The organism is Chitinophaga arvensicola, assembly GCF_900110835.1.
GTDB classification, from domain to species: domain Bacteria; phylum Bacteroidota; class Bacteroidia; order Chitinophagales; family Chitinophagaceae; genus Chitinophaga; species Chitinophaga arvensicola.
Map to the genome: position 1 here is coordinate 3,190,568 of NZ_FOJG01000001.1, position 230,686 is coordinate 3,421,253.

202 protein-coding genes and 1 tRNA gene (2 of these 203 cut by a window edge) are annotated in these 230,686 nt (G+C 47.1%); 131 read left to right on the plus strand and 72 right to left on the minus strand.

What is annotated here, in order from left to right:
• From BMW79_RS13210 to BMW79_RS13225, 4 genes are all read left to right on the plus strand, one after another.
• Positions 1-469, plus strand: partial view of a RagB/SusD family nutrient uptake outer membrane protein gene (locus BMW79_RS13210; RefSeq protein ID WP_089895428.1) — the end only. The gene continues 923 nt to the left of window position 1, outside the view; only the last 469 of its 1,392 coding nucleotides appear in the window; its start codon lies beyond the left edge, outside the window; its stop codon occupies positions 467-469.
• A gap of 11 nt (positions 470-480) precedes the next feature.
• The gene (locus BMW79_RS13215; RefSeq protein WP_089895430.1) at positions 481-2,277 is read left to right on the plus strand and encodes a TlpA family protein disulfide reductase; all 1,797 of its coding nucleotides are present in this window, start codon (positions 481-483) and stop codon (positions 2,275-2,277) included.
• A gap of 304 nt (positions 2,278-2,581) precedes the next feature.
• Positions 2,582-4,897, plus strand: a complete 2,316-nt coding sequence (locus BMW79_RS13220) for a S8 family serine peptidase (RefSeq protein WP_089895432.1) — start codon at positions 2,582-2,584, stop codon at positions 4,895-4,897.
• Between the two features lie 202 nt (positions 4,898-5,099).
• Positions 5,100-7,508, plus strand: coding sequence for an ABC transporter permease (locus BMW79_RS13225; protein ID WP_089895434.1), 2,409 nt, complete (start codon positions 5,100-5,102; stop codon positions 7,506-7,508).
• Here BMW79_RS13225 and BMW79_RS13230 read toward each other — a convergent pair whose 3' ends face one another.
• Positions 7,509-8,819: a sensor histidine kinase gene (locus BMW79_RS13230; RefSeq protein WP_089895436.1), complete on the minus strand. Its 1,311-nt coding sequence runs from the start codon at positions 8,817-8,819 to the stop codon at positions 7,509-7,511.
• 418 nt (positions 8,820-9,237) lie between these two features.
• On the opposite strand from BMW79_RS13230, the gene BMW79_RS13235 reads away from it, so the two are divergent.
• The 14 genes from BMW79_RS13235 (at position 9,238) to BMW79_RS13300 (ending at position 27,151) form a co-directional block, all read left to right on the plus strand.
• Positions 9,238-9,828 carry an RNA polymerase sigma factor gene (locus BMW79_RS13235; protein ID WP_089895438.1) on the plus strand — a complete coding sequence of 197 codons (591 nt, stop codon included), beginning with the start codon at positions 9,238-9,240 and terminating at the stop codon, positions 9,826-9,828.
• Between the two features lie 252 nt (positions 9,829-10,080).
• Positions 10,081-11,016, plus strand: coding sequence for a FecR family protein (locus tag BMW79_RS13240; protein ID WP_143059147.1), 936 nt, complete (start codon positions 10,081-10,083; stop codon positions 11,014-11,016).
• A 75-nt stretch (positions 11,017-11,091) separates the two neighbouring features.
• A complete protein-coding gene (locus BMW79_RS13245; RefSeq protein ID WP_089895441.1) occupies positions 11,092-14,460 on the plus strand; it encodes a SusC/RagA family TonB-linked outer membrane protein in 3,369 nt (1,122 codons plus the stop codon).
• Between the two features lie 18 nt (positions 14,461-14,478).
• On the plus strand, positions 14,479-16,275 hold the full coding sequence (locus BMW79_RS13250; protein WP_089895443.1) for a RagB/SusD family nutrient uptake outer membrane protein: 1,797 nt from the start codon (positions 14,479-14,481) through the stop codon (positions 16,273-16,275).
• A 67-nt stretch (positions 16,276-16,342) separates the two neighbouring features.
• Positions 16,343-17,458: a glycoside hydrolase family 76 protein gene (locus BMW79_RS13255; protein ID WP_089895445.1), complete on the plus strand. Its 1,116-nt coding sequence runs from the start codon at positions 16,343-16,345 to the stop codon at positions 17,456-17,458.
• A 62-nt stretch (positions 17,459-17,520) separates the two neighbouring features.
• Positions 17,521-18,402: an SH3 domain-containing protein gene (locus BMW79_RS13260; RefSeq protein ID WP_143059148.1), complete on the plus strand. Its 882-nt coding sequence runs from the start codon at positions 17,521-17,523 to the stop codon at positions 18,400-18,402.
• Positions 18,403-18,481: 79 nt separating this feature from the next.
• Positions 18,482-19,030 carry an RNA polymerase sigma-70 factor gene (locus BMW79_RS13265; RefSeq protein WP_089895448.1) on the plus strand — a complete coding sequence of 183 codons (549 nt, stop codon included), beginning with the start codon at positions 18,482-18,484 and terminating at the stop codon, positions 19,028-19,030.
• A 30-nt stretch (positions 19,031-19,060) separates the two neighbouring features.
• Positions 19,061-19,630 carry a Crp/Fnr family transcriptional regulator gene (locus tag BMW79_RS13270; RefSeq protein ID WP_089895450.1) on the plus strand — a complete coding sequence of 190 codons (570 nt, stop codon included), beginning with the start codon at positions 19,061-19,063 and terminating at the stop codon, positions 19,628-19,630.
• A 114-nt stretch (positions 19,631-19,744) separates the two neighbouring features.
• Complete coding sequence (locus BMW79_RS13275; protein ID WP_089895452.1) at positions 19,745-20,134, plus strand: RidA family protein; 390 nt, start codon at positions 19,745-19,747, stop codon at positions 20,132-20,134.
• A gap of 121 nt (positions 20,135-20,255) precedes the next feature.
• Complete coding sequence (locus BMW79_RS13280; protein ID WP_089895454.1) at positions 20,256-21,227, plus strand: FecR domain-containing protein; 972 nt, start codon at positions 20,256-20,258, stop codon at positions 21,225-21,227.
• Positions 21,228-21,330: 103 nt separating this feature from the next.
• A complete protein-coding gene (locus BMW79_RS13285) occupies positions 21,331-24,378 on the plus strand; it encodes a SusC/RagA family TonB-linked outer membrane protein (RefSeq protein WP_089895457.1) in 3,048 nt (1,015 codons plus the stop codon).
• Between the two features lie 25 nt (positions 24,379-24,403).
• Positions 24,404-25,984, plus strand: coding sequence for a RagB/SusD family nutrient uptake outer membrane protein (locus BMW79_RS13290; protein WP_089895459.1), 1,581 nt, complete (start codon positions 24,404-24,406; stop codon positions 25,982-25,984).
• A 65-nt stretch (positions 25,985-26,049) separates the two neighbouring features.
• The gene (locus tag BMW79_RS13295) at positions 26,050-26,859 is read left to right on the plus strand and encodes an alpha/beta hydrolase (RefSeq protein ID WP_089896885.1); all 810 of its coding nucleotides are present in this window, start codon (positions 26,050-26,052) and stop codon (positions 26,857-26,859) included.
• A 37-nt stretch (positions 26,860-26,896) separates the two neighbouring features.
• Positions 26,897-27,151 carry a hypothetical protein gene (locus BMW79_RS13300; RefSeq protein ID WP_089895460.1) on the plus strand — a complete coding sequence of 85 codons (255 nt, stop codon included), beginning with the start codon at positions 26,897-26,899 and terminating at the stop codon, positions 27,149-27,151.
• A 23-nt stretch (positions 27,152-27,174) separates the two neighbouring features.
• Here the strand turns inward: BMW79_RS13300 and BMW79_RS13305 are convergent, their stop codons facing one another.
• A complete protein-coding gene (locus tag BMW79_RS13305; protein WP_089895462.1) occupies positions 27,175-27,921 on the minus strand; it encodes a DeoR/GlpR family DNA-binding transcription regulator in 747 nt (248 codons plus the stop codon).
• 56 nt (positions 27,922-27,977) lie between these two features.
• Here BMW79_RS13305 and nudK point away from each other — a divergent pair, with 56 nt between their 5' ends.
• From nudK to BMW79_RS13345, 8 genes are all read left to right on the plus strand, one after another.
• A complete protein-coding gene (gene nudK / locus BMW79_RS13310; protein ID WP_089895464.1) occupies positions 27,978-28,559 on the plus strand; it encodes a GDP-mannose pyrophosphatase NudK in 582 nt (193 codons plus the stop codon).
• A gap of 75 nt (positions 28,560-28,634) precedes the next feature.
• Positions 28,635-29,426, plus strand: a complete 792-nt coding sequence (locus BMW79_RS13315) for a helix-turn-helix domain-containing protein (RefSeq protein WP_245752480.1) — start codon at positions 28,635-28,637, stop codon at positions 29,424-29,426.
• A 223-nt stretch (positions 29,427-29,649) separates the two neighbouring features.
• Positions 29,650-30,240, plus strand: a complete 591-nt coding sequence (locus BMW79_RS13320) for a TetR/AcrR family transcriptional regulator (RefSeq protein WP_089895466.1) — start codon at positions 29,650-29,652, stop codon at positions 30,238-30,240.
• Between the two features lie 52 nt (positions 30,241-30,292).
• Complete coding sequence (locus tag BMW79_RS13325; RefSeq protein WP_089895468.1) at positions 30,293-30,511, plus strand: hypothetical protein; 219 nt, start codon at positions 30,293-30,295, stop codon at positions 30,509-30,511.
• A gap of 23 nt (positions 30,512-30,534) precedes the next feature.
• Positions 30,535-31,803 carry an MFS transporter gene (locus tag BMW79_RS13330; RefSeq protein ID WP_089895469.1) on the plus strand — a complete coding sequence of 423 codons (1,269 nt, stop codon included), beginning with the start codon at positions 30,535-30,537 and terminating at the stop codon, positions 31,801-31,803.
• A gap of 80 nt (positions 31,804-31,883) precedes the next feature.
• A complete protein-coding gene (locus tag BMW79_RS13335; RefSeq protein ID WP_089895471.1) occupies positions 31,884-32,576 on the plus strand; it encodes a class I SAM-dependent methyltransferase in 693 nt (230 codons plus the stop codon).
• A gap of 95 nt (positions 32,577-32,671) precedes the next feature.
• Positions 32,672-34,852, plus strand: coding sequence for an outer membrane beta-barrel family protein (locus tag BMW79_RS13340; RefSeq protein ID WP_089895473.1), 2,181 nt, complete (start codon positions 32,672-32,674; stop codon positions 34,850-34,852).
• A gap of 64 nt (positions 34,853-34,916) precedes the next feature.
• Positions 34,917-35,900 carry a GlxA family transcriptional regulator gene (locus tag BMW79_RS13345; RefSeq protein ID WP_089895474.1) on the plus strand — a complete coding sequence of 328 codons (984 nt, stop codon included), beginning with the start codon at positions 34,917-34,919 and terminating at the stop codon, positions 35,898-35,900.
• Positions 35,901-35,902: 2 nt separating this feature from the next.
• On the opposite strand, the gene BMW79_RS13350 is transcribed toward BMW79_RS13345, so the two are convergent.
• Complete coding sequence (locus tag BMW79_RS13350; RefSeq protein WP_089895476.1) at positions 35,903-36,334, minus strand: response regulator; 432 nt, start codon at positions 36,332-36,334, stop codon at positions 35,903-35,905.
• A gap of 174 nt (positions 36,335-36,508) precedes the next feature.
• Here BMW79_RS13350 and BMW79_RS13355 point away from each other — a divergent pair, with 174 nt between their 5' ends.
• On the plus strand, positions 36,509-37,789 hold the full coding sequence (locus tag BMW79_RS13355) for a PQQ-dependent sugar dehydrogenase (protein ID WP_089895478.1): 1,281 nt from the start codon (positions 36,509-36,511) through the stop codon (positions 37,787-37,789).
• Between the two features lie 26 nt (positions 37,790-37,815).
• On the plus strand, positions 37,816-38,238 hold the full coding sequence (locus tag BMW79_RS13360; RefSeq protein ID WP_089895480.1) for a secondary thiamine-phosphate synthase enzyme YjbQ: 423 nt from the start codon (positions 37,816-37,818) through the stop codon (positions 38,236-38,238).
• Positions 38,239-38,252: 14 nt separating this feature from the next.
• On the opposite strand, the gene BMW79_RS13365 is transcribed toward BMW79_RS13360, so the two are convergent.
• Complete coding sequence (locus tag BMW79_RS13365) at positions 38,253-38,504, minus strand: Ada metal-binding domain-containing protein (protein ID WP_089895482.1); 252 nt, start codon at positions 38,502-38,504, stop codon at positions 38,253-38,255.
• Between the two features lie 2 nt (positions 38,505-38,506).
• Positions 38,507-39,220 (minus strand): 2OG-Fe(II) oxygenase, encoded by a 714-nt coding sequence (locus BMW79_RS13370; protein ID WP_089895484.1) that lies wholly within the window; start codon positions 39,218-39,220, stop codon positions 38,507-38,509.
• Between the two features lie 206 nt (positions 39,221-39,426).
• Here BMW79_RS13370 and uvrA point away from each other — a divergent pair, with 206 nt between their 5' ends.
• From uvrA to BMW79_RS13385, 3 genes are all read left to right on the plus strand, one after another.
• Positions 39,427-41,964, plus strand: coding sequence for an excinuclease ABC subunit UvrA (uvrA, locus tag BMW79_RS13375; RefSeq protein WP_089895486.1), 2,538 nt, complete (start codon positions 39,427-39,429; stop codon positions 41,962-41,964).
• A 166-nt stretch (positions 41,965-42,130) separates the two neighbouring features.
• On the plus strand, positions 42,131-42,862 hold the full coding sequence (locus BMW79_RS13380; RefSeq protein ID WP_089895488.1) for a metallophosphoesterase family protein: 732 nt from the start codon (positions 42,131-42,133) through the stop codon (positions 42,860-42,862).
• Between the two features lie 30 nt (positions 42,863-42,892).
• Positions 42,893-43,756 carry a class I SAM-dependent methyltransferase gene (locus BMW79_RS13385; protein WP_089895490.1) on the plus strand — a complete coding sequence of 288 codons (864 nt, stop codon included), beginning with the start codon at positions 42,893-42,895 and terminating at the stop codon, positions 43,754-43,756.
• A 1-nt stretch (position 43,757) separates the two neighbouring features.
• On the opposite strand, the gene BMW79_RS13390 is transcribed toward BMW79_RS13385, so the two are convergent.
• Positions 43,758-45,476 carry an ATP-binding response regulator gene (locus tag BMW79_RS13390; RefSeq protein WP_089895491.1) on the minus strand — a complete coding sequence of 573 codons (1,719 nt, stop codon included), beginning with the start codon at positions 45,474-45,476 and terminating at the stop codon, positions 43,758-43,760.
• A 205-nt stretch (positions 45,477-45,681) separates the two neighbouring features.
• Between BMW79_RS13390 and BMW79_RS13395 the strand changes: the two genes are divergently transcribed.
• The 14 genes from BMW79_RS13395 (at position 45,682) to BMW79_RS13460 (ending at position 67,195) form a co-directional block, all read left to right on the plus strand.
• Entirely contained in the window at positions 45,682-47,034 is a 1,353-nt protein-coding gene (locus tag BMW79_RS13395) for a TlpA family protein disulfide reductase (protein WP_089895493.1), read from the plus strand.
• 329 nt (positions 47,035-47,363) lie between these two features.
• Positions 47,364-49,736 carry a TonB-dependent receptor gene (locus BMW79_RS13400; RefSeq protein WP_089895495.1) on the plus strand — a complete coding sequence of 791 codons (2,373 nt, stop codon included), beginning with the start codon at positions 47,364-47,366 and terminating at the stop codon, positions 49,734-49,736.
• 32 nt (positions 49,737-49,768) lie between these two features.
• On the plus strand, positions 49,769-51,007 hold the full coding sequence (locus BMW79_RS13405; protein ID WP_089895497.1) for a DUF4374 domain-containing protein: 1,239 nt from the start codon (positions 49,769-49,771) through the stop codon (positions 51,005-51,007).
• A 5-nt stretch (positions 51,008-51,012) separates the two neighbouring features.
• Complete coding sequence (locus tag BMW79_RS13410; protein ID WP_089895499.1) at positions 51,013-52,254, plus strand: PepSY-associated TM helix domain-containing protein; 1,242 nt, start codon at positions 51,013-51,015, stop codon at positions 52,252-52,254.
• A 182-nt stretch (positions 52,255-52,436) separates the two neighbouring features.
• Positions 52,437-52,781 carry a nuclear transport factor 2 family protein gene (locus BMW79_RS13415; RefSeq protein WP_089896887.1) on the plus strand — a complete coding sequence of 115 codons (345 nt, stop codon included), beginning with the start codon at positions 52,437-52,439 and terminating at the stop codon, positions 52,779-52,781.
• A gap of 252 nt (positions 52,782-53,033) precedes the next feature.
• Positions 53,034-53,948 (plus strand): EamA family transporter, encoded by a 915-nt coding sequence (locus BMW79_RS13420; RefSeq protein WP_089895501.1) that lies wholly within the window; start codon positions 53,034-53,036, stop codon positions 53,946-53,948.
• A 105-nt stretch (positions 53,949-54,053) separates the two neighbouring features.
• The gene (locus BMW79_RS13425; RefSeq protein WP_089895503.1) at positions 54,054-57,047 is read left to right on the plus strand and encodes a ligand-binding sensor domain-containing protein; all 2,994 of its coding nucleotides are present in this window, start codon (positions 54,054-54,056) and stop codon (positions 57,045-57,047) included.
• Positions 57,048-57,101: 54 nt separating this feature from the next.
• Complete coding sequence (locus BMW79_RS13430; protein ID WP_177192152.1) at positions 57,102-57,743, plus strand: response regulator transcription factor; 642 nt, start codon at positions 57,102-57,104, stop codon at positions 57,741-57,743.
• A gap of 539 nt (positions 57,744-58,282) precedes the next feature.
• Positions 58,283-58,828 carry an RNA polymerase sigma factor gene (locus BMW79_RS13435; RefSeq protein ID WP_089895506.1) on the plus strand — a complete coding sequence of 182 codons (546 nt, stop codon included), beginning with the start codon at positions 58,283-58,285 and terminating at the stop codon, positions 58,826-58,828.
• 42 nt (positions 58,829-58,870) lie between these two features.
• Positions 58,871-59,884, plus strand: coding sequence for a FecR family protein (locus BMW79_RS13440; protein ID WP_089895508.1), 1,014 nt, complete (start codon positions 58,871-58,873; stop codon positions 59,882-59,884).
• 10 nt (positions 59,885-59,894) lie between these two features.
• Positions 59,895-63,419, plus strand: coding sequence for a SusC/RagA family TonB-linked outer membrane protein (locus BMW79_RS13445; RefSeq protein ID WP_089895510.1), 3,525 nt, complete (start codon positions 59,895-59,897; stop codon positions 63,417-63,419).
• A gap of 10 nt (positions 63,420-63,429) precedes the next feature.
• Positions 63,430-64,815 (plus strand): RagB/SusD family nutrient uptake outer membrane protein, encoded by a 1,386-nt coding sequence (locus BMW79_RS13450; protein ID WP_177192153.1) that lies wholly within the window; start codon positions 63,430-63,432, stop codon positions 64,813-64,815.
• Positions 64,816-64,878: 63 nt separating this feature from the next.
• On the plus strand, positions 64,879-65,937 hold the full coding sequence (locus tag BMW79_RS13455) for a TlpA family protein disulfide reductase (protein ID WP_089895513.1): 1,059 nt from the start codon (positions 64,879-64,881) through the stop codon (positions 65,935-65,937).
• A 4-nt stretch (positions 65,938-65,941) separates the two neighbouring features.
• Positions 65,942-67,195, plus strand: a complete 1,254-nt coding sequence (locus BMW79_RS13460; protein WP_089895515.1) for an amidohydrolase family protein — start codon at positions 65,942-65,944, stop codon at positions 67,193-67,195.
• Positions 67,196-67,213: 18 nt separating this feature from the next.
• Here the strand turns inward: BMW79_RS13460 and BMW79_RS13465 are convergent, their stop codons facing one another.
• The 3 genes from BMW79_RS13465 to BMW79_RS13475 form a co-directional block, all read right to left on the minus strand.
• Entirely contained in the window at positions 67,214-67,627 is a 414-nt protein-coding gene (locus tag BMW79_RS13465) for a transcriptional regulator (RefSeq protein WP_089895516.1), read from the minus strand.
• 96 nt (positions 67,628-67,723) lie between these two features.
• On the minus strand, positions 67,724-67,942 hold the full coding sequence (locus tag BMW79_RS13470; protein ID WP_089895518.1) for a hypothetical protein: 219 nt from the start codon (positions 67,940-67,942) through the stop codon (positions 67,724-67,726).
• Between the two features lie 135 nt (positions 67,943-68,077).
• The gene (locus BMW79_RS13475; RefSeq protein WP_177192154.1) at positions 68,078-69,307 is read right to left on the minus strand and encodes a TlpA family protein disulfide reductase; all 1,230 of its coding nucleotides are present in this window, start codon (positions 69,305-69,307) and stop codon (positions 68,078-68,080) included.
• Between the two features lie 182 nt (positions 69,308-69,489).
• Between BMW79_RS13475 and BMW79_RS13480 the strand changes: the two genes are divergently transcribed.
• The 6 genes from BMW79_RS13480 to BMW79_RS13505 all read left to right on the plus strand — a co-directional run bounded on the left by BMW79_RS13480 (position 69,490) and on the right by BMW79_RS13505 (position 74,147).
• Positions 69,490-70,443 (plus strand): LytS family sensor histidine kinase, encoded by a 954-nt coding sequence (locus BMW79_RS13480; protein WP_143059149.1) that lies wholly within the window; start codon positions 69,490-69,492, stop codon positions 70,441-70,443.
• A complete protein-coding gene (locus tag BMW79_RS13485) occupies positions 70,436-71,497 on the plus strand; it encodes a sensor histidine kinase (protein ID WP_089895524.1) in 1,062 nt (353 codons plus the stop codon). Before BMW79_RS13480 ends, BMW79_RS13485 begins: the two co-directional genes overlap by 8 nt.
• A 4-nt stretch (positions 71,498-71,501) precedes the next feature.
• Positions 71,502-72,194 (plus strand): LytR/AlgR family response regulator transcription factor, encoded by a 693-nt coding sequence (locus tag BMW79_RS13490; protein WP_089895526.1) that lies wholly within the window; start codon positions 71,502-71,504, stop codon positions 72,192-72,194.
• A 131-nt stretch (positions 72,195-72,325) separates the two neighbouring features.
• Complete coding sequence (locus BMW79_RS13495; protein WP_089895528.1) at positions 72,326-73,075, plus strand: SDR family NAD(P)-dependent oxidoreductase; 750 nt, start codon at positions 72,326-72,328, stop codon at positions 73,073-73,075.
• A 273-nt stretch (positions 73,076-73,348) separates the two neighbouring features.
• Complete coding sequence (locus BMW79_RS13500) at positions 73,349-73,810, plus strand: MauE/DoxX family redox-associated membrane protein (RefSeq protein WP_089895530.1); 462 nt, start codon at positions 73,349-73,351, stop codon at positions 73,808-73,810.
• A gap of 40 nt (positions 73,811-73,850) precedes the next feature.
• Positions 73,851-74,147, plus strand: a complete 297-nt coding sequence (locus tag BMW79_RS13505; protein ID WP_089895532.1) for a hypothetical protein — start codon at positions 73,851-73,853, stop codon at positions 74,145-74,147.
• A 110-nt stretch (positions 74,148-74,257) separates the two neighbouring features.
• On the opposite strand, the gene ppsA is transcribed toward BMW79_RS13505, so the two are convergent.
• A complete protein-coding gene (ppsA, locus tag BMW79_RS13510; RefSeq protein ID WP_089895535.1) occupies positions 74,258-76,672 on the minus strand; it encodes a phosphoenolpyruvate synthase in 2,415 nt (804 codons plus the stop codon).
• Between the two features lie 210 nt (positions 76,673-76,882).
• Between ppsA and BMW79_RS13515 the strand changes: the two genes are divergently transcribed.
• Complete coding sequence (locus BMW79_RS13515) at positions 76,883-77,386, plus strand: Lrp/AsnC family transcriptional regulator (protein WP_089895537.1); 504 nt, start codon at positions 76,883-76,885, stop codon at positions 77,384-77,386.
• 94 nt (positions 77,387-77,480) lie between these two features.
• Here BMW79_RS13515 and BMW79_RS13520 read toward each other — a convergent pair whose 3' ends face one another.
• The gene (locus tag BMW79_RS13520; RefSeq protein ID WP_089895539.1) at positions 77,481-79,493 is read right to left on the minus strand and encodes a beta-L-arabinofuranosidase domain-containing protein; all 2,013 of its coding nucleotides are present in this window, start codon (positions 79,491-79,493) and stop codon (positions 77,481-77,483) included.
• Between the two features lie 108 nt (positions 79,494-79,601).
• Between BMW79_RS13520 and BMW79_RS13525 the strand changes: the two genes are divergently transcribed.
• Positions 79,602-80,402 (plus strand): alpha/beta hydrolase, encoded by an 801-nt coding sequence (locus tag BMW79_RS13525; protein WP_089895541.1) that lies wholly within the window; start codon positions 79,602-79,604, stop codon positions 80,400-80,402.
• A gap of 6 nt (positions 80,403-80,408) precedes the next feature.
• Here BMW79_RS13525 and BMW79_RS13530 read toward each other — a convergent pair whose 3' ends face one another.
• Positions 80,409-81,140, minus strand: coding sequence for a DNA-formamidopyrimidine glycosylase family protein (locus tag BMW79_RS13530; RefSeq protein WP_089895544.1), 732 nt, complete (start codon positions 81,138-81,140; stop codon positions 80,409-80,411).
• 53 nt (positions 81,141-81,193) lie between these two features.
• Here BMW79_RS13530 and BMW79_RS13535 point away from each other — a divergent pair, with 53 nt between their 5' ends.
• Together BMW79_RS13535 and BMW79_RS13540 are read left to right on the plus strand one after the other, a co-directional pair.
• Entirely contained in the window at positions 81,194-81,799 is a 606-nt protein-coding gene (locus tag BMW79_RS13535) for an alpha-ketoglutarate-dependent dioxygenase AlkB family protein (protein WP_089895545.1), read from the plus strand.
• Positions 81,800-81,898: 99 nt separating this feature from the next.
• On the plus strand, positions 81,899-82,744 hold the full coding sequence (locus BMW79_RS13540) for a protease complex subunit PrcB family protein (protein ID WP_089895547.1): 846 nt from the start codon (positions 81,899-81,901) through the stop codon (positions 82,742-82,744).
• Between the two features lie 68 nt (positions 82,745-82,812).
• On the opposite strand, the gene BMW79_RS13545 is transcribed toward BMW79_RS13540, so the two are convergent.
• Complete coding sequence (locus BMW79_RS13545) at positions 82,813-83,661, minus strand: NAD(P)-dependent oxidoreductase (protein ID WP_089895549.1); 849 nt, start codon at positions 83,659-83,661, stop codon at positions 82,813-82,815.
• 74 nt (positions 83,662-83,735) lie between these two features.
• Positions 83,736-85,184, minus strand: a complete 1,449-nt coding sequence (locus BMW79_RS13550; RefSeq protein ID WP_177192155.1) for an amidase — start codon at positions 85,182-85,184, stop codon at positions 83,736-83,738.
• Between the two features lie 87 nt (positions 85,185-85,271).
• On the opposite strand from BMW79_RS13550, the gene BMW79_RS13555 reads away from it, so the two are divergent.
• Positions 85,272-86,168, plus strand: coding sequence for an AraC family transcriptional regulator (locus BMW79_RS13555; RefSeq protein ID WP_089895553.1), 897 nt, complete (start codon positions 85,272-85,274; stop codon positions 86,166-86,168).
• 49 nt (positions 86,169-86,217) lie between these two features.
• On the opposite strand, the gene BMW79_RS13560 is transcribed toward BMW79_RS13555, so the two are convergent.
• The 6 genes from BMW79_RS13560 to BMW79_RS13585 all read right to left on the minus strand — a co-directional run bounded on the left by BMW79_RS13560 (position 86,218) and on the right by BMW79_RS13585 (position 96,626).
• On the minus strand, positions 86,218-87,639 hold the full coding sequence (locus BMW79_RS13560) for an alpha-L-fucosidase (protein WP_089895554.1): 1,422 nt from the start codon (positions 87,637-87,639) through the stop codon (positions 86,218-86,220).
• Between the two features lie 9 nt (positions 87,640-87,648).
• Positions 87,649-89,697 carry a glycoside hydrolase family 2 protein gene (locus tag BMW79_RS13565; RefSeq protein ID WP_089895556.1) on the minus strand — a complete coding sequence of 683 codons (2,049 nt, stop codon included), beginning with the start codon at positions 89,695-89,697 and terminating at the stop codon, positions 87,649-87,651.
• An 8-nt stretch (positions 89,698-89,705) separates the two neighbouring features.
• Complete coding sequence (locus BMW79_RS13570) at positions 89,706-91,289, minus strand: RagB/SusD family nutrient uptake outer membrane protein (RefSeq protein WP_089895558.1); 1,584 nt, start codon at positions 91,287-91,289, stop codon at positions 89,706-89,708.
• A gap of 16 nt (positions 91,290-91,305) precedes the next feature.
• Positions 91,306-94,548, minus strand: coding sequence for a TonB-dependent receptor (locus BMW79_RS13575; RefSeq protein ID WP_177192156.1), 3,243 nt, complete (start codon positions 94,546-94,548; stop codon positions 91,306-91,308).
• 270 nt (positions 94,549-94,818) lie between these two features.
• The gene (locus BMW79_RS13580; RefSeq protein WP_089895562.1) at positions 94,819-95,967 is read right to left on the minus strand and encodes a FecR family protein; all 1,149 of its coding nucleotides are present in this window, start codon (positions 95,965-95,967) and stop codon (positions 94,819-94,821) included.
• 68 nt (positions 95,968-96,035) lie between these two features.
• Positions 96,036-96,626, minus strand: a complete 591-nt coding sequence (locus BMW79_RS13585; RefSeq protein ID WP_089895563.1) for an RNA polymerase sigma-70 factor — start codon at positions 96,624-96,626, stop codon at positions 96,036-96,038.
• 252 nt (positions 96,627-96,878) lie between these two features.
• On the opposite strand from BMW79_RS13585, the gene BMW79_RS13590 reads away from it, so the two are divergent.
• A complete protein-coding gene (locus BMW79_RS13590; protein ID WP_089895565.1) occupies positions 96,879-98,102 on the plus strand; it encodes a trans-sulfuration enzyme family protein in 1,224 nt (407 codons plus the stop codon).
• Positions 98,103-98,146: 44 nt separating this feature from the next.
• Positions 98,147-98,329 (plus strand): hypothetical protein, encoded by a 183-nt coding sequence (locus BMW79_RS13595; protein ID WP_089895567.1) that lies wholly within the window; start codon positions 98,147-98,149, stop codon positions 98,327-98,329.
• A 10-nt stretch (positions 98,330-98,339) separates the two neighbouring features.
• Here BMW79_RS13595 and BMW79_RS13600 read toward each other — a convergent pair whose 3' ends face one another.
• Entirely contained in the window at positions 98,340-99,662 is a 1,323-nt protein-coding gene (locus BMW79_RS13600; protein ID WP_089895569.1) for a GntP family permease, read from the minus strand.
• 148 nt (positions 99,663-99,810) lie between these two features.
• On the opposite strand from BMW79_RS13600, the gene BMW79_RS13605 reads away from it, so the two are divergent.
• From BMW79_RS13605 to BMW79_RS13635, 7 genes are all read left to right on the plus strand, one after another.
• Positions 99,811-100,341: an OmpA family protein gene (locus tag BMW79_RS13605; protein ID WP_089895572.1), complete on the plus strand. Its 531-nt coding sequence runs from the start codon at positions 99,811-99,813 to the stop codon at positions 100,339-100,341.
• Positions 100,342-100,449: 108 nt separating this feature from the next.
• The gene (locus BMW79_RS13610; protein WP_089895575.1) at positions 100,450-101,010 is read left to right on the plus strand and encodes an RNA polymerase sigma-70 factor; all 561 of its coding nucleotides are present in this window, start codon (positions 100,450-100,452) and stop codon (positions 101,008-101,010) included.
• Positions 101,011-101,090: 80 nt separating this feature from the next.
• A complete protein-coding gene (locus BMW79_RS13615) occupies positions 101,091-102,131 on the plus strand; it encodes a FecR family protein (RefSeq protein WP_089895577.1) in 1,041 nt (346 codons plus the stop codon).
• 122 nt (positions 102,132-102,253) lie between these two features.
• On the plus strand, positions 102,254-105,574 hold the full coding sequence (locus BMW79_RS13620) for a SusC/RagA family TonB-linked outer membrane protein (protein ID WP_089895579.1): 3,321 nt from the start codon (positions 102,254-102,256) through the stop codon (positions 105,572-105,574).
• Positions 105,575-105,598: 24 nt separating this feature from the next.
• Entirely contained in the window at positions 105,599-107,149 is a 1,551-nt protein-coding gene (locus BMW79_RS13625; RefSeq protein ID WP_089895581.1) for a RagB/SusD family nutrient uptake outer membrane protein, read from the plus strand.
• A gap of 111 nt (positions 107,150-107,260) precedes the next feature.
• Positions 107,261-108,370 (plus strand): Gfo/Idh/MocA family protein, encoded by a 1,110-nt coding sequence (locus BMW79_RS13630; RefSeq protein ID WP_089895583.1) that lies wholly within the window; start codon positions 107,261-107,263, stop codon positions 108,368-108,370.
• A 126-nt stretch (positions 108,371-108,496) separates the two neighbouring features.
• The gene (locus BMW79_RS13635; protein WP_089895585.1) at positions 108,497-109,090 is read left to right on the plus strand and encodes a porin family protein; all 594 of its coding nucleotides are present in this window, start codon (positions 108,497-108,499) and stop codon (positions 109,088-109,090) included.
• Here the strand turns inward: BMW79_RS13635 and BMW79_RS13640 are convergent, their stop codons facing one another.
• The 5 genes from BMW79_RS13640 to BMW79_RS13660 all read right to left on the minus strand — a co-directional run bounded on the left by BMW79_RS13640 (position 109,091) and on the right by BMW79_RS13660 (position 113,795).
• Entirely contained in the window at positions 109,091-109,600 is a 510-nt protein-coding gene (locus tag BMW79_RS13640; RefSeq protein ID WP_089895587.1) for a DinB family protein, read from the minus strand. It abuts the gene before it with no gap.
• A 136-nt stretch (positions 109,601-109,736) separates the two neighbouring features.
• The gene (locus BMW79_RS13645; RefSeq protein ID WP_089895589.1) at positions 109,737-110,804 is read right to left on the minus strand and encodes an alkene reductase; all 1,068 of its coding nucleotides are present in this window, start codon (positions 110,802-110,804) and stop codon (positions 109,737-109,739) included.
• 78 nt (positions 110,805-110,882) lie between these two features.
• Positions 110,883-111,869 (minus strand): helix-turn-helix transcriptional regulator, encoded by a 987-nt coding sequence (locus BMW79_RS13650; RefSeq protein WP_089895591.1) that lies wholly within the window; start codon positions 111,867-111,869, stop codon positions 110,883-110,885.
• 5 nt (positions 111,870-111,874) lie between these two features.
• Positions 111,875-112,726 carry a bifunctional methylenetetrahydrofolate dehydrogenase/methenyltetrahydrofolate cyclohydrolase FolD gene (gene folD / locus BMW79_RS13655; protein WP_089895593.1) on the minus strand — a complete coding sequence of 284 codons (852 nt, stop codon included), beginning with the start codon at positions 112,724-112,726 and terminating at the stop codon, positions 111,875-111,877.
• Between the two features lie 142 nt (positions 112,727-112,868).
• Positions 112,869-113,795 (minus strand): helix-turn-helix transcriptional regulator, encoded by a 927-nt coding sequence (locus tag BMW79_RS13660; RefSeq protein WP_089895594.1) that lies wholly within the window; start codon positions 113,793-113,795, stop codon positions 112,869-112,871.
• A 92-nt stretch (positions 113,796-113,887) separates the two neighbouring features.
• Between BMW79_RS13660 and BMW79_RS13665 the strand changes: the two genes are divergently transcribed.
• The 3 genes from BMW79_RS13665 to BMW79_RS13675 all read left to right on the plus strand — a co-directional run bounded on the left by BMW79_RS13665 (position 113,888) and on the right by BMW79_RS13675 (position 117,868).
• Positions 113,888-114,772: an NmrA family NAD(P)-binding protein gene (locus tag BMW79_RS13665; RefSeq protein WP_089895596.1), complete on the plus strand. Its 885-nt coding sequence runs from the start codon at positions 113,888-113,890 to the stop codon at positions 114,770-114,772.
• A gap of 49 nt (positions 114,773-114,821) precedes the next feature.
• Positions 114,822-115,139, plus strand: a complete 318-nt coding sequence (locus BMW79_RS13670) for a hypothetical protein (protein ID WP_089895598.1) — start codon at positions 114,822-114,824, stop codon at positions 115,137-115,139.
• Positions 115,140-115,276: 137 nt separating this feature from the next.
• Positions 115,277-117,868, plus strand: coding sequence for a GH116 family glycosyl hydrolase (locus BMW79_RS13675; protein ID WP_089895600.1), 2,592 nt, complete (start codon positions 115,277-115,279; stop codon positions 117,866-117,868).
• A gap of 18 nt (positions 117,869-117,886) precedes the next feature.
• Here the strand turns inward: BMW79_RS13675 and BMW79_RS13680 are convergent, their stop codons facing one another.
• The 7 genes from BMW79_RS13680 to BMW79_RS13710 all read right to left on the minus strand — a co-directional run bounded on the left by BMW79_RS13680 (position 117,887) and on the right by BMW79_RS13710 (position 126,304).
• A complete protein-coding gene (locus BMW79_RS13680) occupies positions 117,887-118,747 on the minus strand; it encodes a fumarylacetoacetate hydrolase family protein (RefSeq protein ID WP_089895602.1) in 861 nt (286 codons plus the stop codon).
• 7 nt (positions 118,748-118,754) lie between these two features.
• Positions 118,755-119,987 carry a DUF6786 family protein gene (locus tag BMW79_RS13685; RefSeq protein WP_143059150.1) on the minus strand — a complete coding sequence of 411 codons (1,233 nt, stop codon included), beginning with the start codon at positions 119,985-119,987 and terminating at the stop codon, positions 118,755-118,757.
• 34 nt (positions 119,988-120,021) lie between these two features.
• Entirely contained in the window at positions 120,022-121,653 is a 1,632-nt protein-coding gene (locus BMW79_RS13690; RefSeq protein ID WP_089895606.1) for a UxaA family hydrolase, read from the minus strand.
• A 20-nt stretch (positions 121,654-121,673) separates the two neighbouring features.
• Positions 121,674-122,456, minus strand: coding sequence for an L-fucose dehydrogenase (locus BMW79_RS13695; RefSeq protein WP_089895607.1), 783 nt, complete (start codon positions 122,454-122,456; stop codon positions 121,674-121,676).
• 9 nt (positions 122,457-122,465) lie between these two features.
• A complete protein-coding gene (locus tag BMW79_RS13700; protein WP_089895609.1) occupies positions 122,466-124,028 on the minus strand; it encodes an aldehyde dehydrogenase (NADP(+)) in 1,563 nt (520 codons plus the stop codon).
• An 18-nt stretch (positions 124,029-124,046) separates the two neighbouring features.
• On the minus strand, positions 124,047-125,186 hold the full coding sequence (locus BMW79_RS13705) for a glycoside hydrolase family 172 protein (protein ID WP_089896888.1): 1,140 nt from the start codon (positions 125,184-125,186) through the stop codon (positions 124,047-124,049).
• A 98-nt stretch (positions 125,187-125,284) separates the two neighbouring features.
• Positions 125,285-126,304 carry a LacI family DNA-binding transcriptional regulator gene (locus BMW79_RS13710; RefSeq protein ID WP_089895612.1) on the minus strand — a complete coding sequence of 340 codons (1,020 nt, stop codon included), beginning with the start codon at positions 126,302-126,304 and terminating at the stop codon, positions 125,285-125,287.
• A 218-nt stretch (positions 126,305-126,522) separates the two neighbouring features.
• On the opposite strand from BMW79_RS13710, the gene BMW79_RS13715 reads away from it, so the two are divergent.
• The 6 genes from BMW79_RS13715 (at position 126,523) to BMW79_RS13740 (ending at position 131,928) form a co-directional block, all read left to right on the plus strand.
• The gene (locus BMW79_RS13715; RefSeq protein WP_089895614.1) at positions 126,523-127,638 is read left to right on the plus strand and encodes an epoxide hydrolase family protein; all 1,116 of its coding nucleotides are present in this window, start codon (positions 126,523-126,525) and stop codon (positions 127,636-127,638) included.
• Positions 127,638-128,183: a GNAT family N-acetyltransferase gene (locus BMW79_RS13720; protein WP_089895616.1), complete on the plus strand. Its 546-nt coding sequence runs from the start codon at positions 127,638-127,640 to the stop codon at positions 128,181-128,183. Before BMW79_RS13715 ends, BMW79_RS13720 begins: the two co-directional genes overlap by 1 nt.
• A gap of 30 nt (positions 128,184-128,213) precedes the next feature.
• Entirely contained in the window at positions 128,214-128,714 is a 501-nt protein-coding gene (locus BMW79_RS13725; RefSeq protein ID WP_089895618.1) for a GNAT family N-acetyltransferase, read from the plus strand.
• A gap of 15 nt (positions 128,715-128,729) precedes the next feature.
• The gene (locus BMW79_RS13730) at positions 128,730-130,238 is read left to right on the plus strand and encodes a site-specific DNA-methyltransferase (protein ID WP_089895620.1); all 1,509 of its coding nucleotides are present in this window, start codon (positions 128,730-128,732) and stop codon (positions 130,236-130,238) included.
• 83 nt (positions 130,239-130,321) lie between these two features.
• Positions 130,322-130,663, plus strand: coding sequence for a YciI family protein (locus BMW79_RS13735; protein WP_089895622.1), 342 nt, complete (start codon positions 130,322-130,324; stop codon positions 130,661-130,663).
• Positions 130,664-130,698: 35 nt separating this feature from the next.
• On the plus strand, positions 130,699-131,928 hold the full coding sequence (locus tag BMW79_RS13740) for an RNA polymerase sigma factor (protein ID WP_089895624.1): 1,230 nt from the start codon (positions 130,699-130,701) through the stop codon (positions 131,926-131,928).
• A 3-nt stretch (positions 131,929-131,931) separates the two neighbouring features.
• Here BMW79_RS13740 and BMW79_RS13745 read toward each other — a convergent pair whose 3' ends face one another.
• The 3 genes from BMW79_RS13745 to BMW79_RS13755 all read right to left on the minus strand — a co-directional run bounded on the left by BMW79_RS13745 (position 131,932) and on the right by BMW79_RS13755 (position 135,713).
• Positions 131,932-133,116, minus strand: a complete 1,185-nt coding sequence (locus BMW79_RS13745; protein ID WP_089895626.1) for a threonine aldolase family protein — start codon at positions 133,114-133,116, stop codon at positions 131,932-131,934.
• An 89-nt stretch (positions 133,117-133,205) separates the two neighbouring features.
• Positions 133,206-134,642: an MFS transporter gene (locus BMW79_RS13750; protein WP_089895628.1), complete on the minus strand. Its 1,437-nt coding sequence runs from the start codon at positions 134,640-134,642 to the stop codon at positions 133,206-133,208.
• 33 nt (positions 134,643-134,675) lie between these two features.
• The gene (locus BMW79_RS13755; protein ID WP_089895629.1) at positions 134,676-135,713 is read right to left on the minus strand and encodes a bifunctional transcriptional activator/DNA repair enzyme AdaA; all 1,038 of its coding nucleotides are present in this window, start codon (positions 135,711-135,713) and stop codon (positions 134,676-134,678) included.
• Positions 135,714-135,877: 164 nt separating this feature from the next.
• Here BMW79_RS13755 and BMW79_RS13760 point away from each other — a divergent pair, with 164 nt between their 5' ends.
• Positions 135,878-136,423 (plus strand): hypothetical protein, encoded by a 546-nt coding sequence (locus tag BMW79_RS13760; RefSeq protein ID WP_089895631.1) that lies wholly within the window; start codon positions 135,878-135,880, stop codon positions 136,421-136,423.
• Here the strand turns inward: BMW79_RS13760 and BMW79_RS13765 are convergent.
• Positions 136,357-136,749 (minus strand): winged helix-turn-helix transcriptional regulator, encoded by a 393-nt coding sequence (locus tag BMW79_RS13765; RefSeq protein ID WP_089895634.1) that lies wholly within the window; start codon positions 136,747-136,749, stop codon positions 136,357-136,359. The genes BMW79_RS13760 and BMW79_RS13765 overlap by 67 nt on opposite strands.
• Positions 136,750-136,847: 98 nt before the next feature.
• Here BMW79_RS13765 and BMW79_RS13770 point away from each other — a divergent pair, with 98 nt between their 5' ends.
• From BMW79_RS13770 to BMW79_RS13780, 3 genes are all read left to right on the plus strand, one after another.
• The gene (locus BMW79_RS13770) at positions 136,848-137,321 is read left to right on the plus strand and encodes a hypothetical protein (protein ID WP_089895636.1); all 474 of its coding nucleotides are present in this window, start codon (positions 136,848-136,850) and stop codon (positions 137,319-137,321) included.
• Positions 137,322-137,394: 73 nt separating this feature from the next.
• On the plus strand, positions 137,395-137,973 hold the full coding sequence (locus BMW79_RS13775; protein WP_089895638.1) for a hypothetical protein: 579 nt from the start codon (positions 137,395-137,397) through the stop codon (positions 137,971-137,973).
• Between the two features lie 12 nt (positions 137,974-137,985).
• A complete protein-coding gene (locus tag BMW79_RS13780) occupies positions 137,986-138,903 on the plus strand; it encodes a nucleotidyl transferase AbiEii/AbiGii toxin family protein (RefSeq protein ID WP_089895640.1) in 918 nt (305 codons plus the stop codon).
• Position 138,904: 1 nt separating this feature from the next.
• Here the strand turns inward: BMW79_RS13780 and BMW79_RS13785 are convergent, their stop codons facing one another.
• Entirely contained in the window at positions 138,905-139,396 is a 492-nt protein-coding gene (locus BMW79_RS13785) for a DinB family protein (RefSeq protein WP_089895642.1), read from the minus strand.
• A gap of 113 nt (positions 139,397-139,509) precedes the next feature.
• On the opposite strand from BMW79_RS13785, the gene BMW79_RS13790 reads away from it, so the two are divergent.
• The 3 genes from BMW79_RS13790 (at position 139,510) to BMW79_RS13800 (ending at position 142,453) form a co-directional block, all read left to right on the plus strand.
• The gene (locus tag BMW79_RS13790; protein ID WP_177192158.1) at positions 139,510-141,162 is read left to right on the plus strand and encodes a serine hydrolase domain-containing protein; all 1,653 of its coding nucleotides are present in this window, start codon (positions 139,510-139,512) and stop codon (positions 141,160-141,162) included.
• Positions 141,163-141,296: 134 nt separating this feature from the next.
• The gene (locus BMW79_RS13795) at positions 141,297-141,809 is read left to right on the plus strand and encodes an RNA polymerase sigma factor (RefSeq protein ID WP_089895645.1); all 513 of its coding nucleotides are present in this window, start codon (positions 141,297-141,299) and stop codon (positions 141,807-141,809) included.
• 2 nt (positions 141,810-141,811) lie between these two features.
• Positions 141,812-142,453, plus strand: a complete 642-nt coding sequence (locus tag BMW79_RS13800; RefSeq protein ID WP_089895648.1) for a hypothetical protein — start codon at positions 141,812-141,814, stop codon at positions 142,451-142,453.
• A 9-nt stretch (positions 142,454-142,462) separates the two neighbouring features.
• On the opposite strand, the gene BMW79_RS13805 is transcribed toward BMW79_RS13800, so the two are convergent.
• Positions 142,463-143,191 (minus strand): SDR family NAD(P)-dependent oxidoreductase, encoded by a 729-nt coding sequence (locus BMW79_RS13805; protein ID WP_089895650.1) that lies wholly within the window; start codon positions 143,189-143,191, stop codon positions 142,463-142,465.
• 437 nt (positions 143,192-143,628) lie between these two features.
• Here BMW79_RS13805 and BMW79_RS13815 point away from each other — a divergent pair, with 437 nt between their 5' ends.
• From BMW79_RS13815 to lpdA, 4 genes are all read left to right on the plus strand, one after another.
• Positions 143,629-143,895, plus strand: coding sequence for a hypothetical protein (locus tag BMW79_RS13815; protein WP_143059151.1), 267 nt, complete (start codon positions 143,629-143,631; stop codon positions 143,893-143,895).
• A gap of 130 nt (positions 143,896-144,025) precedes the next feature.
• Entirely contained in the window at positions 144,026-144,154 is a 129-nt protein-coding gene (locus tag BMW79_RS34325; RefSeq protein WP_262487478.1) for a hypothetical protein, read from the plus strand.
• Positions 144,155-144,214: 60 nt separating this feature from the next.
• Positions 144,215-146,017, plus strand: a complete 1,803-nt coding sequence (locus tag BMW79_RS13820; RefSeq protein WP_089895655.1) for a serine hydrolase — start codon at positions 144,215-144,217, stop codon at positions 146,015-146,017.
• A gap of 86 nt (positions 146,018-146,103) precedes the next feature.
• A complete protein-coding gene (gene lpdA, locus BMW79_RS13825; protein ID WP_089895657.1) occupies positions 146,104-147,507 on the plus strand; it encodes a dihydrolipoyl dehydrogenase in 1,404 nt (467 codons plus the stop codon).
• A 3-nt stretch (positions 147,508-147,510) separates the two neighbouring features.
• Here the strand turns inward: lpdA and BMW79_RS13830 are convergent, their stop codons facing one another.
• Together BMW79_RS13830 and BMW79_RS13835 are read right to left on the minus strand one after the other, a co-directional pair.
• On the minus strand, positions 147,511-148,374 hold the full coding sequence (locus BMW79_RS13830; RefSeq protein ID WP_089895659.1) for an AraC family transcriptional regulator: 864 nt from the start codon (positions 148,372-148,374) through the stop codon (positions 147,511-147,513).
• A 92-nt stretch (positions 148,375-148,466) separates the two neighbouring features.
• Complete coding sequence (locus BMW79_RS13835; protein ID WP_218150310.1) at positions 148,467-149,969, minus strand: alpha-L-fucosidase; 1,503 nt, start codon at positions 149,967-149,969, stop codon at positions 148,467-148,469.
• A gap of 435 nt (positions 149,970-150,404) precedes the next feature.
• Here BMW79_RS13835 and BMW79_RS13840 point away from each other — a divergent pair, with 435 nt between their 5' ends.
• Positions 150,405-151,148, plus strand: a complete 744-nt coding sequence (locus BMW79_RS13840) for a LuxR C-terminal-related transcriptional regulator (RefSeq protein WP_089896890.1) — start codon at positions 150,405-150,407, stop codon at positions 151,146-151,148.
• On the opposite strand, the gene BMW79_RS13845 is transcribed toward BMW79_RS13840, so the two are convergent.
• The 3 genes from BMW79_RS13845 to BMW79_RS13855 form a co-directional block, all read right to left on the minus strand.
• Entirely contained in the window at positions 151,114-152,193 is a 1,080-nt protein-coding gene (locus BMW79_RS13845) for an ATP-binding protein (protein WP_089896891.1), read from the minus strand. The genes BMW79_RS13840 and BMW79_RS13845 overlap by 35 nt on opposite strands.
• A gap of 158 nt (positions 152,194-152,351) precedes the next feature.
• Positions 152,352-153,047 carry a hypothetical protein gene (locus BMW79_RS13850; RefSeq protein ID WP_089895661.1) on the minus strand — a complete coding sequence of 232 codons (696 nt, stop codon included), beginning with the start codon at positions 153,045-153,047 and terminating at the stop codon, positions 152,352-152,354.
• 20 nt (positions 153,048-153,067) lie between these two features.
• Entirely contained in the window at positions 153,068-155,569 is a 2,502-nt protein-coding gene (locus tag BMW79_RS13855; protein ID WP_089895664.1) for a TonB-dependent receptor, read from the minus strand.
• A 323-nt stretch (positions 155,570-155,892) separates the two neighbouring features.
• Between BMW79_RS13855 and BMW79_RS13860 the strand changes: the two genes are divergently transcribed.
• Genes BMW79_RS13860 through BMW79_RS13870 form a run of 3 tightly spaced genes read left to right on the plus strand, consistent with a single transcriptional unit; the run spans position 155,893 to position 161,111 of the window.
• Positions 155,893-157,134 carry a TolC family protein gene (locus tag BMW79_RS13860; protein WP_089895666.1) on the plus strand — a complete coding sequence of 414 codons (1,242 nt, stop codon included), beginning with the start codon at positions 155,893-155,895 and terminating at the stop codon, positions 157,132-157,134.
• A gap of 6 nt (positions 157,135-157,140) precedes the next feature.
• Complete coding sequence (locus BMW79_RS13865; RefSeq protein WP_089895669.1) at positions 157,141-158,073, plus strand: efflux RND transporter periplasmic adaptor subunit; 933 nt, start codon at positions 157,141-157,143, stop codon at positions 158,071-158,073.
• Positions 158,070-161,111, plus strand: coding sequence for an efflux RND transporter permease subunit (locus BMW79_RS13870; protein ID WP_089895671.1), 3,042 nt, complete (start codon positions 158,070-158,072; stop codon positions 161,109-161,111). The genes BMW79_RS13865 and BMW79_RS13870 overlap by 4 nt, the downstream gene beginning before the upstream one ends.
• An 8-nt stretch (positions 161,112-161,119) precedes the next feature.
• Here BMW79_RS13870 and BMW79_RS13875 read toward each other — a convergent pair whose 3' ends face one another.
• Together BMW79_RS13875 and BMW79_RS13880 are read right to left on the minus strand one after the other, a co-directional pair.
• Positions 161,120-162,292 (minus strand): acyltransferase family protein, encoded by a 1,173-nt coding sequence (locus BMW79_RS13875; RefSeq protein ID WP_089895673.1) that lies wholly within the window; start codon positions 162,290-162,292, stop codon positions 161,120-161,122.
• A 93-nt stretch (positions 162,293-162,385) separates the two neighbouring features.
• Positions 162,386-162,907, minus strand: coding sequence for a class I SAM-dependent methyltransferase (locus BMW79_RS13880; RefSeq protein ID WP_218150311.1), 522 nt, complete (start codon positions 162,905-162,907; stop codon positions 162,386-162,388).
• Between the two features lie 97 nt (positions 162,908-163,004).
• Between BMW79_RS13880 and BMW79_RS13885 the strand changes: the two genes are divergently transcribed.
• From BMW79_RS13885 to BMW79_RS13930, 10 genes are all read left to right on the plus strand, one after another.
• The gene (locus BMW79_RS13885) at positions 163,005-163,991 is read left to right on the plus strand and encodes an ankyrin repeat domain-containing protein (protein WP_143059152.1); all 987 of its coding nucleotides are present in this window, start codon (positions 163,005-163,007) and stop codon (positions 163,989-163,991) included.
• A 24-nt stretch (positions 163,992-164,015) separates the two neighbouring features.
• Positions 164,016-164,456, plus strand: coding sequence for a YqgE/AlgH family protein (locus BMW79_RS13890; protein WP_089895680.1), 441 nt, complete (start codon positions 164,016-164,018; stop codon positions 164,454-164,456).
• 165 nt (positions 164,457-164,621) lie between these two features.
• A complete protein-coding gene (locus tag BMW79_RS13895) occupies positions 164,622-164,945 on the plus strand; it encodes an ArsR/SmtB family transcription factor (protein ID WP_089895682.1) in 324 nt (107 codons plus the stop codon).
• A gap of 6 nt (positions 164,946-164,951) precedes the next feature.
• Complete coding sequence (locus BMW79_RS13900) at positions 164,952-165,419, plus strand: SRPBCC family protein (protein ID WP_089895684.1); 468 nt, start codon at positions 164,952-164,954, stop codon at positions 165,417-165,419.
• 6 nt (positions 165,420-165,425) lie between these two features.
• A complete protein-coding gene (locus tag BMW79_RS13905; RefSeq protein ID WP_089895686.1) occupies positions 165,426-165,812 on the plus strand; it encodes a DoxX family protein in 387 nt (128 codons plus the stop codon).
• Between the two features lie 5 nt (positions 165,813-165,817).
• Positions 165,818-166,396 carry a YdeI/OmpD-associated family protein gene (locus BMW79_RS13910; RefSeq protein WP_177192159.1) on the plus strand — a complete coding sequence of 193 codons (579 nt, stop codon included), beginning with the start codon at positions 165,818-165,820 and terminating at the stop codon, positions 166,394-166,396.
• A gap of 130 nt (positions 166,397-166,526) precedes the next feature.
• Positions 166,527-166,973, plus strand: a complete 447-nt coding sequence (locus BMW79_RS13915; protein WP_089895689.1) for a putative immunity protein — start codon at positions 166,527-166,529, stop codon at positions 166,971-166,973.
• A 146-nt stretch (positions 166,974-167,119) separates the two neighbouring features.
• Complete coding sequence (locus BMW79_RS13920) at positions 167,120-168,454, plus strand: hypothetical protein (protein ID WP_218150312.1); 1,335 nt, start codon at positions 167,120-167,122, stop codon at positions 168,452-168,454.
• A 3-nt stretch (positions 168,455-168,457) separates the two neighbouring features.
• Positions 168,458-168,529: transfer RNA gene (locus BMW79_RS13925), tRNA-Glu, on the plus strand.
• 58 nt (positions 168,530-168,587) lie between these two features.
• Positions 168,588-168,908, plus strand: a complete 321-nt coding sequence (locus tag BMW79_RS13930; RefSeq protein WP_143059153.1) for a hypothetical protein — start codon at positions 168,588-168,590, stop codon at positions 168,906-168,908.
• Positions 168,909-168,916: 8 nt separating this feature from the next.
• On the opposite strand, the gene BMW79_RS13935 is transcribed toward BMW79_RS13930, so the two are convergent.
• Positions 168,917-169,447 (minus strand): sigma-70 family RNA polymerase sigma factor, encoded by a 531-nt coding sequence (locus tag BMW79_RS13935; protein ID WP_177192160.1) that lies wholly within the window; start codon positions 169,445-169,447, stop codon positions 168,917-168,919.
• Between the two features lie 186 nt (positions 169,448-169,633).
• Here BMW79_RS13935 and BMW79_RS13940 point away from each other — a divergent pair, with 186 nt between their 5' ends.
• The 3 genes from BMW79_RS13940 to BMW79_RS13950 are packed head-to-tail and all read left to right on the plus strand — an operon-like array spanning position 169,634 to position 174,223.
• Entirely contained in the window at positions 169,634-170,416 is a 783-nt protein-coding gene (locus BMW79_RS13940; RefSeq protein WP_089895696.1) for a hypothetical protein, read from the plus strand.
• A 59-nt stretch (positions 170,417-170,475) separates the two neighbouring features.
• Positions 170,476-172,935 (plus strand): TonB-dependent receptor, encoded by a 2,460-nt coding sequence (locus BMW79_RS13945; RefSeq protein ID WP_089895698.1) that lies wholly within the window; start codon positions 170,476-170,478, stop codon positions 172,933-172,935.
• 25 nt (positions 172,936-172,960) lie between these two features.
• Complete coding sequence (locus BMW79_RS13950) at positions 172,961-174,223, plus strand: MBL fold metallo-hydrolase (protein ID WP_089895699.1); 1,263 nt, start codon at positions 172,961-172,963, stop codon at positions 174,221-174,223.
• 71 nt (positions 174,224-174,294) lie between these two features.
• Here BMW79_RS13950 and BMW79_RS13955 read toward each other — a convergent pair whose 3' ends face one another.
• Complete coding sequence (locus tag BMW79_RS13955) at positions 174,295-176,856, minus strand: TonB-dependent receptor (protein WP_089895702.1); 2,562 nt, start codon at positions 176,854-176,856, stop codon at positions 174,295-174,297.
• A 259-nt stretch (positions 176,857-177,115) separates the two neighbouring features.
• Between BMW79_RS13955 and BMW79_RS13960 the strand changes: the two genes are divergently transcribed.
• On the plus strand, positions 177,116-178,264 hold the full coding sequence (locus BMW79_RS13960) for a TlpA family protein disulfide reductase (protein WP_177192161.1): 1,149 nt from the start codon (positions 177,116-177,118) through the stop codon (positions 178,262-178,264).
• 84 nt (positions 178,265-178,348) lie between these two features.
• Positions 178,349-179,191, plus strand: coding sequence for a hypothetical protein (locus BMW79_RS13965; protein WP_143059154.1), 843 nt, complete (start codon positions 178,349-178,351; stop codon positions 179,189-179,191).
• Positions 179,192-179,239: 48 nt separating this feature from the next.
• Here BMW79_RS13965 and BMW79_RS13970 read toward each other — a convergent pair whose 3' ends face one another.
• The 9 genes from BMW79_RS13970 to BMW79_RS14010 form a co-directional block, all read right to left on the minus strand.
• Positions 179,240-180,694 (minus strand): glycoside hydrolase family 18 protein, encoded by a 1,455-nt coding sequence (locus BMW79_RS13970; RefSeq protein ID WP_143059155.1) that lies wholly within the window; start codon positions 180,692-180,694, stop codon positions 179,240-179,242.
• A gap of 53 nt (positions 180,695-180,747) precedes the next feature.
• Complete coding sequence (locus BMW79_RS13975) at positions 180,748-182,355, minus strand: RagB/SusD family nutrient uptake outer membrane protein (RefSeq protein WP_089895710.1); 1,608 nt, start codon at positions 182,353-182,355, stop codon at positions 180,748-180,750.
• A 17-nt stretch (positions 182,356-182,372) separates the two neighbouring features.
• Positions 182,373-185,549: a TonB-dependent receptor gene (locus BMW79_RS13980; RefSeq protein WP_177192162.1), complete on the minus strand. Its 3,177-nt coding sequence runs from the start codon at positions 185,547-185,549 to the stop codon at positions 182,373-182,375.
• Between the two features lie 283 nt (positions 185,550-185,832).
• Positions 185,833-186,894, minus strand: a complete 1,062-nt coding sequence (locus BMW79_RS13985; protein ID WP_089895714.1) for a FecR family protein — start codon at positions 186,892-186,894, stop codon at positions 185,833-185,835.
• An 87-nt stretch (positions 186,895-186,981) separates the two neighbouring features.
• Positions 186,982-187,536: an RNA polymerase sigma-70 factor gene (locus tag BMW79_RS13990; RefSeq protein ID WP_177192163.1), complete on the minus strand. Its 555-nt coding sequence runs from the start codon at positions 187,534-187,536 to the stop codon at positions 186,982-186,984.
• Between the two features lie 147 nt (positions 187,537-187,683).
• Positions 187,684-189,471 carry a RagB/SusD family nutrient uptake outer membrane protein gene (locus BMW79_RS13995; RefSeq protein ID WP_177192164.1) on the minus strand — a complete coding sequence of 596 codons (1,788 nt, stop codon included), beginning with the start codon at positions 189,469-189,471 and terminating at the stop codon, positions 187,684-187,686.
• A 20-nt stretch (positions 189,472-189,491) separates the two neighbouring features.
• Complete coding sequence (locus tag BMW79_RS14000) at positions 189,492-192,803, minus strand: SusC/RagA family TonB-linked outer membrane protein (protein ID WP_089895718.1); 3,312 nt, start codon at positions 192,801-192,803, stop codon at positions 189,492-189,494.
• 113 nt (positions 192,804-192,916) lie between these two features.
• Positions 192,917-193,963, minus strand: coding sequence for a FecR family protein (locus BMW79_RS14005; RefSeq protein WP_089895720.1), 1,047 nt, complete (start codon positions 193,961-193,963; stop codon positions 192,917-192,919).
• 63 nt (positions 193,964-194,026) lie between these two features.
• Complete coding sequence (locus BMW79_RS14010) at positions 194,027-194,623, minus strand: sigma-70 family RNA polymerase sigma factor (protein ID WP_089895723.1); 597 nt, start codon at positions 194,621-194,623, stop codon at positions 194,027-194,029.
• Positions 194,624-195,074: 451 nt separating this feature from the next.
• On the opposite strand from BMW79_RS14010, the gene BMW79_RS14015 reads away from it, so the two are divergent.
• Positions 195,075-195,389, plus strand: coding sequence for a hypothetical protein (locus BMW79_RS14015; protein ID WP_089895725.1), 315 nt, complete (start codon positions 195,075-195,077; stop codon positions 195,387-195,389).
• Positions 195,370-196,110 (plus strand): hypothetical protein, encoded by a 741-nt coding sequence (locus tag BMW79_RS14020; protein ID WP_089895727.1) that lies wholly within the window; start codon positions 195,370-195,372, stop codon positions 196,108-196,110. Before BMW79_RS14015 ends, BMW79_RS14020 begins: the two co-directional genes overlap by 20 nt.
• Before the next feature lie 161 nt (positions 196,111-196,271).
• Here BMW79_RS14020 and BMW79_RS14025 read toward each other — a convergent pair whose 3' ends face one another.
• Together BMW79_RS14025 and BMW79_RS14030 are read right to left on the minus strand one after the other, a co-directional pair.
• Positions 196,272-196,721, minus strand: coding sequence for an SRPBCC family protein (locus BMW79_RS14025; RefSeq protein ID WP_089895728.1), 450 nt, complete (start codon positions 196,719-196,721; stop codon positions 196,272-196,274).
• 183 nt (positions 196,722-196,904) lie between these two features.
• Positions 196,905-197,411: an ATP/GTP-binding protein gene (locus tag BMW79_RS14030; protein ID WP_089895731.1), complete on the minus strand. Its 507-nt coding sequence runs from the start codon at positions 197,409-197,411 to the stop codon at positions 196,905-196,907.
• A gap of 222 nt (positions 197,412-197,633) precedes the next feature.
• Here BMW79_RS14030 and BMW79_RS14035 point away from each other — a divergent pair, with 222 nt between their 5' ends.
• Positions 197,634-198,371: a DUF4760 domain-containing protein gene (locus BMW79_RS14035; RefSeq protein ID WP_089895732.1), complete on the plus strand. Its 738-nt coding sequence runs from the start codon at positions 197,634-197,636 to the stop codon at positions 198,369-198,371.
• Between the two features lie 14 nt (positions 198,372-198,385).
• On the opposite strand, the gene BMW79_RS14040 is transcribed toward BMW79_RS14035, so the two are convergent.
• The 4 genes from BMW79_RS14040 to BMW79_RS14055 form a co-directional block, all read right to left on the minus strand.
• Entirely contained in the window at positions 198,386-198,826 is a 441-nt protein-coding gene (locus BMW79_RS14040) for a hypothetical protein (protein WP_143059156.1), read from the minus strand.
• 202 nt (positions 198,827-199,028) lie between these two features.
• Positions 199,029-199,988, minus strand: a complete 960-nt coding sequence (locus BMW79_RS14045; protein ID WP_089895736.1) for a tryptophan 2,3-dioxygenase family protein — start codon at positions 199,986-199,988, stop codon at positions 199,029-199,031.
• An 8-nt stretch (positions 199,989-199,996) separates the two neighbouring features.
• Positions 199,997-201,295, minus strand: a complete 1,299-nt coding sequence (gene kynU / locus BMW79_RS14050; RefSeq protein ID WP_089895738.1) for a kynureninase — start codon at positions 201,293-201,295, stop codon at positions 199,997-199,999.
• Between the two features lie 248 nt (positions 201,296-201,543).
• Positions 201,544-202,284 carry an alpha/beta hydrolase gene (locus BMW79_RS14055; protein ID WP_089895740.1) on the minus strand — a complete coding sequence of 247 codons (741 nt, stop codon included), beginning with the start codon at positions 202,282-202,284 and terminating at the stop codon, positions 201,544-201,546.
• A gap of 222 nt (positions 202,285-202,506) precedes the next feature.
• Between BMW79_RS14055 and BMW79_RS14060 the strand changes: the two genes are divergently transcribed.
• Together BMW79_RS14060 and BMW79_RS14065 are read left to right on the plus strand one after the other, a co-directional pair.
• A complete protein-coding gene (locus tag BMW79_RS14060; protein ID WP_089895742.1) occupies positions 202,507-202,932 on the plus strand; it encodes a hypothetical protein in 426 nt (141 codons plus the stop codon).
• 177 nt (positions 202,933-203,109) lie between these two features.
• A complete protein-coding gene (locus tag BMW79_RS14065) occupies positions 203,110-203,547 on the plus strand; it encodes a VOC family protein (protein ID WP_089895744.1) in 438 nt (145 codons plus the stop codon).
• A 7-nt stretch (positions 203,548-203,554) separates the two neighbouring features.
• On the opposite strand, the gene BMW79_RS14070 is transcribed toward BMW79_RS14065, so the two are convergent.
• From BMW79_RS14070 to BMW79_RS14080, 3 genes are read right to left on the minus strand one after another with little or no spacing between them, the layout of a single operon-like run.
• Entirely contained in the window at positions 203,555-204,058 is a 504-nt protein-coding gene (locus BMW79_RS14070) for a hypothetical protein (RefSeq protein WP_089895746.1), read from the minus strand.
• Between the two features lie 35 nt (positions 204,059-204,093).
• Positions 204,094-204,624 carry a DinB family protein gene (locus BMW79_RS14075; protein ID WP_089895748.1) on the minus strand — a complete coding sequence of 177 codons (531 nt, stop codon included), beginning with the start codon at positions 204,622-204,624 and terminating at the stop codon, positions 204,094-204,096.
• A 3-nt stretch (positions 204,625-204,627) separates the two neighbouring features.
• The gene (locus tag BMW79_RS14080; RefSeq protein WP_089895749.1) at positions 204,628-205,050 is read right to left on the minus strand and encodes a PaaI family thioesterase; all 423 of its coding nucleotides are present in this window, start codon (positions 205,048-205,050) and stop codon (positions 204,628-204,630) included.
• A 135-nt stretch (positions 205,051-205,185) separates the two neighbouring features.
• Here BMW79_RS14080 and BMW79_RS14085 point away from each other — a divergent pair, with 135 nt between their 5' ends.
• On the plus strand, positions 205,186-205,872 hold the full coding sequence (locus BMW79_RS14085; RefSeq protein WP_089895751.1) for a hypothetical protein: 687 nt from the start codon (positions 205,186-205,188) through the stop codon (positions 205,870-205,872).
• Between the two features lie 3 nt (positions 205,873-205,875).
• On the opposite strand, the gene BMW79_RS14090 is transcribed toward BMW79_RS14085, so the two are convergent.
• Positions 205,876-206,823 (minus strand): GIY-YIG nuclease family protein, encoded by a 948-nt coding sequence (locus tag BMW79_RS14090; protein WP_177192165.1) that lies wholly within the window; start codon positions 206,821-206,823, stop codon positions 205,876-205,878.
• A 248-nt stretch (positions 206,824-207,071) separates the two neighbouring features.
• Between BMW79_RS14090 and BMW79_RS14095 the strand changes: the two genes are divergently transcribed.
• Together BMW79_RS14095 and BMW79_RS14100 are read left to right on the plus strand one after the other, a co-directional pair.
• Positions 207,072-207,332, plus strand: coding sequence for a hypothetical protein (locus tag BMW79_RS14095; RefSeq protein WP_143059157.1), 261 nt, complete (start codon positions 207,072-207,074; stop codon positions 207,330-207,332).
• A gap of 57 nt (positions 207,333-207,389) precedes the next feature.
• Entirely contained in the window at positions 207,390-208,340 is a 951-nt protein-coding gene (locus tag BMW79_RS14100; RefSeq protein WP_089895757.1) for an MBL fold metallo-hydrolase, read from the plus strand.
• A gap of 9 nt (positions 208,341-208,349) precedes the next feature.
• Here the strand turns inward: BMW79_RS14100 and BMW79_RS14105 are convergent, their stop codons facing one another.
• From BMW79_RS14105 to BMW79_RS14115, 3 genes are all read right to left on the minus strand, one after another.
• Positions 208,350-209,234 carry a helix-turn-helix domain-containing protein gene (locus BMW79_RS14105; protein WP_089895759.1) on the minus strand — a complete coding sequence of 295 codons (885 nt, stop codon included), beginning with the start codon at positions 209,232-209,234 and terminating at the stop codon, positions 208,350-208,352.
• A gap of 65 nt (positions 209,235-209,299) precedes the next feature.
• Positions 209,300-210,118, minus strand: coding sequence for an SDR family NAD(P)-dependent oxidoreductase (locus tag BMW79_RS14110; RefSeq protein WP_089895761.1), 819 nt, complete (start codon positions 210,116-210,118; stop codon positions 209,300-209,302).
• A gap of 401 nt (positions 210,119-210,519) precedes the next feature.
• Positions 210,520-212,004 (minus strand): hypothetical protein, encoded by a 1,485-nt coding sequence (locus BMW79_RS14115; protein ID WP_089895763.1) that lies wholly within the window; start codon positions 212,002-212,004, stop codon positions 210,520-210,522.
• Between the two features lie 339 nt (positions 212,005-212,343).
• Here BMW79_RS14115 and BMW79_RS14120 point away from each other — a divergent pair, with 339 nt between their 5' ends.
• On the plus strand, positions 212,344-212,916 hold the full coding sequence (locus tag BMW79_RS14120; RefSeq protein ID WP_177192166.1) for a hypothetical protein: 573 nt from the start codon (positions 212,344-212,346) through the stop codon (positions 212,914-212,916).
• Positions 212,917-213,196: 280 nt separating this feature from the next.
• Here the strand turns inward: BMW79_RS14120 and BMW79_RS14125 are convergent, their stop codons facing one another.
• Complete coding sequence (locus BMW79_RS14125; protein ID WP_089895767.1) at positions 213,197-213,865, minus strand: hypothetical protein; 669 nt, start codon at positions 213,863-213,865, stop codon at positions 213,197-213,199.
• A 565-nt stretch (positions 213,866-214,430) separates the two neighbouring features.
• Between BMW79_RS14125 and BMW79_RS14130 the strand changes: the two genes are divergently transcribed.
• The 3 genes from BMW79_RS14130 to BMW79_RS14140 all read left to right on the plus strand — a co-directional run bounded on the left by BMW79_RS14130 (position 214,431) and on the right by BMW79_RS14140 (position 216,201).
• Positions 214,431-214,787, plus strand: coding sequence for a hypothetical protein (locus BMW79_RS14130; RefSeq protein ID WP_089895769.1), 357 nt, complete (start codon positions 214,431-214,433; stop codon positions 214,785-214,787).
• Positions 214,788-215,129: 342 nt separating this feature from the next.
• Positions 215,130-215,495, plus strand: a complete 366-nt coding sequence (locus BMW79_RS14135) for a glycine-rich domain-containing protein (protein WP_089895771.1) — start codon at positions 215,130-215,132, stop codon at positions 215,493-215,495.
• Positions 215,476-216,201, plus strand: coding sequence for a hypothetical protein (locus BMW79_RS14140; RefSeq protein WP_089895773.1), 726 nt, complete (start codon positions 215,476-215,478; stop codon positions 216,199-216,201). The genes BMW79_RS14135 and BMW79_RS14140 overlap by 20 nt, the downstream gene beginning before the upstream one ends.
• 324 nt (positions 216,202-216,525) lie before the next feature.
• On the opposite strand, the gene BMW79_RS14145 is transcribed toward BMW79_RS14140, so the two are convergent.
• Positions 216,526-216,957 carry a winged helix-turn-helix transcriptional regulator gene (locus BMW79_RS14145; RefSeq protein WP_089895775.1) on the minus strand — a complete coding sequence of 144 codons (432 nt, stop codon included), beginning with the start codon at positions 216,955-216,957 and terminating at the stop codon, positions 216,526-216,528.
• Positions 216,958-217,092: 135 nt separating this feature from the next.
• On the opposite strand from BMW79_RS14145, the gene BMW79_RS14150 reads away from it, so the two are divergent.
• The 15 genes from BMW79_RS14150 to BMW79_RS14215 all read left to right on the plus strand — a co-directional run.
• A complete protein-coding gene (locus tag BMW79_RS14150) occupies positions 217,093-218,016 on the plus strand; it encodes a quinone oxidoreductase family protein (protein ID WP_089895777.1) in 924 nt (307 codons plus the stop codon).
• Positions 218,017-218,395: 379 nt separating this feature from the next.
• Complete coding sequence (locus BMW79_RS14155) at positions 218,396-218,908, plus strand: hypothetical protein (protein ID WP_089895779.1); 513 nt, start codon at positions 218,396-218,398, stop codon at positions 218,906-218,908.
• A gap of 64 nt (positions 218,909-218,972) precedes the next feature.
• Positions 218,973-219,953 carry a BT_3044 domain-containing protein gene (locus tag BMW79_RS14160; RefSeq protein WP_089895781.1) on the plus strand — a complete coding sequence of 327 codons (981 nt, stop codon included), beginning with the start codon at positions 218,973-218,975 and terminating at the stop codon, positions 219,951-219,953.
• A gap of 108 nt (positions 219,954-220,061) precedes the next feature.
• On the plus strand, positions 220,062-220,352 hold the full coding sequence (locus BMW79_RS14165; RefSeq protein ID WP_143059158.1) for a YHS domain-containing protein: 291 nt from the start codon (positions 220,062-220,064) through the stop codon (positions 220,350-220,352).
• Positions 220,349-220,975 carry an SCO family protein gene (locus BMW79_RS14170; RefSeq protein ID WP_089895786.1) on the plus strand — a complete coding sequence of 209 codons (627 nt, stop codon included), beginning with the start codon at positions 220,349-220,351 and terminating at the stop codon, positions 220,973-220,975. Before BMW79_RS14165 ends, BMW79_RS14170 begins: the two co-directional genes overlap by 4 nt.
• The gene (locus BMW79_RS14175; RefSeq protein ID WP_089895788.1) at positions 220,972-221,346 is read left to right on the plus strand and encodes a hypothetical protein; all 375 of its coding nucleotides are present in this window, start codon (positions 220,972-220,974) and stop codon (positions 221,344-221,346) included. The genes BMW79_RS14170 and BMW79_RS14175 overlap by 4 nt, the downstream gene beginning before the upstream one ends.
• A gap of 43 nt (positions 221,347-221,389) precedes the next feature.
• On the plus strand, positions 221,390-222,253 hold the full coding sequence (locus BMW79_RS14180; protein ID WP_089895790.1) for an AraC family transcriptional regulator: 864 nt from the start codon (positions 221,390-221,392) through the stop codon (positions 222,251-222,253).
• 6 nt (positions 222,254-222,259) lie between these two features.
• Positions 222,260-222,406 (plus strand): hypothetical protein, encoded by a 147-nt coding sequence (locus BMW79_RS33880; RefSeq protein ID WP_177192167.1) that lies wholly within the window; start codon positions 222,260-222,262, stop codon positions 222,404-222,406.
• A gap of 79 nt (positions 222,407-222,485) precedes the next feature.
• A complete protein-coding gene (locus BMW79_RS14185; protein ID WP_089895792.1) occupies positions 222,486-223,046 on the plus strand; it encodes a flavin reductase family protein in 561 nt (186 codons plus the stop codon).
• 7 nt (positions 223,047-223,053) lie between these two features.
• Entirely contained in the window at positions 223,054-224,649 is a 1,596-nt protein-coding gene (locus BMW79_RS14190; RefSeq protein WP_089895794.1) for a Na+/H+ antiporter, read from the plus strand.
• Positions 224,650-224,757: 108 nt separating this feature from the next.
• Entirely contained in the window at positions 224,758-225,273 is a 516-nt protein-coding gene (locus tag BMW79_RS14195; RefSeq protein ID WP_089895797.1) for a hypothetical protein, read from the plus strand.
• Between the two features lie 36 nt (positions 225,274-225,309).
• The gene (locus BMW79_RS14200; protein ID WP_089895799.1) at positions 225,310-225,696 is read left to right on the plus strand and encodes a hypothetical protein; all 387 of its coding nucleotides are present in this window, start codon (positions 225,310-225,312) and stop codon (positions 225,694-225,696) included.
• Positions 225,697-225,755: 59 nt separating this feature from the next.
• Positions 225,756-226,637 (plus strand): LytR/AlgR family response regulator transcription factor, encoded by an 882-nt coding sequence (locus BMW79_RS14205; protein WP_089895801.1) that lies wholly within the window; start codon positions 225,756-225,758, stop codon positions 226,635-226,637.
• Positions 226,638-226,784: 147 nt separating this feature from the next.
• A complete protein-coding gene (locus BMW79_RS14210) occupies positions 226,785-229,535 on the plus strand; it encodes a carboxypeptidase-like regulatory domain-containing protein (protein WP_089895803.1) in 2,751 nt (916 codons plus the stop codon).
• A 21-nt stretch (positions 229,536-229,556) separates the two neighbouring features.
• A protein-coding gene (locus BMW79_RS14215; protein WP_089895805.1) for a parallel beta-helix domain-containing protein crosses the window boundary here: on the plus strand, positions 229,557-230,686 show its 5' portion. The gene runs 142 nt beyond the window's last position; 1,130 of the gene's 1,272 nt are visible here — the first part of the coding sequence; it begins with the start codon at positions 229,557-229,559; the stop codon falls past the right edge of the window.

The following is a 230,686-nucleotide window of genomic DNA, read 5'->3' on the forward strand; positions in this document are numbered from 1 at the left end:
TCGCCTCGCCAACTGGACCGGTTTCAGAAAAACAACCGCCGGCGCCACTTACTATTTCCCGTATAAATATAAAATACGTCTGGGTACAGCAGGTACTATTACGGAGTATTCTATGGTGATGAGAATAGCGGAACAATACCTGATCCGCGCAGAGGCGCGTATTCAGCAAGGCAAACTTGATGCTGGCCGCGATGATCTCGATGCTATCCGCGAACGTGCCGGGTTAAAGGATCTTGCTACCGGTCTTACACAACCGGCTCTGCTGCTGGCGGTAGAACAGGAGCGCAAAGTGGAACTGTTTGCAGAGTGGGGCCACCGCTGGTTCGATCTGAAACGTACCAAAAGATCAGATGCGGTACTGGGACCACTCAAAGGCGCCAACTGGCAACCAACCGATACCCTGTACCCGATTCCTTCTGATGCCATCAGAACCAATGTTAACCTGACCCAAAACGAAGGGTACAAATAACCGTAGAAGATATGAAGCCATTCACAATACTGCTTTTACTGCTGGCCCTTGCTTTCAGTAAAGGACAAGCACAGCAACGGGTAGTGATCACACCTGCTTACCCGCAACGCGGGGAAACGGTAACGGTTACTTACGATCCGTCGGCGCCGGGAGCTGGTATCCCGGCTGCCGCCAATGCGGTGACAATGGTATTCTCCTATTCCAATTTTTATAATCAGCCCTGGAGAATGAACATGCATCGGGAAGGAGATAAATGGAAAGCTTCTTTTGTATTGGCCGACTATACCGTATATGCTACCTTTTACCTGGAAAGCGGTGAAGCCATTGACCAGCCGGCAAAGGACCAGCATTATGAAATACCTGTTTATACTAACAAAATACCCGTAAAGGATGCCTCGTTGTATAAAGCGTATAGCCTGAGCGCACAAATGGGGAAATCTCCCTTACTGGCGGACAAACAGGCAGCATTGTATAAAAAGGAGCTGGCCCGCTACCCGGACAACTACGAAGCAAAATTACGGTTACTGACCTACGAAATAAACAAGGCCGGTACCGTAAAGGAAAAAGAAAAGCTGAGAGGTGCAGCGCACCAGGTGATCGCGGACCGGTTTAATTCAGCGCCTACCAACAGCGGCAATATGAACAAGGTGACCATGGGTTACCTCATCATCGGTGAAAATACCCGTCTGGATTCTATCCGGCGCGTGGTGATGGAGCGCTATCCGCACTCTGAGCTGGGTCGTGATCTGCTCACCGGTGTGCGCGCCAAAGGAAAAGATACCGCAGACCAGATCGTGTTTTTTGAGAAAGAACTGTTGGACGAAACACCTGCCAACAGCGGCTCTTTTACAGAAATGCATGACATCCTGTTCCAGTATTACGCGGCAAAAAAAGACAGCGCCAAAGCGTTGTACCATGCCCGTTTCCTCACTACCGGAAAAGAAAACCCTTACCAGGCGCCTACCTGGCAAAGTATTGCACAAACCCTGCTGGATAACAGTCTTTCGCTCGATAGCGCCCGTGGTTATGCCCAGCGCGCGCTCGACAGCGTACGAACGTACCCGGTAGGCGTGATCCGCTTTTTCCCGGAAACAGGTTATATCTATCCGTATGCGGACGACAGCACCAGGAACGCGGTATACAACAAAGCCAGTCGCCATTTATCGTCGATCCTCGGATTGATTGCCATGAAGCAGAGCCAGTTAATGGCAGCCGATAAACACATGGCGCAGGCAGTAGATGCGTACGCCGATAAAGAAACGCTCGATAATGCAGCGCAATATTACCAGGCTACCAACAACACGGCAAAACTTACCGCACTGCAAACTTTCCGGAAAAAGCTGCTGGAAGATAAGGTACGTAAACAACGGATCAATAAACCAGCCCCTCCACTGACTTCTTTCGTGGATATGAAGGGAACACCGGTAACCGCTGCCTCATTGAAAGGAAAGATTGTTGTGATTGATTTCTGGGCTACCTGGTGCATTCCATGTATGCAGGAGATGCCCTATCTGCAAAGATTGTATGATCAGTACAAACAACATCCGGATGTGGTATTCATGATCATTAACAGCGGTGCTAAAAATACCCTGGCAGATGCTCAGGGATGGAGTGGTCATAAAAAATATACTTTCCCGGTGTATTATAATACCGATCCAGCCATAGGAGATAAATTCCGGTTTAATATTATTCCGGCTTCCTACCTGATCGATAAAGCAGGAAACATTCAGTTCGTCAACATCGGATTTGAAGGGCCGGAAGTGGAAGAGAAGCTGAAACAACAGTTGGAATTGTTATTAAAGGATTAAGGTCAACCATTTATATTGCGGGCCGTTTGAGGAACAGTTGTTCTTTCAAACGGCCCGTTTGTTATGTAAGTAATCACACTGAAATATAGCGGCAGTAAATGGGTTTGGGGTCCTGCCTTTTATTTGCAACACACGATAAAATAATTTGCATTTTTCTTTTAAAGTGAATATATTTATATAGTGTAGACCCTGAGCCATTGATCTGTCTGTAGAAATACTATCCCGTAGAAAATTGATTCCACCGGTACTCAATATTTAACCTAAATATTCAAACCAATAATGTAACCCAAACATCCTTTTTTGTATGAAGAAAACTCTACTATTGGCGCTCCTTATAGGAAGCGGCCTACACCTCTGTGCTCAAAATGATTATTACTGGTCTTCCGGTAAAAAGATTCCACTGAAAACAGATTCCACTACGGTCATTATTAAAACGGCCACCACTGCAGAATTGAAAAGTGCAGCCGCCCGCTTTAAATCACTGGCGCAACCCGGTGTGGCGGTCGATCACGCAGACTCGCAGCAGCTGGTGATTAAGTATCATCGCAAGGTGGCGCTCAAAGAGGTGACTGCCGATCTTGCTGCTGCCACCGGCAAAAAAACGGAAGCAAGATATGCGCATACTGCGTTGCAATCTCCCTTTATCCTGACCGGTAATATTTTGTATGAACCGGCAGATGGAAAAACACCGCAGGACGTTCTTAATTTTCTGGGTAAACAGGCTATCACGAGGCAGTATGAAGACCGCTATAAAACGGTGCACGTAACCGCAGCGCACCTGGATAGCGTATTGGCGATCGCTAACCGCCTGTATGAGAGTGGGCTGGTAAAATGGTGTCACCCGGACTTCTTCTCCGATTTCAAACCCAGTACCAATGATCCGCTTTATAACAATCAATATTATTTAGATAACTATGGTCAGACCGGCGGTACTGCCAACATCGACATTGACGCAAACGTTGCGTTCAATAATCTGCCTGCCAATGCGGCCAACAATGTGATCCGCGTGGCCGTCATTGATGATGGCGTAGATGCACATGAAGAGCTGGGAACCCGTTTGGTAGCAGGTTTCACGGCCGGTGGATTTGGCACCGGTGCGCAGTCAAGCACCACGCAGGCGCACGGGCAAGCCTGTGCAGGTATCATTGGTGCCACCCGTGATAACAACATAGGTATTGCCGGACTGTGTTCCAATTGCCAGATTGTGCCTGTGAATATTTTTAACGGCTTCAATGGCGCTGCTGCCAGTGCCGGCGATATTGCGGGCAGTATCAACTGGGCGTGGACAGCCACCCAGGGAAATGCAGATGTATTGAGTTGTTCCTGGGGAGGAGGTTTACCGGCAGATGCCATCACACAGGCTATTACGGCGGCCCGAACACAGGGCCGGGGCAACAGGGGCGCGGTAGTGGTGTTTGCGGCTGGTAATTTCCAGAATGGCAGTGCTTCTTCTGTAGCCTATCCTGCTAATGTGTCCGGTGTCATTTCTGTAGGCGCTATCAATAAATCCGGCGCCCGCTGGTATTACAGTCCCAATAGTCCTTCCATTGTAGCTCCCACCGGAGATGTGAATGGTAACGGCGACGTATACACGCTCGATCGTATGGGTACCAATGGTGGCAATGCGGGAAATTATGTGACCAATTTTGGTGGTACTTCTGCTGCTTGTCCGCAGGTAGCGGGCGTAGCTGCCCTGATTTTATCTGTTAGTCCGCACCTCACAGAAGCCCAGGTGAAAACCGCTATTCTCACCAGCGCTACACCCATGAATAACTCCACTAATTTTGGTGCAGGCAGACTGAACGCATACAATGCCATTCAAAAGAGCCTCCCTTATATTATAGGGCCGGATGCTTTCTGCACCACTACGGCTAATTATACCGTAGGGAATGCACCGCCTAATGCCACCTACGCGTGGACGGTGAGTAATACCAACTATGCATCTGTAACCCCTTCGTCGGCAACGGCTACGGTTACACGTTTTTCTCAGGGATATACCCCACTGAATGTAACGATAAACGGTATTTACCAGGCAGGTAAATCGCTGGTACTGGGATCCAATTCTTCGATAGAGGTTCGCCAGGCAGGTACCTGCTATGATGGCCGGCTTACCTGGGAGCTGATCGCTACGCCAAGTTCTTCCAGCGCCAGCAACTGGCAATGGGCAGCAGATCCCAACGCCAGTGGAGAATTTTATATCAGCAGCCCCAATAGTTCTTCCACCTTTGTTACCGTAAAAGGCGGCGGTTATGTAAATGTGACCTATACGGATGCATGTGGACAAACCTCCATGTCCAACGGGGGACTGGTATACAGTCCTTGTCCGTCCAGTCTGATGGCCAATGTTACGGTATATCCGAACCCGGTGAGCAGCCAGCTGTTTATAAAGAACGGTGTAGTAACACCTGCTGTGAATGCAAAAGTTGCAGCAGCGGCACCAGACAATACGCTGGAAGCGAAACTGTATAATGAGAAAGGATGGCTGATCCGTTCTTCAAAAATAAAGGAAAGCGATGCCACCATCACTTTTGATACCGGCAATCTTCCGGAAGGAACTTACTATTTGCATTTGTACCAGGGCGGACAAAGAACCGAGCGACAAATTGTAATCAGGCATTGATATTATAAGGTCCATGCTGTAAGCCGTGCAGATCCCCTGATCTGTACGGCTTTTTTTATGGGAAGATGATTACCTTGGAGATGATGACCGGAATCGGACACCTGTTGTATTGAAAACGGGCAAATTGTCATCATGATAGGTGCCTAATACATTGGTTATCAATAACGCCCGTTTCCGGCATTCAATTAGACCACGTCATCATATGTTCAGGAATTACTTCAATATCTCGCTCCGGAATCTTTGGAGAAACAAAGCATTTTCGGCTATCACCATTTTCGGTCTGGCTATTGGTCTGACCACCTGCTTACTGATCACTTTATTTGTGACGGATGAATTGCGGTACGACCGTTTTAATCAGAAAGCCGACAGGATTTACCGTATTAACGCGGATTTCTTTGTGAATGGTGCTGCATTTAAGGAGAGATATGCCCCGGGGCAGTTGGGACCGGTGCTGCAGGCAGATAACCCGAACGTAGAGAATTATGTAAGGTTTATCCGCCAGGGAAATATCCTGGTAAAGAAAGATAATACCACGCTGATAGAACACAATGCCAGTTTTGCGGATTCCACCCTGTTTGATGTATTCAGTTTAAAGATGATTGCCGGCGACCCGAAAACGGCGTTGAGGGAACCACATACCATGGTCATCTCCGAAAAGATGGCGCTGAAGTATTTCAACAGCACCGATGTAGTAGGGAAAACCTTACAGACCGATAACGTGAACACTTACCAGATTACCGGTGTAATCAAAGATGTACCGGATCAATCACATCTGCATTTCGATTTTGTGCGGGCCATGTCTGAACTGGAAGACAGCCGGGTAGATGGTAACTGGATGTCTGATAACTATGCCACCTATGTACTCATGCGGGAAGGCGCTACAGGTGAGCAGTTGCAAAGTTATGTGAACGCTGCCACGAAGAAGTACATGGAAGGACCGTTGCAAAAGATGACGGGCAGTAGTTTTGCTGACCTGGAAAAAGCCGGTGGCCACTTTGGATATAACGTATTGCCATTGACAAAAATCCATCTGCAATCACCTTTAGCGGATGAAGCAGAACCTTCCGGGAACATTCAATATGTATATATCTTTATTGCTGTAGGCGTGATTATTTTGCTGATCGCCTGCGTCAACTTTATGAACCTGTCGACCGCCCGCGCTGCTGGCCGTGCCAAAGAAGTAGGGGTGCGGAAAGTGCTGGGCTCACAGCGTACTTCGCTTATCTTCCAGTTCCTGACAGAATCTACGCTGACTACCTTTTTTGCGCTGATACTGGCCCTGGCACTCACCGTATTGTTGTTGCCTTACCTGAATCAGCTGGCGGACAAGCATATCCGGCTGGAAGCTGCTTATTTTGTGTGGGCATTGCCTTTTCTCCTTGTTACCACGATTGTGATTGGTTTCCTGGCAGGCAGTTATCCCGCTTTTTTCTTGTCGGGTTTTGAACCGATCAAAGTGTTGAAGGGAAAACTGAACAGTGGGTTCAAAGGTAGCTGGCTGCGAAACAGCCTGGTGGTATTCCAGTTTGCATCTGCCATTTTACTGATTGTAGGTACATTAGTGATCAACAATCAGCTGAATTTTATACGGAACAAGAAACTGGGCTATAACCGTGAACAGGTGCTGGTATTGGGGAATACGCAATCTTTGTGGACGCATGCCGGCAGTTTTAAAAACCAGGTACTGGCTATTCCCGGTGTGGAATCGGGTACGATGACGGCTTCTCTTCCTACAGACATCCGTCAGAACACCAGCATTTATTCCAGGGATGCGGCGCATAGCAATGGTCAGGTAAGTGGTTTCCCGGAATGGTATGTAGATGCGGATTATATTAATACCATGGGGATGAAGATGGCCAGCGGCCGCAATTTTTCACCCGATATGCCTTCGGATACTTTTGCTTTGCTGGTCAACGAAACAGCAGCGCGTTTGCTCGGATTTAACGACCTGAATGAGAAATACCTGTATACTGATCGTCCTTTGAAGGTAATTGGTGTAGTCCGGGATTTTAACGCGGGTAGCTTAAAAAGCAAAATCCCACCGATCATCTTCCGGTTGCAAAATTCGCCCGGTAATATGGCCTTCCGTATTCATACCAGCAATATCCCGGGATTGATTGCGAAGATCAAAAGTGCATATGAGTCGCAGCCGGGTATGGGTGGACAACCATTCGTGTATTCTTTCCTTGATGATAATTTCAACCGCCTGTATTTGTCGGAGCAGCGCACAGGTAAGATCTTTATTTCCTTTGCGGTACTGGCGGTGCTGATAGCTTCGCTGGGCGTGTTCGGGCTGATTACTTATGCCGCAGAGCAGCGTACCCGGGAAATAGGGATCCGCAAGGTATTGGGTGCTTCGGTAACGGGTATTGTGGCGCTGTTATCAAAAGATTTCCTGAAACTGGTAGGAATAGCGATTGTTATTGCTACGCCGCTGGCCTGGTATATGATGAGCCGGTGGCTGCAAAACTTTGCCTACCAGGTACAGATGAGCTGGACCACTTTTGCGCTGGCCGCGTTTATTGCAATCATGATTACGTTGTTAACCGTGAGCTATCGTGCTATCAGGGCGGCGATGGCGAACCCTGTAAGAAGTCTGAAAGCAGAGTAATTAATTGGCGAGCGGTAGTTCCAGGTAGAAGGAGCTGCCGCCTTCCAGGTTGTTTTCAAACCAGATGGTTCCCTGTTGTGCGGTGGTGTATTCTTTACAGAGGAACAGTCCCAGGCCGATGCCTTTTTCGTTATCTGTACCGAAGGTAGAGCGTACTTTCAGGGAGAAAATATCTGCCTGTCGCGCCAGGTCGATACCCACACCACTGTCTTTCACTTCAATCAGGCATTTATCGCCTGACCTGCTGGTTTTGATAAAGATGGTACCGCCCGATGGGGTGAACTTGGCGGCGTTTCCCAGCAGGTTACGGACAATCAGTTGCAACATGTTGATATCCGCCATTACTTTGATAGATGCGTCGATATTGGTATCCAGTGCAATTTTCTTTTTAGATACCGCCATTTTATTGATCTTCAGAATAGGATGAATAGCAGAGGCCACATCCACGGGGATAAGGTTTACATTCAGGCCATCCATCTGTGTTTTAGACCACACGAGTATATTGTACAGCATTTCCTGGGTGCTGTTGACCACATAGAGTAATTCAGTTTCTATCTGTGTTTTATTTTCGGGGTCCAGTTCTATTTCCCGCATCAGTTGCAGGTAAGACTGGATCGCTGCCAGCGGGTTACGAAGGTCGTGGGAGATGAGGGAAAAGAGTTTACTCTTTTCTGTATTCATCATCTCCAGTGAGCGCGTTTTTTCTTCTCCTCTCTTTTTTTCGTTGTTGTAGGCATTTTTCAGGTATACAGTGCCTATGAAAATAACAGCTACATTGATGATGTAGGTAGGCGTCATATCTGCAAAGATGTCTCTCCTGGTTTTATATACGGCTTCCACAGACGCAGGATGATAATATTCCCAGGCAATTAATCCGAGTACGGTGAGCAGGTTCAGTGCCAGCCACCAGTAGTATTGTTTGGGAGGGGAAATCAGCATGGCCAGGAAAAAAGACAGGGTAAAGGAAAGGAGGGAGGCGCCCTGTATGCCCCCGCTATAGAAATAGTTGATACCAAACATGGCGTTGATCACGATCACGGCAATGACTATACTGATATCTACCTTTTTCCGGTACCTGGATAAAAAATAGATAAAGGAAAAGGCCACTACGAGGAACGCAAAGATCAGCGAGGTAACAGTAAGACCGGTAATGTAATTGTAAGGAACATTAATGGCAATGATAAAGAGGGAAATCGCACATATCGCATTGAATATTCGGTTTTCTAGTGTAAACAGCTGAGGGTCACCTATCAGAAAGTTTAAGAACTGTTTCACCCGTTGGGACATTGTTGTGGTTCCGGTTATTGACATGTTACTAATTTAAGCAAAAACAACTGCTATTCACAGTGAAAATGCCGGGCTCAGGATAAAATCATATGATTGTAATGTCATCATTTTTTTTTGCTTTTCTGCCTGTCATTTTTTCTTTGAAAAGAAGACAGGGCCGGCAAAATCAAAGATGATTGTTGGGAGAAGCAATATCCGCGCCATTTGCGTCATATTGTATTCAAGTAGATGTGTTAATGAAATGTTAATTGATATTTGCCAGTGATCCGGCTGTTTTAACGGGAAGTCTCCGGAGGATACCTCAGTACCTGCTGTCCTCTCTTTTCATGCTTTTTGCTAAATGCATTTTATAAAACAGGGAAAGCTATAATAATTATCATTAATTTTCGGCCACGGAAAAGATAAAGAGGTATTCATCCACTTTTTAATATGCGCCACAAAAATGAGGAGTGATGGAGACTTATTACAGCTGATACAAAGAGACGACACAGCTGCTTTTGAATCTATCTATGATAAATACTGGCAGGCCCTTTATTTAAAGGCATGTCAGCGCGTGGATAAAGACGAAGCCAAAGATATTGTACAGGAGGTCATGATTACCCTATGGCGCAGAAGGAATGAGATCCGTGTAACACAGGAGGGAGACCTGGGCCGGTACCTGTTTACCGCCATCCGTTACCGGGTGATCAGCCATTATGCCTTTAGCGCTGCGGAAATTAAGAAAGCGGGATTTTTTGACACTTTTGACGATTATATAGCAACAGATACATTAGAAACCAAAGAACTAAAAGCCAGCATCGAAACCGAGATCGGCAAACTGCCAACCAGAATGCAACAGATCTTCCGGCTTAGCCGCGAAGACGATTACACCATTGCTGATATTGCCAAAACGCTGAACATTTCAGAACAAACCGTGAAGAACCAGTTGACAGACGCCCTGAAAAGGCTGCGTACCTCACTGAAAGCTTCTTCCACGGGAGATTGGACATTGGTATTGATCTACCTTTTCTTCCAGTTCCCTCATCAACAATAGTCCGCATAGCGGCTTATTTTTCCTTGTGCTGCCGGTGCCACGCCCGCTTTTTGGGAAAACTGTGCACCCGCCACCCGGCTGCTTTCGTATAGCCACGGAACTGCCATCCAATGCTTTGTACACCCGGAGGCAACGGGTGTTTGACCACATCCATAGCTACCTATGGCTCTCCATCTCCCGGAGGAAAAATATTTTTTTAACCGGACTAGTACCAGACATTATTTTTTGAGATAAGTAATAAAATCGAGCGTAGTGGAAGTCAGTAAAATCAGACAGCTTTTTAAAAAGTACATGCTGGGGCAGGGCTCCGGCACCGAAAACCATGCGATAGAAGATTGGTACCAGTCGTTCGATGCCGAACCATTACCACAAATGGACGAAGCGGAACAGCAACAGGTAAAACGGGAAATGTGGCTCCATATCCAGCCGCAAATTATCGTCGCTAAAACGTTTTATCTTACCCGTGGCTGGAAACGGGCTGCTGCTGCGGTTTTATTCCTCGCCGGCGCCGGAACCGCAGGATATTTCCTGGCTATCCGTTCTGCCGACACCTATACCACCTACGCTACCCGCACGGGTGAACGAAAAACTATCCGCCTCGCCGATGGATCCGTGATCGTATTGAATGCCGGTTCTACTATCCGTATCCCTGATCAACTCCAAAGGAAAAGAAAACTCCAGCTGCTCGACGGAGAAGTATTCTTCGACGTGAACACCAATCCGGATATCCCCTTCATCGTGGAAAGCGGCCCCCTGCAAACGACCGTACTCGGTACCTCCTTTAATGTATCCGCATATAAAGATGTGCATACACTCAGCATCGGCGTAATGTCCGGTAAAGTAAAGGTAGCCGGCAAAGGAAGCATGGCACAGGTGCTGGAGCGCGACCAGGAACTGGTCTATAATAAAATCAGCGGAGAACTGAAAGTATCTCCTGTGGATGAACAACAACCAGGCTGGAAAGAAGGCCGCCTGATTTTTAATGACGTTACGTTCAATGATATGGTGGTATTGATGGAAAAGAACTTCGGTATTACTATCACCACTACACAGGAACATGTAAGAACCACCAGGTATACCACAGAAATGCCGACAGATATGGAGCCCGCAAAAGCAGCACAGGTGCTGGCGGCGATCCACCATCTGCAGGTACGGATGATCAACCAGCACACTGTTATCTACGAATAATAAACAATGTAAAACCAAAGCTAATCGCTTAAACCACGTAAATGGAACCTTCTAACAATTAACGCCTAACCACGTATGAAGAAAATTGTAAAAAATTTCAGAAAGCGGCTACTTGTAGTCGTTTTGAGCCTGACGTGTGTGCCTGCGATACTGCCGGTATACGCCGGCCAGGGACAAATCCTGCAGGAAACAACCGTTACGATCGCATTGAAAGGCGGAAGCCTGGAGTCTGCCATCAAAGAACTGCATCGCCGTACCAAAATCAATTTTGCGTACGACCGGCAATTGCTCAGTACTTACACCATTGATCGTTTTTCCTGTGCCAACGAGCGACTGGATAACGTGCTCGAAAAATTACTGCAGCATAAATCACTCGGCTTTGCAGAAGTAAATGATATCGTTGTCATCAGCAAACTTACTACCCCGAAAGCCGCTACCGGCAGCCGTCAGGAGGTAGTAGTAGCCGGTGTGATCAAGGATGAAAACGGCAAACCACTGCCCGGTGTAAGCGTAGCCGTGAGAGGCGTCAGCACCATGACCACCACCGATGCCAACGGCCGTTACAAAATCATTGTCAATACCCCCACGGATGTACTGGCATTCAGTTTCATCGGTTATGAAACAACAGAGATCGTAGCCGGTAGTCAAACCACCATCAACGTACAACTGAAAGTAGCCAGCAAATCGCTCGGTGAAGTGGCCGTAGTAGGCTTTGGTACGCAGCGTAAGGTCAGCCTGGTTGGTGCGCAGTCGACCATCCGCCCCGCTGAATTCAAACAACCCGCATCCGACATTTCTTCTATGCTGGCTGGCCGTATTGCCGGTGTAGTGGGTGTACAGCGTTCCGGTGAACCCGGTAAAGGCAGCGCCGATATCTGGATCCGTGGTATCTCTACCTTTGGCGGTGGTAACAAAGCTACGCCACTGGTGCTGGTAGACGGTGTGGAACGTTCTATCAACAACATTTCACCGGAAGACATAGAGTCCTTTACTATCCTGAAAGACGCGGCTGGTACGGCTGTATATGGCGTGCGCGGCGCCAATGGCGTCATCCTCCTGAAAACAAAAACAGGGAAGGTAGGAAAACCACAGATCTATTTTGATTACAACGAAGGCGTGAACTCCTTTACCAAACGGCCTGAAATGCTCAATGGTATTGATTACATGAATCTCGCCAATGAAGCCTCTACTACCCGCAATCACAATCCGGTATTCTCTGAAGAAACCATTGCCAAAACAAAGAGTGGCGAAGATCCGCTGCTGTATCCAAATGTAAACTGGATGGATGCGGTGTTCAATAAATATGGACATACCCGCAGCGCTAACCTGAATGCCAGCGGCGGTGTGGAAAATGCACAGTACTATGTATCGTTGGGATACTACAACGAAAGTGGCTTCCTGAAAACAGACGACCTGGAGAAATACAACTCTTCCTTAAAATACAACCGCTATAATTTTACGTCGAACTTAAACCTGAAAGTGACGAAGTCCACCAAGCTGGACGTAGGCCTGCAAGGCTATTTCTCCAACGGTAACTATCCCGGCATCAGCACCCACGATATTTTCCAGAGCGCGATGGATGCGTCGCCGGTCGTATACCCGGTCATGTATCCCGGTGGCTTTGTGCCGGGCCGCTCAGCTAACGGCGGTTTCCGTAATCCTTATGCAGACCTTACCCGCAGAGGATACCGCAATGAATTCAGGAACCAGCTGTATTCCAATATCCGCGCTACACAGGATCTGAAATCACTGACGGAAGGTTTATCCGTTACCGCCATGTTTGCCTTTGATGTATTCAACCAGAATTACATTACCCGTTCCAAACGTGAGGATACCTACTTCCCGGATATGAATAATCCATACAAACCGGATGGCACGCTGAATCTTCTGAAAACCTTTGTAGGTAATCAATACCTGGGATTTGACAAGAATGATGGCGACCGTCAGACCAACCGCCAGTTTTATACAGAAGCCGCAGTAAACTACGACCGTGCTTTTGGAAAACACCGTGTTACCGGCCTGGGATTATTTTACTCCAGCGATAAAACCAATACCCTGGCAGGCGATTTTATCAACTCCATTCCGGAGCGGTATCTCGGGCTGGCGGGTAAAGCGGCGTATTCCTATGACGACCGCTACTTTGCAGAATTTAATTTCGGGTATAACGGTTCTGAATTATTTGCACCGGAAAACCGTTATGGATTTTTCCCTGCTATCGGTGTGGCATGGGTAGCTTCCAATGAACAGTTCTTCCAGAACTTTAAAAATGCCGTGTCTTTCCTGAAGTTCCGCTACTCCAATGGTAATACCGGTTTAGGTAGTGCCGAAGAGCGCTTTCTTTATATCACCAAACTCAATGATAACGATCGCGGCTATACGTTTGGAAAAGGATTTAATGAAGGAAAAGGAATCAGTATTACCCGCTATGCCTCGGATGTACGCTGGTCTGTTTCCAATAAACAGGATCTGGGTATAGAACTGCGTACGCTGAACGACCGTTTGCTGATCAATGTGGATGTGTTTAAGGAGCATCGCACGGGTATCTTCCTGCAACGCGCTTCCAATGTGGATTTCATGGGACTGGATAATCAGCAGTATGGTAACCTCGGCGCTGTAGAGAACAAAGGACTGGACGCTAACCTGGAATATAGCGCCCGCATCGGGAATGTAGATATCGCTGTGCGTGGTAATATTACCTGGAACAAAGACAGGGTATTGGAAGATGACCGTCCGCCACAATTGTATCCCTGGATGGATCATCGCGGCAATAACATCCTGGCGCGCTATGGCTATATCGCAGAGGGATTGTTTGTAGATCAGGCAGACATAGACAAGAGTGCGGTACCCGGCTCCCGCTCGCAGATCAAGCCAGGAGACATTAAATACAAAGACCTGAACGGCGATGGTAAGATCAACTCTGCTGATGAAACAAAGATCGGTCGTGGCGATGTACCAGCAATGGTGTATGGTTTTGGCATGAACTTCGGCTGGAAAGGTTTTAACGTAGGCTTCCTGTTCCAGGGCATCTCGGATGCCGATCGTATGCTGAAAGGCAGCGCCATCATACCGTTTAATGGCGGTGGCGGAGAGAGCAATGCCTATAGCATTGCCACCGATCGCTGGACACCGGAAAACCCCAGGCAGGATGCGTTTTATCCACGACTGGCCTATGGCGAAGCAGAGAACGTGAACAATACCCAGAACAGCACCTGGTGGGTGAAAGATGTCAGCTTTATCCGGCTGAAATCGGCGCAGATCGCGTACAACCTGCCTTCCAGCCTGTTGCAGCGTATAGGCGTGCGGAACTCCTCCGTATACTTACAGGGTATCAACCTGCTTACTTTCAGCAAGTTTAAATTATGGGATCCTGAACTGAACACGGATAACGGTTCCGCCTATCCGAATGTCAGAACTATTTCGCTGGGGGTAAACCTGAAATTTTAATCACGTAAGAAACTGATCATGAAAAAGCTATTATATATTTTACTGGGCATGGTGTTATTGTCTTCCTGCAAGAAATACCTCGACCAGGTGCCGGACGACCGGCTCACAATTGAAGAAACTTTCAGAACCTGGGCCACGGCGCAGAAATTCCTGAACAACGTATACCTCCGTATCCCGGATGAATTTGGCCAGCGTAATCCCGGTGATTACAACAACCGGGGACTGTGGACAGGTGGCTGCGATGAAGCCGATTACGTATGGAGTTTTGTACAGTCCAATAATGTGAACATCGGCAACTGGGATTCCAAATCCGGTTTTGTGGGCGACTACTGGACTAACTTTTACCGGGGTATCCGCGCAGCCAGCGTATTTATGGACAATGCCGATAAAGTCACTGATCTTTCCCCGGAACTCATTACCCAATATAAAGCAGAGGCCCGCGCGTTACGCGCCATGTATTATTTCTACCTGATGCGTATATACGGTCCCGTTGTACTCATGGGGGAGAAGCCGGTACCGGTGGATGCCAGTTTACAGGTACCCCGCAGTTCCTTCGATGAATGTGTAGCTTATGTAACCAGCGAACTGGAAAAAGCCGCTGCCGATCTGCCGGTGATTCCCCGGAACGATGAAGAATATGGCCGCATCAGCAAAGGTATTGCCCTGGCTTTCCGTGCCAATGCGCTGATGTATAGCGCCAGTCCGCTGTTTAACGGCAACACCGATATGGCAGCGCTGAAAAACCAGGATGGCAAACAGCTGATCAATCAAACGAATGATCCCAATAAATGGAAACTGGCTGCCGCCGCTTACAAAGCTTTCCTGGACCAGTTTGTACCGGGTACCTATAATTTGTTTAAGAAGAATAATGCAAAGGGAGAATATGATCCTTATCTTTCCTGCCGGGATGTATTCCTGACGGATTGGAATCCGGAAGTTATTTTTGCCCGCCCGGCGAATTCATTGAATTCCCGGCAGTATGAAATGACGCCTTTCCATAGCGGTGCGCCTTCCAGTGATGTAAGAGGCAGTGGTGGCCTGGGTGCTACGCAGAATATGGTAGATGCCTTTTTTATGAAGAATGGCAGAAGCATCGATGATCCGTTATCCAATTACGTAGCCACCGGTTATTCCGATTTTACCGGGCCTAATGAAACGGCCCCCAGTAATATTTATAACCAATGGGTAAACCGGGAGCCGCGTTTTTATGTGAACATCACCTACGATGGCAGTACCTGGCTGAATAAATCTTTTGGCAACATCGTTACCCGGATCTACAATCACGGCAATTCCGGTAAAGCCACGGGCAATAATGATTACAGTCCTACGGGTTATATTGTGCGTAAAGCGCAGGGGCTTGGCAAATGGGATGTAGGCGGTCGTACGCTGATGCTGATCCGCCTGGCGGAAATTTACCTGAGCTATGCCGAATGTGTGAACGAAGCAGATCCCGGCAACCCGGATGCATTGAAATATGTGAACCTGATCCGTGAAAGAGCCGGTATTCCGCAGTATGGTGCTGCCGGATTGCCTGCACCTGCCGGACAAGTAGCTATCCGGGAAGCGATCCGCAAGGAGCGCCGCGTGGAACTGGCTTTTGAAAATAACCGTTTCTTTGATGTGCGCCGCTGGAAGATCGCCGAGCAAACCGAAAATGGTCCGATCTACGGATTGAATATCGGATCAGATATGCCTGATTTTCTGAAAGTAGTGTCTTTTGAAACCCGCGTATTTGAAAGAAAGCATTACCTGTTTCCATTGCCGGCAGACGACGTGGATAACGACAAACAGCTGGTACAGAATCCGGGCTGGTAAATATATTGCAATCATCACCGCCGGAAGCAGGGAAGTAGCAGCCTGCTTCCGGTTTTAACCGTTTTATATGAAGAAGATTACCTGTTTACTGTTAGTGGCGCTGTTGCTCAACAGCAACTGTTCCAAAAGTAGTTCCAAGAATGAACCTGTTGGCCCCGGACCTTCTACCGGCGTGTCTTTCACTACCAAAGACGCTGCCACCGCGTATAGCAACTTTAACCAGTATTTCTATAGCACATCCGACAAACTGTATTACAGCACTACTGAAAAGAAAGGCATCGGTGCTATCTGGACCCAGGCAATTTATTGGGACATGGCCATGAACGTGTACCAGCGTACAAAAGATCCGGCAGATCTGCAACGGATCACCGATATTTTCCAGGGTGGTTACAACCGTTATGATAAATACAACTGGAACAATACAAAAGAGTGGTTTATTTATGATGATATTATGTGGTGGGTGATTTCCCTGGCCAGGGCGGAACAGTTGACCGGGAACAAAGACTACCTGGATCTTTCTGTTTCAGGTTTCAAAAGAGTATGGGAAGGATCGTATGATCCGGAGAAAGGAGGGATGTTCTGGGATTTTAATCACAGCGGTAAAAATGCCTGTATCAATTTCCCGACTGTAATCGCCGCCATGGCCTTGTATAAAAGTACAGGTGATGCTGCGTATCTCCAGAAAGCAAAAGATGTATACAGCTGGGGCGTTAATAACCTGTACGATCCCAACACCGGCCGTGTGGCAGATAATAACGTAAACGGTAATAAAGGCTGGTCGGATTATACCTACAACCAGGGTACTTTTATTGGCGCTGCAGTGATGCTTTACAAGGAAACCGGTACGGCGTCTTACCTGGAGCAGGCAAAGCTGGCCGCTACGTATACACAGAAAACCATGAGCGATGTAAATGGCATCCTGCCTGCGGAGGGCGACTGGAATGAGCAAGGGGTGTTAAAAGCGATTTTCGGCCAGTATATCATGGCGCTGATCAACGATGGCAAGCAGCCGCAGTTCCTGCCATGGATTCAGAAAAATATCAATGCTGCCTGGGGGAACCGCGATGTAACAAGGGGATTGACCTACCGCAACTACAAAGTTCCCTGCGTAACAGGTGTGCTGCAATCTTATGAAGCCAGCAGCGCGGTGTACATGATGCAGATCTGTCCGCCGGCAAAATAATACAACGCATCGTTTTCAGGAGGTAAAGCGCTATTTTTGCGCCTTAAAACAGAATATACCTCATGAGAACGATGTTGTTTTTTGTACTGACTTGTTTGTTAGCCTCCATTTGCGCGCCCGTGTTTGCCCAGGAACAGGAGGAATATGTTTTTAACACCTGGCTGGCGTCCAAAGATGACAGCCGTTATATTTTTGCAGATACCGCTATGGTGCGTATCAGTCCGGATACAAAGCAGGCGGCCATCGACACACTGCTGGCAGGAGATGATATTACCGTTGTGGAGTTGCTGACCAAACAGATGTTTACCCTGAAGGGCATTACCCTGCCCTGGATAAAAATTAAGTATAAGAAAGATGGGGTGGAGAAAGAAGGCTACGTATGGGAAGGACTGATCTCCTTTTCACCGATGCGCCGGGGCGACCTCAAATTCGTATATGCGTATGATCGTCGCGTGGATACCGTTATTGATAAAACAAAACAATTCCAGTATATCGTAAAGCTGAAAGTAGTACAGGCACGCACGATCCTTGCCAGCACCACCTTTAAAATCTTTGAGGGCGAAAGCTCCAGTTTTTCCTATCCCAAAGTAATGCCGGCATTAGGTCTCAATAATGTACAGCACATTGTGTCGCTTAGTTTCGGAGGCGAGGCCTGTGGTGTTCCTACCGATTACTATTACTTTGCCTGGATGAAAGATGGCCGGCTGGTGAGCCTGCCCGGCAGAACAGAAGTAGGCGATGCCGGTGTGTACTATCACGGTGAATCCTTTATTTTCCCCGGCGAAAAGAATGGTCAGCCGGATACGATTATCCTGAGTATCCACGAAGAGGAGGAAACAGAAAAGGTAGATAAGAACGGAGAACCTATCATGTCGGTGAAAGAATCATCCGAAAAATACAGCTGGGATGGCGTGAACGGCACTTTTAAAAAACTTGGAAAGTAAAGCGGGGCATTTTAAACGGGTTTAATAACATTGAGTTCATATAGCCTTTATACTTTGTGGTGCAATTCGCTACCATTATATGCCAGTTCAAGTACAACCCGCTGTTTCGTTATGGCTTCAGGGTGATGACCCTGCCTTTAAAGTGGTGTTTGATCATTACTACCCCCGTTTGCACAGGTATGCGATCCGTTACCTGAAAAATGAAGTATGGGCGGAGGATACCGCTATGGAGGTGCTGGCAAAGGTATGGGAGAAGAAAGCCATTATTACTGCGGCAACTTTTGAAAACTATCTTTTTACCATTGCCCGTAATCAGGTGATCAATCTCTGGAAGAAGAGAATAGAAGTGGTGGTGTCTTATGATACGCTGGAAGACAGTGGCCTCGAAGACGCTACCACCGACCCTTTGCTCACAAAAGAACTGGAAGCCGTATATCAGCAAAGTATTGCGGTATTGCCACAGCAACGGCAAACCATTTACCGGATGCACCGTAATGAGAAGCTGAGTTATAAAGAAATCGCCGATATTCTCCATATTTCGCCGAAAACCGTTGAAAACCAGATGGGCGCTGCCCTGAAACACTTACGCGCCGCCATGATGCAATACCTTACTTCTGTCATTTTATAATAGGCTATCTTTGAAGAGGTAGCTGTATTTATGCTGGAAAAACTACGGGAACATATTGAAAAGATCGTACCGCTGACAGACGGGGAGTTTGCCTTTGTCAGTGATCACTTCACCGTGCAGCAACATAAAAAGCGCGCGTTCTTGATTGAGGAAGGAAAAAGCGTGAAGTATACTTATTTCGTTATCTCCGGGTTGTTGATGCTGGTACATAACGACGACCAGGGAAAGCAACACATTGCCGCCTTTGCGATGGAAGACTGGTGGGAAAGTGATTTCCTCGCCTTTTACACACAAACCAAAGCCACCATGTCGCTGCAATGCCTGGAAGACACGGAAGTGGCCTGCCTTTCGCTGGAGGGCTACGATAAGCTATGCGCAGGGCTTCCTAAAATGGAACATTTTTTCCTTAAAAAAGCGAATGGAGGGCATATTGCATCGCAACAGCGCATCTTATCATTCTTAACCTCCAACGCGAAAGACCGTTGCGAACAACTGCTGAAACGTTATCCTTCCCTGTTTCAGCGGGTACCTAAAACGTTACTGGCATCTTACCTGGGTGTTTCCCGGGAAACCCTCAGCCGGATCTGGCGTTCTTCCTGATGTAATAATTGTGATGTTTGTCACACAAAAAAAGTGTGACTGTACCCACCTTTGCAGGGTACAAATTTTTATTCACGGTTGTGCCGGTCGTGTGCAATCAAAAAATAACAACAGATGGAAACAAGAGTGATCAATCCCTGGCAATGGCAGGATCAGCGGAGCTATGTGCAGGCAGTAGAAGTAAAACAGGCAGCGGGCACCCTGTATTGTTCGGGTCAGGCGGCAGTGCATGCCGATGGACAATCCAGTAATGCCGATATGAAAACCCAGATCCTTCTGGCGCTGCAAAACCTGGAACAGGTAATCAGTGAGGCGGGATACGAATCCAGGAATATTGTGAGGTTAACTATTTATACCACTTCTTCCGCAGAATTTTTTAGTCACTTTGATATTGTACGGGAGTGGGTGGCGAAGCATGGTTGTAAGCAGGCGCTCACTTTGCTGGAAGTGAATGCACTTTTTGAAACGCTGTGTGTAGAATTTGAAGCGACGGTAGTGAAGTGATATAGTTAAGTAATCTGTATAACAAGGCCCGGCATTATTGCCGGGCCTTGTTATATTAAGGAATTGTTACCGATAGGGGTTTGTAGTTGTTGGCTGGTATACGTAAATAGAAAGACAACACATGCAGCGTAAACAAGTAGACAGGGAGTTATTGCAGCGTTACCTTGATGGGGCCTGTTCACCGGCAGAAATGCGGGAAGTGAGGCAGTACCTGCAGGGGGAAGACCACCGGGAAAGCCTGGAAGATTTTATGGCGGCCGATTGGCAACAGATTGCCGCAGGAATGGAACCACCGGCTACCCAGGCGGATTATGAACGTTTCCTGCGATTAACTGGAACGCCTGTACGCAAAGTGGGGGTGTTGCGCCGTATGTGGTGGGCAGCCGCAGCAGCGGTGTTGATCGCCGTGGCATCGGTGGCGTGGTGGCAGCAGCAGCATACGCGGGCGCTACTGGCTACCAATCAGATATTACAGGCGCCCGCCGGTAAAACCACACTCATTCATCTGCCGGATAGTTCACTGATCTACCTGGGACCGGGTAGCAGTCTTACTTACAATAAAGGCTATAATATCAATAACCGTGACCTGTATCTCAACGGGGAAGCCTATTTCGTGGTGGCACACGGTGGCAGGCATCCTTTCAGTGTGCACACCGGAAAGCTGACTACAGTGGATATCGGTACTGCCTTTAATATCCGTCATATGCCCGGAGGCAGTGGTACAGATGTTACCGTAGCAGAAGGTAAGGTAGCGGTGCATTACCAGCAGCAGGAAATCCCGTTGCAGAAAGAAGAGCGGTTACATTTTGAGACCGCCACCGGATTGCTCAGCAAAGAAACTGTGCGGCCGGGAGAAGCTATTGGTGGCTGGCGTCAGGGCATCCTGGTATTCCGGCACATGACCCTGAAAGAAATTATGGCGGATCTGGAACGGCAGTATGGTACCGTGATCCGTTTTACTTCACCGGAGATGGAGGAGATCAGTATCACCACTACTTTACCGGGCGTATCCCTGGATACCGCGCTTGATATTATCTGCGAAACGGCCGGTGTTCATTATATCCAACAAAATAAGGTCATCTATATAAAATAAAAAACCGCCCTGGAAGGGGCGGAATTATTTGAACATTTACGCTGCTGCCGATGGAATGCGACTCCCGGGCAGCCTTCAATAAAAACCAAATAATATTAAAAGTATGGAAAAAAAACGAAGCTACCGCTTTAATGGCACTCCTATGCTTATCAGCTGGAGATGGTTGTGCTGCCTATTGTTGCTTGCAGGGAACATGCTCTTTGCACAGGACAACACCAAAAACATTTCGCTGAAACTGGATAATGCCACTATTGAACAGGCCTGTGCGGCAGTTGAAAAGGCCGCAGGGGTTAATTTTACTTATAAAGACAGTAATATTAAACTGTATAAAGACCCTGTTACCCTGAATGTACGTGGAGCATCGCTCACGGATGTCCTCAACCGGATATTCACCAACAGTCCGCTGAACTGGACGCTGAAAGGAAAGATGATCTTCCTGACCGAAAATCCTGCTTACCGCAAAGCGGATAACAGCAACGCGCAGCCGGTTGCACTATCTACCGTGAACACAGAACTGAAAGGTGTGGTAGTAGTGGGCTATGGCAAGCAGTCACGCAAAGTGCTGACCAGCTCCATCACCACGGTACAAAGCAATGATTTTAACAAGGGGAGTTTTAACAGTCCTGCTCAATTGCTGCAGGGAAAGGTAGCGGGTCTTAACATCACCCGCTCCAGCGATCCTAACGGAGCGCCGAGCATCAGCCTGAGAGGGCCGTCTACTCTGCGTACCGGTGCAGCACAGGAGCCGTTCTACGTGATCGATGGTGTGCCTGGTGCAGATGTACGTTTGGTAGCGCCTGATGATATTGCGACTTTTGATGTGCTGAAAGATGCTTCTGCCACTGCGATCTATGGTACCCGTGCGGCCAATGGCGTGATCATCATCACTACGAAGAAAGGCAGTGAAGGTCAGTTGCAGATTAACTATAACACCTATTTCTCCACGGAAAATATTGCCCGGAAAATAAAGATGATGAATGCCGATGAGCTGAATGCATACCTGGCAAAAAACAATCTTGCCCAGGATCCTTCGGATAAGCAGGGCGCTAATACCGACTGGCAAAAGGAAGTAAGTCGCACGGCCTTGTCGCAGAACCACCATCTTTCCCTCGGTGGTTCCGCCAAAGGGACCAGCTACAATGCTTCCGTGAACTATTTCGACAACAACGGTATCCTTAAAGGCACCAGTTTGAAACGCCTGATTGGTCGTGCCAATATTGAACAGAAAGCATTTGATGATCATCTTCGTTTAGGCGTATCATTGGGTACAACCAACAGCACGTCTGATGTAATTCCTGATCAGCCGATCGTATTGTATAATATGCTCCGCTACCTGCCCACGGTGCCTGTAAAACAACCTGATGGCTCATTTACAGAGAATTTACAGCGTGTACAGTACTACAACCCGGTATCGCTGATGCAGAATGCGTGGGAGAAAGATGAAAGCAAAGTGAATATGCTGAATGCTACGGCGCAGGTGCTGTTGCCTTTCGGATTTAAATACGATCTGAGCGTTACTTCGCAGACAGAGCAGGTGACCAGCGGCAGTTATTTCACGAGTAATTACACCCTGAAAACAGGTTACAACGGGGAAGCGATCCGTTCTTCCTACCAGAACACCAAGAAGATCCTGGAAACATTCCTGACTTATGATAAACAACTGGGCGCCCATAATGTGAATGTGCTGGCGGGTTACAGCTGGCAGGAAGATGTGAACGGCGATGGATTCCGCGCCAATAACCGGAACTTCGCGTCGGACGATCTCGGCTATACGAATATCGGATTGGGAAATCCTGCCGGTAATTTCAGAACCGACTGGGGTGATAATCTGTATCAGAAACTCCGGTTGATCTCCTTTTATGGCCGTGCAAAATATAGCTATAAAAACAAGTACCTGATGCAGGCCTCCCTGAGAAGGGACGCGTCTTCTGCGTTCGGTGTCAACAACCGCTGGGCTACGTTTCCTTCTGTGTCTGTTGCATGGCGCCTGATAGAAGAATCGTTTATGAAAGAACAGCAACTGTTCAGCGATCTTAAATTACGTGTAGGCTATGGCGTTACTGGTAATTCTCTCGGCTTTAACCCTATGATCAGTAAAGTGCGTTACAGCGCTACCGATGCGTTTCAATACCAGGGCGTATGGATGAATGCTATCGGTCCTGCACAGAATGATAACCCGGACCTGAAATGGGAGAAAACCGCCATGCTCAACGTAGGATTGGATTTCTCGCTGTTCAAAGGGCGCCTGAATGCCACTGCAGAATACTATGATAAGAAAACTACCGATCTGATCTGGTATTACCCGGTGTCCACTACCCAATACGCCAAGAATACCTATACGGCCAACGTAGGAGAGATCAGCAATAAAGGCTATGAAATTACCGTAGATGCGTCGCCGGTAGTGACCAGTAATTTTAAATGGAACACCTCCATTAACTTCACGCACAATGAAAACAAGCTGGTATCCTTATCCAACAGTCGTTTCAAGCTGGATTCCATTTTCCAGATGGAGCCAGGCGGACAGGGACAAACCGGTTCTATGGTGCAGATCCTGAAATCGGGCTACCCGGTTGGACAGTTTTTTACCGCTAAATATGCAGGCAAAGACGCCAACGGCGTATCACAGTTTTATACCCGTGATGGCAAGCTGACGGCCAGTCCGCAGAACTTCCGTGATTTCTTCTACGCCGGTAATGCACAACCTAAATTCCTGATCGGCTGGAGCAACAGCGTTTCCTGGAAGAAATTTGACGCCAGCATCTTCCTGAGAAGTTCCATAGGCGGTAAGGTAATGAATGCCACCCTGGCTGATCTGAACCGTCCGAATGATGTACGCAGTTACAATCTCCCGGTATTCTCTTCCAACGAATCACCGGCAGACGGAGGCGCTTACAAATACTCTGACCGCTACATTGAGGATGCTTCCTATCTGCGTATCGACAACCTGACACTGGGTTACAACTTTGGCCAGATTATTAAAGGCATCCGCTCATTACGTGTATACGTGTCCGGTAATAACCTGGCTGTGCTTACCGGTTACCGTGGTATTGATCCGGAAGTATCGCTGGGTGGCTTAACACCCGGTATTGATAACAAATCGTACTATCCCCGTACCCGTGCCTTTTTGTTTGGTTTGAATGTTTCTTTTTAATCACCGCTGATATAACTGCTCTGACATGAAATCTTTACTTCACTATATTTTATTGCCCATTTGCGCTATCAGTCTGCTGGGCGCCTGCACAAAAATTGATGTGCCGGTGGAGAATGAACTGACACCGGAAAATTTCCCGGTAAACGATAAACAATTTATTGCGGCTATCGGTCCTGCCTATACGCAGTTCCGCACCAGCTATGCCACCTCTTTCTGGCAGCTGCAAACGCTGAGTACAGATGAAGCTATCCTGCCCAGCAGGGCCGGCGGCTGGTATGATGGCGGCCGTTACCAGCAGATGCATTATCATAACTGGACACCCGATAATCCTATTGTAGGCGATAGCTGGAACTGGGGTTTTACCACCATCAGTACCTGCAACCGCATCCTGACCAACTACGCTGCCGCAGCCACCAACGATACCCGCAAACGTGCCCTGGCGGAAGTACGCGCACTGAGAGCGATCGCATTTTATTTTATGCTGGATAACTTTGGTAAAATACCGGTATCTACTACCTTCGGATCAGCAGAGCTGCCCGTGCAGAAAACCAGCCAGGAAGTATTTACATTTATAGAAAACGAAATAAAGGCCACCCTGCCGCTGCTCAGTGATGCCAATGATGTGAATACCTATGGCCGTCCGAATAAGTACACCGCATTTGCATTGCTGGCCAAACTATATCTTAATGCTGCCCGCTACAACGGGCAGGATCGTAATGCCGATGTAGTAGCGGTTTGCGATAGTATTATTACTTCCCGCAAGTTTAACCTGGAAGATAATTATGCGAAAATGTTTTATCCTGACAACGACTGGAAAGTAAAGGAATTCATTTTTGCCATTCCTTATGATCAGGCAGTGGCCAAAGGCGCACAGTTTTCCTGGATGTCGCTGCATCCTGCACTGCAGGCAAAGTATGGCTTGTCCTACCGCCTGAGTAATCCCGTGAGCACCATTCCGGAATACTATGCACAGTTCAGTTTACCGGGTGATGTACGCAACGATATCTGGCTGACCGGTAAACAGTTTGATTTTAATAACAATCCCATCATCATAAAAACCACCAAAAAAGGACTGGATAATACCTATACAGGCGCAGATGGTAACACGCCCGTTGATTTCCAGCTCACCTTTACGCCCAACGTTACCCTGGTGGGAGTAGAAGCTTTCGAAGTAGGTGGAGATGAACTTGGTAAAGCCAAAGGTTTCCGGAACAATAAATACTACCCGGATGTAACCGCTACCAGCCGCGATCAGAGCAATGACGTGCCGGTATTCCGTTATGCCGATATCCTCCTCATGAAAGCAGAAGCAGAATGGCGCGGAGCAGCCGTTACCAATGGTGAAACGCCGGTGGCATTGTTTAACCAGATCAGGGGCAAGCGAAAAGCACCAGGCGTGAATACCGTAACCGGAGATGACTTTCTCCCCGAACGTGCGCGGGAGCTGAACTGGGAATGCTGGCGCAGAAATGACCTGCTGCGTTTTGGGAAATATGAAGATAAGTGGGGCTATAAAACAGATAACAACGTCAATAAACGATTATTCCCGATCCCTTCCGGTGAGCGGGTATTGAATCCTAACCTGCAACAGAATCCCGGGTACTAAACCTGCTTTTATAGGAACGCCTTTCTGACCACTCAGAAAGGCGTTCTTATTTGTATATTGCGGGTATGATAGCCATCATTCTAAAATGGATAGGGAAGATAGCGGGTGTATTATTACTCCTGTATATGGCGGTATGTATCCTCGTATATTTTATCCAGGAGCGGTTGCTTTTTTTTCCGGAGAAACTACCCGCCACATATGCTTTTCATTTCCGGGAGCCTTTCCAGGAAAAGATCATTCCTGTGGCCGATGGAACGAAACTTCATGGACTGTTATTTACTTCCCATGCCCGTAAAGGACTGATTTTTTATCTGCATGGTAATGCGGGATCACTCCGTTCCTGGGGCGAAGTAGCCGCCTCCTATACGCAGCTGGGTTATGATGTATTTATGCTGGATTACCGTGGTTATGGAAAGAGCGAAGGACATATCAGCAGTGAAGCCCGTTTTTATGACGATGTACAAACGGCGTATGACAGTCTCCGGACAAGTTATCCGGAGCCACAGATCACCGTGCTGGGATATTCGGTAGGTACCGGTGCTGCGGCCTGGCTGGCAGCGGAGAATCATCCGGCGCGACTTATACTGCAGGCGCCTTATTATAGCATGAAAGATATGGCCAGGTATTACTATCCATATCTGCCTTCTTTTTTGCTGAAATATACCTTTCCTACTTACCGGCATCTGCAACGTGTGGCCGTTCCTGTTACTATCTTTCATGGTGATCAGGATGAGGTAATTTATTATGGCTCCTCCGTGAAGTTGCAGGCTTACTTTAAGCCTGGCGACCGGTTGATTACGCTGAAAGGGCAGGGACATAACGGGATGACGGATAACCCGGTGTATATGCAGGAGGTGGCGCGGGTGCTGGAATAATAAAATAAGGATTTTTTTACTACCATATTGTGGCCATATGAACGCAAAGCGGATTTTTATTGCCTTGAAGAATCACCGGCATTTACAATGCCATCATGATTCTTATACATTGAATCTTAGCTATCAGCAAGGCATATTTAAGCTTAATACTTATATTTTTGATGGTAATGATGTTTTTGATGAAGCAAACTATACAGAAGAGTATAGTTTTGAAACAAAAGACTTTAATGAGTTTAAAAAAATAATTGACACTAAGTTTCCCGGTTTTATTGCGTCTGATATATCACAATAATGTTCACCTTTACTGCATTTTAATTACGCGGTGATCACCTTCACATTTTTCTTCTTACAAAACTTCAGGTCTGCCGGATCAGCATCGGTGATCAGGGCATTCACCAGTTCCAGTCCAGCGAAATTAAGATAGGAAGTACGACCAATTTTTCCGGCATCACATAACAGGTACGTATAATCGCTTTGCGTGGCTAACGCCATGGCGATGGCGGCTTCTTTTTCGCTGTGTGCAAATAATCCCTGTGCGCTGATACCATCAACCCCAATAAATGCTTTCCCAGCTTTATACCGCTGAATATGTTCCCCTGCTATGGTGCCATGGATGGCTTGCCTGGCGGCATCATATTCGCCGCCGATGATGTTGAGCGACACCTGGGAGTGTTGCAGCTCAAAGATCACGGGGAGGGAATTGGTGATGACTTTGATCTTTTTGTTTTTAATGTACTGGCATAAGCGGAAAACGGTGCTGCCGCAATCCATAAAGATGATGTCGCCGTCATTGATCTGTGCTGCGGCTTTTCTGCAGATTTTATCTTTTGCAGCGGCATTGGCGGCGGTTTTGTTCACAAATTCATAGGGGTTTTCCGGTTGATCTACCGGTATGGCGCCACCGTGGGTGCGATACAGGAGCCCATCGTCCGATAACTGGTTAAGGTCTCTGCGGATGGTGATCTCTGAAATATCCAGTGTAGCGGCTAATTCCCGGGTATCTACTTCCCCCTGTGCAGCCAGTAAAGCAAGGATCTTTTGTTTTCGGAGTTGGAAATTCATTTTAAATAATTAACTTGATCAAAAGTAATCAATATCGATCATAAACGATCAAATATATGAAAGCAATTAATATCCTGGATACGGTGATCCTGTCGGACAACTGGTATACGCTGAAGAAGGTAACCTATGAAGTGGTGGGGCGGGATGGTCTGGTGATACGGCAGGAACGCGAAGCATACGATCGTGGCAATGGGGCTACCATCCTGTTGTACAACAAGGAGCAGGGTACGGTTATCTTAACCCGGCAATTCCGTTTGCCTACCTATATCAATGGAAACGACACGGGTTTGCTGATAGAATGCTGCGCCGGTTTACTGGATGAGGATCATCCGGAAGAATGCATCCGCCGGGAAACCATGGAAGAAACGGGTTATGCGGTAACGGCCGTGGAGAAAGTGTTTGAGGCGTATATGTCGCCCGGCTCCGTGACGGAAATCCTGCATTTCTTTGTGGCGGCGTATTCCAGTGAAAGCAAAATGCAGGAAGGAGGCGGCCTGGAAGAAGAGCAGGAGAACATAGAAGTGCTGGAGCTGCCTTTTACAAGGGCGATGGAAATGATTGGTACACATGAGATCCGGGATGGAAAAACGATTATGTTGTTGCAGTATGCGGCGCTTCATATTTTTGTGGCCGGATAAGTATCCGGGAAGCTGTCTATCTGTCGCTGTTGATACAATAGCATTGGTGATAGGGGGCGGTATTTATAAAAGGCCATGAGGAATATCCTTATCTTTATAGATATGAACATTGCCACCTATCTTCCATCGGCTATTCTTTCTCCTTACGTGAGTGCTTTCCTGATTATTGAAAGTGCGGAGGGGATGGAGAATCGTGTGATGCCCGATACGGCAGTAGTGATGTCTTTCAGGTTCAGTGGCCAGGTAAGGGCGGAGGAGAATGAGTTATTGCCTTCGGCAGGACTGGCAGGCTTACGTAAATCTTCCCGTTTGCTGCAATATGCACCTGGTACCGGTAATGTGCTGGTGAAATTCAAGGAGGGTGGGGCGGCGGCTTTTTTTAAAGCGCCATTGCATGAATTGTTTGATACACAGCAATCGCTCGATAGCCTGTTACGGCAACAGCAAATCAGGGAAGTGGAAGAGCGGCTGTATGAAGCTGCGGATCATCTGCAACGCATTGCTATTGTAGAATCGTTCCTGATTTCCAGCCTGAGTTCCCGGGCGCCGGATCTGCTGATCCGTAGTGCGGTGGCACAGATTAAAACGGCTCACGGCGATGTAAAGATCAAGGCGTTGGCGTCAGAACACTATATCAGCCAGGATGCTTTTGAAAAACGTTTCCGGCGTCAGGTGGGTTCTACGCCCAAACAATTCTCCGCTATTGTAAGACTAAGGCATCTGCTGGATCATTGTCCGGCTGCCGATAGCCTGACAGAGGCAGCTTATGAAGCCGGTTACTACGATCAGGCGCATTTTATCAAGGATTTCCGGGCGTTTACCGGTCAATCGCCACAGGCTTTCTTTCAGCAGTCTACCTGGTGGTGAGAATGCAGCTCATAGAACCAGAGAAAGAGAAACACCCGCTGTTCTCCTGGCGGTGACGATGCTGCACATAATATCATAGAAAATACTCCCCCGCTGTAACAGCCCCTTCACCTCTTCAGAGGTAAACGTAGCCTGTTTCCAACTTCCTGTTGTAAACCTCTTCTTCCTATCTCCCGGAAAATATATTTGAAAATGAGCGTTTGCTCACTTATCTTTGTGCTTCATGCGATACAGAGACGAAAATAAGGTACAGGCCATAAGGGAATCCGCCATTGCGATGGTAGCGAAAGACGGACTCGAAAACTTTGGTATCAACCGGCTGGCAAAAGCAGCGGGTGTATCGCCGGCAACTATTTATATCTATTACAAAGACAAAGAGGATCTGCTTACCAGCATCAGTATAGAAGAGGGGCTTAAAATGACCACTGCCACGCTGAAGGGCTTCAGTTCGGACATGTCGTTTAAAGAAGGGCTATGGGTACAATGGAAAAACCGCGCAGCCTTTGCGTTGGATAATCACTTATCAGCTGAATTTTTTGAACAGCTGCGGAATTCTACCTATAAGGATAAAATGGTGGAAGCGATTTCAGATGCGTTTCAGAGTGCGATGGGCAACTATGTAAAAAATGCGATAGACAGGGGAGAGATCAACGAAATGCCGCTGGAAGTATATTGGTCTGTTGCCTTTGCTCCGCTATACTCCCTGATAAAGTTTCATAATGAAGGCCAAAGCCTTGGTGGCCGCAAATTTAAATTCTCCGAAAAGGTCATGAAGGAAACATTCGACTGTGTAATAAAAGGATTATTGAAGTAACTATTTTTTTTGTCAATTTGATAAGTGAGCGCTTGCTTATAAAACCAATAAGATGCCACACATTCTTATTTTTAAAACCAATATAGCCACTGCGGAAGACCGTTCAAAAGTAGCACCTTTGCTAAACGGTCAACCCTTTATTGAACAATGGACGGTGGATATTGAAGACGTGGATTGTGTGCTCAGGGTAGTTACCGCTGAGCCGGCGCCACAACCTATCATCGCCCTGGTCAATGCCGGTTCGTACGAATGTACAGAGCTGGAAGATTAACAACTATACAATCTCCCAAAAAAATGAAACAAACACCTGCTGCATTTTCTTCTCATCAGAAAATGATAGTTGCCCTCCTGGCACTCACACAATTTACCGTCATCCTGGATTTCATGGTGATGTCGCCATTAGGTGATATGCTCATGAAATCTATGAGCATCAAGCCGAGCCAGTTCGGACTGATCGTATCTGCTTACGCATTCAGCGCCGGTATATCCGGACTGCTCACTGCTGGTTTTGCAGACCGTTTTGATCGTAAGAAACTCCTCGTATTTTTTTACGCCGGCTTTATCCTGGGTACCCTTTGCTGCGGGCTGGCCAACACCTATTACACCATGGTGGCCGCACGTATTGTTACCGGGTTATTTGGCGGTGTAATGGGATCCATTTCCCTGGCCATCATCACCGACCTGTTCGACATTTCGCAGCGTGGCCGTGTAATGGGATTTGTACAAATGGCCTTCGGCGCCAGCCAGGTACTGGGTATTCCGATCGGGCTGTATCTCGCCAACGCATGGGGATGGGAAGCCCCTTTCTTCCTGGTAGCGGGCGTGGCGGCTGTTGTTATGGCGCTGATCATCCTGCGTCTGCAACCGGTGATTGCGCACCTCGCTGTGCAGCGCGACAGATCCGCGTTTATGCATCTCTGGCATACGGTCCGGAACCGTAATTACCGCATTGGTTTTACCGCCACTGCACTCATGTCTGTGGGAGGTTTTATGATGATGCCTTTTGGTAGCGCTTTTGCTGTCAACAATCTCCACATCACCGCCGAACAACTGCCCCTGCTGTTTATGGTAACAGGTGTAGGTTCCCTGTTTATCATGCCCGCACTCGGAAAACTGAGTGACAGGGTAGACCGGTTTAAACTCTTTACCATCGCCTCCCTGTACGCCCTGGTGATCATTGTTATTTACACACACCTGGCGCCACACCCGCTTTGGGTGATCATGTGTATGAACATTCTTATGATGGCAGGTATTATGGGCCGCATGGTGCCTTTTACCGCTCTCACTACCGGTATCCCCGACATGGCCGACAGGGGCGCTTTCATGAGTGTGAACTCTTCCCTGCAACAGATTGCCGGCGGTATCGCCGCCGTAATTGCCGGAATGATCGTGGTACAGAAAGATAAATTCAGTCCACTGGAACATTATGATACACTTGGTTGGGTGATAGTAGGACTCACCATTCCGTGTATTTATCTTGTGTACCGGGTGAGTAACATCGTAAAGGCAAAACTGGCCAAAGGCGCTGTGGTGAATCCTGCGAGTGTTGTTACAGAGGTATAATTATTGAAGAGAAGCTGGCTTGCCGGCTTCTCTTTTTTCACTGTTTTGACTATCTTTAAAAGATATAAAAACAGGCAGAAATGAAGCCATTACTTGAGGAAAAGGAACTGATATGGTCGGCTGTGGTGGCGAATGTTGCTATGAACCGTGAGAGGAATGCCAGCGGCATCAACAGTTACGAAAAGGAGTTCAGATTTATCCCCGCAGACTATCTTGAAAAGCAGATGCAAACAAACGGTCAGGCCTCCTGGCTGGATCTCTGTTGCGGGAGCGCCCGGGCACTGACGCAAACAGCGCAGGTACTGACCCAAAAAAACATACAACAACACATTACTTTAAAGGGCATTGATCTGCTGGATACCTTTCCTGCGGCAGCGGATAGTTTTTCTTGTCTTGACCTGGAAGTAGCTTCGGTGACGGACTGGAAACCGCGCCAGTCATATGATCTCGTCACATGCTCGCATGGCTTGCATTACCTCGGTGATAAGCTCAAAGTAATTGCCATGGCAGTAGCAGCACTGAATACGAAGGGATATTTTGTGGCGCATCTCGATCTCAAAAACGTATATATTAATGGCGCGCCGCAGGATGTCTTCCTGAAAAAAATATTTACACAGCACCATCTTCACTATAACGCACGTACGCGGATCATCAGTTGTACGGGGCCACAGTCGCTTATTACCGGGTTACAGTATCTCGGGGCCGACGACCAGGCAGGGCCTAATTATACCGGTCAGGGAGCCGTTAATTCCTACTATACTTTCCCTTCCTAACCACTCATCCCTCATTCCCCGCTGCTCATCACTTCCGGCCCTCCCACCGGCAATTATTTTCTATCTTGATTTCCTCAAATGCAACCTATATTCTCATGCGCCTACTTCTTGTGCCTGTACTGTTATGTATATCGACCACTATTTTTGCCCAGGACTCCACGATGTCCGTACGTGAATTGAAAAGTATCAACGTTACTTCTAAAAAGAAAACCATTGAATTCAAAGGCGACAAAATTATCTACAATGTAAGTACCAGTGTGAATGCTATGGGCAGTAATGCACTGGAATTACTGAAACAATCTCCCGGTGTAATGGTGGGCCCTTCCAACAGTATTTCCCTGAACGGAAAAGGAGGTGTAACGGTGTACATTGATGGTAAACCTTCCTACATGCAGGGCGATGCCCTGGCAGCCTTGCTTAAATCGCTGCAATCTGCCAATATCCAGAGTATTGAACTGATGCCCAATCCTTCCGGCAAATATGATGCAGCCGGCAGCGGCGGCATCATTAACATCCGCCTGAAAAAACTAACTGCCTCGGGGTATAATGGTGATATATCTGCCGGTATTCATTTCGGAGAGACGCCAAAAACAGAGGCGGCACTGAATATGAACTACCGCACGGGTAAGTTTAACCTGTACGGCAACTATAATCATTATTTCGGTCACCGGAATATGCGTTATGGCTTCGATCGTGTGCAAGCCGGGCAACTCATTGATAACCGTACCGCCGATACCGATATGCGTAATCCTGTTAATTTCAAAGCAGGCGTCGATTATAATATCAACAGCCGGCATACGCTGGGCGTAATGATGAATGCCAACCTGTATTTTGGTCCGGGACTTACGCATACACTCACGGATTTATCAGACAGCGCTACCGGTCAACTGCAATCGGTGCTGAAAGCAAAGAACGATTACTACTCCCAGAAGCAGAACTGGAAGAACTACAATTTTAATTATCAGTATAAAGATACCGCCGGCCGTACATTCACAGCTGATCTCGATTATGGCGCCTACCGTGCGAGGATTAAGAATATTCTCTACAATGCGTTCCTGAAACCTGATGGCATCACGGAAACGGACCGGTATTCGCTGCGCACGCTCAATAGCAGCGACATTAATATCTATGGTATAAAAGCAGATTATGAGCAACCCATTTCACATGGTAAACTTTACACCGGCGTAAAATGGAGTACCGTGGAAAGTGGCAACCGGGTACGGCTATACGATGTAAAGACCAGCAGTGAGGATCTCAATATCATGCGTAGCAATGATTTCCGCTACGATGAAAAAATATACGCCGCCTATCTGATGGCGGATCAGCAATGGGGACAATGGAAGTTACAGGCGGCCTTACGTGCGGAGCAAACGGATGCCGGCGGCGCCCTGAATGCAAAAAGTAAGTTCACACAACAGGATACGGTGCAACAGGTCAATAACCGCTACCTGGGCTGGTTCCCGTCTTTTAACCTTACCTGGAAACAGAATGATATCAGCAGTTTTTCTTTACTCTATAACCGTAAAATCGACCGGCCTACCTACGCTGATCTAAATCCTTTTGAATACCAGATGGATGAATTGTCGTTCTGGAAAGGAAACTCTTTTCTCCGTCCGCAGTATGCCAATAGTGTAACCGTTGGTTACAATGCCAGCGGTATACTTGCTGCCACTGTCACGTATACGCATATACGCGATATGTTTGTGTCTATCACGGATAGCATCGATGGCAACAAAATGATTATCATGCCGGAAAACGTAGGTTCGCAAAACCTGCTGTCCCTGAATGTGTCTTCGGCTTTTACACCGTTGCCCTGGTGGAATGTAACCGCCAACGCCAATTTCTTTCATAAACAGAACCGGATCGATTTTGATGCTGCCCGGGCAGTCACGCTAAGCATCAATACTGTGATGCTGAACCTGCAGCAGGTATTTGACCTCGATGCCAAAACACAGGTAGAAGTAAGCGGTTATTACCAGTCGCCCGACCTGGGCGGCGGCTACCAGCGGACCTTGTACGTATGGCAGGTAAATGTGGGCGTGCAACGCAAAGTCTGGAAGGAGAAGGGCACAGTCCGCATCGGTATCAGTGACCTGTTCCAGACATCCCGCTGGGCCAGCCTCCGGGATTTTGACGGGTTGTATTACCGCACCTACGGATCGGAAGATTCACGGCAGTTAAAGCTGGGTTTCAGCTACCGGTTCGGCAATATCAGGATGGCGAAGGAGCGGGACAGGAGTTCCGGGCTGGAAAATGAGTCCAGGAGGGTAAAATAAAAAATAGGTCAATTATAACCCGTTAGGGGTTGATTGCGACGATCTTTTAGCTTAGATTTGGTATATGAAACAAATATCCATTCTCGTACCCAAAGGCGCAGTAGCGCTCAGCTGTATTGAAGGCTCTTTTGTATGTTTCACCAAGGCCAATGATTTCCTGGAGAGCCTGGGAAGGCCACCGCTGTTCAATGTGCAGCTGGTAGGCCTTTCGAAAGAGGCCCAGGAATACGACCGGTTTTTTAAAGTAACCCCGGATGTACTCATCACCGACAAGCACAAGGCCGATCTGATCATCATCCCTGCTGTCAACGGAGAGCGGGAAGAGATGATTGAGCAGAATAAGGATTTCTTTCCCTGGATCGTAAAGCAACATCATGCCGGTTCTGAAGTGGCGAGTCTCTGCGTAGGCTCGTTCCTGTTAGCTTCCACCGGGTTGCTGAATGGCAAGCGCTGTTCCACCCATTGGCTGGCAGCCAATGAATTCCGGAACATGTTCCCCGATATAGAGCTGGTCTCCGAAAAGATCATCACGGATGAAAAAGGCATCTATTCCAGTGGCGGCGCCAACTCTTTCTGGAACCTCCTTATCTATATCCTCGAAAAATACACTGACCGGGATCTGGCTATCCTGGCATCTAAATATTTTGAGATTGAAATTGATCGTACTAATCAATCCACCTTCACCATATTCAAAGGCCAGCGTGAACACCAGGATGAATCCGTGAAACAGGCCCAGGAATTTATTGAGCAGAACTGGCAGGACAAGATTACGGTAGAACAATTATCGTCTATGTTCGCCGTAGGCCGCAGAAGCCTGGAAAGAAGGTTTAAAAAAGCTACCAGCAATACAGTTTCTGAATACATTCAACGTGTAAAAGTAGAAGTAGCCAAAAAGAGTTTTGAAAGCAGCCGTAAAAATATCAATGAGATTATGTGGGAAGTAGGTTATTCAGATACAAAGGCATTCAGGACTATATTTAAGAAAACCACCGGTTTGTCACCGCTGGAGTACAGGAATAAATACAATAAAGGAGCCGTTAAGATATAGGTTTATTTGTCTGTGCCGGAAGGATGGGAAAACAATTTATGCCACCGTCCTTCCAATACACCTTTTAACATCGCGCATAATTCCTGGAAAGTATTGGGTTTGGTCAGAAATAATTTGGCGCCCAATCGCATGGCATCTTCCATATCTTCTTTCATATCAGAAGTACTCAGCACAATAATATTGGTCAACTGGTGCTGTAATATTTTCTTCAACTCTACCAAACATTCTCTCCCATTCATTAAGGGCATATTGAAATCAAGAAAGATGTAATCAGGAGCAGAAATTTTGTTTTCCTGGAATAGGGCCAGTGCCTGTATTCCGCTGTTGCAAACATGGGTTTCAATGACCGGTGAGATGTTGTTGATGGCTTCCTGGAAAAAGGTCCTGTCATCCGCGTCATCATCAATAATCATTATTTGTTGTGGCTTCGTCATGGTTAAAATTTAAGCATTTAGGATTTCCAATCTTCGGCGGGAAATATGAAGATAAACAAAAATGCGTCGCTATTCAAATTAAAGATTTCGTAATACATATGGCGGATCTCGTTTCCTGTTTCGATGGCGCAGATATTGTATTGCGGGTATTATCACCCTGTAAGCATTATTCCCATGAGAAAATATTTGTTATCACTCCTATTGTTGTGGATCATAAAACAGTTGTCTGCACAAACTTCCATTTCGTTGCCCGCACCACATGCTACGAAGTCGCATACCAACTACAGTCATGTAAAAGGCTGGAAGCCCGGTGAAACGCCACAGGCACCGGCAGGCTTTGAGGTGTTGCTTTATGCAGATGGTTTTGAAAATCCAAGATGGTTGTACGAACTTCCCAATGGCGATATCCTGGTAGCAGAATCTAACAGTAATCATTCTACCCTGACGAAAATTGGCGCTGCTATCATCGGCGCCAACAAGTCCAATAGTATGAAACATAGTGTAGACCGGATTACCCTTTTGCGCGATACCAACCACGACGGTATCCCGGATGTACGTACTGTTTTTCTGCAACAGCTGGAACAACCTTTCGGGATGTTGCTGATCGGGAATTATTTTTACGTGGCTAATACCAATGCATTGTTGAGATACCCTTATCGCAAAGGTGATACGCTCATCAGCGCTACTCCCACAAAAATAGCGGAGCTGCCGGCAGGATCAGCCAACCGTCACTGGACCCGGAATATTATCACGAATAAAGAACAGTCGAAAATATATATCGCGGTTGGATCGGGTACTGATCATGCAGAGAAAGGCCTTGCCAATGAACAATCCAGGGCAGCCATCCTGGAAGTAAACCCGGATGGTACCGGTCTGCATATCTATGCCAGCGGTTTGAGGAACCCGGTAGGTATGGGTTGGGCGCCCGGTACCCAAACACTTTGGGTGGCTGTGAATGAAAGGGATAAACTGGGAGATGATCTTGTACCTGATTATCTTACCAGTGTAAAAGAAGGTGGCTTTTACGGATGGCCATGGACCTACTATGGTCAACATCGCGATCCCCGGGTAAAGGAGCCTGCTCCTCCGGAAGTGAAAAATACCATTATTCCGGATGTACCGTTGGGCGCTCATACTGCTTCCCTGGGGCTGGTATTTTATTCGGGAGATGATTTCCCGGAAAAATATCACAACGGCGCATTCATCGCCCAGCATGGCTCCTGGAACCGTAAGCCGGTATCGGGATATAAAGTACTGTTTGTACCATTTGAAAAAGGAAAACCTTCCGGTAAACCGGAAGATTTCTTAACCGGCTTTGTCACCGACTCCGTAGCGGGTACCGTCAAAGGCCGGCCCGTAGGATTGCTGCTCACCCATGATGGCTCCCTCCTGGTTACAGACGATAAAACCAACCGCATCTGGAAGGTCCGCTACGGAAAAAAAGGAAAGATGTAACTTGCAGCCGCATTAAAACCAATGGGATGAAAATATTTCAACAGGCATTACAACTGCAGCAAAGAAGAAGGGGATTTCATATTATCACCGCTGAAATTGTACAGGCATTTCCAGCCCTGGCCGAAATACGTACTGGTATGCTCCAGGTATTTATACAGCATACTTCTGCTTCACTGACGCTCAATGAAAATGCAGATCCTACAGTGAGAAAGGATTTTGAAATGTTCTTCAATAAAACAGTGCCCGAAAACGATCCGGAATACCTGCACGACGATGAAGGCTCCGATGATATGCCGGCACATCTGAAAGCCGCGTTACTCGGTAATTCTGTGATGATCCCTATCCGTAATGGCCGCCTGGCACTGGGTACCTGGCAGGGCGTATACCTCTGCGAACACCGCAACTATGGCGGGGCGCGTAATTTACTGCTGACGGCCTGGGGAGAGTAGGGGCTTGTTACCTGCTATTTTGAACCTGCAATCAACTTCCAGTTGAGATACGCTGCCCGCCTGCAATGCGCACAGGGCCGGTACCCATTCCTGATAGCCTCCGCTTCATCTGCAAAGAAAACACGGTTCGCGTTTTTCATCCGCTTGCCGGAATAACAGGAAAGGGTACCATAAATTTTCAACGACTGATTTCCTCCCAGTGTAATTTTTTCCTGGTGAATGAGCCGGCCCAGTTGCAGCCAGTGTAAGTCACGGTGATACCACATGCTCAACTCAATGCGTCGTGAAAAATAATACCCAGTGTATGACGTTGCCCGCTATGCACCGGGCTTACGCCATGTTTCATATTCACGCGGTAATAACCTTTGCTGCCTTTTACCGGGCGGAAGTTGGTGGTGAATATCAGCATATCGCCCCGCTGTGGGCGGAGTACATTGGCTTTCGACTGCGCCCTCGGAATCTGCTCCGTCAGTACAAACTCCCCACCCGTATAATCTTCTCCCGGCTCGTTGAGAAAGAGCACCAGCTGCATCGGGAAATAAATATCGCCATACAGATCCTGGTGCAACGTATTAAATCCTCCTTCTCCATATTTGAGAATGAGGATGGTGGGCCTGGTTTGTCCGTTGTCGTGACAATGCTGCTTTAACGCGGCATGTGTATCAGGATAACGTTGTGCTATGTTTAGTACCTCCATCCATTTATTCGCCACAGGTGCAATAAAGGGATACACTGTTTCCCGGATACTTGTGATCAGGTCAGGTAATGGATACTGAAAGTATTTGTATTCTCCTTTTCCAAACCGGTAACGTTCCATCACAATGGTTTTGCGGTAAGTTTTATCCGCCTGGTAGGCATCGATCAGTGCATCGCACTCTGTTTCATTCAGTACGTTTTTCAACAATGTGAATCCCTGCTCCTGTAATTGCGCTGTAGCGGCGGGCCAGTCGTGCGACAATAGCCTTGTGGTAATATCGTTCATCTTATTTTTTTATATGATACTACAAAGGTAGCGGGAGAGATAGCCGCAGAAAACCCGGTTCTTGCGGTGTTGAAAAACCGGTGTGCGTAGGAGAAAGATGATAGGGGGAGATGACACCCATTCATTGCTTCGGGCGCTGCGCACGGCGGTGGCACCAATAAAACTGCGTCGCTGTTGCAGGGCATAATTTTTGTGCCGTCCTGCTCATGCGGAAACAAGACCAGACCCCCTCCCATGATCATTACCCCGGCTTTGTACAGGTACGTGGTGCGCGTGAAAATAACCTGAAAAATGTAAGCCTTCGTATTCCGAGGAATGCGTTGGTGGTGTTTACCGGCGTGTCGGGCTCCGGAAAATCGTCACTGGCGTTTGGAACGTTATATGCGGAAGCGCAGCGTCGTTATCTCGAATCGGTATCCCCTTATGCGAGGCGTTTATTTCACCAGATGCCGGTACCGGTAGTGGATGAAATAGATGGATTGCCGCCAGCCGTGGCGTTGCAACAGCAACGGGGCGCTCCAACTACCCGTTCATCGGTGGGCAGCGTTACCACGTTGTCTAATCTTCTCCGGATGTTGTACTCCCGTGCCGGTGTATACCCGCCTGGTGTACCGGCAATGGATTCAGAGTTTTTTTCTCCCAATACACCTGCAGGCGCTTGCCCGGTGTGTCATGGTCTTGGCCGCATCTATGATGCTACAGAGGCCTCGATGGTACCGGACGATTCGCTGACTATCCGGGAAAGAGCGGTGGCCGCATGGCCTACTGCCTGGTATGGACAGAACCTGCGCGATATCCTCACTACCCTAGGTTATGATGTAGATAAACCCTGGCGGGAGTTGCCCAAAAAAGTACGGGAATGGATCCTGTTTACAGAAGAGCAACCCGTAGTACCCGTATACGCAGGCTTTACGCCAGCGGAAGTAAAAGAAGCTCTCAAACGCAAGATGGAACCCAGTTATATGGGCACTTTCTCTGGCGCCAAAAGATATGTGATGCACACTTTTGCACATACAGAAAGTGCATCTATGAAGAAACGGGTATCACAATATATGATCAGCCGGGAATGCCCGGAATGTGAAGGCAAACGCCTGGGACGTGCCGCGTTGTCTGTTCAGTTCGACGGACTGGATATCGCAGAGATGTCGAGATTGCCGTTGAAGAAACTGGCAGCGTTGATGGAAAGATATGCCTGCGGTTCTTCTTCGGCTTTTGCAGCGAAAGGGCTACATCCTGAACGTATCATTGTTGCACAGCGTATTGCACAGGACCTGGCACTGCGGCTCGGAATCCTGCTCGATCTGGGACTGGGCTACCTGTTGCTTGAACGCAGTTCTCCGAGTCTCTCACCGGGAGAACTGCAGCGACTGCGCCTGGCCACACAGGTCCGTTCAAATTTATTCGGAGTGGTATATGTACTGGATGAACCTTCTGCTGGTTTACATCCTGCGGATACGGCAGCCTTACTAACGGCTATGGATAAACTAAAAGCCGCCGGTAATTCCTTATTTGTGGTGGAGCACGACCTGGATGTGATCCGTCATGCGGAATGGATTGTGGATGTGGGACCAGCTGCAGGGGAGCAGGGCGGGGAAGTGCTGTATAGCGGCGAACCGGCAGGACTGTCGGCCATAGCGGCTTCCAGTACGCGGCACTATCTTTTTGCGAAAGAAAAACCCGCTGCCCGCCAGGTCCGTACACCGAAAGGCTGGTTAACACTGGTAGGCGTGACCCGTAATAATCTGCACGAGCTGTCAGCAGCTTTTCCACTGGGGGTATTTACAACGGTAACGGGTATATCAGGTTCCGGTAAATCCAGTCTCGTTAGCCAGGTGCTGGTAGAACTGGTAGCTGAACATCTGGGAGCCGCGTTACCGGAAGCCGAAGAAGGGGAAGAACTGGAACAACAACAGCCCGTAACCCTCGGCGGTAGTATCACTACGGGCATGGATAAAATAAAACGGCTGGTACAGGTAGATCAGAAACCGATTGGCCGTACCCCCCGTTCTAATCTTGCTACCTATACAGGTTTGTTCGACCAGGTACGTAAACTATTTGCTGCCACCAAAATGGCGAAGGCCCGTAAGTATGACGCCGGACGTTTTTCATTTAACGTGGCTAAAGGTCGTTGTGAAACCTGCCAGGGCGAAGGATCTGTGATGGTGGAACTGCTTTTCTTACCCAGTGTGTATGCGCCCTGTCCTACCTGTCATGGCGCCCGCTACAATGCCAAAACGCTGGAAGTAAAATGGAACGATAAAAATATAGCGGAAGTATTAGGTATGACAGTAGATGAAGCGAAAGGTTTCTTTGCAGAAGACGCTACCTTACAGCGTTCCCTGGAAGTGTTACACGAAGTTGGTCTTGGTTACCTGCGCCTCGGACAGCCGGCTACCGAGCTTTCCGGTGGTGAAGCCCAACGGATCAAGCTAGCTACGGAACTACAACGGATCGGGAAGGGTAATACGTTATACATCCTGGATGAACCGACGACCGGACTACATCCTGCCGATGCAGAGAAGCTGATGCAACAGTTGAATGGGCTGGTAGAAGCCGGCAATACCGTAGTGGTAGTGGAACATGAAATGCGGGTGGTAGCGGGCAGCGACTGGGTAATAGATATTGGTCCGGGTGCCGGTGATGAAGGCGGGCAGATAGTGGCGGCAGGACCTCCGGAACAAGTGGCCAAAGCCGCGAACAGTAAAACCGCTCCTTACCTCGCTGCGTTTATGTCCGGAAAGTAAAGTATTACATAAGTGAAAAATAGTATTCAACGAAATCACCGCCTGTTTATCCGCGAGGTAAATGGTAATATTCAACGGATGAATAGCATTTTTCCTGTTTTTTTATCACCGCAAACCCGCAGCGTTTGAATTAGTATTAACGTTGCGTCATATCAAAGGAACTTGCATGTTAAAGTTGGCCATCATCAGCGATATTCACGCGAATCTGCCTGCACTGGCGGCAGTATTGGAAGATATAAAACAATCCGGCGCCGACCAGGTATATTGCCTGGGCGACCTTACCGATGCCGCCCCGTGGCATAATGAAGTGATCGCGCTGATCCGGGAAAAGCAGATCCCCGTAATCATGGGGAACCATGATGAACGTATCGCCTTTGACCATCCGGTGAAAGCATTGAGTAAGCACAGTAAAGAAGAGCAAGCGGCCCGGCTGATTGCCATCAACTTCACCAAAGAAACGATTACGCCGGAGCATCGCGCTTTTCTCGCGGAATTGCCGCATTCCATTCAACTGCAATTTGCTGGCTTCCGCCTGCTGCTGGTGCATGGCAGTACCCGCAGTAATGATGAATATATATACGCGGATCATGACGAGGATGACTTGTTGGGAATGCTGGAGGAACAACGTGCAGATATACTGATAACCGGGCATACGCATCTCTCGTATATACGCCCGCTGAAAGCGGCAGGAAAAATGGTGATCAACACCGGTTCAGTAGGCAGAACCAAAGAGAAAGACAGGCTTGCTGCTTACCTGCAACTCAGTATCGTGAATGGTGAAATAACCCCACAGATCCGTAAAGTATCCTATCCGCTTGAAGAAACTATTGCTGGTATCAGGAATAGCGCAGTGCCTGATTTTTATGCTGATTTTTTAGCAGGGCATGAAAAAGTATAAGGGCGTATCTTTATAAGCAAATGACCTGGTATGGAAATTACAAACAGGGACTATAGTGCTATCAGCCCCACGGCTAAATCGCTGTTGTTATTAAAAGGCGTTACCAACATACCCTATGCAGCAGCTGCTGCTAAACTGATACTGGCTCCCAAGCCTTATCAGCCGGAATTGTATAACAAGGATCTCGCGTTCTGGGTACGGCTATTGCATTTCGAAGATCGCTATCATAGTATTGACCAGTTGTTACTGGATTTACCGGTAAAGAATATCCTGGAATTGTCGTCGGGGTTTTCTTTCCGTGGACTGGCAACAGTGCAACAGCCGGGTTATCATTACATCGATACTGATCTGCCGGAGGTTATTGCTACTAAACAGTCGTTCGTAACTGCATTCCAGCAGGAGCCTGCGGCCGGTGTGCTGGAAGTATTGCCGCTGAATGCACTGGACGAGGCCGCGTTCCGGGAAAGAATCGGTCATTTTCCCGAAGGCCCTGTAGCTATTGTAAACGAAGGGTTACTGATGTATCTGGATGAAACCGAAAAAGAGAAGCTATGCGGCATTATCCGCCGGATTCTGCAACAGCGGGGCGGGTACTGGATTACCGGCGATATTTATATAAAACGGGAGGAAGCTACCAATGAGATCCGGAAGGATGAACAATGGAAAGCTTTTTATGCACAGCACCAGATCCATGAAAAGATGTTTGACAGTTTTGAGTCTGCCGAACTATTTTTTCAGAAGATGGGATTCGCGATAGATAAGGCGTCGGTGAGAGATCATGAAAAACTTACCGCTTTGCCGCATCTGCTCGAAATGGCTACGCCGGCGCAGCTGCAGAAAATGCGGCAGACGGGGAAAATCCGTACTACCTGGCGGTTGATGCTGGCTGAATAACTCAGGCCATCACTACCAGGTCTTTCAGTACATTATAAAGCTGTTCCATATTCACCGGTTTGCTCAGGAAGCCATCGGCGCCGGAGGCAATCACTTCTTCTTTTACTTCACTGTAACAATTACCGGAAACCAGGATAAAGGGTATCTGCCGGAGTGTGCGATCGGCTCTGAACAGCGCCAGCATTTCTATGCCGCTGGTATGCGGCATAATCATATCCATGAGTACGGCGTCCGGTTCATGTAGTTTGGCCTTAGAAAATCCCTGTGGTCCTGAATCTGCGAGGATCACTTCAATGCCCATGCGTTTCAGCGCCAGTGAAAAGGCCAGGTGATTCAGGTGATCATCATCTACCACCAATACTTTCAGGCCTGCCAGAATAGAGTAGTCCAGTTGCTGTGAAGCCATTGGCGGCGGGGGAGTGGCTTCTACCGGCATCCGCAGCGTAAAAATGCTGCCGCCGCCCTCCGGATTGTCTGCTACGGAAAGGTCGCCGCCCATCATACGGGCCATATGCCGTGCTATGGGAAGTCCGAGGCCGCTCGATTCTGTATGCTGCCCGCTTTCCGTAACATATGGATCAAAGATGTGTTCCTTTTTTTCTTCCGGTATCCCTACCCCCTGATCTGTTACGGACACCTCCAGCTGGTTATTTTTCATACCGGCTTTTACATAGATGATAGACCGGAACGTAGTAAACTTGATCGCATTGCTGAGGAGGTTTACAATGATGGTGCGCAGTTTCGACTTATCTGCCAGGATATATTCCGGCAGGTTATCGTGTAAGTCGATATGGATATGTACAGATCTTCTTTTAGCGAGGTATTCATAAGTATCACACAGGTGTACCACCCAGTCGCTGAAATGAAACGGGGATGTGCTGATTTCATCTTTCCCGGCTTCAATTTTAGACCATCCTAATGCATTGCTCATCACGAGTTGCATGTCCTGGCAGGCAAAATGAACGGCTTGCAGGTGGGCGATACCTACCTGGACAGTTTTTTTGCCCGGGTCGGCGGTTTCTATATAATTCTGCAGAATGCTGTTGACCACATTTAACGGGGATCTGATTTCGTGGGTGGTTTCCCGCACATAGATCCGCATGGCCTGGTTGGTTTTGTCGAGTTGGTTGACCAGCCGCTTCAACTGCCTGTTCTGAAACCTGCTTTCCTTTGTAAAATAATACAATGCGGTGCCATTCAGGAAAGTGGCGGCAAAAATAACTAACCAGTGTAAGTTTGATTCGGTTTCCTGACTAAGTGGAAGGGAATGGATCACCGGGTGGCGGAAGTTTAGCTCTATCAATATCAGCATAATGGCGCTGATGGCCAGTACGGCGGTTTGTGCCCAGGATTTATCAAATACCAGGAATACACAAAAGGCGAGGAATGGCGCGAACAGGTATATCTGGGAGGCCGGTCCCAGCAGCGTCCCGAAATACCAGATCGAAATGCTGTGCAGCAGGAACATGAACTGTTTTCCGTATTCCGGTTTACTGTAGCGGGTGATCAGCAGGATAGACAGGAACAGCACCGTTTCCAGCATGGCCGGGTAGAAGATACTTTTGTATCCGGTCATATAGTATAACAGACATCCCAGGCTGAATGCCAGCAGACTGGCGCCTATGGCTAGCGAATTGACAATCCTTATAATCCTTTCCTTTGTATCATCGTCTTCAATAGTGGTTTCCGTCATCCTGGGCAGTGTAATATTGTTTTTCATAATTCCAGGTTTTCATGTTAAGGGGTAGCAGGATTTTTCCTGATGCGTTCAAGGTAGAAGAATGTCGATTATCAAGTGTAAATTCTTTGTTAACAACATACTTGTTTTAGCAGAGGTTTAAAGTTACCGAGTGAAGATTTTAACAATTAACGCACATTTTTTTGTTAGTTATAAACACTATTTTCATATTGAAATAATACTGTACATGAGAAATCGTTTGTTTTGCCTGTTTTGCAGCGTCTTTCTGTTGCCCGTGGCGGTTAAAGCTACGGTTGTGGTAAAAGGTGAATTACCGGCAAATCCGCATAGTCTTATTACATTTTATCGCTATGTCGACTATGTCAGCATGGCACCGCTGGAAATAACACAGGTACATACTGATGGCGCCGGGCGTTTCCAGGCAAACATTCCTGATTCCGCCGGGATGCTGATCAAGCTGATAGTGGAAAACAGGTCCCTGTCCTTTTACGTGCTGCCCGGCGGGGAATATGCTGTAGGAGAGGCTCATAACGAACTGGGGGTAAAAGATGTGGCCGGCCGCCCCATTAATCAGCGTATACGGGAGATGTCCGGTGAATTCCGGGACAACTGGTTTCCTTTATTTGTGGATACCATCACGAAGGAGTACCGGAAGGATGCGCCGTCTGATACCGTATTCCGGCATTGGGAGGCGATAGAAAGGAAATATACAGCAGATTCCACTCAGCCGGAATACGCATTGCTGCGCTACCAGGCTGCTATCTGCTACCTGTCATTTATGCATCAGCTGCCGGGAGCGGATCAATTGATGAATAATTTTGAGCGGATATATTTTAATGAAGCCCCCATACAGGAAAGGAATCCTTTTTATACGCAGTTGCTGGAGAGCTATATGAGTTACAGGGTAGTTATGCATCCCCTCCAGCGTTATCATGCATCGCCCTACAACAGCATGGATCAGCTGATTCATGAAGTCAATTATTTTCCGGGCAGCAGATTACGGCAGCTGGCCCTGGTGGCAGGCTTGAACCAGGAGTATTTTTCGGAAAGAGATGTAGACGCGCGCGAAGTAGTCAATCGCCGTATCCAGACCGAAGTGCTGAATCGTGTCACTGATCCTGTCATCCGTGAGATGCTGCTGAAAGTGATATCGGAAAATAACCGTGCCCGCATCGGGAATAAATTTCCTTTGCTATCTCTCAAAAACGAAAAAAATGAAATAGTTAACATCGCAGATATCAAATCAGACCTGATCCTGGTGGATTTCTGGGCTACCTGGTGCTGGGGATGTGTGGAGGGGATGAAAAGCTTTCCTGATTGGCTCCGCGAGTGTGGGGACAAATTAACGATTGTTACCATCTCTGTAGATGACAACCTGCAGAAAATGACCAGTTTCCTGGATAGGCGCGAAAAGCTTCCTGGCGTGCGCTCTCTGTACAATGGCCGGACCGGCGGCTATCTTGATAAGTTAATGATACGTGGGTATCCTACCTATATCCTGCTGAATAAAAACCGTGAAATAATCGCCATGCCAGGTTATACATCGGGCGTGAGCGGGTTGCTGAAAGCAGCATTGTAATGGCCTGGGGCCGGCTGTAGCCCCGGCTACTAACGTATACGGATATTTGAAAAATCATGCTGACGCAATCCGGAAAAATATCATACCCCAAAAATTCCCGATCTCGCAAATACTTTGGGGGATATCAACCTACTTTTGCAAAAGAATCAGATACCTATAATAGATACTGTATGTAGTACGCCTGATAACCATGCTTCAGGAGTCGCTTTTCACTTGCATACATCTAAAATGACATAAAGGAAACAGGTAAGCCAATTCACCTATGCTTCGGGGACGCCCATGGGAAGGGGATTCGTGTGCCTGTACATCATCAATAAAGCTGTTTTAAAATGTATATCAGAAAATTATTGCTGACCAGCATCTTACTATCCCTGGCGTTTTTCGCAGATGCACAGTCAGTTACTCCCGCTACCATCAGCGGCTACGTTAAAGATGCTGCCGGCAGCCCTATTCCAGGCGCCTCTGTAAAATTACACCATAGCAATGCCAATGCTATTTCCAATGTAGATGGTTTCTTCCGCATACAGAAGATCAACCCGGGAAAACATATACTCTCCATTTCTATCGTAGGATATAAAACAAAAGATCATACACTGGAACTCCAGCCCGGTGAAGAGAAGTCTTTGCAATTCGCCCTGGAACAATCTATCAGCGAAATAAACACCGTTTCTGTTATTGGTCGCTCTACCAGCCAGGAAGTAAACCGCCAGGCGTACAATGTAACTGCTATCGACGCAAAGAAATTATATAACTCCACCCTCGATCTGTCGCACGCACTGGACCGTGTATCCGGCGTCCGCGTACGTGAAGATGGTGGCCTCGGTTCCCGCATGAACTTCTCGCTCAACGGCTTCACCGGCCGTCAGGTGAAATTCTTCATCGACGGCGTGCCCATGGATAACTTTGGCTCCTCCTTCCAGCTGAATAATATTCCGATCAACCTGGCCGACCGGGTAGAAGTATACAAAGGCGTAGTACCCATCTGGCTCGGATCAGATGCTTTGGGCGGCGCTATCAACATTGTAACCAGCAACAGTAAACGCAGCTACGTGGATGCTTCCTATTCCTTTGGCTCGTTCAACACTCACCGCTCTACGCTCAATGCAGGTTATACCGCGAAATCCGGCTTTACTATCCAGGTAAACGCCTTCCAGAACTATTCCGACAATAACTACAAGGTACGCGTTAACGTAGCCGATCTTAAAACAGGTGAATACTATCCGCGTCAGACGGTTAGAAGATTCCATGATACCTACCACAATGAAACCATCATTGCCAACGTGGGGGTAGTAGGGAAAAAATATGCAGATAAATTACTCTTCGGTATCACTATGGGCCAGAACTATGCGGAAATCCAGACCGGCGCCCGCATGGTGAGCGTATTCGGCAACTGGCACCGCAAAGGAGATATCATCATGCCCAGCGTGAAATACCAGGTGAAAGACCTCTTTGTAAAAGGACTGAACTTCAGCTTAACCGGTAACTATAACCTGGGACATGAACAAAATATAGACACCGTAAACCGCCGCTACAACTGGTTCCAGCAATATGAACCTAACAATGGCGCTGAACGCGAACGTTCTATGTACAAGTTCAGCAACAACAACGGTATCGGTACCGCTAACCTCAGCTACAAAATTGATGACCACCACTCCTTTGTACTGAATGATGTTTACAACACCTTCAACCGTAAAGGAAAAGATCAGCTTTTCCCGATGGATGAAAAGTATGATCAGCCAAAAAAAGTATTTAAAAATATTCTCGGCCTGGGATACAAATTTGATTACAGCGAAAAATGGAATACCTCCATCTTTGCAAAAAAATTCTCCCAGACCAACCGCTTTTCTCAAAGCTACAATCCTAGCGGCAACTGGGGCGATGTGGCCTACCGCCAACTGGAAACCAAGTTTAATAAACTCGGTTATGGTATCGCTACTACCTATTTCCTGATACCTGCACTGCAACTGAAAACTTCTTACGAGAAAAGCTACCGCTTACCTGAAACAGAAGAACTCTTTGGTGATATGCTCAACCTCGAAGGTAATACAGACCTGAAACCGGAAAGCAGCAACAACTTCAACTTCGGTGTAAACTACCTCACACATATCGGGAAAGATCACCACTTCAGCTTCGACGCTAACTTCCTGTACCGCGATGCGAAAGACTTTATCCGTCCTATGCTGAATCCGAACCAGACCAAGCAAACCAACGGTAACCTTGCCGCTGTGACCAACATGGGTGTGGATGGCGAAGTAAGATACTCTTTCAAAGACCTGTTTACCGCCGGCGTAAATATGACTTACCAGAACCTGCGTAACAATACAGAATTTGAGGATGGACAAAAGAACAGAAGCCCGCTGTACCGCGATCGTATTCCCAATATGCCTTACCTCTTTGGTAATGCCGATGCTTCCCTGTTCTTCAGAGATTTCCTGAAAAAAGGAAATACACTGACACTGGGCTACAACTTCCTGTATGTACATGCTTATTATCTCTCCTGGCCTGGTCAGGCAGAAGAGAAGCTGGAAATACCAAGACAGTTCTGCCAGGATGTAAACCTGGTGTACAGTCTGGCTAACGGCCGCTATAACGTATCCGTGGAATGCAAGAACCTGGTGGATAACCGGCTCTATGACAACTTCACCTTACAGAAGCCCGGCCGCGCATTTTATGCCAAGCTGAGATATTTTATCAGCAAGTAAATATTAATCATTCATTTTTTCAATACATCGTGATGAAGAAAATCAGTAAGCTTTTATTCCTGCTGGGCAGTATTGTTCTCCTGGGAGTATCATGCGATAAGGAAGACACACTGGACGAAGGTTTTGTAGACGGAGGAACACAAGGATTATCTAAATATGTGATAACGGTAACGCCGGTAGGAACCACAGGTATCGCAGATATTCTGCTCACGGCCGACCGGCTGGACCAGGGTTCCATCACCACCAAAGGAAACGGAAAAGAACAGGATGGTTCCTACCGCTACTACCTCACGCACAAAGGAAGATTTTTCAGTCTCCTGTATGGCCAGGGTAACCCGGGTGCGGTAACAACCTATCGCTTTGGTCCCGATGGTAAACTGGTAAAGGCTTCTGAATTCCAGACAGAAACGGTGCAGCTCTTCACGAAAGTAAACGATGAGTTGTTGCTGATGAAAATACCGAGAAGCGGTAATGAAACCGCCGGGATGTATCGCATTGATGCCCTGAAATCAAGGATTGTGGGACGCGATAGTGTTAATATCGTGAAACTGGCGGCCAACGGCGAACGTGCACACTTTACCTGGGCTACACAGGTAGGCAATAAAGTATACGCTCCTTATATGAGTATCAAAGGCTGCTGCAGCGATGCTTTCGGTACCGTTTATCCCGACAGCACCTGGGTGGCCGTATTCTCCTACCCGGAACTGGACCTGGAAAAAGTGATCCGCGACAACCGTACCAGCTACCTGGGAGGTTACTTCAATAATGGTTTGTCTGTAACTGAAAATGGCGATGCATATGGTTTCTCTTCCGCAGCCGCTACCAACAGCGGTGTAGTCACTACTACCAAACCATCTGCTATTGTAAGAATCCTGCATGGCACCACCGAATTTGATAAAAGCTACTTTTTCAATGTACAAGAAGCATCCGGCGGACATCATATTTCTACGCATACTTACCTCGGCGATAATATGTTTTTACTGATGATGTATGCGCAGTCAGGAAAAGTATCCGGTCAGCTGAAAATGGCCCTGGCCAATGTAAATACTAAAACGTTCACCTGGGTAACCGGTGGCCCTGCTGAAATTACTTCTACGTCAGCAGCTTACAATAACAACACCCTTTCTACAGATGGCAAAACCGGCTTTATTGGTTTGAATACCACTACCGGCAGCTGGGTATATAAGATTGACATAGCAACGGCTAAAGCTTCCCTCGGGTTGACCGTGGATGGCGGAAAGATTACAGCGATCACCAAAGTAGATTATTGATTTTTATGCAGAATAACAGGAACGCTCCATCAAAAAAAACGGCCGGGAAGAAACCAAATTCCCGGTCGCTGTTCTACCGCATCTCCGCCTGGCTACACCTGTGGCTGGGCCTTGTTTCCGGTATTATTGTCGTGATTATCTGTATCACCGGATGCATCTACGTTTTTAATGAAGAGATCACCGGCTGGATGGAACCTGACAGCAATGTCCCGGTACAGGCACAGGCCCTGATTCCTCCTTCAAAGATCCTGGAAGTGGCCGGGAAAGAATATCCCGGCAAACAGGTGGGTTATGTATTGTATAAAGAAGGCAAAGCGATAGAAGCCAATATCGGCGGCCGTCGCGGTGGTTCTACCCTGAAACTGAACCCATATACCGGTGAAGTGATCAGCAAAGTAAACCGCAAGGAAGGCGAAACCAGCTTTTTCAGATGGGTGCTCAACGGTCACCGCTTTTTGTGGTTGCCGTTTAAAATAGGCCGTCCTATCATCAACTACAGTACCCTGATCTGTGTAATTACCCTGATCAGCGGGATGGTATTATGGTGGCCCAAAAAATGGAATAAGAATACCCGTAACCAGAGCTTTAAAATAAAATGGGGCGCCAGCTTTAAGCGGGTCAACTACGACCTGCACAATGTACTGGGCTTCTATGCACTGCTGGTGCTGTTTGCCATTGGTGTTACCGGTATGGTATATGGCCTGCAATGGTGGAGTAAAAGTCTTTACTGGGCAACCTCCGGTGGTAAAACCTTACCGGAATTCGTGGAGCTGAAATCCGATTCTACCCAGGCAGGAATAAAACACTTCGATAACCTGGGACAGAAAATGGATATGGCCTGGCATACTACTGTGGGCAAACATCCTGATGCGCCTGGTTTTTATGTTGCCTTCCCGGATACCACCAAAGCTACTGCGGCCATCTCTGTGATCGTATATCCAAGCAAAGGACAATACTATAACAACCAGCGTTATGCTTTCGACCAGCATACATTGCAGCCGCTGACGGGTAACAAGCTGTATGAGCAGTCTTTTGCAGAAGCTGATTTTGGCGCTAAAGTGAGAAGAATGAACTACGATATCCATGTGGGCAGTATCCTCGGCCTCCCTGGTAAGTTTATGGCATTTTTTGCCAGCCTGATCGGCGCTACCCTTCCTATCACCGGTTTTATTATCTGGTGGGGTAAAGGAAGAAAGAAGAAAGCGCCCGCAACGGCTAAGAAAGCAGTACAAACGGCTGCTGTATAACCGCCCATATTTCCGATTCCTATATGCAAAAGGGGTATCATCCAGGTGATACCCCTTCTTTTTTTCCAAAAACCGGGTACCCCGGACCTCACCCGGTTGCGGAATTTTATCCCCTCCGGCCGCTGCTATGGCCCTTGAAATTGCGGTATGATTTTTTGGGACTGTGTGTTAAACAGTTTACCATGGAAAAGATAAACCAGGCTTCAGATAATGCAAAAGTTGTATTATCACTCATCCAGGCCATTAATGACGAGGATTTTGAGACGGCCCGCCGTTTCGCGCAGGATGAGATGACTTTTGATGGTGTAATGGGATCGCGCAGGGGCGCCGATGCTTATTTTGACGATATGACAAAAATGAAACTGAAATACGATGTACAGAAAGTGTTCGTAGACCAGGAAGATGTTTGCGTCTGGTACAACCTGGATATGGGCGGCAAAAATATCTTTGGAAGCGCCTGGTACCACCTGGAGAACGGAAAGGTAAGTTCGCTGCAGGTGGTTTTTGATCCCCGTCCGTTGTTATAATTTCCGGAGAGATCTGAAAAATTGTTGCTATCTTGTTGCCCATAATTTAAACCAATGCATCGTATTTATTCAAGTACTCCTCCGCCTGCTGTTGTTGTTTTGTACGCAAAATAACCAGCGTTACCAAGGCTTTTAACGACTCCCTGTTCCAGGGATCGGTTCTTCCTGTTTAGGTATTCAGTCACTGAATGTACCTGGTTATTTTCGTGTACCCCTTATTCTCCTTTTTTCTTATTTACACAACCGAAAATAATGACCAGGTATATATTAATGGTTTTCGCCGGCGCGTGCAGCTTCGGCATTCTTTCTACTTTTGTAAAACTCGCTTACCGCGAAGGCTATACTGCCGCAGAAATATCCTTTACCCAGGCTTTAACCGGGATGGTGGTATTATGGATCATTTACCTGCTCCGTAAACGCCGGAGGGAAGCGATAACACCCGGTCAATGGGGCTGGCTGCTGCTCACCGGCGCTAGTATAGGGCTCACCAGTTTTGTTTATTATATATCCGTCGCTTACATTCCTGCATCGGTGGCTATCGTGATCCTGATGCAGTTTACCTGGATAGGTTTGCTGATGGAGGCGCTGATCTTTAAAAAGAAACCATCAGCCTTACAGGTGATCACTACATTGTTGATCCTGGCGGGTACCTGGATGGGAAGCGGTATGGCTGGTGGTGGCTTGTCCCGCTTATCTGTAAAAGGCTTACTGTTTGCGGCGGCATCGGCATTTTTATATGCTGTCTACGTAATAGCTAACAGCAGGGTAGGAAAGAACCTGGATGCCGGTAAGAAAAGTGCGGTGATGATCACCGGTTCCACGCTATGTATTTTTGCAATCAATGCGCCGCAACTGTTGGCCAGTACTCATTTCGACATAGGCCTCGGAAAATGGGCCTTGTTTCTTTCGCTCTTTGGTACCGTGATTCCACCCTTATTATTTGCCAGGGGCATTCCCAAAGTGGGAGCGGGTATCAGTGGGGTGATCATGACGGCCGAGTTGCCGGTGGCCATTGTTTGCTCGCATTTTATCTTGCAGGAACCGGTAAATGGTTTGCAGTGGGCAGGAGTGGTGTTGATGCTGTTATCGATGCTGTTGCTGAATGCGCATTACTTCCAGAAAAAAACAACGGTCCGGGCCAGGGATAGAAAACCACAGACCGTATAACCAATGATCCGTATAAGAAGCGATCCCGGCGATGAGGGATCGCTTCTTTTTTAAAAACAATACCGCTTATTGTTTACCTTTAGCCGTTGTTAATTGTTGCCTGTTATGCGCCGTATCCTCCTATGCCTTTTGTTCTTTGTTATTCCGTTGCGGGTGTCGGCCGATGGTATTCTGCAATTCCGCCACGTTAAACTGCCCGCCGGGATAGGCGATGCTATTGTTAATAACGCGACTATCGATAGTCACGGCCTGCTCTGGTTTTTCAATACTTCCGGTTTGCACCGGTATGATGGCAATCACCTGCTTACATTCGACCTGGTAAGTACGCCCTCTGTTATTTTCAATGCTATTACTACCATCGTTATTGACCAATCGGATAACCTCTGGATAGGTACGCAGAGCGGATTGGTTTTTTTTGATACCCATCGCTGGACTACCCGCTTGATAACACCTCTGAACGATCCCGGCGAAGGAGGAACACATTTTATAAAGCGTATTTGTATTGGATCGGATGGCACGATATACACCACCGGGAACAACTATAAAATTTATCGGGTAGAAAAGGAGCACCTGGTGCAGATCGCTGACTTATCTGATCAGCCCCGTGCCGATCCGTTTGCACGCGCCATTGATTACATCGGGGAACCGGTGAAAAATCAGCTGTGGGTGGTTCATAGCGGTCGTTTACAATGCCTGGAAAGAAGCGGTAACGCTTACACGCCGGGAGCATATCTCGCGATGCCGGAATTAAAAAACAGTATTACTCCCGAAGTGTACTTTCATCCCTCAGGTAAGATCGTTTTTTTTGCAGGTAAAGCCGGCATCCAGGTATTTAATCCGCGTACCCGGCAGCTGACGAAAGTGAAACAGGTAAATGGCGACACGTTATCTATCGCGGGGTATATTCGTTTTTTCCTGTTGCCAAACGGGGAACTGGGTATTTATATCCGCCGGCTGGGCGTCTTCCAGTATGATGCGGCGCAGGACAAGGTGTTTGTTCCGGAAAATAATATACCGGCAAATTTTTTTAATGCGGATGTAACGTCTGTGGTTACACGTGATAATAAAGTGTATTGTTCTTTTGAAAGCGGTGTGGCAGAACTGGAATTGACAAAGGACCCGTTCCGCAATCTGCTGACTACCAACGACGACCCCACTGCACACAGTATCCGTGCTATTTATAAATCATCGGACAGTTGTTTGTATGTCACTTCCTATAAAGAAGGATTTATCCGGCTGAATGAGGCAACCGGACATTTTACCCCGATCGTTAACGGGGTAATTTACCGGGTGCTTCCCTGGGATGATCACCGGTTGTTGCTGGCTACCGAAGGAAACGGGCTGCACTGGTATGATCTGAAAACCGGCGTCGTGACACCACAGGTGGCTAATATCCCTGCCAGCAAAGGACAACCGGACCGGGTGCCCCGTTTTTTTATCAGTATAGTGCGGGAAAATGATTCGCTGGTTTGGCTGGGTACCTACAGGGGCGCATTCCTGCTGAATATCCATACCGGCATCATGTCGCCGCAGGGGAAGGGAAAAGCCGCCCTGGCATTGCAGAACAGCCGTATCAATGAAATATTGCCGCTAAACGGGCATTGCTATTTTGCCACTATCAACGGACTGTTTGATCTGGACCGGTCTGATGATAGCGTGCAGGCGCTACCTGTTAGTCAGACCACCCCCGATAACCTCAACACCTGTTACAGTATCCGGTTGGTGAATAATCAATTGTGGCTGGGCAGCAATGGCCGGGGCATCCAGATTATTGACCTGCATGGGAAGTTGATCCGGGAAATCGACGCCGGTAACGGCCTGACGGGCAATATTGTATACACACTGGTACAGCAGGGACATTGGATGATTGCCGGCACAGAGCATGGGTTAAGTATTATTGATACCCGCAATGGCCAGATCACCAGTTACTCACAACTGGATCATCTTCCTTCCAATGAGTTTAATCACGCAGCCGCCGCCGTATATGGCGACCGTGTTTATATGGGAACCCTCAATGGTATCACCACATTCAGGGTGGAAGATATGCTGCGTTATAAACATGCAGATATGGACCTGAAGGTTAGTCTCACGAATTTCAGTACTACTTCCGGCATGACGCTGACGCAGCATCATAATCTACCCTATTTATCTGATGTGAAACTGGAAGTGCCGCCCGGCGTGGATTTTTTCTCCCTTAGCTTTGGTGGAACAGATAAGCGCACGGATCTCCTGAATTATTATTACCGCATTGAGGAGGACGGACCGTGGCTGGAAATCGGGCAGCAGCATGATATCAGTATCGCCCGTATCACACCGGGACAATATACTTTCCACCTGGCCACCCGTTTTCCCGGGCAGGCAGTGTTTAAGGAATTATTGTCGGTGCCGCTGGCAGTATTGCCTGCTTTTTATGAAACGGTGTGGTTCCGGTTGTTGTGCATACTTATCGTGTTATTGGGGATAGTAGCCATTTTCCGCTATAAGGTACGGCAATTGCTCAAGGAACAATCCCTGCGTACTAAAATTGCCGGCGACCTGCACGATGAAGTGGGCAGTACGTTGACCAGGATTTATTTTCAGGCCGATCGCCTGAGCGCTTTGCCGGAAGCACCGCTTATGGCCAAACAAATCGCCAGCTCCAGCAGGGAGGCGTTACGCACCATGAGTGACATGGTCTGGTCTATCGACTCCCGGTTTGATACCGCTGCGGATCTCGTCTCCCGAATGAAAGATTTTATAAGCAACCTGGGAGATGAACTGGATATTCGCTTTGTATTCAACGTTACCGGGGCGTATGCGGGCATGCCGCTTACGCAGATCATCCGCCAGAATTATTTCCAGATCTTTAAGGAAGCAGTGAGCAACGCTACCCGCAATGCCAGTGAGCCGGTAATAAACATAAAACTTCATTTTTCAGAGGTGATCGCCTTGCTAATCAGTAATACTTTTCCTGAAAGTGAAGAACCGGTAAAGAAGCCCTATCAGGGCGGACAAGGGACTTACTTTATGCAGCAGCGCTCCCAGCTGATGAAAGGGGAACTGGAAACATGGCAGGAGGGACAGGTATATTACCTCAAACTCACAGTGCCAGTGAGGTAAATCCCCCAAAGTAGGGAGATGCTTTTTTGTTTTTTTTCCTTCATCTTTACAGCTATGATTTATCTGGGTATCATAGAAGACGATGCAGTGGTGCGGGAAACGCTGGTAGATTTCTTCCGGCAGCAACCGGATTTCACCTGCCTGCTGTCGGCCGGATCGGTGGAGGAATTCCTGTTGCAATGGGAACCTGATCTGGTCCTGGATGTAGTGTTGTCTGATATTGGTTTACCCGGAAAATCAGGGATAAAAGGCATTCCGTTGCTGAAAAAAAGAGCCCCTGGCTGCCAGGTGATTATGCTGACGGTGTATGATGATCCGGAGAAATTGTTCCAGGCTTTGTGTGCCGGGGCGAATGGATATCTTCTGAAACATACGCCGCTGCTGAAAATAAAAGAAGGTCTGCTCACCGCTATGGAAGGTGGCGCGCCTATGTCCCCTGGGATTGCGGCCAAAGTGGTGGCCTATTTTCATCCCAAAACATCCAATTCCCTTGAAGAAAAGATTACCCCGCGTGAAGCGCAGGTATTGCGGGCGGTAGAAGAAGGACTCACCAATAAAGAAATTGCCATCCGCTTAAGCATTTCACTGGAAACGGTGAAATCACATATCAAGAATATCTATCAGAAATTGGAAGTGAATAGCCGTCATCTCTTGATCAAGGGCGGTTTCGGGAAAACAGTCCATCCCCCTAAGTAGGGATACCGCAGTGCGGCATTTTAGATTTTCTTTGTGCCTTATCAATCGATACATGCCTGCGTCAGTTTTAGCCATCTCTTTTTGTGCCATTACTCAGATGTTTCAAATATTTTATATGTTTCCGGTCTGCGGGCGAAAGTCTTTGCTCCGTGGAACGGCCGCATATCTGCTTCCGTATGATCTCCCTATACCCATAATCACGGCAGGTTGTGCCCATCCGGGCACAACGGCTGTGAAAAATTATACCAGTCGCCATTCTAAATCTGGTTACGCCGTTGCCTGGGATCACTTGTACGACCGTGGTCTCAGGAGCGGCGTTTTATAGGGAAAAACTATTTAATATCATCCTTCCTGACCCCACAAAATAACGTTTCCTTTCATCGACATTGTCTGATAACCCTCATAAAAGCCGCCCTGGCAGGCGGCTTTCTTATTTATCCCCTGCCCGTTTGAGGGGAAATTACTTCCGTTGTAATTAAATTAATATCTTTGGAGTCAACCAAACTGGAGGTTAATATCCCCCCGTTTGCCGCTGTGATATGTTTGATGAAAGAGACATTTGGGTGAAATTTTGTGCCGGTGAACAAGCTGCCTTCCGTGAATTATATGATCAATATTATTCACGCTTATTTGTATGGGGGTGTAAGTGGCTCGATGGTGATGCCGCTTTTGTAAAAGACCATCTGCACGATTTTTTTATTTATTTATGGGAGAAAAGAAGTAACCTGTCTCAGGACATACAGGTGTCTGCTTACCTGCTCACCGCTTTCAAACGCCGTCTGATAGAACAATGGGGAAAACAACAAAAACTGACGGATGTCAGCAGCATGATGGACCTGTCGGCCGACGACAATGAAGAGGCAGACCTCTTTGATACCCAGTTTGGCCGTGTACAGGCTGCCATGGCCAATTTGAGTCCCGCTCAACGGGAAGTCATAGAAATGCGTTTCCTGCAACACCTCTCTCTCCAGGAAATTGCCGATGTAAAAAATACAAGTCTCCGTACCGTCTATAACCTTACCCACCGCGCGATTTCGCAGCTTCGACAGGATGTCGGCAAAAAAAATATTTTATTTCTGTGGTAAATCGGGTGCGCTTTTCCCTCTGTATAGAAAAAGCAAGCCGGAATGGAATCTGTCTCCGTAGAAAAATTAATGGCACAGTCGTCTTTTATCAACTACTGTTTTCAGACAGGGGAGGAAGATATGCGCTATTGGGAGAACTGGCTCCGGGAGCATCCTGAACATCAGCAGGTCGTACAGGAAGCCAGGGAGATGGTGATGGCCGCAGGCTGGCTGTCGTATGCGGAAAAGGAAAAACCGTTGGCACTGGCTCAACTGGATGAATACCTGTTGTCCGCGTCCGCACCACGCACCCGCTCCATCCGCTGGTATTACGCCGCTGCTGCTTCGCTGATACTGGTATTCGCGGCCGCCTGGTATTTCAAACCTGCCCGTACTGCCGCTCCTGTTGTGGCAGCGCGTTCCGGACCGCTCCGCCTGCAATACAGCACCATGGGCCACGCCCGGCAAGGCTTTATATTACCTGACAGCAGTTATGTACTGCTCGAAAGCAACACGCTGCTGCAGCTGGATCATTCTTTCGGCGTCAGCAGCCGCAGCATGGAACTCAATGGGGTCGCTTATTTCAAGGTGTCGCCCGATCAGCACCGGCCGTTTAAGGTGAGAAGTGCGGAGTACACGGTGACTGCACTGGGTACCGCTTTCCGCATGACGGCACAGAAAGCTGCGCTGCATGTATTACTGGAAGAAGGAAAGGTGATGGTGCAAAAGGAAACTGCAGGCAAGCAAATATTGGTGGCTTACCTGCTGCCATCGGAAAGTTTGCTCCTGGAGCCTGATTCCCGCAAATCACCACAACCACAGCAATTTGCACAAAGTACCCTCAACGCATGGAAAGCACAGGAGATCATTTTTGATCATACGCCTTTAAGCGAAGTGGTACTCCAACTGGAAGCTTGTTATAATATTAAGATCAGCGTAGAAGGAATCAACCTTCAACAGGAAATATTCTCAGGACGATTTAAGAATGATGCACTACCAGCTGTACTGGATGTATTGTGTTTCACATTAAACAAACAGTACCAATTTGCCGATTCGACCAATGTATTAATTAAGTAATCAACCAACTATGGATTTACATTTACGCCGGTTATCCGCAGGGATAACGAGCCGGATTTCCCATGCCTTTCTGGTGGTGATCACTTTTGTGCTCACCCTCACGCTGCTGCCTGCACATGCGCAGGAAAAAAAGATGGTCACCCTAACAAAGGTGCCCGTTGAAAAAGCATTTCATCAGTTGTCCGGCTTGTATAAAGTCCGCTTTTTTTATGCCGGTTCCGCCATCAACAAAAATGAAACGATTACGATCCCTCCTGCAGAGCGATCGCTCGAACAGGTGTTGCAATACCTTACTGCAAATTACCGTTACGCCTTCCGCAGATCAGATAACATGATCAGCGTGAGTTTGCCACGACCTCCTGCTACCATTGCTACGCAGGAAAAAACGGTGCGTGGCCGCATCGGGCTGTACGAAAATGATAACATCATCTATAATGCCGGTGTTACTATCCGGGAACTGGGTAGCAATAACGCAGTGATCACGGATGATAAAGGTTTTTTCTCCATGCGTCTTCGCACCAATGAAGCGGTGCTGAGTATCAGTTGTGTAGGATATGAACCAACAGAACTGGAAGCGGGGGATAAAGCCCAGGTGAATGTTACCCTGAAGCAATTATTACAGGCTATTCCCGAAGTAGTGATCTCTACGGGGTACCAGACCCTCGCCCGGAAAAACACTACCGGTGCCTATTCCCTGATTTCAGAAAAAGAAATAGAGCGCAGAAGCAGCCAGTCGCTCAACAGTGTACTGGAAGGCGCTATTCCCGGTCTTACGCTGGCTTCCGGCTATGGGAGGGTAAACGGTGTTCGTCAGCCTACCGGTACCGATATACAGGTACGGGGTGGTAGTGCACTGCAAACCGGCCGTAATGCGCCACTCATCGTAGTGGACGGCTTCCCGGTAAATCAGCTGCCCACCAATATGAATGATGTGGCCAAGATCGATGTACTGAAAGATGCCGCTGCTGCTGCCGTATGGGGCGCCCGCGCCGCCAACGGCGTTATTGTGATCGTTACCAAAAGAGGTAAGGAAGGCAAACTGCGTGTTAACTACGCCAGCAATACTTATGTTACTTCAAAGCCCGATTATTCAAAACTTTTTCGTGCCAATGGAGCCGACCTGGTTGACTATGATAAGGAAGCGTATGATAAAGGATTCATCGATCCACGGAACTTTGAGACCTCTGCCAATGGTTATTCCCCCTCTTTCGACCTGCTCTTTCAGCTCAATAAAGGATTGCTGACAGATGCGGAATTTAAACGCAAACAGGATTCCCTGGGAGGCATTTCCAATCAGCAGCAGATCAAGGATCTCCTGTTACGCACCGGCGTACGCCAGAACCATTACCTCTCGCTGTCAGGCGGTGGTAAGGGATATAACTTTATGGTATCCGGTACCTATGAAAATGGGAATACCGTATTTGTTGGCGACAGGGCACAGACAGCCCAGTTGAACACCCGTGGCGACTTTCAGCTGAGCCCGGCGCTGCGTTTTAATGTAGATATGAACGCCGCTTTCGATGATAGCAAAACAGTGCCTTCCCTCAGCAATGATATCCAGAAATTGCCTCCCTACCAGTTACTGGTGGATGGCAACGGACAATACCTTTATGATTACAGTGTGTTTAATAAAGCACAGAATGACCGGCTCGTAAAACTGGGCTACGCAGATAATGGCCGCAACCTGCTCGAAGAAGCACGTATTGCCAATAACAGGAATAAAACGTTCGCGCTGAGAACCAATGTAGGCGGACAGTGGAAAATAGTAAAAGGATTGACACTTAATGCCAATTTCCTGTACGACCGGAAAAAACAAAGCACTAAAAATATTATTCCGCAACAGGCCTATAGCAACCGTAATTATACCAACCAGTTTACCACACTGGATGCCGCCAATAAGCCGGTGTATAATCTTCCGCAGGGCGACCGTCTGGATCAGGCAGAAAACAGCTACAACAACTGGGCAGTGCGTACACAGCTGAATTACACACGTATGTTCGGGTCTGTACATTTCATCAACCTGGCAGCAGGTGCGGAAGTAAAGAAATATATCACCGATGGATTTACCGTCAGCAAATTTGGATATAATGATGACCTGCAATCCTGGCAGCCTATTGATCAAAAACAACTGCTGAAAGGAGGCCTTAAATGGTGGAACGGAAACGGCGTGCCCATCTTTGACGCATCGTCCTATGATCGCTTTACCTATAACGACATCCGGGAGAAATCTTCCTATGGTATAGCTACGTATACCTACGACGACCGCTACACCGTTACGGGTAGTTACCGCGTAGATCAGTCGAACCTCTTCGGGGTAGATCCGAAGTACCGCCGTACGCCGTTATGGTCGGCCGGTGTGGCATGGGATGCTACGCAGGAATCTTTCTTCAACGTTCCGCAGATCAGTATGCTGAAACTGCGTGCAACCGTTGGTCTTACCGGTAACTTCGATGAAACCACCACGCCGTTACTGGTGGCTACGCGTCGCTTTCAGGCGAATCTCAATGATTTTGCTGCCCGCGTTGCCTCCTATAATCCGAAACTCCGTTGGGAACGTACGCGTACTATCAACGTAGGGGTGGATCTGGGTATGTTTAACAACCGTTTCCAGGTGACTGCAGATGTGTACAACAAATATGGTTACGACCTCTATGGCAACCTGGTATTGGATCCCACTGTTGGTTTCAATCAAATGAATATCAACGCAGCCCGGATGACCAACAAAGGTGTGGAAATGGCGATACAGGGAAATATCATAGACGACAAAAACTTCAAATGGCACAGCCGTTTGAATATCGCCTATAACAGCAACCGGATTATTGATAACAAAGTACCGGATGGTAATCCTGAAATCAACCGCCCTTCCGGCACCACGCAATATGTGGAAGGATATAACCGCGAATCATTATGGAGCTATCAGTGGGCAGGACTGGATGATCATGGTAACCCGCTTGTATACGGTGATAAAGGAGAAAAGGTAAAGAAAGCAGTATTCTCCTCCCTGGTACATAGTGGTACTTACCGTGCGCCTTATTCCGGTGGATTTACCAATATTTTCACTTATCGCCAATGGCTCCTGAGCGCGCTCACTACTTTCAACTTCGGCAATGTACTTCGTCGCGAGATGCCTAATATGTATGCATATGCATTTTCTACTTCGATGAACTACCAGATCCGCGATCGCTGGCGTAAACCGGGCGATGAAGCACATACTGATATTGCCTCACTTACCCCGTCTTTTGATCCGGCGGATTTTTACGACGGACGCGAACGCGTGATCCAGTATTCTTCCAATAGCGTGATCCCGGGCGATTATATCCGTTTACGCGAAGTGCAGCTCGGCTACCGTTTACCGGATGCTTTGCTCAAACGCACCGTATTGAAAAGTGTACAGTTCATGGCGCAGATGAATAACATCGCGCTGTGGAAGAAAAATAAGTACGGCATAGATCCCGAAGCAATAGATCCGATCAGCGGCGCCTACTATTTGCCTGAACCAAGAGTAACCACTTTTACTGTACGTGTAGAACTGTAAAAATATGATCATGAAAAAATTAACAATATATCCGTTGCTCGGTCTTTTATTACTGACCGGGGGCTGCAAAAAATTTCTTGACGTAACACCGAAGGGAAAATTCCTGCCCACCACCGTTGCCGACTACGAGTTGTTTATGAACGACCTGTTGCAGGCTGACGCCGGGTTTGCCAATATCGAGTACATGGGGGATGATCTCTCCTTTACCGATGACCAGGTTACTTCCGGTGGGGATACCCGCAGGGTAAAAAGTTATCTCTGGCTGAAAGAGGTCTATAAAGATTTGGAAGACGATGCGGAGTGGACCCGCATGTACAACAACATCTACAACTGTAATCTGGTACTCCAGAATATTGAAACGGCCACTGGTGGTGCGCCATCAGATGTGGGACGTATCTCCGCAGAAGCCCGTATTCAACGTGCGTACAATTATTTTCACCTGGCCATGTTGTTTGGCAAAGACTATGATGCGGCTACCGCTGCTACAGATCTGGCCGTGCCCATGCCATTGATCCCTGACCTGGAAGCAAAATCAAAACGTGCTACCGTTAAAGAAGTATATGACCAGGTATTTACAGATCTGAATACGGCGTTAGCCACACCGGGGCTGCCCGACTTTGGTCGTAACTACGTGCATCCGGGTAAAGTAGCGGCCTACGCACTGCTGTCGAGAATTCACCTGTACATGGGCAACTATGAACAGGCGCAGAAATGGGCAGATGCGGCATTGGCCATGAAAAGTACCCTGGTGGATTATAACACCTTCAGCTTTATTCTGCCATCGAAGCCATTTAATGGGGTAAATAATAAGCCTACGGCAGATGTAAATCCGGAAAACCTGTTTACTAAAACAAACAGTGCTTCCAATGCAGTGACCACCTTCATGATCAGCCCTGAGTTGTTCCAGCTTCTTGGTGAGAAGGATCTGCGCTATGTATATACCTTTACGCGAATTGAAAGATCCGGTCTTCCTACCACTAACCCTTACCCGATCTACTTTGCCAATATGTTAAACTACAGCATCGGCGTACCGGAAATGATGCTCATCAAAGCAGAATGCCTGGCCCGCAGTGGTAAAAAAGACGATGCACTGAATCTGCTGAATACCCTGCGTAAACAACGTTTCAAGCCAGCCGACTATACGGATCTTACCGCAACAGATGCAGATGCCGCACTGGCACTGGTGATGACGGAAAGAAGAAAGGAACTGCTGTATCATGGACTTCGCTGGTTCGACCTGAAAAGGCTCAACCGCGATCCAAGGTTCAAAAAAGACCTGACCCGGACCTATAAAGGACAACTATATACGCTTCCTGCAAATAGTCAATGGTACCTGCTGGAAATAGCGCCAAAGATCATCTCCATCAATCCGGCTATTATACAGAATCCGAGATAATCCAATTACGAATCTGCTGGCCTTTCGGAAACGAATGGCCGGTTGCTTTAAAACCACCTGCGAATGAAACATCTTTTCTTCCTGATAGGTAGCGCGGCATTGCCTGCATTGACACAGGCACAGCAACTGACCTTTTCTTCCGCGCTTCATCAGTCGTCCGAAAAAGTAAGCATCTACCGCGAATGGCCTACCCGCCAGTTACAGGATACCCTACATTTAAGCGGCAATGCTTTTCAGTATACCCTGCCTGCTGGTGCTCCGGCCGTATATTCCGTACACCTGCGTAAACCATTTGTAGATGCAGTCATACTGGCTGGTGAAGGCCCAGTTACCATCAGTGTCACAAAAGATACACAGGTAGTAGTAAAAGGAGGCGTGTTGCAGCAGCGCTGGAAAGATTTTGAACAAGCCGTTGCTCCGGACGAAAAGCTGTGGAATGAATGGGGCCGCAAATACGAACGCGGCGCTAATCTCGATGAGAAACTGAAAGCCAATAAAGAAAGTAATCGTTACGCGGAAAAAGTACAACACGCACGACTGCAATTCACCGTATTGAATGCAGATAACCTGCTGGGCGCATGGATGGGATACTACTATGCATTCGCCTGGTCGCCGGCTAACCTGCAACAACTTTTGCCCGCTTTCCGGAAACAGACTTTCGCCAAAGCCACCTTTGATAAACTGCAGGAAAAGCAGCAGGAAGCAGATAAATATAACCTGACCGGGAAAAAAGCGCCGGCCTTTGAATTGCCTGCGATAGATGGTAAATCCGTGTCGTTGCAGCAGCTGATGAAGGACCACGACTATGTATTACTGGATGTATGGGCTTCCTGGTGTACCCCCTGCCGCGCTACCAACCGTAAACTGGCGCCATTGCACGAAAAGCTCAGCAAAAAGGGAATTGCCTTTGTATCTGTCTCCGTAGATGAAAAAAAGGACCTGTGGGAAAAAGCAGTAGCAGCAGACAAGATCCCCTGGACACAACTGCGCACCAGTGAAGGCATGAAAGGCGAGTTTGTACAGCAATATAAAGTACAATCACTTCCCGCTACTTTTCTCATCGATAAAACAGGCACTATCATCCGGCAACATATTGAAATAGCCGACCTGGAAAAATTATAGTTTTATGAGATCATATGTACTGTTGGCGCTCGGGCTCTTTTTCCTCGGGCAGGAAAGCTACGCACAGCTGCTACTGAAAAATGCCACTATCATCAATGGGGATGCCGCCATTAAGCCCCGTAAAGGGTCTCTGCTGATCCGTGGAGAAAAGATTGTACAAATAATAGATGATCCGGCCGCCATCCCGGCCGGTGTAACCCGTGTGATTGACTGTACCGGGAAGTTTATTACGCCCGGTTTAATGGACGCGCATGTACACCTGGCTACGGTAGACATGAACCGGCAAAAGCGGATGCATGCCAAAACAGACAGCATCCTGGAAAACATGCTGCGGCATGGCATTACTTCTGTAAGAGACATGGCCGGCGATGCCATTTTCCTGGCAGAATACAAACGCGCAATTGCTACCGGTCAACTGACCGGCCCGGATATTTTTTATGCCGCGCAGTTTGCAGGCCCGGGATATTTCGCCATGATGAAAGGCAGTTCCCGTGCAGATGATGATCTGGGTACTACTCCCTGGTATTGCGCCATTACTCCTCAAACCAATATTGCCCTGGCTGTTGCCGCCGCAAAAGGCGCCGGCGCCAGCGGGATTAAAATATACGCAGACCTGACAAAGGAACAGATTGCCGCGATTACCCGCGAAGCACACGCACGGGGACTCCAGGCATGGAGTCACGGCACCGTATTTCCTGCTAAACCGATGGATGGCGTAGCAGCGGGTGTGAACAGTTTGTCGCATGCCGGCGATTTTGCTTTTCAGCAGCTGAAAGGAGATACCCTTGCTCTTCACGGCGCCTGGGCGCAACTCTACAGCAAAAGCTTTGTGTTTGATACTACGGTGCAGGTACAATTGCTGAAAGCTATGCAGCAACGCGGTATTTTCCTGGATCCCACGATATTTCACGCCAGCAACAATAAATTGTACAATGCTTTTACGGTTACGCGCATCGCTCACCGGCTGGGTGTGAAGATAGTTACCGGCACCGACTGGATTTATCCTGAGAAGAATGAGCCGGTGCCATTGATGAATGAAATGTTGCTGCTGGTTAGCAAATGTGGATTGACTATTCCCGAAGCCATCCAGTGTGCTACACTCAACAGTGCCACAGTAACCGGTTTACACGACCGTGGTCAGATCCGCGAAGGCGCCCTGGCCGATCTCCTCATTACCAATACCAACCCTTATATTAGCCTACCTGCCCTTTTTCAGCCTGAAATGGTGATTAAGAGGGGACAGGTCCGTCAGTGGTAACACAACTTGCCTGGAAGATCAGGCTGCCTTTAAGGGCACCATACAACGCATGTCTGTGTCGTTGATATATTCTTCCAGGCAATAACCCTGCGGGTCCAGGTGTGGTTGCTCCAGCAAGGCGTCGAAAGTCTGGCTGACCTGCATCATGTTCTCCTCGTAATTTTTCAGCACTTCCGTCATATAAGTGCCCTTCCTGATCGTAAAACTCTCACAGCCATACTTCGCCCCCTCTCCCGGGTATTTGGCGTTTACAGCGGCCCTGTAAACGATCCCCTGGTTGTTTTCCGGCCGGGAGATACCATAGAGATGTCTGCCTGCCATGGAAGGCAGGAGGGATACCAGTTTTTCAAAAGCCGGCTTTATGCCCTCCGGGAAGGTAGTGGCGCGGACATAAAACACTTCGATGTCATTTGTCAGTGTATATGGTTCCATAAAAGCATTTTCCTAAAGTTACGTCAGGGAGTTGGTATGGATACGGTGTGAAGGGGACAAAAGGGGTGGGGGATCGGGACAGATGAAAGGGCTATATTACTTTGTCCGCGCAGCCTGAACGATTGCATTTAATGCGGTTAAGAATTCTTCTGCCTCCGCCTTGTTTCTGATAGAAAGGGAAAGGTTGTTTGTCACTGGGCGGTGAGTGTGGTCTCCCTGCTTTATCTCGTTTATGTGGGCAGCAGCAGTTGTTTTTGCAGCGGTGGCTGCAAGGGCGGTGAATTTGTCTATTTTTTGTTGAACGCTGTGTCGCATAAGTATTTAACTATACACAGCAGAATAACGAATAGTAATAACCATTTTATAAATCATTAAAAAAATTTGTTCCCCAATCAAAAAAAAGCGGGTGCCTCTTTTCAGAAGCACCCGCTTTACTGGTGGTTGATTTTATTAGAAACCTGTCATCGGTATAGAAGTCGCCGCTTTAGTAGCTTTTGTTCCCTTTGAAATGCTTTCTTTGATCTTTGCCTCTGTGTCTTCGCCGAACCCGGTGAAGCGCTCCATGATATTACCGTCGGTATCTACCAGATATAAGGTAGGAATGCCGGAGAACTGGAACTGTTCCATGGTTTTATCTTTGTTGTCGCTCAGCAGCTGATCCCATGGCATTTCTTCTTCTTTCATCGCTTTTCTCCAGGCGTTTTTGTCGGTATCGATGGAGATGCTCACTACGTCAAAGCCTTTCGCTTTATATGTTTCGTACAGTTCTTTTACTTTAGGGATGGCCTGGCGGCAGGGACCGCACCAGCTGGCCCAGAAATCCACCAGCAGGTATTTGCCTTTATATTTTTCCAGTCCGGCTACACCGCCTTTGGCATCCGGGTATTTCACAGATGGCATAGGCTGACCTGATTTCAGTTTCATGGCCTGTGCTTTGTTGGTGAGGATGGTTTGTTTTAAAACTTTGGCCTCTGATAACCACGGGTAGCGGGCAATCAGTTTGTCGAGCATGGCCATGGCTTTATCATATTTCGCACCGGCTTCTGTACCAGCCATACCACGCAGGGCATATACCAGCACGGGGCGGTCGGCATAGGCGCGGGTCAGCATTTCTTCACGAAGGAAATAGTCATCCCGCATAGGATTGTATTTCTTCGTATTTTTCATATAGCCGTACCAGGTAGTATCTGTCGCTTTTTTGGCATAGTACTCCATGTTGTATTCATCTACCATGCGGCGGTAGTTCAGTTCACCGTTCAGCGTGGACAGGTTGATGAAGTTGTTGTCATAAGAGCCGTCTACGAAATTGTAGTGTGGTATTTTGATTTTGTAGAAAGCGGTATCATAACCTCTCATTTCCATTTTTACATCCGCGTCGCTCCAGAATGTGGCATAATCCCAGTGCAGTGCATCCACAGTGTAGATACCCTGGTGGTCCTGTTTGATTTTAAAGGAGAAGGTATTGTCTTTGGTCAGCAGGCAGGAATCCACTACTTCCGGTTTCCCGCTGAAGTTATCTTTCGTCAGCCATACCATGTTACTGGTACTTTTAGGATCGGTAAATTCTACTTTCCCTTTTACAGAGATGGATTTTACTACGTTGTTCTGCTGTGCCAGCAGGGCAACCGGAGCGGCCAGCAGGGCCAGTGGTGCACATAGCGCGAAAACGGCTTTCTTCATTATCGGTAGCGGTTTATTGATTTTTATGAATGTTGCAGCAAAGTAGACATCGTTTTCTTTTCTGCAACAGATAATGGACATACCGGCTGCAAAAAGGTACCAACCGGCGGGCGGCAGGGACCAAAAAAATAACCGCTTTTTCCGGTGGAAACCAGCGTGGTATATAGTATCTTCATCGCCGTTTGAAGAAAACATCGTCATATAAACCGTACCGGTACTTTGTACATCTCGCCATCTGGATGGTGCTGATTGGTTTGTATGCCTTTCCCGGCATACGGGTCAACTGGCCCTCTGCATTCGGATTGAAATGGGTGCTGGTAAAAGATGTGCTGTATGGCTTTATCAATTTCCAGTTGTTCTATCTGCTGGCTTTCGGCTGGCTGCCGGTACCGGTTGAGAAAAAGCAATACGCAAAGGCCGCTCTGGGGATGGTACTGCTGGTATTGGGTTTTGCGGTGATCAAATATGCGGTGGGTTATTTTTTCTTCCCTGACCAGGTGCTGATGGGAATGGTGCCGCTTATCGGGCAACCGAAAGTATACCTGTCGTTTGCTGCCTATCTGCCACTTGCCCTGAAAACCGGGATGGGCGTCGCCCTGCTGGCTTATGGCTACTGCCTGTTCCTGCAATGGCGGAATACCGATCCGGCCGACCGGCAGCTGGCCTCCATGGTAGCGCAAACCCATGCCCGCTATGAGCGGATGCAGCATGGCTCCCGGCAATTGCTGCATCACCTGCAATTACTTACTCCCATCCTGGAGAATGAACAGCAGCGCGAGACAGAAGGCACAAAGGCTATTCTGCTGCTATCGGATCTGCTGCGATATATGCTGTACGACAAAGCACTGGAGAACGAGTATGTAGGTATAAAAAAGGAAGTGGTGCATTTCGAAAAATATGTACAGTTACGCGGTTTGCTGATCGCTACCCCGCAACTGCATCTCCGGATAGCCGGCGAAGAAAATAGCGGCATGATCCCTCCCTTGCGGTTACAACAACTCACAGAAGAAGTACTGCAATCAACAACGGAACCGGAAGTCAGCATTACCTTGTCAATGGAAAAGGACGCGCTGATGTTATCACTGCAGGCGGGTACAGCTCCGTGTGTTTCACATAAAATAAAGTGGCATGAATAACCACCGCCAACATATCCGCCAGTTTTTACTCCTGCTGCTGATCTGGATGATCCTGGTGTATGGCGTAAACCTCCTTATGGCAGGGCGCTTCACCATGGACGTTTTCCGGCATATGTCTATTAACGACGGCTTATTCGGCTTCATCAATTTTTTTGCTTTTTATATTTATTTCCGCTGGATCATTCCACCTTTCCTGGAACACAGGAACCTGCTCCGGCTGTTTGCACGGATAATACCGGTTTTACTGGGATTTATTGCGTTGAAATATACAGTGGCGAAGTTGTTTTTTGAAATGGATACCCTGTATCGGGGTTATCGCATAGAAGACCGGCAACGGGTAGAAATTTTCACCACTCCTGCACAATACCTGGTCAGCGGCTTATGGAGCGGCGCCGTGATAGTGCTGGCCGCTTTTGCTGCCCGGTTTTTTATATTGTGGCTGCAGGAAGATCAACGTCGTCACCTGTTGCAGCAACAGCAACAACAGGCGGAAGCCGCCTTTCTGAAAATGCAGCTGAATTCCCATTTCCTGATCAACAGCCTGAATAGTATCTATTCACTGGCACTGGTAGGATCGCCGGAAGTAGTAACGGCGAATAAAACACTCACCGATCTGCTGGCGTATATGGTAGATCAGCCTTCGGATATTGCCTATCGCGTACCCATCGCCGATGAAGTGCGTTACCTGCAGGATTTTGTTGCATTGCAACGCATCCGTACCGGGCGTAATGAAGGCGTGGTGTTTAACGTGCCGGAATGTCTCCCGGAGAAAAAAATAGCACCGCTGCTACTGGTGCCCTTTGTAGAAAACGCATTTAAACACGGTATCAGTAACCGTCCGGAAAAGCCTGTGCGGATTGATTTGCAGTGCAACGGACAACAACTGGAATTCACCGTGCATAACTATATGTCGGGTACGCATCGCGATAAAACCGGTGGTATTGGCCTGGAGAATGTGAGTAAACGGTTGCAGCTGATGTACCCGGATGAACATCTGCTGGAGATAACCGCCACGCAGGATGAATATTACAGTAAATTAGTGATTAACTGGTAAAATTATGGCAGTAAAGTGTATAGTGGTAGACGACGAACCACTGGCCGCACAGGTACTGGTGGCTTTCATCAACAAAACCCCGGACCTGCAGTTATTGAAAACATTCCATCATCCGCAGGAAGCGCTGGCGTTTCTGAAAGAAGAAGCTGTGGACCTGGTGTTCCTGGATATACAGATGCAGGAACTCAGCGGCATGGAATTTATGCAGCTGGCGCCCCCCGGTATACAGGTGGTGATTGTATCTGCCTATGATGAATATGCCGTAGAAGGCTTCGACAGAGAAGCAGTGGATTACCTGCTGAAACCAGTATCGTTCGAACGTTTTGCCAGGGCGGTACAGCGGGTATTGGCGAACAGTGCACCCACTATTTCCCAGCCAGCCGGCACCGACTATATTTTTGTACGCACTGATAAACGTATTGTTCGGATTGACCTGAAAGATATTCTTTTTGTAGAAGCCCTCCGCAATTACGTAGCTATACAAACCACCAAACAAAAGATCCTCACTTTGCAGAACCTGCGCAGTTTTGAAGAAATCCTGGCGCCGTTCCGCTTCCTCCGGGTGCACAAATCGTATATCATCTCCCTGGATAAAATAGATAGCATAGAAAGACAAAGAATATTCACGGGCGATCACCATGTACCCATCGGAGATGCTTACCTGAAGCAGTTTATGGAAGCCATCCGGCTAAGCTGACCATAATCAGGTGGGAGACTGACAATTGTCATTTTAGAGGAAGATGCCTCACGTTACATTTGCATTACCGGTTTAAGCACAAGAACGTTACTATAGTGATGGCATTTTCTCACAAAGTAAAATGGTTAGATATGAATCAGTTCAAAGATAAAGTAGCATTGGTTACTGGCGCAGGCTCCGGTATCGGAGAAGCGGTAGCAAAACTGTATGCTGCGGGCGGAGCAAAGGTGATAGTAAGTGATGTAAATGAGAAAAGCGGTCAGGCTACTGTGGCGGCCATCAAAGAGAAAGGTGGAGAAGCTACTTTTATTCCCTGTGATGTAAGCAATGCCGAAGCATGTAAAGCACTGGTAGATAAAACACTGGAAACATACGGAAGACTGGATATCGCCTGCAACAACGCAGGTATCGGAGGCGTGGCCAAACCATTGGCCGACTATCCCATTGATATCTACGAAAAAGTGATTGGCATTAATCTCAATAGCGTGTTCTATGGCATGAAGTACCAGTTGCCCGCCATGTTGAAAAATGGCGGTGGCAGTATCGTGAATATTTCATCCATCCTCGGATTGGTAGGTGCTGCTACCACAGCAGCCTATGATGCTGCGAAACATGGTGTGATCGGTCTTACCAAAACAGCCGCAGCGGAATACTCCGCACAGGGTGTGCGCATTAACGCGGTATGTCCGGGTTATATCGATACGCCCATCCTCAATAATGTAGACCCCGAAATAAAGAAAGGCCTGGTATCCCTGCATCCGATCGGACGCCTGGGAAAGCCGGATGAAGTAGCCGAAGTAGTGGGCTGGCTCAGCTCCCCACAGGCTTCCTTTGTAACTGGCAGCAGTTACACCGTAGATGGTGGATACACAGCAGTATAGTATAAAAGAGTGTTAATTTGGTTCAACAGCAGCAGCCATCCTTTCATCAGGGTGGCTGTTGTGTTTTAGAACAGTTCCGATAAGAGATTGTATTGAAGTTGTCAAGCGTGAGTAACCGCTGTGATGGCTAGTATGTGCGTTTTTATCAAGGTTTGTTTTCCCGTTTTTTTTGCTATATTTATAACAGTACTTTTGTGAGCCCGACTTTTGGAAAACCCGTATTATTTAACCCGCCATATCTGTTATTTACCTCGTGTATAAATATCCATCCATATGAAGATGAAGAAAATCCTGCTGGAATTATTTACCGCGATCCTGGTGATCCTCTTTATTTACACCCCCACCAGCAAGCTGCTGAAGTTTCATGCGTACACGCGCAGTATGCGCGTGCAACCATTGCTGCCGGCCTTGCAGACATTCTTAATCTATGCAGTACCCTTATCCGAAATAGTAGCTGTGATTCTCCTGGTGATTCCGAAAACGAGGAAAGCAGGACTGTACCTGACCCTGTCGTTGCTATTTATTTTCACCGGTTATATTAGCCTGATCCAGCTGAATTTTTATGGCAGGATTCCTTGTAGTTGCGGTGGTATTTTTCAGCGACTGAACTGGGAACAACACCTGTTACTGAATGTATTTCTTCTCTTGATAAGTATGGCCGCCATATGGCTTCAAAAGAATATCTCCCGTCATGAAACCCATGATGGGAAAGCGAAATCATGGGCCCGCTTATAATCATTACACAAAAAATTCTTAACCATTTAAAACAAATCACATGAAAAGTCTGAAATTTATTTTGATGGCCATTGCTGCCTTCGCCGGTATTTCAGCTGCAGTTGCAGCTAACGCCCGGTTTGATGTATTTTACGTTAATGAAACCAGTAACGGTACTTATCAACGGGTACTTCCTGCTGATTACGATCTGCTGCATTGCTATAAGAGTTCCCAATACCCTTGCTCTTATACACTTAACAGTGTGATACTGGGGCCTAGTGCCACGGAAGCGGAACTGATCGCAGCCGGCGCAGTGCCTTCTTCCTCTTTTGCGCAATATGATCGCACGCATTGGTAGTGAAAGTAAAAGAGGCCTCTGTGAAAGAGGCCTCTTATCCGGTTTAATGAACCGTCTTCGTAAACCTCTGAAACCGCGCATGGCACGCAGCTCCGGAGGTTACTCCTTTTCTAGTCCTCCGCCTCATGAATCGCGCGCACCGTTTTTATGATTGCATCTGGTGTAACTGAAATACTATCTATGCCCTGCTCTACAAGAAACTTTGTGAACTCAGGAAAATCAGAAGGCCCTTGTCCGCAGATGCCCACTTTCACTTTCTGCTGTTTCGCTACTTTGATGAGATGACCGATCATGCGTTGCACCGCAGGATTGCGCTCATCATAAAGGTTGGCCACCAGGGAAGAATCCCTGTCGAGACCAAGTGTAAGCTGTGTCAGATCATTGGATCCTATCGAGAATCCGTCTATGTATGCAGAAAATTCTTCGGCCATCATAATGTTGGAAGGCAGTTCCGCCATCAGGTATACTTCCAGTCCGTTTTGTCCGCGTTGCAGTCCGAATTCTTCCATGGTGGAAAGCACCAGCTTTAGTTCTTCCACGGTTCTGCAGAAGGGAATCATGACCACTACATTTTTCAGCCCCATGGTTTCCCTTACTTTGCGGAGTGCTTTACATTCCAGTTCAAAGGCTGGTTTGTATTCCGGGGAATAATACCTGGAAGCGCCTCTCCAGCCCAGCATCGGGTTCTCTTCTTTGGGCTCGAAATATTTTCCTCCCAGCAGGTTGAAGTATTCATTGCTTTTAAAATCAGAGAAGCGTACAATCACTTTCTCCGGGTAAAAAGCAGCGGCAATTTTGCCCACGCCGTAGGCGAGTTTATCCACGAAATAATCTGTTTCACTGGCATGGCCCTGGATCAGTTGTGCGATCTTTGCAGACAGTTCAGGATCGTTCAGTTGCCGGTGTTGCAGTAATGCCAGCGGATGCGCTTTGATATAGTTGTTGATGATGAATTCTTCCCGCGCCAGTCCTACGCCTTTGTTGGGTAAGTGCGTGAATTGAAATGCCATGGCCGGAGAGCCTACATTCAGCATCAGCGGGGTGCGTATGCTGGGTAGCTGGCTCAGGTCCAGTTGTTCTTCCCGGAATGCCAGGATGCCCTCATATACAATGCCATCACTGCCTTCTGCGCAGCTTACGGTAATTTCCTGGCCGGCATTCAGTATTTCGGTGGCATTGCCGCAACCCACGATGGCAGGGATACCCATTTCTCTTGCTACGATGGCAGCATGACAGGTACGTCCGCCTTTATTGGTGACGATAGCGGAGGCCATTTTCATGATAGGCTCCCAGTCGGGGTCTGTCATATCGGTTACCAGTACATCGCCTGGTTTAAATTCACTGCCGGTAATCAGGCGGTTATCGAGGGAGAAGAGTATATTGACTTTACCCGCTGCTATTTTATCGCCTACGGCGATGCCTTTCAGCAGCTGCTTTGCGGGTACATCTGTATGATCAATGCTATAGGTGGTGATCAGCTGATGATCTTTGCGGGAGTGAATGGTTTCCGGGCGGGCCTGCACAATATACAGTTCATGTGTAAGTCCGTCTACTGCCCACTCCACATCCATAGGACACCAGCGTCCTTTCTTTTCAGAGTAATAGCTTTCGATACAACGTACCCAGGTGGCCAGTTGCATGATCTGCGCATCACTCAGACAGAATTGCTGTTGCAGCGTTTTTTCTACCGGAATAATCTTTGTTCTTTCATCGCTGCTTTCTCCATATACCATCTGCTTGTCTTTTACGCCCAGCTTTTTTTCGATGATGGGAATATAACCCTGCTGCATACATGGTTTGAAGACGATGAATTCATCCGGCGATACCGCTCCCTGTACCACCATTTCTCCCAGGCCGAATGAGCCGTTGATCACTACTACTTCTTTAAAACCGGATTCTGTATCAAGGGAAAACGCTACACCGGAAGCGCCCAGATCGGCACGTACCATTTTCTGCACACATACGGATAAGCCTATACTGAAATGATCATAGCCAAAGTTCTGCCGGTAGCTGATGGCGCGATCGGTAAACAGCGAAGCAAAACAGTTTCTTACGGCGTCGATCAATGCGGCAGGACCACGTACGTTAAGAAAGGTTTCCTGTTGTCCGGCGAAAGAAGCATCCGGTAAGTCTTCCGCGGTAGCGGAAGAACGCACGGCTACATCTGTTTGTTCCTGTCCGTATTGAAGCGATAAATGGTAATACGCCGCAATAATTTCTTCACTCAGTTCGTGCGGAAAACGGGTACTGCTGATGGCCTGTCTTATTTTCTGACCCGCCCTGCGCAGGGTGATGATGTCGTTGTAGTCAATAGTGGCTACCTGTTCGGCAATAAATGTTTCCAGGCCGCTCTGTTTCATAAAATCGTAATAGGCAGTAGTCGTGATCGCAAATCCCGAAGGTACCGCTACACCTGCTTCCGACAGGTTGGCGATCATTTCACCAAGGGAGGCAGATTTACCTCCCACCAGGGCAATAGCATCCATCCCCACCGCTTCCAGCGGTAGTACAATACGCTCTCTCATGTAAGAATGAGTTTAAAGAATAAAAAATGTGGAAGGATTTTTTTTGTCTTCCAAACGTGGTCTGATTTGTATGAAAGCAAATTAGCTTTTGCGGGAATGGAATGGTGAGCAATCGGATAAAAGCGAAAACAAAACTAAAAAAATAAGGCGCCGCCGACTTTTTTTCATCAAATCAATAAGAGTATCCCTATTTTTGACAAAAAAGCCAACATGAATTTCACACCTGACCAGATTGATATGTGTATAATGGACATATTGCAGGAAGACGCCAGGACCACCAATAAAGAGATTGCGTCCAGGTTGGGTAAGTCGGTCACCTCTATCTTTGAACGGGTAAAACGCCTGGAAGCGGAAGGGTATATTTTACGCTACATCGCGGTGCTGAATAAAAATAAGCTGGGCAAAAACCTCGTGGCATGGACCAGCGTTACCCTCAAAGAACACGGCCACGACAGGCTTCTGGCTTTCGAACAACAGATCAATACTTTCCCCGAAGTAATGGAATGCTATAAAATGAATGGTCAGTTCGACTACCTCATTAAAGTCCTGGTAGCAGATATGGAAGCCTATGAATTGTTTAATCTCACCAAATTATCCAAACTCGATAATATCTATAAGATCCGCAGCCTGTTTGTTTTAGCAGAAACCAAACAGGAAGTGGAACTTAACCTGAAAACAGGATTACCCCTTAAGCTGCAACAGAAAAATAAATAATTTTAAAAAGTAAATGCGCAAAAAGAAGTGGCTGTATCTGCTTGCGCATCACAGCCACCAGGTGTCAATATAAATCTCCCGCCGGAAATAAGAATTATCGCCCGCCCACTACTGGGAACTGGGAGATACGCAGTTTCGTACTGCCATATGGTATCAAAGTGATCTCTTCTTCCTGGCCCGTCTCCATACCATAAGTAATACTATAGGGAATAGGACCTGTCATTTCATTATACAATTGCCAGGAGGGAATTCTTTTTGCGGTTGTTTTCAGGGAGATGGGTACCTGACCGGCAGCCCATGGCCATGCAGCTGGTGCGCCATTTTTTACCACCTTGTAACGTGCAGCCAGCTGATCATCCGGCGTGGCAATCAGGGCGTAGTTCCAGGGGGTAAGTGGCCGTACTTCGAGATAGCTGGCGCCATAATCTACCGGGTCTTTATCATTCTTTACCGGTGTTACTTTTTCCCCGATCTGCAGCGCATAGGTAATCGGTCCGCGTTCTATGGACAGGGAATTTTCAAACCAGGTTTGCTGGTAAAGGTGCATGGGTAAGGATAATTCCACCACATCGCCCGACTGCCACGTTCTTGCTATCTGCACCACCTGGTTGCCCGCTGCTTCTTTTACCACTTTGCCGTTTACTTTAACAGTGCCTTGTTTGCACCAGGCAGGTATCCGTAGGTGCAAAGGGAACGTTGCCAGCTGAGGCGTCCGGATGGTAAAGGTCACGGCTTCTTCAAAGGGATACTGGGTGGTTTCTTTTACTGTAACGGGTATGTTGCCGGCTACGGTCACCTGTACTTCACTGGGCGCATACAGCAACGCTGCAATGCCGCTGTCGGCCGTAGCATACCAGAGGTTCTGCGCAAACTTAGGCCAGCCCTGGTGCATATTGGAAGTACAGCAGGGGTAACCGGACAATAAGCCATAACAAAGATCTGTGCCGCTATGGTTTACATCAAAGTTGCGGATATGCCGGGTAGCCATTACCTGGTTGGCCTGCTGAAAATACTGCCGGCTCATGAAATCTTCTGTGATCTGTGAAGGGAGGGTATTAAAGGCGATCTTTTCCAACTGATCAGCATACCGGACTTCTCCGCTCACTTCCAGGATACTTTCCAGCGAAAACATCATTTCCACTGCCGTACATAGTTCGGAGCCCTGGGTGGGATTATTGCCATGCAGCGCTTCATCGCCGCCGTAAAGGCCATGGGCCATTCCGTTGAATCTGCGCAGATCATCGAAGCCTTTGGCGGTTGCCTTGCGGTAAATGGAATCAGGATGCTGCTGGTAATAGATCATCGGTTCTTTGATCCCCTGGGCCAGGTTCACGCCGTGGATACTGCCGGAGGTGGATAACAGGTCCGAGTGCATAAAGGCCTGTGTGTAATCAAAGGTCTGTTTATGGAGCAGCTCTGCGAGGTCGAGCAGGTAGGCGTCTCCTGTAATATTATACAGCCAGTATACCACCATGAGGTTGTCGCCTGCACGGTAACGCGCCCAGAACGTCCAGTGATCCAGTGGATGTGCCGGCAGTTCTTTCAGCTGGTACCGGAAGTAATTGCTCATAAGTGTAATGATGCGCGGATCTGCCGTGGCATCGTAATACTGTTTCAGTACTTTCAGCATCACCATTTTGGGCCACCAGTCGCGGCTGTTGTCGCGCTGTACGCCCGGCTCAGAGGGGTAGTCTTTAGCCGGACCAAAATAACCGTCTGGCTGCTGACTTTTAATAGACCATTCTACCCATGGTTTTACTTTGGCAATCAGTTCCCGGTCTTTCAACAGGTAGGCAAGAGGGAGTAATCCATCGATCCAGTAAGGACCGCGTTCCCACTGATCGCCATCGCCGCCCAGCCAGCCATTGCGCTGGTTCATCACCAACGGATACAATTTATCCAGCTGGCCGGTGGCACCATTCTTTTGTTGTACCAGTACCGTACGTAACCATCCCTGCGGCGTAATGGCGCCCAATGGTAACGTGGTATATGTTTTTTGATAAAGGGGCGCCCGGTTATAGACGTAAGCGGGCGTCGGTTTTTTCTGTGCCGTGGTCTGAAAAGCAAGACCCATCAGCATCGTGGAAGCTATTGCAAAATGTTTCATATTCAAAACGAATATAGACGTTATCGTTACCCACAGTTATCCCAAATGCCTCATTCTTTCCATCAATTGTATCAGAACTAATATTCTTCTTAAGTTTGCACAAAAAAAATGCGGCATTTACTGGCAATATTGTTACTCGGAATCATAGGCATACAGGCATCATCAGCACAATCCAATCCCTTTACACTAGGCGAAATTCATCAGTTGCCATCTGCTGTATTGAACGAAACACGCACCCTGAATGTATACCTGCCGGACAACTATCAGCAGGCAACCTCCCGGAAGTACCCGGTTATTTACCTGCTCGACGGATCGGGTAACGAAGATTTTATCCATGTAGCAGGTGTTATACAGTTCCTGACCATGATTGAACAGATACCACCGGTTATTCTTGTAGGTATTGCGAATGTAGACCGGAAACGGGATTTTACGTTTCCTACTACCGTGAAAAAAGATAAGGAAGATTTTCCCACTACGGGCGGCTCTGCAAATTTTATCCGGTTTATAGACACAGAACTGCAACCCTATGTACGCAATCATTTCCGGACCAACGATACCTCTACGTTGATAGGTCAATCGCTCGGTGGTTTACTCGCCACAGAAATACTCCTGAAACATCCCGCGATGTTTAATAATTATGTAATTGTAAGTCCCAGTCTCTGGTGGGATCATGAATCATTGTTGAAAAATAAGATCAACGAACCGGTTGCCAGCACGCGTGTTTTCCTGACGGTAGGTAAAGAGGGCAAGGAAATGGAAGTGCCTGCCCGCCAATTGGGAGAAGCATTGAAAGCAGCAGGGACGAAAGGCCCGAAGGTATACTACCTGCCTTTACCGGAAGAAACGCACCTGACTATCCTGCATAATGCGATTTATAAGGCGTTACCGTTGATTAACACCGGGAAGTAAAGCGATTCAATCATACTTTATCTGGCAGTTATTACAAAAGAAGCTTCGCCGGTTTGTTTTCCCCAGATATGCTTTTACCAGCGGGATCTCACAACGCGGACAGATCTTTTTCGTATGTGCGAGCCAGTGTTTTTTCAGTTCAAATGCTTTTTTCCATTGCAGGAAATCAAAGCTGTATTGCACCGCCTCTTTTACGAGTTCTTTCTTTTTCTTTAGGGGTAATTTTCCGGTCAGGCTTTCAGGGTGCACGCGTATGCGGAATAATACTTCGTTCTTGATGATGTTGCCCACGCCTGCGAAGATGTCCTGGTTCAGGAGCGCATCGCACACCAGCATGTCCGGTACTTTTTTAAGCTTGGCCAGCGCTTTGGCCGCATCCCAGTGTTCGTTCATTACATCTGCGCTCCAGTCATATACCTCATCCAGGGGTGCTTCTATGATTTTGATGGAGCAGGTGTAAAAGTTGAGTTCCCCTTTGGCAAACTGCAGGTGTAGCCGGGGAGTGCTGTCTTTGGTAGTGTTGATGCGATAGGTGCCAAACATCAGGAAGTGAATCCGGATGGTAAAGCCGGGAAAGCAGATCAGGAAGTGTTTGCCCCAGCTTTTAAAGGCCAGGATCTTTTTACCTGTCATCCGGTCTATGTCTATTTTGGCGTTACCGGAAGCACGGAGCACCTTTTTACCGGTAAAGGCAGCTGCTTCTTCTTTGGCGATAACGATGGAAGGACCTTCTGGCATAAATTTAATAATGTAAATTTATATAGGTAACCATACTAAATCACGTGCCATAGATGTCGCAGTTAAGTTTTTTCGATGACAATGAAAGCCTGCGTTTTCCGGAGAACCTGCTGGAGTATTATCCGCAGTTCCTGGATACCGGAGCGGCGCTCGCTTTAATGAACGAACTGATCGCCACCGCGCCCTGGAAGCAAACTACGCTGACGATCCATGACAAGGTGCTGTTAACGCCCCGGTTAACCGCCTGGTATGGCGATGCAAAGCAAAGCTACCGTCTTTCGGAAAAGCAACTGGATGCTGCTCCCTGGACACCCGCTTTAAGCGCGCTGAGAGAGAAGGTGGAAGCCTTTACCCATCTGCATTTCAACAGCGTATTGCTGAACTATTACCGGGATGGCAATGATTCGGTGGCCTGGCATAGCGATAACGAGAAGGAGCTGGGCCAGCATCCGCATATCGCTTCACTGAGCCTTGGGCAGGCCAGGAGTTTTGATTTCAGGCATAAAAAGGATCACCAGCAGAAATACTCCCTGAAATTAGGTAATGGGTCCTTACTGATCATGAAAGGAGATCTGCAACAGCACTGGGAGCATCGCATCCCGAAATCTGCAAGGCCCTTGCAACCCCGGATCAATCTTACCTTCCGGATCATTTATTAAGTAAATGTTATCGTTGTCCTGTTGAGGAATAATTACCCCACTGCGGTAACACATCTTCCAACAATTACCTACTTTCGCACTACGTTAAACACCTGTTTTATGAATTTATACACGGCAGTAGCATTACCGTTATTCCTTTTGACCCTGCAACCTTCTGATCTTCACAGCGAAGATAAGGGGGTGATAGAAGTATTGGCGCCCAAGCCCCAGTCACGTATTTCCTTTGGCAATGGCATCGACCTGATTGTAAAAGGACTGAGCCTTAACATCGATAATATCCGCTTTATAAAAGCGCCTAAAGCCAGTGATTATTTTAAAAAGGCGAACGACAAGGCTGCTTATGCGCCTTCGCTCATCATCGGGGCATTGAATGGTATTGAATCGCTGCACGACCTGAACCCGGAATCACCGGCTACCAGGGAGCAGTTTGCTATCGCGCTCTATGAAGCCATTTCACATACCGGTCAGTATCCGGTGAATATGATGTTTATCAATATCAAAGATGAGAAAGCGTTTGCCAATAACGGGATGAATGCTGTGCAAACCCTGATCAAGTTTAAGGTAGTGGCATTGGAGAATGGCAACTACCGTCCTAAGGCTTATATCACTAAAGCAGAAGCAGAAAAGATGGTAAAGAATGCAGCAGAATTTGTGCAGGCGCATAAAAATGCTAATGCAGAACAGGGCGGACAGGAAGCTGCCACATTTAAAATTACACCGGTAAATGACAAAGTAAGCAGTGTGCTCATTACTGTGGGAAACCAGCCTACTTCCGGTTACAGCCTGTCTGTTACCAGTATTGTTTTTCCGGGAGATAATGAAGCAGTGATCCATTATAAAATTACGCCTCCTGCATCGGGTGGCATGAACCTGCAGGTAATTTCCGAAGTGAAAGCAGAAGCGTTTATCCCTGCGGGTTATAAAGTAACTTTGACAGCAGAATAATCTCAACAACAGATAAAAAAGAAGCGGGTGCATCGTCAGATACACCTGCTTTTATTTTTTAAGGAAGATCAGATACTGTTCTTGCCAATGACGGTCCAGTCGTCATTACCATGGCCTTTTTCGATCCAGCGATCCATTTCGGCGGCAATGGCAGGTATCACTGCTAAAGTAAGATTGCCTTTTTTCGCGGCATCAATAAACAGCTGTGTATCTTTCCGGGCCATGTTCAGCTCCCAGGAAGGGTTGTTGTAAGTGCCTGAAGTCATCCGCTGTAAACGGGCCGGCAGTGCGGCGCCCGGGTTCCAGGAACTGAACAGGGAACTCACATCGCTTACCGGGATCTCCAGTGCTTTGGCCAGAGATAAAGTATCTGCCAGGGCGGCGGTTAATCCTACCAGGAAGCTGTTGCCGATCAGTTTCATACCAGCGGCTTTACCGGGAGCATCGCCCAGGTTGATCACCATGCCTGTCATTTTGGATAGGGCGGGTTGCCAGGTGCTGATCACCGCCTGATCGCCGGAAACCAGCATATTACCGCTGCTCTCCAGTGCGTTGGCCGGTCCCATGAACACAGGTGCATGCAGATAGGTGAAGCCACGCTCTTTCCAGGCTTTTGTTCTGGCAATGGCGCCTTCCGCAGAAGTGGTGGTATGATCAATGATCACGGCGCCGGGCTTTAAACCGGGCGTAGCTGCTGCCAGTACTTCATCTACCGTATGATCATCTTTTAAGGTAAGATGAATGCGGTCTGCATTTCTCACTGCGTCGGTAACGTCTGCAAATGCTTTGGCGCCGTAGGTTTCCAGTGCAGTGGCTTTGGAGGCTGTACGGTTCCATACCTGTACAGATTCCCCTTTGCTGATCAGTGCCCTCACAAAATTTGAACCCAGCAGGCCCATGCCTAAGAATGCTATCATAAACCTTTTTTACCGAAGATAAGGAAATTATACCCTCGTCACAGGAGAGCTGAACTGCCATGCAGCAGGTTTCCTCATGATTGCCTGCCCGCATAGAGCAATGGGGTACGACCGCTCCAGGGCGCCGCTTTTTCCAGTTGTGCAGCGAGCTGCAATAACAGCGCATCATTTCCCATCCTGGAAGAGAAGGTAACGCCAACGGGTATACCATGTTCATCGAAACCCATCGGTAAGCTGATGGCAGGTACGCCGGCGATATTGAATACCTGTCCGAACGGCGCTGCAGCACAGGCCTCCCGCACCCAATCTGCCCACCGGATGCCCGCTGCGTGGCCATCCACGCTGCCAGCCAACGGTGCCGTGATGGCGGTAGTTGGGGTGATCATCACGTCATAGTTTTCATAAAAGCGCCCCGCCGCTCTGGCTACTGTATTGGTATATTCCACTACCCGGATAAGATCCCGGGCCGACAATTTTTTCCCTGCTTCATAACCGCTGAGGGTAAACCGCTCCAGGGTATCAGTGGAAACAGGCTGCTGCATTGCGGCCGACAATTGCGTTACCCCATACGTCGTATAGGCGGCCCAGATGGTGTTCATACAATCCAGCAATGCTGCTTCTTCCAGCGCAAAACGTTGCTCCTCTACTTCATGCCCGAGAGAGCTACACAACTGTGCCGCCGCCAGGGTGGCATTTACGACTGCCGGGTGCAGCGGGGCCGACAACCAGGGTTCCAGGTTGAGCGCTATTTTTAGTTTTGTGGGTGGATGTGTCAATGCGGCCGTATAGGAAAATTGGGGTGGCGTGTAATAAAACTCACCCGCCGCAGGGCCGGCAGTGGCATCCAGTGCGGCAGCTGCATCCCGCACGCTGCGGGTAAGCACATGCTGCACTGCCAGTCCAAAAAAGAACTGCCCCATATCCGGTCCTACCGGGTTGAGGTTGCGGCTGGGCTTTAACCCCACCAGTCCTGTAAATGCCGCTGGTATCCGGATAGACCCGGCCAGGTCGGTGGCATGTGCCATAGGCACCATACCCGATGCCACCGCTGCTGCAGCGCCACCAGAAGAGCCCCCGGGCGTATAAGCCGGATTCCACGGATTGCGCGTAATACCACCCGCTACCGACGAGGTATCCGTAGAGCCTCCAAATTCAGAAGTAGTGGTCCGGCCCAGGATCAACAGTCCGGCAGCTTTGTACCGTTTCACCAGTTCGGAGTCGTGGTCCGGTTGAAAACCTTTTGTCAAACGGCTGCCCATTTCCTGGTGTTTACCTGCCTCCGCAGCGCCCAGGTCTTTCAGCAGGAAAGGCACACCTCCAAAAGGTTCATCTTTCCCCCTGTGTTGATCGCTAAAAGTATTTCCCCGTTCGGGATACACTTCTGCCAGGGCATTCAAAGCGGGATTCAGGGTTTCAATGGCCTGTAATGCAGCCTGGGCTACTTCATGGCGACTCACTTGTCCCTGCCTGATTAAGGCCGCCAGTCCTACTGCATCATAGCTGGCATATGCTGTTATAGTCATCTTTCCTGTTTTTGATATTGGCAAAATTATACCGGTAAGAGGGGTTTGTATAGGTACGATTTTGCTATTATCAGGTATATTTACACCATGAAAGGAAATCTGCATTATCCATTTGAGATCAGTTATAAAATATTGGAAGCAGGGGAGAAACAACAACGCCAAACCAATAATTTCTTTGAGTTGGTCTATATCCTGGAAGGCAATGGCAGGCAAACAATCAACCAGCATGCCTTCGATTATGCTGCCGGTCACCTGTTGCTGATTACACCGCAGGACGGGAGCGCTTTCCAGGTGAGTACACCCACCCATATGTTGCTGATCGGGTTTGATGATATCTACATCCGGTCGGCTGCATTCTCCGGTAATGAACGGGAGCGGGAAGCATGGATTAAACGGCTGGAATTTATCCTGCAACATGCGAACCATGAACCGGGCTGCATACTCACGGACCAACCGCATAAAATGCTGGCAAAGGCAATGGTGGAAACGCTTGTGGCAGAGTATGCGCATTGCGACCTGTATAGCAAGGAGCTGATTAACCAGATGGTAAACAGTCTTATTATCCTGGTGGCCCGTGCCATTGCCAAACGATTACCCGATAAATTCACCCCGGTAGCGGATAAAAAAACACTGGATATTTTCCAATACATCCATGAACATATTTATGAACCGGAACAACTGAAGGTAAGCGCCATCTGCCGGTATTTTAATATCTCACCCAATTACCTTGGTAAATTTTTTAAGCGGCAGGCAGATGAAACCCTGCAACAATATATCCAGCATTATAAAATAAAAATGGTGGAAACGAGATTGCTGCACAGCGATATGCGCATCAACGAAATTGTTGCGGAGTTGAATTTTACAGATGAGAGTCATCTCAACAGGCTCTTTAAAAAATATAAAGGAATGAGCGCCTCGCAATACCGGAAAACCATGTGGAATGCTGATATCAGTGGGGGTGCGAAAAAAGATACGGGGAGATGATAACGTCTTGCGGTTATCATCTCCCCGTATCCCGAACCAGTTACTGATCTTAAGTTTTGGCCTTTTCAAAATGGCCTCCCTCTGCACCTGCCGCCCGGCTGGTTTGCAGCAGGATCACAAAAGGCGCATGCCGGGGCGCATTCCCCACGGGAATAAAATATTCATTCTTTCCGATCAGTTCCGGTGTAACCGGCTGACCTGACGCTGACGCCTCTGCTAAAGTGGTTTTCGCCGGTAATTTTACCCGCAGGTTGCCCGATACCGGTACATTGAATACTACCATAAATACGCTGTCGCCCCTGCGGGTATAATAACCCCAGTCGGGTTTGCCAAGACCGGCCTCCGAAGCGCCATAAACCGCGCTGCCGTTTACTTTCATCCAGTTGCCTATTTCCTGCATACGTTGCACCTCTTCACTGCGGAAAGTACCGTCTGCTTTTGGACCGAAATTAAGAACGAAGTTGCCACCCAGTGAGGTCGATTTTACCAGCATTTCTATCAGTTCATTAGACGATTTGATATGGCCCAGCCAATGTGCATGATATCCCCATTGGTTTTCGGGAATGGTCATTACACCTTCCCAATCGTTGCCATGCACATCTGCCGGTTGTTCCGGCAGCTTGCGTTCCCAGCCCTGTTCATAATCACCCATCAGATGATTGTTGGAGTCGAAATGCCGCGCCCCGCGTTCATCAGCGCGTAAGCGGCTGCCAATGATCAGCCCCGGATGCAGCTTTTGCAGGTATTGCTCCAACTCATCGGAGAAAGCGCCATCATTTTTCCAGGAATCATCCCAGGTGCCATCAAACCAGAAACCCTTTACCGTAGGGTATTTTACCAGCAGTTCGGTCAACTGGTTCTTTACAAATACTTTAAAGCGTTTGTATGCTGCACTGTCGGCCGGTGTTTTTAGTGAAGTGCGCCAATCGGGATGGTTCCAGTCGATAATAGAAAAGTAGAGATATACGTCGATACCCTTTTTATTGTACGCCTCTACCATCGGACCGATGATATCTTTTTTGTAGGGAGAAGCAGCTACCGTGTAGCGGGTATACTTACTTGGCCATAAACAAAATCCGTCATGGTGTTTGGTGGTGATGATCATGTAACCGGCGCCCATATCTTTCGCCTGTTGTGCCCACTGCTCCGGATGATAATTCACCGGGTTAAACTGTTTGTATAACTGGTCGTACACAGCGGTCGGCATTTCCTTCCATGATCGTATCCATTCTGCTGCGCCGTTATAGATTTTGCCATTCCATTCTCCACCGGCAATGGCATACAAACCCCAGTGGACGAATTGCCCGAAGCGCAGGGATCTCCAGCGGGCCATGTCCGCATCGGTTCTGTTGCCGCTGCGGTGAGCGCCGTGTTGGAGGGGAATACTGTCTTTGTTGGGTGAGCTTTGCGCGTTGCTGTGCAGCTGTACCAGTAGCAACACGGCTGCAGCTGCCATAAATATTTTCTTCATTGTTCCGCTTTAATGGGTCCAGGTAATCGTATCCGTATATACTTTGCCGTTATGTACGCCTGAAGCGGTAAGCGTGTTCACGCCTTTCTTCAGTAGTAGCCCGTCAAAGATAAAATCTTTATTATTGGCGCCTGCGTGGCCGGCAACAGGTGTGCCGTTATTCAGCGTCAGTGTTACCTTCTCCAGGTTACTGAACACTTCTGCGTGTACCCGTTCGGGTAAGCAGACATTATTCCGCCGCTCAGCAATATAGATCATGGGCGCCGGATTCCAGTTGGCCTTATACCAGTAGAATGCATCTTTTTTCTGCTTCCGGTCGTAGGTGATCAAACCTTTCAGGTTGCGTGCATTCACGCCACCGCGATTCCACATCGGTACCGCAAATTCAAACATATTCCACAGGTAAGAAGCGGTAATATAAGGATGCTTTTCTATCACTGACCATTGTTTTACATGCGTGGCAGTCTGATAGGTTTCGGGAAAGAACTGCCCGCTTACCGGATCAAAATCTGTGCTCAGCGTATCGGTATGCTGGTTGATGTTGCCATCTGCGCCATACTCGGTGAGCATCAGCTTATATCCGGGATAATTTTTTTCCAGTCCGGATACCCATTCTTCGATGTCGCCGATGCTGCCTTCATACCAACCGAAATAACGGTTCATTCCCTGTATATCGGTGGCCAGGTTAGCCGGACGGTTCATTTCTCCATACCCGCTCACCGCTACCGTGTACCGGTCCGGATCTTCTGTTTTGGCCAGGTCATTCAGCTGACGGGTCACAACCGCTACATATTCATCCGGTGTTTTGGCATATACTTCGTTGTGCATACCCCACACGTAAATGGAAGGGTGGTTAAAGTTTTGCCGGATCAGTTCTGTCAGCTGCTGCCGCGCGTTCTCACTTTCTTTTCCGGAGAAGTTATTGACAAAGGGAATCTCTGCCCAGATCACAAAACCCATGCTGTCACATTGTGAATAGAGATACTCCGATTGCTGGTAATGCGCAAAGCGGATGGTAGTAGCACCTATTTCACGGATCAGATCCAGGTCTGTTTTGTGTTGCGCATTGCTGAGGGCATTGCCGCAATCCTGCCATTCCTGGTGACGGGTCACACCGTGCATCACATAAGGTTGTCCGTTCAGTAAACAACCTTTACCGGCCACTACTTCAAAGCTACGCAGCCCCAGCGGCTGTGTCACGGCGTCTGCCAGTTTTCCCCCGGTCATCACGGAGGTGGTGAGGGAGTAGAGATAAGGATCTTTGATGCCATTCCACAAATGCGGGCGATTCACGGGCAACTCCTGCCGGATAATGTTGATGCCCTGAGGCGAGAGGGTGACCGTTTTTACGGTAAAGGCTACACGCTTTCCATTCGCATCTTTTATCTCCGTTTGTACCTGTACGTTAGTGGCCTGTGATTGCTTGTTTTCCAGTTTGGCCATCACCGCCACGGTAGCCTTTTGCGCACTGACGTTTTTCTGTGTAATATAGATGCCGGGAGAAGCATAGTCGGTGGTGGTAATGTTGATATCATTGGTGATGAGGAGATTCACCGGGCGGTAAATTCCTCCGAAAATACCAAACAGGAAATTATTGACGGGCAGCACATCTTCCCGGGCTTTGTTATTGGCTTTCACCACAACAGTATTCATCTCTCCATACTTCACTACATGTGTGATCTCAAAGCAAAAGGCGGCATAAGAACCTTTGTGTTCCCCTATAAAACGGTTGTTGACGTATAGTCCTGCTACGGAGCCCACGCCGTCGAAACGGAGGAATAATCTTTTCCCTTTCAGCTGGGCTGCTACGTTGAAAGTCTTGCGGTAACAAGCTTCCCCGGCATAGAAGTTTTTACCTTCCTGCATATCCCGGTTATTCCAGGTATGCGGAATGGTAACTTGGGTCCATGCCGTATCGGTCTGGTCTTTCTCTGCCAGGAGCGGACCTTTTCTGAAGTCCCATCCGTCGTTGAAAGGAATTACCTGTCTGCCTTGCTGTGCGTACCCCTGTAAACACAGGAGTACGCACAGCAAAGCGATGATACCATATTTTTTCATCGTTCTTATTATTTGGAATAGCCGGTGTTCTGTGTGAGTACGGCATCTTTGTTCACATCAATTTCGGTTTGCGGAATGGGCAGGTGGATATTAAAATCGCTGATGGTAGGCGCTACTTTCGGGTTGTATTTTTTTACGCGTTCCACCAGTTTGTTGGTGCGGATCAGCGTCAACCGGCGCAGCTCTTCTGCGGTGAGTTCCCGGGCTCTTTCATCCAGGATATAATCCAGCGTTACGTCGCTGCCTTGCACCTGTTTTGCATGGGCGCGGTCGCGGATCACATTGATGCTGGTGGCAGCATCGCCCGGACGACCCTGTAGCAGCTGTGCTTCGGCCATAAGCAGGTAGGTTTCGCCCAGGCGCATCTGTATCCTGTCTTTGTACGATTGCGCACCCTGTATGTCCTGTGGCTGGAACTCATACCATTTGGTGGTATGTGCATAGATGTTCTGCACCGTATCAAATCCGCTGACGATCACCGGTTGGCCGTATTTAGGAGATGCCGGATCATTGTAATAATAATTGCGGCGGATGTTGTAAGGTGAATTACGCATGTCGTCTTTGGTGTACAGGTCATATGTCCACCAATTGGTAGGCCGTATTCTGCCGATACCGCGACCTCCCAGTGAGTCGCATACTTTCATCCCTGCCACGTTTACATAAAACGGTCCCCATTCGCGGCGATGCTGATCAAAGTCGGCCCCGCCGCCGGTAACGTTATAGTTCTGTTCAATAACCCAGATGGCTTCTGTATTTCCCTGGCTGCGCCGCATATTACCATAGGTAAACATATCGGCAAACGGATCGCCTGGCTGCGATGCTTTCACGCCATAACGGTTGTTAATGAGCGTAAAGAACTTGCTGTCGATGATCCTTTTAGCAGCCGCTTCTGCATCTGCAGGCTTGTTGGCGCGGAGCAACGCTTCGGCCAGCAGCTGCGTGGCGGCAAATTTATTGATCCTGCCTTGTTTGGTCACATGCGCAGGATCAGGAAGATTGGCCTCTGCAAAAGTGAGGTCTGTAATGATCTGCTGGATTACCTCGGCTTCTTTTGTTCTTGTGTAATCGGTGCGTGGACTGCTCACAGGCGCCACTACCAGTGGCACATCTCCAAAAAGGATAGACAACTGGTTATAAGCATAGGCACGGAAAAAAGAGGCTTCTGCTTTGTAAAAACTCCGTTGTGCATCAGTGATACTCGCTTTCGGATTGGCGGTGGCCGCAATGATCACATTGGCTGCGTTGATCAGCTTATAGTTCCAGTTCCAGATCAGGGGAAGGGAACTGGTTTGTGAGTTGAGGTTCTGATAGTTCTCAAAAGGCGCCTGTACAGTATTGGGCTGACCTGTGATGGCCATATCGGTCCCTACATAGAAGGTAGCCAGCAAGCCCTGTGTATTGCTGTAGTCATTGCGCATTACGCTGAGCATCCCGGTGCTGGCGGCTTCGAAGCCGAGCTGGTCTATGAGTGTATTGTCCGGTGCGTAACTGGATTTTAACTGTTCGTCGAGGAAGCTTTTACTGCAGGATGATATTGTCATTAGCGACATGCCCGCCAGCACAAATCTGTATATATATTTAAAGTGGTTCATTGTTATCGCTTTTAAATTATAAACTGATATTTACGCCCATGATCAGGGTGGTATTCAATGGATAAAAGTCTGAGCTTTGTTGTCCTGCACCCTGGCCGTTGTTCAGGCGGGGAGCGGAAGAGGTAATGGAAGAAGGAGACGTTTCCGGGTCATACCCCTGCCATTTGGTAAACGTGGCGAGATTCCGTCCGCTGATATACACGGTGAGGTTGGAGATCTTATACCGTTGCAAGGTGCTTTTATCAAAATTGTAACTCAGCGTTACATCTTTAATGCGAATGAAAGATGCATCCTGTGCATATTTATATCCTTTTGGATTGGTGTAGAACAGCGCAGGGTTTGTATTGATCTTATTCTCGGAAGTCCAGTAGGGAATATCTGCCGGTAAGTTGATAATACCTGCCTGATCGCGGTTATCCAGGATATTGTTGGCACGCAGCGTACCGTGTACATCCTGTATGAAAATATTCAGGGTGAAATTTTTATAGGTAAAAGTGTTGGTCAGTCCCGCAGTATACTTCGGTAATTGTGTACCGAGATAGGAACGGTCGGCAGCGTCTATTTTTCCACTGTTATCGATATCTGCAAATTTGAGGTAGCCTGCTTTTGCGCCCGGATCTATTTTAGCGTCTTCTCCTTCCTGCCACACGCCGGTCATGGTATAATCGTAGATGCCGAGCATAGGTTTCCCGATGAAGAGATTATTGCCAATATCATCTTTATTATCGCCATAGAGGGCCACTACTTTATTTTTATTAAAGGAGATATTGAAGCTGGTATTCCACCCGAAATCGCCCGACTGGATATTGCGGCTGTTCAGCAATATTTCCAGCCCTTTGTTGGCGGTTTCGCCGATATTGTCGTACACATTGTTATAGCCGTTGATAGAAGGGATTTTCCGGAGCAGCAACAGATCGGAGGTGCGGGTAGAATAGCCTTCAATGCTACCGCTCAGGCGGTTGTTCCAGAGGGCAAAGTCGATGCCCACGTTTAAACCGGTAGTGGTTTCCCATTTCAGGTTAGGATTGCCAAGGGTATCCGGTACTACGCCAACCGCGCTTACCCCGTCATAAATATAATTGGCGGTGCTGAGTTTCGACAGTGTACGATAGGGACCCACGGCCTGGTTGCCCGACATACCATAAGAGGCGCGCAATTTCAACTGCGATATCACAGGTACGGCGGCCATGAATTTCTCATTCTGGATATTCCAGCCGGCGGCTACAGAAGGGAAGGTAGCATAGCGGTTGCTTTTTCCAAACCCGGAATAGCCATCACGACGGATAGTAGCGGTGAGCAGGTAGCGGCTGTCGTAGTTGTAGTTGATCCGCAGCATCTGCGATAACAGGGTACTGCCGGTATAACTGGTGGTTGTTTTCTGTACCTGTGCCGCCTTCATATTGTTGAAGTCGAGGTTATCGTTGATAAACGTGTTGGCATCCAGTTGTGCGAACGTTTGCTCGTCCTGCTGTGCGCTATACAGGCCGGTAAAGTCCAGCGCGTGTTTATTACGGGAGATGCTGTATGTCAGGAGATTTTCTACGATCCACTGTTTGTTCTCAACGTTTTGTACACTGGCGGTACCATTCATATCACCCATTTTACGACCATAGTAATCGGCGGTCCGTAACGGGCGGAAAGAGTAGGAGCCATTTACCCGGTATTTCAATCCTTTGATAAAATTGGGCGCCACTTCTGCATAACCGCTGGTGGTCATGTTCTTGTTGCGGTTCAGGCCCGGGTTGTACAGGTTGATCAGCGGGCTCATATACAGCGTTTGCGGTGCAATGGGATAGATCTCATAGTCGCCCGCAGCATTGTACAGGGATCCGTAAGGGCTGAGGGAGTTCGCATCAAAAAGGGTGACTTTACCACCATCCTGGTTGTTGTTCACCAGAAACATATTCACACCTGCTTTCAGCCAGGAGGTCACATTGGCGTCGATATTGGCGCGGATGCTGGAGCGGTTGTACTGGAAGCCTTTCAGGTTACCCTGTTCTTTCAGGAAGGTACCGGAAACGTAGTATCTCACATGTTCGGTACCGCCGGAAATACTCAGCTCATGACTGTGGATATATCCCTGTTGGGCAATTTCCTTGAGCCAGTCAACTTCCGGTTTGCCGTTGGCAAAATTGGTTTGTTCGGTGATATAGGGAAGATCCGGTGCATCGGGGCGTCCTGCCTGGATATTGTACCAGTGATTTTTGGTGCGGTATTGTTCGCCGTTCATCTGTTTTACGGTGTTGGCCTGGTACTCCGGACCGGCATAGCCGCTGTAGGAAATCACGGGTTTGCCTGATTTACCTTTTTTGGTGGTGATCAGGATCACGCCGTTGGCGCCTCTGGCGCCGTAGATGGCCGATGCAGATACATCTTTCAGCAGGTCGATGGATTCCACATCATTTGGATTGATGTCGTTATAGGTACCATTGAAAGGGATACCATCCAATACAATCAGCGGGGCGTTGCTGGCGTTGATGGATTTCAGTCCGCGCATATAAAACGCCGGAGAGCTGCCCGGTTTGCTGCTGTTGCTGATTACGCTCACGCCGGGAATGGTTCCTTGAATCGATTGCAAAACATTTGTAACGGGTAGATTCTTCAGGCGGTCTTTGGGTACGGATGCTATGGAACCGGTTACATCGCTTCTTTTGCGCGTACCATAACCTACTACCACTACTTCGGTTTGTTGTTCTACGGAAGCTTTCATCACGATATTAAAAGTGCCGTTACCGTTTACGGTGATTTCCTGCGGTGTCATGCCCAGGTAGGAAAAGAGCAGTACCAATGGTCCGTCTGTTGGGATATGTAATGCATAGGTACCATCGGTGCCGGTGCTAACGCCCTGGGAGGCGCCTTTAACCCTCACGGATACACCAGGTAATGGATTGCCGGCTTCGTCTGTCACCTTGCCTTTCACATCTGTACTGGCAGGCGCCTCGTTATTTTCTTCGTGCCGGTTTTCTGTTTTAGGTGAAATAAAGATCGATTTGTTTTCTATGACATATTTCAGTGGCTGATCTTTCAGCATGATATCGAGGAATTCCCGGATGGGGGCATTTTCCACTTTCATGGTCACGGGATTGGCTTTGTTGAGCACTTCCCGGCTGGCTACTACCGTATAGCCGGATTGGTTCCGGATGATGGTAAAGATTTTTTCCACCCGCACATTCTTGCCCGACCAGGTGAGTAGTTGGGCGTAGCCGGTGGCACTTACATTTAAAAAAGCGACGGTAAGCAATAAAAACGTCAGTTTCATAACTAACAGCATTTTGGTTGAGAACCGGCTCCAGGTATGCGCGCTGTCTGATTTTGGCGCATAGGGAAGCCGGTTACAAAGAGCATTTTTTTGCATAGCTTTGTAATGATTAGGCTTGTAAATAGATAGTTGTACGGAATTACTTCACTGTTTTGCATAGCTGTAATCTTTCGCCGGAGGTGGGTCGAATCACCTCCGGGTTTTTATTACCTGCTATCTGGCATTGGTTGAATGTTAGTTCACTGTTTTTCGATAACTGTTATTAAATATTTATTTTCCTACAATCAGTTTTTTGTCTTCCAGCCGAAAATGAATACCGGATTCTTTCAGGAAGGTTAATACGCTCGACAGATTCACATCGCTGCCGATTTCTCCCACAAACGTAATATCCGGTGGGGTTGTTTCGTATACTACTTCTATGTCGTACCAACGTGCAATCATGCTGATCACGGTGGTTAATTTTTTATCCTGGAAATTCAGCACATCATTTTTCCACGCAATAATGGCGAGGGTATCCACATCTGAATGAAGCAGTGCGGCGCCGGTTTCCCGGTTTACTTCCAGTTGTTGTCCCGGATGCAACAGGTGTGTTTGCTGTTGTTGACTCACCTGTACTGCGCCCGACATCAGCGTGGTACCGATGTTCGCTTCTTCCGGATAGGCGTTGATATTGAAATGTGTACCCAGTACGTTGATACGGGTGTTGTTGTTTAAGGTAACGGTGAAGGGTTGTTTTGGATTGGCAGCTACTTCAAAGTAGGCTTCTCCGGTGAGTTTCACATTGCGCTGGGCGCCGGTGAAAGCGGTTGGAAAACTGATGGAGCTCGCCGCGTTCAGCCATACATTGGTGCCATCGGGCAGGCGCAATCTGAATTTGCGGCCTCTTGGCGTAGTCATGGTGTTGTAGCTGAGTGTGCCGGCGCCGGTAGCGTCGTAGGATAGCTGGCCGTTGCTGAGTGTAACACGGGTACCTTGCTGGGTGGTTACTACGCCGTTACCAAGACTATCCAGTACCAGCTGGCTGCCATCCGCGAGGGTGAGTACCGCGCCGTTTTTACCGGGTTTTACATCCGCTGCCGCCATCACAGCAGGCGCCGGTTTAACGGTACGATGCCAGGCGAAGTATCCGGCAGCGCCTATCAGCAGCGCAATGGCAGCTGCGGCGGCATATCGGAAGTAGAGCGGACGTACTGTAGTAGGCTGCTTTTGCAGAATACTATTGAGTTGTGGCTCAAATAAAGCAGGATTATAGGCTGGATCAGGTGCTGCGTGGCTATGTAGTTCACTGATCAGCGATGTCCATGCTTCGTCGTCATTGCCGGTGCGTAGTGCCGCAAACAGTTCTTCTTCCTCTGCAGCAGTAGCAGTGCCGTTGTAATAACGTTCCAGTAAAAATCGGTAGTACTCTTTTGCTTCCACGATACAATCCCTTCTTTTGTTGTCAGACGCAGAAATATATTCACTGTACTATGCGTCTTTAAAAAAAATCATAAAAATCTCGACAGGAGTATAATCAGAAGAATAGGAAGCCGGGTGCCGGTGTGTTTTTCCAGGTATTCCCGGATAAACCTGCGGGCGGTGACCAGCTGGTTTTTTACTGTATTTTCAGAGATGTCCAGGGCATCGGCTATCTCCTTACGGGATTTGCCTTCCTGGGTATTCATCATAAACACTTCCCTGCGGGAGGCAGGTAATTTTTCTACGGCGTGTTTAATCAGCGCCTGTAATTCTTTGGCATAAATGCCGGCAGGTACATCGGCATCATCCGGCAGGTCTTCCGCCACATCTTCCTGGCGTTGCTTTTCCCTGGCCAGTTTCCTGAGTGCCGATAAAGAGTAATTCGAGGCGAGGGTATATAACCATCCGCCGGGATTCTCAATATGTTTCAAGGTATCGCGGACCATCCAGACTTTGAGAAACACTTCCTGTAATACTTCTTCCGCAGCCATATCGGATTTGAGCAGCTTCTTTACCGACCCCGCCAATATTGCATTGTAGCGGTGGTACAATAAACGGAAAGCTGTTTCATCTCCACTTGCAATTTTTGAAAAAAGTATCCTGTCCTCATTTAAGTTCACAGCGTAATCCCGATTTTATGGCTAAAGATAAGCTTATGGTCAATATTATACTACACCTGCCAGGGGAGTTGTATTGTCATTACATTGTCAGGTAAGCCCTGTCCTAGCCCTATCCCCGCCCTATCCCAGCCCTACCTAAGCGCTTCTTATAAGATGGGGCTTATCTATAAGTGAACAGTATTTCATCCTGTTTTTTACCGCGTGTTAAGTATTATCGGGGTAACAATTCACCAGAAATAATACATTTACAGCATGAGTAATCATCCAAAGTTTACAGCAATGGCCTCTGCTGCTATTCATGCCGCTCAGGCCAATATGGCCCAGAATGCCCATCTGACGCCCGTTTTCGCCACCTCTACTTTTACATTCGACAGTGCGCAGCAGGGCATGGATCGTTTTAAAGGCACGGAACCGGGTTACATTTATTCCCGGTTTGGTAATCCTACCGTAACGGTAGCGGAAGAACTGATTGCCGCCCTGGAAGCATTTGATATTTTTACGGAAGATGGTCAGCCGCTGCAGCTGAAGGCATTGCTGCATGCAAGTGGGCAGTCGGCCATGGCCACCCTGTTCCTTTCCAATGTAGTAGCCGGAGATACGGTGTTAACGCATTATTCGCTCTATGGAGGCACCCATGAGTTCCTGTTCGACTTTCTCCCGTCATTCGGCGTGAAAGCACAGATCGTGGATTTGCACGACCTGGCATTGGTAACATCGCTGCTGCAACAGGACCCGTCTATAAAAATGATTCATATCGAATCGCCGGCCAATCCCTCCATGCGTTGTGTGAATATTGGGGCTATCTGTAAAATCGCTGCCGCTTATAAAGTGAAAGTGAGTGTAGATAATACTTTCGCTACTCCTTACCTGCAGCAGCCGTTCCGGTACGGGGCCGATTTCGTATTTCACTCCACCACCAAGTTCCTGAACGGGCATGGTACCGCGATCGGCGGTGTGCTGATCGGAAAGGACCTGCCTCACATGAAAACGAAAGTCAATAAAACAGCCAAATTGCTCGGCGGATGCGCCAATCCATTTGATACCTTCCTGTTGATCCAGGGCATCAAAACCCTGGAACTCCGCATGAAACAGCATTGCAGTAATGCGCTGCAGGTTGCGGAATTTCTCCATGCACATCCCGCCGTTGCCCGGGTGAATTATAATGGTTTGCCGGTACATCCCGATTATGAGCTGTCGGCCCGGCAGATGCGTTATCCCGGCGCCGTTATGAGCTTTGAACTAACAGCTGGTTTTGATGCGGCCGTACAATTCATAGACCGGCTGCAGATGTGTTTGCGCGCAGTCTCTGTGGGCACGGTGGATACACTGATTTCTCATCCGGCCTCTATGACGCATTCCGGCATGAAGAAAGAAGACCGGGAAAAAGCGGGTATCGGGGATGGCCTGATCAGGATGAGTGTAGGGCTGGAAAGTGTGGAGGATATATTGGCGGATCTGGAGCAGGCGTTGGGATAAGTCAGATAAAATGATTATTTTTCATTAGTTTAGTAACACATGATATGGGATACATCAAAGAGCCGAAAGGCGTCAACTTCGTGGTGGACCCGAAGCCGCTTACAGAGAATGATAAGAAGCTGATCAGTGAGGTGATTTCTCACTATAAAGCAACGGGGAAAAAGAAGCGCATAGCGCCTGCCAAACGTACAGGAAAGCATGCAGGCAGTAAGAAACTATCCCGATAGTAAACATCCCTCACGCCAGTAACAACGACAGCAAATACACCAACCCAACCGACACCACGCCCATCACAACGGTACCCGTGCTATACACCCGTAGCATATCCTTTATTTCCAGACCGGAAAATTTAGAGATCACCCAGAAATAGGCGTCATTGGTATGCGAAATCATCATAGAGCCTGCACCCATGGCCAGTACGCATAGTATGCGCCCGTTGGCGGAATCCAGTCCCATCGCAGGAAGGAGTGGTTGAAGGATAGCAGCTGCGGCAATGACAGCTACCGTAGACGATCCCTGTGCCGTTTTGAGCAGCGCGGTTACGAGGAACGGAAGTAAGAGTCCCAATGCCACTACGGAGGGATATTGTGCAATATGACTGCCAATATCCGCTTTTGCCAGGATGGCTCCAAAGGCGCCACCGCCGCCAATGATCACCAGTATGCCGGCTGCTTTTTCGGCCCCTTCCTGCAGGATATGTGTCCTGTTACTTTTCAGCTGGGTAAGTGCCAGCAGGATGCCCACGCCAATGGCTACTTCCGGGATACCCAATATGGAAATGGATTGCAGCAGGGGAGAAGGGGAGGATGTTTCCAGTCCGCTGAGAGATCGGATGGCAATGAGCAGCACCGGTACCGCAACAGGCAATACCGACATCAGTACTGACGGTCCCTGTTTTACTGCCTCAGTTGTTTCTTCTGAATTACTAACGTCTGCGGCTATATGACGGGCGGCAAATGCCGACCAGAGATAGCCGGCAATGGATGCCGGGATGGCGATCAGTAAACCATACAGAATTACTTTACCTGTTTCTGCATGCAGGGTGCCGGTGGCGGCGGTGATGCCCGGATGCGGCGGCATCAGGCAATGTACGGCATATAACCCTGTGGCCAGCGACGAAGCCATCATGATCATCGGGATACCCGAACGCTTCGCCAGCGCTTTATTCAGACCGCTTAACACAATGAATCCGGAATCGCAGAAAATGGGCATCCCTACCAGGTAGCCGATAATATTCATGGCCATAGCCGATCTGCCCGTACCGGTACGGCGCAATACGTAATTGGCCAGTACCGTGGTGCTGCCGCTATGTTCCAGGATCAGTCCCAGCGTGGTGCCGAGTATAATGAGCAGCCCCAGCGACCCCATAATATTGCCTATGCCGCTTTTGATGCTGCCCAGGATGTCTGTTACGGGCAACTGTAAAATGATGCCCGTCAGTATACTGGCCAGCAACAACGCAAAGAATGCATGTACCCGGAAACGGGCAGTGAGCAATACTATCAGGATAATACCGGCCAGCAGCCCCAGGATACTTTGTGTCAATGATATGGTCGTCATATCTCCCTAAGATAAAATTATAATACTAACGGGGCAAGCGCTGTTTTATAACATTAACGCATATATGTTTTTGTAAATATTACAGATTATTTATGCAACAGCTTGATAATGGCTATTTTACATACCTTTGCTCCTTAATATAGCGGATATGAAAAGAATGTTATTGACCTCACGCTACTGCCTCCTGGCTGTGGTGACTATAGTACTGATAGCTTCCTGCGCTTCCTCCCGGAAAAGCAGCAGTCAGCATGTTTATATGAACAAGCAGTATGAAGAACTGAAAAATACCCTGAACGATGCAGAGGTAAGTATCATCAAAGACAGCCTGAAAGTGATTTTCCCCAACAACGTACTTTTCGCCTCTTCTTCCGATCAGATCAATGAAGCCGTACAGCCTACCTTCAAACATTTTGCGGATGTATTGAACAAATACAATAAAACAAAGATTCTCATTACCGGTCATACCGACAATACCGGTGCTGCGGAATACAACCGCGACCTGTCTGAACGCCGTGCCGCCGGTGCAAAGAAACTGCTCACCAGCTTCGACGTAAACACCGACCGCATGTTTACCTGGGGCCTGTCTGATCGTGATCCTGTTGCACCCAATAATACGGAAGCCGGTAAAGCGAAAAACAGGAGAGTAGAATTTGTGATCCTGTACGACGTAAAAAACTAAGCGTTCCCCGTTTCCCCGCACGCGCTATTGTTAATATACCATCATAGAATGCTAATCTTCCATACAAACTGCATGTAAAGAAGCGTTAGCTTTAAGGTATAAGTGACTATGAGCAATAAGCAGCCAATTTACGCTTCGTTTTGGGAAACGGGAGATATTGCATCATTTAAAGAATTGATGAAGGCATACAGTGCTTCTTTGCAGTATTTTGCCTGCAGCATCGTTTGTAACCAGGAAGAAGCGGAAGAAATAGTAGCCGATGTGTTCATCAAAATATGGCAGCAGCGCCAGCAACTGCCTTCCCCCGAAAATATCAAGTTCTATCTTTTTAAAGCAGTAAAAAATACGGCGCTCAATTATCTCAAAAGCAACGGCCGGCGCATTACCCACCATGCCGCCTGGGAAGTTCAGGTACACCGCCAGCACTCCCAAAACCCCGAAGATATCATGATCAGCAAGGAACAGGTAGTATTGATCCGCACCGCCATTCAATCCCTGCCACCCCGCTGCCGCCAGATCTTTATTCTCATTAAAGAAGACGGACTTACCTACGAACAGGTAGCGCAACTCCTCGATCTGTCGAAGGCCACCATTAATGTACAGATGAGCATTGCCCTGAAAAAAATATGGGCTGTACTGGACCCCGCACTTAAATATTCAAATTCCTGAATTTTTTTTTAAACGACTTAATTGTTTTCCTTTTTTGCGTTGTCCTATTAGGGAAACAATCCGAGCATATATTCTCTATAATGACCAACAGACTATGGGAATTATTGACCCTTCACTGGAGCAACGCGATTTCTGAAGAAGAAAAAGCGGAACTGGACGAGCTATTGCTGGAGCATCCGGGCGACTGGCTGAAATCCGGTTTAATGGATCAGCTGTCCTTTAACAGGATCTCGGTGATTGATGAAGAACAAACCAGTCAGCTGATAGACAGGGTAACAACTGCTATCAGTGAAACGCCTCCCCGGAAAAAGTTCGGGTTCAGACAACTGGCGCTGTTCCTGGGAATATTCATCACCGCAGCCGGCGCATTGGCCGGTTACCTGTTCTGGGCGCAACAGCCGAGGTATAAAATAGTATCCACGGATGCGGGGATGAAAACGAAGATCCGGTTGCCCGATGGCAGCACCATCTGGCTGAATGCCGGCAGTACATTGAAATACCGCGAAAAATGGGACCAGCCCAAAAGAGAAGTATACCTGAGCGGAGAAGGGTTTTTTGATATTCAACCATCTGCTGGTAAACCATTTATTATCCATGCGGAAAAAATGGATATCCGCGTGCTCGGTACCAGTTTTAATGTGCGCTCCTATAAAGAAGAAGACTTCCAGGAAACGGCTGTGGTGTCAGGAGCAGTGGAAGTAACCTTGAAAAACAAACCGGACATGAAGCCCATCAGGCTCACGCTTCACGAGAAAGTGATCCTGAGAAAAACAGACATCCACGATAAAGAAGATAAACAGATCGCAGATAAACAAAAAAAGGAAGACTTGATAATAGAACGCCAGCCACTATCACCGATATCGCCAACAGATAGCAGCCATTCCATGGAAACAGCCTGGATGAACAACCAGCTTATATTCCGGAATGAAACAATGGAGTCGCTCGCACTACGGCTGGAACGCTGGTACGGCCTGAAAATTATTATTGAGAATCCGCAACTGGCGACATCCAGGTTTTCCGGAAGAGCGGATAACGTGTCAATAGAAAAACTGCTGACCATTTTACAGGAAATTCAACCATTCAATTATTCCATTCAGGATGACATCGTAACAATTAAGTAAAACATATTATTATGACCATGAGTATTATCGGGGAGCGACCTCCCTAGCTGGCATTGCCATGCCCTCCACGTACTGATACAGAAATTCACTTTATTGAATCTCAACCTGAATCCACTCCGGTTATGAAAAAAACAACTACACAAACTGCGTTTTTACTACCGCATCCTGCACGAAAATTGTTGAGAATGTTCAAATTCACCAGCGTGCTGCTGCTCCTTTTTTTCCAGGCATCCGCAGCAGGATACTCGCAAAATACCCTTTCCGTTTCCTTTGTGAATGCGGACATGGAAAAAGTATTCCGTTATCTCGAAAGGAAATCGGGCTACACTTTTTACTACAGCAACACGGCCATCGAGAAACTTCCCAAACTGAGCCTCACTATGGAAAAGGCCGGTATACGGGATATCCTCGATGAAGTATCCCATCGCACCGGGCTGCACTACGCGATCCTTGACAATAATATGATCGTAGTCCGCGAAACTGCCGCACAACTCCAGGTGAAAAAAATTACAGGCCGCGTGCTCGATGAAAAAGGTCTTCCTTTACCCAATATTACCGTACAGGTAAAAGGTACCACCACCGGCGCTTTAACATCGGTAGATGGTCAGTTTACCCTCCAGGTGCCGGACAATGCCATCCTCGTGGTATCTGCCATCGGCTTCCTGAAACAGGAAATACCTGTAGGCAACCAAACCAGCTTTACCATCACCCTTAAGGAAGATGTGGCCGGGTTAAATGAAGTAGTGGTAGTGGGATACGGCACCCAGGAAAAACATAAACTCACCAGCGCCGTGGCCACCATTTCTGGTGCAGACCTGAACAAACGGATTGCTACCAATCCCGCTACGCTGCTCCAGGGCCAGTTGCCCGGACTGCAGGTAACACAAGGTTCCGGTGAACCCGGCAACGAAAATGTGCAGCTGCGCATCCGTGGTATCAGTACTTTCAGCGGTGCAGGCAATGATCCGCTGGTGATCATAGACGGACTGCCCGGTAACATGAGCATCTTAAATCCCAACGACATCGAATCCGTGTCTGTATTGAAAGATGCGGCGTCTGCAGCCATCTACGGCTCCAGGGGCGCCAATGGTGTAATTGTGGTGAAAACAAAGAAAGGAAAGGGCGGTGCTTTTTCACTGACCTATAATTATAACCTGGGTATTTCCAAAGCAGCCAAACTGCCCGATGTGATTTCGAATTCAGCAGAATACATGCAACTGTCTAACGAAGCCAGGGCAAATTCCGGCCTGGCGCCCATCTACACCCAGCAACAGATTGATCTCTACCAGAACGCCACCGATCGCGTAAAATATCCCAATCACAACTGGCTCGATGATATTTTCCGTACCGCCTATACGCAGAATCATTACCTGAATATGAGTGGTGGAAAAGAAAATACAACGTATAGCCTCGGTTTGGGTATCAGTACCCAGCCCGGCGTGATGATCGGTTTCGATTATAAAAAATATACCCTCGACCTGGGACTCAGTTCCAAAGTAAACAAAAGAGTGACCATCGGTACCAATGTACAGATGCGCTATGCCGACCGGAAATATCCTGAAAACGGCGCCGGTGATATGTTCCTCTCCGCACTTGCACAATCGCCGCTCTATCCCGCTTCCAGCGATGGAAAGTGGATCAAGAAAGCTTATTCCAATGAACTGGGTAATAAAAACCCGGTAGCCATTGTGGATGAAGATGTAAGAGTGAGAACGAACGACTACTACGCACAGGGCAACCTCTCCCTCGATGTAGACATCATAGACGGATTGAGATGGGAGAACAGGGCCGGTATGAACTATGATAATTATAAATACAATGATTTCAGACCCGTAGTGCCCACTTATTATTTCAGCGATATGAGCCCTGCCGGCTTGCTCGATGATGGCACACCGGGGCTTACCGTGGGCAACCAGGGTAGTATTTATACTGTTTACTACAGCCAGTTTACCTACAAGAAAAAATTTGGCGAACATAATCTTTCCGCCCTCGCCGGTTTTCAACAGGAACAGGCAAAGGCCGATACCTTAAATGCCAGTCGTACCCAGTTCCCCACCAATGTGCTCCGGGAACTGAATGCCGGTCCTACAGAAGGACAAGCCAATAACGGTACTTCCGGCCAGTGGGCCATCCGCTCTTTTTATGGTAATGTGAATTATGATTTTGCAGATAAATACCTGTTTGGTGCCAGCTTAAGATACGATGGTACTTCCAGGCTGCCTTCAGACACGCGCTGGGGCCTCTTCTATTCATTCTCCGGCGCCTGGAGAATGTCGGCCGAATCATTTATGAAGGACGTGTCCTGGATCAACGACCTGAAATTACGTGCCTCCTGGGGACAACTGGGTAATCAGAACATCGGTACTTATCCTTACCAGTCTACGCTGGATAACAGACCTTACGCCTTCGGATCTTCTGTATCCACCGGCTTCACAGGTAGTACCCTTGTAGATGCAGGCCTTACATGGGAAACCACGCGGGTACTGGATTTCGGTATCAATCTCACCGCCTTTAATAATAAACTCACTTTCACGGGCGACTGGTTCAATAAATACACTTTTGATATCCTGCGCAACTCACAGGTACCCATATGGCTGGGACTTACCGCGCCCATTATCAACGATGGCGCTGTGAGAAACAAAGGCGTGGAATTCAATGTGCAGTACAACGACCGTATCGGTAAAAACTTTACCTGGTATGTAGGCGCCAACTTCCAGCGTTATAAAAATGTGCTGGAACAATTCGGCAAACGGGAGATCAGCGGTACCACCATCCGCGAAGAAGGGCATTCGCTCGATGAATACTACCTCTATGTCTGGGATGGTATTTTCCAGAGCGCCGATGAAATTGCCAAATCTCCCAAACAACCGGTGGCAGCCACTCCCGGTGATCTGAAAATAAAAGATGTGAACAACGACGGCGTGATCGACGACAAAGACCGCACCTATGTAAATGGTAAATACCCTTCTTTTCAATACGCATTCAACCTTGGTGCTTCCTGGAAAAACTTTGACCTGAGCGCACAGCTGTATGCTTCACAAGGACAAAAAATTTATGTGAACGGATGGGGTATTGAACCATTCAGACAGGGATCCATTCCTACTACCGACTGGCGCAACCGCTGGACGCCGGAGCATCCCAGCACCACCATGCCGAAGATCTACGTGGCAGATGGCTATCAGCCGGTACAGAACTACGCATCTACCTATTTCCTGAAAGATGCGTCTTTCCTGCGACTGAGAAATGTGCAACTGGGCTATTCACTGCCCACCAGCACTATCTCCAGGATCGGTATGAAATCGCTCCGGGTGTATTTCACCGCAGATAATGTATTTACCATCAGCAAATTTCCCGGACTGGATCCTGAACGTGTAGGCGACGGTAACTACGTGACCTATCCGCAAACAAGAACGTTCACTTTCGGAGCGATGGTTCAATTTTAATTCCACCTGTTAAATGATTCAGCTATGAAAAAGTATCAGCAATATATCATTTTGATCCTGTGCGCCGGGATGATCATCACCAGTGGATGTAAGAAAGTGCTGGATGTAAACCCACCGGATAAACTGGCTTCTTCGTTTTTCTGGAAAACACCGGACGATGCGGACAAGGCTTTAACCGGTTTGTACAATTATTTGTATGCCAGTGGCAATGGCTATGCCACTTCCCAGTTCACCGTTTTCGCCTGGGATAATTTCACAGACGATTCCTACGGACAATATAATTATGGCGGTGGCCTGAATGCCCTCTCTTCGGGGATTACGCCGCAATCCGGCGATTTTGTGAGCGCCTATTACAACAACAGCTACCAGGCCATTGCTGCCGCCAACTCCTTCCTGGCTAATGTAGATAAGGTATTGAGCGGGGACAAAGCCACCCAGTATAAAGGCGAAGCTTACTTTATGCGGGCGTTTTACTATTTCTGGCTGGCACAGTTATATGGAAATGTAGTGATCGTTACAGAAGATCCTTTCACCATCGATTATAAAAGCACGCGCGCCAAATCAGACCGGGCAGATGTACTGAAACTGGTGCTGTCGGACCTGGATGCGGCTATTGCCGCCTTGCCGGACAATGCGTATACCGATGGCCATGCGGTGAAATCCACTGCCCAGGGCTATAAAGTGCGCGTGTTACTTTTCCAGAAGAAGTATGCCGAAGCAGCAGCGCTGGCCAACCAGATTATTACCGCGAATAAGTATAGCCTGAACGGCAACTATGCCGGCAACTTCTACAAACCGGATCAGAACAACAGCAAGGAAATTATGTTTTCCGTAAAATACCTGCGTCCGAATGTGCTGCACCAGGATGTAGCAATTGCCGTGAGCCTGCAACGCTGGAAAGGAGAACAGGGTACCCAGGACCTGATCAATGAATATGAAGCAGCAGATGGTAAGGATACCGCATCTTCTGCCGTATATGTGCCTGGCAAACCGTTTGAAAACAGGGATCCAAGGATGCGGCAGACCTTCTTTTTCCCGGGAGATACAAAAGCCCAGGGCTGGCCGTTTACCGGGGCGTTGGCCATAGCCACTCCCGGCAAGGATAGCTGGACCACCGGTTATTATGCCGTAAAGAAATGGCTGGATCCAACCCTGGTAGATCCGGACTATGGCGCCATCGATGACAATGATTTTGTATTACTTCGTTATGCGGATATCCTGCTGATGTATGCAGAAGCACAGAATGAAGCTGCGGGCCCGGATGCCTCCGTATATGCCGCTGTTAAGGCCGTGAGAAACCGTAGCAATATGCCGGAGCTGCCCGCAGGATTATCAAAAACGGATATGCAAAGCCGTATCCGTCATGAAAGACGTGTGGAGTTCGCATTGGAAGGGCAGCGTTATTTCGACCTGCGGAGATGGGGAGTTGCCGTACAAAAACTGAATGGCTTCGTATCCAATCCGCTGCAGCCTGCTATTAAAACAAAGTACCAGGCCAATTATGAATTCTGGCCTATTCCACAAACAGAGATAGACCGGAATGCACCGGATCTGTTGCAGAACCCCGGTTATTAAATCAATGATCGTAAAAGCGGCTCCGTGATCACGGAGCCGCTTTTTTTTGCTATAAAATCCGGGAGTTATGTTGTATTATTAATAGATCAATGAAACCCAAATATTCCCGTTATGAACACACGTCGTGATTTTCTGCAAAAGATGGCCGCCTCCGCTATGGTATTGCCCCTGATGCCCCTGGCCGGCTGGGCAAAAGACCTGGACCGGTATGATGGACCTGTATTAAGAGTAGCCCTCATGGGACTGGGTGGATATGCCAATCGCGTGGCCGATGCCATGCAGGCCTGTACCAAAGCAAAACTGGTGGGCGTAATCAGTGGCACCCCGGCAAAGATCAAAGACTGGCAAAGCCGGTTTTCTATCCCGGATAAGAACTGTTACAACTACGACAACTTCGACCAGATAAAAAATAACAAAGATATTGATGTGGTATATGTTACCACGCCCAATGCCCTGCACCACGACCAGGTAATCCGGGCTGCTGCGGCTGGTAAACATGTGATCTGCGAAAAGCCGATGGCCGTTAATGCGAAGGAGGGCCAGGAAATGATTGATGCCTGCAAAAAAGCAAAGGTAAAGTTACTGGTAGGCTATCGCATGCACTTCGAACCCAAAACACTGGAGATTATCCGGATGCGGAAAAACGGCGACTTTGGAAAAATCATGTTCTTCCAGGGCCAATGCGGTTTCACGATCGGCGATCCTACCCAATGGCGGCTCAATAAACAACTGGCCGGTGGTGGCGCCATGATGGATATCGGTATTTACGCCATTAACGGTGCACGTTATATGACTGGTGAAGAACCGGTATGGGTAACAGCGCAGGAAACCAAAACAGACCCGGTAAAGTTCAAAGAAGGCGTAGATGAAACCATCCAGTTTCAATTTGGCTTCCCCAGCGGCGCCGTAGCCTCCTGTCTCTCTACTTATAATATGAATAACCTCGACCGCTTTTTCCTGGACGGTCAGAAAGGTTTCGCCTCCTTACAGCCTTCTACCGGTTATGGTCCGATCCGTGGCTATACGAACAAAGGAGAATTAACACAACCACATGTAACGCACCAGACCGTACAGATGGACGAGATGGCAGGTATCATTTTAGAAGGCAAACAACCCATCATCCCGGTAGATGGAGAAGAGGCATTAAAAGACCTGAAGATCATCGATGCGATCTACCTCGCAGTGAAAACAGGGCAGAAAGTAGCCCTTCAACCCGTTTAAGCAGAAGCGATCTGCCGAGGAAATATCCCGCGTGATAGTTAAAAACGGCAGGGTCATCTATTAGTGATCCTGCGGCAGCAATACGTATCTGATCAATTCGTTTCTTTATGGTTAAAATCATCAGCTATGAAAAAACGATTACTATCAGTATTGCTGCTGATCTGTTTTGTTACCGCAGCAAGTGCGCAAGGACTGCATTATGGTATCAAGGCAGACCTCAACATGTTTAAACTGGATGGGGAAGGCATTAAATCAAACTACACGCTGGGAGGCAGATTAGGGGTTTACGGAAGTTATGATTTTTCAAAGAAGTGGGGACTGCAACCGGAGTTACTGTTTTCACAGGCATCTCCAAAGCGTGACGATAATTTCAGTGCCAAATATATCAATACTGCCAATGCTACCGCGAATCAGAGTGTTAAATTAACGTATCTCACGCTGCCGGTATTATTACGTTATAACGTCAATCATTTACTCACTATCAACGCAGGACCACAATACAGTTATCTTATTTACGCTAACGAAAACCTGCTGAACTATAACCGCAACGCTTTTAAGCGGGGTGACCTGGGAGTGGCTGCAGGCGCTACTTTCAACTTTGATATACTGCATGTATATGCACGCTATGTGCTTGGCCTCACAGATGTGAATGATATCGACGACCGATACCAGTGGAAAACACAACAGGCACAGGTTGGTATCGGCATCGATATTAAATAACTATGCTTTGGCCGTTGTTACGGTATCGTATATACGTTGCAGCTGGTGTATATGCCGTTGTGTATGAATTGTGATAAAGGATATCCATTCGAAGCGGGTAAAAGGTCCGAATCCGGGCACTTCGAAACTGGTACATTCTTCTGTAAGATCTAGTGTGCCGGCGGCATTGGTCAGTTTATGCCAGATAGCGGTGGTGTTTTTCAGGACCGCCTCTCTGGGATGATATCCTTCGTCGGGGCGAATCTGTTCCGGTGAAGTCATTTTGATATCAAAGTTGAGGAACAACGATTTTACAGCGGGTACTTTTTCGCCGGGTTCCCGTTCGGTGGCTTGCACCGGGCCATACAAGAGGCTACAGTCGCCGGCCTTGCAGATATGATCGGCTACCTGCGCGGCTGTCCAGCTGCCTTCAAAAGGGATGGTATTGAGTTGTTCATCACTGAACGAAGTGAGTAGTTGTTGCAGGGTATCGCCGGTGGCGTTTACTTCCTGTAAAAGGGCTTGTCTCATGGCTTTGCTGTTTTTACAAACTTAAGCCGATGCATTGGTTAGCACAGGGGGGGAACCGGACAATTAAGCGGTTAAAAAAGACAACTACATGAAAGTGGCAACAGGTATCCTGCTGCCACTTTTATTTTTCGGGAGATTAGCTTAAAAATGGATAGTCCGTATAACCGGCTTCGCCAGGACTGAATAAAGTGGTAAAATCCAGTTCATTGAGGGTCCCGTTAACGGCTATACGCTGATCAAAGTCGGGATTGGCCAGGTAAGGTTTGCCAAAGGCCACGAGATCGGCGATGCCATTGTCCAGCGTGGTGAGCGCTGTTTCCGGTGTAAGCCCGTTACATACAATGATGGTGCCTGTATAAGCATTGCGGATCGCCTGCAATGCTTCCGGTGTAATAAATTCATTCATGGAAAGATGAATGTAGGCGATGCCTGCTTTTTCCATTTCCTGCGCCAGGTAGGTGTAGGTAGCCTGTGCTTCTGCCTTATCGTATGGCGCCAGGTCGTTGGAACTTCCGAATGGAGAGAAACGGATACCTACTTTTTCTTTGCCGATGGCTGCTACTGATTGTTGTACGATGTCTACAATGATCTTTGCGCGTTTTTCAAAACTGCCGCCGTAGGCATCGGTGCGGTTGTTCACTACGGGGTGCAGGAACTGTTCCAGCAGGTAACCGTGTGCGCCATGCAGTTCCACTCCGTCAAATCCTGCGGCTATTGCATTTTGTGCCGCTTTTACGTGACCCGCAATAACTTTTTCCACGCCTTCTGTTGTTAATGCCACCGGAGTGGAGTAGGGCTGCATACCGTTATTGTCGGTATGTATGTTACCGGCTGCGGGAATATCGGAAACGCCGATAATCTGGAGGCCATTTGGCACGTTATCGTTGTGTCCTACACGGCCGGTATGCATCAGTTGCAGGAAGATGCGGCCATTGTTGGCGTGTACGGCTTCCGTTACTTTTTTCCAGCCTTCTACCTGCTCAGGAGAATAAATGCCTGGTATACGTGAATATCCCAGTCCTTCGGGTAACGGTGAGGTACCTTCCGCCACAATGAGTCCGGCCCCGCTGCGTTGCGCGTAATATTTGGCCATGATGTCATTGGGAATATTATTGATGGCCCGGCTGCGGGTCATGGGAGCCATAACGATGTGGTTCTTTAGTGTAGTGCCATTCTTTTGAAATGGTGTGAGTAGTCTGTTCATTGCTTCAGCTTTAAATGCTGGAACAAAATTGAGATACTTAGAGGACTTAAAATAGTCATTCAGGCCATAAAAACAGTCCTATCCGGCGAGTGTGTATTTCTTTGGTTTGAGTCCATGATGCCGTTCAAATAACCGGCTGAAATGACTGAGATTGGAGAAGCCCAGCTGGTAGCCGGTTTCGGAAACACTAAGGCCGCCCTGGCGGAGTAAGCGCGCGGCTTCTGTCATCCGTGCAGCCTGGTAATAGTTATAGATACTATCTCCGAATACCTGTTTAAACAGGCCTTTCATTTTTGTTTCGCTCATGCCCACCAGTGTGGCGAGGTTTTCGAGATGAGGCGGCTGACTGAGGTCTGTGAGGATGGCGGCACGTACTTTCAGGATCCTGTCGGCGTCGGTGTTATGTACTTTGTTATGCTGTGCACATTCCCGGTGTACCAGTTTAGAAAACAGCAGGTGAATTATTTCGCGGACCTTATTCTGACAGTACAGGCGTACCAGGAAATCTTTCCGGTTATTGCTACCGGTCAGCTCTACAAACACGCGCTGCATATCCGGTGTCATGCTTTCATAAAACAGGAAAGAAGAGAGCGGCTTTCTGATCACATCCACCAGCGCATTGGGCCTGTCCATATGTAGCAAGCTGTTTAACACAATGGAGCTGACCCCGATTACCATAAAGTAAATATCGGTATGAGCGGGGAAGAAGGTTTCGGTATCTATATCGGTAGAGGCAATTTGTACAGCGGAATCATTGTTTTTCGAGAAGGAGATGTCGCCTTGCCCGGTAGACATCCATTTACCGGGTGTTTCGTTGCTGTTTAGAATAATGGTGATGAGATCCTGTGGCACCGCAGGAGCTTTGCGCCGGAGCACAAAGTCCTGGTGAAGCCGGTAGCGGTGAACGATCCCTTTGAAATCATCTCCCAGTTCTATTCTCCGGATACTTCCCTCACCGAGGGAAGCCGGAATTTTCAGACTGTTATTGTGTACAGGTACACCAATCTGCCTGCCGAAGCTGGTCAGGAAATCGAAAGAAGGTTCCGCTATAAATTCAAATACCATATCCTTTAAGAGGCTATTTTCTTTTCTGCTGATGCTACTGTTTGCGCAATGAGGGTAGCGATGGTCATGGGGCCTACGCCACCTGGTACAGGTGTATATGCGGCTGCGCGGTCTTTCAATGGTCCCAGTTCAATATCGCCGATACCACCGGTATGATAACCGGCATCTACCACTACGGCGTTGTCTTTGATCCATTCTGCCTTTATGAATTCAGGTTTACCTACGGCGCCTACAATAATATCCGCCTGTTTGATCAGTTCGGGTAAGTTGCTGGTGCGGGAGTGGCAGATGGTGACTGTGGCATTCTCGTTCAGCAGCATCATGGCTACGGGCTTGCCGAGAATAGGGCTGCGGCCTACCACTACAGCGTGTTTGCCTGCAATGGGTAATTTATAATGTTTCAGCAGCTCCATGATACCTGCAGGAGTGGCGCTGCCATAGGCAGGTTCATTCATCGACATACGGCCGAAACCCAGGCAGGTTACACCGTCCACATCTTTATCGATCGCAATTTTATCAAAACAGGCCCTTTCGTCGATCTGGTGAGGCACCGGGTGCTGCAACAGGATACCACAGATACGGTCGTCGTTATTCAGTTTGTCGATGGCGGCCAGCAATTCTTCCGTAGTGGTTTCTTCCGGCAGATGTACTTTTACGGAGGTCATGCCCACGCGCTCACAGGCGTTGCCTTTCATTTTCACATATACTTCAGAAGAGGGGTCGTTCCCTACCAGGATAGTGGCCAGTACCGGTACCACGCCTGTTTTTTCGATAATTCGTGCCACCCTGATCTTTAAATCTGCTTCCATTTGTTTGGATAAAGCTTTTCCGTCGAGTAGTAATGCTGTTGCTGTCATATGCAGGTGTTTTATACGGTCCGTTGAAGGGGGCAAAGATAGGAAGCCTCCGTGAAATTCATTGAATTCGGGTGCCTGTTATTATTACGGGAGATGAAAATGCCCTGTGCCAGCGCCGCTGTGCGCATTTCCAGGAGGCAGGTTAATTTTTCAGGTCTTTCGGAAGCAGGCCGAATTTTTTCCGGAAGGCGGCGGTGAAATGTTGCGGGTATCTGTAGCCTATCCTGTCGGCTACTTCATTTACCATCATTTTTTCTTCCAGCAACAATCTTTTTGCTTCGTTCATCCGCAGTTCAGCGATATATCCAAACACGGTGGTATGAAACAGCGCTTTGAAACCGTTCTTCAGTTTCAGTTGATTGATGCCGGCGGTACGGGCCAGTGCGGTAATAGAAAGGGACTGGTTGTAATGCCGGGAGATATAATCTTTGATGCTGTGTAGCCGCGCTACATCATCTGCAGCGAGGCGGCTGTTTATCCTGTTGGCCGGTTGGTCCAGTTGCCATACCTGCGACAGGAACAGTTCTGTGGCTTTGGTTTCCAGGTAGGCTGCCTTCAATGTACCGGTGAAAGGGGCATGTTGCAGGTCGTGGATGATCGCGTACATGCCTGGCAGCATCCGGGCAGTAAACTCCGGCGACGGAATATTCACCTGTTCGTTTTGCTGAAAACGGTCCATGAATCTGCTTTCTGTGGTAAAGAGCTGCATAAAGAAATCTTCCGGCACCAGCAGTTCAAAAAAGGAACGGGTTTTATGACGGGTAGCAGGCACCTGGAGTTGATACGCTTCCGGGGCTTCCCGGTATATGACAAACTCTTTTTCCCGGATGGCATGGGTGCTGGCAGCGCCGGCATCCTGCAGGCGGAAATGCGAAACAATGGCCTTTTTGTCCGGATGAAAAGAAAGTTCCCGGGCAGCAGGATTTTCATAGCTGCCCCAGCGCAGCTCCAGGTGATTAAACGTCATTTCCTGCAGCCGTAGCTGAAAGCCGGAAGGGGCCTGTAAGGTGAATTGTTTTTCAGTGACGGCCGTATTACGGACGCTGTTTTCCTGACATCTGCCGTTCATAATACTTCTTTTTGCGTTGATAAGAGTTCCGCTGGCGTTAACTGCCGCAGCAGGCGGGTGGTAACTTTGGGTTACTAAATTAAATCATTAAAATGGAAAACAAACGTTACGTCACCGTATTCGGCGCCACCGGGAAAATAGGAACGGCCTTACTGCATTATTTATCACAGGCGGAGGTACCTGTCATTGCGGTAACCCGCGATAGTGCGAAAGCATTTCCGCTGCCATTTATCACCTGGAAAACGGCTGACATGGGAACGCTGTCCTCCCTGCCTGCAACGATGGAAAACAGCAGCGCGGTGTTCCTGGTGTCAGGGATGAGTATCAACTTTATAGCAGAACAGGGAAATGTGATCACTGCTGCAAAAGCGGCTGGTGTAAATCATATCGTGAAACTGTCTTCGGCTTCCGCAGGGAAAAGTTCTCCGCCGCATATAGTGGAATCCGCCATCGGCAGCTCGCATAAGGCCGTGGAAGACCTGCTCAGGGCTTCCGGGGTTGACTGGACCATCCTGCAGCCTACCGGCTTTATGCAGAACTGGCTGGGTGAGTTTGCACAAAAGATCAAAGACGAACGTCGTATTTACGAAGCTACCGGCGATGGTAAACGGGCGTATATAGATCTGCGTGATATTGCCGCAGTGGCCTTTACCGTATTGCAGGAGCCCGCGAAACATGCCGGACAAACCTACATCCTTACCGGTGATGAAGCGCTTAATTACTGGCAGGTGGCTACTCTTATCAGTAATGTATTGCAGGAGGAGGTGACCTATGTGCCCCTTACCATCGCAGCGGCAAAGGAACGAATGGAGCAAAAAGGAATGCCGGCATGGGCGGTGCAAACTTTTCTTGCCTATGCGGAGGTGCAGCGTAACGGCGATGCTGCCTATGTGAGCGGCGATGTAGCAGCAGTATTGCAGCAACCTGCCCGTACGGCGGCCGGATTTTTTGAAGAGTATGCAAAGTGGTTTAAGTAAAGCTACGGCGCCATGACAGGTAAAAATAAAATGTTTATTTTTACCTGTCATGGAAGACTGGCAGGAAAAACAGAAGGGAATACCGGATATCATCCGCGAAATTCACGGGATCTTCGGAGAGGATTTTTTCGACTTCACCGATTTCTGGGATGGAGATAACATCGCGATCGGTATTAAACGGAAAGACACCCTGGTTTATATCTCCGGATGGGGCGAAGAAGGAAACTATACTTACTACCTCGAAATTGAGCGGATAGATCCTCTTACCTGTATGCCGCTTGAAGTGATGGAGCGGGTGAATAAACTGCCCCCGGAAGCCATCATTAAGCATATCCTTGCCTTTGTAACGCAGCACCCGATTCCCTGAATGCTGATGCCTCCCAAAAATAATTTCCCCGGTGCTAGGATCCTTAAATAAAAAATGATAGTTTCCATATCAGTAATTGCTTAAACGTATAAGCATTCCGCGATAGTCAGTAGCAGACCACCCAAAACTGATTCCACATGAAAAAGAACAATAACCGGCGTTTTTTCCTGAAAAACATGGCAGTAGCCTGTTTGGGCGCCACCGCCTTACCCGCAGTATCACTCGCAGGAGCACCAGATGCGTCATTAACGCCCGAACCGGGGGAATTGTCGGCAGATGCAGTACAAAACGCCGCGCTGAAAGGCCGCAGCTTCAATGATGCATACACCGGGATTTACAACAACCGCATCGCCTTTCCCATAGGTGGCATTGGCGCCGGCATGTTTTGCCTGGAAGGAACCGGCGCTGTATCACATCTCTCTATACGTCACAATCCCGAAATATTTTACGAACCCGCCATGTTTGGCGCCATCAACATTAAAAGTATGCCCGGCCATGCCCGCGTGCTGGAAGGCAGCGTACCCGACTGGAAAAAGTTCGGACAGCGCGATGCCGGACTGGGAGGCACCGGCGGCGCCACCTGGGGACTGCCACGCTTTAAAGACGCCGTTTTTACAGCCCGTTTTCCTTTTGCAGATATTCACTTAAAAGATCCTGCCTGGCCTTTACAGGTGCAGTTAAAAGGCTGGAGTCCTTTTATTCCCGGCGATGAAGATCATGCCAGTATGCCATTCGGCGCTATCGAATATCATTTTACCAATACCAGTCCTCACGAAGAAGAATATGTATTTTCCTATCATGCCCGCAACTTCATGAAGCAGGCGGATACGGGTCATACGGTGAAGCCTATACGACAAGGGTTTGTGTTATCGCAGGCAGCCATGCCGGATGCCCCTGAGAAAAAAGGGGACTTCGCTGTGTTTACGGAGGAACCGGCTACTATTACCGACCATTGCTGGTTCCGGGGAGGCTGGTTTGATCCGTTAACGATGGTGTGGAATACCGTAAAAGCAGGTGACACCCGTAACAGCGCGCCGGTAGACAATGATGCACCGGGTGGTTCCTTATATGTCCCTTTCCGGCTGGCGCCCGGTGGCAAAAAGGTAATCCGTCTGCTGATGGCCTGGTACGTACCGGATTCGAAATTACGTATAGGCGACGACGCGAGTGGCAACACATCTGCTGCAAAATATTACCAACCCTGGTACAGCAGCAGGTTTAAGAACATAGCGGAAACAGCCGCTTACTGGCTGGCCCATTATGATGAATTGCAACGGCAAACATCTCTCTTTACCCATACCTTTTACAACAGCAGCCTGCCACCGGAAGTACTGGAAGCAGTAGCGGCAAATCTCACCATCCTGAAATCCGCTACCGTGATGCGGCAATACGATGGCCGCTTCTGGTGCTGGGAAGGTTCGGGCGATAACTGGGGCAGTTGTCATGGTACCTGTACGCACGTATGGAATTATGCGCAGGCAGTGCCGCACCTGTTCCCCGCACTGGAACGGAGCCTGCGGCATACAGAGTTTCACGAAAACCAGAACGCGGAAGGACACCAGGGATTCCGGGCAAATATTCCCATTTCTCCTCTGGTGCATAATTTTCACTCCGCAGCTGACGGGCAGTTGGGCGGCATTATGAAAGTGTACCGCGACTGGCGCATCAGTGGTGACAACCACTGGCTGAAACAAATGTTTCCGCTGGTAAAAACCAGTATGGATTATTGCATCCGTACCTGGGATCCGAAAAGAAAAGGTATCGTGGAAGAACCACATCATAACACCTATGACATTGAGTTCTGGGGCCCTACGAGTATGTGCACCAGTTTTTATCTTGGTGCACTCACGGCTTTTACCGCTATGGGTAAACATCTTGGTGAGAATGTATCTTCCTATACTTCCCTTTATCAGCAAGGAAAACAATACCTGGAAACACAGCTCTATAACGGGGAGTATTTTATCCAGCAAATAAAATGGACCGGTTTAGCAGCACCGGATCCGGTAAAAGCGCAGTCGTTTAATACGCAATATGCGCCGGAAGCACTGGCACTGCTGAAAGAGGAAGGACCCAAATATCAATATGGCGCCGGATGCCTGTCGGACGGTATTCTCGGCTCCTGGATAGCCAGGGTATGTGGTTTGCCTGAACCGGTAGATGCTGCGAAAACAAAAAAACATTTACTGTCAGTACATAAGTATAATCTCAGGCATGATCTGCGCGAACATGAAAATCCGCAGCGCTCTACTTATGCGTTAGGCGGAGAAGGCGGCCTGTTGCTTTGTTCCTGGCCCAAAGGAGGGATGTTGTCGTTGCCGTTTGTGTATAGCAATGAAGTGTGGACGGGCATCGAATACCAGGTGGCTTCCCACCTGATGCTCCAGGGCGAAGTGGCAAAGGGACTGGAAATTGTACGCATCTGCCGGGAGCGTTATAACGGTACGGTGCGTAATCCGTTCAATGAATATGAATGCGGCCATTGGTATGCCCGTGCTTTATCGAGCTATGGCCTGTTGCAGGGACTTACTGGTGTTCGTTATGATGCGGTGGAACAAATAATTTACATCGATTCAAAGGTGGGCGATTTCACCAGTTTCATCGCCACTGATAAAGGCTTTGGAACGGTGAGCTGGAAAAAAGGCGTACCTGCTTTAACGGTAGTACAGGGAAGTATTCCGGCGAAACGCGCAGTAGTAGCAGGAAAAGAAGTGTCTCTGCTCACCGCATGAAGCAGAGACACCCGGTATTTATAAACGACAGGTCTGCACATCGTTGATCAGCTGACCGATATGATCGATACTGATTTCCACGCGATCATTGTCCTGTAAGGTAAAGTCGTTGCCGGGTACCAGGCAGGTACCGGTCATCAGGAAACAACCTTCCGGAAAGGCACATCCCCGGTATAAGAAACTTACCAGTTCTTCGTGACTGCGCTTCATCTGGCTGATGGGCACATTATCGGTATACTGCAACTGGTTGTTGCGGTAAATAGACATGTGTATGAGAGTATCCGGAGGTATGGGTGCATCCGGTACCATGAGACAGGGACCTAGTCCGGCACATTTCTCATAAACTTTTGCCTGGGGCAGATACAATGGATTTTCTCCTTCTATGCTCCGGGAGCTCATGTCGTTGCCGATCGTATAACCTTCGATGGTGCCATGACTGCTGATAAACAGGGTCAGTTCCGGTTCGGGTACATCCCAGGAAGAATCCTGGCGGATGTATACCGTTTGCCGGTGACCGGAAACGCGGTGTGGCGTAGCTTTGAAGAATAATTCCGGGCGTTCTGCCACATACACTTTATCATAGAAAGTAGCGCCGCCGGAGATCTCGGATTCTTCCATACGGGCCGTGCGGCTCCTGTAGTAGGTAACGCCCGCCGCCCATACTTCCTGTGATCCGATAGGCGGCATCAGTTCTTCTGCCAGCAGTATATCGGCGGTGGTTTTGTCTATGGGCGATAATCCTTTCAGATCGTTCAGTACCTGCTGGTACAATCCTTCCCGGTTTACAAAATCGTTCCAGCTGGCCGCAATAGTATAGTATTCATCCCGGTGTGCAATGAGCAGGATACGGGTGGTTTTATAAATACGAATGATGTCCATTTGACAATTATTTGTTGGTAAGGAAATGTTGTACGTCTTCCAGCGGCAGCTGCCACAGCTGCATCGCGAGGGTAGCCAGTGCTTTGCGGTCGCCTTCAAAATGCATGGTTACCTGGCGGTATTGCAGCGATTCGCCTGGTTTGAGTGGCCGTGCATCTGAAGATGATTCTACTTCATAGAATGGTCCCATTTGCGTGCCATCGGCCAGTGGGCCATCGTTGTAACAGTTCACCGCATCGCCTTTAAACGGTTCTTTCTGTATTTCCCATTTGGAGTTCACATAGCGGCCGGTGGGTACTACTTCATAGAGGAGTACGGTGAGCGTATTATTTTCCAGGTCGATGCTACCCGCGCCTTTACGCGCTACGAGTGGAGAGAGGCCCAGTTTTCCGCGCGACTTCCCATCTGCACGGAATAACAGCAGGCTGTCTTTTACCTGTAAATTTTGAGGCGGAATTTTACCAAAGTAATCATCGGTGATATGTTGCCTGGCATCAGGTCCGGGCTGGAAGGGTGCTACGATGGCGGTTTGATCTGATGGTTTGAACATGCCCAGCAACCAGATGCTCAGTAATCCATTTTGTTCCTGCCAGGCGCTGTCGCCTTTATTGGTGACGGTGTTGTCTGTTTCGTAGGCCACTGCGCTGATACCGGCTGGTAATGCGATTCCTAAACGGGTACTGATATTCCCGTTGTTCAACAGGCGGATGGTTCTGCTGATCTGTAATTGAAACGTGCTGCCATTATAATTCTGCAGGGCGCCTGTTTGTTCGTAGGTAATTGTATTATCTGATTGTGCTGTAACGGCATAATGCGCGGTGTCTATCAGACCGGGCGTTTGCCAGTTGGCGAAGTCGAAGGTTTTACCGGCAGGAAAAAACAACGCATACTGACCGCCTTCAGGACCCAGCCAGAAGCGTTCTTCGCCGCCAAAGGCATTGATATGCGGTGCATACTTTTGGGAGGACACTAATGGATAATTGATCCATCCAAAGCTTTTACCTTTGTCGCCGCCGGTGGTGCTGGTCATCACGCGGGCCTGGTAGTCGCCCGTGACCACCAGCCGGCTGCTGTCGTCATTGTTTTTCAAGACGACCACATTTTTCAGATGCTGTTGCAGAAAAGCAACGTCTTCGCCAAAGTTGACAGGCTTCATGGGTGATGATTCTTTTGTGGTGTGGCCGTTATTGCAGGCAAAGAGTCCTGCTGCAAGGCAACTGTAGAGAAGGAAAGATTTCATAACGTTAGCATTAAGCTTGAAATAAAATGAGCAATTACAGCGATACGCCTCTCTTCCAGGGGATAAAATCATCCTGTCCGAGGAGTTGTGCTTTGGTCGTATAGTTTCCACTGGCCGTATCGATCACCATCTCCAGGATGCTATCTGAAATAGCTTCAATAGTGGCGTCGCCACTGATCACCGGTCCGGTATCGAGGTCAATGATATCATGCATTTTGTTTGCGAGTGTACTGTTGGTGGATAGTTTAATGACCGGTGTTACCGGGTTACCGGTAGGCGTTCCGAGGCCGGTGGTAAACAATACCACATTGGCGCCGGCACCTACTTCGGCGGTGGTGGATTCTACATCGCTGCCGGGTGTGCACAGCAATGCCAGCCCCGGGCGTTGCACCCGGCCGGGATAATCTATTACATCGGTCACCGGGGAAGAACCTCCTTTTTTGGCGGCGCCGGCAGATTTGATCGCATCGGTAATGAGTCCATCGCGGATGTTTCCGGCAGAAGGGTTGGAGTCGAAGCCGGAGCCTACTGCTTCTGCTCTGCTGGCATAATCGCGCATCAGTTGTACGTAGCGTGCAGCCATGTCCGTAGTAACACAGCGATCGCTGAGTTCCTGTTCCACGCCGCATAGTTCCGGGAATTCGGAAAGGATCACAGAGCCGCCCAACGCCACTATGATATCGGCTACTTTGCCTACGGCGGGGTTGGCAGAGATACCAGAGAAGCCGTCGGAGCCGCCGCATTCCATACCCAGGCATAATTTGCTGAGTGGGGCAGGTTGCCGTTGAAAGGTGTTGGCATGTGTGAGTCCTTCGAAAGTCTGCTGCAGTGCCTGCGTGATCAATTCCTTTTCAGAGCCGGTCTGTTGTTGTTCCAGACATATCACGGTTCTGTCGAAGCCGGGCACTCTTTTTTCAATTTCTTCTTTCAGGATACTGATCTGTGCGTTCTGGCAACCTAGACTGAGTACAGTGGCGCCGGCTACATTGGGATGCGTGATATAACCTGCCAGCAATCCGCAAAGCGTGCGTGCGTCATCTTTTGTACCGCCGCAACCCATAGTGTGGGTCAGTAGTTTTATACCATCTACATTCGGGAAGGTACGTCCGGGAAGCGGTAGGGTGGCGGTTTTCACGGCAGGGGCGCCCTGTTTGAAATGGCGCAGCATTTGTTGCAGCAAGGCTTCATAGGGAGATGGTTCCTTGTAACCTAGTTCTTTTACCAGCATTTCATGCAGCAGTTGTACATTCCGGTTTTCGCAGAATACCAGCGGAATAATGATCCAGTAGTTGCCGGTGCCTACGCGGCCGTCTTTACGGTGATAGCCCATAAAGGTGCGGTTTTCCCAGGGAGATGTATCCGGTGGTGTCCATCCGGTGTGGCGCTCTCCGCTCACGGCAAACTGACCGGAGGCATGCCGGATATTTTTGGTGGTGATGAGTTCACCAGCGGCGAGATCTTCGTTGGCCAGGCCTACCAGTACGCCATACATGAGGATGGGCCCATCTTTCGCGATAGGTTGGATCACCATTTTATGTTTGGCGGCAATATCGCGTATAGCTGTTACCGTTATATCCCCATCTGATACGGCGGTACCGGCGGTGATGTTTTGCAGCGCTACCCATACGTTGTCGCCGGGATGGATTTTCAGTATCGTTTTTTTCATTGATATACAGTTATTATCATTTATACCAGTGCCCGGTCGAGATGTACATACCCGCCATCTACATGAATGAGTTGCCCGGTAGTATGACTTGATTTTTCCGACAGCAGGAAGGCGGTCATTTGTGCAATTTCTTCCGGAGTGGTCATGCGTTTTTCCAGTGGGATGCGTTCCACGATGCTGGCCAGTTTGGAGGCTTTGTCGGCGAAGGTGTTGATCCAGCTTTCGTACAGCGGTGTCCAGGATTCAGCCACCACGATGGCATTTACACGGATGCTGTAAGGAAGCAGTTCTACGGCCCATTCGCGCGTCAGAGCATTGCGGCCGCCGTTGGCAGCGGCATAGGCGGAGGTATTTCCCTGGCCGGTTTCTGCGGTTTTGGAGGTGATATTCACAATAGCGCCTTTGCTGTTTTTCAGCTGGGGTAAAGCATGATGAGCGATCAGGTAGTAGTGTACCAGGTTGCGGTGGAGCGACTGCATAAACGCTTCATAATTTCCTTTTTCCAGTCCTACGCCATCGTTGACGCCGGCATTGTTCACGAGGCCGTCGATGCGGCCAAATAAATTCACCACTGCGGCTACTGCCTTTTTGCAGGCTTCCGGTTGTGTAAGCTCTGCTACTACCTGTGCGGCTTTGCCACCGGCCTGTTCAATGCGTTCCACCTGTTGCAGGTTGTCGGCTTCGCTTCTGCCGATGATCACCGGAATGGCGCCTTCCTGCGCCAGTACCGAAGAGATGGCGGCGCCGATGCCTTTGGCGCCGCCGGTAACGAGGATGATTTTATCTTTTAAGCCAAGATCCATAAGTAGTGTTTATAAGGGATTTTTAGAGAGTTCACCGTTGATCTGCCGCCATATCTGTAAGGGATTGCCGTCCTGGAGTTCAGGGGGCAGGAGATAGGCGGGAAAGTCCTGGTAACATACCGGGCGGCAGAAACGATAGATGGCCATCGTACCTACAGAAGTGCCCGCAGCGGGGGTAGTGGCAGGCCATGGTCCGCCGTGTACCATTGCATGACTAACGGCTACGCCTGTAGGAAAACCATTGATGATGATCCTGCCGGCTTTTTCCCGGAGGATGTCGATCAATGTAGCGTGTTCCTGCAGATCATCTGTAGTGCCGTGGATGGTGGCGGTGAGCTGACCTTCCAGGCGTCTGGCCAGTGTATAGAGTTCTTCTATGCCGCCTGCATGGATGTGGAGGGAAGAAGGACCGAATACTTCGTGGCAGAGCGCGGGATTTTCAAGTGCCTGTGCGGCCGTGATCTGCAACAGGCTGGGAGTGGCCTGTTGATCCGCGCTGCCAGCTTTACCCAATAAGGTAACTCCTTGTTCCTGTAAGGTAGCAATGCCCTGCTGGTAGGCCTTTAGAATGCCCGGTGTGAGCATATACCCGGTGGGCATGCTGCTGATGCCCCGTTGTAATGCGTGGATAAAAGCTTCGCTGGCATCCCCTGCCGAAGTGAGAAACAAACCGGGATTGGTGCAGAACTGCCCCGTGCCCATGGTGAGGGATTGCAGGAAGGCGGTGGCCAGTGCGGCGCCTTGTTCCTGTAAAATACCCGGTAAAAAGAATACGGGGTTTACGCTGCCCATTTCTGCATATACCGGAATGGGTACGGCTCTGCGTGTAGCCGTATCATATAGTGCCTTGCCGCCCTGGAAAGAACCGGTAAAGGCAATGGCGGCCACCAGTGGATGTGCGGCCAGGTATTGCCCGGTTTCATGGGAGGTGCCATGGAGCAGGGAAAATACGCCATCGGGCATATCGGTGCGAAGGGATGCTTTGCGTATAGCCGTGGCAGTTAAATGGGAGGTGTGCGGATGTGCGGGATGCGCCTTGAATACGACGGTGCAACCGGCAGCCAGCGCAGCGGTGGTATCTCCACCGGCAACAGAAAAGGCCAGCGGAAAATTACTTGCACCGAATATACCGGTAACGCCTATAGGAATCTGCATCTGGCGCAGATCTGGAGTGGGTGTGGTGATACGGGCGTTTACCCAGGAGCCTTCTGTTAGTAATGCTGCAAACAGGCGTAGCTGCCCGGTAGTACGATCACGCTCTCCCTGCAGGCGGGCCAGTGGCAATCCGCTTTCCGATGCCGCTACGTGGATGAGTTCATCTCCCAAAGCCGTTATTTCTTCTGCGATAGCGGTTAAGAAAGCGGCTCTTTGCGCGGAGGAGGTTTTCTTGTATATATTAAATGCCTGTGCTGCCAGGTTCAGGGCGGTATCTGTTTCCCCGGTGGTGGCTTCCCGGAATTCCTGCGGAAGCCATTGCTGCTGTTGCGGCGCGAAGGCACGGAAGGTATGGTCGCCTTCACCTGAAAAATTATGTCCGATCAGTTGTAATCCAATTAACGAAGTTCTGTTCATCTTCCTGTTTTTTTGTGATTAGTTTACTTCCAGTTCATTCATCGACGGCAGTTTTGGGAAAGGCGCATGTGGTTCGCGCTGGTACCAGTACACAACGCTGCTGATATCGGATTGCTGGGGCAGATAACGTCCGCCGCTGCGCCAGCCCAGGTCCTGGATGGTGATTTTCAGTTCTTTTTCAAAACGGATGGGATCCATGATGTGCCAGCGGTACAGGCCGAAACGTTGCTGTGATTTATATAATCCGTCCGGGCGTATTACCTGTGATAATCCGGAATAGGGCGTGCAGAATTCCTGGTAACGGCCTTTGGTATCGAAGTTATAGGAGCCGCAGAAATAGTCTTCCGTACCGGTACCGCAGATTGTAGGATATTGTTTGTCGCCATCCATGAAGAATTTAATTTCTCCTTCGCCCCACCAGCCGTTGTTGTTAACGCCCCAGGCGAGGTAAGTACCTACGTACTGGCCCTTGCCTTTTACGCCGTCTATCATTGTGAAACTGGCGTCTTTTACAGGATTGTTGCGGCGGAACTGTGCGTGAAAGTAACCCGCATCTTCCGGTACCGTAGTGAGGGTGTAATCTACCTGGTAGTAGAGGGTCATTCTTTCCGCGTTGATGTTTTCCATGGTAATGCGGCATTTCTTGCGGAAGGGCATGGCCCAGTAGCAGTTGAATGCGCTGCCGGGATTTACACATACCGGCAATGAATTGAGGGGGGCATATTCGCCCCATCCCATGCCGAAGAAATCACCTACGGGTACTTCTACAGAAGGGGTGGTTTCATCGTCCCAGTAGAAACGGAGAATGGAGTAGCGCCAGTTGCCGGTAGGGGTCATCCAGATATGCTGTATGGCGCCCGGACCGGTAATTTCTGCCAGGGTAAAAGTTTTGCCGGGTTCTATATGAATGTATGGATTTACTTTCCAGCCCTGGCCCAGTTCCCTGGCGGCGCCACTGGCATTACCCTTTTCCAGTGTGGCCATGCCGCCTTTGCCGGGCTCGCCGGTGAAGTTCTCCGGACTGATGGACCGCGTTTTGGCGTCCGACAAACGGTAAAGGTTGCCCATATTCATGTCCAGACCATTGAACGGTTGCTGGGCGCTGGTGATGGTCCAGCTGAAGAGCGCAATAAAAGACAGGAACAATAGTTTTTTCATCATGCGTGGTATTAAAAGATTAGGTTTTACAGTGGATGCTTAACAATGCTTTATCGTTTAAGCAAAAGGGTCATTTAAAAAAGATACTGCTGATAGGATCATTGGCTGCCACAGGATTTTCTCACGATCAGCGTGGTATCGATGCAAATATTGGAAACGGCGGTGGTATTGTCTTTGATCTGATCCAACAGCACACGTACTGCGGCTTTTCCCATATCCAGAATGGGTTGTTTTACGAACGTTACCGGTGCATAAAACAGGTCCAGCGCTTCTGCTTCGTCAAAGGTGATCACCGCCAGATCGTTGGGTATGTGTATACCCAGGGTATTGATATATTTCAGTCCTTCTATGGCCAGGCTATTGGTGGCAAAGAAAAGGGCATCGGCCGGGTGTTTACCTTTCAGTAACCCGTCGATGGCTGTTTCTATATCTGTTTTCAGGTGGGAATAACGCGCCCTTTTGAGCAAACTGGCGGGCGCAGGCAACTCATGCTGCTGCAAAGCCGCCTGGTAGCCCTGAATCCGCTCACTGATATGTTGCAGTGTTGTTTTATAGGCTACCATGCCAATGCGCTTCCTCCCGGCTTTCACCAGGTGGGAAACAGCCTGGAATGCCGCTTCCTGGTTATTCACCGTAATATGGTTGGCCGCAATCTCCGGGAAGTAGCGGTCTATCAGCACAAATGGCACATGCTGCGACTGGAGTTGCAGGAGTTGTTGTTCCGAGCCTTCGGTAGGCGTAATGATCAATCCATCTACCTGACGGTTCAGCAACACATGGATCAGGTCCTGCGATTTATCTACATTTTCGTCGGAGCTGCCAAAGATAACGGTGTAGTTATTCTTCTTGGCTTCGTCTTCGATAGTCCGCGCAATGTTGCCGAAGAACGGGTTCGAGATATCGGCGACAATCAGTCCGATCGTAAAAGAGCGGCCGCTTTTCAGACTGCGGGCAATATGATTGGGCTGATAGTTCAGCTGCCGGGCTATTTCCCGAATCTTTTTAGCCATTTCTTCCCCGATGCGGGCCTCTTTCTCCTTGTTAGTCAATACATAAGACACCAGTGCCGTGGATACACCAGCTGCTGTAGCGATATCTTTCAGGGAGACCTTCTTCATGTTTTAAAAATATGCTTAAACGTTCAAGCATGCAAGTTTTTTGGGAGATATTTTTGGGAAAGGAGGGGCGGGGTGAAATTTTTGCACCGCATATTCCCTGCAGATGGCATCTCTCAAAAAATATTTTCATTCCCGCTTTTTCAACTGACAAACAGCTGTCACCTTGGCCTCCTAGCTTTGTTTCCGGAAGTTATCCAACACACAAAACACAAACAATTATGAAAGCTTTACAGCCCTTTAACATTGATGTACCGCAAACCGTATTGGAAGACCTGGCACTCCGCCTGAAACAGACCCGCTGGACCGATGAACCCGAAAACGCCGGCTGGAACTATGGTACCAATCCGCAATACCTCAGAGAACTGGTGGCATACTGGCAACAGGGATTCGATTGGCGCAAACAGGAAGCCCTGTTGAACAGCATTCCGCAATTCACTGCTGAAGTAGATGGTGTTCAGCTTCATTTCGCCTATATAAAAGGAAAAAATGCGAATTCACAACCCTTGCTGCTCACACACGAATGGCCCGATTCGTTTTTCCGCTTTTATAAAATTATCCCCCTGCTCACTACCGGCGAAACTACCTTCGACCTGATTATCCCGTCTATACCGGGTTTCGGCTTCTCACAGAAAGTGGCGGTATCTTCCGCCAGGGCCGCCAGCCTGTTCAGTCAACTGATGACGGATGTACTCGGATATGAGCAATACCTGGCTGCGGGCGACTTCTCTATTACTACCTCACTGGCGCAACAATTCCCTGAGCAGGTGAAAGCGATTCATCTCACGGATACCGGTTATCCGAATGGTACGGAAGACTGGAGCACTATGTCGCCCGCAGAGCAGGAGTTTGGCCAGTTTATCCAGGGCTGGTGGTTTATGGAAGGAGCGTTTAACATGATCCAGTCCACCAAGCCACAAACGCTCGGATACGCTTTGAATGATTCACCCGTAGGACTTGCCTCCTGGATCCTGGAGAAATTCTATGCCTGGAGTGATACGAAAGGAAATATCGAAAACAGTTTTACCAAAGATGAAATACTCACCAATATCATGATCTATTGGGTCACTGAAACCATCAACACCGCTATCAGGAGATACCTGGAAGATGCGCGTGCCATGTTCGGGCAGGGTGGTCCTCAACCGGTGCCGAAAACGATGGTGCCTACGGCGGTATCTGTTTTTCCGGCCGACAGTAACACACCGGAAGAATGGGCCGCCCGCCGGGTAAATCTGCAACGGTTCAGTAAACTGCCGGTTGGTGGCCGCTTTGCCGCTCTGGAACAACCGGAATTGTATTCAAAAGAAATACGGACCTTTGGGCAATTATTTTCCTGATGAAAGATTATCTGTTCACCTCCGCGCGTCTTGGCTTCCGTTACTGGGAAGAAACCGACCTGGTTCCTTTTTGTGAAATGGGCAAAGACCCGGAGGTGATGCAATTTTTCCCGGCGACGTTGCCGGAGCAGGATTCCATAGCCATGGTGGCCCGGATCAGGCAACACTTTTCAGAGAAAGGTTACGGTCTTTATGCAGTAGACCTGCTATCTACCCAAAAATTTATCGGGTTCATCGGGTTGTCCACCCCGCGTTTTGATGCATATTTTACCCCTTGTACAGAAATAGGCTGGCGCTTGCGGCGGGATGCCTGGGGCCGGGGACTGGCAACGGAAGGGGCTATACGATGTTTGTCATATGCGTTCGAGACGTTTGATTTTTCCGAAATTTATTCGTTTACAGCTGTTATCAATCAACCCTCTGAGCGGGTAATGCAGAAAGCGGGTATGCAACAGGTAGGTACTTTCCAACACCCGATGGTGGCGGATGACAGCCCGCTGAAAGCACATGTGTTGTATCGCATGGCGCGACCCGGCAGCTTGTAAATGTAGCGGCAATCCCCTACATTTAGGGATATGATACAATTGGAAACATTTACACCGGAAGATTTCGACCGTTTTATGTCATGGGTCGACAGTGAAGAAGCACTGGTTCAGTTTGCCGGTCCGTTGTTTACCTACCCGTTAACCTACGAACAACTTGAAAATTATCTTCATCAGACAAAGAAGCGGCCCTTTAAGATCAGACTGACGGAAACCGGCGATGTGATTGGTCATTGTGAATTGAATTTCGAAAAAGAGATGCCCCGTTTGTCTCGTATCCTGATAGGGGATCAACGCATGCGTAATAAAGGGTTGGGTAAACAGGTGGTAAAGGAGCTGGTGAAATTATTGTTTACCACTACGGATCATACGGCTGTGGATCTGAGCGTATATGAGTGGAATCATAATGCGATTACCTGTTACGAACAGATGGGCTTCCGTATTAACACAGGGCAGGGTACTACTATCGTAGTAGGTGGAAAGGAATGGAAAGCGCATAATATGGTGTTGCAGAAAGCCGACTGGCAATTTTAATTACATATCAACAGCATGGAAAAATCATCTGGAAATTTTGGAAAACTCGCCGCTCTTTTCCCGAATTGTGTGGTAGAAACCGCCGATGGACCCGCCATTGATTTTGACATGCTGAAACAGGAAATCAGTCATGCTACCGTGGAGGGCCCCGCTGAACGCTTCCGGCTGGAATGGCCCGGCAAACGTGCCGCTCTCGCTGCTGCCCATCAACCGCCTACTCATCGGCTGTATCCGGTGCATGCGGAATCCGTTAACTTCGACAACACCCAAAACAGCTATATAGAAGGCGATAACCTGGAGGTGTTAAAATTACTACAGGAAAGCCACGCCGGAAAAATAAAGATGATCTATATTGACCCGCCCTACAATACCGGGAGAAACTTTGTATACGACGATAATTTTACACAGCAGAAAACGATTCAAACAGTTAATCCGGAGGCCGCCAGCCGTTATCATGCCAACTGGTTATCCATGATGTATCCCCGCCTGAAACTGGCCAGTACCCTGCTTTCGGCCGAAGGCCTTATCTTTTTGTCTATCGACGACCGGGAACTACATCATCTCTGTAGTATGTGTGATGAAATTTTCGGAGAGATGAACTTTGTGAGTTGCTTTCCACGCATCACCAAGAAAGCCGGTAAATCCACTCATATGGTGGCGAAGAATCATGATTATGTGTTGTGTTACCGCCGCTCACCCGGCGCCTGCTTTAATCCCTATGCGTTTGAAGCACAGGGATACGACCATGCAGATGAATATGAAGAAGAAAGAGGGAAATATAAACTGAGTCAGACATTGGATTACAGCTCTATTCAATATTCTCCTTCCATGGATTACGAAATTGAAATAGAGGGGCAGGTACTCCGGCCGGGTAATGCCACCCGGGAGGCGATGTTACAACGGCAGGCACGTAATCCGGCCAGTGATTTTTGCTGGAGATGGAGTAAAGGACTGTATGAATTTGGATACAAACAAGGCTTCGTGGTATTGAAGCAATCCAGGAACGGCTATCGCATTTATACCAAAACATACGAGCGGGCCGTCATTTCCCGCCAGGGTCATGCGTATACAGTAGAAACAAAAGCACGCACCAAAGCTTATTCCTCTCTCGACCTTCTGGATAACCGGTTTTCGAACGACAATGCCAAAAAGGACATGTACAAATTATTTGACCGTCACATTTTTGAATATTCAAAACCGGTGTCCCTGCTCAGTGAATTGATTTCTATGGCTACGGCGGAAGGAGATATAGTGCTGGATTTCTTTTCCGGATCAGCTACCACTGCACATGCCGTGTTATCGATAGCCGCGCTTTCAGGCAAGCAACGGCAATTTATCCTGGTGCAGCTGCCACAGGCTACGGACGAAAAGAGTGAAGCTTATCAGGCTGGTTACAAAAATATATGTGAGATCGGGAAAGAGCGGATCCGCAGAGCTGCAAAAGCAATCCGGGAGGAAACAGGCGTGATCACAGACGACGGTTTCCGGGTATACCGGCTGGAGAGGAACGTATTTCCGGAATAATTTTATATTTGATGATGGGCATTGTCCAATTATTCCCATTCCGTTTGTTGTAGGTATAGTATTCACATTTAAATCTATTTGACATGAATGAATTTATGCTGATTTTCAGACACGAGGATGGTAATAAGGTCGCCTCTCCGGAGCAGATCCAGGTCTGGATGAAACAAACCATGGACTGGATCGGGGGTATTGCCGCCCAGAACAAATTTGTGGAAGGTAACGGCCTGCCTTTTGCCGATGCGCGCGTGGTGCGTCCTCATAATGTAGTGACCAACGGACCTTTCGGTGAAATCAAAGAAACTATTGGCGGATATATTATTGTGAAAGCCGACTCTGTAGAAGAGGCGGTGGAATTTGCCAAAGGCTGCCCTGTATTACAGGGCGATGGCAATAGTGTGGAAGTGCGCCGCGTAGATCGTCATTAAATAAGTTAAAGCCCCTGCAACAGGGGCTTTTTTATATGAAACAACCGGAACTGATACCGCATTTATTCCGGACGGAATTCCGGAAAATTACCGCCGTACTCTGCAAGGTATTCGGGTTTGAACACCTGGAAACGGCGGAAGACCTCGCGAGTGAAACTTTTTTATCTGCCATGGAAACCTGGCCTTATAAAGGTATCCCGGAAAACCCTACTGCATGGCTTTATCTCGTGGCCAAAAATAAAGCAAAGAATTACCTGCAGCGGCATCATCTCTTTACAACAAAAATAGCCGGACAATTACAGCCAGATGCTTCCGGTAATGAGACACCCGACATTGACCTGTCTGATAAAAATATAACGGACAGTCAGTTGCAGATGATGTTTGCGATCTGTCATCCGGCTATTTCTACAGAAGCGCAGATCGGTCTTGCGCTTCGCATTCTCTGTGGTTTTGGTATCACCGAAATTGCGGATGCTTTTCTGACGAATAAAGAAGTCATCAACAAGCGGTTATTCAGAGCCAGAGAGAAACTGAGGGAAGAGAAAGTGCAGCTGGAACTTCCCGGGGAAAGCGACATCAAAAAACGCCTGGATACGGTGCTTACTACATTGTACCTGCTTTTTAATGAAGGGTATTATTCTGAAAGTCAGGATGCCGTACTGCGTGAAGATCTTTGCCTGGAAGCCATGCGCTTAACTTATCTGCTGATAGAAAATGAAGTGACCAACCAGCCGGAAGTAAATGCACTCTTTGCCCTGATGTGTTTTCATGCGTCCCGGTTTGAAGCCCGGAAAAGTGAAAACGGGGAAATTATCCTGTACCAGGACCAGGATGAATCGCTTTGGAATGAGGAACTTATTGCCAAAGGGGCGTGGCATCTGCATCAGGCATCCGGTGGCGATAAAAAGTTGTCGCGATACCACCTGGAAGCCAGCATTGCCTGGTGGAATACCCGGAAAGAGGATAGTCCGGAAAAGTGGGAGCATATCCTCCAACTCTATAACCGTTTGCTACAAATGGTATGGTCGCCGGTAGCGGCGCTGAACCGGACCTACGCCCTTTCCAAAGCCAATGGTAAAGCCGCCGCCATTGCAGCGGCAGCGCAACTGCAACTGACGGACAATCATTATTATTATGTGTTGCTGGGTGAACTGTATACAGGCATTGATAATGACCGGGCAAAAGGCCATCTGCAAAAAGCACTTTTACTCGCAAGAACGGAGACGGATAAACGAACTATCCGGGCAGCGTTGAGCAGGTTGTGAATATCAGCTGCCGGCCTTCAAAGCACTTTTAAATGCAGCCGTAATGGCGGCGTTATCTCTTCTTAATATCGTGGCATTTACCATCATCCTGGATGCTCCGTATGGTTGTGGCTGACCCACAATGATGCCTTGTTCATTCCGCAGCCAGTGCGCCATTTTTACAGTGTCGATCTTTTTATCGAAGCGGAGGTCAAAGATATTGGTACCTCTTTCCCGCGCAGTGATTTCCAGTCCACCGAGGGTGTTCAGCGATTTGAAGAGCGATTGTGCTTTTGTAATAGCTGCCTGCAGCACCTGGTCAATGTCTTGCAGGTGATGCAAGGCCATGGCAGCGTTCCCCCAGTTGGTGAAAATACCGCCGCCATGTACTTTTATCAGGTGGGGCATTTTATCGATCACCTTTTTTTCGCCGCAGAGTACAGCGCCGCCCTGTGCGCCGAGATATTTATACAGGCAGAGATATACGGTATCAAAGTGTTTGGCGTAGTCGATCACTTTATTGCCGGTAAAGGCGGCAGAAATATGTAACCGGGCGCCGTCGAGGTGGGTCTTGATACCCTGTTCGCGGCAATAGTCGGTGATGCGGATGATTTCTTCCAGCGGAAAATAAGTATTGGTGTATCTCCGCACGGGCGTTTCGATAGAAAGCGCGCCCACCGGGGCTTCAAAGGCTTCTTCTGTTTTGTGCCAGTTTACCGCTGCTTTGAGTTCTTCCAGGGTAAAAGTAGCATGGTCTTTTCCTAAAGGAATCAGTCTTTTGTGAAAGATAGTTTGCGACGCATCTGCCTCATCGCGGTACACGTGGCTGCTTTCCTGTACCATTACTTTGGGATTTTCGCCAGAGAGCACCTGCAACGCCAACTGATTACTCAGCGTACCGGAGGGTAAATACACGGCAGCTTCTTTCCCGGTGATTTCACAGCATTTGTCCAGCAGTTCTTTCATGGTGCCATCTGTTCCGTAAAAATCCCGGCCGATCGGATGTTTTTGCTGGATCATTTGCAATTGTTGCAGATAATCGAATGGTCTGTAAAAAATGCCATCGTTAATAAAATAAATTTTTTCGCTATCCTTATCAGGATCCGTAAAACCGGGGGCAGGGGTAGCGTGGGAACCCAGTGGCAAAGCACCGGCGAGGGCAGATAAAGCACTCGCTTTTAAAAAATGTCTGCGTTGAATATAGGTCATAAGCACTGTATTGAAGGCCTGTTGCCGGAAAGAAGAAACAGGCGGGTTACAATTGCTGCTAAATATAAGGAAACCAGTCCGTCATTTATTCAGATGCCTTCCGTAGCAATATCGTTGTCGTTCCTGCCGGTGGTTTGGGGCAACAGGTGTAGCATCCAGGCGACTATCCCAAGGCAAACGATGCTGCCGGCAAGGCCCCGGTTGAGCGCTTTGCTGTAATCCGGCAGTGTATGATAACCGTTGATCACACTATAGAAGATTCCTCCGAGTATACTGATGCCGAGTGCAGAAGCTGTTTGCTGGAACGTAGAGAATACCCCTGCAGCTACGCCCGCAAACTTTACCGGTACACTTTTTAACACGATGTTGAGCAGGAAAGGTAATACCAGTCCGTTCCCCAGGCCATATAAACCTATCAGCAATACCACCGGTGTACTGCCTACCCCGGGTCTGAAAAATAGTATCTGGAGTAAGAAGGAGCTGAGGATAATGATAAGACCCGTCTGTAACACACTTTTCCCAAATTTCACAATCAGCCTGGCGGCCAGCATAGACGAGATCATGAATAGTACGGCATGAAGGAGGAAGCAGGCGCCGCAATCCAGCGCCGTATAGCCAAGCCCGTTCTGAAGGTACACCGCGCTCATGAGCAGGAAAGCAGTATGCATCATGAAGTGAAAGAGTACGGCGATCAGCCCGATGTTGAACTCCCGGATTTTAAAGAGGGCCGTGTCGATCAGGCTGCCTTGCCGCAGCTGAATCTTTGCTTGCTGGTGACGGATAAAGTATACGAAAATGAAGGCGGAGCATATCATCAGGCCGATGGCCCATAGTGGCCAGCCCATTTCCCGTCCTTTTGTCAGCGGATAAATAAGACATACAAGACCAGTGGTAAGGATCAGGGCGCCGGAGTAATCAAATTGCTGCCCGGTGTCTTTGGGTGTTTCGTCGAGAAATTTCCGGATGGCCCACATAGAAAGGATTCCTACTGGTAAGTTGATGAAGAAGATCAGCCGCCAGCCGGGTATCAGGAAATGAGTAGCTACCAGGTAGCCACCGAGCATCTGTCCGATGATAGCTGCAATACTGAGGGTGATGCCATACCAGCCAATGGCTTTGGCTCTTTCCTGCTGACCCGGAAACAATACCTGTATCAGCGCAATGGATTGTGGTACCATGAGTGAAGAACTCACTCCCTGGAGAAAGCGCATGATATTGAGTTGCGGCGGTGTTTGTGATAATCCGCAGCCGCAGGAGGTGAGGGTGAAGAAAAACATTCCCCAGAAGAAGATCTTTTTTCTGCCGAGGTAATCACCGGCTCTCCCGCCGGTGATCAGGAAGGAGGCGCTGCCTAGCAGGTATCCGGCAATAACCAGCTGTATTTCCCCGTCTGTGGCGTGTATACCGCTTTTGATGCCGGGTATGGCCATGTTGATAATGAATATATCAATGACATAAAGTAGCGGGGCCGTTAAAATAACGGTCAGTGCCAGCCATTTGGAATGGCGGCCAGGGTTCCTGGTCATAATATGATAGTGGGTTTAAGTGAGTGGGATTTGTTACCGGTTTTTTTGTTCCAGGTCCAGCAGCCATTGCTTTCTCCAGATACCGCCACCATAGCCTGTGAGGTGGCCGTCTTCCCCGATTACGCGGTGACAGGGGATAAGAATGGAGATCCGGTTCATGCCATTGGCATTGGCTACTGCCCGGATGGCTTCCGGTTGTTGTGCAACGATGGCCTGTTGCTTATAGGAGCGGGTGGTGCCATAGGGGATGTCGCGCAGGATATTCCAGATGGATTGCTGGAAAGGTGTACCGGGCGTATAGAGTGGCACGGTGAATGTTTTGCGGCGGCCCTCAAAGTATTCTTCCAGCTGTTGTTGCAATACCTCAAAATGCGGGTTGCTTCCCTGGAGGATATTGGCATTGAGCAGTTTGGCCAGTTGTTTCAATTCTGTTTCCAGCATTTTCCGGTCGGTAAACTCCAACAGGCAGATACCCTGTTGCACAGCGGCGGCAAACATGGTACCCAGCGGGGTTTCGAGTCTTGTGATATTGATCAGCTGTTTATCTTTGCTCTGTGATGGCGCTACACCGAATATTGATTTAAAGGAATCAGAAAATCCGCTGAGGGATTCATAGCCTGTATCAAAAGCGACTGCAGTTACCGATTCGCCATGTTGTATTTTTTTGAAGGCGGCGTTAATGCGGAACATGCGCTGATAGGCCTGGAAGGTGATACCATGATTTTTCAGGAACCATCTTCTGATGGTGATTGGTTCTATTCCTTTGCTGACGAGGTCGCTGTCCCGGAATTTCCGGGAAGGATCTGTTTGCAGTTCCTTGAGGATTTCTTTGATCACGGGAGGTGTTTCATTCAGTTTTTCCAGCGGGCTGCAAACTTTGCATGGCCGGTATCCTTTGGTGATGGCATCTTTGGTGGTTTTAAAGAATTCTACATTTTCCTTTTTGGGCTTCCTGGCGGTGCAGGTGGGGCGGCAAAAAATCCCTGTTGTTTTTACCGCTGCTATGAAGCTGCCTTCATAAGCTGCATTTTTGTCGAGAAGCGCCTGGTACATGATTTCATCCGTCAGCATGTATATCTTTTTCTCAAAAGTACGTTAGTTGTAGGGGGGTGGCAACCGGAAAATGAACAAGTATTTTTTGGCGGCGGTTTCATCCGTGTTGCACCGCCAACAATATCCGGTACCGTTTGTTAAGATAGAAGAGGTTTTTACGACATGCAGAAAAATACAGGTTTATGAAGAAGTATATCGGACTTTTTTTATTGTGTCTTCCCCTTGTAACGCTGGGGCAGCGGGAGAAGCTGCTCTACGGATATGCCTATGGGATGATACATGACGGCAACGCCGGTGGCGGCGTGATCGCCAATGTAGAGTTGCTGAATCATTTTATCAGTGTGGGACCGGGAGTGGAAGTAACTTCCTACAATGATCATACTTTGATCCCGGTGTTTGCGGATGTGAAGATCAAGCATCGCTTTCTGCATATCGATCCTTATATCACCGGACAGTTTGGGCGCAACGGTTATAATGTAGATCGTACTGCACCGGTGTCTAACGGGACCGGGCAGGAGATGATCACATTTAATGAATCAGGAAAATATTTTTATGGCGTAGGGGCAGGTGTGGCCTGGCATTTTTCCAAAATAGGCGTGTTTGCATCCTATATCTACCGGGGATACCAATATCGTTATCCAGATAGCGTGGATGCCGACACTCATGTTGTGAACTTTGGCGACCGTGCGGTGAATGCGAGCGTATTTAATATCGGTATTGTATTCTGACAGAGGTTTTCATTTCCCCATTGAAAGATTTGCGCTGTAAGGCCGAGCAGGGAGATACCGCTGCCGGTGAGGTGATAGATAACGATTTGCGGGTGCTTGCTGACGATCACTTCGCGGCTGATCAGTCCGTGTTTTTCCAGCTCTCTTAAATGTCCGGTCAGTATTTTTTTGCTGATCCGGGGCATTTTCTCCTGTAGTAGTCCAAACCGGTTAATGTCCTGCCGGATTAAATACAAAATCACGGGTTTCCACTTTCCACTGATGAGTGCTATTGTTTTGCTCACCGGGCAGATGCCCGCATCATAGTGCTGATTTGTTATTTCCATCTCCCGAAAATTTTAAAAAAAGTGAATAGTTACCATCCGGTAACTACTTGATTGCCCTCCCGGCCCGCTTTAGCTTTGCTGGTATAAAAATACAAAACATGTTGAAGCCAGTAAAAAAAGAGCAAGGCAAAGTAAGTCTTTATAGCAATATCCTGATGATACTTACCTCTGTTCACCACGCCTATGGCGCAGTTGTTTATCATACGCCCTGGCGTATGCATATCCTTTTTATGAGTGTGCCGATGATCCTTGTTACACTGTTGCTGAACCGTGTGCTGCAGCAAAAGGCCGATAGAAGCGGTTGGGCCTGGGTTTTCGGGAGTCTGGTGTTACTGCTATCTGTGATGATGATCGGTACTTATGAGGGATTGTATAATCATGTGCTGAAGAATGTGCTGTACTTCGGTGGCTTGTCTGCCCGCGGGATGGCGATGTTTTTCCCGCCTTCCATGTATGAGTTGCCCAATGATGCATTGTTTGAAGTAACCGGAATGTTGCAGGGAGTGGTGGTGATACCGTTGGTAATACATTTTATTGGCTGGGTACGCGGGTTGTTGAATAGCACAACATGAACTGATCATTCTGTAAATTCAGGTCAGCAGAGATGGTCAGGCAAAAAGTATTGTCTAAATTGCGACCTTGAAAATGACAATACCATTTGAAATTCACCTGACCGTCGACGGTCTGCCGGCGGAAGAGACAAACGCTTTCGTACAATGTTGTACGTTAGAAGGCGCCAAACCACTGCTGATGGAATTATCCAGGGGAGCCTGTATCAGGCAGCCTATGCTAACTAAAGTGTTGTATGCCACATCGCTGGATACCGTACTAACGGATACGGATATGCTGTGCGGCCGGTTACTGTCGGCGGGTTATACCGTAAACCGCGTGAAAATAGAAATTCCCGCTGATCAGGCGGCTACGTGGCAGGAACCAGCCCTCTACTTTGAGTGGCATGGAAAAATCAACTACGTACAGCCGGCTGCGTTATTGCAGCTTTGTGAAAAGCAGGAAGTGCATCTCTCGGTAAATTCCCTGCGCAACGATCCGGATACCCGCTTTATTACGCTGCGGGAATATGGGCCGGAGCCGCTTTTCAGGGAGCGGGTAAGCCGGCTGACGGAGGTGCTTGGCAGCGGTGGCTGGGAGTTGTATAAACAACAGGCAGAGTACTGTGTGTATGATACGAATGTAATGCTGGATAAAGGATGGTTAACCAAATGATAATGATGACCTATGCAGACACCTGAATATACCCATAAAATGATGCTGGCCATAGAAGGCCTTATCCGCAGAGCGGCCGCACTGCAGGTTCCACTGATGCTGAAAGGCAGTATGCTTTCCCGGCAGTATTTTAAAGATCCCACGGTGCGCTATACACATGATGTAGACTGGGTGTACCTGGATCCGCTGATAGACCAGGAGCACGCGGTATCGAAACTCGATCCGATGATGATTGCTATCACAGAAAGTAAGGAATTTGATGGCATCCGTTTTAGAAGTTTCCGGGAAAATCAGTTCTGGCGCAAGATCGACTACGCTATGGCAGATGATTTTCCTACGATTAATACGGATATTCTCACTTTTATCGGGGAAGAAGAAGTAGAGATCAGGAGTGTGGATATTTCTTTTAACCTGGAGATAGATCCCGCAGCAGTTCCACTCACTTATGTACCCCTTACAGGCGAGCCTTTTGTAATTCCATATACCGCGCCATTGGCGTTGCAGGTGTCCTGGAAACTGCATCAGACGCTGGTAAATCCACGGTTGAAAGATCTTTTCGACCTGACTCACCTGTTGCAGCATCCGCAGTTTACTGCGGAAACAAGGGCACAAACTATCCGGGCATTACTGAGTGAATGTCGCCGTGACCGCCTGCCGGCAGTGAACCTGGCTTACCTGGCATCCGGGCAGATTCACCTGTTGTTCACGAAAGAGCCGCTGCAGAAAACCTGGAACTTCTGGAGGTTGGGATTGTTCGAGTATAATGGCAATATCAGTGAGTACTCCGCTCCATTCTGGAATATTACGGATGCAGACAAATTGCCGCTTACAGTGGAAGATTTCATACAGGATTTTTATACGCAATTTTATGCGGCCGGGTTTGATAAAGATTCTTTTGCTGCCTATGAGCAGCCTTCAGGAAAAGTATAATTTAGAGGCCGGGCAGCACCTGAAGTTTTATCCGTTCAATCTGGCGCCGGTGCCGGAGAACGTGTACAATCGCGTGTTCGGCCATTTGTTCCACATCATAAACCTGTCCCCAGCCGGCTTTTATTTTTAAGTCGTCATCAAATTCTTCCAGTTCATGGTCTTTGAACTGATTAAATACTTTTTCCGTGAATTCGAATGCCTGGTTAAGATCTTCCAGGTAGGCGGCCACAGTTACATGAAATGTTTTGGCGGGTCTTGCCAGCGGATGCTTTTTCAGGTTGTAGATACTGGTGGCATAGCCAAAGGCCGAACTTACCACATGTGATAAAATGGTTTGTATAGATCTGCAGTTTTCATCGTTTGTATGCGGATCGGTAATAATGGTCAGTGCTTCATCCGGGAGAGAGAGGATCACTTGCTTTAGGCTGGCAATAGCGCTTTCGTATTCATCAAGCAATGCGCCAATAGCGCCCTGTCTGAAAGTTCGTGTCATGGGTGATAAAATGGTCTGATCAAAAATAGGCTATTCACCAGATAATGGCTAAAAAAGCTACATTTACAGCTATAGCTGCCAAAAAATAAATCTGTTATCCGTATATGCTGTTTATGAGAAAAATGCTATTTGCTGTATTGTTATTTCCCTTTTTGTTTACCAATGCCCAGGATACTGCAAAGAAGCCAGCAGCCACCTTTCCGGGTACAGCCTGGGAGGAGGTGAAAGATCCTGCGGCTTCAGGATGGGATCCGCAGAAATTACAGGAATTAAAGGAGTTTATTATTGACAGTGCCCATACCACCGGCATGATGGTAATACAGCATGGAAAGGTGTTGTTTTCCTATGGAGATATCAAAGAAGTAAGTTATATCGCCTCCTGCCGCAAAAGTATATTGAGTATGCTGTACGGGCCGTTTGTTGAAAATGGAAAAGTAAGACTGGACCAATCGCTCGAACAGCTGGGTATCAATGATGTGGGCGGATTACTGCCCATTGAGCGGAAAGCCACGATCCTGAATCTGCTGACATCCCGATCAGGTGTGTATCATGTGGCGAGTTACCAGGGGGATGAATATCCAATAGCGCCCAACAGGGGCACTGTGGCGCCTGGTAGCCTGTTTTTGTACAATAACTGGGATTTTAACCTGGCCGGTGCTGTTTTTGAAAGGCAGACGGGTGTTGGTATTTATACGGCGATAGATTCTATGCTGGCGGGGCCTTTGAAGATGCAGGACTGGGACAAAAGCATTCAGCATAAAGAGGGAGATAGTACGCAGTCCGAATATCCTGCTTATCCTATGTGGTTTTCGACCAGGGATATGGCCAGGATTGGTTACCTGATGCTCCGTAACGGGCAGTGGGAGGGGCAGCAGGTAATTTCGGCCAGCTGGATCCGTACCATTACCGCGCCTTTTTCTTCTTTCCGGGAAATACGTGCTTACCGTGATGCTGATTATATCAACTTTGGTTATGGCTACTTATGGTGGGTATGGGATGCCCCTTATAACCAGGGGGCTTATAAAGGCGCTTATTCGGCGCAGGGCTATTTTGGACAGTATATTACCGTGTTGCCGGCGCTGGATCTGGTGATTGCGCACAAGACGAACGACAAGTATGAAAGGGCTACCAGCAATTATTTCAATATTGTAGACAGGCTGGTAGCTGCCAACAGTGCGTATGCAGTGGCTCCTGCGGCACCGGCGCAGTATGCAGATAAGAAAGTAACCATCAGTAAAATGTTGCTGGAAAATTATTTTGGTCTGTATCAGTTGCCGTTTGGCACCAACCGGTTGCTGCAGATTGCAGAGCGGAGTGATACGCTCCGTGTGCAGCAGCTTTGGAGTAAAAAAGAAGAGCCACTTTTTCCGGTATCAGACAGTGTTTTTTCTACGGCCTCGGGTACGTTGCTCATTTTTTCAGACCTGCATGATGGAAAGACGGCGAACCTGGTGATCAAAGAAAGAGGATCGGTATTTTCTTCTTTCCGTGTACATCCTTCCGGGGTGGCGCTTTTAGCAGCTTATACCGGTGAGTATCGTCAACCTGAATTACAGACCAGTTACCGGATAACGGTGAAAGACGGGCAGCTTTATGCAAGCAATACGCTGGTAAAGGAGGTGTTTCCATTGAGTGAAACGGATAAGGACCTGTTCAGATCAAAGCAACAGCAGTTCCGGTTTCACCGCTCCGGGGATGGAAAGCAGGTGACTGGTTTTTCTGTTATTACCAAAGGAATGAAGGATGTCCGGTTTACCCGGAAATAATGATTTGTAAGCCTGGCGGGTATGGATAATACTTGTCCGCCGGCTCTCCCCGAAGCAATTTTTTCCCAGATTTTTTCCGGAAAGTGTGATTTTTCAGACCTGCATGCGAATAATTAAGAAATAGCATACAACGAATGAATCCAGCGGATAAATCGGAACGTTTTCTTGCCGTTCTTCAGGCCCATAAAGGGATTATCTATAAGATCGCTCATTCCTACTGTCATCAGGCAGCGGACAGGCCGGATCTTATACAGGAAATCATGGTGCAGCTATGGCGGTCATTTGAAAACTACAATGGGGCTGCTGCTTATTCTACCTGGATTTATCGTATTGCATTGAATGTGGCTATTTCCTTTTACCGGAAAGATAGCCGCCGGCAGCATGTTGCCCACCCTTTATCAGCAGAGATGCTGAATATGACTGCTCCGCCGGTTGCAGATGAAAGTTCGGAGCAGCTTGCATTTCTGCAGCGTTTTATAGCGGAGTTGAAAGACCTGGATAAGGCATTGATGTTACTTTACCTGGAGGAAAAGAGTTATCGGGAGATAGCGGAAATTATGGGTTTATCTGAAACGAATGTGGCCACGAAAGTGGCGAGAATCAAAGGAGTTTTAAAGCAGAAATTTTTGTCCATCAAATCGCAGTAGTCATGGAAGACAATGAAATTATTCATCTCTGGAAAACGTATGATATGAAACTGGAAGAAAGTTTATCGCTCAACCGGGAGTTGGCGGCAGATCTGACCCGTCTGAAAGTGCAGACTTTTATGTCGTCGATGAAACCATTAAAGCTTTTCACCATCCTGGTGGGAATGGTATGGGTAGTGCTTGTGGATACGCTGATTATAAGTCTGTTTCATGTGGCGGGCGCGTTTTTCCTGGTGTCGGCAGGGATACAGGTATTATTGACGCAGCTGGCTATCGGTATTTATTTGTATCAGCTGGTGTTGATTCACCGGGTAGATATCAGTGAGCCGGTGCTGGCTACGCAGGAAAAGCTTGCCCGTCTTCAATCATCTACTTTGTGGGTGGCGAGGTTGCTTTTTTTGCAGTTGCCGGTATGGACCACCTTTTACCTGAATAAGGGGATGCTGGAAAATGGGAATATGTGGTGGTGTGTGTTGCAGGTATTGGTTACCGCTGCTTTTACCTATGCTGCGATCTGGCTTTTTGTCAATATCCGGTATGAAAACCGGGAAAAGAAGTGGTTCCGTTTCATTTTTGCGGGCAAGGAATGGACGCCGATTATGAAGTCGATGGAATTACTGGGGGAAGTGAAATCGTATCAGTAGCTGTTGTTACTACGGCAACTTCGCCACCAGTTTTTCTGGCATATGCTTCAGTATACGGTATATGATTTTCCATTTAAACCCGGGTACAATGCTGAAACCGTTGCCCGCATTCACTATTTGCGCTGCGATAAAAGAAGGTTCCATGAGTAAGGATTCGGGAAGATCCAGGCCTGCAGTCATTTTACTGCGGATATAGCCTGCAACGATCACATTAACGACAATTTTCCTGGGGAAGAGATATTGGCGGAGACCAGCCAGGTATTGTGTGAAGGCAGATTTGGTGCTGCCGTATATGAAGTTGCTTCTGCGTCCTCTTACACCAGACAGCGAGGAAAGGCCTATAATTCTTTCCAGGTGCGCATTTTCAGTATCCATGGCAACGAGGTTGAGAATAGATAATGCGCCGGCATAGTGTACATTGATCATACGGTAACTGCCTTCCCAATCCAGCAGGGCCTGATCGTTTGTTACCTGGAAGCCGGCTGCGTATACCACGATGTTGGGTTTGGCTGGTAAGCCGGCATAGAAAGCTGCGTGGGTATCGAATGCGGTTGCATCGAAGTAAAGAATAGTCAGTTGTTGAACGGGTGCATTCCGGGCTTCCATAAATGAGGAGATGGCCGCAGTACTGCGGGAGGCTGCGATCACATGGTAGCCTTTACGGAGGTATAGCAGTATAGCTTCTTTGGCTACATCGGAGTTGGCACCGAGGATGAGCACAGTTTTGGTTGTAGTCATAGGGCGCAAAAATAGGGATTGTTGGGGAATTGGTATAGGGGGAATCCGTAATTTAAAGTGGCCGTATTTGGTTTTTGTGAAAGGGTTGTTTTAAAGGGTTGTTTGGTAATCCGGATAAATATATCTTTTTTGTAGGCAACATAAATAGAGCGTTATACAATGGAGCGATTTTGTTGTGATAAGTTTCGGTTCAGGTACGAAGCTGGTAATGGGATGGGGTTCAATTTTCGGATTATTAAACTCAGTCAGAAATTTATTGACAGAGGATATCTGGGAGATAACAGATACCGCTATATAATAACTGAAGGCTATACGGTATTTGATGAAAATACGAAAATGACCGTTATTGAATATTGTCCTTATTGCGGCGGAGTTTTAGCATCTGTATATAATAGCGATAATTATGTAAATGAATTCAATCATCCTTTTTGATTTTTATGCAAGTAATAACAATTACAGATATTTTGAACAAAACAGGTAGCGAAATCACAATGGATGATTTAATTTATTGCTTTGAAAAAGTAAGGGGACAGGGTGATGTAGGTTTTATTAAATTAGATGGGGAAAGGAAGGAAAATCAATATACTGTTTGTATTATGTTTCCAGGTATCAAAGAAGAAATGATCAGGGCAGATGAGTCAACCCTGAAAGAGGCCCTGTTGAAGGTGCTGTCGAAGTATGTTGATGTGAAAAAAGGGATATAAAACTTATCTCATACAGCCTCAGATAATTGAATTATTCTGAATAGGCCTTCCCTGACGATGCTTTCGTTTTCTTACAATTTTGCCCCTCCCTTCTTCTCTACTTTTGTGCTGTTCACTAAAACAAATCATCATGAAACAGCAAACAACACCACGCCCGGTATTATGGAAAATTTACAAAATAGGGAAGAAACTGGCAAAATACGCCTGCTATATCGCGGTGCTCTATTTCGCCTGGAAAGGCTTTATGAGTTGGGATTAAGGTACTTTTTGCTTTATCCGCATATTTACTGTAAACTTATATCGGTAATAATTAAACCCGATGATAGTATCAGTTATCCGTAAATGCCTTTGTTGTATAGGCCTCGCCGCAGTGGCTACCGCCCAGACCCCGGACAAAAACAAATTCGAAAAGATGGAACCCGCTTTATCGGCCATACTACAGGAAGCGCACGCCGCCGGATTTGCAGTGGCGGTAGTGGAAAAGGACAAAGTCATTTATTCCAGGGGCTTTGGTTACAGGGATGTGGCAAAGCAACTGCCGGTGACAGCACATACGCAGTTTGCCATTGGGTCGTGTACCAAAGCCTTTACCAGTGCTTTGCTGGGAAATTTACGCAAGCAGGGCAAAGTGGATTTCGATAAGCCCGCCACCACTTATCTGCCGGCATTGAATTTTTCAGATGCTGATTTAAACAACCAGGTAACGTTGCGGGATATGATGTGTCATCGTACGGGCTTTTCCCGGTACGACCTGGCCTGGTATCTTTTCGCTTCAGATTCAAGGGATACGCTGTTGCAAAGAATGCATTTTATGAAGCCTAACGCACCACTGCGTGCACGCTGGCAATACAATAACTTTATGTTCATGGTGCAGGGAATGGTGACGGAAAAGCTGACCGGTCAATCCTGGGAACAGAATATCAGTAGCCAGTTTTTTCAACCCCTGGGAATGAACGAGTCTTCTATCGGTACCGTATCACTGGCGGCAGCAACTGAACCTGCAAGGGGATATGAGCTGGAGAAGGAGAAAGAGATTAAGCTAATGAAGTATCATCCCATTACGGCGATGGGACCGGCAGGAGCCATCAACAGCACGGTAACGGATATGTCGAAATGGCTGATCACCTGGATCAATGGCGGTAGTTATAATGGCCGTGAAATTATACCAGCGGATTATGTAAAGGAAGCTGCCAGCTCACAAATGGTGATCCATGGGGCGTTTCCCGACAAAGCAAAGCCATATGAGCAGTTTGCGAACTACGGACTGGGCTGGATGCTGGAGTCTTACCACGGACATTACCGGGTGGAACATGGCGGCAATATCGACGGGTTTACGGCACTCACCACTTTTTATCCTTTGGATAGCATTGGCATTGTGGTATTGAGTAATCAGAATAACTCCGGGGTACCTACAAAAGTGACCGACCTGATCTCCGATCGCCTGTTGGGTGTAAGCAATGTGGCGACGGCCAGGAAGCCGGGCCCCAAACCGGAAGATCCTAAACCGGTGAATGATTCTTCCCTGATCGCACATCCGGCTACGCATCCGTTAACAGCCTTCGCTGGGCTGTATAAAAATGATGCCTACGGGAATTTTGACATTTATTTAAAGAAGGATTCGCTTTTTGCACGATTCCCTTATGTTACCTGGTATCTGCAACGGGAAGGATACAATATCTTCTCGCCATACGACGAAGCAGATACCGTGATAGATGTTAATTTCAAATCCAATATCCGGCTGCAGTTCATGATGAATTACAGCGGGGATATTGATCAGCTGGGCTTTTCATTCGATCCTGCCGGAGAACCAGTCATTTTTAACCGGGTGCCGCAACTGCTGAATATTCCGGCAGCTACGCTGGCGGAGTTCACCGGTGAATACAAGATGGCAGATATGCTCATTACGATAAAACAAAACGATGCTAAAGTATTGACCATGACAGTGCCGGGACAACCATTATACATCCTGGAGCCGGTCGACGCCAATACTTTCCAGATAAAGGAACTGAAAGGCTTTAAGGTGAAATTTATCCGGGATGCGCAGCAACAGGTCATTGCCATAACGAGCATCCAGCCCAATGGTACTTTCCGCGCAGAAAAGACATCATCGAAAACAAAGTAATGACCAGCCCCGAATAAAAAATAAGGGATAAATATACCGATTGGTATATTTATCCCTTATTTTTGTGTTGTCAAAAAGAAACATTTATGGACAATCAGTATGATATTGTAGTCATCGGATCCGGCCCCGGAGGATATGTATCCGCTATCCGCGCTTCTCAGCTGGGGTATAAAGTAGCCATTGTGGAAAAGTACAGCACCCTGGGTGGTACCTGTACGAATGTTGGTTGTATCCCGGCAAAAGCCCTGTTGGATAGCTCAGAACATTATCATCAGGCCAGCGAACAATTCAAGGCACATGGTATTCATATCGGAGAGATGAGTCTCGATTTTAATCAGTTCATCTCCCGGAAAAATGAGGTGGTGAAACAAAATACCACAGGTTTGATTTACCTGATGAAGAAGAATAAAATTGATGTACATCAGGGATTGGGCAGTTTTATAGATAGTACGCATCTTAAAGTAACCGCAGCAGATAAAGAAACTATTCTTACAGGTAAGTACTTTATTATTGCTACCGGTTCAAAACCCTCTTCTATCCCGGGCGTAAATATTGACAAGAAAAGGATTATCACTTCTACAGAAAGCTTATCACTGCCTGCGAAACCTGCTTCCATGGTGATTATAGGCGGTGGCGTAATTGGGGTGGAACTGGCCTCTGTATATGCGCGTATAGGCACCAGGGTAACGATCATCGAATACATGGATTCCCTCATTGCTACCATGGACCGGGAGTTAGGCAAAGCATTGTTTAAGACATTGTCTAAACTGAACATCGATATATTACTGAGCAGTCAGGTTCGTGCGGCAGAGAATAACGGTGAATCCGCGACGGTGAAATTCCTTAACAAAGAAGGGCAGGAGCAACAGATTACGGCCGACTACTGCCTGGTGGCAGTTGGTAGAAGAGCCTATACAGATGGACTGAATTTATCTGCTATCGGCATCACCCCGGAAAAGAACGGGAAGATAAAGGTCAACGGACAACTGCAGACCATTGTTCCTAATATTTATGCGATCGGCGATGTGGTTGACGGGCCAATGCTGGCGCATAAAGCAGAAGAGGAAGGTACGCTTGCAGTAGAAGTGATCCATGGTTTGAAACCGCATATTAACTATAACCTCATCCCCGGTGTGGTGTATACTTGGCCGGAAGTGGCAGCAGCCGGTTTTACAGAGGAGCAACTGAAAGCGCAGGGCGTGGAATATACGGTGGGTAAATTCCCTTACATGGCCAGCGCCCGTGCCAGGGCTTCCATGGATACCGATGGATTTGTAAAAGTACTGGTATCACCCAAATACGGTGAAATTTTGGGCGTGCATATCATTGGTCCACGCGCAGCCGATGTTATTGCGCAAACCGTGGTAGGAATGGAATTTGAAATTACGGTAGAAGAAATGGCCCGCATCAGCTATGCACATCCAACCTACTCGGAGGCACTGAAAGATGCGTTCCTGATGGCTGCCGGAAAAGGCGCCATCAACATCTAGTACTTACTTAAAATGTTTTTTATATTCTACCGGACGTTTGCCGGTGATCAGCTTGAACATGTTGATAAAATGCGATAGTGTATTATATCCGCATTCATAGCAGATTTCGGTGATATTTTTATCGGTGTCCATCAGTAGTTGACAGGCATATCCGATCCTGAGTTCGGTGAGGAAGCGGACATAGGTTTTTCCTGTCTCCATTTTAAAATAACGACAGAAAGAAGTTACGGTCATATGGATCTGCTCTGCCGCTTCTTCGAGGCTCAGTTTTCCCCGGAAATGCTTGTGCGTATAGGCAATCACCGTTTTTAAACGGTGATTGTCGTTATGAGAAGGTGTGTAATTAAAGTATTGGGTAGATAACAGCGTATAGTCGCCGCTTTCCGCGATCAGGTAAAGGATCTGTAATAGTGTGAGCAGCCTGTTACCGGGTGATAATTCCGGCAGATCTTCCATCATTACAGCTACTTTGCGGGCAGTGTTGCCTTCCAGTTTAATACCCTGCCGGGAGAGGGATAACAGGTGGGTAAGCTTACGCATTTCAGGTAATGCGGCGAGCGTACTGTCGGGAATATCCTGTTTAAAGAGTGCTACAATAGCTTCCCCGGATTGTCCTTTCTGCGTCCGGATAAAAGTGTCTTCATGCCGGAAGGAATGTGGCAGGTTAGCGCCGATCAGCACTACATCGCCGCTGTGAAACGGACCAATGTAATCACCTATCAGCCAGGTACCAGCACTTTTTTTGATGTAAAGTAATTCCAGCTCAGGATGATAGTGCCAGCTGTTACGCATGTTTTCCCCTACGTCTTTTCTTACTGTAAAGGAAGTCTCAGGTGGCGGAGAAACTTTTTTCAATACTGCTTTCATACAGGTGTGATGGCAATCGTGGCGTAAAAGTGAAAAATGATAAATTAAAAATACCTATTTTTTCTCACTTTCCGCCACGAACGCGAAAGTCCTTATTTTAGGGCCAGCTTGAATCCTACTACCTTCCAGGAGGGCATCCGTGAAGGACGGCTGATCACAAGCGCGTCGTCTTCTATTTTCCACTGCACTTTTTCCGCACTGCCCAGTAATTGTATGGCAGTAATTTTTTGATGCGGCATTTTACTATTCTTTCCAAAGGATCTGATACGGATGTCTCCTTCCGGCGCATCCAGTACATAGGCATAGAGGTGATTGCCTTTGGTGGTAAAGCGTACATCCCCGGCGGTGTATTTTACTTTGCCTTCATTGAAATTACCTGCCTTTACGGTAACCGCATCCAACGGCTTTTCCCCGTAAATGGTCCAGGGGCGGCTGCCATAAATGCCTTCTCCGTTTACGGTCATCCAGTTACCGATTTCGCCCAGCGTTTTAAGCATATCCGGTTCCAGGTCGCCTTCGGGTGTTTGTACGATATTGATCAGCAGGTTCCCGTTCTTGCTTACAATGTCTACCAGCATCTGGAGTATATCCGTAGACGTTTTATAGGCCTGTCCGGTCCGATAGTACCAGTCGCCGATAGAGGTATCTGTTTGCCAGGGGAAGGGGCTGATTGTGTCCTGCACGCCTCTCTCGATGTCCTGTGCCCACATGCCTTCTGAAGGCTGTTTGCAGTTATATACAGCCGTGGCTTTGCCTTTATGAAAGGCGATGTTATCATTGTAAAAATTGGCGAGCATACTGCGGCCGGTATCTCCAAAAGGAAGTTCACTGTCGGAATACAGCAGATCCGGATGATAGGTTTCCACCAGTTCTTTTACATCGTTGTACCACTCTTTCATCCAGGCGGGGTTGGTGGTGAGCCAGCCATGATCGTCGGGAGCGCCTTTGGTATGGTACAGATCAGCGAAGGCGGGGTCCTGCCCATCATACGGCACGCCTTTTTGCGACCCTTCCTTATCGGCGCCATGACTTACCTGGAACCAGGTGTAACTGGCGGCCAGGTGTTCCGACACGCCGAAGTAAAGGCCTTCTTTTTTGGCCGCCTGCTGCCAGAGGCCAACTACATCTTTTTTCGGGCCCATATTCACCGAGTTCCAGGGATGAATTTTGGAATGCCACAGGAAGAAGTTATCGTGATGGCTGCCCATACTCACAAAATACCTGGCGCCGGCTTTTTTATAAAGCTTCATTAATCTTTCCGGATCCCATTTTTCTGCCTTCCAGAGGGGAATAATGTCTTTATACCCGAATTTGGAGGGGTGACCATAATGTGCCACATGGTATTTATATCGTTCGCTGCCTTCTTCATACATGGCCCTGGCGTACCAGTCACCCTGCCGTGGAACTGCCTGTGGGCCCCAGTGCGCCCATATGCCAAACTTTGCATCCCGGAACCAGGCCGGATACTGGTAAGTCTTTAAAGAAGCGGTAGTAGGTTGATAAGGTCCTGTGGTGACTGGTAGTTGTTGCGCAGAAGCCGGTTGCAAACCGGAGAATGCCAGCATGCCTGTCAGCAGCAATACGGTTGTTTTCATGTGGAATTGCGTATTTATAAGCCAAATGTAGCCGTATCGCCTAAAAGTAGGATCGTTGAAATTGTCCCTTTAGCAGGGTATCTTATCCTATTGCGGAAGGAGGGATAAAAAATACCGGCGCAGTTTGGTAAAACTGCGCCGGCTTGGGGAACATTGTATTTATTGAATGGGGTTGGGTTAATAACAAACAAACGACGTTAAGACACAATTAAAACTCAACTTTCGGGGTTACTGTAAACATCCCATCTTTTGTATCTGCCACCTGCCAGTATCAGATTTGACGGGATCGCCGGATAAAAGGCCCTATCAGCTATTACTCCTGCAAATCCATAAAGGATTGTATTACAGATGCAAATGTATAAAGCAGTGTTAACGGAGTCAACTGCGAAAATTCGCAGGTTACCAGATTTCTTTATTATTTTTATCATCAAAAAGATGCATCCTGATAAGTTGGCGTTTGGCAGTTATTCAAAAGGGTTTATAACCAATGTTCCGGCTGATCTTAACAGCCCGGAAGCAAAGCACTTTAAAAATACAATCCGCCGGTTTGCGGAAGAGGCGACCTATATCTATTCTTTCAAAGAAAATAAAATGCTTTATGCCGATGGCTGGGAACCGTTACTCGGCTACGAAGATCATGAAGTGAGTATGCTTACGCTGGTGAGCATCACTGCCCCGGAATTTGCACCCTTCTCCAATGAACTGAATGATAAAGCCCTGATGTTTTTACATAGTAAGCACATTGAGGAAGAGCACCAGTATAGCTTCACCATCGAACTGAAAAAGCTGCATAAGAATGGTACCCCGGTACCCCTAATCTGGAAAGTGGGCGTATTTGCCACCGAAGGCGGGAAGGTGACCTGTATCATCGGCCATGCACAAAGGAATGAAAGTATCAAGTTCGGCAGCGTGATGCGCTACGCGGCTTACGGACCCGAGAAATCCGAATTTGAAGAAGAGCTGAACAAACAGTTGTTCCGCTACTATGCCATTTCAGAAAAAGAAAAAGATGCCCTTTGTATGGTGGCAGAAGGTTACTCCTTCAAGGAAATTGCTGCTGCCTTTGGGGTGTCACAATCGGCTATTGAAAAAAGGATTTTACCATTGTACAAACGTTTCGGTGTAAAAAGCCTGACGCACCTGATCAGCTTTGCAACTGCAAACCATATCCTGCCTTAGCAGGTTTGGGCGCAAATCGCTGCAGGTTCAGAGATAGCATTTTTTCTTTTTCCACACCTATACTGTACAGCATTTCCTGCCACTTTGCCGATAGTTTACGGTCTTCGTCATCATTACCCAATACCCAGATCACATTGGTATCTTTCAGCGCCGTTCTGTTAATATCATGGCTGGAAGACCCATCTACAAAGCTGAGAAAGCGATCTGGCGTTATCAGGTCTTCTTTAATGGGATCGCCGGGATTAATATCGTCGATCACCAGGATGGAAGCCTTGCGCCAGGTCCATAACACCCCGGCATTGGTATCGTCGTCCTGTTCAAAAAACATGCAGTAAAGCTTCATGGCCGAGGTGTATACAGCAGAGTAATGCCGGATCGACAACTCCGTGGCAATGGCTACGCTCAGACTGGTTTTACCACTGCTTTTCGGACCAAAGAGAAACAGGTGCATACCCATGCTGTTATTATCAAGGAAGCGCCGCACCAGTTCTATATCGCTACTGTCTATTTGTTCTGTATTCCACTGACTGAGCCGGAACTGAAACGGGTATCCCGGTGTTTGCAGGTACATTTTTGTGAGATACCAATAATAGGAAGGATACAGGATCAGCAGGCCGGTGATCATTACTATCTCTTCCGCTAGCAGGGTAGGTGCGCATAGCAGGGAGCAGAAAAAAGCGCCCAGCCAGAAAAACAAGAGATCTGTTATGGTATCAAAAGCCACATTGCCCCATGCAGGCTGAAATACATAAGACTTCATGCCGCCTTTTTTACCAAACGTCAGCGGGCCGAGAAAATTGATAGTTTCAAATACCAGCCATATAGCACTGATGATCCAGGCTGCGTTTAAGGCCGCACGCGTTTCCTCCATATGCGGCTTCAGGAGCAGATAAGTGATGAAAGCCGGAATAAAACCCAGCGAGAAATGACCAAACTGATTGGCCAGCCAGGTATAGGTGAGTGTAACACCCCGGTAAGAATCCTTACCACCAAGATCGGCTTTTAGCTGTCGGAACATATTTCCTCGGGTAATAGTTTTCTTCATGAGCATTGCGGGATAGGAGATGCAAAATCGGAGATAAATATAGTAAATCCCACAAAAATGGGCGTTCAATATATAAATGATGGGGATCTTATCAGAAACTCAAAGAAGCGGGGGCTGTTTCTTATGAAACAGCCCCCGCTTCTTTTACATGGAGTGGATCAGTTTTTACCAATCGTCCATTTCACGGCGGCATCAAAGAGTTGTATACCCGTTGGCGTTAGTAAAGGGAAAGTGGTATTATCCAGGAAGAACATAACCCTCCTGGCAGGTGCAATGAAATCATAGTCCATGGTGGCTCCTTTTTCATAGCCATAAATCACCGCTTTATCCGGCTGGCCCGGCATTGTAGCAATAATAGCGGCGCCCAGCCCAGGTTTGCCCCAGCCCATCGGTTGATCTTTATGATAGGCAACGGCCATTCCTGCCGGAACGCCGCCGGACAAAGGATGTGGTGCGTTTACCATCCAAAGGTAGTGCTCTTTTTCTACCTCGCCGAAGTCTACGCCTTTATACCTTCCGGTAAAGCGCATGTCGTCCTGGATATCATTTTCCCACATCATCACTGGCACTTTTACATCGGCATATTTGCCTGCAAACCGCTGTGAGCTGACGGTGGAAGAAATGAGTACCATATCAAAACCTTCTGCACGGGAAGGGGAATCGCTTTCATCAGCAAAGGTAACGGCGTATCCGAGCGAGTCCAGGCGATGTTTTACCAGTTCATCTACCTGCCTGTCTTTATATTCCAGTCGCAATATATACAGGATCTTACCGCCATTATTACGCTTTGTTTGTGCTACGGCCGATGTAATGATGACCAGCATCAGGAAAAGCTGGCAAGTTATCTTCTTCATACCTTTTAATTTTTATCCGGTTAAAAAACATAAGAAACAGAGGTCAGCCAATTCCGGGGCGCTCCCGGATACAGGCGGGAGTTGTCATATCCGCCAACCCAATGCGTTTTATTGGTGATATTGTTGAAATTGGCCTGTAACAGGAATTTATTGACGCGGTAATACAATGCGGCATTCACCAGCAGGTAACCCGGCCCTTTTGACGGAAGGATATTATTGGTACCCTGGAAGCCAAAGGTGCGGTCGCCCACATAGTAAGTACCGGCGCCGATACCGAAACCTTTCAGCGGGCCATGTGTAAATTCATATTTACTCCAGATACTTCCCTGGTGTTTGGGTGCATTTGGTTTTTGCTGGTGGTTGTAAAGACTATCAGTCATACCCTGCGCTCCTTCCAGCGTGGCATTATTGTAAGCATAGGTGACAATCAGGGTAAGATTGGGCAGAATACTACCTACTACATCCAGCTCCACACCTTTTGCCTTTTCTTTGCCTATCTGTACCAGCAGGTCCGGATTATCGGGATCCATGGCGTTGTACAGGGTATTGCGCTGTTCGATGCTGTACACCGACATGGTGGCACTCAGTCTTTTCTGGAACCATTCCGTTTTCAGTCCTGCTTCCAGCAAAGTACTCCGCAACGGATCAAACGGGCCGCCGCTCACTTTATTCTGACTGGAGGCAGATTGTGGATTATAGCCGGTAGCATAGGTGGCGTAGGCGTTGATGTGGCTGGTGAGCTCATAAGTGGCGCCAATGCGTGGCAACACCGACTGCTGCGTTACTTTCGTCACAGCCGGGGTAGCATATCCGGGGTTGTCGATGTAGTAGTTGTAACGCAGTCCCATCAATATTTTCAGACGGTTAAACGTGATCTGGTCCTGCGCATAAACACTGTGCTGCTCGGAGAAATAGGGCACCACCACATCGGTATTGTTATCCTGGTAGATGTAGCTATTGGTGTTCAGTAGCCGGTGCTGGTTGGCAGTCAGGTCGTAAGAGGTGACATTCGGTTTGGGGATCATCTTGCCTTTGTATTCGTAAAACTCATATTTGGCAGAATCTTTTGCCACATACTTAGCCGTTACGGTACCATCTTTCAGCCGGTAGCCCGCTGCATCCGACTGAGAAGAGCCCACCGGAATTTTGCTGTCGTTGTAATCGTAACCCACCAGTAAGGTATGTGCCAGCGGCCCGGTTTTAACATCTACATTCAGGTAAGCGGTAAAGCTGTTGCTGAATTGCTCGTTGTGGCGCATAGAGGCCCTTCTCAGCGCCAGCTCCTGGATCTGTTTCCCCTGTTTATCTACCGCAAAGGCAGTACTGCGGTGTTCCAGCAGATCCTGGCGGTAACCGGTACGCAGGAAAGAGGTGTTAAAGGTAACATGACTGCTCAGTTGATGACTCATGGAAGCGGTGACGAGGTAAGTTTTTTCTTTCAGAAAATCATTGACATCCGCCACATTGAGAGAGATGGGTGTAGAATAGAGATCGCTGGAGCCAAAGATAGACTGGCCCCTGTCGAGGCGGCTGTCAGATTTGTTGTATACCACATCCAGGTTGATCCTCGTTTTTTCCGAAGGCAGATAAGAAATAGAAGGAGCGATAACAATATTTTTATCAAACAGCAGGTCCCGGAAGGAATTGGCGTTTTCGTATCCCAGATTCAGCCGGTATAATACCGTTTTATCTTTGTTCAATGGACCGGTAAAATCGGTATTCAGGCGCATGGTGCTCCAGCTGCCGATTTGCAGGTTCACTGATTTCCGGTCTTCTTCCAATGGTTTCTTGGTCACTTTATTGATGGTGCCACCTGGATTCGCATTCCCATAGAGGGCTGCTGCCGGCCCTTTAATAATTTCCACCCGTTCGAGGTAATTGAGCAAACTTTGTCGCCAGAAGCCATTAAAGGTGCGCAGTCCATTAAACAGCTGCGTAGAACTATTACTACCGACGCCGCCCTGGTTGCGGAATCCCCGGATGGTGACATCGTCATAGAAGGTATGCTGATTCACCCCACTCACGTTTTTTACAATGTCAGTCATCCTTACCGCTCCCTGATCCTGCATCACCTCTTTGGTAACATATTGTATCGACTGCGGAATATCTTTGATGTCGGTAGCGGTTTTGGTGCCGGCAAAGGTCACGGAGTTTTTGTAGCCCTTTTCTTTTCTGCCTGTTACCTCTACTCCCTGTAATTCTTTGGACACCGCCAGCAGTATAATGTTCCTGACACTGGTTGCTGTGGCGGCAGGATCCAATGTGATCCTGTCTGCAAAAGTTTCAAATCCCACATGTGAGAAAACGATGGTGTACTCACCTTTTCTCACATCGGAGAAATGATAATTTCCGCTGGAATCACTGAATGTATTCTGTTTGCCAAGCCGGATACTCACCCTGCTTAACGGATTGTTTTTTTCATCTGTAATGGTTCCGCTGATCATTACCTGCGCAAAGGCATGAATAGTGAATAAGCATATCACAACAAGGCATAAGGCCGCCTTTCTCCAAATGGATATCATCTGTCGTTGATTTAAAATAAGTATTAAAGTGGCATCTGGATAGCTTCCGGGGTATCACAAACTGGCAGGATGTTGTATGCAGGCTATAGATGGCTATATCATGCCGGTATAATAGCAGGCGCAAAACTACGCTATCACCAGGCGAATCATTTATGAAATCGGGAAAAATTTGAGCAGCTGTTTGCTTTTTTGTAAAGCCTTATTGGTATTGGGTTTTGACGGACTACAGAACTTGAACAGAATTGACTTTTACATTTGTTGCAGTAAATATAACCTGCAATTGTTAAATAAATCCTTCAGCAGCAATCATAAAAACGGACGCGATGAAACAGACAAATATCTTCATACTGTTACTTTTCTTTTCCGTGCAGGTGTTCGCCCAGGAAAGAAATCTCAGTTATTACCTGGAACAGGGCAAACAGAACAGTCCACTGCTGAAGGATTATCAAAACCAGCTGCTGGCAGCTAAGATAGACAGCCAGCGCCTGAGGGCCGCTTATGGTACACAGGTAAACGGTGTCAGCAACAATACCTACGCACCACTGATCCATGGAATCGGTTATGATAACGCTATTACAAACGGCGGACAGGTAAGTGCACTGGTAACAGCTACCAAAGAACTGAATGGCAGAAAATGGCTCGGCAACCAATTGCAGGGTATTCATATCCAGAACCAGGGCACGGCTAATACAGCGAAGATTTCTGAACAGGAACTGAAAAAGAATATCTCGGCACAATATATTACCGCATATGGCGACTGGGCACAGTACAGCTTTAACACCGAAGTACTTTCGTTATTGAAAGAAGAAGAAATGATACTGAAGAAGCTGACGCAGACAGGAACCTATAAGCAAGTCGATTACCTCACCTTTCTCGTTACCATGCAACGGCAGGAACTACTGGCAGGGCAGATCCTGGCACAATACCAGCTCGACTTTGCACAACTCAATTATTTGTCGGGTATTGCTGACACCAGTTTTAGCCCGATAGCAGATCCGGCACCGGTGATGGAACACCTGCCTTCACTGGAGAATACCGTGTTTTATCAGCAATTTCAGATAGACAGCTTACAATTAAAGAACACCGATGCCGGGATCAATCTGGCGTACCGACCCAAAATAAATCTCTATACAGATGGGGGTTTTAATTCCACCCTGGCAGTAGACCCCTATAAAAACTGGGGTATCAGTGCAGGCCTTAGCCTGGTGATACCCATCTATGATGGCCGGCAACGTAAAATGCAGCATGATGAAGTAGCCATTTCTGAAGATACCCGGAAGAATTACCAGGATTTCTTCTCCCGGCAATATCATCAGCAGATCCGGCAACTGCTGCAACAGCTGCAATCGGCGCAACAGCTGATTGAGCGGGCAGGCAAACAACTTACTTACGCAGAAGGACTGATGCAGGCCAATAAACAACTGCTGGTAAAGGGAGACGTGAGGATTGCTGATTATGTGATCGCCATCAATAACTACCTGGATGCAAAGAATATTATTACACAGAATATCATAAATAAATATCAGCTGATTAACCAGGTTAATTACTGGAACAGTGTTAATTGATAAGCCATGAAATTACTGACATCGCTCTGCTCCTTACTGCTGACCGGCCTCGCTGCCTGTCAAAGCAACGCACCCTCGGCCTCAGAGAAGGATCCCTCCGCAACAGGAATTCCTGTAAGTATCGCCGCTCCTGAAACGGGACCGATGAGCGACTCCGTAGAACTCAATGCTACCGCTACCTTCCTGCTGAAAACATATGTGAAAGCAGTAGCCAATGGCTATCTGCAGGCATCCGGTATAAAGACCGGGCAGCATGTAACCCGTGGACAGGTGCTGTTCACACTTAAAACAAAAGAAGCGGAGAACCTTGGTAATACCATCAACCGGCTGGATAGTTCTTTCCGCTTTACAGGCCTGATTACCATTAAAGCTCCCGGTAACGGCTATATTACACAGCTGGCCATCCAGGCCGGTAGCTATGTGCAGGACGGGGAACAACTGGCTACAATCTCAGACGACAACAGCTTCGCCTTTGTACTGAATATCCCTTACGAATATACGCCGCTGATTGCTGCCAACCGGAAAGTGACCGTGTTACTGCCCGACGGGCAACAGCTGGATGGACACATGGAGGCGCCCCTGCCAACAGTGGATTCGGTATCACAAACCCAGAATTATGTGATCCGGGTAGCTACTACCCAACTCATTCCGGAGAACCTGATCGCCAAAGTGCGGCTCCTTAAAAGCAGGAGACCCAATACTGTGTTTGTTCCCAAAGCGGCGGTGCTGTCGGATGAATCACAAAGTGAATACTGGATCATGAAAATGACAGATAGTAGCACCGCGGTGAAACAGGTTATTCAGAAAGGAATGGAAACCGGAAATAAAATAGAGGTGCTTTCTCCTCTGCTGACGGTAAAGGACAGGGTATTGGTATCTGGTAACTACGGGCTGCCTGATACCGCAACGGTGACGATTGTAAACAAACAGCCGATATGAAAAATTTCTTTCTTGCATATAAGAACCCGGTAACCGTTTTACTGGTGATAATTGTGGCTGGCGGCTTGTTTGCGTATAGTAAGATACAGTCGGCCCTTTTCCCGGAAATTACTTTCCCGAAAATAAAGATCATCGCCGATGCCGGGCAGCAACCCGTCAATAAGATGATGATCACTGTTACCCGTCCGTTGGAACTGGCGATTAAACAGGTGCCTGATCTGGCCACTATACGAAGTACTACCAGCAGGGGCAGTTGTGAAATATCTGCATTTATGGATTGGCAGGCAGATATCAATATCAGCCAGCAACGTATCGAATCAAAAATCGCGGAAATAAAAAACGTATTGCCGCCGGATGTACAGATTACCGTGGAAAGAATGAATCCTTCCATACTACCGGTGAGCGGCTATACGCTGGAAAGCCATAACCGTTCCGCAATAGACCTCAAATACCTGGCTACCTATACTATCAAGCCTTTCCTGTCGCAGGTACCGGGTGTTTCCGAAATACGTATTATCGGCGGAAAAACAAAGGAATACTGGGTACAGCTGGATATGCAGAAGATGAATACTTTCGGGATTACCCCGGATATGATTAACACTGCACTGGGGCAAACGAACTTCGTTAAATCCAATGGTTACCTGTCGGACTACCGTTTGCTGTATCTAACGGTAACGGATGCACTGGTTGATACCAAAGATAAACTGGATAACCTGGTAGTCAGCAACAACGGTAAGCGCGTAGTGACGCTGTCGGATATTGCCGCCGTCGCCATCCGGGAAGCGAAGGAATACATTAAGGTGAATGCAAACGGAAAAGAAGGCATACTGATTGCCGTGATCAAACAGCCCAATGCCAACCTGGTTGATCTTTCCCATCGTATGGAAGCCAGGATCACCGATCTGCAGAAGACTTTACCGGCAGACGTGAAAATTTCCCCCTACTACGTGCAGGCCGACTTTGTACAGGAGGCCATCAAAAGCGTGACCGACAGTTTGTGGATAGGACTATTCTTAGCCATTGTAGTCGCTGTTATTTTCCTGCGCTCTTTAAAAGCAAGCAGTACGATCCTGATCACGATTCCGGTTACCTTGCTGCTCACCCTGATTGTGCTGTATGCAACAGGGCAAACATTTAATATTATGACGTTGGGGGCCATCGCTGCGGCCATTGGGCTGATCATAGATGATGCTATTGTAGTAGTGGAGCAGATTCACCGCACACATGAAGAACATCCGGATGAGCCTACCACGGTATTGCTGCAAAAGGCCATTCACTATTTGTTCCCGGCCATGCTGGGATCCTCGCTGAGCACCATTGTTATTTTTGTGCCTTTCCTGTTGATGACCGGCGTAGCAGGTGCTTATTTTAAAGTGATGACCAATACCATGATCATCACCCTGGTATGCTCTTTCCTGGTCACCTGGATCGGACTACCGGTGATTTACCTGTTACTCACCAATACCCGTAAGGAACGTACAGCGGCCGCAAAGCATCCTGCAGGGCACGATGTTAAAAAGCAACGGTGGGTGACCTGGTTTATCACGCGGCCCTGGGTAAGCGGTGTATTTGCGGGGATACTTGTGTTGATGATCATATGGATCGTACCACGCCTGGAAACCGGTTTCCTGCCTGAAATGGATGAAGGAAGTATTGTGCTGGATTATAGCTCTCCACCGGGTACTTCACTGGAAGAAACAGACCTGATGTTACAGAAAGTAGAGAAGATCATTACCGGCATACCCGATGTAGCCGCATATTCCAGACGCACCGGTACGCAGATGGGTTTTTTCATTACAGAGCCTAACCGGGGAGATTACCTGATCCAGTTGAAAAAAGGACATCAGTTAACCACCAACGAAGTGATAGACCAGATCCGGCAAAAGGTGGAAGCTACGCAACCCGCTCTACGTATAGATTTCGGGCAGGTGATAGGAGATATGCTGGGAGATCTGATGACATCCGTACAACCTGTGGAGATCAAAATCTTCGGAAATGACCAGCCTGCGTTACAGGCTTTGTCCAAACAGGTAGCAGCAGTGGTGAGCGCTGTGCCGGGTACCGCAGATGTATTTGACGGGATTGTGATAGCAGGACCTTCTATCAGTATGGAGCCCAATAATAAAATGCTGGCTCAATACGGCATCACACCTGCCAATCTGCAATTTCAACTGCAAACCGCGCTGGAGGGAAATATTGCAGGCGCTGTATTTGAAAAGGAACAACTATCAAATATCCGGTTGGTATATCCTGGCAGCCGGGTGCTGACAGTAGCCGATATGGCACATTTACAGATCTTCCTGCCAGATGGCAAGCTGCGGCCGCTGACTGATTTTGCTACGGTAAAGATTAATTCCGGCGAAGCGGAGATATCGAGAGAGAACCTGCAGTCGATGGGAATTGTGACCGCCCGGCTGGACAACCGGGACCTGGGGGCTGTTATGAAAGAGATCAGCCAGAAAGTAAATGCGGAAGTAAGACTGCCCGCCGGTTACAGTATCACCTACGGTGGAAGTTATGCTGATCAGCAGCAATCTTTCAGAGAGTTATTATTGATCCTGGTTACCTCCAGTTTACTGGTATTTGGCGTGATCCTCTTCCTGTTCCGTGACTTTATAGATGCGGTAATCATCCTGCTGGTGGCTGTGCTGGGTATTGCAGGCAGTTACCTGGCATTGTATCTCACGCATACACCGCTGAATGTGGGGAGTTACACCGGTCTGATCATGATAGTAGGTATTATAGGGGAGAATGCCATCTTTACTTTCCTGCAGTTCAAAGAGTCGATGGCGCATGCCAGTAATGCGGATGAGGCGATCGTATACGCCATTTCCACCCGCCTGCGTCCCAAGCTGATGACGGCCATTGGTGCTATCATCGCCTTGATGCCGATTGCGCTGGACATCGGCACCGGTGCACAATTGCATCAGCCATTGGCAATAGCGGTGATCGGCGGTTTCATAGTGGCGTTACCGTTATTACTGATTGTGCTGCCCAGCGTGATGCGGATGCGGTATAAAAAGAAGACAACGGCATAGGAGAGGGGCTATGCCTGCTCTGTTTCGCCGGCTAATACAGCCACCGGCTGATACCGCTTCTTTTTTCGTTGATCCAGTACCCGTTGCCGTAGCCGCAAAAACGGCATTTCTACTGCTTTATTCAGCCCATATGCTCCCAGGCCGGCCACCAGGAAGCAAGCCAGCAACATCAGATTTCCCTTCGGCGGGATGCCTGTTTTGGCGAGTAGTGGCTGCGCCAGATGTATAACGCCTTTGTGCGACAGGTAAAGCCCGAATGATAACCTGGCTATTAAAGCAGTGATCCGGCTGTTGAACCGGTATAGTATACACCCAGGACTTACCGCCGCCATGATAGCGATGCCATAGCCGGCAGCCACCAGGGGATAGCCAAATATAGAAGCATGAAAACTATGCTGATCTTCACAAAAGAACCAGGCGCCGGTTAAAACGATAGCGCTTAATAACAATACCACATTTCCACGTTGGGCAAACCAGGCTTTAACAGCCGGGCGGAACGCAAATAGCGCCGCGATGGACACACCGGCCAGTAAGCCATCCAGTCTGGTATAGGTGGGATAATAGATGTGCCGGTACCATGTTACCCAGGAATCGTTCTGTTCCTCCACCGGCGCATATAAAGCATACCAGCAATATAACCGGATGGCAACGCCAAAGATAAACAATGCCGGCAGCAGCCATACAGCCTTCTTCCATGCGTTGAAACGCAGTAGTCCTGCCAGCACGAGGGGGAATAACAGGTAGAAATGTTCTTCCACACACAAAGACCATACATGAGAAAAGGTGCCAAAGTTTTTCAGGTCAAAATTGAAATTCTGTGTGAAGGTCAGGAACTTCCAGAGGGGCGGTAAAGCCTCCCGTTCGTGAAAACCGGGAAACAGAAAGTAAATACTGAGCACCACCACATAGGCGGGAATGATGCGGAAAAAACGTTTGATAAAAAATTCAGGCAGGGCAATACCTTTACCTGCGGCGATGTTTACAAATAACTGGGAGGATATTAAATAGCCGCTCAGTACAAAAAAGAGGTCCACGCCGCTCCACCCGAAACCAATAACATCATCCAACCATTGCGGATGTTGAAACATGCGGTAATGATACAACAGTACCAGGATGATGGCCAATGCCCGTAAGTGATCCAGTCCTGATAGTTTTTTTTCGGTGACGGTTGAATATGTCATAAAACGCGGGCATTGTTATCGCTGTAAAAAGAAGGGTAAGATAATATCTTTGGTGGATTCGCGCAATGAATGAAGTTAAAGGGCGGTAACAGGTTAACTTCTTCTGAACAAGGCAGCATACATCTGACCGGCTCCGTACAGGGAAGGTCTTTCTCCGAGTTTAACAGCAGATGAAAATCCAGCTTCCAGGAATAATGTTTTTAAAGTTGAAAATGGCACCGGGTAAGGAACCCATGGGTTGGCCCTGGTGGTTTCGTACTCTACAATCAGCATGGCGCCATCTTCCCGGAGATGCCCGGTTATTTTGTGAATGAAAGCAGTCTTTTCGGGTACATAGTGAAGGGAATTCGCCATGAGGATGCCAGCTAACCCGGATACAGGTAAGTCTTCCTGCAAAAAATCGAGGCGTCCCGGTTGTATGGTAACCTGTTGTGGATAAGGGAGGTTGGCCAGCTGCTCACGTCCTTTGTCCCACGCATAAATAGCGCTGCCAGCCGGTAGCAGGTTCGCCAACGCGTATGTGAATAATCCGGTACCACATCCAAGGTCGGCCCAGGCGCCTGCGGCTGGTGCAGGATGTTTTATCAGGGCAATGGCATCTTTTAAATCCATCATTCATTTATTTAGAGAAACGGGAAGGCGTTGTTTTGTAAAGATAATATGGAAATGATCAACGGAATTAATTTACAAATTCCTTACTATATTTATCAGTATGATTAAGTTAATACCAGCAACACACAGACGGGCACTTGCCATGGGGATTGCGAAAGGGCCGGCATCGGCAGTTATGTCCATGATAACATCGGAGCAACTCGATGTGGACGCATTCATGGATGATCAATCATACACACCGGTAGTGATGAGTATATTGACCTCCTACGGCCTCAATGAGGGGGAAGACCGGTTGTTATTACTCCGGTTTGTGCTGGAGAAAGGTGCTAATCCCAACACTAACTGCAAAAGCGGATACAATTCATTGCATGTGGCAGTGCAACAGGAAAAGCTGGTCAGAGAGATGGAACTGTTGATGGATTTTGGAGGAGATCCCAACCTGGCAGACAGGAATGGCGGAACGGTGGCCTATTGGGCTATCCAGGCATTTCCATGGAGAACGGAGGGAGAGGAGCGACAACAGCATCTCCGTGTACTGGAGAAAATCATGATGGCGGGTGCAGATCTGGACCGCAAGAATAAATTCGGCGTTACGCCCCGTGCCTGGCTGGAGCGCTCGCCGGAAGATGTAAAAGTATTGGTGGCAAAATGCGAAGCACTGGAACCCGTTTATACGCCCAGTCTTGTATTGCAACCTGTTTTTCCTACCAGGCTCACTTACCCGGAAGTGGCAAAGCAGATATGGCAGCAAATGGTGCCTCCCATGGGGCAGGCAGATACCGTACAGGGGGAGTTATTGCGCGCCCTGGAAAAGCTCAGGGATGAAGCACAGCGTAACGGGAATATTAATTATTTCGACAGTCATTTGCAGCTGGCAAAATTTGTAATGGATACGCTGATAAATACAGGGGGCTTTGATAAGAAAACACAGACGAAGATAAAGTCGTCGGCCAAGCAACTGATGAAAGCCGGTTCACCTTACCTGGAAGATGATGTGTATGATTACCTGGTGGACAAGGTCTGTGAATTCTATTTGAAGCATTCGACGCCAATTCCTCACATCCATAACCCCAATATTTTATGCTGATATCTGCATAGAAAATAAAACATGATGAAAGCAGGAATATATATACGCAGCACCGCTCTTTTAGACGATACTTATTTTGAAAAAACCATATTGTTCATCACGGAGTATAATGAAAAAGGGGCGATGGCATTTGTAGTCAATAAGCCTTTTCCCCGCAGGTTCAATGAATTGGCGGAGTTTAGTGATAGTCCGCCATTTCCGCTGTCGGAAGGCGGTCCGGTAGACCTGGAGCATCTTTATTTTATACACCGGCGGCCGGAGTTGATCGCAGGAGGGGTACCGGTAAAGGAGCCTGTTTACTTTGGAGGAGATTTTCAGACGGCGGTGGAGCTGATGAACAATAAGGGCATAACGGAAAAGGATATCCGCTTATTCATCGGGTATTGTGGCTGGGATGCGAATGAATTGGAGGAAGAAATAGCAGAGGGTAGCTGGGAGATATTGGAGGAAGTGGAATTATTTTAGTAAGATAAATAAAAAGAATACTGCTGTGAAGCACTTAAAAAAACAAATGCACCATCCGTGGTGCATTTTTGTTTTTTATAGAATTAATACATCCCTCTACTTTTTAAAAGAAAAATTTGTGTAGTCAAATAACTACACTTATATTTGTAGTCAAATGGCTACACAATGAATTTAAGAAGAGATGTATTTCAGGCAATAGCTGACCCTACAAGACGGGCGATATTGCTGTTGGTAGCGTCACAATCCATGACGGCGGGTGCCATTGCATCCAATTTTGATACAGCAAGGCCTACCGTTTCAAAACACCTGCAGATTCTTACCGAATGCGAATTATTGGAGCAAAAGCAGAATGGCAGGGAGATTCATTATCACATTAATGCAAAAAAAATGAAAGAAGTAGCAGATTTCTTAGAACCATTCCGCGAAATGTGGGATGACCGCTTTAATAAATTAGAAGCCATCATGAAAAAGTACAAACCTAAAAACTGACACTATATGGAACGAAAAACAAAAGTGAATGCCGAAGAAGGCAAACAGGAATTAACGATCACCAGGGAGTTTGATTTATCGCTGGAGTTGCTTTTTAAAGCATATGAAGATCCTGAAATTGTGGAGCAGTGGATGGGCACGAAAGTATTGAAGCTCGAAAACAAGAAGTTTGGCGGCTGGCAATTTCAGACATCGGATGCAAAGGGCAACGTGGTATTTCAGGCAAACGGTGTCATCCACGAGTTTCTTCCCAATCAGCGTATTACGAGGACTTTTGAGATGGAAAACGCGCCTTTTGAAGCACAGCTTGAATTCCTGGAATTTGAAAAGCTCACAGATGATACCAGCAAGCTCAATATGCACATCGTATACAGATCCGTTGGGCTGAGAGACCAGATGGTAAAAATGGGATTCGCACCCGGTCTGAATATGGCGCATAACCGCCTGGAAGATATTGTAAGCAAATTAAAATAACACATCATGACAAAGACAAATAAAATTATCTATTGGATCGCAACTGCCTGGCTCGCCCTGGGAATGTTTTCTACCGGCCTGCAGCAGTTGTTCAGCGGAAATCCGGAAGAAGGGTTTACAGCAAACCTGGGTTACCCCGCTTATTTTCTGACCATCATTGGTGTCTGGAAAATATTGGGTGCTATCGCCGTACTGGTGCCTAGATTCCCACTGATAAAGGAATGGGCGTATGCAGGTTTTTTCTTTGCCATGACAGGCGCCGCCTTTTCACATGTTGCCACCAGCACGGCGGATAAAATGTTTCCTTCTTTATTGCTATTGGCTTTAACGATCATATCCTGGTATTTCAGACCGGCAGACAGGAGAGTTATTTTGGCTAACATTAATAAATGACAATCATGAACCCTAACGCTGATTTTTATTTTGACAAAGCAGGCAAATGGCAAAAGGAAACGGAGACGTTGAGAGCGATCCTGCTTGACTGTATGCTGACGGAAGAAGTGAAATGGGGTGTTCCCTGTTATACGTACCAGGGCAACAACATTGTTTTACTGCACGTTTTTAAAGAATACTGTGCGGTGCTGTTTTTCAAAGGCGCTTTGCTGGGTGATGCCAATGGCATCCTGGTGCAACAAACGGAAAATGTGCAGGCCGCCCGCCAGATGCGTTTTACAAACCTCCGGGAAGTTGTGGAACAGGAGTCGGTGCTGAAATCCTACGTTTATGAAGCCATTGAAGTGGAGAAGGCAGGGTTGGAAGTACCAAAGAAAAAAACGGTCGACTATGCCATTCCCGAAGAGTTTCAAAAGAAATTAGATAAAAAACCTGCATTGAAAAAAGCGTTTGAGGCGTTAACACCAGGCCGGCAAAGAGGGTACCTCCTCTATTTTAATGCCGCCAAGCAGTCGAAAACCCGGGAGTCGAGAGTGGAGAAGTACCTGCAACACATTCTTGATGGAAAAGGATTGGATGACTAGTAATGTAAGGTGTTAATCCCGTTAACATCGCTATCTGAGAAGCCCGCAATGAATAATCCTGTCCAGATAACATTTTTTATTTTTGAGAGATGAACAGTGAGGATGCTATTTGCTGTTTAAATAAATAGTCATGCGTGATAAAAGATTTGTAGCGCTTCACCGGGGCGGCCCGCTTACAAAAGAACGGCATGTTCAACTTATTCAATGGGCACACGACTGTGTCAGTCACATTTTACCATTATGGAAAGGTGTGCCGGATGAACGTTTAACCAGCGCACTGGCAACCGCGCGGGAATGGGCTACCGGGAAAGCTTCTGTCGGCGACGCCCGGAATGCGGCCTTGGCTGCAATTGCGGTAGCTAATGAAACGATTGATCCTGTTGGTGTGCTGGTAGCCCGTGCAGTGGGTCATGCAGTGGCTACGGCTCACATGACCGATCATTGCCTGAGGGCCGCTGCCTATGCACGGAAAGCAGCAACGGCTGCGGGCAGATCAGTGGCCGAAGAAATACAGTGGCAGGAGCAAAAGGTACCTGCCGGAGTGAGAGACCTGGTACCCACTCCGGATAACGTGTAGCCATTGAAGTAATGCCCTTTTTTTCCATCAAGAAAAAAAATATTTAACTACGCAGGTAGGTTGCGCAGATAGGTATGCATCTTTGTAGCGTACAGTAGTTGATGCTATTTGTACATACATCTGATAACGCTCAATTGTTATTCATCTTGAAACTGAACGCACTATACGAAACGATTCACTTACGGAAAAGACCCGAAGATGTGGCAGCACTCGTGCAGGATGCGCTTCAAGGGACGCTCAGTAAGGAGGAGGGAGAGATACTGGCAAAGGCAGCGGGGGCAGCCCTGCGTGCAACTGTATGGCAGTATACGTCCATGCTGGAAGCTTTTGCAAAAGTAACAGGTCTTGAAAAGCAGGTGAGTAAAGCGATGGAGTTATTCCGCCTGGACGATTCGCCAGCAGGTGCTTATGATGATCCCGAAGTGGTGGAGCAATTTATTGCCCGCGTTAGTCCGCTGATCCATAAAAACCCGGGCTATAGTAATTATAAAACAGACCGGTTGAACCGGGAAGAAAGAGCCGCTGCCGGATTGGATCTTTCGCGTCGCAGGTATAATAAACTGTTCCGTTGTTTGCGCAGACTGGAAACAAAACTGGGCATCCTGATCAGAGAGCGTCAGAAGAGTCTTTTCCAGCGTACCGGCAAACATGGTTTTGCGGAAGATATTACCAGGGAAGATTTTACGGGAGATGTGAACAGCGCTTGTTTTATTGCTTACTACACGGCCCGTTGTAATCTGCGAAGTGAATTCACCGTGAGTGGACAACAAAGACCTTATGATGAAATTGCAGACATGCTTTTTAAACGTTGCGCCGCCGGCGGAAAGCAAACCAACTGGTGGGCAATAGCCCAGGTATACGTTAAAACCAATGTACTGGAACAGTTAACAGACGATCAGCAAGGCGCATTGCTCGGCAAATGGACCGCCTTGTTACAACAGGTCGCTTCGTTTTTGGAAGACTTATGGACACAGAATGAATTTAACCGTACTTCCATGGTGGTGAAACGTGGTAATGATTCTACCACCTGGAACAACACTGCCGGCGCCTGGAACAAGGCAAGAGACAGCTGGTTAAACCTGCTTTACGCCCTGGGAATGGAGTTTGTGCTGGAAGATATGTGTCCGGGGAAAGTGATGCGCCTCATCGCAGCCGACGTGGCGGCCTGGCATCATATGGTGGGAAGTAAAGGAGATCCGAACCTGCTGGTATGGAGTCAACTGCCCCTTCCCTGGGAGGTGTTTTCAGGCAGGGAGGCGTGCAACCGCACCATGGTAGAAGCAGCTTGTAAATCCGCCGGACTGGATACGGGAAAATCCGGTTGGATAGCGCCAAGGCCTCAAGGTGTAGTACCATTCCGGCCCACCCCTGAATTGGTGCATGGTGTTGCCATTTCCAATCCTTATCTTGCAAAAATATTGAAACAGCATAAATACTTTTCCGGCAAAGACATAAAGCCGCTTTCGCCGGAACAAAATTAAATTAACGGAGTAGTTCAGTGGAAGAACTTCCGGCACTCTTCCGGATAGACGCAGGTTCGAGCCCTGCCTCCGTTTCAATGTACTGATAGCATCAATACCTAAATCATTTGAAATGGCCTTACCCAAAAAAAGGATGAGAAAAATTACAGTTGGAACCACCAGGTATGCATGGCGTGTAAAAGGTGGTGATGAAGGCCTCCATCTTTCAGTGATCCCCTTAAAACAACAACAGTATTTATTAACCGGTGGTTTCGGTTATCACTCTGTTGTAACCGGAACCAGCATTGCAGCAGATGGACAAACCATGACGCATTTAAAACCAACATTGGTGATAACCGGGTTTATTGTCCGCCAGGTTATTATCTATGCATTGAATGCGGGATGGTTGTCAGACGCAAACAAGCGTATTCTGCATGTAGGTGCGATGGATGACGAAGTAAGTTTTCATAAGTAATCGCTTGTTTAATACCCTTCTTTCACAAGATAAGTCCGGATACGCTTCATTACCATAGAAAGCTGGTTCCTCACCGTTTTCTCTGAGATCCCAAGGATGCTCGCTATCTGTGGATTATCAAGCGCATGATGGAAACGCATATGATACACCCGCTGATTCTGATCAGGAAGCTGTTCTATAAAATTGCTTAATTTATCCTGTAATTCCCTGTGAAGTAAAGGCGCATCTGCATGAGCATTCAATGATGCAGGCATGGCTGTTAAGTGTATATTGTCCTGCCGGGTCTTATCTCTTATGTAAGCCGCTACCGCAAACTTTACCGCACGTTTTAAATAGTGCGCCACCGGCTGATCAATCTTTAAAGTATCCCTGCGCTTCCAAAGCGAAATAAAAATATTCTGCACAATATCTTCTGCTACAAAATCATCCTGCATCAATTGTCGCGCAAGGTTTAATGACTCATACCAGTAACGATTATAGAGTGCACTAAACGACGCTTCATCAATAGTAAATGGTGCTACGGGATCCTCGTTAAACACAATACATAATTGAATTTATCTTTAAGGATGAATCAGGAAAGCCTTTCGGACAGGGCTCTCCACGCTGCGCAAAACTACCTATATAATACCGGGCGCGTTTTTCAAATCGGGAAAAAGACTTGCGCATTTGGGAATTAATGTGCGCCCATTATTCATTCGCCATAGAAATGTCAAAAACGGGAGATAATGAAATCTGCACCGGGACATCTGCCCCGCATCGGATACTATAGGATGAATAGAAATACGATGGATGTAAACAAAGACCTGCTTCAAAAGTATTACCAGGGACATTGTACAGACATGGAAAAGCAAATGGTGGAAGAATGGTTGCTGAGGCAGGATGCTTTTACCGGTGTGGTACACGATGATAATGAGGATGCCAGAGCGCGCATGTGGTATATTATCAACGCTAATACTATCGGTCATTCAAGGGCCAGGATACAGCGATTCAAGCAATACACCACCATTGCGGCTTGCCTGCTTGTTATTGCTACCACTGGTTTCTTAGTCTGGCAAAAAGTGTACAGGCTCCCGGCTGCATCTGCCTATATCATTATTGATAACACCAGCAGGCATTTACAGACACAACAACAAATGGGGAATGTGTTTTTGTCAGAATCGGCAAACGGACCACTGAGATTTATATCCACACCCGATAAGAAGGATTGTGTACTCTATACAAATTCTCTGATTATCAACAACCAACGAGGGGAAGATATATGGGTATACCTGAAAACCAGCAGTGAAAAATATAGCAAGATGGTGAAATTTCTGTGCCGTAAAAAAACAACCTACGTGGCGGGCTATATCACAGAACATAGTACAGGAGGGAGCCGGAAGTACCTATATTCAAAAGTATCAGGAACAGCCATGTTTATTCCGCAGGAATTTGAGAGCAATATCAACAGCCAGCTGAATGCCGCAAAGATCAACGGTAAGCAAAAAGGTCACACGACCATTATTATTTAAATCAAAATGTCGCACGAATCATTTCAGGAGTTATAAGCATACATAAAGCGTAAAAAAAAGTGAAACAGATTTTTATATTACTGTTATCAGGATGGCTTCTCCTGGTAGCCTGTCCTTCTATTGCCCAGGAAGCAAAACAGAAAGGCGATAATCTTATTTATGGTGACATCAGGAGCAAACTAGGAGAGCCTCTTATCGGCGCTTCTGTTAAAATAGACAATGAAAAAACATCCGGTGCCATCGCAGATTCTAATGGTACTTTTCAGATTCATACCCCACGCACCGGTAAAGTAACCATCCAGGTTTCCTCTGTAGGCTATCGCCCGCAAACAAGGGAAGTGTATCTTAAAACGGGGCAAAAAATATATCTCGGTTTTAGTCTCGCAGAAGATAACCGTCAGCTGGGAGAAGTAACTGTGGCAGGCGCCAGCGTGAATCAGCATAAGGTAAAGCAACTGAAGGAATCCGGTTTTAATGTGAATGTGATAGATGTCAATGAATATGGTAACACATCTTCCGATATCAACCAGGTGCTGAAACGTACTACCGGCGTACTGGTGAGAGAATCCGGCGGTGTCGGATCCGATTTTACCTTCCAGGTAAATGGGCTGGCTGCAAAGATCTACATCGATGATATTCCAATGGATCAGTATGGAAAATCGATGACACTGAATAATATCCCGGTGAACCTGATCGACCGGATAGAAGTATATAAAGGCGTGGTGCCCGCACATCTCGGATCAGACGCCATGGGTGGAGCGGTGAATATTATTACCAAACAGAAGACCCGTAAATTCCTGGACGCCAGTTATAGCTTCGGGTCTTTCAATACCCACCAGGTGGCACTTACCGGCGGTGTCAGGAACAAAAAAAATGGACTGAAACTGAGAGCCAGTACCTATTATAATTATTCCGACAATAATTATATGATGTACAGTGATTCCACCTATAATGTGAATCTCAACGTGGTGAAGAAAGATGAAACAGGTACTTTCCGCCAGGTAAGCATTGACAAAGCACGACGCTTTTATGATACCTACCGCTCTGCCATGGGAGAAGTAGAGGTGGGATATGAAAAAGTAAAATGGGCTGATTGGTTTACTATCGGGCTCACCTACTCTGAAAATAAAAAACAGAATCAGTTAGGCGCTACGGTTAATTCGGTGTATGGCGGTTTCTGGTCGGAAAACAAGTTCCTGATGCCTACGATTAAGTATCGCAAAGATAATTTTATCATTCCCGGATTATATGCTAACCTGTACGCCAACTACGCTAATAATAAAGATGTAAACAGGGATACGGCGTTATACCGGTACGACTGGACCGGCCACTGGGCAGCTAATTCAGGGGGTGATACCATTCCCCATGTATATACGAAATATTTCGATGACAGCTATACGGCCAGGGCTAATTTCAATTATAATCTCGACAAGGAAAACAATCATAGCCTCAATTTCAATTATACTTTTAGCACCACCCGTCGCAGAATCTATGATGAAGCGGAAACTAATCCTGAGAAAAGAGAACTTTCCGGCTTGCCCAATAAATTGGGTAAGCATATTGCGGGTATTGCCTGGCAGGGTCAGTGGCTGAATAGAAAACTCATTTCCGTAGCATCTTTCAAGTATTATGGCATGGGTACAAAGGCATTCATCGACAATAGGAAATTTGATGATTATGGCAAACCGATCAGCGGAGAGATCTATAGTGAGAAAAACTTCTTTGGTTATTCCAGCGGTTCATTGGCTTTACGTTACCGTATCACGCCCGACTGGGGAGTGAAAGGCTCTCTTGAAAGAGGATATAACCTGCCTGAGGTGGATGCGATGTATGGAGATGGAAAGAGAATACTGGCTAACCTGGATTTGAAACCCGAACGTAGCGACAACTATAACGTGGGTGCCTACTATAATCATTTCATCGGAGACCATTTCATTAACCTTGATGGATCGGTGTTTTACAGGAATTCGAAAGATTATATCATTTCGCAGGTAGTAGAAGGTACTAATCTGACCCAGAGCCGCAACTTACCAGGGGTGGTCCTGTACGGGCTTGAAGCAGAAGCCCGCTATGGTTATAAGGATATGGTGAATCTTTCCGCGAATGTAAGCTATGACAAAGCCATCGACAACTGGAAATACACCGATGCTACCAATTCGCAGATCAGCCTTGTTTATAAAGAGCAATTGCCAAACCGGCCATGGGTATATGGCAACGCCAACCTGATGCTGGGTAAACGGGATCTCATCGGAAAAGGTACCCGTTTGCAGTTCAATTACCTGTACCAGTATTCGCATTGGTACTATCTCACCTGGGCTAAACTGGGAAGTCCCGGCAGCAAGAACTTTGTACCCGGACAATCCGTGCATAGCCTTATTATGGCTTACAGCTGGAAGCAGGATATATACAATATATCAATGGAAGCCAGAAATCTTACAGATGAAAGGGTGTACGACAACTTCCGTTTGCAGAAGCCCGGTCGTGCGTTCTATGTAAAATTAAGAGTGTCATTAATGTAGTTCAGTATTCATATAAAATAAGCAAATGAAAAAGTTAAATTGGAAAAACGTATCAGCGATGTTGCTCGCCACCGTATGCGCAGTACCGTTAATACAATCATGCAGCAAAACGCCTGACAATAATAAAGGACCAGAAACGCCGGTAACGCCTAAGGCTTATGCGATTTTTGTGACCGTAGGAAATGCTTCCAGCAGTGAAAATTACTATACACTCACCGCAGGAGATCTGATGAAAGATACCCTGCTTAGCCCGGTGAACTCCGGCGTAGAACCGGATAATATTACTTTCTGGGTAGATATTTACAGTGCGTTTAACGGAGGCAATTTCTATTATACACAGGATGGAAACATCATCAGCAAGCAACGCATTGTAAACGGTAAGTACAAGGAAATAGGGAACATTGTGGCCGGTGCCGACTCCTGGCAGCTGGGCATGATGAAGACCGTCTTTAATAGTAGCGGATTGAATTTCCTGAGCTGGGAAGCAAAATACGATCCGGCTACAGATATCATTGAAAAGAATCTCTACATCGTAGATACTACCGGTGCGATGACCGTGAAGTCAAAAAATGCCATCAAGTTCCCGGTTCCTACCTATAAGCTGTATCGTGACGACGGAAAGGAATTAGATAAAAAGGATATTGCCATAACCCCCACCAGTTTTACTATCCGAGATGGCAAAGCCTTTGTTGGTTTTTACTACGACTGGGTAACAAAAATCGATACTGCCTATATGCTGGCATTTGATTATCCGGCCTTGACGAATGTGAAGCTGCTGAAAGACGCCCGCCTGGGTCACGTATCCGGTGCCTGGTATGCCAGTTCTTCCAGCTTTACGGATGATAACGGCGATTACTACTTTACTACTATCAGTAAAGATAAAAAATATGGTCTGTTGCGTATTAAAAAGGGCGCCACTGAAATTGATCCTACCTATGCCTACGACCTGAAAGATCTGGGAGATATCAGCAGTATCGCCAGCTGGGGAAGTTATGCAGGTATCGATCATCATGCTTACCTGAAAGATGGCCTGGCCTTTTTGGGATCCTATATTATAGATGTACGTAATAAAAAGGTGATCAAAGACCTGAACAGCTTCGGACTTGGTAAAGTGCAGAACACCATGGATACTTATACCGAGAATAATAATGATTTGTATGTAGTGTTGAAAACAGATGATGCCCGTTGGTTTATCGCTAAATACGACGTTACTGCCAATACGCTTAAAAGAGGCGTGGAAGTACACAGTGGTATCAAAGGTATCAGCCGCATAGGTCGCTTGTACTAGTTCTTCATTTACGATAAACGGGAACGCCGCTGCAACTGCAGCGGCGTTCCCGTTTATGGCCGTTTAAAGATTTAATTGGACGGGCTGAATACATAGCGGATCGTTACACCATAGGTGCTGGGATCGCCTAATACTGCGGCATATTGTCCTGCGTTACCTGCAGCTACAAGCAATTGCTCAAAGTAGTTTTTGTTGAACAGGTTACGTCCCCATACAAATACTGATACACCCTTTGCTGCACGGAAACCAATCCTGCCGTTTACCAGCGTGTAGCCATCAATGTTCAGGTAAGGAGAAGGGGAGGGACTGGAAGAGAATTCAGAGCGATAATATCCATCGAGTGCCACGAAGTATCTTCCTCCCTGGCCCAGGAATTTTCCACCAACAGATGCTTCACCACCCAGGCTGGCCGCCCATTTGGAAATGCCGGGTAATCTTCCGCCGGAAATGTCTTTGAAGGCATTGGCAGCGCCGGTTTCTTCCAGCGGTACCGGGGCATTTTTGAAGGATTTGTATTTACCGTCTGTATAAGACACAGCGCCAAAGAGAGAGAAGTGGTTACCAAAACGGATGTTACCATCCAGTTCCACGCCGCGTACCTGTACTTTTTCAGCATTGGCGAGGTAACCACGGTTTACGCCCAGTTCAGCGGTTTGCACTTGTGTCTGGAAATCTTTGATATCAGTGTTATAGATAGCGAGATTGAGGGTAGAAGAGGCAGAAGGACTTGTTTTAAGACCTACTTCAAAATGCTGTACATACTCCGGTTTGATCTCTGCCAGTTCCAGCATTGGTTTTCCACTGGCAGTCGGAAGTCCGCCGAGGTTAAGGCCTACCGGTTTGTAATTGGTAGAGTAAGTGGCGTAGGCATTGATATTATTATTGGCTTTGAATGCAACGGTCAACTGGCCGCTCAGGTTAGTATTATCTGTATTGGCAGAGAATACCTGGTCGGTGTACACGATGTTTTTCAACGCCAGCAACGCAGCATCATTAGTTTGCAGACCACCATATGTTTTGCGGCTGAAATCCAGTTTTTTATCATCGTAGTTATAACGCAAACCGGGGAGTACGTGGAGTTTTTCCGTGATGGCCCAGTCCAGTTGTCCGAATACAGCGCCGCTGACAGTCTTCAACCTGGAAGTAGTGCGGATACCATATCCATCCAGCAGTCCTGGTGTTTTCCATAACTCGCTGGTAGTAGTTTGTGAGAAGCGCCATTGTGCAGAGCCGGATTCCTCAATATGTACGGGATCTGTTTTCAGATCCTGACCGATAACGAATACACCGATCACGCCGCTCAGTTTGGAAGAGAAGTTACCGGCATAGCGCACTTCCTGTGACCACTGCTGGTGTTTGGAAGTAGCCTGTGATAAAGACAGTACTGATAACCCGGTAAAGTCGCGGTCGTTGGAGGGATCCCAGTTCCAATAGCGCCAGGCAGAAGTAGCGGTGAGGGTACCGCCGCCTATCCTGGCGTCTACGTTCACGGATAATCCACCCTGGTCGTTACCGGAGCGCCAGGTGGTGTTATGATCGATTAACCGGTCGAAAGGGTTGCGGCTGGGCAATTCATATTTGAGGTCAGCGATGATGTTATCAAACTGACGGTAAGCGGGGCGCTGTGTTTTTACCACACCTGCAATCACCTGTGCATATCCTTCGGGGCGTTGTTTGGAGGCATCGCCGATAAGGGTGATGTTCACACGTTCAGAGGCTGTGTAGAGGAGTTGAGCCCGTGCACCGATGTTATTGATATCGTTCACATGCCGTTGGGAAGATACATTGTAAATGGTACCGTCGCGCTGTGTACCGGAGAAGGAGACTTTACCGGCCAGTTTATTGACAATCTTACCGTTTACAGAGGCTTTTGCCTGGATGTATCCATAGTTGCCATAACTCACTTCTGCGCTGGCACTGGGAGCAAAGGTGGGCTTACGGGTGGTAATGTTCAGGGCGCCTGCGGTGGTGTTCTTACCGAACAGCGTACCTTGCGGACCGCGTAATACCTCGATCTGTTCTACATCCACAAAATCAAAGGTGGTGGCTGCAGGGCGTGCATAATACACGCCGTCCAGGTAAAATCCAACACCAGGATCAATACCATCGTTAGTTAGTCCGAAGGTGGAACCAAGACCGCGAATATTCAGCGTAGTGTTACGTGGATTGGAGGAATAGAGCTGTACGGAGGGGATCAGTTCTTTTACCCTGTTTACGTTAAAAGCGCCTGCGTCCTCGATCACGCCACCTCTTATTACTGAAATGGCGATAGGTACATTCTGGATCTTCTCATTACGACGGCGCGCCGTAACAGATACTTCATTGATCTGGCGGTTATCTATTTTGAGAACGATTTCCAGGTTGTTCTGGTTTTGTTCGGTCACTTCCACTTCACGGGAAGCAAAACCAATGGAGCTGACAGCCAGGGTAATGGGGAACGGGGCATAGGTACGAAAACTGAATTCTCCTTTGCTGTCTGCAATAGCGTGGTTGGTGGAGCCTTTCAAACTGATAGTTGTGCCGGGTACGGGGGATCCTTCTTCGCCTTTTACAACGCCCTTAATTACTTTTTGTGCAATCGCGGCGTTGACCACAAAGGTCGTGAGGAATAACAGAGATAGTAATCTTTTCATGATAATGATAATATAGGTTATATGATGATATTTGGTTGCTACAGTAGTCTACATAGTCTACTAACTTAGTGGACAAATATAATACTCAAAAGGAAAACTTTTATATTTTTTTTAACTATTCGGGTTTTAAGATCATGAGTAGCGCCAGGGGAGTGGTTATCAGCGGGTTAACCAGCTATACGCCGATATCATGAAGACTAAAGGCAATTTTGATATTTACGAATGTTCCGTAGATTTACGAAATATTCGTAATGTTATCATGAGAAAGTTAGCACACTACATAAAGTTATTGATCTGTCTCCTGTTGATTTTATCCGGGGAAAAGGCAAACGCACAAGCTGCTTTGGTACAAAAGGCCATAGATAAGGTAGGAAGTTACCAGCACTTAAAGTATCAACTTGTTAGTAAGATAAGGGAATATACCGACGACACGATGGTGTCGATCCACAAGGATCTGCTCCTGAAAGCGCCCGGCGATACTAATTTTGGTTATTTTTTCCGCATGGAAGCACTGAACCCCGGTAATTCGTTGCCTTATATAGCGGTATACAACGGGAAAAACCTGGCAGAACTCCATCCCCAGGACAGCACCTATACCATTGATAAAATAAAACCCTATCCTTTTGCCGGCTCATTGCCAGGGTATCTGAAAGTGATCAGCAACCTGCTGAAGAAAAAACCTTCCGAAATGGCCGCTGATACTACGATCGATGCCCATCCCTGTTCCCATGTAGTGCTTAATACATACGATACCGTTATTAATAAAGAACATTTATATACACGCATACACATCTTTATAGATCAGCTGTCCGGACTACCAGTAAGGATCATGGCAAATTCGAGATCTGCCAATACCGGTGATGGTATCACCGATTATTATTTAGAGTTCCGCTATACAAATTATGAGTTAACGGAAAGTCCGCAGGATCTTGTCGCCGTATCGGTTCCGGAAGGTTTCCATCTGCCCCTGGTGCAGACACCTGTGCCGGTTTTACTGGCCGCCGGCACTGTGGCGCCGGACTGGGAATTATACTCATCAGACGGAAGAAAGCTATCGTTGTCCCAATTGAAAGGCAAGGTAGTACTGCTCGATTTTTTCTTTATCGGTTGCATGCCTTGTATGCAGTCCCTGAAACCACTGAACAGGCTACACGAAAAGTATAAAAATGTGGAGTTCGTGAGTCTGACTTCCAGAGACAGCAAATCATCTGTCACAAAATTCCGGGGAAAGTATAATATCAGTTATCCTATCTATACTGATGCCGCTGATGTGGAGGCGCAATATCATGTCACCGGGTTTCCTACCTTTTACTTTATTGATAAGAAAGGCACTATCGCCAGCGTATTGGTGGGGTATGGCGATGATTTCGAACAGAAAGTAGCAGCTACACTGGACTCGTTATTGTAGCATAAATTTATTTTTCAGGTACGTAGGGGTATCCTTCTCCGGGAGACGTTACTTGTTTGTAACCATAAAACATTTAATGATCTCATGAAACAGTATGTTAATCTGTTAAGCACCTTGCTATGTCTTTTAATTACCTACCATAGCCCTTTGATGGCGCAAAAAAAGGCCGTTGCTGCAAAGCATGTTATTGAAAAAGAAGATACCATCCTGATGCTGAACGGGGAATCCAAACATGGAAAAATAAATGGTGTAGGATCAGATGTGGTATTGTTTGTACACAGCGGAGAAAAGCTGGAGTATTCCCTGAAGAAAACAGAGATCCAGAAGATCATTTTTGCCAGCGGCAGAACGGAACTCATCACAGCTCCGGCAGTAGCTAAATCCGCATCCGACGACTATCCGCCAAAAGTGGATAACCTCATTGCCATATTGCCTTTCAAGTATCGCAGTGTGGGAGAAGCGTTGGAACAGATCAACGCCACCAAAGAAAAACTACAGGACGATACTTATTCGTTCCTCAGCAAACGTAATGGCATCTACAAATTCCAGGATCCGCAAACCACCAATGCTTTGCTGATCAGAAAAGGGATTGATGAAAATACCATCAAGGGATATACGTTTGATGAACTGTGTAAAATACTGGGCACTGAGTTTATTGTACAGGGTGGATTGTCGCGCAGCAGCAAGGAAAATATTGCATCTGCAGAAACAAAAACCGCTACAAAAGATGACGACCGTATCCGGCAGAACAAAGCAGGGAGCACGGTGGTACAAAAAACATACGAAAACGAATTGTCTGTGTTGATCTACAACCGTCAGAACGAAAAAGTATTTGACAATCACCGCACGGCCATTCTGTCCAGCGAAGCCTCCTACAAGGATGCGTTGTTTTACATGCTGAAGAGATGCCCGATGTATAATAAATAGGCAGGCAAAACGCCGGGAATATTTCCCGGCGTTTCTGTTTTATGAAAATTATATTTTGTAAAACGGATGACTGGTACCAAGAAAGGTAAGACCGATTCCTCCTGCACCATTATAGAACCGGAGGATGTACAGCTTATTGGTGGTCAATGTTTGTACCACGGAGGCGGGAATAGTAAAGCTACCGCTGCTGCTGTTAGCCAGGTATTGATAGTATCCGATGGAATTACCCGTGTTTAATTCGTAAATCCCCACCCAGTTGGTAGATGATGCAGTCAGCGAATGAAAGCCACCCACAATGCTTTGGGAAGAAGAGTAATAATCCTGCCGCGTAAACCCGGTAATGGGTTTGTATTGCAGGGGATTGGTATTCCATTCGTGCAGCAACTTCAATAATGAATAACGACGGTAATTACTATCTACTGCATCTTTCGTGATATCCCAGGTGAATAATCCCCTGAACTGATGCGCTTTCAGGTATTCAGCTTTACGCCTGGTTTCATACAGGCTGTTGTACCGTTGTACATAGCCGGATGGCTTTCCCGGTGCATTAAAATAAGTGGTCAGGTACGGTGTAAAAGTGGTATCTGCCGGTTGAAGTTTTAACAGCGCTTCGTAACTCATTCCATCGCCTGCGCCGGTGCCGCTTGTATTGGCATATTGTGACCAAAGCCCGATACCAAAAGCCAGCTTATTTTTGCTCACTTTTTGCGCCCAGGTATCAGACACCGTAGCCAGGTTGCGGTTGGGTTCTGCCTGTAAATAGTCCATCTTTTCGCGGCCATAATCCTGGATGCCCAACAGGTCGGCGTTCTGATATACATCCTGGTTGATATTGGAGCGGCTGTGGTCACCGATGGCCAGCGATACGGTGCAGATTTTTCTTCTTCCCCTTGCAGTAGAATCATGCAGGGCTGTTGCCAGGTCGCGGATAAATAAAGGATAATTGGCGCCAATAAAGCCAGGGTCTAAAGAGCTGTCTTCAAAATCTATATCAATGCCATCGAGTTGAAAAGAATCTACATATGCCCGCATCAGGTATTGAATAGTTTGCGCCCTGTTCGTGTTATTAAAGAGTGTTGCTGTAGCTGCTCGTTGCACATCGTTGTTATGCAGATCGGATAAGGCAAGTACAATTCTTATATCCGGATTTTTTGACCTCACAAAACTAAGGATATCTGCGAGCGGTGGTTGCTGATAAGCGGTCGGCGATGCATCATTATCTCCCCAGATCAATCCTTTTTCTTCTGTTACCGTTTTCTGTGAGATAGTGGTGATCAGATAGAGCATATTAATATGCTCGTAAGCGTAGGCCTGGTAAGTGCCGATGCCCCAATACGGAAGATAGCCGCCTATGAGGAAGTCAGGCAATGCTACCGGGGTGGAAGGACCGCTATAGCTGGCAATATTTTTATTTTTAGGTAACTGTGTGATAGCAGAATTGGTATTCTTCTGACAGGCGGTCATCGCCATACAGAAAGCCAGTATGATACAGCTGTTTTTCATAAATGAATTTTTAGGAAATGCCCGGGAGCTTTTCCCCCAGGCATTTTTCAGGGTTACCAATTGGGATTTTGTACCATATTCGGATTTGCATTCAATTCATCTAACGGAATAGGCCAGAGATAATCCTTTGCAGCGTTGAACTTTCTTTCTTCCACAATTACCGGTTTACCGGTGGCAGGGTCTACGGCGCCTTCTACCGGGCCATTGAGCACGGTACCGATTTTCCATCTCCGGATATCAAAGATCCGCTGGCCTTCAAATGCCAGCTCTACCTGGCGTTCCCGGCGAACAAGTTCACGGAGTTTGTCTGCGTTGTTATACACCGCAGCATTGACTGCCGGCATGCCTGCCCGCTGCCGGATTTTATTCAGGTACAACAGTACATCCGGGTTTTGCGACTGCCCGCTTTCAATCAATCCTTCTACATAGTTCAGTAAAACTTCTGCATAGCGGATAATCATAAAGTTGAGGTTGCCGCTGTAAGTAGAACTGGCATCTTTTGGATCCAGGTATTTTTTCATCCAGAAGCCGGTGACGGTAGATTGCGGCTGACCGATCAGATCAGGATTGCCTGCTGTGGCGCGATCGAACGGCAACAGTTTACGGTTTACAAATACATCGCCGGGCAGCAGCACGGAAGCAAATAAGCGCGGATCGCGGTTGCCTTTGAACCCGGGATCTTTCTGATACACCAGGAAGCTATCGGTGCCGAGTTCCCGGATCGTTTTCCCCTGTAAGGTTTCATAGGTATTCACGATGGCGGCGGTAGGATTGGTGGCAGCCTGGCAGCCCAGGCTTTTAGGCGCATTGCGGAAAAATACTTCCACCTGTGCCCTGGGTTTGAAAAGAATGCGCTCTTTGTTGATCAGGCCATTATAGGAAAACAGATCTACATAGCTGTTGGTGCTGCTGTTGCTCTGGTGCAGTTCATAGACTTTCATGTCTATCACTTTTTTTGCGGCCACAGCGGCATTAGGGTAATCGCCCGCGTTGATGTAAAGAATCGACTGCATGGCATAACAGGCGCCTTTGCTCATACGCCAGGCATCATCATTGTCGTATTGATCCGGTAAATTGGCTGCACAGCTATCCAGTTCAGTCGCAATAAATTTTACCACTTCTTCTTTTGAATTCCGGGCGGCCATAGATTCCGCTGGCAGCAAGGCGTGATCCACGATAGGAATAGGACCGTACATCAGGAACAGCTGCAGGTGGTACCAGGCTCTCACGGCTCTTGCTTCATAAGCGTACCGGGTTTTAAATGCCGCATTTTCCACATAGGCGGTCTGATAGTGCTCCAGGAAACGGCAGGCTCTCCGGATATTGGTATAATAAAGGGCATACAGGTCGCGGGCAGAGCCGGTCTGGCTATTGGATAATCCGAGCGGATAGTTGCGCCAGTCGCCGAAGTTGCCGGCATGTATGGCTTCGTCGGTAATACCGGCCATATGCATTCTCGCGTCGGGCATATAGGAATAAGTGCCGGAAGGAAGACCGCTGTAAATATCATTCAATGCGGCTTTCAGCTGCGATTCCAGTTGCCACCATTTGTTATCGGTGGTGGCAGTGGGATTATCCTGTTCGAGGAAATTCTTTTCACATCCGCTGAGGCCCGTCAGCAGCAGGGCGGCAAATAAAGTATAATAAAGGAATGTTCTCATGATCTTGAATTTTTTGGTTAGAATCTCACATTTAAGCCGGCGGTATATACCCGCATGATAGGGTAGGTATTTTCATCGCCCCGGCTTTCCGGATCCATTACTTTCACATCGGAGAAGGTGAACGGATTCTGCGCATTGAAATAAATACGCAGGTTGGTGAGTTTGATACGACTGATCAGATCCGGGTTGAAATTGTAACCTATCTGGATATATTTCACCCTGGCATAGGCGCCGTTTACCTGCCAGAAATCGGAGGTGAGGCCATTGCTGCCCGGCGACGGGAGCAGGCGGGGGAAACGGGCCCCGGGATTTTCCGGTGTCCAGTAATCCTGGTGCCATTTCATGGGCGTACCACCTTCACCGGTTACGTTGAGGGGTAAGGCAATACGACCGGAATAAAATACCGGCACTTTTCCTGTGCCGGTAACCAGTGCTTCAAAATCAAAACTCTTATAGCGGAAAGAGAGGTTGGCAAAATAAGTACTGTAAGGATCCTGGGCGCCCAGCATCACCCGGTCTTTGTCGTCGATGACACCGTCATTATTCTGATCGAGGTAATGAATGTCACCGGCTTTCTGGCCTTTGAATATCGCAACGCCTTTTTCCACATCGCCCTGTTGCAACAGCCCCTGTGTTTTGTAGCCATAGTATTGACCAAAAGAATAGCCTTCCTGGCGGATTGTAGACCCTTCTATCAATGGGTTCGGCGTAATTTTGAGCAGGGTAGATTTGTTATAGGAATAACCTGCGTTGATGCTGAAACTGAGCGAACGGGATATTTTTCCATTATATCCTGCTTTTATTTCCCAGCCGTTATTTTTCATCTCACCAATGTTAATCGGCGTGCTTCCGATGGCGGAAGTAAGCGTGGGGGCAGGCTTCAGAATCAGGTTCGTGGTTTTTTTGTTGTACCAGTCGAACGTAATATCCAGTTTGTTTTTAAAGAAGCTCAGGTCTGTTCCCAGGTCCATGATGCCGATCGTTTCCCAGGTGATGTTCGGATTGGCAAAGGAAATTTCGGAGCCGCTGCCGGTGTTGATGGTAGACTGGTACTGATAAGGATCAATATTGTTGTTGCCCAGTTTTCCGTAGGAAGCGCGGAGTTTAAACTGATCCAGGAAGCGGATCTCTTTCAGGAGGTTTTCATTGTGTACGTTCCATCCCAGCGCGAGCGAGGGAAAGTTGCCCCATTTTTTACCGGGTGCAAACAGGGAGGAGCCATCTCTCCGGATACCTGCTTCTACCAGGTATTTATCGGCATAGCTGTAGTATAATTTACCAAAATAGGAAATTAATCCTTTCTCCGTCCAGGCGTCGGCGTTAGTAAGTTCTTTGGAATAGCCCGCAATGATGTTTACGCGGTGATTGTTGAATGTTTTATCGTAGTCGAGGTTACTACCTACATAATAGTAGCTGGACCGGGCAGAAGGGCCTGCAATTTTCACGACGTCGTAATCCCTGCCGGTTTTCTGGTTGGTAAAATAATCGAAGAATATATAGCTGTCCCTGTCTTTTTTATCTGCCCCGGAAGATACCCGGTAGCTGAACTGGCCTTTGAGGCTTAATCCTGGAATCAATTCCCATTTTGGCCGAAGGTTAATCAGTACTTCATCCCGCAGCTTTTCCGTGATGCCGCCTTTTTCCAGGTTGGCAACTGGATTGGAGCTTTCGCTGAAATTGCCATAATAGGTATAGCCGGGTCTTTCTGGTTTCTCAGGGAATTTGGCAGCCACATTGGGAGGCGCTTTATAGGCCCATCCGATGATATTGGAAGTGCCGTATCCCCAGGAATAAGGCTCCGTCTGACGGTCGCGGGAGGCAAAGAGATCCATGTATACCACGATGTTTTTACGAAGATCCACACTGGTATTGGCACGAACGGAGCCACGTCCGAAGGAGGAATTTTGTATCATGCCTTCCTGTTGCAGGTAGTTGGCGCTCAGGAGAAACCGCGCGGTGCTGTTACCACCGGATACCGTGAGGTTATGATTGGTGATATTGGCTGTTTTCCGGAATACCAGGTCGTTCCAGCTGGTATTCGGATATTTTACAGGATCGTCGCCCTTTTCGGTGGCGCTGATTGTTTCGGGTGTATAGATAGGATCGCCGCCGCTATTGCTTTGCGCTTCATTGATCATGCGCATATAAGTAGGGGCATCTACGAAATCGGGAATATATTTGGAAGATTGTACCCCGGCATATGCGTTATACTGTACGTCTACTTTGCCGGCCTTTCCGCGTTTGGTAGTGACCAGGATAACCCCGTTGCCGGCTCTGGCACCATAGATGGAGGCGGCAGCAGCATCTTTCAGCACGGTGATGCTTTCTATGGTGTTAGGATCCAGCTTATCCATATCAAAGGGAACTCCGTCTACCAGGATCAGTGGCTGCGATCCAAGGAAAGTACCTACGCCCCTGATTTTAATAGCCGCAGCATCACCGCCGGGAAGGCCGGAACCCTGTGATACGGCAATGCCGGTAACGCCGCCCTGCAGGGCCTGCGACAACTGCGTAATCGGTTTGTTATTCAGGTTGCTCAGGTTCACGGTACCCACGGAGCTGGCCAGGTGTTTTACTTTCTGTTCAGAGAAACCGGTCACCACTACTTCGTTTAACCCGCTCACATTTTCTTCCAGCGATACAGTCAGGTTGCTTTGGCGGTTGTTGATATGGTATTCGAAGGGCAGGAAACCGGTATAGGAAAACACCAGTGTTTGTCCGGGTTCTACCTTGATATCGAAGAAACCGTCATTGTCGGTGGCTACGCCCCGGGTGGTACCCTTGATCACTACACTTACTCCCGGCAGGGGAACAGGCGGTTCTTTGCGGTTGTACACTCTTCCACGTAGCCGCATGGTATCTGAAGGCGCCTGTATACCGGAAATGGAAGGTGCCACCGGATCTTTCGTGATCACAATCACCTGGTTGCTTTTCTCCACATAGTGCAGGTTCATTTGCCGGGTCATGTAGGCGACCAGGTCTTTGATGGTGGCGCTGTCGAATTTTACGGTGATCATTTTCCGGGCGTCTATTTCGTCGTTGTTGTAAAAGAAACGGTACCTGGAGTTGGATTCCATGTATTCCACAAGTCGGCCCAGTGTGATATTGGAGAAATTGACCCGTAGTTTTTTCTGCGAATAACCGGTCGCGGAAACCTGTAGGAAAACCAGTATCAGAAAAGTAGTTAGCTTCATAACTTTAATCAATAGTTTGATTGGAATCATACCAATAAACCTACCTGTAAGTGCAGATAATTTCATAATTTAGTTGTGTTGAGTTCAGACAATAGGAAATCCTGAAACCTCTTTTTGTTAAAGATTTCCCTTTACTTGACGAAACGGGGAATGTGGCTGCATTTCCCGTTTTTTCTTTTTACCGGAGGAGGGTGCTAGCTAAAGTCCCGCCACAGACGGTGGCCATAGCGTGTTGATTGATTCATAGCATGACGAATAAATTCTGTGAATAGATTATTGGTTGTTAATAGATAATAATTTGACCGGCTACTGTTTTATAATTGAAATGTTTCGTGGCTTGCAGGATATTTAATAGTTCTGTAACAGATTCATCTTTTACTTTCCCGGAGAAGCTGGCCATTTTGATGGCATCATCCTGGAATATTATTTTTACATTGTACGCCCGTTCTATTTGTGCGGCCAGTTGTTCAAATGTTTCTTCTCTGAAAATCAGTTTGTATTCCAGCCAGGCAGTTTCCTGCACCTGTTGATCCACCGGATCTTTTACCAGCGGGCCTATCCTGATGTCGGGCTTTGTGTGGGTGGCTGCAGTTGCCGTTGCCGGCGTGCCGGACCGGGTAGTCGTTACCGTAGTCAGCTGGTTATCCACTTCCACTTTTTCGCCTGGTTTTAATAATATTTTATTGTCTTTTTGCCGGTGGATAGTTACTTCCACCGCACCACTGATGAGGGCTGTTTCGGTTTTGGATTCATTGGGATACGCTCTCAGGTTAAATACAGTGCCAAGCACTTTTACATCTACCGTAGCAGTATGAATAATAAAAGGACGATCCGCATTTTTGGCTACCTGGAAATAGCCTTCTCCTGTCAGCTTCACTTGCCGGTTACTATTCATAAAATCAGTAGGGTAGGCCAGTTCGCTGCCTGCATTCAAGGTCACGGTGGTGCCATCGGGCAGCACTACATTGCTGCGGGTGCCCGGCTTTGCCTGTACAATGCTCCAGTTAACCCGTTGCTGCGACTGGAAAAAATAAAGGGAGCCGGCTACTATCAGCCCCAGGAATATAGCTGCCGCCCAATACCATCGCTGATGGAGTTTTCGTACTGGCGTTGGAGGTATTTCTGCCGGTTGTTGCTGGTGGAGTATATGCTGGAGCATCTGTTCTTTCCGGTCAGCAGGAATAGCGCCGCTGGTGGATACTGTGGCCTGTTGCATGGCCAGCACTTTAGCCGCCAGCTCCGGGTCGGCTGCCAGCAGGCGATCCAGTTCTTCTGTTTCCATCCTGTCCAGTTCTCCCGATATTTTCCTGGCGATCAGCTTCCATACCCTTGAATTTGCTTCCAATTGTTACAGTTTATGAATGAGCGTTGTATATAAGACAACCCGGAAAGGGAAATCCTACTAAAGGGAATAAAAAAAATTGGAGCGTAGTTAGAGGTCTATATACTGACCGATTTTTATCTGCTGGCTGATTTTCTTCAGGGCAATACCCATTTGTACGTTGACGGTGTTGATGGACAACTGCAGAATATCCGCTGCTTCCTGGTATTTCAGGCCATCTTCTTTTACCAGTTTAAAGATCATCCGGCAGGCTGGCGGCAGGTTGTTGATCACGCGCGCGATGGCTTCCAGGTTTTCTTTGCTGATCAGTTGTTTATCGGGAGATATAACGGTGAGTTCCTGTGGAGTATCGATCTCTTCAATCGTGGCGGCAGATGCCAGCGGGTTTCTTTTTTTGAGATAATTTAAAGCGGTATTTCTAACGGCAGAATAGAGGTAGGTATTGATATTTTTTACTGCGCCGAGGTTTTCCCGGCGTTGCCATATATTGAAGAACACATCTGATACTACTTCTTCTGCTTCCTGAGGAACCTGTAAAATAGTATTGGCAAATCTGAACAGCCGGTCACTATACAGGTGAAAGAACTGGCGGAATGCCTGCTCATCACTATTCACTATTCGCGGAATCAACAGAGATACATCCAATATCTGGCCGGTTTAATGGCTAAAGCTAACGATTGGTGAGAACTTAAACTAACGGGATATTAGCTGATTTAAATGTTTTTTTAACAACACGCCGGTACCCGGAGAGTGTGTATTCAGTACACATTCTCCGGGCATTGCAGCGTTGGCTTACCACTTCGGATTCTGTGTCAATGCTTTGTTCAGCAATATTTCCTGCGTGGGCAGCGGGAATAAATAATCCCGGTTTTCATTAAACGACTTTTTAATAGCCGGTAATACGGTAATCAAACCTCCGTTGGCACCGTTTTCCAACTGAATATCCACACCCAGTTCCAAGTATTGCGCAGCAGGAATAGCAGGTCTGGTACCCGTGAAGATGACCACATCCGTCTGGCCGTCATGATCCAGGTCGTAAGCACCTGGTCCTTTAAAATGCATGCCTTTGAATTGATTGGTCAGCAGGTGTCCTTCTTTCCAGCGCATCAGGTCATTCCATCTCAATCCTTCCATTACCAGTTCTACACGCCGTTCTCTTCTGATCTCCAGGAGCACGCCTTTGTTCTGGTCACTCACATGGGTATACGCAGTAGCCAGGAAAGGATCTATATGGCTGTTGGCATCCGCCATACTCAGCGATGGCATGTTCACCCTTGCCCTTAATCGGTTGATGGAAATATCCAGATCTGCCTGTGTAAGCGTACCGAGTTCGGCTTTGGCTTCTGCATAGTTCAGGAATGCTTCGGCCAACCGGAATACCGGTAAAGGATTGGCGTTACCATTTAATTTATCCTGTGTTTCGTCGGTAACGAATTTTGTTAACTGATAACCGGAACTGGTGCTGGTAAAAGACGGTGCTGAGGTAACAGCGGCCCCGATCCGTTTATAGCCCGGTGTTCTGATGGTTTGTGCCAGCCTGGGATCCCTGTTCTGCGTTTCCGTGAAAAAGGAAAGGGTATCGTAGCCTGGTGTATCGGTTAACCTGCTTCCATCTTTCATGAGATAAGAATTGACAAGATTCTTTTCCAGTCCCGGTTTACCAAAGGAAGGGGAGATGGTATAATAGTTAACGCTGTAATAGATATTCGCCTGCGCCAGGAAACTACGTGCCAGGATGTATTCACTATTATTTTTTGATGCGGTGGTAAATAGCTCCTGGTAGGCGGTTTGAGGGCCGCTACCGGTGTACAGGTTATACTGACCGCTGCTGATCAGTTGTGCCGCCGCAGTGGCTGCCTGTGTGAGCAGATCGGTACTTCCCGGCAGTGAAAACTCTGTATGGTATTTCCGGAAGGTCCCTTCAAAAAGACAGATCCTGGATTTCAGCGCAAGCGCCGTCCATTTATTTACCTTATTTACGCTCGCTTTGGTGGAGTCCAGGTTATTGATGGCGTAGTTGATATCCTGCAAAACAGAGTCGATGATCATGACCCTTGAATCCCTGGGTTTTAATAATGCTTTATCATCATCTGCAGCTATTACATTGGAATACCAGGGCACATCTCCGAAGCGGGTGACCATAGAGAAGTAAAAGAAGGCGCGGAAAAACCGGGCGGTTCCTTCATACTTATTGATGATAGCCGGGTTCACGCTACCCGTTCTGCAATTATTGATAAAGTAATTGATGTTTCTCAGTGCGCTCCAATCCCATCCCCCGCCTGATACAGGAATGGTCCGGTTGCCGGTAAGCTCACTGGGCAGGCTGTTCAGGATGATGTTGTCTGAGTTCTCACCGGTTAAGCCATAGAAAGGAAGTGTAGGTGTTTGATCGTTGCCGGAAGGACCAGGTATCACCACATCATAAAAAGAATTCGTGTAAAGGTCCAGCTGATTCTCCGAATTAAAAGCGTTATTGGGAGATATCTGTGAAAGCGGATCTCTGTCAAGAAATTTTGAGCAGGAAGCAAGTGTTAATGAAACCAGTATCGCTGCTGATATTTTTTTTATATCCCGTTGCATAGTTGATGTCCGTTGTAAGATTAGAAAGTTACGTTTACGCCCATGGTATAGTTCTTCATGTAGGGATACGACCTGGCGCCATTGTCGGTAGCATTGGCCGCAGAAGAATTGGCATTGTAGGCGCCGCTGCCTCTGTCCACATCATAGGGCCCTACAGATTCCGGATCTATGTATTTAGACCTGAACTTCGTAAAGGTGAGCAGGTTTTGTCCGGAGAAGTAGATATATACATTCTGCACATAGTTACGGAAGCGGCCCAGGGTAGCAGGAGTAACGGTATAACCAAGGGTCATTGTTTTCAGTCGCAGGTAACCGATGTTTTGCAGATAGCGGTCGTTGGGCGTATTCAATGCACCGCCGGAATACACTTCATAACCTCTCACGATAGGGAAATAAGCATCCGGATTTTCCGGTGTCCATACGTCTTTTCCAAAGTCTTTAGGAATGAAGGAAGTATACGGTCTTCCATACACGCCCCAGAAAAGGCCTGCTTCTACTGTTGGGTACCAGTCTTGTTTCAACACGCCCTGGAAGAATAAGGACAGGTCAAAATTGTTCCAGTTCACGCGGGTGTTAAAGCCGTAAGAGTAGCGGGGTAAGGAGTTACCGATCACTTTCAGATCGCCATGATCCGATACGGTATTACTACCGTTATTGATAGTTTTATCTCCGTTGAGGTCTTTGAATTTCACGTCGCCGCCTTTTAGTTTGCTCCATTCTCCGGGCGATTCTACCCGCTGCGACTGATCGATCTGGTCCTGGTTGATAGGCCATGCCGCAGCTTCTGCATCATTCCTGAATAAGCCATCTGTGGAGTAGCCCCAGATTTCTCCTATCCGCTGGCCTACATAGTAGTTATTTAATAATTGTTTGGGGTTATCAAATTTGGTGATCTTCGCCGTATAGTCGCTGATGTTACCTCCAACGGATACGGTCATATTTTTACCACCTACGAGGTAGTGATTACTCCAGTTGAAAGAGAATTCAAAGCCGTCGGTTTGCAGGTTACCGGCATTTTGTTTGGGTGAGCCGGCCCCGAATACGCCGGGAAGGGTTTTACCATTGATCAGCATGTCTGTGGTGAGGCGGCGGTAACGGTCGAAACTGAGTTGCAGGTTTTTAAATACGGTTACATCAATACCCACGTTTAAAGACTTGGTTTTTTCCCAGGTAAAATTGGGGGTAATAGGATTGGGCGCATTGATATATTTCACCTGTCCGTTGCTGTTCACCCAATTGCTGGTACCATTGTTCATGACGGGGATATAAGGGTAGAAATCGGCCGAACTGCTGCCCACGTCCTGGTTACCCAGCAAGCCATAGGAGGCTCTTAATTTCAGGTCGCTGACCTGTTTTTTGAGCGGTGCAAAGAAGTGCTCGCTGCTGATGCGCCATCCGCCGGATACAGAAGGGAATAATCCGAAACGGCTGCTCCGGGGAAACCTGGTGGTACCATCATACCTGCTGTTGAGTTCCAGTAGGTATTTGCTTTTGTAGTCGTACGCTACTCTGCCGAAAACGCCCATCAGCGCCCATTCTTTTTCATTACCGGCAGCGTAGTTGCTTCCGGTGGCCAGGTCCAGTTCATTCAGGTCGTCGGACAACAGATCAAACGCCCGGGCATTGGTATATTTAAACCGTTGCAGTTCCTGGTTATAGCCGGCGGTAACCTGCAGGTGATGACCTTTCCAGTTATTGGTGTAAGTGGTGAAGAGGTTGAGGGTCTGATGCTGGTCGATGTTATTGGTTTCTGCTAAATAGCTGTTGCCATCGTATTCATATTTGCCCGGATAAACGGACCAGGGAAACTTCGCAGACCGTTGTGTTAAGTAGCTGGGCATGTATTCGTAAGAGAAGTTACCATCTACTTTCAGTTTGTCTTTGAAGAAGTTCATGGTGAACCCCAGGATCTCCGAGATATTGTATTTTATTTCCTTTCCTTTTGACTTGCCATACGACAATTCAGGATATTCACTGGCGGCATAGTTATTCAGGTTTGTTCTGAACCGGAAGGAGCCATCGGGGTTTTGGGGAACATAGGCGGCCATAGCGTGATTATACAAACCGGTATTGTTACCATATTTACCGGCGCCGGGCCAGTTGTTCTGACCGGTGGAGAACTGCACATTGGTGTAGAGGTTCAGCCAGTCTTTTACCTGTGAGTTGATTTTTGCTCTGAGGTTATAGCTTTTGTAGCTGTCGTTTCCCAGGTAGTCCTGGTATAACCCGCTCTGGGAAAGGTATCTGCCGGAAAGGAGGATATTTGTTTTTTCCGATCCGCCGCTCAGCGTGAAATGATGTTCCATCTGGGGCGTGGCTTTTCTGTAGAGGTAATGCCACCAATCAGTATTACCGTAGGAAACATACATATCGGTACCATTGCGGTTTTGTTTGACGATATCCGGCAGACTTTTATCTGTTTGTCTCTTTTTTAATTCGGCATAGTCGTTATCGTTATAGCCTGAATAGCTGCTGCCGGTGTTGCGGCTGAAAGCCTCATCTACCAGTTTCAGTTGTTCATATCCGTCTGTCATGAAATCGGTTCTGGTAGTAGGGGTTTGTATGCCGTAGCTATATCCGTAGGAGAGATTTAATTTACCTGTTTTGGCCGTTTTGGTGGTGATGAGTATTACGCCGAAAGCGGCTCTTGCACCATAGATGGCAGCAGAGGCCGCGTCTTTCAGTACCGTAACGGAACTGATATCATTGGGGTTCAGCAGATCCATTTTACCAGGTACACCGTCGATGATGATCAGGGGGGAGCCGCTTACATTGTTGATGGAGGCCATTCCTCTTACGTTAAAGGTGGCAACGCTGCCGGGGTGGCCATCTCCGAAGTTGATGTTCAGATTGGGTATAACACCTTGCAGTGCCTGTCCTACGGTGGCTACCGGCTTATTTTCAAAAGCAGTGGCATCCACCTGGCTCACAGCCCCGGTGAGGTTTACTTTTTTCTGCGTGCCATAACCTACTACCACGATATCGTTTAGCTGCTTATTACCTGGTTTCATGCGTACGAGCAGGTTCCCGATATTATTGACAATGGCTACTGCTTTTTCGGTATAGGCTTCATAACCGACGTAGCTGAATTGAAAATCATATTTGTTGCCGATAGCGAGGTTGTCTATACTGAACAGTCCTGCGCTGTCTGTTTGTGTGGCGCTGCTGAAGGTTTTGTTGAGCCATGCGCTGACCGTTACTCCCGGCAGCGGACTTCCCTTTTCATCCAGCACGGTTCCTTTTATCTTTGCATTTTGTGCATAGACCAATACCGGGAGGAAGCCCAGCAGGAGAAAGAGGATGCCGATAGTTTTCTTTTTAAAGAGGATCATGTTTGATAATTTTCATTCAAAAGTTGTGGTAAGGCAATAGACACCCGTTCTCCCCGGTGGAGGAGTTTTTTTCGTACCTGGCAGGTGCGGAAACGGGTACTTACTTTATAATTTTATGGATAGATGATTTTGAGTTCATTATCTGTTAACTCGTATTGCAGGTTATTCATTCCGCAAAGCATTTTTAACAGGTTTTCGAGAGAATCATTGGCATTGAAATAGCCGGTAAATGGTATTTCCTGCAGTTTTTCCCTGTTGGTATAGACGATCTGTAATTGAAATTTCTTTGCCAGGTTATCAAAAACATCTGCCAGCGGCGTATTTCTGAAATTCAGGTTAATGGAGTCTGCATTGCTGGCCGGTGCTTCTTTGCGCAGGTTCTTTTTCGCTTTTACGGCAGGCGATATCCGGGTAATCAGGTAGTCGAAATCTTTTGCTACAGACAGTTGTTCACCGGGATTCAGGTAAGCTTTTTTAGTGCCGCCGTTTATCGCGGGATGAATCACTACTCTTCCTTCATACAATAATACCTGTACATTTTTATTACTGGTGTTTACCCGGAAACGTGTACCCAATGCCGTAGTGGCAATACCGTTGGCATATACGGTAAAGGGTTTTGCGTGATCTGTACTTACGTTAAACTCAGCGGCACCACTCATGGTAATATCTCTTTTGTTATGCGTGAAAGGGATATCATAATGCAGACTGCTATGCGGATAAAGCGCTGCAGTAGAACCATCCGGCAATGCAATATTCATGACGGTATCCGATTTGTTGACGGTATGTTGATGCACAATTGCGATGACGGGCATAGTATTATTTGTTTGTCCGGTTTCGGCTTTCTTTACCCATTGCCAGGTGATGATAACAGCCAGTGCAATACCTGCTGCTATGCCGGCGATGCGTGGGAGATAGCCGATTGTTTTTTTCTTTGAAGCATGGCTGGTAGCAGATATATTGGTATGGATCTTTAGTAACAATTCATCCGCTCTTTTTCTATCTAAAGTACCGGTTACGTGTACCTCTTCTGTATCCTGTTCCAACAAAGCAGACGCACTGTTTTCTGATTGTTGTTCCAACAATTTTTCCAGTTCCTTCAGTTCATCATGACGGATATTACCAGACCAAAACTTCTTTATTAATAATTCTGATTTCAGCATGCTTTCGCTTTTAAATACAATGACTTTAACAGGAGTGAGGGGTGAGGGTGTGTTATGCTAATGTTAACAAAAGCTGGCGGTGGAAAATAACATGAGTGCCACGAAGAGGAGATCAGGGTTGGTTTTTACCATTTCCCATTTAATCCGTTCCGCTGCCTTGGTCACATATTCCCTTACGGTATAGGGCGATATTCCCAGCAGTTCGGAGGCCTGGCCATAGGTTTTGTGATGTAGTTTGCAAAGCGTAAAAGCCTGTCGCTGTTTAGGAGGAAGGTTGTTAATAGCTTTATCCAGGTGAACGAGTTGTGCTTCTATATCCACGGTATCTTTATGATCAGCCTGGGGGATGGCTTCATCCGTCAGTTCTCCTATGAAGTGTAGTTTTTCCCTTACTTTTTTCTGGAGATAATTAAGTGATTTATGCTGACTGACTACCATCAGCCACCCGCCGATAGACAAGCCCGGATCCAGGGTTTCCCTTTTATCCCACAGGGTAATAAATACATCCTGTAAGATCTCTTCTGCGTCTTCCTGTTTTTTGATTAAGCGGCATATGTTCGCAAAAACAGCAGGATAATATTTATAGTAAAGAGAATTGAATGACTTTAGGTTTCCTTTCCGCAGTTCGTGTACCAGTACGCTGTTTGCTGCTGTCTCCATATGCTGATAATATTTGCGTATAAAAAATGAATGACAATCGGTCTGCAAGTTGACAAACTTTATGTTCCTGCGGTATTATCTTTCTTTTAAGAATGGCTATTTATGCTTGCATAGGAAGAAATGGATCTTCATGGTGATACTATTTTCACTATACAGGTGATGTTACTACACCGGTAGCCGGGGGGCCTTTGATATTTAGGTATTCTTGTATGTATATACCCTTTTTAACCATTCATAAAATGGTCATGCGCGGTATATAAGCCCTATCTTATAGGGGGCGCTTATATAGCGCTGAGATGGGAGTGGGATAGGGCTTAACTGGGGCTAACCTCATAAAATGAGTGGTGCTGGTGGGGGTATTATTGTATGATAAGCATGGATGAGGGATATGCACATGAAAATTTGTATCTTCATTGGTGAATGAACCCATAGTATTTAGAAAAATAAGATTATGTCAGGAAAAAATAACAGGGCTAAAAACTATCAGGCGCGCAGAAGAAGGGGGGCTGGCGAGTCAAATGAGTATGAAGAACATCTTCCTGATGGTTTTTTTGATATGGTTGGACGCCGTGCTGCCATCAATGCAATTAACGAGAACAGAGCCATGAATTTGCCAGTAACCGGATTGAAAGATGGTTGGGTGGTACGTGAAATGCCAGATGGAAAATATCAGCAGATTTCAGAGGTTAAAATCGTCTCGCATGATGTTTACAAAAGACGTAATCTTGTAAAAGGTACAGTTATTCATGTCGGTAAAAGGAGCTAAAAGAATGCGGGTTTTCGCGGGGCCCAACGGCTCCGGGAAAAGTACCATCATAAAGGAAATCCAGAAGGCATTCAGAACCGGTACTTATATTAATGCAGATGACATTGAAAAGGCTGCCAGGGAGAAGGGATTTGTTAACCTTGGAGACTATAATCTTGAAGCCGATGCTGCAAATTTTAATGCCTACCTTGAACAATCTACGCTGCTACAAAAGGCCAGGGCAGAAGGATTCACAATTGATTTGAAATTTTCCAGCAATGTCATAACCATAGGAGCAGATTCCAATAGTTATGAAGCTGCTTTAATTTCTGAATATTTAAGGCGATTATTAATCGAAAAGGGAGAAACTTTTTCTTTTGAAACCGTTATGTCCCATTCGTCTAAGCTGGATGTACTAAAAAGTGCGCATGCTGCGGGATTTAAAAATTACTTGTATTTTATTTCTACGGAGTCCGCTGATATTAATGTGAATAGGGTGAAGGAAAGAGTAAAGAAAGGTGGACATCCAGTTAATGAGCAAAAAATCCGGGAACGATATGTGAAGTCTATGGATCTGGTAATTGATATGCTTTCCTATTGTCATCGTTGTTTTTTCATTGACAATTCAGGAGATGTTTATCGCCTGATTGCAGAGGTAGTGGACGGGGAAACATTGAAAATTGAAACTAACGAGATTCCTATCTGGTTTGATATTTATGTATTGCGGAAACTTGGTGTTTAAACTCCTTTTCCTATGCTATTATTCGACCACTCTTCAGGGCACGAAAAAGATCCGGAAAAATAAAGTTGGAGAAGTTTCATCTTAAACTAAGATACTGGCTGGAATTTTTTCATAAGCCCGGCCAGTATCTTTCATAAAATTATCTATATCTTTTTCTTTCATCACGCATCCGGTATTTCCGGTTCTACCAGCTTTGTCAGTTTCTCCAGTGATTCCTGCCAGCCCAGGTAGCACATTTCTACAGGTATAACAGCTGGAATTCCTTCCTGCGTAATTTTAATGTCTGTGCCTGCGATTGTTTTCTTAAGCCAGATGGTGGTGATCATTTCTCCCGGAAGATTCGGATCATCAAATTTATTGGTGTATTTGATGAATTCATTGGGCTTGAGTTCAAGGTATGACCCGCCGAATGAATGGCTATGTCCTGTTGTAAAATTCTGAAAGGACATTTTATAGGAGCCGCCTTCTTTTGCGCTGAATTCATGAACGGTACAAAGAAAGCCGTATGGAGGCAACCAGGAAGCAATGGCAAGGGCATCCGTGAAGGCGCGGTATACTTTTTCAGGAGAGGTTTTCAGCATCCGGTGTAAAGCAACTTTATTGTCTGACATACTATCTGTTTTTGGTTCCTACTCTTGTGGCTTTTCGGTTTCGCCCGTTTTTACAGTGGTTGCTGCTCCACTTGTATCGTTGTTAATATCAACACTACAAAGATGGAGGGAAAAATTGATGTTGACCGAGGTGTAATACGACAACTTGGCGGGGTAAATGCGACGGATAGCGGGAAGTGAAGATTATAGCAGACTAAGCACCTGGTCCCTGCGGTGGATCACAGAACCGCTGACTTCAACCGTAGCTATATCAAAATCTCCTATCCATTCAGAGAGTATCTCATTCACCTTGCTTCTGAGCCTTGGTAAGTCTGAACGCGGACAATCTATCAGATCCGGCGTTTCAACAGGTACGAATACAAGGAGGTCTGTTCCGGTGATTATTTCCCGGGCTGTTTCGAAAAGTGTCTGGATATTTTTGCCGGGATCAATGGCGTGAATGTAAGAGAGGATATCAATGGGGCATCTGTCGAAGATGGTATTGTCTTCGCTGCGTTCTATCTGTTGAACGGAATAATGGAATTGTTGTATGAAATCTTCTATATCAGGTATGTCTGAAAATTCATATCCGGATTCTTCCAGTTCGTAGTATGGTTCCTTGTAAAGGGTATATGTGGGAAGAGATGCTGCAAGTTCTTCTGCCAGGGTTGTTTTTCCAACGCGGTGAGCGCCTGCAATTGCGATTTTCATTTGTATGGGTATTTTTTGTTTACTGTTTATTTTATTGAGATGAGTACCGCGCGCGGCTATATTCAGGATAGCATGAAAATAGGAATTTTTTAGAAAAATGGCCAGATTAAGTAGTACACTTTCATATTCGGATGGGTACTATGTGTAGAAATATTTTGCCGGATTCTTCGGTCATGGCAAAGTAGCTATAAAATTTGTAACTCCCGATAATGTTAAACCTGTATGAAGAAATTACTATCCCTGCTCGTAATTTTAATGATGACTTTTCCTCTTTTCTCTCAAAGCAAAGGATCTCCGGATTCTGTGAGAATCAATACGGTGCAGCAATACCGGCAATCCCAACCGGTGGAAAACGTGGTAGCTGGTCCGGGAAAAGATAAAGACGCATTGAGCGTATGGGTGGCCTGGTCGCAGATAGTGGCGGCCCTCTTTACTATTGTTTCTTTGTTTTTTCTGATTTATCAATTGTCGCAACTCAGAAAGGCAAATAATACTTCAAACAAACAGCTGGCTTTTGTAGCGCAAGCAAACAGGGCACAGGTAGTGATAGGACTCTTCAAGGAATTCAGATCATTGGGCTGTAAAAAAGCCAGAGAAACAATTAAGGCGAAGGGAACCGAAACCGTATTTACCGACGTGGTAAGTTATAGTCATCTGTTAAACCATTTTGGCTTTTTGCTCGAACACGATTATATTGATGAAAGATCAGTTTATGAGATGATGGGTTTGAGTGTCATGTCTGCCTGGAGGGCGCTTTCTCCCCAGATAATCAAAATGCGTAAGGATAGTGATGCGCCATTGGATTATTATCCCTATCAGTACCATTTTGAATATCTGAATTACCGCATGGAAAAGTATTTCCCTGAAGGAAAGAAACGCATTGATAAGTTATTAAGTGAGATGGCTCCTCAGCCACCTTCACCAGCCGCTGCATCGGAGGAGATAGTTGCCAATGCTTGAATTAAAGTAACGTGTTATCTTGCTGCTTTGTCAAACCATACTCCATACAACTCCAGGCAGCTTCCCAGGAAGAACAGTATCCGGTAAAACATTCTGATATTGTCTCTGTTTCTTATGGCAAAGCTGATGGGTTTCCGGTGAAGATTTTCGGTATTATATTTTTCATGAAAGCCGGTTAATGCGTCGAGTAGGAAGTCGCCGGTCAGTATAGCGAGGCTATTCAGGATCAGGACGGCGATGGACATCAGTACCGCGAAGAAAAAATATTTGAAATCAGGTCCTGGCTGAAAGCCACTCACTTTCATAAGGAGCATACAAACTACCGCCAGTACCGGTAAAACAAGCAGGGAGGCGCCATATAAGATAAATCCCTGTTTCTTTTGCATGTTATTATTCATGAAGAAGATAAAGAGGAAACAGACCGCAATAAAAAAGAAGTACAGAAATCTTGTCATGAATAACAGGGTTCACAGTGTTGTGCATCATAACAGGCACGGAATATTTACCTGCACAAAATAAAGCATATTAAAGTAAAAGAGCGGGATTTTTGCTGATTTTCCGGTTGGAAACTTTGCTTGCCATTAAAATACTGGTGGGGTAAACAAGTTACTGCCCGGGCCTCCCTATCAATTGCGTGAAGACCCGGGCAAGCTGTTGCTATGTTCTGTATGCTTTCAATACATTCATCACCCAGGATTTGCCCCATTCTTCCACTTGTTCTGCTGTCCAGAGATAGGGGTAGAAAATCCTTTTCTGGAATCTTGGAGGCAGGTATTTTTGCCAGTTGGTACCACCTGTAGCAGCGATGTCTACCGGATCACGCTCCAGGTATCTTACGGCAGATTTATAGTGAGACAACGGCCATTCCACGTTTACAAACAGGTCCAGTTTTCTGAGTTCTGTTTCCACGGCGCTCATATCCTCCCCTTGCTGTTTTAAGGTCTGATACAGGGCGGAGAAATTTTTGTCAATATTGTTTTGGGCCAGTTGCAGCAATTGGCCTGCATATTTCGCGATGAATTGTTGCAGGGTAAGCGTTTGTTTACCGGTAGCTAATTCTGAAGCGCCGTATTTCCAGTAAATAGATTCGAACTGTTCTACAGGCGATGCTTGTTTGAGTTCCTCTCTTTTGCTCAGGGATACCAGTTGGGCGAGGTGGGTGGAATAGATCTCGATCATACGGTATTGAGCCGATTGGAAGCCGCTGGCAGGCAGCAGCGACATCCGGAATTTCAGGAATTGCTCTTTTTCCATACCATCCACCATGATATCGAAGGAAGATACGAGGGCGGTGAAATAGGCATTGATTCTTTTAAGTCGGGCTGCAAAGAAGGTGGGCGTCAGTGAAGGATGTTCGCTGATCTGTTTGCACTCGTGCAGGGAGAGTTTGAAATAAAGTTCGGTGATCTGGTGATACATGATGAAAATCTCTTCGTCCGGATAAGAGGTTTTCGGATGTTGAAGACTCAGCAGTGTGTCCAGGTGAATGTAATCCCAATAGGTAAGGTAATCTGCGTAAAGCAGGCCATCAAGATATGCAGTGATGTCTTGCCCCATGGCAGCGTACTTCTCCTGCAACAGGGATAGTCTGTCTTTTATTTCAGTTGTTATTTCCATGTTTGCAATTATTGTTTTGGCGTAATCAGTTCTTTACTTATGTGGAGCAGTCGTTCTGCCGTCAGGAAAACATCTTCAAAGCTATTGTACAATGGTATCGGGCTAAGCCTGATCACATCTGGTTCGCGCCAGTCGCCCAGGATATTATTGGCCACCAATGCATGAAATATCTCCCTGGCGTTGTATTTGGCTATAATGGATAACTGCGCGCCGCTTTCGGTTGCAGCGGAAGGTGTGATGATCTTGTATTGTTCAAAGCCGAGGGTGCTGTTTATTTCCCCGATAAGGTAGCGGAGGTAGGCTGTCAGCCGCAGGCTTTTTTCTCTGAGTGGCCCAAGGAAGCCTGCTTTTTCGAAAATTTTGAGGGAGGCATGATACAACGCCATGGGAATAACCTGTGTGCAGCTGACCTGCCAGCCATCGGCGCCAGCTTCGGCCATGAAGCCTTTTTCCATTTTGAACCGCTGCTGTTCCTGGTAGCCCCACCATCCGGCAAAGCGGTTGAGAGAGGTATCCGCAAAATGTTTTTCGTGTACAAAAATCCCGCTGATACCGCCAGGACCGGCATTCTGGTATTTATAAGAGCACCAGCATGCAAAATCAATATTCCATTCATGCAGTTGCAATGGTACGTTGCCTGCGGCATGTGCCAGATCGAAACCCACAACAGCGCCTGCGTTGTGACCTGCGGTGGTAATAGCGGGCATATCGAACCACTGACCGGTGAAATAGTTGATGCCACCAAACAACACGAGTGCCAGTTGTTCGCTGTTAGCGGCAATTACAGCCAGGATATCTTCTGTGCGGAGGGTAGCTTCGCCGGCGCGGGGCGCCACTTCAATAATGGCGTCTTTTGGATCATAGCCATGGAACCTGACCTGGCTTTCCATCGCATATTGATCGGAAGGGAAGGCGCCGGCTTCCATAATGATTTTAAACCTGCCGGGAGTGGGGCGGTAGAAGCTCACCATCAGCAGATGCAGGTTAACGGTGAGTGTATTCATCGGGCATACTTCCTGGGGGTGTGCGCCAACGATATGAGCCATCAGGCTTTTCAGTTCTTTGTGATAATACATCCAGGGTGTTTCACCTTCAAACCATCCCTCTACGGCGAGGTTTTCCCAGTTGTTCAGTTGTTGATCCACATAGTTGCGCGCTGTCCGGGGCTGCAACCCCAGTGAATTTCCGCACAGATAGATGAAGGGAGCACCGTTTTGCTTAGGGAAAAGAAACTCTTCTCTCAGGTGACGTAATGGATCTTGCTGATCCTGGCTTTGTGCAAAAGCCAGCTTATTTTCGAAAGTCATACGGATAAGTATATGAATGGTTGGAAATTGCGCTCACAGACATTATTGTCAATGGCGTCAAAAGTATATACTGATAAGTTGGATAATCGCAGCAGCATGCCGCATGCAGGAGGAGTGCCTGCTAAGAAGGTCTGTTAATGATATTTTTGTAGATATCCTCCATTATTGGTAAAGTCGGGCAAAACAAATATAAATTGCTCACACTGCCAAATAAATTTAGGCTGGTGATCCGGGAATGGTTATCGCTGTTAGTCCCGGAAGTAATTGGTGATGATGTTACTGATGGTATCTGCTTTATCTAAAATCATCAGATGCCCGCCGCCCTTAATACGGTAGTCGGGATGCACCCGCCTGGTGGTAATTACCCTGTCGGCCGTTCCATGGATCTGTATAGTTCTCTCAGGAGTTTCTTTATTATTCCAGTAAGCGATTCCTCTTAATGCCCATCGGAAGAAAGTAACATCGGTATCCTGCAGTAGTTTTGTCAGTGCTTTTTTGTCGGCGGGCGATTTAGCGCCAAAGTAGCGATAGGTAAGAAAATTGGTGCGTTTTATCAGTGACCCGGGAATGATCCGGTATAAGCCTATTTTCATGAAGAAGAACTGTTTTCTGTTCAATTCACTCTTTGTGCGGACCGAAGAGATCAATACCATTTTTTTAACGGGAATCAGTTTGGATACTTCCACTGCCATAATACCTCCAAAAGAAAGCCCGATAATATAGGGGTTTTCGACGGTGATCTGGCTCTTGACTCTGCCGGCATATTGTGTCAGTGATTCATTGGGTATAGCTGGTATCCAGTTAATGTACACCTTATGGTAACCGGGTAGCTGCAAGTTCATGAAGATACTTGAATCGGCGCCGATACCGCTGAAAAGATAAATCGTTTTTTGTTCCTTTTTAGTGGTGTCTTCCGGGGTTTGAGAAACCGCCCGGAAGCTGCTTAATATCAATAATACAGAAAAAATCACTTTCACACATTGCTCCATAAAAATCCTCGTTTGCACACTTTTTCTTGACGAAACAGGCTGCGATATTACAAAAAAAGTCAATTATTAAAGTATAGAATTATTTTATCTATTTGTTCAGACACCGCTGTGGTTATCCGTTGGCGCTCTGTCATAATCAAAAATATTGCCTAATATTGTAAACTGCGGCCTGTGGGCGCTAAGCGTGCTATTTATTGTCTGTATTGCCCGAAAAAATCATATATGTTCGATATAAAAATACAATCCCCATTTACGTTTACCCCTGTTGCCCATCCCGGTTGCAGTAATGAAAAAGCGCTTGCGTTATATCATGAAATCAATTGGGCAGATCTGTACCGGCAGATGGAAGCCAGTGGCAGCAGCCCGGACAGTCCTTTTTATTATTTTGAAATCAACCGGCGGAACCATCTCGGGGAAGCAGAAAGACTCTGCATATCCGGATACATACGGGATCTTGTTTGTGTAGGATATATGCGGCCGAAAATGGAGCGTAAAGGATTTTTCAAAAAGAAAGATGTACTTAATCCAACCTTTCGTACGCAGATGGATGCTGTGGAAGGCGCCTTTGCCTTTTCCTGCCTGGATGCATTTATGAAAGGGAACAACGTTTTCCTGGAGGAGAATCTGTATGATAAGGAGGGCGATTGACCTGTGTTGCCGGGATAGTCACATCGGGATCAACAATGAAAGGGTAGTAAAGATAGAAAGCATAGCTTTACAGGACATGGCATTTGTCGTATTTCGCCCCTGAAATTGTCGTGTACACCCTGCAAGCGCCTTGTTTTTATTGTCGAGATTTGAAGCAACAACTTAATAATTAAAACGATGGCACTTATCAATCCTTACATTCACTTCAATGGAAATGCCAGGGAAGCATTTACCTTTTACAAGTCAGTATTTGGCGGAGACTTTACAAAAGTTATGCATTATACAGATCTGTCAGGCCCGGAATATCCAATCGCTGAAAAAGATGAAAATCGCATTATGCATATTGCTTTGCCAATCGGTAAAAGTAATATGTTGTTGGGGAGTGATGTACTGGAAGTAATGGGGCAGGTAACGGAAAACGACAACCGGAATACTATTTCCATCAGTGCGGAAAGTCGTGAAGAGGCCGATCAGTTGTTTAACGGACTTTCTGCAGGAGGGAAAATTGAGATGCCCATTACTGACAGCCCTTTTGGTTCCTATTTTGGTATGTTTACCGATAAGTTTGGCATTCAATGGATGGTGAACTTTGACCCTGAAAATACTGATCAATAGTATCAGTTCATTCGGCGGGATCTCCATATCCCTCCCATAAAGCTTTCACGTATTCTTCATTGTTATTATCACCTGATACCCGTTTGGTGATGATTTCGCTGTCGCCCTGCATACGGTAGTATTCCAGCGTAGTTATATTGCTGGTGTCCTCCATGCCGGTGGTATTAATGATTAACCTGACGCCTGCTGAAAGCTGCAGTGAGTCATTTACCCAATGATATTCTTCTTTAAATTTGGTGGCATACCAACTGCCTTCCCAGCTGGACCTTACCACATTTTTCCCGGGAACATAAACAAAGTTCCATAATATACAATCTGTTCTGACCCGCAAACTGCCATCTTTCCCTGATAGTATGGGTAAGGTCGGTTTATGACCATTCATCTGCGGGAAACCATCGACAAGGATATCCGTATATCCGTCCGCATTGATATCTATCGTATCGATGTGTGAAAGTCCGTGGCCATTGAAGTAAACACCGAAGAGGATTAGCAATATTGCTTTGCTTTGCATACAGGGATAGTGGGTATAAATATAAATCGTTCCGGTTATTTACCGGGATCTGTTTCAGCGCCGGTGATGGGGATACTGTTTTGTGCTACTTCTTCGGCTGTAAGACCGTACATAGGGGGTGTTTTCACTCCCAGCAGGTTCAGGTAAATATACAATTCGCCACGGTGGTGAATTTCATGTTCTACCATGGCGCGCATCCATTTCCATATGCGCATTTCTACCTGTCCGGGTGTAGTGCATTTACGTTGCAGATCATTGTCACTTAATGCCCGGAATATGTCGAGTGATTGTTCGTGTAGTTGGTTGAAGAAGAAGAGAATGTTGTCGTAGCCGTCGGCGAGATCTTTGCCACAACCCTGGTATGCGCTTGGGCGGCCGGCGATGGTTTCGGCAAACATGTATCTTTCAATAGTGGCGATATGCCTGATCTGATCACCGATCGTGAATTTTCCGGGTTTGTAGGACCAGTCCAACTGATCGGCAGGAACTACTTTAATAATCCGGAGGGTACGCTCCCTTACTTTATGATAGTATTCAAGAAAGGGCGGTATGCTATGAATTTCCATGAGTTATCTGCTGGCTTTGATGAGTGTGATTAAAGAAGTAGCCACCTGTGTTTCCTGATGGTTGTTTAATGTAAAAAGATCGGTTTGTACCACCGTGATAGTGGCGCCGCCTTTAAGTACAGTCGCTTTGGCGATGAGTTTTTCTCCTTTCGCCTGGCGCAGGAAATTGATTTTGAATTCTATCGTAAGAAATGAAATATCTTCCGGAGATAGGGTGGTGGCGGCATACCCACCGGCAGTATCGGCCATTGCGGCGATGACGCCACCATGAAAAATACCTGAAGTCCGTAGGAGGAAATCGGTAGGAGGTACCGATATGGTAATGGTTCCTTTGCCGATATGCTCAATAGTGGCGCCATAAAATTGCATGAGTTTCTGCCTGCCGAAACTGGCGTTGATTCTTTCGCTGATCTGTGGGTCTAACATGTTTGAAGTTTCCCGGAAAGGTAAATTTTTTTTGTTTATTCAAAGGCCGGTTGACTTTCTTCACCTTCAATCAGGCGTCTGCAAAAAGATGTTATCTTTGAATAACCGGCACCCGCTGGAGGTTAACTTCATCATATGAGATACATTACCGGTTTACTCACTTTATTACTGTTAATTATGGCGTCGCCTGTGCAAGCACAAAAAGTGCCCCCTGTCATCCCCGGTTATTATAATGCCAGCCGGATGGAAGTGGCGGAAGAATTATGCGTATTTGAAAATAACCGCTTTGCCTATGCTGCGAGCTACGGAGCAGTTGATCAGTTTGTAAAAGGGGTATGGGTTCAACAACATGATACTGTTTATCTTTCTACTGATCCGGTAAAGGATAAGTATATCATCACTTCTTTAACAGACAAAAAAGTGCCTGCGGGTAAGCTGTTACTGGTTTTCAGGTTCAATTATCAGCATGCCCCTTATCTGAAATTCAGTTTTTCTCCATCACCGGAACTAACTGACCCTCCCGCTACTACGCAAACCAACGAAGGTTTTGAAATTCTTGCAGGCGAACCTGCCAGCAGGCATTTGTACCTGCTTCATACCATGTACGATAGCGACTTTTCGGCGTATACACTAGCAGATAAAGTTAACAAGGTATACATTGCCCCGGGGGATGGATTGGGCAAGCCTGTCTTCAAAAATATTCCTTTCCTGGTGGGCGACAGCTGCCTGATCAATATCCAGGATGAAAACCGCAGGTTTAGCTACCAGGGACCGGTTGCAGAAAAGGATAAAGCGCTGGCCAGGCCGGGCAATGAGCAATAGATGTTATTGCTGCTTCCGGGGTTTAGCTCTTTGGTTGAGTTGTGGCAGCCAGTATTCCGGGGGCGCGTTTTTCCAGGCAACACCAGCCCAGCCGGCATCTGTGTCCGGATTACGTGGCGCCCATACCCTTGGGCGTGGGAGGGAGCATACATAGCGGCTGGCCTCCAGTATCTGCGTTGAGGCCTTCCAGTTAGGATCCAGGTTGATCAGCTTTGGAATTCCTTCTTCAGTGAACTTTGGATCACGGGTTCGGGCAATGAGCTGGCAGTGGCATTTTGATTCGAACAGGGCGCTGACAAAACGCGGGGCGCTATCATCCATCCAGAGGAGGCGGTCTCCGGGAACCATCCGCGCTTTATAAATGATGGTGTCATTATCTGCCGTTTTAGTCCGGTTTAAATAGGGAACGGGATCTTCATGGGAGAAAGGTGCATCGTCATGAATATCGGCTGTATATCCGGGATCGTCTGTAAAATAGAGTTCCAGGGTATCGCCATCGGTATGGGCCTGCCACAGATCGATCATTTCTGCCTCCGGGGCGATGATGGAGGGATAGCCGCTTAGAAAAAGCACCTGGTTTGCCCGCATAGACAACAGCAGGCGATCACCGTTTTGCAGGAATACCTGCGATTGTTTTGCCCAGGCTTTTATACCATCAGTTTCCTGGCGTGCCTGTAAAATAGTGTCGATGGCAACTTCCGGCGATACTTCAAAGAATTCCCGGTTGGGGCGGTATCGTTTGTCCTTCAGGAGATCATGCGTCAGCTTTTCCAGTGCTGTGGGGTTGGAGGTGATGGCGCTGAAAACCACTTCAAAAGGGTCAGGTGAGCTCGTAGAAAAAAGGTCTTTTGCCCTGTCTTCCGCCAGCGCTGTTGTCATACCGATTTTGACCAGATGGGGCATTATTTTATTGGTGAATACGTATACAAATCCGAAAGAATATTGCGACATCATCTCTGGCTTTAGGTAACCGAATAGGAATTAAGATACGAAATATTACAGGATGTGTGGTGTTTGGGAAAACGTTGGCCCGGATGAATATCTGTAAATTCCTGACGAATATGGATTTAAAATCATCAAATATAAAACGGTAACATAAAGTAAATATTCGTTCTGCTATTTTTGACCTGGAAAAGTTAATATGAAAACTGGCGCTGGTAGTGACCTATGACATGATGAGCGCCTATAAAACCAAAATTATGTTGAAGTTTGACAAAATTAGTAAAAAGCCGCTTGATTACCTGTATGCGATCATCTGGATAGGTATTTTCGGCGCGCTGGCCGTTTATGTATATTCTGGGAAGGTGTTTGAGCCTAATAACGGGAAGATCCATATCGTTGCTATTCTGATAGGATGGGTAGCACAATATATCGGCTTATTTCTTACGGCATTGCTCTTGTTTGCAATAGGGGTGTATAAAGCGGTTATGATTTTATTTAGTAATAAATACGGGGAATGAGGTAACAGGCTGTTTGGACACTTCTGTTAAAACCTTAAAAAAATATAACTTTAGGGCATGAAGTCTGTTTTAACTGTTGTTGCGTTGGCGTGTCTGCTGGTTGGCCAGACCGCATTTTCACAAACCTTTTTCAAAGTCATCCCGCTTGGGGTGAAAGGCGGCATTGATGAAAGCAATCTTTCCGCTTACATGATTGCCCCACAGGGAAGCGATGCGTACGTTTGCCTGGATGCAGGTACTTTGTACTTTGGTATTGAAAAAGCCATAAAAGCTAAATTGCTGCATGGAACTGCAACAGACGTGTTGAAACAATATATAAAAGGCTACCTTATATCGCATGGGCACCTGGATCATCTGGCGGGCATGGTGATTAACTCACCGGATGACAGCAGTAAAAATATTTATGGTCTTGATTATTGCCTGGAGGTATTAAAAGATAAATACTTCTCCTGGAAAAGCTGGGCCAATTTCGCCGACGAAGGCGAGAAGCCCGCGTTGGGAAAATACCATTATGCTGTGCTTACGCCAGGCATTGAAATGCCCTTAGCGCATACCGATATGCAGGTAACCGCCTTCCCGCTAAGTCATTCCAGCCCTTATCAAAGCACCGCTTTCCTGGTGCGTCATAAAGAAGCATATGTATTGTACCTGGGTGATACCGGTGCTGATTCAGTGGAGCACTCCGATAAAATGCACCGGTTATGGGAACAGGTTGCCCCGTTGCTAAAAGATAAAAAATTAAAGGGGCTTTTTATTGAAGTCTCTTTCTCCAATGAGCAGCCGGACAAACAATTATTCGGCCATCTTACCCCACGCTGGTTAATGACAACATTACAAGACCTCGCCTCACTGTCGGGTGCCGAAGCGCTGAAAAATTTCCCAGTGGTGATTACACACATCAAGCCTGGCGGCAACCGGGAGCAGATGATCCGTCAGGAGTTGCAGGCGTATAACCCACTGGGTGTTAAGTTAATTATTCCGGAGCAGGCGAAGTTGCTTAGGTTTTAAGTTTTTCTTTTAATTGGGAGAATGTTTTTTAAACTGATTGGGCGTTACACCTGTCTCTTTTTTAAAAAGCCGTGAAAAGTAGGACAGGTCCTCAAAGCCCAGTTGATAAGCAATTTCTGATACACGTTGATCGTCATTTCTCAAACGGTTCTTGGCTTCATTTATAAGATAAATATGGATTAGCTCGATTGCGGTTTTACCGGTTTCCTGCTTTAGCAGATCGCTGAGGTAGCGGGGAGATAAATGGAGCTGCGAAGCCAGGCTAGTTACATTGGGCAAGCCCCGGGTAAATCCGTTTTTAAAATAGCTGCTCAGTGCATCATTAAACTTTGATACCGTTTTTCCGGAGAGTTCGGAGCGGTTTATAAACTGGCGCTTGTAGAAACGCTGAGAGTACTTCAACATGGCATCTACATGTGAAAGCATAATGTTACGGCTATACTCATCATTATTCGTGCGGTATTCTGCATCGATCTTGAAAAAAAGATCCCACATAATCTGCTCTTCACGGGGAGAAAGATGAAGTGCCTCATTTGCTTCATAATCAAAGAAAGCATATTTGCTGATCTCATGATGGAGGAAATGGCCGTTCAAAAAATCCTCATGAATGAATATGACAAATGAGTCTTCATAATATTCAAGCTCTTTGAATGCTATTACCTGACGTGGGCTGGTAAACAGCATACAACCATTTTCATGGTCATATTTGGTTCGCCCGTACATAATAATCCCCGATTTAAGTTTTTTTAAGGAGATAGTATAAAAGTCAGAAGTAAATGGCTTGTCAGCAAGCGAAGTTTTTTTCGGGCACCTGTAAACGCTGAACAGCGGATTCTCGGGCATTGGCAGACCATTAAAGCGGTGCAAATCGGCTAAACTATTAAAGTGCTGCATGGCTTAAAGATTAAACAGATCTTCCCCATCATCAGGGGAAGATCAATACTACTACAATATAAAGATTATTTACCTTGTGCCGCTAAAGTTGTCTCCAGCCAGCTATCCCATTCAATGTTCCTGCCGCTGTATTCCTTTTTAACTAACATATTGGCATATTTTCCGAGAAGCAGGCGTAACGGAGGATTTTCGCTGTCAATTAATTTCAGAATGGCAGCTGTTGTACCGTTTGCATCTCCCCTGAAATCCGGTGGGATAGCCGCCTGATGACTTGCCTTTACCTCATTATATGCTGGAATTTCCGTAGTGTGCGTAGCAGATGAATTACCCCATTCCGTATCAAACCCGGAAGGCTCCACAATAGAGACTTTTATACCAAAGCCTTTTACTTCAGCAGCAAGCGATTCACTTAAGCCCTCTACCGCAAATTTAGAGGCCGCATACAGGCCTAACACTGGTCTGCTGATTAATCCCAGTACACTTGAAAGCTGGATGATGTGGCCATTTCCCTGCTCACGCATGACGGGTAATACTGCCTGTGAAAGCCACAATAATCCGAAAAAGTTGGTTTCCATTTGCTGCCGGGCTTCTTTTTCGGTCGTTTCTTCGATGGCGCCGAATAAGCCATAGCCTGCATTATTGACCAGCACATCAATAGTCCCAAAGTGTTCTTTTGCTTTTGCAATTGCTGCAAAGCCAGCTGATCTGTCGTTAACATCGAGCTGCAGTGGTAAAACGTTATCACCGTATTTGGTTGCCAGATCGTTGAGCGCACTTAAGTTCCGTGCTGTTGCGATTACTTTATCACCTCTTTGCAGTAAAGCTTCTGCCCATAATTTACCGAAGCCACGTGAAGCGCCGGTAATAAAAATTATTTTCGACATTGTTTGATTTTTTATTGTCTGACAAATTTAGCGCGTTAATTGGCTGCAGAAGTAGGACAGAAGTGGGGAAGATTAGGATATTTTTACGTGGGGTTAATTTGGGGGCGTTTGACGATCCTGACGCATATTTATAGTTATTTTATTGATTTCTGTTCTAATTTAAAGTTAACATCTACTCCCGTTGATAGTTGTCGCTGGCAACTCCAAAGAGAACGTAAAATAAGAGCCTTGAAGTTGCATTTTTGATACAACTTCAAGGTTTTTTAAGGGTGAAAGTACTTTTTGAATTTAGAAGAAATAGCACGATAGAAGAATAGTCATAGCATTTTTAAATCCCATATATTTTATCTGCCATTACATTTTGGATTTGGCCATGCTATTTTACATTACATTGTAATGAACTAATTTATACTTTTTTGCATCGAATTTTTCAAAGCTTTTTCCACCAGAATATCTGAAAGAGTTACTACTTCTGGAGGTGTAACCTGTGTATTTACTCTATTGCTTGTTTGTAATGTATTTAGGTAAGTTAAGCTATTTTTATATGCCGTCGCTTTTGTTTTTAAAACCATTAGGGCCGCGTTGTAAACTTTAAATTTCGCGTTTTGAATATCAATCCGTTGTTTCTCTTCCTGGCCTGAAGTATCAGAAGACGCCACATAATCCTGTATGGTTAGTACATTCGCAAAGCCTTCAATGACTGAGGGACTATTAAAGTTTACTAATGTGCTATCTATTTTCCTAAATTCATTGTAAGTACTTATTAGATCCTGACTAGTTGAAGCGGAATCTGATTGTGCTTTTTTTATTTGATTTTCTTTGTCATATTTATTTAATAATCCTCTAACAAAAGTGGTGTAATCCCTACCGCTAAAAGCTGTGTAATATTCATGCGTTTCGTCAAGTGACTTCATTCCTTCTTCTGCCACATAAACTATCTTAGCCTTTATTGAAAGAGCTACCGGCGTATTTGAAAGATTAACATTTAAGTCTGAGATGCTGCTTAGACTGTCATGAGTTTGGTATTGTATCTTGAATGACTTGATAGCGGCACATGAACTGATGAAAAAGAATTTGAGAGAAGGGTTACTGTCCAGATAGTCTTTTAAAAATATTAGATTGCCTTTGTTTATTTCTTCAGCTAAATATTGCATTTCTGATTTTTTGGATTGCCAGTGCAGTATTTGTAATGAGTCTATACTTATCAGGTATTCAATGTATTGGGATTTTGCGTTGTTTGTAGAGGCATTGAGCAATGTTTTGTAATCAATCTGCAAATCAAATCCTGCATTTTTTTTCAAAACGTACCGGTCTACTATTTTCTTGGAGGATTCGATAAAAGGAAAATTGTCATTTGGCATATTAAATGCGCTTTTTATATTAGTTGAATCATTCGGATCATAAATTATAAAGCTTCCTATTGGGATTATTTGATCATAGTTTAAACGATTGTCCTTATCTCTTCGTAATAGTTCATAATATCTGCTCTGAGATGATAATCTGATTAGTTCTGCGACCGGCGTATAACTTTCCGGTTGAACCACTGCCGCAATTAAATCAATGTTATTATTTTCTTTTTTCTTCAGAGAAGCAATGGGAAAACTTCGGGTTAATATATTTTTCCTCTTATTTTCATCAAGACTATATCCTGAAATTATAATGGATACATAATCTTTAGTATCAATCGATATCTTTTTAATAGTATTGTTTGATACACTCAAAGGTTCTTTTTCCGTAAGTCTTCCACTTTTTTCCTGAAGTTGATAAAAAAGCAGACAGTTTTCCGTATTGGATAATCCGAAGCCATATAGAAACTGAAAAGTGAAGTCTTTTCCGAAACAATTGATAGTGACGAAAAGAAGGATAAATGTGTAGATTTTTTTCATGACTATTTTTTTGAGTTTGATTGATAAAAGGGAATATGATTTATAATATTGGGATACAATTATAGAAATGAAATTGGGGTGATCTTAATACAATTGAACAGCTTGATTTTCATGAAAGTATTAATTATCGAGTCATTAGTAACGTGTTTTATTGACTATCATTGGGGTAATAGCATAATTTAAATTACTCAAAATTTGGATCCATTCCAATGTTTTTGAATAAAACATAGAAAATGTATATATTTATTTGCAGTTGGTACGAATTAAGCTCCTAACATATGGAGAATCATTTATAGCCCCTTGATAATGAAAGTAATCTATTCTGCTCTAATCCTTTTTATGCCACTACTCGTTTTCGGACAGAGAAATGTCCGCTTGGTAGTGGTGACATTTAAATCTGATATAAAGACTGTGACTATAGATAGCGCTACGAAGGCATTGAAAATTGCATCTTTGCTATTAAATTCTAACGAGTTTCAAGATTCAATAATTAAACGAAAATTTCCGTATAGCAATTTCTGTCTTGGTTGTGATAATAGTAAAGATATTGTTGGTGATAGCATTTTGGGACAAACAATTTTAGATAGTATTTTTCGCCGATCAGCGGTTGGATTAAAACTAGTATTAAAGATTCAGGGTAAACTACCTTTTTGGGGTAGGTGCTTTGGTTTAGGAAATACTTGCCCCAATAAGGACTCTATAACCTCATTTTATAAAAATATCAGATGTGATATGGGGAAGGAACTACCTTTTACTTATGCATATGGAATTCATATCTGTCATGAATTTGCGCATAACGTTGGATTTTGCCATACAGACAACAATGTTGATCATGATATAACGGAGGCTGTCGGTTGGATTGCATATTATTTTGTAAAGAAATGGTATGACGATCATGTTCTCACTTTATGAAAATGTAGCGTCTATGTTTTGAGGTGTTGTTATAGAATGAGCGAAGAGTCTTACAGTGCCCTCAGTGTAAGGTTTTACTGGAATAATTGTGTTAAAATCGCCGGCCTGCTGTTTTTAGAGAAATAGTTCTTCATCCGTGAAGAGTTTTTTAATTGAGATAATTTTTAACCTGTTTGAAGTAAAAGAGGCATTTGGTTGAATTTAAGCAAATTAAAACAGGTTCGAATCCAATTGGATTCACGGACGCCGGTATGATCAGCATAGCAAGTATAGCATAATACTATTCTACTTCAAAGGCGAGGTTATAAGTCTCTTTCACAGGGCCTAACCAATTTTCATCCGGATAACCCGTCAAAATATCTTCTAATAGTTTCTTGGTTTTTAAATAGAAGAAGTCGGCAGATTCGGAAGTTACAAATGAGACAATACCAGGTACGAAATTTTCCCGTTTGAGGTCAATCAGTCCTACTTCTTTGTAGTATGTATATATGTGGGCGTATTTTCCATTTATAAGAGGCTCTGAACTCTCCAAAGTTTTGAAATTTAATTCCAGATACTTCCCATGGGTTAACTGATTTCGAAGCTGAAAAAGTACTGTTATAGCTTTCCATGTTTCATTATCAGTTAGCTCGGTTAGTTTTTTACCTGATATTAGCTGAAAAAACTCTACATACTGAAGCCAGGAGGCACTTTCCAACTTTTTAAAAAGATCTATTCGCAACCGGTCTTCTATTGTTTCATTTTGACTGGGATGTCCACAATTGTCGGTTAGTAATTGGAACAAGAAACCTTCAATGATACAAGTAGAATGAAATAGTATTGTGAGATTTATGGAATAATAATGTTTTGTTTTATCCCTTTTGTTTTTTAACCATTCAATAAAACTAGGAAGTGTAATCCAAACTTCGTCTATGATCGAGTGGTGATATGAATCACGAAAATTTTCCATTCCCCTTTCTTGTTTTTTCTTTTTCGCAAAGCAAATGCTATTCTACGCATCCTAATTGCGCATTAATATTAAAAAAGTTAACTTTGATGCTCGATTGATTAGATCTAATAGCAATAAATAAAGTGACAACTATTGGTCTTATCTGCTTGATACAAGCTATATTTTATACCTATTTCTAAAGATTAAATAGAAATAACTACTTAGGTCATTGAATTTGAATAGGAGCATCAATAAACTGGTTAAACATTTCTCCAGCCTGCCCGATTTGATAATGAACCCATTTGCCAAAGAGGACTTCATTGTTTGGATAGTTTTCGGCGATGACATAACTTGTTCAAATATAATAATTGAGGTTCGAATTTAGCGAGATTGTTTGTAAGCATAAGTTGTAATTTTCTTTTGTCCCTCCACTTCATTGATAACATAATGAAATGTAAATTTGCCTCGTTAGCGCAGGTAGTTCGGAGATAACTGTTCAAAAAATATTTACCTGTATTATCTGCGATTATAATCTCTGTGAGGCGTTAATACTTTACTTGCAAAGATGTATAAGTTAATTTATTGTATGTTCAATTTTTTTAGAAAAAGCAGCAGAGAGAAAAAATACCTTAAGAATTGGGAGATTGATATAGGTACAGAATTTGACGTTATTTATAATTCTGATTCTATTCAATATGTAAACGAGGATGCAAGAATCGCGATTTATTTTTCTGTTCTTAACGTCAGTGGTAACCTGCTTACTGCAAGTGAAGCATTCTCAAATGAGCCTCAAATAATCCAAGACGCCGGCAAGTGGCAGTTGAAGGGTGCAAAAAAATCTGTCAACCAGATTCTTATTTGTGTTATTTCATTTGAGGACCAAAATGATGCTCCATGGGCAAGAGCGTTTTTTGCATCCATTAAACAAAAAAATAAGAGCTAGGCGCCGCGCAATCCTGGTTATTCGATATGTTAAGTTATATCTAACTGAGTAATCAATGTACTAATTTCAGTCAAATCTTCGATTAAGAGGTTCGAATTTGGTCCAGTCATCCCGACTTTACAGGACAAATGAGATGCATTCCCGTTTGTCCTGTTTTTATTTTGGCTAAAACCCTTGTCCGGTGAGTATATGAGGGTCACCGTTTCATTAATACGCTTTGAGTCACATTACCTCGCCCCCGAAATATCTTAAATCAGTTCAAATTATAAACGTTATTGCTTAACAACAGAATAACTTTTTTCTAAGACTTAAGGTTTTAAATTGAAGTCAAACTAACCACATATGATCTTATCTGTTCAGAGTTACAAGAATCATGAGCTAGTACTGTATCATGCAGGAAAGCATAATATGCCTCTGCACCAAAGTGAGGTAATATTTGAAGAACTGAAACTTTTCTTAGTCGATTGCCTGACAATTGATAAGAATGTACCCAATGAAGAAATTGATGCTTTTTGGCATAGTTTTATACTTCATACATATGACTATCAGGCTTTTTGTCACAACTATTTAGGAAGATTTATTCATCACTATCCTCATTTTGATAAAGCTGGTACAGCAGAGATGCTATCAGAATCATTCGAATGTCGTTGCGATAGTGGCTCAAAGAACACCCCAACCGCTTATTCGAATGAACCATTCTTATTTTAAGGATCTTGTTATTTACATAATACCCGGTATTCTACTTAATGTGATTGTTCTGGCTATTCTATTTGATAAGAACGCTATCCAGGTCATTACGAATATCGAACTTATTAAGTCAAATGCATTCATCTTTTCATTTCTGATCTTTTCGGCCCTTTCCGGTTTTATTCAGTCCCAGTTTCAAATAACTATTATAAACAAATTGATTTATAAGAAACAGGATATGCGCTTGATTGTTAATCTCCAGTTTCCAACTGTGATAAAGGAGAATCTGGCGCGGCGGATTAAAGAAGAATTTAAGCTGGAAGGGGTTGCAGAAGATATTATTATGAAAGATAAGGAATACTTCTATCAATGTTTAACGATAGTGCTTATGACCGAGTATAAAAGAATGGGGCAGATTATTGATCGCGCTATATCTGTTTCTCAGTTTGGTTCTGCCATTATATTTCCGACCATTCTTTGTGTCTACTATATATTTTCAAAGATAGAAATGAATGTTTATATAAAATGGTGCATATTCCTGGTTATTGCTGTACTGATAGTCAGGATCTGTTATTTTACGGTTCGACGTTTTAGAGAAACCTGGATTGAGGAAGTATATAAGGTTTTTTTATTCCGTCCTATTCCTCCATCTGCCGCGCTTTTTCCCGCTCCCGGTCAAAGTACCTCCGAGACTGAGGATGCCGGCCCTGACTCAGATATGCTGTAGATTAGCTAAAAGAGGCCGGAAGCCCGGTATTAACGTGCGCGCTTACTGCGCGCTTCCATTATTTTTTGCAATCGACTTTCACGCGCAACAAGATCGATCATCTTTTCCTCATACTAAGTTGACCGGATTTGATATCCGGATGCTTCCTCCTCAAAGAGAGATCAGCAATGGCATCAGGAATCATGACATAGAGTTATACCGCGATAAAATAGCGTAGTGTATTTTTGATAAATAATTATAACGAGGAAAAATATTATTCTTTAACAAGGCAGCATTACTATTGTCTTGTTTGTTTAAAAGCCATCCCTTAGCAGTGTCAATTAATCACTGTCTATTCACTGGCCAGTCCTGCTGCATTTCCGAAATATAACTATATGCACTCTTTTCGCCCAGTGTATCTTTTCCAATTAATCTCTTCCGGTGAACCAAGCCCCAGGCCAGGAGCTCGAATACAGCTTTATCAAGTGTTCTGCCGTAATCTGTTAATGCATATTCCACGGTAACGGGACGCGTATTCAATACTGTTCGTGTCAACAACTGATTGGATGCCATTTCCCGTAACTCTTTTGTCAGCGTTTTGGCTGATATACCATGTACATGCCTGACAATATCCAGGAAACAAAGACTACCATGCTGCATTAGCGCACATAAAACCGGGATTTTCCATTTGCCCGACAGCATTGATACTGCATCCATAATGGCGAGTCGGTTATAGGAGCATTCTGCTATTTGTTCAATACCGTCTTTCTTCTTCATACAGTCCTGTTTACGTGCCGGCAAGTTACTTATTATTTTTATCGGTTACCATGGGGTAATCAGTTGCCTGAAGGTAACTGATGCCTCTTGTAGTGCTACCCGGAATACCTTTGATCTTTATTAAAACCGAATAGTATGTCAGTTAAAGTAGTAAGTATTAAAGCCTTTGGAAGCCCGGATGAACTTTGTGTTACAACAGTTGAGCCGCCAGAGCCAGGTGCAGAACAAGTGCTTATAGCGGTAGAAGCCTGTGGCGTTGGATTAGTAGATGTACTTTTTAGAAAGGGATTATTCCCTGGCCTTTCTCCTGTGGGGTTTGTGCCAGGTGTGGAGGTGGCAGGAAGGGTTGTAGCCGGAGCCGGGGAATGGATAGGGAAACGGGTATTTGCCAAAGTAGAAAGCGGAGGTTATGCAGAGCAGCTTATTGCCAACGTTACCAGTATCACCGAAATACCTGCTGCGTTATCTTCAGAGGCTGCCGTTGCATTGGGAATTAACGCATTAGTGGCACATTTCTCGTTATTGCACGGGCACTGCGGAAATGAGAAAGAAGTATTGGTGAGAGGAGCGGGCGGCGGAATAGGTACTATCACCGCACAACTGGCAAAGATCAGCGGTGCGAAGGTAACTGCATCCACCAGCTCTCCTGAAAAGCGCTCCATGCTATCCGCATTGGGTGTGCTGCAATTTGATGACGGGGCACGGGAATATGATCTTATCATTGATCCTGTTGCAGGAAATGAGCTGTCCTCTTTCTTTACCAGGCTGAAAGCCAACGGCCGTTATGTAGTCAATGGTGTTGCCGGCGGCTTTCCGCTACCCGATTTTGCGATGCCATTGGTATCATCGTTCCGGAAATCACTGGCCATTTCATTTCTTAGTCTTAATTCCATTACTGATAGCCAGCTAACAACTGCCCTGACTGATATATTTATGTTGGCAGTAGAAGGAAGGATTACTTCCGTAATTGACAGTGTTTATCCGCTGGCGGAAGCTGCAAGAGCACATGAAAGACTGGAATCGGGTAAAGTGTTTGGAAAAGTAGTACTCAAAGTTTAAGGTGGCAGGATATTGTAAGCATGTAGCCGCGAAATAGGAAAGCCTGTAAATTCATTGATCTACGGGCTTTCTTCCAATAGATAATTCATGCTGATGTTCTTGACCTGATTGAACATCCGGTTCTGCTCAGCATCCTCCGCTGTCCCGGATAAAGATAATTTACATTTACAAAAACGAGCGCTGTATGTTTTATAATCTTTACAGACATCAGCTACAGGTAATCAGCATATCAATTATTTAATTATTTTGCACCCGTATTGCCTATGCTACTGTAACAGAAACATCTCTTTTGCCTGGAATTTTCCGTACACTCTGAAAAAAAGGGTATCGCTGACCTGGTATCTATGGCCTGTCGTTATCAATTTAAAATGTCGTTTCAATGTCGCTGAAAAGTTTATTACCCTATGAGCAGTATAGCTTTGTAACAAAGTTGAGTAAAACAGAAATAACCAGGCGCTTGTCGGAGAACACGGCACCCCGTCCCGGCGTATTTTCATTTGACACACAGGATACGATGTTTGTCGGCGATGTTTCGGAAGATACGTTTGAACTGACAAGAGTTACTCCAAAAAAGAACAATATGCTGCCTCGTGTAAAAGGCGCAATAACACCATTCCTCGGAAAAACGGAAGTGGCGTTCACCCTAACATTTACAAAGCCGGCGATAATATTTTTTGGTTGCTGGATGGCATTACTCACTTTTATCTGCTTCCGGCTACTGTTTAATCTTCCTTACTTTCCGGGGGCTGGATTGTTTTCGATGTTTCCTGCCTGGTGGCCATTTTTTATGTGGATAGGAGCGATTATCTTCATTGTACTGGGATTCAGATTTGAAAGTAAAAGGGTAAAAGGGTTATTAATGAACTTATTGGAAGGAGAGGTAAATGCGTAAATAAATCATTTACATTTGCTGCTTCGCATGCCATCTGAAAATAGCGGGTTAACCCCGGTTTTATATGAAACAACTATTCATTTTTCTGTACTTCATTATTGCAACAGCAGCCTACGGACAAGGACAATCCGCCGCGCAGTACCGGTCCGATTTCAACCTGAAAGGCAAGCCACGCGTTGTTATTCAAACGCCCTATACGGTAGTCATGAATGCAGGAAAACCTCAGAAGGGCCAGCGGGGCGGCGATGCAGATGCCATTGATAATGCACAACTGAGTTTTAGTGAGCAGGGGATTTTATTGACCAAAGTCTCTTTCGATGAAAAAGGAAAGGCCGAAGAAAAAACAGTATATGAGATAGGCCCGGAAGGAAAGCTCACATCAAAGAAAACATATAACTACGATCCACGGTTTGCAGAGGTCCGTCGGCTGTCAGTATGGTCATACAACAAAGATGGTGTTCCAATACGAGCAGACGCCTATCGTTTTGTGGCCGGCACTACAGAAAAAGAGACAAATAACTACAAACAATCAGCGCTGTTCACCGGGGCTATTGAATATACCTGCAACGACAGCGGAAAAGTGACGATAGAAAAATACCTTTTACCCGATGGTGTAAATACAGAGACGACACGTTACAGCTATAATACAAGAGGGCTAATGATTGCAAAGCAATCCTTTGATGAGAAAGGAGCACTGCTGCTGACTGAAAATTTTGAATACGACAGTAAAGACAGACCCATAGAAGCGGTAACGATTGAAGGAACGAACGGAGTGCCGGTGAAGAACACCTACACCTATGATGGAAATACCCGTGAAACGGCCGCATTTAATAAGAACGGAATTGTTTACCGTGTAAGGACTGAAAAATTTGATAGTAATCAACAGCTCACGGAGAATGTGCTGCGAAACAGGCCCGCCAACAGTGTTGAAGAAACATTCCGCTATGAATACCTATATGACGCCAAAGGCAACTGGACCCGTAAAACAGCTTACCACGACGGTAAACCTTTCCTCATTGTAGAACGTACCATCACTTACTTTTAAAGACAGGCGCTCCGAAAAAAGCGCAAAACCTAAATTATTATCCCGTTTATTATAATCGCGTTGCCTTTTTAATCCCTATTTTTGCGGATCATCAAAGACAATCAGCGGATGAAGTATATTATTGGATTATTTGTTATGGCCGCAATGGCGGCAGCCTGCAACGGAAACGGATCAAAGTCTCCCGCTACGAAAGATTCCGTGATGGCCATGGAGCCCGAGGAAAAGCAGTATGATACTTCCCTGGTGGCCAACAGACGGGATCCTGTCTGCAGAATGCCCATCAAAGCCGGCATTTACGATACCGCCCACTATAATGGCGCCGTACTGGGCTTCTGCTCCAGCGCCTGTAAAGACAGCTTCCTGGTTAATCCCGGAGCATATACACTGGTATTAAAATGAAGTGGAAGATAATCATAGCGCTGGGGTTGTTCAGTGCTTGTCAGCAGGCGCCCCGGCACCTCCCGCTACTGGGTGAACCCATTGTGAGGGAGCGGCAGGAACAGGGCAAAACGGTGTACGATAGCATCTACCCGGTGATTCCTCCTTTTTCTTTCCTGGATCAGGACAGCAGTATCGTCAATGAAAAGACATTCGCCGGGAAAATATATGTGGCAGATTTTATATTTTTGTCCTGCCCGGCTATCTGTCCGAAGATGACAGCGGAGATGAAGAAAGTATACCAGGCTTTTGGGAAAGAGGATCGCGTGATGCTACTGTCGCATACTATCGACCCGGAACATGATACCATCCCCCGGTTAAAAGCATATACCACCAGCATGGAACTGGATAGCCGGAAATGGCGCTTTGTCACGGGCAACCAGGATAGCATCTATCATATGGCGGAGAAAGCTTATTTTTCCGGCGCTTATAAAGACAGCACCGCTCCGGGAGGATATGCGCACAGCGGAGGATTGCTGCTGATAGACCAGCAACGTCATATCCGGGGTGTATACAACGGTACTTCACCCGATGAAACAAAAAGATTAATCAGCGATATTCATATATTGTTAAAAGAAAATTGAAACGGATTATCTCCATATGGCTGCTAGGTATCATGCTCTTACAGGGCACGGGTAACTGCTGGATAGTGGGGGCATTCTACCTCAACAGGGATTATATCGCTTCCCAACTCTGTATCAACCGGTTCGACCTGATCCCCGTTTGTAAGGGATCCTGCTTTCTGGACCGGAAAATAAATGAAAACGAAAAAAGACAGGAAAAAACACCAGATATTAAATTAAAAGAGATTACCCTGTTTTGTATGGCGTATGAATATACGCCGGCAGCACAGGTATCCACTGGAAACCATATTGCCTTCTGCGATTATCAATCGCCTTACTCCCCCCGTCAATGGTGCGGACAACTCTTCCGGCCGCCTTCTGCTACCGCATAAATACTCCTTATTGCGTTAAACATTTTTAAGCTACTATTTAAGTATGAAATCCAGCGAAATAGCTGTGTTATCTGCTGATATGTTTGACAACACACATGATTTTTTCTGGATAGGACCACTGGCATGCATACCCGAAAAATACCCTTTGCTCGAACAGCCGCACCGGCAGCTATTCTACAGTTTACTGTGCATCGAAAATGCACAGGGCACAGCGGTTATCGACGGGGTATCTATCCGGCTCAATCCTCCCCAGGTAATCTGTGTGAAGCCAGACAGTGTATTCAGCATTGACATCCATCCTGCCGCCACCGGTAATATTATCTGTTTTACAGAGGAGTTTTTCTCCCTGAGATATAATAATAATGCACTGTTACAATTCTCTTTCCTGAACAAGGAATGTGTGAATGATATCCGCCTGGACCACAATCAGGCTACGGAATGGCGCACCATTACCAGTTTTATGCTGCAGGAATTTCATCGCCGGCATAAAGGTGTGGATAGTGTGTTGCGTTCCTATCTCAATATCCTGCTCTGTAATCTCGACAGGCATTTTCCGCCCGGCGATCCGGTGGAAAGGAAGAATAATAAAGAAGAAAAACTAAGACAGTTCAAAACATTGCTGGATGAGCATTATGTCAGGCACAAAACGCCCTCTTTTTACGCAGGGCAGCTGAATATTACCACCAACTACCTGAATAAATTATGCAGAACGTATAAAGGATCGTCCAGCGGTGAAATGATCCGCAAACGCGTTACCATTGAAGCACAGCGGCTGCTTCATTATACGGGGCTGTCTGTGGCGGAAATCGCTAAAGAACTCGAATTTGAGAGCGCCTCCTATTTCGTCACCTTCTTTGGGAAAAATACCGGTATGACGCCGGAAAACTTCAGAAAACATCATCAATAAAAAATCATGGAAACAAACGACGTTTTACACAGACACGAAAGAAAATTCCGGCGCAGCAGAATGCTGGTGAAAGTATCCCTGGCCATTTTACTCCTCCTGATCCTTCTCCTGCAATATGATCATATTGTTAACTGGTTGAAAAACCTGGGATAACAGCAAGGGAAATAGGTCAACAATATGTAGCGGCCAATGTTGTGTATGATTATTGCTGACCTGTTCCAAACAGCTGTCTATGAGAAGAGCATATAAAAAGGCGGATTTTCCCGTATCGGAAATCCGCCGGTTCCTGGAACCGGGCCCCATTGTGCTGGTCAGCTCCCGCTGGAAAAACAAAACCAATATCATGACCATGGGCTGGCACACGGTCATGGAGTTTTCGCCGTCCCTGATAGGCTGCATGATCACCGCCGCCAATCACAGTTATGAGATGATCCGGAAAAGTGGGGAATGTGTCATCAATATTCCTACAGTTGACCTCATAGACGAAATAGTGGGAATCGGCAACAGCACCGGCGGCCATTTGGATAAGTTCCGGAAATTCGGTCTTACGGAGGAGGAGGGACAATTTGTCCAGGCCCCGCTTATAAAGGAGTGTTACGCGAACTATGAATGCAAAGTGGCAGATACCCGGTTGCTGAAAGGATATAACTTTTTTATCCTGGAAGTGGTGCGGGCGCAGGCTGCGGTATACCCTAAATATCCGCGTACCGTTCATTACCGGGGAGAAGGGGTGTTTATGGTGTCCGGAAAACACCTTAACTTAAGGTCGAAATTCAGGAACCAAAATCTATAGCCCTTCTATGCTCGTTACCGTTATTCAATACATTCTGCTGATCTTTTTCATCCTGTTTCTGGTGATGATCGCGCAGAAAATGAAGATTGCCTATCCGATTGTGCTGGTTATCGGCGGACTGGCACTAAGTATGCTCCATATTTTTCCTTCGATCCAGATCGATCCGGAGCTGATCCTGCTGATCATAGTACCACCGCTGCTTTACGAAGCCGCCTGGTACACTTCCTGGAAAGAACTCTGGCGATGGAGGCGGGTCATCTCTATCTTTGCCTTCCTGATCGTGATTCTGACTTCCGGGGTGGTGGCCGTGGTATCCCATGCGCTCATCCCCGGATTTACACTGGCCATGGGCTTTGTACTGGGAGGCATCGTATCCCCGCCGGATGCGGTATCAGCTACCACCATCCTTAAATACATTAAAGTACCAAAAAGACTTTCGGCCATCCTCGAAGGCGAAAGCCTGATGAATGACGCATCCAGCCTGATTGTATTCAGTTTCGCCAGATCGGCCGTCACCACCGGTGTATTTGTATTGCATGAAGCGGCCGTGAGTTTTGTGGTGGTGATTGTAATGGGCATTGCCATCGGATTGCTCGTAGGATTGCTCTATTATGTGATTCACCGCTGGTTACCTACCAGTACAGAAATGGACGTAATCCTCACCCTCACGGCTCCTTATGTGATGTACATTACAGCAGAGTCCCTGCATGGCTCCGGCGTACTGGCCGTTGTAAGCGGCGGATTGTTTCTTTCTGCCAGAAGTCAGCGGATATTAAACTACCGGAGCCGCCTCCAGGGCGCCAATGTGTGGTCTACGCTGGGCTTCCTGCTAAATGGACTGGTGTTTATGCTCATCGGGCTGGAACTACCGGTTATCATCCGTGAACTGGGCAATGTGAGCCTCGGCGAAGCCATCAAGTACGGCGTGATTATCACGGTGGTACTCATCATTACGCGCCTGCTCAGTACTATGGGCGCTTCCGTATTCACTGTATTTATCAGCCGGTATATCACTACCGCCGATAACCGGCCTGGATGGAAAGGGCCGCTGCTCTTAGGATGGGCAGGTATGAGGGGCGTGGTGTCGCTGGCTGCGGCATTGTCTATCCCCGTGTACATGGACAATGGCGAGCTGTTTCCCCAACGTAACCTGATCCTCTTTATTACATTTACCGTGATCCTGCTTACGCTCGTGGTACAGGGACTCACCCTGCCGCCGCTGATCCGCTGGGTGAATATGGAAGATCCGGATAAACCGCTGCCTCCCGAAGAGCAGGAAAGAATTATCCGCGAGGCATTACTGGAAAAAAGCATGGAGTTCCTGGACAAGGAATACCCGGAGGAAGTGAAAACAAACCCTGCGCTGAAGCAGTTGCGGGAAGATCTGCAGCATCGTCAGACCGTGTCGGTACACAACCAGCTGGAAGGTACGGATCATAAGTTGTATAAAAAGATCTATCTGAAAATGCTGAACCATCAGCGGAATGTGTTGCATGAACTGAACAGGGATCCGCATACGGAACATGGGCTGATCCGCAAATACCATGAGCTGGTGGATATTGAGGAGGAAATTTTAAGAATGAAATATGAAAATGTAAAATAATAGCGCAGGTATTCCGGGAGATGCCTGCGCTGTGTCTGCCCGGCTGCCGCGATTCCAGCATCGTGGCGCCAGGCCGCATTATATCTCCATAAATTGTATCTTTCCGCCATGAAAATGAGTGATTACCTGCGCCAGGGAAAGTCGGAAAACTACCAGGATGCAGAAGCGAAAGGGTTACTGAAAGCTGGTGAGGTGGCGGCATTGCTGACGAAACAATTCAAAACAAAAATACTGGCTAAAGAGCTGAGTGTGTTTGCCACAGAATGGCATCACGCCGGTGTGTTCGCGGGATCCCGCAATGGTAAACTGATCGGGCGCAAAGTGTATTTCTTTGCAGCAGCCGATGTACAACATATCTCCCTGGAAAAAATACTGGCCAACAGGGAAAAAGCAGCGGCCAAACCACCTGTTGACAATACACCTGTGCAAGGTTGGTATACACAGTTTTTTCGTATGACCGATCCCGTTACCCGCAGAAATATTTCCAAACCCTTCATCGGTATCTACAAAGGTCCGGCATCCAAAGCGCCCAAAGGTTTTAAGGCATTAGCTGATGACGCATTTGAAGCGGCTGAAAAACTGCGTGGCAAAGAACTGAAGCCGGGGGAATCTCCACGTTTTTAAAAGAATGCCCTATATTTGCCCCCTCAAAAAATCAGGATGACGTACCAGGAGAAATTAGCAGCGGTGAAAGCATATTACCCGTTTGAAAAATGGAGTGAGGCCTTTTACCCGGATGAAAATGATGTGGGTGGCATAGAAGAGTACGCACCTGAAAACTGCGAGGCCGCAGCAGCAATCATGAACGACCTGGTGGCAGCATTGACAGCTGCCGGAGAAAAAGCCGCAGAAGGGGAAAAGCTGGCCCTGTTCGAAAAAGCAGTAGAAAATTACAACGTCATGCACGACGAGATCAAAGGATTTATTGACCACCGTCAACACGATGATCTCTGCGACCTGTTCAACCGCGTTACCCGCACAGCCGGCCTCAACCCGGTAGATTATGCGGATGGGGAAGGCATTACCGGTATGTGGCGGGAATGGTAACCACTGCATCCGGATTCCGGCTTTTTTACTTATCTTAATTGAAGTAAATCATCCACAGTATGAAAAGCTTGCCTACTTTACCGCTGATATCCAGGTATACTGCAGAGCAACCCCGCTTTACCTTGCTGGATTCCGTTGCCAACAGGATTACACTGATCGCATTTTGCAGTGTTTTCAGCTTCCTGTTCATGTATATCTTCCTGCCTTTTAATATTAATATGTGGTACGAAGGCCAGGAATTATCGCTCTTGCCGCTTTTCCTGATCTTTACCGCCTGTGGGATAGCGGTGATGTGCATTTCACAGTTCGCTTTGGCAAAGGTAAAATGGCGCCGCAAACTCACCAATGCCACTTACCTGTTCTGGTTTCTTGGTGAAATCGTAGGGGTGGCCCTCATGGTAACCCTCGTGGATGTAACCCTGATCGATACTTTTTTCCTTACCTGGACTGAATTTATTAATACCCTTCATTATACCGCCCTCATTTTACCGCTGCCATACTGTATTGCCCTGCTCTGGTTTTTTACCCGTGAAAAGATAGCGCAGTTGAAAAGCCTGGAACAGGTACAGATCGTAAAGCCCGTAGAAGAGCCTTGTATCCTGATCCGCGATGAACATGATAAACCCGTGCTTACCCTGCATCCCGGAAAGCTGCTCCTGATGAAGGCCGAAGATAATTATGTACAGATCTTTTATATCTCCGGAAATACTATCAGCAAAGAGCTGGTCAGAACTTCCCTGAAGAAACTGGAATCCTATTTGTCGCCCGGCTATTTTGTACGTGCCCATCGCTCATACCTGGTCAATATCTCCAAAGTGGTTCTTTTTAAGAAAAATTCGAAAGGACATTACCTGGAACTGGAAGGACTCAGCGACATCAGCGTGCCCGTATCCGCCAGCTGTTTAACCGCATTCCAGGAAAGATTCGCCCCGGCCTCCTGATTTTCACCCCCAATAGTCGCATTTTCGCCCCAAAGTCACTCCCCGCACCACTTCCACTTCCCGGATTTTGGTAATATCGCTATGCCACAAGGCGGCAATATTACACGTTAAATCTATCAACCAAGCCATCTAAAATCCCACCCACCGATGTTAAGATCTTTTATCATCAACATGATTTGCCTGTTGGGGATCACCCAATTGGTCAACGCGCAGATTGTACTTTCGGGAAATGTTCGGAACAGTGTTACGCAGGAAGTCGTGCCGGCGGTTTCCGTTACCATGAAAGAAGCACCCAATGGCGACTATACCAATGACCAGGGAAATTTTAAATTTTCTACCCGGAGAAATTATCCTGTTACCCTTATACTGTCATCGGTAGGCTTTGAAACAAAAGAAATCACCCTTTCCGGCCCCGGCTTCCAGCGGATTGAGCTGTCGCCCGCCTCGGTACTGGGAAAGGAAGTGGTGGTTTCTGCCAGCCGGTTTGTGCAAAAGAAGATAGAATCACCCGTTACTATCGAAAGAATCGGTACAAAAGACATTATCAACTCGCCGCAACCGAGCTATTATAATATGTTGCAGGGACTTAAAGGAGTAGATGTAACCACCTCCAGCCTGATGTTTACCACGGTTACCACCCGTGGTTTCAATACCAGCGGCAATACCAACTTCACCCAGATTGTAGACGGCATGGATAACCAGGCGCCCGGGCTGAACTTCCCCATCGGCGCCATCATTGGTCTTACTGAACTGGACGTAGATAACCTGGAAGTGCTGTCCGGTGCCTCTTCTGCGCTGTATGGCTCCCGTGGACTAAACGGTACCATGGTTATGACCGGCAAAGACCCATTCAAATACCAGGGACTCAGCGCCCAGATCACGCAGGGGGTGAACCATATAAAGAAAGGTAAATCCAATGACCCGCTGGGCCCGTCGCCTTATTACGACTGGACCGTTCGCTGGGGGAAGAAAGTGAGTGATAAGTTTGCCTTTAAGATAAATGTACAATACACCCAGGCGAAAGATTGGATGGCCAACGATACCACCAACACCAACGGTCCCGGTGGCCCTTTGCAGGATCCTAACTACAACGGCGTAAATATTTATGGTAGCAAAACTTCCGTGGATATCAATCCCTTCCTGGAAGGCGCATTGCAGCAGGTGCCGGAACTGGCGCCTATCATAGAGCCGTTGCTGGCAGAAGGGCGTCATGCTGTGGCCCGCACCGGCTACCCCGAATACGGCTACCTGAGCAGCGACGCCAAAATGTTCAAAGCCAATGTGGAACTGCGTTATAAGATCAAACCTAAACTGGAAGCCATTTTATCCGGCACCTACGGCCAGGGCAATGCGGTATACAGCAACGATACCCGCTACGCACTCACCGGGTTTCACCTGGGGCAATACCGCGCGGAACTGAAGGCCGACAACTGGTTTGTAAGGGCCTATACCTCCCGGGAAAATTCCGGTCATACTATTATTGCCATGCCCACGGCCCAGCTGATCAACGAAGCCTGGAAGCCCAGCTACGACGGCAACACGGGCGACGGCTGGTACCCGCAATATACCAGCGCCCTCCTGGAAGCGATGAGCCAGGGTAAAAGTTACCTCGATGCCAGCAATATGGCCCGCACCTTCGCCGACCAGGGAAGACCCGATGCAGGCAGTGCGCAGTTCCTGCATCTGAAAGACAGCATCGCCAATATTCCCACCTCAAAAGGAGGAACACTGTTTACCGATAAAAGCCGCCTGTTTAATGCAGAAGCACAATACAATTTTACACACCTGGTAAAGTTTGCGGAATTGATCGCTGGTCTCAACTACCGCCTGTACCGCCTCGATTCCAAGGGAACCCTGTTTCCCGATAACGATGGTCCCATAGATGTGGCAGAATACAGCGCCTATGCACATCTCACCAAAAAAGTAATCCATGAAAAGCTGAGTCTCGCTGCGGCTTTCCGCTACGATAAAAATACCTTGTTCGCCAAACCACGTGTCACTACCCGCGTATCGGCTGTACTGGAAGTGAATAAGGAAAGTTTTATCCGCTTCTCTTATCAGAATGCTTACAGCTTTCCATCCAATATCCAATCGCTGCAAAGCACGCCGGTGGATTACAACAGCTTTGCCTCCGGCGGCTCCGACAGGCTGCTCAACGGCGTGTACCAGTTCAATAAATTCCCTGCCTATACACTCGCCAGCGTGGATTCTTTTCAACGCACAAAAAATCCGGCAGATCTGAAACAGTTCTCATTGAGTGATATCAAACCGCAGTCCGTTGATGCGTTCGAGTTAGGTTACTCCTCCCTGATCTCCGGCCGCGTGCTGATAGACGTATTAGGCTATTACTCCACCTGGAAAAACTTTATCGGCTATGTAAATGTGGCGAATACGCCCGGTACTGCCGATCCCAATGCTTTCCTGGATCACAGCACTTATATACAGTATAATATTGCGTACAACGGGGCCGAGAAAGTGAATACCTATGGGTATGCGGCCAGTGTAAGCGTGGATCTGTCGCATCATTTCCTCGCCAAAGCGAACTTTTCTTCCGATTTCCTGAAAAACCGGAACAACAGCCAGGTCAATAATTTCAATACGCCCAACTATAAATTCAACATCGATTTTGGAAATACCGGCTTCGGAAAAAAGGAACGTTTCTCTTTTAATACTACCTTCCGTTACAGACCGGCTTATTTCTACCAGATCGGCTTTGGAAGTGGTACCGTACCCGCCTCTGCGGTCATTGACGCCCAGGTGAGCTATCGGTTATTACAGGCGCATTCCACGATTAAACTCGGCGGTACCAATCTCACAAATACTTACTACAGAAATGGCTTCGGTAGCCCTGCTATCGGAGGCATGTACTACGTAACTTTTGCCTATAATGTTTTCTGATTATAAAAAAAACAATTGAATATGAAACGATATCCTGTCTGTTTGTTATTGATTGCCCTCCTGGCCGCCTGCCAGGGTCCGGAAGTACAAGAAAAAGGTGGTTACAAAACCCGGCTCAGTTTTGCCCCCGGCGATGAAACAAAAATTGCAGAAGCCTTGCTGTCGCTGACAGACAGCAGCAGCATTACCCTCAAAGAAGGGACGTATAAATTTGATAACCTGAGCATTGCACAGGTGAATCAGATCCTGATCCAGGGTGCAGGCGCTGATAAGACTATCTTCGATTTCTCGGCCCAGAGCCAGGGTGGGGAAGGTATCCGCGTAACCGATGTGAAAGGCTTCAGCATTGATGGCCTTACCCTCCGCGATTCCAAAGGAGACCTGATCAAGATCAATAAAAGCGAGAATGTGGTGATCACCAATCTCCATGCGATCTGGTCCGTATCTGACTCTACCACCGGTGGTTACGCCATCTATCCGGTGATGTGTAAAAATGTCTTGATTGAAAACTGCTACGCCCAGGGCGCTTCAGATGCCGGCATTTATGTGGGACAAACCGACAGCGCCATCGTTCGTAAATGTAAAGCTTACAAGAATGTGGCAGGCTGCGAAATTGAGAATACTTCGCATGCACAGGTATACGATAATGAGTTCTGGGGTAATACCGCCGGCTTCCTCATTTTCGACTTGCCGGACCTGTCGAAACGCGGTGGTTTCGTGAAAGCATACAACAACTACTTCCACGATAACAACGAAAAGAACTTTGCCAAATCCGGCAGTTTTGGTTCCACCTGGGGTGTGGGGAATGCTGCACCCGGCAGTGGCGTAGTGATCCTGGCTGCTTCCGATATAGAATTGTATAATAATCGCATCATCAATAATAACTCCAGCGCGATTTCCATCGTATCCGGATTTTTTATTGACGAAAGCGCCGGATCAAAAATCAATGATCACTATTTCCCGATCCCCCGCAATGTGCATATTCATGATAACACCATGGAAGTGGGGGCTGCATTTCCTCCTGCTGTGTATGAACATCATACCGGTAAAATCCTGGTGGGAATAGAACAGAAATTAAATGCAGACGATCCGGCCAGAAAGAATGCCCGCCTGCCTTTCATTACCTATGATGGTATCACTACCAATATACT

Coding starts and splice junctions, on each gene's coding strand:
- BMW79_RS13235 (WP_089895438.1), top strand. CDS start 9,238: ATGAGGAGTGATGGAGACTTATTACAGCTGATACAAAGAGACGACACA.
- BMW79_RS13245 (WP_089895441.1), top strand. CDS start 11,092: ATGAAGAAAATTGTAAAAAATTTCAGAAAGCGGCTACTTGTAGTCGTT.
- BMW79_RS14190 (WP_089895794.1), top strand. CDS start 223,054: ATGCTCGTTACCGTTATTCAATACATTCTGCTGATCTTTTTCATCCTG.
- BMW79_RS13450 (WP_177192153.1), top strand. CDS start 63,430: ATGAAAAAATTAACAATATATCCGTTGCTCGGTCTTTTATTACTGACC.
- BMW79_RS14185 (WP_089895792.1), top strand. CDS start 222,486: ATGAGAAGAGCATATAAAAAGGCGGATTTTCCCGTATCGGAAATCCGC.
- BMW79_RS13395 (WP_089895493.1), top strand. CDS start 45,682: ATGAGAAATCGTTTGTTTTGCCTGTTTTGCAGCGTCTTTCTGTTGCCC.
- BMW79_RS14165 (WP_143059158.1), top strand. CDS start 220,062: ATGAAGTATATTATTGGATTATTTGTTATGGCCGCAATGGCGGCAGCC.
- BMW79_RS13360 (WP_089895480.1), top strand. CDS start 37,816: ATGAAAATATTTCAACAGGCATTACAACTGCAGCAAAGAAGAAGGGGA.
- BMW79_RS14035 (WP_089895732.1), top strand. CDS start 197,634: ATGAAGAAATTACTATCCCTGCTCGTAATTTTAATGATGACTTTTCCT.
- BMW79_RS13570 (WP_089895558.1), bottom strand. CDS start 91,289: ATGAACCACTTTAAATATATATACAGATTTGTGCTGGCGGGCATGTCG.
- lpdA (WP_089895657.1), top strand. CDS start 146,104: ATGGACAATCAGTATGATATTGTAGTCATCGGATCCGGCCCCGGAGGA.
- BMW79_RS13435 (WP_089895506.1), top strand. CDS start 58,283: ATGTTTGATGAAAGAGACATTTGGGTGAAATTTTGTGCCGGTGAACAA.
- BMW79_RS13750 (WP_089895628.1), bottom strand. CDS start 134,642: ATGACCAGGAACCCTGGCCGCCATTCCAAATGGCTGGCACTGACCGTT.
- BMW79_RS14025 (WP_089895728.1), bottom strand. CDS start 196,721: ATGTCAGACAATAAAGTTGCTTTACACCGGATGCTGAAAACCTCTCCT.
- BMW79_RS13595 (WP_089895567.1), top strand. CDS start 98,147: ATGGGATACATCAAAGAGCCGAAAGGCGTCAACTTCGTGGTGGACCCG.
- BMW79_RS13390 (WP_089895491.1), bottom strand. CDS start 45,476: ATGAAAAACAATATTACACTGCCCAGGATGACGGAAACCACTATTGAA.
- BMW79_RS13670 (WP_089895598.1), top strand. CDS start 114,822: ATGGAAGACTGGCAGGAAAAACAGAAGGGAATACCGGATATCATCCGC.
- BMW79_RS14020 (WP_089895727.1), top strand. CDS start 195,370: ATGTCGGTAAAAGGAGCTAAAAGAATGCGGGTTTTCGCGGGGCCCAAC.
- BMW79_RS14105 (WP_089895759.1), bottom strand. CDS start 209,234: ATGCAGCACTTTAATAGTTTAGCCGATTTGCACCGCTTTAATGGTCTG.
- BMW79_RS14155 (WP_089895779.1), top strand. CDS start 218,396: ATGTCGCTGAAAAGTTTATTACCCTATGAGCAGTATAGCTTTGTAACA.
- BMW79_RS13770 (WP_089895636.1), top strand. CDS start 136,848: ATGTTGAAGCCAGTAAAAAAAGAGCAAGGCAAAGTAAGTCTTTATAGC.
- BMW79_RS13565 (WP_089895556.1), bottom strand. CDS start 89,697: ATGAAAAAATATGGTATCATCGCTTTGCTGTGCGTACTCCTGTGTTTA.
- BMW79_RS13225 (WP_089895434.1), top strand. CDS start 5,100: ATGTTCAGGAATTACTTCAATATCTCGCTCCGGAATCTTTGGAGAAAC.
- BMW79_RS13430 (WP_177192152.1), top strand. CDS start 57,102: ATGATTTATCTGGGTATCATAGAAGACGATGCAGTGGTGCGGGAAACG.
- BMW79_RS13720 (WP_089895616.1), top strand. CDS start 127,638: ATGAAAGATTATCTGTTCACCTCCGCGCGTCTTGGCTTCCGTTACTGG.
- BMW79_RS13610 (WP_089895575.1), top strand. CDS start 100,450: ATGAGCAATAAGCAGCCAATTTACGCTTCGTTTTGGGAAACGGGAGAT.
- BMW79_RS14065 (WP_089895744.1), top strand. CDS start 203,110: ATGGCACTTATCAATCCTTACATTCACTTCAATGGAAATGCCAGGGAA.
- BMW79_RS13515 (WP_089895537.1), top strand. CDS start 76,883: ATGAATTTCACACCTGACCAGATTGATATGTGTATAATGGACATATTG.
- BMW79_RS13630 (WP_089895583.1), top strand. CDS start 107,261: ATGAACACACGTCGTGATTTTCTGCAAAAGATGGCCGCCTCCGCTATG.
- BMW79_RS13840 (WP_089896890.1), top strand. CDS start 150,405: ATGCATCCTGATAAGTTGGCGTTTGGCAGTTATTCAAAAGGGTTTATA.
- BMW79_RS14200 (WP_089895799.1), top strand. CDS start 225,310: ATGACGTACCAGGAGAAATTAGCAGCGGTGAAAGCATATTACCCGTTT.
- BMW79_RS14130 (WP_089895769.1), top strand. CDS start 214,431: ATGTTCAATTTTTTTAGAAAAAGCAGCAGAGAGAAAAAATACCTTAAG.
- BMW79_RS13795 (WP_089895645.1), top strand. CDS start 141,297: ATGAATCCAGCGGATAAATCGGAACGTTTTCTTGCCGTTCTTCAGGCC.
- BMW79_RS13540 (WP_089895547.1), top strand. CDS start 81,899: ATGAATTTATACACGGCAGTAGCATTACCGTTATTCCTTTTGACCCTG.
- BMW79_RS13550 (WP_177192155.1), bottom strand. CDS start 85,184: ATGACTATAACAGCATATGCCAGCTATGATGCAGTAGGACTGGCGGCC.
- BMW79_RS13955 (WP_089895702.1), bottom strand. CDS start 176,856: ATGAAAAGATTACTATCTCTGTTATTCCTCACGACCTTTGTGGTCAAC.
- BMW79_RS13285 (WP_089895457.1), top strand. CDS start 21,331: ATGGAAAAAAAACGAAGCTACCGCTTTAATGGCACTCCTATGCTTATC.
- BMW79_RS13710 (WP_089895612.1), bottom strand. CDS start 126,304: ATGAAGAAGGTCTCCCTGAAAGATATCGCTACAGCAGCTGGTGTATCC.
- BMW79_RS13325 (WP_089895468.1), top strand. CDS start 30,293: ATGCCACACATTCTTATTTTTAAAACCAATATAGCCACTGCGGAAGAC.
- BMW79_RS13455 (WP_089895513.1), top strand. CDS start 64,879: ATGAAACATCTTTTCTTCCTGATAGGTAGCGCGGCATTGCCTGCATTG.
- BMW79_RS13765 (WP_089895634.1), bottom strand. CDS start 136,749: ATGGAAATAACAAATCAGCACTATGATGCGGGCATCTGCCCGGTGAGC.
- BMW79_RS13635 (WP_089895585.1), top strand. CDS start 108,497: ATGAAAAAACGATTACTATCAGTATTGCTGCTGATCTGTTTTGTTACC.
- BMW79_RS14005 (WP_089895720.1), bottom strand. CDS start 193,963: ATGCTGAAATCAGAATTATTAATAAAGAAGTTTTGGTCTGGTAATATC.
- BMW79_RS14195 (WP_089895797.1), top strand. CDS start 224,758: ATGAAAATGAGTGATTACCTGCGCCAGGGAAAGTCGGAAAACTACCAG.
- BMW79_RS13755 (WP_089895629.1), bottom strand. CDS start 135,713: ATGCTGACGGATGAAATCATGTACCAGGCGCTTCTCGACAAAAATGCA.
- BMW79_RS13465 (WP_089895516.1), bottom strand. CDS start 67,627: ATGGAACCATATACACTGACAAATGACATCGAAGTGTTTTATGTCCGC.
- BMW79_RS13645 (WP_089895589.1), bottom strand. CDS start 110,804: ATGAACAGACTACTCACACCATTTCAAAAGAATGGCACTACACTAAAG.
- nudK (WP_089895464.1), top strand. CDS start 27,978: ATGAAAGCAATTAATATCCTGGATACGGTGATCCTGTCGGACAACTGG.
- BMW79_RS13320 (WP_089895466.1), top strand. CDS start 29,650: ATGCGATACAGAGACGAAAATAAGGTACAGGCCATAAGGGAATCCGCC.
- BMW79_RS14090 (WP_177192165.1), bottom strand. CDS start 206,823: ATGTCGCAATATTCTTTCGGATTTGTATACGTATTCACCAATAAAATA.
- BMW79_RS13970 (WP_143059155.1), bottom strand. CDS start 180,694: ATGAAAAACAGCTGTATCATACTGGCTTTCTGTATGGCGATGACCGCC.
- BMW79_RS13705 (WP_089896888.1), bottom strand. CDS start 125,186: ATGAAAAAACTATTGTTCCTGTCTTTTATTGCGCTCTTCAGCTGGACC.
- BMW79_RS13440 (WP_089895508.1), top strand. CDS start 58,871: ATGGAATCTGTCTCCGTAGAAAAATTAATGGCACAGTCGTCTTTTATC.
- BMW79_RS13590 (WP_089895565.1), top strand. CDS start 96,879: ATGAGTAATCATCCAAAGTTTACAGCAATGGCCTCTGCTGCTATTCAT.
- BMW79_RS14030 (WP_089895731.1), bottom strand. CDS start 197,411: ATGAAAATCGCAATTGCAGGCGCTCACCGCGTTGGAAAAACAACCCTG.
- BMW79_RS13870 (WP_089895671.1), top strand. CDS start 158,070: ATGAAAAATTTCTTTCTTGCATATAAGAACCCGGTAACCGTTTTACTG.
- BMW79_RS13835 (WP_218150310.1), bottom strand. CDS start 149,969: ATGAAAACAACCGTATTGCTGCTGACAGGCATGCTGGCATTCTCCGGT.
- BMW79_RS13560 (WP_089895554.1), bottom strand. CDS start 87,639: ATGAAGAAAATATTTATGGCAGCTGCAGCCGTGTTGCTACTGGTACAG.
- BMW79_RS13980 (WP_177192162.1), bottom strand. CDS start 185,549: ATGAAGCTAACTACTTTTCTGATACTGGTTTTCCTACAGGTTTCCGCG.
- BMW79_RS13280 (WP_089895454.1), top strand. CDS start 20,256: ATGCAGCGTAAACAAGTAGACAGGGAGTTATTGCAGCGTTACCTTGAT.
- BMW79_RS13420 (WP_089895501.1), top strand. CDS start 53,034: ATGACCAGGTATATATTAATGGTTTTCGCCGGCGCGTGCAGCTTCGGC.
- BMW79_RS13335 (WP_089895471.1), top strand. CDS start 31,884: ATGAAGCCATTACTTGAGGAAAAGGAACTGATATGGTCGGCTGTGGTG.
- BMW79_RS13215 (WP_089895430.1), top strand. CDS start 481: ATGAAGCCATTCACAATACTGCTTTTACTGCTGGCCCTTGCTTTCAGT.
- BMW79_RS14115 (WP_089895763.1), bottom strand. CDS start 212,004: ATGAAAAAAATCTACACATTTATCCTTCTTTTCGTCACTATCAATTGT.
- BMW79_RS13885 (WP_143059152.1), top strand. CDS start 163,005: ATGATTAAGTTAATACCAGCAACACACAGACGGGCACTTGCCATGGGG.
- BMW79_RS13745 (WP_089895626.1), bottom strand. CDS start 133,116: ATGACCTATATTCAACGCAGACATTTTTTAAAAGCGAGTGCTTTATCT.
- BMW79_RS13600 (WP_089895569.1), bottom strand. CDS start 99,662: ATGACGACCATATCATTGACACAAAGTATCCTGGGGCTGCTGGCCGGT.
- BMW79_RS13690 (WP_089895606.1), bottom strand. CDS start 121,653: ATGAAAAAAACGATACTGAAAATCCATCCCGGCGACAACGTATGGGTA.
- BMW79_RS13775 (WP_089895638.1), top strand. CDS start 137,395: ATGACAATACCATTTGAAATTCACCTGACCGTCGACGGTCTGCCGGCG.
- BMW79_RS13845 (WP_089896891.1), bottom strand. CDS start 152,193: ATGAAGAAAACTATTACCCGAGGAAATATGTTCCGACAGCTAAAAGCC.
- BMW79_RS13730 (WP_089895620.1), top strand. CDS start 128,730: ATGGAAAAATCATCTGGAAATTTTGGAAAACTCGCCGCTCTTTTCCCG.
- BMW79_RS13855 (WP_089895664.1), bottom strand. CDS start 155,569: ATGATATCCATTTGGAGAAAGGCGGCCTTATGCCTTGTTGTGATATGC.
- BMW79_RS13680 (WP_089895602.1), bottom strand. CDS start 118,747: ATGGACATCATTCGTATTTATAAAACCACCCGTATCCTGCTCATTGCA.
- BMW79_RS13880 (WP_218150311.1), bottom strand. CDS start 162,907: ATGATGGATTTAAAAGATGCCATTGCCCTGATAAAACATCCTGCACCA.
- BMW79_RS13740 (WP_089895624.1), top strand. CDS start 130,699: ATGAAACAACCGGAACTGATACCGCATTTATTCCGGACGGAATTCCGG.
- BMW79_RS13350 (WP_089895476.1), bottom strand. CDS start 36,334: ATGACGAAGCCACAACAAATAATGATTATTGATGATGACGCGGATGAC.
- BMW79_RS13685 (WP_143059150.1), bottom strand. CDS start 119,987: ATGAAATCTTTCCTTCTCTACAGTTGCCTTGCAGCAGGACTCTTTGCC.
- BMW79_RS13220 (WP_089895432.1), top strand. CDS start 2,582: ATGAAGAAAACTCTACTATTGGCGCTCCTTATAGGAAGCGGCCTACAC.
- BMW79_RS13905 (WP_089895686.1), top strand. CDS start 165,426: ATGACAAAGACAAATAAAATTATCTATTGGATCGCAACTGCCTGGCTC.
- BMW79_RS13815 (WP_143059151.1), top strand. CDS start 143,629: ATGCAAGTAATAACAATTACAGATATTTTGAACAAAACAGGTAGCGAA.
- BMW79_RS33880 (WP_177192167.1), top strand. CDS start 222,260: ATGGAAACAAACGACGTTTTACACAGACACGAAAGAAAATTCCGGCGC.
- BMW79_RS13665 (WP_089895596.1), top strand. CDS start 113,888: ATGGAAAACAAACGTTACGTCACCGTATTCGGCGCCACCGGGAAAATA.
- BMW79_RS13555 (WP_089895553.1), top strand. CDS start 85,272: ATGAAAGGAAATCTGCATTATCCATTTGAGATCAGTTATAAAATATTG.
- BMW79_RS13415 (WP_089896887.1), top strand. CDS start 52,437: ATGGAAAAGATAAACCAGGCTTCAGATAATGCAAAAGTTGTATTATCA.
- BMW79_RS13545 (WP_089895549.1), bottom strand. CDS start 83,661: ATGATAGCATTCTTAGGCATGGGCCTGCTGGGTTCAAATTTTGTGAGG.
- BMW79_RS13605 (WP_089895572.1), top strand. CDS start 99,811: ATGAAAAGAATGTTATTGACCTCACGCTACTGCCTCCTGGCTGTGGTG.
- BMW79_RS13445 (WP_089895510.1), top strand. CDS start 59,895: ATGGATTTACATTTACGCCGGTTATCCGCAGGGATAACGAGCCGGATT.
- BMW79_RS13860 (WP_089895666.1), top strand. CDS start 155,893: ATGAAACAGACAAATATCTTCATACTGTTACTTTTCTTTTCCGTGCAG.
- BMW79_RS13290 (WP_089895459.1), top strand. CDS start 24,404: ATGAAATCTTTACTTCACTATATTTTATTGCCCATTTGCGCTATCAGT.
- BMW79_RS13785 (WP_089895642.1), bottom strand. CDS start 139,396: ATGACACGAACTTTCAGACAGGGCGCTATTGGCGCATTGCTTGATGAA.
- BMW79_RS13995 (WP_177192164.1), bottom strand. CDS start 189,471: ATGCAACGGGATATAAAAAAAATATCAGCAGCGATACTGGTTTCATTA.
- BMW79_RS13975 (WP_089895710.1), bottom strand. CDS start 182,355: ATGAGAACATTCCTTTATTATACTTTATTTGCCGCCCTGCTGCTGACG.
- BMW79_RS13500 (WP_089895530.1), top strand. CDS start 73,349: ATGAAGATGAAGAAAATCCTGCTGGAATTATTTACCGCGATCCTGGTG.
- BMW79_RS14160 (WP_089895781.1), top strand. CDS start 218,973: ATGAAACAACTATTCATTTTTCTGTACTTCATTATTGCAACAGCAGCC.
- BMW79_RS13535 (WP_089895545.1), top strand. CDS start 81,194: ATGTCGCAGTTAAGTTTTTTCGATGACAATGAAAGCCTGCGTTTTCCG.
- BMW79_RS13910 (WP_177192159.1), top strand. CDS start 165,818: ATGAACCCTAACGCTGATTTTTATTTTGACAAAGCAGGCAAATGGCAA.
- BMW79_RS13760 (WP_089895631.1), top strand. CDS start 135,878: ATGAAGAAGTATATCGGACTTTTTTTATTGTGTCTTCCCCTTGTAACG.
- BMW79_RS13805 (WP_089895650.1), bottom strand. CDS start 143,191: ATGACTACAACCAAAACTGTGCTCATCCTCGGTGCCAACTCCGATGTA.
- BMW79_RS13425 (WP_089895503.1), top strand. CDS start 54,054: ATGCGCCGTATCCTCCTATGCCTTTTGTTCTTTGTTATTCCGTTGCGG.
- BMW79_RS13830 (WP_089895659.1), bottom strand. CDS start 148,374: ATGAAAGCAGTATTGAAAAAAGTTTCTCCGCCACCTGAGACTTCCTTT.
- BMW79_RS13260 (WP_143059148.1), top strand. CDS start 17,521: ATGAGAACGATGTTGTTTTTTGTACTGACTTGTTTGTTAGCCTCCATT.
- BMW79_RS13695 (WP_089895607.1), bottom strand. CDS start 122,456: ATGGATCTTGGCTTAAAAGATAAAATCATCCTCGTTACCGGCGGCGCC.
- BMW79_RS13370 (WP_089895484.1), bottom strand. CDS start 39,220: ATGAACGATATTACCACAAGGCTATTGTCGCACGACTGGCCCGCCGCT.
- BMW79_RS13850 (WP_089895661.1), bottom strand. CDS start 153,047: ATGAAGAAGATAACTTGCCAGCTTTTCCTGATGCTGGTCATCATTACA.
- BMW79_RS13315 (WP_245752480.1), top strand. CDS start 28,635: ATGAGGAATATCCTTATCTTTATAGATATGAACATTGCCACCTATCTT.
- BMW79_RS13405 (WP_089895497.1), top strand. CDS start 49,769: ATGAAGAAAATCAGTAAGCTTTTATTCCTGCTGGGCAGTATTGTTCTC.
- BMW79_RS13270 (WP_089895450.1), top strand. CDS start 19,061: ATGCTGGAAAAACTACGGGAACATATTGAAAAGATCGTACCGCTGACA.
- BMW79_RS14100 (WP_089895757.1), top strand. CDS start 207,390: ATGAAGTCTGTTTTAACTGTTGTTGCGTTGGCGTGTCTGCTGGTTGGC.
- BMW79_RS13380 (WP_089895488.1), top strand. CDS start 42,131: ATGTTAAAGTTGGCCATCATCAGCGATATTCACGCGAATCTGCCTGCA.
- BMW79_RS13485 (WP_089895524.1), top strand. CDS start 70,436: ATGAATAACCACCGCCAACATATCCGCCAGTTTTTACTCCTGCTGCTG.
- BMW79_RS14145 (WP_089895775.1), bottom strand. CDS start 216,957: ATGAAGAAGAAAGACGGTATTGAACAAATAGCAGAATGCTCCTATAAC.
- BMW79_RS13650 (WP_089895591.1), bottom strand. CDS start 111,869: ATGGTATTTGAATTTATAGCGGAACCTTCTTTCGATTTCCTGACCAGC.
- BMW79_RS13460 (WP_089895515.1), top strand. CDS start 65,942: ATGAGATCATATGTACTGTTGGCGCTCGGGCTCTTTTTCCTCGGGCAG.
- BMW79_RS14040 (WP_143059156.1), bottom strand. CDS start 198,826: ATGACAAGATTTCTGTACTTCTTTTTTATTGCGGTCTGTTTCCTCTTT.
- BMW79_RS13330 (WP_089895469.1), top strand. CDS start 30,535: ATGAAACAAACACCTGCTGCATTTTCTTCTCATCAGAAAATGATAGTT.
- BMW79_RS13640 (WP_089895587.1), bottom strand. CDS start 109,600: ATGAGACAAGCCCTTTTACAGGAAGTAAACGCCACCGGCGATACCCTG.
- BMW79_RS14095 (WP_143059157.1), top strand. CDS start 207,072: ATGTTGAAGTTTGACAAAATTAGTAAAAAGCCGCTTGATTACCTGTAT.
- BMW79_RS14110 (WP_089895761.1), bottom strand. CDS start 210,118: ATGTCGAAAATAATTTTTATTACCGGCGCTTCACGTGGCTTCGGTAAA.
- BMW79_RS13300 (WP_089895460.1), top strand. CDS start 26,897: ATGAACGCAAAGCGGATTTTTATTGCCTTGAAGAATCACCGGCATTTA.
- BMW79_RS13930 (WP_143059153.1), top strand. CDS start 168,588: ATGAGAAAAATTACAGTTGGAACCACCAGGTATGCATGGCGTGTAAAA.
- BMW79_RS13820 (WP_089895655.1), top strand. CDS start 144,215: ATGATAGTATCAGTTATCCGTAAATGCCTTTGTTGTATAGGCCTCGCC.
- BMW79_RS13890 (WP_089895680.1), top strand. CDS start 164,016: ATGAAAGCAGGAATATATATACGCAGCACCGCTCTTTTAGACGATACT.
- BMW79_RS13865 (WP_089895669.1), top strand. CDS start 157,141: ATGAAATTACTGACATCGCTCTGCTCCTTACTGCTGACCGGCCTCGCT.
- BMW79_RS13295 (WP_089896885.1), top strand. CDS start 26,050: ATGATAGCCATCATTCTAAAATGGATAGGGAAGATAGCGGGTGTATTA.
- BMW79_RS13265 (WP_089895448.1), top strand. CDS start 18,482: ATGCCAGTTCAAGTACAACCCGCTGTTTCGTTATGGCTTCAGGGTGAT.
- BMW79_RS34325 (WP_262487478.1), top strand. CDS start 144,026: ATGAAACAGCAAACAACACCACGCCCGGTATTATGGAAAATTTACAAA.
- BMW79_RS13800 (WP_089895648.1), top strand. CDS start 141,812: ATGGAAGACAATGAAATTATTCATCTCTGGAAAACGTATGATATGAAA.
- BMW79_RS13520 (WP_089895539.1), bottom strand. CDS start 79,493: ATGAAACATTTTGCAATAGCTTCCACGATGCTGATGGGTCTTGCTTTT.
- BMW79_RS14070 (WP_089895746.1), bottom strand. CDS start 204,058: ATGCAAAGCAAAGCAATATTGCTAATCCTCTTCGGTGTTTACTTCAAT.
- BMW79_RS13940 (WP_089895696.1), top strand. CDS start 169,634: ATGAAATCTGCACCGGGACATCTGCCCCGCATCGGATACTATAGGATG.
- BMW79_RS14140 (WP_089895773.1), top strand. CDS start 215,476: ATGAACCATTCTTATTTTAAGGATCTTGTTATTTACATAATACCCGGT.
- BMW79_RS14085 (WP_089895751.1), top strand. CDS start 205,186: ATGAGATACATTACCGGTTTACTCACTTTATTACTGTTAATTATGGCG.
- BMW79_RS13530 (WP_089895544.1), bottom strand. CDS start 81,140: ATGCCAGAAGGTCCTTCCATCGTTATCGCCAAAGAAGAAGCAGCTGCC.
- kynU (WP_089895738.1), bottom strand. CDS start 201,295: ATGACTTTCGAAAATAAGCTGGCTTTTGCACAAAGCCAGGATCAGCAA.
- BMW79_RS13715 (WP_089895614.1), top strand. CDS start 126,523: ATGAAAGCTTTACAGCCCTTTAACATTGATGTACCGCAAACCGTATTG.
- BMW79_RS13275 (WP_089895452.1), top strand. CDS start 19,745: ATGGAAACAAGAGTGATCAATCCCTGGCAATGGCAGGATCAGCGGAGC.
- BMW79_RS13625 (WP_089895581.1), top strand. CDS start 105,599: ATGAAAAAGTATCAGCAATATATCATTTTGATCCTGTGCGCCGGGATG.
- BMW79_RS14055 (WP_089895740.1), bottom strand. CDS start 202,284: ATGGAGCAATGTGTGAAAGTGATTTTTTCTGTATTATTGATATTAAGC.
- BMW79_RS13965 (WP_143059154.1), top strand. CDS start 178,349: ATGAAACAGTATGTTAATCTGTTAAGCACCTTGCTATGTCTTTTAATT.
- BMW79_RS14075 (WP_089895748.1), bottom strand. CDS start 204,624: ATGGAAATTCATAGCATACCGCCCTTTCTTGAATACTATCATAAAGTA.
- BMW79_RS13780 (WP_089895640.1), top strand. CDS start 137,986: ATGCAGACACCTGAATATACCCATAAAATGATGCTGGCCATAGAAGGC.
- BMW79_RS13675 (WP_089895600.1), top strand. CDS start 115,277: ATGAAAAAGAACAATAACCGGCGTTTTTTCCTGAAAAACATGGCAGTA.
- BMW79_RS13490 (WP_089895526.1), top strand. CDS start 71,502: ATGGCAGTAAAGTGTATAGTGGTAGACGACGAACCACTGGCCGCACAG.
- BMW79_RS13575 (WP_177192156.1), bottom strand. CDS start 94,548: ATGAAACTGACGTTTTTATTGCTTACCGTCGCTTTTTTAAATGTAAGT.
- BMW79_RS14170 (WP_089895786.1), top strand. CDS start 220,349: ATGAAGTGGAAGATAATCATAGCGCTGGGGTTGTTCAGTGCTTGTCAG.
- BMW79_RS13340 (WP_089895473.1), top strand. CDS start 32,672: ATGCGCCTACTTCTTGTGCCTGTACTGTTATGTATATCGACCACTATT.
- BMW79_RS14210 (WP_089895803.1), top strand. CDS start 226,785: ATGTTAAGATCTTTTATCATCAACATGATTTGCCTGTTGGGGATCACC.
- BMW79_RS13410 (WP_089895499.1), top strand. CDS start 51,013: ATGCAGAATAACAGGAACGCTCCATCAAAAAAAACGGCCGGGAAGAAA.
- BMW79_RS14180 (WP_089895790.1), top strand. CDS start 221,390: ATGAAATCCAGCGAAATAGCTGTGTTATCTGCTGATATGTTTGACAAC.
- BMW79_RS14015 (WP_089895725.1), top strand. CDS start 195,075: ATGTCAGGAAAAAATAACAGGGCTAAAAACTATCAGGCGCGCAGAAGA.
- BMW79_RS13725 (WP_089895618.1), top strand. CDS start 128,214: ATGATACAATTGGAAACATTTACACCGGAAGATTTCGACCGTTTTATG.
- BMW79_RS13895 (WP_089895682.1), top strand. CDS start 164,622: ATGAATTTAAGAAGAGATGTATTTCAGGCAATAGCTGACCCTACAAGA.
- BMW79_RS14205 (WP_089895801.1), top strand. CDS start 225,756: ATGAAAAGCTTGCCTACTTTACCGCTGATATCCAGGTATACTGCAGAG.
- BMW79_RS13365 (WP_089895482.1), bottom strand. CDS start 38,504: ATGTGGTATCACCGTGACTTACACTGGCTGCAACTGGGCCGGCTCATT.
- BMW79_RS13960 (WP_177192161.1), top strand. CDS start 177,116: ATGAGAAAGTTAGCACACTACATAAAGTTATTGATCTGTCTCCTGTTG.
- BMW79_RS13875 (WP_089895673.1), bottom strand. CDS start 162,292: ATGACATATTCAACCGTCACCGAAAAAAAACTATCAGGACTGGATCAC.
- BMW79_RS14000 (WP_089895718.1), bottom strand. CDS start 192,803: ATGATCCTCTTTAAAAAGAAAACTATCGGCATCCTCTTTCTCCTGCTG.
- BMW79_RS13900 (WP_089895684.1), top strand. CDS start 164,952: ATGGAACGAAAAACAAAAGTGAATGCCGAAGAAGGCAAACAGGAATTA.
- BMW79_RS13525 (WP_089895541.1), top strand. CDS start 79,602: ATGCGGCATTTACTGGCAATATTGTTACTCGGAATCATAGGCATACAG.
- BMW79_RS14150 (WP_089895777.1), top strand. CDS start 217,093: ATGTCAGTTAAAGTAGTAAGTATTAAAGCCTTTGGAAGCCCGGATGAA.
- BMW79_RS13915 (WP_089895689.1), top strand. CDS start 166,527: ATGCGTGATAAAAGATTTGTAGCGCTTCACCGGGGCGGCCCGCTTACA.
- BMW79_RS13615 (WP_089895577.1), top strand. CDS start 101,091: ATGACCAACAGACTATGGGAATTATTGACCCTTCACTGGAGCAACGCG.
- BMW79_RS13255 (WP_089895445.1), top strand. CDS start 16,343: ATGAAGAAGATTACCTGTTTACTGTTAGTGGCGCTGTTGCTCAACAGC.
- BMW79_RS13355 (WP_089895478.1), top strand. CDS start 36,509: ATGAGAAAATATTTGTTATCACTCCTATTGTTGTGGATCATAAAACAG.
- BMW79_RS13790 (WP_177192158.1), top strand. CDS start 139,510: ATGAGAAAAATGCTATTTGCTGTATTGTTATTTCCCTTTTTGTTTACC.
- BMW79_RS13250 (WP_089895443.1), top strand. CDS start 14,479: ATGAAAAAGCTATTATATATTTTACTGGGCATGGTGTTATTGTCTTCC.
- BMW79_RS14060 (WP_089895742.1), top strand. CDS start 202,507: ATGTTCGATATAAAAATACAATCCCCATTTACGTTTACCCCTGTTGCC.
- BMW79_RS13475 (WP_177192154.1), bottom strand. CDS start 69,307: ATGAAGAAAGCCGTTTTCGCGCTATGTGCACCACTGGCCCTGCTGGCC.
- BMW79_RS13620 (WP_089895579.1), top strand. CDS start 102,254: ATGAAAAAAACAACTACACAAACTGCGTTTTTACTACCGCATCCTGCA.
- BMW79_RS13700 (WP_089895609.1), bottom strand. CDS start 124,028: ATGAACAGAACTTCGTTAATTGGATTACAACTGATCGGACATAATTTT.
- uvrA (WP_089895486.1), top strand. CDS start 39,427: ATGCGGAAACAAGACCAGACCCCCTCCCATGATCATTACCCCGGCTTT.
- BMW79_RS14080 (WP_089895749.1), bottom strand. CDS start 205,050: ATGTTAGACCCACAGATCAGCGAAAGAATCAACGCCAGTTTCGGCAGG.
- BMW79_RS14120 (WP_177192166.1), top strand. CDS start 212,344: ATGCCACTACTCGTTTTCGGACAGAGAAATGTCCGCTTGGTAGTGGTG.
- BMW79_RS13950 (WP_089895699.1), top strand. CDS start 172,961: ATGAAAAAGTTAAATTGGAAAAACGTATCAGCGATGTTGCTCGCCACC.
- ppsA (WP_089895535.1), bottom strand. CDS start 76,672: ATGAGAGAGCGTATTGTACTACCGCTGGAAGCGGTGGGGATGGATGCT.
- BMW79_RS13345 (WP_089895474.1), top strand. CDS start 34,917: ATGAAACAAATATCCATTCTCGTACCCAAAGGCGCAGTAGCGCTCAGC.
- BMW79_RS13385 (WP_089895490.1), top strand. CDS start 42,893: ATGGAAATTACAAACAGGGACTATAGTGCTATCAGCCCCACGGCTAAA.
- BMW79_RS14045 (WP_089895736.1), bottom strand. CDS start 199,988: ATGGAAATAACAACTGAAATAAAAGACAGACTATCCCTGTTGCAGGAG.
- BMW79_RS13400 (WP_089895495.1), top strand. CDS start 47,364: ATGTATATCAGAAAATTATTGCTGACCAGCATCTTACTATCCCTGGCG.
- BMW79_RS14135 (WP_089895771.1), top strand. CDS start 215,130: ATGATCTTATCTGTTCAGAGTTACAAGAATCATGAGCTAGTACTGTAT.
- BMW79_RS13470 (WP_089895518.1), bottom strand. CDS start 67,942: ATGCGACACAGCGTTCAACAAAAAATAGACAAATTCACCGCCCTTGCA.
- BMW79_RS14010 (WP_089895723.1), bottom strand. CDS start 194,623: ATGGAGACAGCAGCAAACAGCGTACTGGTACACGAACTGCGGAAAGGA.
- BMW79_RS13230 (WP_089895436.1), bottom strand. CDS start 8,819: ATGTCAATAACCGGAACCACAACAATGTCCCAACGGGTGAAACAGTTC.
- BMW79_RS13495 (WP_089895528.1), top strand. CDS start 72,326: ATGAATCAGTTCAAAGATAAAGTAGCATTGGTTACTGGCGCAGGCTCC.
- BMW79_RS13660 (WP_089895594.1), bottom strand. CDS start 113,795: ATGAACGGCAGATGTCAGGAAAACAGCGTCCGTAATACGGCCGTCACT.
- BMW79_RS13505 (WP_089895532.1), top strand. CDS start 73,851: ATGAAAAGTCTGAAATTTATTTTGATGGCCATTGCTGCCTTCGCCGGT.
- BMW79_RS13305 (WP_089895462.1), bottom strand. CDS start 27,921: ATGAATTTCCAACTCCGAAAACAAAAGATCCTTGCTTTACTGGCTGCA.
- BMW79_RS13735 (WP_089895622.1), top strand. CDS start 130,322: ATGAATGAATTTATGCTGATTTTCAGACACGAGGATGGTAATAAGGTC.
- BMW79_RS14125 (WP_089895767.1), bottom strand. CDS start 213,865: ATGGAAAATTTTCGTGATTCATATCACCACTCGATCATAGACGAAGTT.
- folD (WP_089895593.1), bottom strand. CDS start 112,726: ATGACAGCAACAGCATTACTACTCGACGGAAAAGCTTTATCCAAACAA.